At 34.2% G+C, this 230,686-nt stretch carries 182 protein-coding genes, 4 tRNA genes, 1 other RNA gene and 8 pseudogenes (1 of these 195 cut by a window edge); 115 read left to right on the top strand and 80 right to left on the bottom strand.

Going from position 1 to position 230,686, the window contains the following annotated elements:
• A protein-coding gene (locus AACL20_RS03985) for a type IV secretion system protein (protein ID WP_339051748.1) crosses the window boundary here: on the bottom strand, positions 1–473 show its 5' portion. The gene continues 244 nt to the left of window position 1, outside the view; the window shows 473 of its 717 coding nt (coding positions 1–473); the start codon lies at positions 471–473; its stop codon lies off the left edge, out of view.
• Between the two features lie 9 nt (positions 474–482).
• Positions 483–1,085 (bottom strand): superoxide dismutase, encoded by a 603-nt coding sequence (locus AACL20_RS03980; RefSeq protein WP_410519937.1) that lies wholly within the window; start codon positions 1,083–1,085, stop codon positions 483–485.
• A gap of 1,186 nt (positions 1,086–2,271) precedes the next feature.
• On the opposite strand from AACL20_RS03980, the gene AACL20_RS03975 reads away from it, so the two are divergent.
• The gene (locus AACL20_RS03975; protein WP_339051746.1) at positions 2,272–4,077 is read left to right on the top strand and encodes a hypothetical protein; all 1,806 of its coding nucleotides are present in this window, start codon (positions 2,272–2,274) and stop codon (positions 4,075–4,077) included.
• A 257-nt stretch (positions 4,078–4,334) separates the two neighbouring features.
• On the opposite strand, the gene ligA is transcribed toward AACL20_RS03975, so the two are convergent.
• The 4 genes from ligA to AACL20_RS03955 all read right to left on the bottom strand — a co-directional run bounded on the left by ligA (position 4,335) and on the right by AACL20_RS03955 (position 10,310).
• Positions 4,335–6,404 carry an NAD-dependent DNA ligase LigA gene (gene ligA / locus AACL20_RS03970; RefSeq protein ID WP_339051745.1) on the bottom strand — a complete coding sequence of 690 codons (2,070 nt, stop codon included), beginning with the start codon at positions 6,402–6,404 and terminating at the stop codon, positions 4,335–4,337.
• A gap of 279 nt (positions 6,405–6,683) precedes the next feature.
• On the bottom strand, positions 6,684–8,885 hold the full coding sequence (locus AACL20_RS03965) for a bifunctional (p)ppGpp synthetase/guanosine-3',5'-bis(diphosphate) 3'-pyrophosphohydrolase (RefSeq protein ID WP_339051744.1): 2,202 nt from the start codon (positions 8,883–8,885) through the stop codon (positions 6,684–6,686).
• 14 nt (positions 8,886–8,899) lie between these two features.
• Entirely contained in the window at positions 8,900–9,148 is a 249-nt protein-coding gene (locus tag AACL20_RS03960; RefSeq protein ID WP_339051743.1) for a hypothetical protein, read from the bottom strand.
• Between the two features lie 341 nt (positions 9,149–9,489).
• A protein-coding gene (locus AACL20_RS03955; RefSeq protein WP_339051669.1) for an IS5 family transposase occupies positions 9,490–10,310 on the bottom strand; the annotation gives its coding sequence in 2 pieces (ribosomal slippage) (positions 9,490–9,923 and positions 9,923–10,310; 822 coding nt in all).
• An 874-nt stretch (positions 10,311–11,184) separates the two neighbouring features.
• On the opposite strand from AACL20_RS03955, the gene AACL20_RS03950 reads away from it, so the two are divergent.
• The 13 genes from AACL20_RS03950 to AACL20_RS03890 all read left to right on the top strand — a co-directional run bounded on the left by AACL20_RS03950 (position 11,185) and on the right by AACL20_RS03890 (position 27,257).
• Positions 11,185–11,664 carry a rhodanese-like domain-containing protein gene (locus tag AACL20_RS03950; protein ID WP_339042146.1) on the top strand — a complete coding sequence of 160 codons (480 nt, stop codon included), beginning with the start codon at positions 11,185–11,187 and terminating at the stop codon, positions 11,662–11,664.
• 262 nt (positions 11,665–11,926) lie between these two features.
• The gene (gene dnaA, locus AACL20_RS03945; protein WP_339051742.1) at positions 11,927–13,357 is read left to right on the top strand and encodes a chromosomal replication initiator protein DnaA; all 1,431 of its coding nucleotides are present in this window, start codon (positions 11,927–11,929) and stop codon (positions 13,355–13,357) included.
• Positions 13,358–13,594: 237 nt separating this feature from the next.
• Positions 13,595–13,855, top strand: coding sequence for a FeoA family protein (locus tag AACL20_RS03940; RefSeq protein WP_339051741.1), 261 nt, complete (start codon positions 13,595–13,597; stop codon positions 13,853–13,855).
• Positions 13,845–16,148 carry a ferrous iron transport protein B gene (gene feoB / locus AACL20_RS03935; protein WP_339051740.1) on the top strand — a complete coding sequence of 768 codons (2,304 nt, stop codon included), beginning with the start codon at positions 13,845–13,847 and terminating at the stop codon, positions 16,146–16,148. Before AACL20_RS03940 ends, feoB begins: the two co-directional genes overlap by 11 nt.
• Before the next feature lie 127 nt (positions 16,149–16,275).
• Positions 16,276–17,076 (top strand): hypothetical protein, encoded by an 801-nt coding sequence (locus AACL20_RS03930; protein WP_339051739.1) that lies wholly within the window; start codon positions 16,276–16,278, stop codon positions 17,074–17,076.
• A gap of 113 nt (positions 17,077–17,189) precedes the next feature.
• Positions 17,190–17,966 carry a succinate dehydrogenase iron-sulfur subunit gene (locus AACL20_RS03925; protein ID WP_339042156.1) on the top strand — a complete coding sequence of 259 codons (777 nt, stop codon included), beginning with the start codon at positions 17,190–17,192 and terminating at the stop codon, positions 17,964–17,966.
• A 76-nt stretch (positions 17,967–18,042) separates the two neighbouring features.
• Positions 18,043–19,239, top strand: a complete 1,197-nt coding sequence (locus AACL20_RS03920) for an MFS transporter (RefSeq protein WP_339051738.1) — start codon at positions 18,043–18,045, stop codon at positions 19,237–19,239.
• Between the two features lie 807 nt (positions 19,240–20,046).
• Positions 20,047–20,397, top strand: coding sequence for a ribosome silencing factor (gene rsfS, locus AACL20_RS03915; protein WP_339051737.1), 351 nt, complete (start codon positions 20,047–20,049; stop codon positions 20,395–20,397).
• Positions 20,398–20,714: 317 nt separating this feature from the next.
• The gene (locus AACL20_RS03910; RefSeq protein WP_339051736.1) at positions 20,715–21,344 is read left to right on the top strand and encodes a carbonic anhydrase; all 630 of its coding nucleotides are present in this window, start codon (positions 20,715–20,717) and stop codon (positions 21,342–21,344) included.
• Positions 21,345–21,388: 44 nt separating this feature from the next.
• A complete protein-coding gene (locus AACL20_RS03905) occupies positions 21,389–21,580 on the top strand; it encodes a hypothetical protein (RefSeq protein ID WP_339051735.1) in 192 nt (63 codons plus the stop codon).
• A 1,078-nt stretch (positions 21,581–22,658) separates the two neighbouring features.
• A protein-coding gene (locus AACL20_RS03900; RefSeq protein ID WP_339051669.1) for an IS5 family transposase occupies positions 22,659–23,479 on the top strand; the annotation gives its coding sequence in 2 pieces (ribosomal slippage) (positions 22,659–23,046 and positions 23,046–23,479; 822 coding nt in all).
• 185 nt (positions 23,480–23,664) lie between these two features.
• A complete protein-coding gene (locus AACL20_RS03895) occupies positions 23,665–24,885 on the top strand; it encodes a hypothetical protein (protein ID WP_339051734.1) in 1,221 nt (406 codons plus the stop codon).
• Positions 24,886–25,937: 1,052 nt separating this feature from the next.
• Positions 25,938–27,257, top strand: a complete 1,320-nt coding sequence (locus AACL20_RS03890; protein ID WP_339051733.1) for a sodium:solute symporter family protein — start codon at positions 25,938–25,940, stop codon at positions 27,255–27,257.
• Positions 27,258–27,431: 174 nt separating this feature from the next.
• Here AACL20_RS03890 and AACL20_RS03885 read toward each other — a convergent pair.
• The 3 genes from AACL20_RS03885 to AACL20_RS03875 all read right to left on the bottom strand — a co-directional run bounded on the left by AACL20_RS03885 (position 27,432) and on the right by AACL20_RS03875 (position 29,011).
• A protein-coding gene (locus tag AACL20_RS03885; RefSeq protein ID WP_339051669.1) for an IS5 family transposase occupies positions 27,432–28,252 on the bottom strand; the annotation gives its coding sequence in 2 pieces (ribosomal slippage) (positions 27,432–27,865 and positions 27,865–28,252; 822 coding nt in all).
• Positions 28,253–28,428: 176 nt separating this feature from the next.
• Positions 28,429–28,698 carry a hypothetical protein gene (locus AACL20_RS03880; protein ID WP_339051732.1) on the bottom strand — a complete coding sequence of 90 codons (270 nt, stop codon included), beginning with the start codon at positions 28,696–28,698 and terminating at the stop codon, positions 28,429–28,431.
• A gap of 82 nt (positions 28,699–28,780) precedes the next feature.
• Complete coding sequence (locus AACL20_RS03875) at positions 28,781–29,011, bottom strand: hypothetical protein (RefSeq protein ID WP_339051731.1); 231 nt, start codon at positions 29,009–29,011, stop codon at positions 28,781–28,783.
• 212 nt (positions 29,012–29,223) lie between these two features.
• Here AACL20_RS03875 and AACL20_RS03870 point away from each other — a divergent pair, with 212 nt between their 5' ends.
• Complete coding sequence (locus AACL20_RS03870; protein WP_339052672.1) at positions 29,224–29,667, top strand: EamA family transporter; 444 nt, start codon at positions 29,224–29,226, stop codon at positions 29,665–29,667.
• A gap of 222 nt (positions 29,668–29,889) precedes the next feature.
• On the opposite strand, the gene AACL20_RS03865 is transcribed toward AACL20_RS03870, so the two are convergent.
• A complete protein-coding gene (locus AACL20_RS03865; RefSeq protein ID WP_339051716.1) occupies positions 29,890–30,690 on the bottom strand; it encodes a transposase in 801 nt (266 codons plus the stop codon).
• A 56-nt stretch (positions 30,691–30,746) separates the two neighbouring features.
• Positions 30,747–31,193, bottom strand: a complete 447-nt coding sequence (locus tag AACL20_RS03860) for a transposase (protein WP_339051717.1) — start codon at positions 31,191–31,193, stop codon at positions 30,747–30,749.
• A 139-nt stretch (positions 31,194–31,332) separates the two neighbouring features.
• Between AACL20_RS03860 and AACL20_RS06955 the strand changes: the two genes are divergently transcribed.
• On the top strand, positions 31,333–31,683 hold the full coding sequence (locus tag AACL20_RS06955) for an EamA family transporter (protein ID WP_410519898.1): 351 nt from the start codon (positions 31,333–31,335) through the stop codon (positions 31,681–31,683).
• A gap of 286 nt (positions 31,684–31,969) precedes the next feature.
• Here AACL20_RS06955 and AACL20_RS03850 read toward each other — a convergent pair whose 3' ends face one another.
• Both AACL20_RS03850 and AACL20_RS03845 read right to left on the bottom strand, forming a co-directional pair.
• Positions 31,970–32,377 (bottom strand): hypothetical protein, encoded by a 408-nt coding sequence (locus tag AACL20_RS03850; RefSeq protein WP_339051729.1) that lies wholly within the window; start codon positions 32,375–32,377, stop codon positions 31,970–31,972.
• Between the two features lie 206 nt (positions 32,378–32,583).
• Positions 32,584–33,404, bottom strand: a protein-coding gene (locus tag AACL20_RS03845) for an IS5 family transposase (protein WP_339051669.1) whose coding sequence is annotated in 2 segments (ribosomal slippage) — positions 32,584–33,017 and positions 33,017–33,404 — 822 coding nt in all. Because the reading frame shifts where the segments join, the coding sequence is not laid out codon by codon here.
• On the opposite strand from AACL20_RS03845, the gene AACL20_RS03840 reads away from it, so the two are divergent.
• The gene (locus AACL20_RS03840; RefSeq protein WP_339051728.1) at positions 33,403–33,528 is read left to right on the top strand and encodes a hypothetical protein; all 126 of its coding nucleotides are present in this window, start codon (positions 33,403–33,405) and stop codon (positions 33,526–33,528) included. The genes AACL20_RS03845 and AACL20_RS03840 overlap by 2 nt on opposite strands.
• A gap of 7,278 nt (positions 33,529–40,806) precedes the next feature.
• Here the strand turns inward: AACL20_RS03840 and AACL20_RS03815 are convergent.
• Together AACL20_RS03815 and AACL20_RS03810 are read right to left on the bottom strand one after the other, a co-directional pair.
• Complete coding sequence (locus tag AACL20_RS03815) at positions 40,807–41,517, bottom strand: IS6 family transposase (protein ID WP_339051727.1); 711 nt, start codon at positions 41,515–41,517, stop codon at positions 40,807–40,809.
• A pseudogene (locus AACL20_RS03810) lies at positions 41,487–41,753 on the bottom strand (DDE-type integrase/transposase/recombinase); the annotation flags it as partial. The pseudogene AACL20_RS03810 and the gene AACL20_RS03815, both read right to left, overlap by 31 nt.
• A gap of 67 nt (positions 41,754–41,820) precedes the next feature.
• Between AACL20_RS03810 and AACL20_RS03805 the strand changes: the two are divergent.
• The 4 genes from AACL20_RS03805 to atpG all read left to right on the top strand — a co-directional run bounded on the left by AACL20_RS03805 (position 41,821) and on the right by atpG (position 46,765).
• Complete coding sequence (locus tag AACL20_RS03805; protein ID WP_339051727.1) at positions 41,821–42,531, top strand: IS6 family transposase; 711 nt, start codon at positions 41,821–41,823, stop codon at positions 42,529–42,531.
• A gap of 780 nt (positions 42,532–43,311) precedes the next feature.
• The gene (gene atpH / locus AACL20_RS03800; protein ID WP_339051726.1) at positions 43,312–43,851 is read left to right on the top strand and encodes an ATP synthase F1 subunit delta; all 540 of its coding nucleotides are present in this window, start codon (positions 43,312–43,314) and stop codon (positions 43,849–43,851) included.
• Positions 43,852–44,346: 495 nt separating this feature from the next.
• Complete coding sequence (gene atpA / locus AACL20_RS03795; protein ID WP_339051725.1) at positions 44,347–45,870, top strand: F0F1 ATP synthase subunit alpha; 1,524 nt, start codon at positions 44,347–44,349, stop codon at positions 45,868–45,870.
• Positions 45,871–45,895: 25 nt separating this feature from the next.
• Complete coding sequence (gene atpG / locus AACL20_RS03790) at positions 45,896–46,765, top strand: ATP synthase F1 subunit gamma (RefSeq protein WP_339042172.1); 870 nt, start codon at positions 45,896–45,898, stop codon at positions 46,763–46,765.
• Positions 46,766–47,108: 343 nt separating this feature from the next.
• Here the strand turns inward: atpG and AACL20_RS03785 are convergent.
• Positions 47,109–47,929, bottom strand: a protein-coding gene (locus tag AACL20_RS03785; RefSeq protein ID WP_339051669.1) for an IS5 family transposase whose coding sequence is annotated in 2 segments (ribosomal slippage) — positions 47,109–47,542 and positions 47,542–47,929 — 822 coding nt in all. Because the reading frame shifts where the segments join, the coding sequence is not laid out codon by codon here.
• Here AACL20_RS03785 and AACL20_RS03780 point away from each other — a divergent pair.
• From AACL20_RS03780 to AACL20_RS03760, 5 genes are all read left to right on the top strand, one after another.
• Positions 47,928–48,131, top strand: coding sequence for a hypothetical protein (locus AACL20_RS03780; protein WP_339051724.1), 204 nt, complete (start codon positions 47,928–47,930; stop codon positions 48,129–48,131). The genes AACL20_RS03785 and AACL20_RS03780 overlap by 2 nt on opposite strands.
• Positions 48,132–48,312: 181 nt before the next feature.
• Positions 48,313–48,810, top strand: a complete 498-nt coding sequence (locus AACL20_RS03775; protein WP_339042174.1) for a peptidylprolyl isomerase — start codon at positions 48,313–48,315, stop codon at positions 48,808–48,810.
• A gap of 28 nt (positions 48,811–48,838) precedes the next feature.
• Positions 48,839–49,633 (top strand): twin-arginine translocase subunit TatC, encoded by a 795-nt coding sequence (gene tatC, locus AACL20_RS03770; RefSeq protein ID WP_339051723.1) that lies wholly within the window; start codon positions 48,839–48,841, stop codon positions 49,631–49,633.
• Positions 49,626–50,930 carry a serine--tRNA ligase gene (gene serS, locus AACL20_RS03765; RefSeq protein WP_339051722.1) on the top strand — a complete coding sequence of 435 codons (1,305 nt, stop codon included), beginning with the start codon at positions 49,626–49,628 and terminating at the stop codon, positions 50,928–50,930. The genes tatC and serS overlap by 8 nt, the downstream gene beginning before the upstream one ends.
• Before the next feature lie 8 nt (positions 50,931–50,938).
• Positions 50,939–51,523 carry an RDD family protein gene (locus tag AACL20_RS03760; protein WP_339051721.1) on the top strand — a complete coding sequence of 195 codons (585 nt, stop codon included), beginning with the start codon at positions 50,939–50,941 and terminating at the stop codon, positions 51,521–51,523.
• Positions 51,524–52,447: 924 nt separating this feature from the next.
• Here AACL20_RS03760 and AACL20_RS03755 read toward each other — a convergent pair.
• Together AACL20_RS03755 and AACL20_RS03750 are read right to left on the bottom strand one after the other, a co-directional pair.
• Complete coding sequence (locus tag AACL20_RS03755; RefSeq protein WP_339051720.1) at positions 52,448–53,200, bottom strand: hypothetical protein; 753 nt, start codon at positions 53,198–53,200, stop codon at positions 52,448–52,450.
• Between the two features lie 997 nt (positions 53,201–54,197).
• Positions 54,198–54,680 carry a hypothetical protein gene (locus AACL20_RS03750; RefSeq protein ID WP_339051719.1) on the bottom strand — a complete coding sequence of 161 codons (483 nt, stop codon included), beginning with the start codon at positions 54,678–54,680 and terminating at the stop codon, positions 54,198–54,200.
• Between the two features lie 667 nt (positions 54,681–55,347).
• On the opposite strand from AACL20_RS03750, the gene fliI reads away from it, so the two are divergent.
• The 3 genes from fliI (at position 55,348) to AACL20_RS03735 (ending at position 58,875) form a co-directional block, all read left to right on the top strand.
• Complete coding sequence (gene fliI / locus AACL20_RS03745) at positions 55,348–56,691, top strand: flagellar protein export ATPase FliI (RefSeq protein WP_339051718.1); 1,344 nt, start codon at positions 55,348–55,350, stop codon at positions 56,689–56,691.
• A gap of 880 nt (positions 56,692–57,571) precedes the next feature.
• Positions 57,572–58,018, top strand: coding sequence for a transposase (locus AACL20_RS03740; RefSeq protein ID WP_339051717.1), 447 nt, complete (start codon positions 57,572–57,574; stop codon positions 58,016–58,018).
• Between the two features lie 56 nt (positions 58,019–58,074).
• On the top strand, positions 58,075–58,875 hold the full coding sequence (locus tag AACL20_RS03735) for a transposase (protein ID WP_339051716.1): 801 nt from the start codon (positions 58,075–58,077) through the stop codon (positions 58,873–58,875).
• Between the two features lie 262 nt (positions 58,876–59,137).
• Here the strand turns inward: AACL20_RS03735 and ccmC are convergent, their stop codons facing one another.
• The 14 genes from ccmC to AACL20_RS03665 form a co-directional block, all read right to left on the bottom strand.
• Complete coding sequence (gene ccmC, locus AACL20_RS03730; RefSeq protein WP_339051715.1) at positions 59,138–59,893, bottom strand: heme ABC transporter permease CcmC; 756 nt, start codon at positions 59,891–59,893, stop codon at positions 59,138–59,140.
• Positions 59,894–59,914: 21 nt separating this feature from the next.
• Positions 59,915–60,217 (bottom strand): hypothetical protein, encoded by a 303-nt coding sequence (locus AACL20_RS03725; protein ID WP_339051714.1) that lies wholly within the window; start codon positions 60,215–60,217, stop codon positions 59,915–59,917.
• Between the two features lie 1,730 nt (positions 60,218–61,947).
• Positions 61,948–63,291, bottom strand: coding sequence for a PQQ-binding-like beta-propeller repeat protein (locus AACL20_RS03720; RefSeq protein WP_339051713.1), 1,344 nt, complete (start codon positions 63,289–63,291; stop codon positions 61,948–61,950).
• A 506-nt stretch (positions 63,292–63,797) separates the two neighbouring features.
• Positions 63,798–63,923 (bottom strand): hypothetical protein, encoded by a 126-nt coding sequence (locus tag AACL20_RS03715; RefSeq protein ID WP_339051712.1) that lies wholly within the window; start codon positions 63,921–63,923, stop codon positions 63,798–63,800.
• Between the two features lie 235 nt (positions 63,924–64,158).
• Positions 64,159–64,722 carry a ribosome recycling factor gene (gene frr / locus AACL20_RS03710; RefSeq protein WP_339051711.1) on the bottom strand — a complete coding sequence of 188 codons (564 nt, stop codon included), beginning with the start codon at positions 64,720–64,722 and terminating at the stop codon, positions 64,159–64,161.
• Between the two features lie 3 nt (positions 64,723–64,725).
• Positions 64,726–65,442, bottom strand: a complete 717-nt coding sequence (gene pyrH, locus AACL20_RS03705) for a UMP kinase (RefSeq protein ID WP_339051710.1) — start codon at positions 65,440–65,442, stop codon at positions 64,726–64,728.
• Positions 65,443–65,759: 317 nt separating this feature from the next.
• Complete coding sequence (locus tag AACL20_RS03700) at positions 65,760–66,287, bottom strand: hypothetical protein (protein ID WP_339051709.1); 528 nt, start codon at positions 66,285–66,287, stop codon at positions 65,760–65,762.
• Between the two features lie 37 nt (positions 66,288–66,324).
• Entirely contained in the window at positions 66,325–66,840 is a 516-nt protein-coding gene (locus AACL20_RS03695) for a hypothetical protein (protein WP_339051708.1), read from the bottom strand.
• Between the two features lie 93 nt (positions 66,841–66,933).
• The gene (locus tag AACL20_RS03690) at positions 66,934–67,281 is read right to left on the bottom strand and encodes a nicotinamide phosphoribosyltransferase domain-containing protein (RefSeq protein ID WP_339051707.1); all 348 of its coding nucleotides are present in this window, start codon (positions 67,279–67,281) and stop codon (positions 66,934–66,936) included.
• The gene (locus AACL20_RS03685; protein ID WP_339051706.1) at positions 67,278–68,822 is read right to left on the bottom strand and encodes an acyl-CoA carboxylase subunit beta; all 1,545 of its coding nucleotides are present in this window, start codon (positions 68,820–68,822) and stop codon (positions 67,278–67,280) included. Before AACL20_RS03685 ends, AACL20_RS03690 begins: the two co-directional genes overlap by 4 nt.
• Before the next feature lie 172 nt (positions 68,823–68,994).
• Complete coding sequence (locus AACL20_RS03680) at positions 68,995–70,809, bottom strand: penicillin-binding protein 2 (RefSeq protein WP_339051705.1); 1,815 nt, start codon at positions 70,807–70,809, stop codon at positions 68,995–68,997.
• 10 nt (positions 70,810–70,819) lie between these two features.
• Positions 70,820–71,029, bottom strand: coding sequence for a hypothetical protein (locus tag AACL20_RS03675; protein ID WP_339051704.1), 210 nt, complete (start codon positions 71,027–71,029; stop codon positions 70,820–70,822).
• A 53-nt stretch (positions 71,030–71,082) separates the two neighbouring features.
• Positions 71,083–72,033, bottom strand: coding sequence for a 16S rRNA (cytosine(1402)-N(4))-methyltransferase RsmH (gene rsmH, locus AACL20_RS03670; protein WP_339051703.1), 951 nt, complete (start codon positions 72,031–72,033; stop codon positions 71,083–71,085).
• Positions 72,034–72,200: 167 nt separating this feature from the next.
• Complete coding sequence (locus AACL20_RS03665; RefSeq protein ID WP_339051702.1) at positions 72,201–72,671, bottom strand: cell division/cell wall cluster transcriptional repressor MraZ; 471 nt, start codon at positions 72,669–72,671, stop codon at positions 72,201–72,203.
• A gap of 831 nt (positions 72,672–73,502) precedes the next feature.
• On the opposite strand from AACL20_RS03665, the gene AACL20_RS03660 reads away from it, so the two are divergent.
• From AACL20_RS03660 to AACL20_RS03650, 3 genes are all read left to right on the top strand, one after another.
• A complete protein-coding gene (locus AACL20_RS03660) occupies positions 73,503–74,717 on the top strand; it encodes an amino acid permease (protein ID WP_339051701.1) in 1,215 nt (404 codons plus the stop codon).
• Between the two features lie 11 nt (positions 74,718–74,728).
• A complete protein-coding gene (locus AACL20_RS03655; RefSeq protein ID WP_339051700.1) occupies positions 74,729–76,000 on the top strand; it encodes a murein transglycosylase A in 1,272 nt (423 codons plus the stop codon).
• A gap of 94 nt (positions 76,001–76,094) precedes the next feature.
• Positions 76,095–77,309 (top strand): IS256 family transposase, encoded by a 1,215-nt coding sequence (locus tag AACL20_RS03650; RefSeq protein WP_339051699.1) that lies wholly within the window; start codon positions 76,095–76,097, stop codon positions 77,307–77,309.
• A gap of 329 nt (positions 77,310–77,638) precedes the next feature.
• Here AACL20_RS03650 and AACL20_RS03645 read toward each other — a convergent pair.
• Positions 77,639–78,459 (bottom strand): IS5 family transposase gene (locus AACL20_RS03645; RefSeq protein WP_339051669.1). Its coding sequence is split into 2 segments (ribosomal slippage): positions 77,639–78,072 and positions 78,072–78,459, totalling 822 coding nucleotides; the frame shifts between segments, so codons are not numbered across the junction.
• A gap of 501 nt (positions 78,460–78,960) precedes the next feature.
• Between AACL20_RS03645 and AACL20_RS03640 the strand changes: the two genes are divergently transcribed.
• The 3 genes from AACL20_RS03640 to ccoP all read left to right on the top strand — a co-directional run bounded on the left by AACL20_RS03640 (position 78,961) and on the right by ccoP (position 82,014).
• Positions 78,961–79,788 (top strand): hemolysin family protein, encoded by an 828-nt coding sequence (locus AACL20_RS03640; RefSeq protein ID WP_339051698.1) that lies wholly within the window; start codon positions 78,961–78,963, stop codon positions 79,786–79,788.
• A gap of 193 nt (positions 79,789–79,981) precedes the next feature.
• Positions 79,982–80,848: an IS5 family transposase gene (locus tag AACL20_RS03635; protein WP_339051697.1), complete on the top strand. Its 867-nt coding sequence runs from the start codon at positions 79,982–79,984 to the stop codon at positions 80,846–80,848.
• A 245-nt stretch (positions 80,849–81,093) separates the two neighbouring features.
• Positions 81,094–82,014 (top strand): cytochrome-c oxidase, cbb3-type subunit III, encoded by a 921-nt coding sequence (gene ccoP, locus AACL20_RS03630; protein ID WP_339051696.1) that lies wholly within the window; start codon positions 81,094–81,096, stop codon positions 82,012–82,014.
• Positions 82,015–82,630: 616 nt separating this feature from the next.
• Here the strand turns inward: ccoP and AACL20_RS03625 are convergent.
• Positions 82,631–83,191, bottom strand: a complete 561-nt coding sequence (locus tag AACL20_RS03625; protein ID WP_339051695.1) for a hypothetical protein — start codon at positions 83,189–83,191, stop codon at positions 82,631–82,633.
• Positions 83,192–83,692: 501 nt separating this feature from the next.
• Between AACL20_RS03625 and AACL20_RS03620 the strand changes: the two genes are divergently transcribed.
• Positions 83,693–84,055 carry a hypothetical protein gene (locus tag AACL20_RS03620; protein ID WP_339051694.1) on the top strand — a complete coding sequence of 121 codons (363 nt, stop codon included), beginning with the start codon at positions 83,693–83,695 and terminating at the stop codon, positions 84,053–84,055.
• 325 nt (positions 84,056–84,380) lie between these two features.
• Here AACL20_RS03620 and AACL20_RS03615 read toward each other — a convergent pair whose 3' ends face one another.
• Both AACL20_RS03615 and nth read right to left on the bottom strand, forming a co-directional pair.
• On the bottom strand, positions 84,381–85,019 hold the full coding sequence (locus AACL20_RS03615) for a M15 family metallopeptidase (RefSeq protein WP_339051693.1): 639 nt from the start codon (positions 85,017–85,019) through the stop codon (positions 84,381–84,383).
• A gap of 373 nt (positions 85,020–85,392) precedes the next feature.
• Complete coding sequence (nth, locus tag AACL20_RS03610; RefSeq protein ID WP_339051692.1) at positions 85,393–86,052, bottom strand: endonuclease III; 660 nt, start codon at positions 86,050–86,052, stop codon at positions 85,393–85,395.
• A 59-nt stretch (positions 86,053–86,111) separates the two neighbouring features.
• On the opposite strand from nth, the gene radA reads away from it, so the two are divergent.
• From radA to AACL20_RS03570, 8 genes are all read left to right on the top strand, one after another.
• The gene (gene radA / locus AACL20_RS03605; protein ID WP_339051691.1) at positions 86,112–87,524 is read left to right on the top strand and encodes a DNA repair protein RadA; all 1,413 of its coding nucleotides are present in this window, start codon (positions 86,112–86,114) and stop codon (positions 87,522–87,524) included.
• Between the two features lie 4 nt (positions 87,525–87,528).
• Complete coding sequence (locus tag AACL20_RS03600; protein WP_339051690.1) at positions 87,529–88,341, top strand: CvpA family protein; 813 nt, start codon at positions 87,529–87,531, stop codon at positions 88,339–88,341.
• A gap of 789 nt (positions 88,342–89,130) precedes the next feature.
• Positions 89,131–89,742, top strand: coding sequence for a DedA family protein (locus tag AACL20_RS03595; RefSeq protein WP_339052670.1), 612 nt, complete (start codon positions 89,131–89,133; stop codon positions 89,740–89,742).
• A 363-nt stretch (positions 89,743–90,105) separates the two neighbouring features.
• Positions 90,106–90,999: a 4-(cytidine 5'-diphospho)-2-C-methyl-D-erythritol kinase gene (locus AACL20_RS03590; RefSeq protein WP_339051689.1), complete on the top strand. Its 894-nt coding sequence runs from the start codon at positions 90,106–90,108 to the stop codon at positions 90,997–90,999.
• Positions 91,000–91,011: 12 nt separating this feature from the next.
• Positions 91,012–91,749 carry a sugar phosphate nucleotidyltransferase gene (locus AACL20_RS03585; RefSeq protein WP_339051688.1) on the top strand — a complete coding sequence of 246 codons (738 nt, stop codon included), beginning with the start codon at positions 91,012–91,014 and terminating at the stop codon, positions 91,747–91,749.
• Positions 91,750–91,892: 143 nt separating this feature from the next.
• Positions 91,893–92,309, top strand: coding sequence for a hypothetical protein (locus AACL20_RS03580; protein ID WP_339051687.1), 417 nt, complete (start codon positions 91,893–91,895; stop codon positions 92,307–92,309).
• A 139-nt stretch (positions 92,310–92,448) separates the two neighbouring features.
• The gene (locus AACL20_RS03575) at positions 92,449–92,865 is read left to right on the top strand and encodes a hypothetical protein (protein WP_339051686.1); all 417 of its coding nucleotides are present in this window, start codon (positions 92,449–92,451) and stop codon (positions 92,863–92,865) included.
• Between the two features lie 536 nt (positions 92,866–93,401).
• Positions 93,402–94,187, top strand: a complete 786-nt coding sequence (locus AACL20_RS03570; protein ID WP_339051685.1) for an AEC family transporter — start codon at positions 93,402–93,404, stop codon at positions 94,185–94,187.
• A 387-nt stretch (positions 94,188–94,574) separates the two neighbouring features.
• Here AACL20_RS03570 and AACL20_RS03565 read toward each other — a convergent pair whose 3' ends face one another.
• From AACL20_RS03565 to rho, 3 genes are all read right to left on the bottom strand, one after another.
• Entirely contained in the window at positions 94,575–96,650 is a 2,076-nt protein-coding gene (locus AACL20_RS03565; RefSeq protein ID WP_339051684.1) for an ATP-dependent DNA helicase RecG, read from the bottom strand.
• Between the two features lie 247 nt (positions 96,651–96,897).
• Positions 96,898–97,617, bottom strand: a complete 720-nt coding sequence (locus AACL20_RS03560) for a gamma-glutamyl-gamma-aminobutyrate hydrolase family protein (RefSeq protein ID WP_339051683.1) — start codon at positions 97,615–97,617, stop codon at positions 96,898–96,900.
• Between the two features lie 18 nt (positions 97,618–97,635).
• Complete coding sequence (gene rho / locus AACL20_RS03555; RefSeq protein ID WP_410519936.1) at positions 97,636–99,087, bottom strand: transcription termination factor Rho; 1,452 nt, start codon at positions 99,085–99,087, stop codon at positions 97,636–97,638.
• A gap of 1,896 nt (positions 99,088–100,983) precedes the next feature.
• Between rho and murA the strand changes: the two genes are divergently transcribed.
• From murA to ssrA, 4 genes are all read left to right on the top strand, one after another.
• Positions 100,984–102,309 (top strand): UDP-N-acetylglucosamine 1-carboxyvinyltransferase, encoded by a 1,326-nt coding sequence (gene murA / locus AACL20_RS03550; protein ID WP_339051682.1) that lies wholly within the window; start codon positions 100,984–100,986, stop codon positions 102,307–102,309.
• 271 nt (positions 102,310–102,580) lie between these two features.
• Positions 102,581–103,703, top strand: a protein-coding gene (gene prfB / locus AACL20_RS03545) for a peptide chain release factor 2 (RefSeq protein WP_339051681.1) whose coding sequence is annotated in 2 segments (ribosomal slippage) — positions 102,581–102,652 and positions 102,654–103,703 — 1,122 coding nt in all. Because the reading frame shifts where the segments join, the coding sequence is not laid out codon by codon here.
• Positions 103,704–104,074: 371 nt separating this feature from the next.
• Complete coding sequence (lepA, locus tag AACL20_RS03540; protein ID WP_339051680.1) at positions 104,075–105,880, top strand: translation elongation factor 4; 1,806 nt, start codon at positions 104,075–104,077, stop codon at positions 105,878–105,880.
• A 3-nt stretch (positions 105,881–105,883) separates the two neighbouring features.
• Positions 105,884–106,374, top strand: a transfer-messenger RNA (tmRNA) gene (gene ssrA, locus AACL20_RS03535).
• A gap of 331 nt (positions 106,375–106,705) precedes the next feature.
• Here the strand turns inward: ssrA and AACL20_RS03530 are convergent.
• Positions 106,706–107,779, bottom strand: a complete 1,074-nt coding sequence (locus tag AACL20_RS03530) for a TAXI family TRAP transporter solute-binding subunit (protein WP_339051679.1) — start codon at positions 107,777–107,779, stop codon at positions 106,706–106,708.
• Between the two features lie 1,126 nt (positions 107,780–108,905).
• Between AACL20_RS03530 and AACL20_RS03525 the strand changes: the two genes are divergently transcribed.
• From AACL20_RS03525 to AACL20_RS03500, 7 genes and pseudogenes are all read left to right on the top strand, one after another.
• Positions 108,906–109,979, top strand: a complete 1,074-nt coding sequence (locus AACL20_RS03525) for a hypothetical protein (RefSeq protein ID WP_339051678.1) — start codon at positions 108,906–108,908, stop codon at positions 109,977–109,979.
• A 1,426-nt stretch (positions 109,980–111,405) separates the two neighbouring features.
• Positions 111,406–113,514 carry a heavy metal translocating P-type ATPase gene (locus AACL20_RS03520; RefSeq protein ID WP_339051677.1) on the top strand — a complete coding sequence of 703 codons (2,109 nt, stop codon included), beginning with the start codon at positions 111,406–111,408 and terminating at the stop codon, positions 113,512–113,514.
• Position 113,515: 1 nt separating this feature from the next.
• Positions 113,516–114,199 (top strand): HAD family hydrolase, encoded by a 684-nt coding sequence (locus tag AACL20_RS03515; protein ID WP_339051676.1) that lies wholly within the window; start codon positions 113,516–113,518, stop codon positions 114,197–114,199.
• Positions 114,196–115,038 (top strand): PhzF family phenazine biosynthesis isomerase, encoded by an 843-nt coding sequence (locus AACL20_RS03510; protein WP_339051675.1) that lies wholly within the window; start codon positions 114,196–114,198, stop codon positions 115,036–115,038. The genes AACL20_RS03515 and AACL20_RS03510 overlap by 4 nt, the downstream gene beginning before the upstream one ends.
• A gap of 388 nt (positions 115,039–115,426) precedes the next feature.
• A pseudogene (locus tag AACL20_RS06930) lies at positions 115,427–115,618 on the top strand (double zinc ribbon domain-containing protein); the annotation flags it as partial.
• 192 nt (positions 115,619–115,810) lie between these two features.
• Positions 115,811–116,173 carry a ComF family protein gene (locus AACL20_RS03505; RefSeq protein ID WP_339051674.1) on the top strand — a complete coding sequence of 121 codons (363 nt, stop codon included), beginning with the start codon at positions 115,811–115,813 and terminating at the stop codon, positions 116,171–116,173.
• Between the two features lie 160 nt (positions 116,174–116,333).
• Entirely contained in the window at positions 116,334–118,148 is a 1,815-nt protein-coding gene (locus tag AACL20_RS03500) for a ribonucleoside-diphosphate reductase subunit alpha (RefSeq protein ID WP_339051673.1), read from the top strand.
• A 363-nt stretch (positions 118,149–118,511) separates the two neighbouring features.
• Here AACL20_RS03500 and alaS read toward each other — a convergent pair whose 3' ends face one another.
• From alaS to AACL20_RS03485, 3 genes are all read right to left on the bottom strand, one after another.
• Complete coding sequence (alaS, locus tag AACL20_RS03495; protein ID WP_410519935.1) at positions 118,512–121,118, bottom strand: alanine--tRNA ligase; 2,607 nt, start codon at positions 121,116–121,118, stop codon at positions 118,512–118,514.
• A 463-nt stretch (positions 121,119–121,581) separates the two neighbouring features.
• The gene (gene rodA, locus AACL20_RS03490) at positions 121,582–122,649 is read right to left on the bottom strand and encodes a rod shape-determining protein RodA (protein ID WP_339051671.1); all 1,068 of its coding nucleotides are present in this window, start codon (positions 122,647–122,649) and stop codon (positions 121,582–121,584) included.
• An 82-nt stretch (positions 122,650–122,731) separates the two neighbouring features.
• The gene (locus tag AACL20_RS03485) at positions 122,732–123,391 is read right to left on the bottom strand and encodes a hypothetical protein (protein ID WP_339051670.1); all 660 of its coding nucleotides are present in this window, start codon (positions 123,389–123,391) and stop codon (positions 122,732–122,734) included.
• Between the two features lie 237 nt (positions 123,392–123,628).
• On the opposite strand from AACL20_RS03485, the gene AACL20_RS03480 reads away from it, so the two are divergent.
• A protein-coding gene (locus tag AACL20_RS03480) for an IS5 family transposase (protein ID WP_339051669.1) occupies positions 123,629–124,449 on the top strand; the annotation gives its coding sequence in 2 pieces (ribosomal slippage) (positions 123,629–124,016 and positions 124,016–124,449; 822 coding nt in all).
• An 18-nt stretch (positions 124,450–124,467) separates the two neighbouring features.
• Here the strand turns inward: AACL20_RS03480 and AACL20_RS03475 are convergent.
• Positions 124,468–125,409, bottom strand: coding sequence for a hypothetical protein (locus tag AACL20_RS03475; protein WP_339051668.1), 942 nt, complete (start codon positions 125,407–125,409; stop codon positions 124,468–124,470).
• Between the two features lie 514 nt (positions 125,410–125,923).
• Here AACL20_RS03475 and AACL20_RS03470 point away from each other — a divergent pair.
• Both AACL20_RS03470 and AACL20_RS03465 read left to right on the top strand, forming a co-directional pair.
• Positions 125,924–127,237, top strand: coding sequence for an anhydro-N-acetylmuramic acid kinase (locus AACL20_RS03470; protein WP_339052642.1), 1,314 nt, complete (start codon positions 125,924–125,926; stop codon positions 127,235–127,237).
• 981 nt (positions 127,238–128,218) lie between these two features.
• Positions 128,219–129,022, top strand: coding sequence for a hypothetical protein (locus tag AACL20_RS03465; RefSeq protein WP_339052641.1), 804 nt, complete (start codon positions 128,219–128,221; stop codon positions 129,020–129,022).
• Between the two features lie 18 nt (positions 129,023–129,040).
• Here the strand turns inward: AACL20_RS03465 and AACL20_RS03460 are convergent.
• Positions 129,041–129,861, bottom strand: a protein-coding gene (locus AACL20_RS03460; protein ID WP_339051669.1) for an IS5 family transposase whose coding sequence is annotated in 2 segments (ribosomal slippage) — positions 129,041–129,474 and positions 129,474–129,861 — 822 coding nt in all. Because the reading frame shifts where the segments join, the coding sequence is not laid out codon by codon here.
• A gap of 770 nt (positions 129,862–130,631) precedes the next feature.
• On the opposite strand from AACL20_RS03460, the gene AACL20_RS03455 reads away from it, so the two are divergent.
• Both AACL20_RS03455 and AACL20_RS03450 read left to right on the top strand, forming a co-directional pair.
• On the top strand, positions 130,632–132,629 hold the full coding sequence (locus tag AACL20_RS03455; protein ID WP_339052640.1) for an acetyl/propionyl/methylcrotonyl-CoA carboxylase subunit alpha: 1,998 nt from the start codon (positions 130,632–130,634) through the stop codon (positions 132,627–132,629).
• A 483-nt stretch (positions 132,630–133,112) separates the two neighbouring features.
• Complete coding sequence (locus AACL20_RS03450; protein WP_339052639.1) at positions 133,113–134,096, top strand: magnesium transporter CorA family protein; 984 nt, start codon at positions 133,113–133,115, stop codon at positions 134,094–134,096.
• A 355-nt stretch (positions 134,097–134,451) separates the two neighbouring features.
• On the opposite strand, the gene AACL20_RS03445 is transcribed toward AACL20_RS03450, so the two are convergent.
• The 5 genes from AACL20_RS03445 to AACL20_RS03430 form a co-directional block, all read right to left on the bottom strand.
• Positions 134,452–135,318: an IS5 family transposase gene (locus tag AACL20_RS03445; RefSeq protein ID WP_339051697.1), complete on the bottom strand. Its 867-nt coding sequence runs from the start codon at positions 135,316–135,318 to the stop codon at positions 134,452–134,454.
• A 183-nt stretch (positions 135,319–135,501) separates the two neighbouring features.
• The gene (locus AACL20_RS06925; protein WP_410519922.1) at positions 135,502–135,627 is read right to left on the bottom strand and encodes a cbb3-type cytochrome oxidase subunit 3; all 126 of its coding nucleotides are present in this window, start codon (positions 135,625–135,627) and stop codon (positions 135,502–135,504) included.
• Between the two features lie 2 nt (positions 135,628–135,629).
• Complete coding sequence (gene ccoO / locus AACL20_RS03440; RefSeq protein ID WP_339052638.1) at positions 135,630–136,358, bottom strand: cytochrome-c oxidase, cbb3-type subunit II; 729 nt, start codon at positions 136,356–136,358, stop codon at positions 135,630–135,632.
• Between the two features lie 213 nt (positions 136,359–136,571).
• A complete protein-coding gene (ccoN, locus tag AACL20_RS03435) occupies positions 136,572–138,062 on the bottom strand; it encodes a cytochrome-c oxidase, cbb3-type subunit I (RefSeq protein WP_339052637.1) in 1,491 nt (496 codons plus the stop codon).
• Positions 138,063–138,713: 651 nt separating this feature from the next.
• A protein-coding gene (locus AACL20_RS03430; protein WP_339051669.1) for an IS5 family transposase occupies positions 138,714–139,534 on the bottom strand; the annotation gives its coding sequence in 2 pieces (ribosomal slippage) (positions 138,714–139,147 and positions 139,147–139,534; 822 coding nt in all).
• A 790-nt stretch (positions 139,535–140,324) separates the two neighbouring features.
• On the opposite strand from AACL20_RS03430, the gene AACL20_RS03425 reads away from it, so the two are divergent.
• Entirely contained in the window at positions 140,325–140,705 is a 381-nt protein-coding gene (locus tag AACL20_RS03425; RefSeq protein WP_339052636.1) for a hypothetical protein, read from the top strand.
• On the opposite strand, the gene AACL20_RS03420 is transcribed toward AACL20_RS03425, so the two are convergent.
• A protein-coding gene (locus AACL20_RS03420; RefSeq protein ID WP_339051669.1) for an IS5 family transposase occupies positions 140,668–141,488 on the bottom strand; the annotation gives its coding sequence in 2 pieces (ribosomal slippage) (positions 140,668–141,101 and positions 141,101–141,488; 822 coding nt in all). The two genes, AACL20_RS03425 and AACL20_RS03420, sit on opposite strands and share 38 nt — an antisense overlap.
• On the opposite strand from AACL20_RS03420, the gene AACL20_RS03415 reads away from it, so the two are divergent.
• Positions 141,487–142,647 (top strand): sodium:solute symporter family transporter, encoded by a 1,161-nt coding sequence (locus AACL20_RS03415; protein ID WP_339052635.1) that lies wholly within the window; start codon positions 141,487–141,489, stop codon positions 142,645–142,647. The two genes, AACL20_RS03420 and AACL20_RS03415, sit on opposite strands and share 2 nt — an antisense overlap.
• Positions 142,648–143,066: 419 nt before the next feature.
• Here AACL20_RS03415 and AACL20_RS03410 read toward each other — a convergent pair whose 3' ends face one another.
• Positions 143,067–145,433: a flagellar hook-basal body complex protein gene (locus AACL20_RS03410; protein WP_339052634.1), complete on the bottom strand. Its 2,367-nt coding sequence runs from the start codon at positions 145,431–145,433 to the stop codon at positions 143,067–143,069.
• Between the two features lie 715 nt (positions 145,434–146,148).
• On the opposite strand from AACL20_RS03410, the gene AACL20_RS03405 reads away from it, so the two are divergent.
• The 3 genes from AACL20_RS03405 (at position 146,149) to AACL20_RS03395 (ending at position 148,189) form a co-directional block, all read left to right on the top strand.
• The gene (locus tag AACL20_RS03405) at positions 146,149–147,753 is read left to right on the top strand and encodes a hypothetical protein (protein WP_339052633.1); all 1,605 of its coding nucleotides are present in this window, start codon (positions 146,149–146,151) and stop codon (positions 147,751–147,753) included.
• Between the two features lie 271 nt (positions 147,754–148,024).
• Positions 148,025–148,099, top strand: a tRNA-Gly gene (locus AACL20_RS03400).
• Between the two features lie 14 nt (positions 148,100–148,113).
• Positions 148,114–148,189: transfer RNA gene (locus tag AACL20_RS03395), tRNA-Ala, on the top strand.
• A 492-nt stretch (positions 148,190–148,681) separates the two neighbouring features.
• Here AACL20_RS03395 and AACL20_RS03390 read toward each other — a convergent pair.
• Entirely contained in the window at positions 148,682–149,278 is a 597-nt protein-coding gene (locus AACL20_RS03390) for a UbiX family flavin prenyltransferase (protein ID WP_339052632.1), read from the bottom strand.
• Between the two features lie 1,358 nt (positions 149,279–150,636).
• Here AACL20_RS03390 and AACL20_RS03385 point away from each other — a divergent pair.
• Positions 150,637–152,190: an ankyrin repeat domain-containing protein gene (locus tag AACL20_RS03385; RefSeq protein ID WP_339052631.1), complete on the top strand. Its 1,554-nt coding sequence runs from the start codon at positions 150,637–150,639 to the stop codon at positions 152,188–152,190.
• Between the two features lie 42 nt (positions 152,191–152,232).
• Positions 152,233–153,053 (top strand): IS5 family transposase gene (locus AACL20_RS03380; RefSeq protein WP_339051669.1). Its coding sequence is split into 2 segments (ribosomal slippage): positions 152,233–152,620 and positions 152,620–153,053, totalling 822 coding nucleotides; the frame shifts between segments, so codons are not numbered across the junction.
• Here the strand turns inward: AACL20_RS03380 and AACL20_RS03375 are convergent.
• Complete coding sequence (locus AACL20_RS03375) at positions 153,016–153,186, bottom strand: hypothetical protein (protein WP_339052630.1); 171 nt, start codon at positions 153,184–153,186, stop codon at positions 153,016–153,018. The two genes, AACL20_RS03380 and AACL20_RS03375, sit on opposite strands and share 38 nt — an antisense overlap.
• Here AACL20_RS03375 and AACL20_RS03370 point away from each other — a divergent pair.
• Positions 153,185–154,005 (top strand): IS5 family transposase gene (locus AACL20_RS03370; RefSeq protein WP_339051669.1). Its coding sequence is split into 2 segments (ribosomal slippage): positions 153,185–153,572 and positions 153,572–154,005, totalling 822 coding nucleotides; the frame shifts between segments, so codons are not numbered across the junction. The two genes, AACL20_RS03375 and AACL20_RS03370, sit on opposite strands and share 2 nt — an antisense overlap.
• Before the next feature lie 136 nt (positions 154,006–154,141).
• The gene (locus tag AACL20_RS03365) at positions 154,142–154,405 is read left to right on the top strand and encodes a hypothetical protein (RefSeq protein ID WP_339052629.1); all 264 of its coding nucleotides are present in this window, start codon (positions 154,142–154,144) and stop codon (positions 154,403–154,405) included.
• Positions 154,406–154,842: 437 nt separating this feature from the next.
• Here AACL20_RS03365 and AACL20_RS03360 read toward each other — a convergent pair whose 3' ends face one another.
• Positions 154,843–155,280 carry a 6-carboxytetrahydropterin synthase gene (locus AACL20_RS03360; RefSeq protein ID WP_339052668.1) on the bottom strand — a complete coding sequence of 146 codons (438 nt, stop codon included), beginning with the start codon at positions 155,278–155,280 and terminating at the stop codon, positions 154,843–154,845.
• A gap of 11 nt (positions 155,281–155,291) precedes the next feature.
• Positions 155,292–155,621 (bottom strand): DUF2610 domain-containing protein, encoded by a 330-nt coding sequence (locus AACL20_RS03355; RefSeq protein ID WP_339052628.1) that lies wholly within the window; start codon positions 155,619–155,621, stop codon positions 155,292–155,294.
• Between the two features lie 286 nt (positions 155,622–155,907).
• Between AACL20_RS03355 and hscB the strand changes: the two genes are divergently transcribed.
• The 9 genes from hscB (at position 155,908) to AACL20_RS03310 (ending at position 168,797) form a co-directional block, all read left to right on the top strand.
• Complete coding sequence (gene hscB / locus AACL20_RS03350) at positions 155,908–156,357, top strand: Fe-S protein assembly co-chaperone HscB (RefSeq protein WP_339052627.1); 450 nt, start codon at positions 155,908–155,910, stop codon at positions 156,355–156,357.
• 19 nt (positions 156,358–156,376) lie between these two features.
• Positions 156,377–157,927: an Hsp70 family protein gene (locus tag AACL20_RS03345; protein ID WP_339052626.1), complete on the top strand. Its 1,551-nt coding sequence runs from the start codon at positions 156,377–156,379 to the stop codon at positions 157,925–157,927.
• Positions 157,928–157,933: 6 nt separating this feature from the next.
• On the top strand, positions 157,934–158,551 hold the full coding sequence (tmk, locus tag AACL20_RS03340; RefSeq protein WP_339040539.1) for a dTMP kinase: 618 nt from the start codon (positions 157,934–157,936) through the stop codon (positions 158,549–158,551).
• 17 nt (positions 158,552–158,568) lie between these two features.
• Positions 158,569–159,582, top strand: coding sequence for an aspartate-semialdehyde dehydrogenase (locus AACL20_RS03335; RefSeq protein WP_339052625.1), 1,014 nt, complete (start codon positions 158,569–158,571; stop codon positions 159,580–159,582).
• A 105-nt stretch (positions 159,583–159,687) separates the two neighbouring features.
• Positions 159,688–160,890 (top strand): pentapeptide repeat-containing protein, encoded by a 1,203-nt coding sequence (locus AACL20_RS03330; RefSeq protein WP_339052624.1) that lies wholly within the window; start codon positions 159,688–159,690, stop codon positions 160,888–160,890.
• 345 nt (positions 160,891–161,235) lie between these two features.
• Complete coding sequence (gene pheT, locus AACL20_RS03325) at positions 161,236–163,614, top strand: phenylalanine--tRNA ligase subunit beta (protein WP_339052623.1); 2,379 nt, start codon at positions 161,236–161,238, stop codon at positions 163,612–163,614.
• Between the two features lie 8 nt (positions 163,615–163,622).
• Positions 163,623–164,150: an LptA/OstA family protein gene (locus AACL20_RS03320; protein ID WP_339052622.1), complete on the top strand. Its 528-nt coding sequence runs from the start codon at positions 163,623–163,625 to the stop codon at positions 164,148–164,150.
• Positions 164,151–165,141: 991 nt separating this feature from the next.
• On the top strand, positions 165,142–168,195 hold the full coding sequence (locus AACL20_RS03315) for an ankyrin repeat domain-containing protein (RefSeq protein WP_339052621.1): 3,054 nt from the start codon (positions 165,142–165,144) through the stop codon (positions 168,193–168,195).
• 50 nt (positions 168,196–168,245) lie between these two features.
• Positions 168,246–168,797, top strand: a complete 552-nt coding sequence (locus AACL20_RS03310; protein ID WP_339051900.1) for a transposase — start codon at positions 168,246–168,248, stop codon at positions 168,795–168,797.
• Here AACL20_RS03310 and AACL20_RS03305 read toward each other — a convergent pair.
• A protein-coding gene (locus AACL20_RS03305) for an IS5 family transposase (protein WP_339051669.1) occupies positions 168,760–169,580 on the bottom strand; the annotation gives its coding sequence in 2 pieces (ribosomal slippage) (positions 168,760–169,193 and positions 169,193–169,580; 822 coding nt in all). The two genes, AACL20_RS03310 and AACL20_RS03305, sit on opposite strands and share 38 nt — an antisense overlap.
• On the opposite strand from AACL20_RS03305, the gene AACL20_RS03300 reads away from it, so the two are divergent.
• The 5 genes from AACL20_RS03300 (at position 169,579) to AACL20_RS03285 (ending at position 171,986) form a co-directional block, all read left to right on the top strand.
• Complete coding sequence (locus AACL20_RS03300) at positions 169,579–170,361, top strand: IS256 family transposase (RefSeq protein ID WP_339051901.1); 783 nt, start codon at positions 169,579–169,581, stop codon at positions 170,359–170,361. The genes AACL20_RS03305 and AACL20_RS03300 overlap by 2 nt on opposite strands.
• Before the next feature lie 139 nt (positions 170,362–170,500).
• Positions 170,501–171,040 carry a hypothetical protein gene (locus tag AACL20_RS03295; RefSeq protein ID WP_339052620.1) on the top strand — a complete coding sequence of 180 codons (540 nt, stop codon included), beginning with the start codon at positions 170,501–170,503 and terminating at the stop codon, positions 171,038–171,040.
• Between the two features lie 239 nt (positions 171,041–171,279).
• Positions 171,280–171,426: a hypothetical protein gene (locus tag AACL20_RS03290; protein WP_339052619.1), complete on the top strand. Its 147-nt coding sequence runs from the start codon at positions 171,280–171,282 to the stop codon at positions 171,424–171,426.
• A gap of 81 nt (positions 171,427–171,507) precedes the next feature.
• Positions 171,508–171,642, top strand: a complete 135-nt coding sequence (locus tag AACL20_RS06920) for a transposase (RefSeq protein ID WP_410519921.1) — start codon at positions 171,508–171,510, stop codon at positions 171,640–171,642.
• A 173-nt stretch (positions 171,643–171,815) separates the two neighbouring features.
• A complete protein-coding gene (locus AACL20_RS03285; RefSeq protein WP_339052618.1) occupies positions 171,816–171,986 on the top strand; it encodes a hypothetical protein in 171 nt (56 codons plus the stop codon).
• Positions 171,987–172,580: 594 nt separating this feature from the next.
• Here AACL20_RS03285 and AACL20_RS03280 read toward each other — a convergent pair.
• The 6 genes and pseudogenes from AACL20_RS03280 to proS form a co-directional block, all read right to left on the bottom strand.
• Positions 172,581–173,258: a glutathione S-transferase family protein gene (locus AACL20_RS03280; protein WP_339052617.1), complete on the bottom strand. Its 678-nt coding sequence runs from the start codon at positions 173,256–173,258 to the stop codon at positions 172,581–172,583.
• Positions 173,239–174,204: a 4-hydroxy-3-methylbut-2-enyl diphosphate reductase gene (ispH, locus tag AACL20_RS03275; RefSeq protein WP_339052616.1), complete on the bottom strand. Its 966-nt coding sequence runs from the start codon at positions 174,202–174,204 to the stop codon at positions 173,239–173,241. Before ispH ends, AACL20_RS03280 begins: the two co-directional genes overlap by 20 nt.
• Positions 174,205–174,677: 473 nt before the next feature.
• A complete protein-coding gene (locus AACL20_RS03270) occupies positions 174,678–175,910 on the bottom strand; it encodes a dicarboxylate/amino acid:cation symporter (RefSeq protein ID WP_339052615.1) in 1,233 nt (410 codons plus the stop codon).
• 515 nt (positions 175,911–176,425) lie between these two features.
• Positions 176,426–176,968: a hypothetical protein gene (locus AACL20_RS03265; protein WP_339052614.1), complete on the bottom strand. Its 543-nt coding sequence runs from the start codon at positions 176,966–176,968 to the stop codon at positions 176,426–176,428.
• A gap of 18 nt (positions 176,969–176,986) precedes the next feature.
• A pseudogene (locus tag AACL20_RS06915) lies at positions 176,987–177,079 on the bottom strand (zinc-ribbon domain-containing protein); the annotation flags it as partial.
• 453 nt (positions 177,080–177,532) lie between these two features.
• Positions 177,533–178,987 (bottom strand): proline--tRNA ligase, encoded by a 1,455-nt coding sequence (gene proS / locus AACL20_RS03260; protein WP_339052613.1) that lies wholly within the window; start codon positions 178,985–178,987, stop codon positions 177,533–177,535.
• A 466-nt stretch (positions 178,988–179,453) separates the two neighbouring features.
• On the opposite strand from proS, the gene gatA reads away from it, so the two are divergent.
• Together gatA and fumC are read left to right on the top strand one after the other, a co-directional pair.
• Entirely contained in the window at positions 179,454–180,920 is a 1,467-nt protein-coding gene (gatA, locus tag AACL20_RS03255) for an Asp-tRNA(Asn)/Glu-tRNA(Gln) amidotransferase subunit GatA (protein WP_339052612.1), read from the top strand.
• 28 nt (positions 180,921–180,948) lie between these two features.
• Positions 180,949–182,355 (top strand): class II fumarate hydratase, encoded by a 1,407-nt coding sequence (gene fumC, locus AACL20_RS03250; protein ID WP_339052611.1) that lies wholly within the window; start codon positions 180,949–180,951, stop codon positions 182,353–182,355.
• A 1,180-nt stretch (positions 182,356–183,535) separates the two neighbouring features.
• Here fumC and AACL20_RS03245 read toward each other — a convergent pair.
• Positions 183,536–184,032, bottom strand: a pseudogene (locus tag AACL20_RS03245) (IS5 family transposase); the annotation flags it as partial.
• A 38-nt stretch (positions 184,033–184,070) separates the two neighbouring features.
• A complete protein-coding gene (locus AACL20_RS03240) occupies positions 184,071–185,285 on the bottom strand; it encodes an IS256 family transposase (RefSeq protein ID WP_339051785.1) in 1,215 nt (404 codons plus the stop codon).
• 51 nt (positions 185,286–185,336) lie between these two features.
• Here AACL20_RS03240 and AACL20_RS03235 point away from each other — a divergent pair.
• Positions 185,337–185,663, top strand: a pseudogene (locus tag AACL20_RS03235) (transposase); the annotation flags it as partial.
• A 20-nt stretch (positions 185,664–185,683) separates the two neighbouring features.
• Here the strand turns inward: AACL20_RS03235 and AACL20_RS03230 are convergent.
• A protein-coding gene (locus AACL20_RS03230) for an IS5 family transposase (RefSeq protein ID WP_339051669.1) occupies positions 185,684–186,504 on the bottom strand; the annotation gives its coding sequence in 2 pieces (ribosomal slippage) (positions 185,684–186,117 and positions 186,117–186,504; 822 coding nt in all).
• Between the two features lie 29 nt (positions 186,505–186,533).
• Positions 186,534–187,070 (bottom strand): transposase, encoded by a 537-nt coding sequence (locus AACL20_RS03225; protein WP_339051795.1) that lies wholly within the window; start codon positions 187,068–187,070, stop codon positions 186,534–186,536.
• Positions 187,071–187,131: 61 nt separating this feature from the next.
• Here AACL20_RS03225 and AACL20_RS03220 point away from each other — a divergent pair, with 61 nt between their 5' ends.
• From AACL20_RS03220 to AACL20_RS03195, 6 genes and pseudogenes are all read left to right on the top strand, one after another.
• Complete coding sequence (locus AACL20_RS03220; protein WP_339051794.1) at positions 187,132–187,620, top strand: transposase; 489 nt, start codon at positions 187,132–187,134, stop codon at positions 187,618–187,620.
• A 50-nt stretch (positions 187,621–187,670) separates the two neighbouring features.
• Positions 187,671–187,820 (top strand): hypothetical protein, encoded by a 150-nt coding sequence (locus AACL20_RS03215; protein ID WP_339051793.1) that lies wholly within the window; start codon positions 187,671–187,673, stop codon positions 187,818–187,820.
• A pseudogene (locus AACL20_RS03210) lies at positions 187,813–188,309 on the top strand (IS5 family transposase); the annotation flags it as partial. The gene AACL20_RS03215 and the pseudogene AACL20_RS03210, both read left to right, overlap by 8 nt.
• A gap of 26 nt (positions 188,310–188,335) precedes the next feature.
• Positions 188,336–188,914 (top strand): annotated as a pseudogene (locus tag AACL20_RS03205) (IS256 family transposase); the annotation flags it as partial.
• 38 nt (positions 188,915–188,952) lie between these two features.
• A pseudogene (locus tag AACL20_RS03200) lies at positions 188,953–189,449 on the top strand (IS5 family transposase); the annotation flags it as partial.
• Between the two features lie 1,219 nt (positions 189,450–190,668).
• Positions 190,669–190,815, top strand: a complete 147-nt coding sequence (locus AACL20_RS03195; protein WP_339052610.1) for a hypothetical protein — start codon at positions 190,669–190,671, stop codon at positions 190,813–190,815.
• Between the two features lie 295 nt (positions 190,816–191,110).
• Here AACL20_RS03195 and AACL20_RS03190 read toward each other — a convergent pair whose 3' ends face one another.
• From AACL20_RS03190 to rpsB, 4 genes are all read right to left on the bottom strand, one after another.
• Entirely contained in the window at positions 191,111–191,695 is a 585-nt protein-coding gene (locus tag AACL20_RS03190) for a nucleoside triphosphate pyrophosphatase (RefSeq protein WP_339052609.1), read from the bottom strand.
• A gap of 5 nt (positions 191,696–191,700) precedes the next feature.
• Positions 191,701–192,396 (bottom strand): RlmE family RNA methyltransferase, encoded by a 696-nt coding sequence (locus AACL20_RS03185; RefSeq protein ID WP_339052608.1) that lies wholly within the window; start codon positions 192,394–192,396, stop codon positions 191,701–191,703.
• A 703-nt stretch (positions 192,397–193,099) separates the two neighbouring features.
• Complete coding sequence (gene tsf, locus AACL20_RS03180; RefSeq protein WP_339052607.1) at positions 193,100–194,014, bottom strand: translation elongation factor Ts; 915 nt, start codon at positions 194,012–194,014, stop codon at positions 193,100–193,102.
• A gap of 144 nt (positions 194,015–194,158) precedes the next feature.
• A complete protein-coding gene (rpsB, locus tag AACL20_RS03175; RefSeq protein ID WP_410519934.1) occupies positions 194,159–194,980 on the bottom strand; it encodes a 30S ribosomal protein S2 in 822 nt (273 codons plus the stop codon).
• A gap of 602 nt (positions 194,981–195,582) precedes the next feature.
• Here rpsB and rplU point away from each other — a divergent pair.
• The 8 genes from rplU (at position 195,583) to AACL20_RS03135 (ending at position 203,630) form a co-directional block, all read left to right on the top strand.
• On the top strand, positions 195,583–195,882 hold the full coding sequence (gene rplU / locus AACL20_RS03170; protein WP_339040332.1) for a 50S ribosomal protein L21: 300 nt from the start codon (positions 195,583–195,585) through the stop codon (positions 195,880–195,882).
• A 26-nt stretch (positions 195,883–195,908) separates the two neighbouring features.
• A complete protein-coding gene (gene rpmA, locus AACL20_RS03165; protein WP_339040330.1) occupies positions 195,909–196,163 on the top strand; it encodes a 50S ribosomal protein L27 in 255 nt (84 codons plus the stop codon).
• A 741-nt stretch (positions 196,164–196,904) separates the two neighbouring features.
• Positions 196,905–197,789: a lipoyl synthase gene (gene lipA / locus AACL20_RS03160; RefSeq protein ID WP_339052605.1), complete on the top strand. Its 885-nt coding sequence runs from the start codon at positions 196,905–196,907 to the stop codon at positions 197,787–197,789.
• A gap of 255 nt (positions 197,790–198,044) precedes the next feature.
• A complete protein-coding gene (gene mreC / locus AACL20_RS03155; RefSeq protein ID WP_339052604.1) occupies positions 198,045–198,896 on the top strand; it encodes a rod shape-determining protein MreC in 852 nt (283 codons plus the stop codon).
• Positions 198,887–198,963: transfer RNA gene (locus tag AACL20_RS03150), tRNA-Arg, on the top strand. Before mreC ends, AACL20_RS03150 begins: the two co-directional genes overlap by 10 nt.
• A gap of 929 nt (positions 198,964–199,892) precedes the next feature.
• Positions 199,893–201,185 (top strand): multidrug effflux MFS transporter, encoded by a 1,293-nt coding sequence (locus AACL20_RS03145; RefSeq protein WP_339052603.1) that lies wholly within the window; start codon positions 199,893–199,895, stop codon positions 201,183–201,185.
• A gap of 59 nt (positions 201,186–201,244) precedes the next feature.
• On the top strand, positions 201,245–201,913 hold the full coding sequence (locus tag AACL20_RS03140) for a hydrolase (RefSeq protein WP_339052602.1): 669 nt from the start codon (positions 201,245–201,247) through the stop codon (positions 201,911–201,913).
• Between the two features lie 505 nt (positions 201,914–202,418).
• On the top strand, positions 202,419–203,630 hold the full coding sequence (locus AACL20_RS03135; protein WP_339052601.1) for a cation:dicarboxylate symporter family transporter: 1,212 nt from the start codon (positions 202,419–202,421) through the stop codon (positions 203,628–203,630).
• A gap of 261 nt (positions 203,631–203,891) precedes the next feature.
• Here the strand turns inward: AACL20_RS03135 and AACL20_RS03130 are convergent, their stop codons facing one another.
• Together AACL20_RS03130 and AACL20_RS03125 are read right to left on the bottom strand one after the other, a co-directional pair.
• The gene (locus AACL20_RS03130; protein ID WP_339052600.1) at positions 203,892–206,273 is read right to left on the bottom strand and encodes a hypothetical protein; all 2,382 of its coding nucleotides are present in this window, start codon (positions 206,271–206,273) and stop codon (positions 203,892–203,894) included.
• A gap of 155 nt (positions 206,274–206,428) precedes the next feature.
• The gene (locus AACL20_RS03125; protein ID WP_339052599.1) at positions 206,429–208,741 is read right to left on the bottom strand and encodes a hypothetical protein; all 2,313 of its coding nucleotides are present in this window, start codon (positions 208,739–208,741) and stop codon (positions 206,429–206,431) included.
• A 402-nt stretch (positions 208,742–209,143) separates the two neighbouring features.
• On the opposite strand from AACL20_RS03125, the gene AACL20_RS03120 reads away from it, so the two are divergent.
• The 4 genes from AACL20_RS03120 to AACL20_RS03105 all read left to right on the top strand — a co-directional run bounded on the left by AACL20_RS03120 (position 209,144) and on the right by AACL20_RS03105 (position 214,753).
• Entirely contained in the window at positions 209,144–209,608 is a 465-nt protein-coding gene (locus tag AACL20_RS03120) for a 23S rRNA (pseudouridine(1915)-N(3))-methyltransferase RlmH (RefSeq protein WP_339052598.1), read from the top strand.
• Positions 209,609–210,452: 844 nt separating this feature from the next.
• Positions 210,453–212,723: an NADP-dependent malic enzyme gene (locus tag AACL20_RS03115; protein WP_339052597.1), complete on the top strand. Its 2,271-nt coding sequence runs from the start codon at positions 210,453–210,455 to the stop codon at positions 212,721–212,723.
• Between the two features lie 343 nt (positions 212,724–213,066).
• Positions 213,067–213,957, top strand: a complete 891-nt coding sequence (locus tag AACL20_RS03110) for a polyprenyl synthetase family protein (protein WP_339052596.1) — start codon at positions 213,067–213,069, stop codon at positions 213,955–213,957.
• A gap of 719 nt (positions 213,958–214,676) precedes the next feature.
• A tRNA-Arg gene (locus tag AACL20_RS03105) sits at positions 214,677–214,753 on the top strand.
• Positions 214,754–215,116: 363 nt separating this feature from the next.
• Here the strand turns inward: AACL20_RS03105 and AACL20_RS03100 are convergent.
• Positions 215,117–215,617, bottom strand: coding sequence for an N-acetyltransferase (locus AACL20_RS03100; protein WP_339052595.1), 501 nt, complete (start codon positions 215,615–215,617; stop codon positions 215,117–215,119).
• Between the two features lie 153 nt (positions 215,618–215,770).
• Between AACL20_RS03100 and AACL20_RS03095 the strand changes: the two genes are divergently transcribed.
• The 5 genes from AACL20_RS03095 (at position 215,771) to AACL20_RS03075 (ending at position 218,487) form a co-directional block, all read left to right on the top strand.
• Entirely contained in the window at positions 215,771–216,031 is a 261-nt protein-coding gene (locus AACL20_RS03095; RefSeq protein WP_339052594.1) for a hypothetical protein, read from the top strand.
• A gap of 387 nt (positions 216,032–216,418) precedes the next feature.
• Positions 216,419–217,021, top strand: coding sequence for an outer membrane protein (locus AACL20_RS03090; RefSeq protein WP_339052593.1), 603 nt, complete (start codon positions 216,419–216,421; stop codon positions 217,019–217,021).
• Positions 217,022–217,068: 47 nt separating this feature from the next.
• Positions 217,069–217,512, top strand: a complete 444-nt coding sequence (locus AACL20_RS03085; protein ID WP_339052233.1) for a hypothetical protein — start codon at positions 217,069–217,071, stop codon at positions 217,510–217,512.
• The gene (locus AACL20_RS03080) at positions 217,416–217,787 is read left to right on the top strand and encodes an IS1 family transposase (protein ID WP_339052667.1); all 372 of its coding nucleotides are present in this window, start codon (positions 217,416–217,418) and stop codon (positions 217,785–217,787) included. The genes AACL20_RS03085 and AACL20_RS03080 overlap by 97 nt, the downstream gene beginning before the upstream one ends.
• Positions 217,788–217,893: 106 nt before the next feature.
• A complete protein-coding gene (locus AACL20_RS03075) occupies positions 217,894–218,487 on the top strand; it encodes a hypothetical protein (RefSeq protein ID WP_339052592.1) in 594 nt (197 codons plus the stop codon).
• On the opposite strand, the gene AACL20_RS03070 is transcribed toward AACL20_RS03075, so the two are convergent.
• The 3 genes from AACL20_RS03070 to AACL20_RS03060 form a co-directional block, all read right to left on the bottom strand.
• A complete protein-coding gene (locus tag AACL20_RS03070) occupies positions 218,389–219,603 on the bottom strand; it encodes an IS256 family transposase (protein ID WP_339052016.1) in 1,215 nt (404 codons plus the stop codon). The genes AACL20_RS03075 and AACL20_RS03070 overlap by 99 nt on opposite strands.
• 21 nt (positions 219,604–219,624) lie before the next feature.
• Entirely contained in the window at positions 219,625–219,915 is a 291-nt protein-coding gene (locus tag AACL20_RS03065) for a hypothetical protein (RefSeq protein ID WP_339052591.1), read from the bottom strand.
• A gap of 111 nt (positions 219,916–220,026) precedes the next feature.
• A protein-coding gene (locus AACL20_RS03060; protein WP_339051669.1) for an IS5 family transposase occupies positions 220,027–220,847 on the bottom strand; the annotation gives its coding sequence in 2 pieces (ribosomal slippage) (positions 220,027–220,460 and positions 220,460–220,847; 822 coding nt in all).
• A 579-nt stretch (positions 220,848–221,426) separates the two neighbouring features.
• Here AACL20_RS03060 and nagZ point away from each other — a divergent pair.
• The 3 genes from nagZ (at position 221,427) to AACL20_RS03045 (ending at position 226,307) form a co-directional block, all read left to right on the top strand.
• Positions 221,427–222,452: a beta-N-acetylhexosaminidase gene (gene nagZ / locus AACL20_RS03055; RefSeq protein ID WP_339052590.1), complete on the top strand. Its 1,026-nt coding sequence runs from the start codon at positions 221,427–221,429 to the stop codon at positions 222,450–222,452.
• A 52-nt stretch (positions 222,453–222,504) separates the two neighbouring features.
• Entirely contained in the window at positions 222,505–224,022 is a 1,518-nt protein-coding gene (gene glyS / locus AACL20_RS03050) for a glycine--tRNA ligase subunit beta (RefSeq protein WP_339052589.1), read from the top strand.
• A gap of 83 nt (positions 224,023–224,105) precedes the next feature.
• A complete protein-coding gene (locus AACL20_RS03045) occupies positions 224,106–226,307 on the top strand; it encodes an LPS-assembly protein LptD (protein WP_339052588.1) in 2,202 nt (733 codons plus the stop codon).
• A 146-nt stretch (positions 226,308–226,453) separates the two neighbouring features.
• On the opposite strand, the gene AACL20_RS03040 is transcribed toward AACL20_RS03045, so the two are convergent.
• Positions 226,454–227,274 (bottom strand): IS5 family transposase gene (locus AACL20_RS03040; RefSeq protein ID WP_339051669.1). Its coding sequence is split into 2 segments (ribosomal slippage): positions 226,454–226,887 and positions 226,887–227,274, totalling 822 coding nucleotides; the frame shifts between segments, so codons are not numbered across the junction.
• Positions 227,275–227,343: 69 nt separating this feature from the next.
• Between AACL20_RS03040 and AACL20_RS03035 the strand changes: the two genes are divergently transcribed.
• The 3 genes from AACL20_RS03035 (at position 227,344) to AACL20_RS03025 (ending at position 229,706) form a co-directional block, all read left to right on the top strand.
• Positions 227,344–228,228, top strand: a complete 885-nt coding sequence (locus tag AACL20_RS03035) for a DMT family transporter (RefSeq protein WP_339052587.1) — start codon at positions 227,344–227,346, stop codon at positions 228,226–228,228.
• 87 nt (positions 228,229–228,315) lie between these two features.
• Positions 228,316–228,843, top strand: a complete 528-nt coding sequence (locus tag AACL20_RS03030; RefSeq protein WP_339052586.1) for a DNA-processing protein DprA — start codon at positions 228,316–228,318, stop codon at positions 228,841–228,843.
• A gap of 42 nt (positions 228,844–228,885) precedes the next feature.
• Positions 228,886–229,706 (top strand): IS5 family transposase gene (locus AACL20_RS03025; RefSeq protein ID WP_339051669.1). Its coding sequence is split into 2 segments (ribosomal slippage): positions 228,886–229,273 and positions 229,273–229,706, totalling 822 coding nucleotides; the frame shifts between segments, so codons are not numbered across the junction.
• Between the two features lie 240 nt (positions 229,707–229,946).
• On the opposite strand, the gene yidD is transcribed toward AACL20_RS03025, so the two are convergent.
• Together yidD and AACL20_RS03020 are read right to left on the bottom strand one after the other, a co-directional pair.
• Complete coding sequence (gene yidD, locus AACL20_RS06910; protein WP_410519933.1) at positions 229,947–230,135, bottom strand: membrane protein insertion efficiency factor YidD; 189 nt, start codon at positions 230,133–230,135, stop codon at positions 229,947–229,949.
• A gap of 181 nt (positions 230,136–230,316) precedes the next feature.
• Positions 230,317–230,670, bottom strand: a complete 354-nt coding sequence (locus tag AACL20_RS03020) for an HU family DNA-binding protein (RefSeq protein ID WP_339052585.1) — start codon at positions 230,668–230,670, stop codon at positions 230,317–230,319.
• Between the last annotated feature and the right edge of the window lie 16 nt (positions 230,671–230,686).

Raw genomic sequence — 230,686 nt, 5'->3', positions numbered from 1 at the left:
TATGGGCTATTTGGATTTGCCAAACTGAACTTTGGTTTATAATCTGAAAAATATACATTGGGTGTCGATAGTACCCTGACAACGGTGTAATAATTTTGAGAAAACGTAGACTGGAAATATTCTTCTCTTGAAGATATATATTTCATTACAAAATATCTTTTTACTGCTTCATTTGCAGAGTAAGCAGCTACAGTCACTGGATCAACAACCGTTGCAACGCCAGTCTTTTTTTCTATTTCAATAACAAATGGTTCTATAGATCTTGTGCTTCTTATATAGCCTATTATAAAAACAGAAGCTGCCAGCACTCCAATTGCAACTGTAAGCAATAGAAAAAGAATATTGCGTTGGATCAAGGTGGATTCATAACGTTCTTGATACCAACTCTTTAGGATTTTAGCATCCTCTTTATTAGTTTTATTATTTACTACTCCAGCGCTTTTAAAAGGATTTAACATGCTTATATTATTCACATATGTTAACTATATTGCCAAGAAGTTTTGATTTGCAAATTCCCAGTTGATTAGGTTATCAAGAAGGTTTTTCAGATATTCTATTCTCCTATTCTGATAATCAATGTAATATGCATGTTCCCATACATCAATTGTAATTAATGCTTGTTGCCCGCTTATCATTGGAAGGTTTGCATTTCCTGTTTTTGTGATCTTTAACTTTTCTGTTGATGGATCGAAAACAAGCCATGCCCACCCGCTACCAAATTGTGATAAAGCAACTTTTGTAAATTCTTCTTTGAAAGCCTCATAGTTTCCAAAATCACTTTTGATCTTATCTTGCAATTTTCCAACTGGAGTTCCGCTACCTTTTTTCATGGAATTCCAATAAAATGTATGATTCCACACCTGCGCTGCATTATTAAATATTGCAACATCATTTGAATTATCGTAGCTCAACATAATTATATCATCTAGCTTCTTGCCACTCAACGTGTGGTTTTGTAGCAAATTATTAAGGTTATTAAGGTAAGTTTGATGATGTTTATTGTAGTGTATATCTACAGTTTGTGCTGAAATATATGGAGCTAGCGCATCAAGTGAGTAAGGTAATTCTGGTAATGTTAACTTAATATTTTGCATAAATTTCATCCATACTTTATTTGGTATTTTTCTATTATTGCATAACAACTTGAAATGCTTCAATTACTGCTTTTTAGTCTATGCTAAAGAAGTATAATAACTAAGTTTCAGGAATGAATCAAACATCTACTAGATAGCCTGCATTATTTCATATAGATGCTATAGTTTTTCTTTATAAATTTGATGTCATTCAAATCACAAACCTTACTTTTATACCAACAACATCTCATCATATCTCAAGAATTTTAATTTCATTATTACCACTCTGTGATCAGCTTAATCTATTTGAACGAAAGAATCACTAACTCTTAATATATGTTATAGATGAATATATAAAATATATCAGTTGTGCTGGTCATCAAAGATTGATTATAGACGCATAAGATAAAGTAAAAGAGATTCTGCTGATTTTGTAATTATACATTGTAAAAACGTAACATAACTTGCGTTAATTCTAATATTGTAACTTATTATGCAGTGAATTTAAAATCATCTATTTGCATTAGTTCACGAGGCTATGTTCACAATATAAAAGAGCTTTTTATAAATATCTACAAAAATACTTTAATATAATCTTAATATTAGATTCTGTAATATATGTTGCTAATTCTCAAGCGAGATTTTTAGCATGTTTCATATAGTTTATCAACTTATGGCATTCTTACTTATATTAAATGTAGAGTTATCACTACTGTTTTGCAAAGGAACAAGTGAAAAAACGTAGTTTGTACTAATATGTTGACAAGTTTTTTGTAGGAATTTTGCAAGGTTTATTTTATGGGCTGATAGAGCATACAATACAAACGTTCTATCGCATAATAATAGATATGCAAAATAAGTTGTTGTGTTTACTAGTCAATGACATTTAATGGTCATTAAATAAGCTAACTATTTAAAATTGCTTGAATTATGATCTTAAAGGGATAATCCTGTTATATGAGAATAATTCATTAAAAACCATCAAGTTTAATTCTAAGCGATTATTAAATATATAGAAAATCCTGTAAATAGAGTGTTAGATGTTATTCTATATCGTAGATATATCTGGATTTGTAATAAAAGATTAATATAATAATAAATTAATATATTATAATGTTGTAGTATTGTATTGTTCTATTTTTTTTTGATATAGATTCTGGCTATAAAATTTCTAAATGCAGTAAAAAGGAATAATTATATGAAAAAAGAGGTTATATATAATAAAGATATTAACTTTACAGAAGATAAAGTCGATATTCAGAGAGTAGAAGAAGTTGTGGCAGACACGAGTGTAAAGAAAGAAGAGGATATTATTGAAGAGCATGGACTGCAAAATAACGATTTATCCGATATTAGAAATGAGGACTGGCGTATTATTTTAGATAATGAAACACCTATAACTAGGCTTGAGAGAAATGAAGGAGATTTAGAAGGTGTACAGCAGCATTTGATAGAAGCTCAATATTTTGATGTAACAATAAAGGATAATTCAAGTTCTTTTATAGAAAAGCGCAATAGAGTTCAAGATTCAAATGAAGATATTTTAGATTTTAATATGCAAGTGTTACATGAACATGATGACATTCAAATGAATGACAATAGAACGCTTGATGGAAGCGAAGAGTGGAATGATTTTTTTAATGCAAAAGCAGCATATATATCGGCTAAATTGCATAAAAAGCATGAAGTAAAAAAGATGATTAAAGATCTTTTGGGCATTAATATGCTTGCGTTAGATGAAGATTGTGACACTAATCCAAGAAATTCAGGCTATAGTAGCTTTGCTGAGAATATTGAAAATGACTTGAAAGAAGAGTCTGTTGAAGATAAGGAACAAGTATCTGATAAGAGAGTTGGTAATATATCATTGCCAATGCAAACTCATACATGGCTAGACCAATATAGATATTATAATAATTTCTTTTGTCAATCTCATGATATTAAAAATTCAGAGATGGAAAGAGGTATTCCTATCAATAACTTTGCAAAATATTATATTGAGAATCAAAATAGTGTTCCTGTTAATTTTCAAGGCTATTATGCTATGAAAGTAAATGATCATGGAATTAAAGAAGAGGATGCTAGTGATGAATCTATTCCAGTGCAAAATAATGTTGCACAGAGTTATGTTATATATTTATTGGACCAGCTTCTAGATAATATTAGAATACAGGTGAGGGATTATCAAGTTTGTGTGCAGTTTTTAAAAAATTACTTAGAAAAATACAATGTTTTACCATATGAAAGATTAGGAGATTTACTAAGCTTAGTCGCGAATCAAGCATTGGGTTGTGAGGAACCAAATGTCATTGTTGAGCTTTTTGTTCTTTTTGATCATTTAAATCTACTGAATATAGAAATAGGTCATGCTGTTGCGACTGCACAAAATAGTATGCAATTACAATCATATTGCAAAGAGCTTAGAGCTAATTTAGCAGCAAATTTGTTATTGAGCGTTGAAAATATAGATAATAAAACTTTTAGTGATATTATTCAGAGTAAAGAAGAAGTTGTAACCCAATTAAAAAATATGGCGTATCAACATATTTTGCTATCGAAAAAATATATGCTGACTGTGAAATCAATATATAATAAACTAGCCGGTTTGTTGAATCTTGTTTTATATGATGAAGATATCAGCAGTGATGAAGTAAGAGAAAGCAAAGAGAGTTCGATAGAAAAGAATGATTACAGTAAAGAAAGTGAAACATTGAATAATGATGCAAAACAGTGGAATACGGGGGTGTTTGTAAAATCGTCTCATAATGATTTGGTTCAGCCTCATATCTTTGATATTGCTTTAGATCAATATGGAAATCAGGAATTTTTCTATACTGTTGAGCAAGTAAAAGCTATGGTCTTTGAAAGGTATAGTGAAGATGGTGAGTTACATCAAAGTCAACAATTTGATTACGATGCCGGTTTAATCAAAGAAGCTGCTGCTAAATATATGCAAGATGTTGCGATTGACATAAGCTCTATTGAGTATTGTCAAGTGCTATAAGATTATAGTATGCAAAAGAACTTTGACTTTAATGTTATATAGGTACGCGCGCCAAAAGTTCTCGGAACAAGTATGAAATGGTGCTTGGAGCGCGAAAATAGCGCTTTAAATCCGTAAGAAAATGTTATAATAAACGCAAAAACCTTGCGGATTTTGTGAAAGTAGAATTAATATATACAAAAATTAGCGCAGAGCTAAGTACTGGGCTAATTTTTGCACACTCCACTTCTCCACAAAAATTTATTTGCTTGCGCAAATCAATTTTTGACGGATAGACTAAGTGAACCGGCGATCTCATAAAATGAGCTTTCATCTATAACTTTTACGCCTATATTTTCAGCTTTTTGAAGCTTTGAACCAGGGTTTTCGCCTACAACTAGGTAGTCTAAATTTTTTGTGACACTACTTGTTATTGTGGCTCCATTTTTTACCGCTAATTTTTCTGCTTCATCCCTGGTTTTTAATTTGAGTGTGCCAGTAAACAAAATCTTCTTTCCAAAAAGTGGCAATGTATTAGTGTTGTTCAAAGATGCGTATTCTTCAATTGCTACATATTTAACAAGATCAACTATCTCTGCTATATTTGATTGATCTTGAAAGAATTTTCTAATTTCTGCAGTGGTTATTGGTCCAAGTCCGTTAATGTCTATCGAATCTTCTTCATCTAAATTTTTTGCAGCAGAAAAGAAGTTGTCAAAGTTGCAGTAGCGAGCTGAGAGTAACTTCGCTGCTGATTTTCCAACGCTTCTAATGCCAAGTGAGTATATAAACTTCTCTAGCGAAATATTTCTTGATTTTTGAATAGCGCTGAATAAAGCTTCTAATGATTTTCTACCCCAACCTTGGAAATTTAGTAGTGAATCTCTACTTAAGCTGTTTTCAAGTAGCCTTTCATTTTCCTCTAGTCTAAATATATCTGCTGCTATTTTTACTTTCCCATTCTCATATAATTCTTCTATTTGTTTTGCTCCAATTCCCTCTATATTAAAAGCTGCTTTTGAGACGAAATATTTTAAATATTCAATGATTTGCCCGCGGCACTTGCTTCTTTGATTTGTGCACCTTCGTATAGCCGCGCTATCATTATCTGATGCTATATTTGCTCCACAAGATGGACATTTGCTTGGTAAAAAATATTTAGGTAATTCGACATTTCTTGATTCAGTCATGACTTCCTTCACATATGGAATGACGTCTCCGGCGCGTTCTACAATTGCAATATCTCCTACTCTTATATCTTTTCTTATTATTTCATCTTCATTGTGTAGACTTGCTCTGCTGACTAGAACGCCACCTATATTTACCGGGGAAAGCAATGCAACTGGTGTTATTGCTCCAGTGCGTCCAACTTGTGTAACTATTTCTTCAATTTTTGTTTTTGCACTCTTTGCAGAAAATTTATGTGCTATCGCCCACCTTGGAGCTTTAGCAGTTGTGCCGAGGTAGTTTTGCAGATCTATATGATTAACCTTGTAAACTAACCCGTCTATATCATATTCAAGAGAATGCCTAATTGACTCTATTCTTTCATAATATTCTTCTATTTCCTCCTGACTATTTGCTATTTTCCAATTTTGCTCAATACAAAATCCTAGGCTAGCAAATTTTTCTAACATTTCTGATTGAGTTTTGACGGTATCAAAAATACCACCCCAAATAAAATAATGTAATCGTCTTGTTTTCACTATACTTGCGTCAAGCTGTCTCATAGAACCTGATGCTGCATTTCTTGGGTTAGCGAATAAAGACTCGCCAGCGAGTTCTCGTTCTTGATTGAGAATTAGAAAATCTGGCTTTTTAATGTATATCTCGCCACGAACTTCGAAATCACATTTTTCATCCACAGAATGCGGTAGTCTACTTAACATTTTGACATTGGCAGTCACATCCTCGCCGAATGTTCCATCTCCTCTGGTTAAAGCATATGATAAATTTCCATTTTTATAAATTGCTGCAAAGGAAAGTCCATCTATTTTAAGTTCGCATCTTAGTGGGATAAAACCTTCTGAGCTGGTTGATTTTTTTATACGTGTTATAAAATCTCTTACGTCTTCAAGTGAAAATGCATTGCCAAGCGATAACATTTGATATGTATGTGCTCTTTTAATAAACTTATTGCTAGGAGGTGCTCCAACATTGTGTGCCTTAGCTAATTTAGGATACTGCAGTTCAAGATTTTTTAATTTCTCAACGAGAATATCGTATTCCATATCAGAAATCTCAGGATTATCCTGATTAAAATATAAGAAATTATGTCGTTCTATATCTTTGCGCAATTGTTCTATTTTACTACGTATATGTTTAGTGTTCCTTAGCTTATCGGTCATCGATTTTTATTCAAAACTTGAAGATAAAGTTTGTAGTTAGTTTACTGTAGATTTCTTGGATATCATATTATAATGTGAGTTGCCAATTATAAAATAATTAGCATTCGCATTAACCTATAATCTAAGTACTGCTCACAAAGCCACTTGCGCAGACCATTTTATCCTAATTTTCTATATTGCTTCGTTAATTTCTTCGCAAACATATAAAAGTATTTGAGACAGGGATCTAGAAAATCGTGCTCTCAAAATCCGCGCCGTGTACACTTATGAAGGCAGTGCCTAATAACCCATGACTCTTGATACTGAATATACACACTCAAGACTTCTAAGTGAGCTAATTATATGTTGTAATTGTTCAAGATTTTCTATTTCTAGATCTATTAAAAATTCAAAGAAGTTTTGTGATCTAGATTTTACTTTTATATTTGTGATATTACTACTCATTTGAGCGATTACTTTTGTAACTTCTGCGAGGCTTCCTTGTTTATTTGTAACAGCAACATTTAATCTACTGATAAATTCAAGGTTGCCAGCATCACTCCAAGAGAGTCCAACCCATTTTTCAGGCATTTGAATATAATGATCTAACACCTTGCAATCTACAATGTGTACCATTAAACCAGAGCCCTCTGTGATAATTCCAACAATTCTATCGCCATGTAGAGGATTACAGCAATTTGCAAATCTAGCTGTCATACCTGCTATTAAGCCTTCTATTGGTAGAGATTGCTGTATCTTTTTTGTAATACCAAGTTTTCTAATACCTAACTTTGCAAAAAATGTCAGAGGGTTTGATTGTTCCTTAAAACCGTTTTTATAGGCATCCATGGCCATAATAATGTCCTGTGCATTTAACATTCCGTTGCCAACTGCAAATAACAGGTCATCTATAGAATTTTTCTTTAGTATCGGCAGGATTTTTGAGAATTCATGCTCATTATATGGTATATCAACACTTTTTAGTGTATTAAATAGAATTACTCTTCCGAGGTTAATAAATTCTGCAATTTGATTTTGCTTAATGAATTTACGAATTGCAGATCTTGCGCGACCAGTTGCAACGAAGTTCACCCAAGATTGAGAAGGGGCTAATTTCTCTCCTCTTATGATTTCAACTTGATCTCCATTTTCTAAAAATGAATTTAAAGGTACAGCTTTATTGTTCACTTTTGCACCTATGCAACTGAGTCCAATATCTGAGTGAATAGCAAATGCAAAATCTACAGGTGTTGCATTCTTAGGCAATGCCACTAAAGTACCTTGCGGAGAGAAGCAAAAAACTTGATCTTTATACATGTTTAACTTGGTGTTTTCTAGAAATTCACCAAGATTTGATGTGTGTCTTAGAATTTCAAGCAACTCGTGTATCCACTGAAAATGTAATTTTTCAGTAATAACACCTGAGTTGTGTTTGTATGACCAGTGTGCAGCAACTCCATATTCTGCTATATTATGCATTTCTGCTGTACGTATTTGGATCTCTATACAATTATTTTTTGGCCCTATCACCGTAGTATGTAGCGACTGATAACCATTCTGTTTTTTGTTGCTTATATAATCTTTAAATCCATAAGGGATGCATTTATAGGATGTATGTATTATTCCGAGCACTCTGTAGCATTCAATTTCATCTGAGACTATTATGCGAAATGCCATAATATCTGCTAGCTGTTCAAAGGAAATTTTCTTATTCTCCATTTTTCGCCATATGGAGTAGCAAGTTTTTTCTCGACCGCTTACTTCAGCATTTATATTATAATTTTGTAGCAATTCCTTGATTTCTTTTTTGATATCCTCTACAAGCGCAGCACCTTTTGTTTTTAGAAAGCTGAGGCGACCTAGTATTGAATTTCTAATGTCAGGATAAAGCGCTGCAAATGCGAGGTCTTGCATTTCATTTTGCATGTTATGCAGGCCGATCTTTTCTGCTAGTGGTGCATATATTTCAATTGTTTCATATGCTGTACGTTTTTGTTTATCAATATTCTTGACAGCAGATAGTGTTCTCATATTATGCAGTCTGTCTGCGAGCTTTATCAGCAATACTCTTATGTCTTCAGACATCGCTACTAAGAGCTTTCCAAAATCTTCAGCTTGTCGTATATGTGTTGGTTGATATGCTATTTTTGCTAGTTTGGTAAGACCAAATACTAATTTTCCTACGTCATTTCCAAAGTTTTTTTCTATTTCATCGATCAGAATGTCAGTATCTTCGACTACATCATGTAATAGCGCTGCAACTATAGAGTTAGTATCTAGCTTTAGATCTATTAAGATCTGCGCAACTGCTATTGGGTGGGTGATATATAATTCTCCAGAATTTCTAATTTGCCCGGAGTGTGCGCCGGTAGCAAACTCCAACGCTCTGTTTATTATCTTGAAATCAAGTGTGGGTTGTGCAGAGATAGCAGAAAGAAAATCGGATTTTACTCCTTCAAAATGCGCTTGTGATTGTGCAGCAGTTAATCCGTTTCCATTCATGATGAGAAAATAATCTAAGAGCCATTGCCTTTAAAATCAACCTGAGACGCACCATCTTTTATCTTTTGTAAGAGATCCGATTTGCCTAAATCAATGGTGCCAAGATTTGGGATATTGATCCCGACATCTGAGAAAAAACCTCTTATACTACCAAATGCTTTGGCGATTATACCTGTAAAATTCTGGTCGTAGCCAGATATAAGAACTGCTGCAATTAAAACAGTTGCTATGAAGATTAAGCCGAATGAGCTGCAAAGCAGCATTATAAATCTCAAGATCATCTTTATATATATATTAATTGTTATTGCAGATCTTTTTGTGCCGTCTCACTGTATAAGCTTCTACGTACAGACAGTATAACGTGTATTCATTACTAATTGCAAGTCTGTAACTGGTTTTAGCATGACAAATGAAATATTTGCTTATTTTACAAATGAATACAACTCTTGCGTGAATTCATATCTGTTCTGTTAATATTACTTCAATAGAATAGAAGAGTAAATTTCGTTGTATTAATAGTAAGTCATATGATCATTCTTTATACTTTTTAGGTACCTGTTTTGCCATATGTGAAGCCTTACAATAGACCTCTTGCATAACCTATTTAAAGCTCAAAGTTATAGATACCAGCAAGTAAATTAAACCTTAAACCGAATCGTTTTCTTCTGTTCCTATAACGATCAGCGATAATTTTAAATCGTTTGATCATGCCTATGACGTTTTCATTTAAAACACGTTCACTAGACAATTGACGATTTTTCTTTTTATCTTTCCTGCTTAGTGGTCGCTTTTTTGTCTTTTTCTTTGGTAACTCTGAATTATAATGCAACTTATCAATGCCTTGATAACCAGTATCTGTAAGAACTTTAATCTCAGGGTGGATGTGAACTCCGGATTCTTTAAATAACCTGAAATCATGACGCTTGCCATTAGAAAAATTAGTGCAAATGATTTCTTTTTTCCTTTTATCCACAATAAGCTGAGTTTTTAGAGTATGTCGCCTCTTTTTTCCCGAATAAAAGTGCTTCTGTTTTTTTTAGGTCGTTCTATCGGTGTTTCAGTAGCATCAATTAACACAAGTTCGTATTCAGAATCGCTTTTTAGTAATGCTTTACGTCCAGGTAGTGAAAATCGTTTATCTTTAATTAGAGTATCTTCAATCCAACGTATATTACGATAACAGGCACTTTCACTTATTCCATAACTGCGGGAAATATGAAAATATGTCCTGTATTCACGCAAGTACTCAAGCGTCATGAGTAATCGATCTTCTAAAGCCAATTTATTGGGTTTTCCACCTTGAGACTTTAAAATAGCTTCAGCTTCTTTTAATATACTTAGTATAACTTCAAACGTTCCTCGTTTAATGCCAGTAAGCCTGCGAAACTCTTCTGCGTATTCATCTTTGATGTTTTCAAACTTCATGTTATCCTTGATAAAATCAAGGATTTTAATCAATTTATATGGTTATGCAAGAGGTCTAATGTATGGCTTCATTAAGTAGGCAAAAGCCTAGAAAAGGAAGGTTTCTAATATGCCTGTGCGCTTTGGATTTTTGAATGGATACAAGGTGTTTATGAAGAGATATTAGATGGAATTGATGCTTTAGTACTTCTTATATTATGTTTGATTTTTAGGATGCAACTTTGCATATGATTTTTTAAAAATTCTAGAGGTCTCTCTTCGCATCTAAGTTTATTTATGTAGTGTTATGCCTTTAAATTACATGGCAAGATGGAAAAATGCTGCATTTATATATGTGAAAATTCATAATTCGTTTAGAACCAAGTAGCATCCTGGTAGAGACTCAAGTCAATACATTTATTTTGAAAAAGATATATAAAATGGCTTTACGATTGATGATATGTTAGGCAAATATGTCATTATAAATTTGTTTGTTTTTGATTGAATTTACTGCAGCTGAAATAGTATCAATTCCGCAGACTGTGTCCTGTTATCTGTTGAAAGGTTTGTAGGTTTTATGATATCTAGTGGCATCTAACATGTAGCTTGTGATGCAATAGCCAAATCTAATTGTGCGACAAAAATGAACGATTGCTATTTGATGCTAAACTATTAGTAGCTGTTTGTCATACTATTTCATAGCTATAGATCTGTGTATCGGTGATTCATTAAATAAGAAGCAATCTTGCCAAATTTGTAACATTAGTTTGTGGTTGGAAATGGTATGTTAAAGTTATATATTTTAGCGTATGAATTCTTGATATAATTACTGAAGCATGTTACCCTCCGTCGCCCAGAGGGGTTTCGTGTCTCGGTGTTGAGGTGCGATAATTTTTTGATAGATACTTTGTTTATGGGAATTTTAGATGGATTGTCGAAGTTTGTATCTTCAAGACCTGATGGTTCAGTTGAGTCTGTCTCTGCTAGTGAAGCCTGGGATATGTTGATGTTAAACAGCGACGTTGTTTTGTTGGATGTACGCACAAAAGAGGAGTGGAAATTTGTAGGTATTCCATTGGTACAATTTGGTGAAAATAGAGTTCACTTCGTATCCTGGAGGACTTTGCCTGATATGCAGCAAAATGAGAATTTTCTGCAAGATGTGAGGAGTCGAATTACTGATTTAAACGTACCTATTATTCTGATGTGCAGATCTGGTGCTAGGTCTATGGAAGCTGGTGTCTATTTGATGAGAAATGGTTATACCAGATGTTATAATATTGAATATGGTTTTGAAGGAGAGTTGGATATGAATTATCAAAGAGGTTTTATAAATGGTTGGAAAGCTTCTGCTCTTCCATGGAGACAGACTTAGCGTTCTAATAATACAGTACTAACTTAAGTTATTTGTTCATTGAAATAGTTGAGTATGACTTAGTTAGTTTTATATGTAGAGGCTTTGTAAATAGCTACATCAAGTTTTATCTTTAATCAAGATTGGTATGTGTACTGAGTCCTGACCGTATTAAATTTGCGGTTAGTATTTCACACAGAAAGTGTAATTCTGCTTTGCGAAGGTAAAGCAGCTTGATTGAGAGTATTCTTAAATTTCTTAAGCATCAAAAAGGGAAGGTCGTATGAACCGTAACGCAGTGCAAATAGTTGATGTTGAGTCTCATGGACAAGAGATTTGGAATCAGGTGCTTGAGCAGCTTTTGCCTGAATATGGAGAGTCAATCTTTGAGCATTGGTTCAAAGATATGGCCTTTAAAGAGCTGAAAGATGGTATATTGATAGTTACGGTTAAGACTAAATTTGTTCGCGAGTGGGTTGTTACTAATTATTTAGCGAAGATTCGAAAATTTATCACAACTCTAGACAAGAGCATAGAGCGTCTCGATATTCAAGTATGTAGTGATGTTGTGAAGCGTGACATTGTTGAGTCTAATCCTTATTTCACAGGTAGTGATTCTGCAAAAGTAATATGTAATTTTACCCAAACTTCTAAGCTAAATTCACATTTTACGTTTGAGAATTTTGTATGCGGAAGTAGTAATCAAATCGCGTACAATGCAGCATATAACTTGATACAATGTAGTGAAATTTTGCAGGCTAAACATATGCCTCGTTGCTTATACATACATGGCAATGTTGGCATGGGAAAAACACATATGTTGCAAGCTATAGCAAACTACATGGTTTCTCATCATCCCGAGAAGAAAGTATCATATCTTGGAGTCGAGCGTTTTATGAATAACTATATAAACGCTGTTAGAGCAAATCAGCTGCTTGCGTTTCGAGAACACCTAAGATCTTCAGATATACTACTCTTAGATGACTTGCAATTCATATGTGATAAAAATAGTACTCAGAAAGAATTTACGCAGACATTTGATGCAATAGTTGAAGCTAATAAAATGATTGTGATTGCATCTGATAGACCGCCTTATCAATTGCCTCTGGAAGCTAGGATCAAATCTAGATTGGTGAGTTCTATATCTGTTGAGATACAAAATCCTGATTTTGATTTGAGATTAAAGATACTGCAGAGTAAAGCCAAGTTATTGAATACAGAGATAGATCCGAAAATAATGAATTTCATAGCAGACAAAATCTCTACCAGTATAAGAGAATTGGAAGGAGCTTTATATAGAGTTCTTTCGCATTGTAGTTTCGCAGGTATTGCTATCACGCTTGAAAATGTTAAGTCATTGCTTAGAGATGCTATTGTTGCATTTTCTGTATCGCAACCTTCTATTACTGCACTACTGGACGCAGTGGCAGATTTTTATAATATGAATAAGTCAGATATATTAACAAAGCATCGTTTTGGAAAGTCTGTGCTTGCCAGGCAAGTTGTTGCTTATTTGGCTAAAGATATGACGAGTTGTTCTCTTCAGGAAATAGGAAAAAAATTAGGCGGAAGAGATCATGCAACTGTAATATATTCAATAAAGCAGATTGAACGTAAAATTAGCGATAATTCTAGTGTTGCTCAAGATATATTGAAAATTAAAGAGACTTTAAGAGGTAATAGTGTTAATGATTCTGTAGCATATGGCATTTAATCTGGCTTCAGACTTATATATTGTATAGCAATTGCAATTGCAAATCATTTGCGATAGGTGTATAATGCACTTGATGGCACCCTTTATATGAGCTGTTTTGCGACTGTAAAATGGTTTTTTATATATGGATTAGCCTAGTATAACTTAAGCCTTTGCTAAATGCAGGCTTGGTTCTTATAAACTACTAGATTGCTATAGGTTCTTATGCAGTTATTAAGTTTTTTCAGGAAATTTTTTATGAAGAATGAGAGCGATCATTGTGCTGGCTCTGCTGTAAATCTTTCTTCAATTAAAAAAGGTGAGGTTGCTAGAGTTGAATATATTGATCTCAGCGGACCTCTTTTAGAGAAATGCATACGTTTAGGTATTATTCCAGGCTCATCTGTACAAGTTTTACATAGATACTATAGTAATCTCATAGTGAAGCTTGATAACATGAAGCTTGCTATAAATGATGAGGTTGCTAAACACATATTGGTGCTTAGCGATGAGCGATAGTGTTAGCGCTCTTTTAGTCGGGGCTCCAAATTCAGGTAAATCCACGCTTTTTAATTTGCTTACAGGTAAAAGCGAGAAAACAGGGAATTGGTCTGGTGTAACTGTACAGGAGCATCATGGGCATTTTATAATAGATAATGATATAATTAACCTTGTTGATTTACCTGGTGTATCTTCTATCTCTATTGTTTCTAATCAAGCTAATCAAGATGAAAGGGTTGCAATTGATGCATTACTCGCGAAAATTGAGTCTTCCAATTTTTATAAAGTCGAGCAAGATAAAGAAACAAATCAAAAAAATATTGTGATTAACGTTGTTGATAGCAGCAATATGCGTTATTCACTTTACCTTACTATGCAGCTAATTGAGATGGGTATGTGTCATGTGTTAGCGTTAAACATGGCTGATTTGGTTTCTAACTATAATTTGCTTGACGCTGATAAGTTAAGCAAATTGCTTGGTGTTCCCACTGTGAAGATTTCTGCAAAACAAGATAATGGAATTTTGAATTTATGTGCGCTAATTGCAAAAAAGTCAGGAGTAGTTGCAGGTAGTGATAATATCTACAGTATAAAAAACTACGATAAAAATTTGGTAGCGCTTGTTAATGCTGTTTCCAGCTCTATTTCATATGAGAATATAGGTTATTCAAAGCATTGGGTTGCGTTGAAACTAGTTGAAGAAGGTTATGGAGTAATTGAAAAATTAGGGATTAATCTAACATGTGATTTTTCAGCCGAACACTTAGATTCAATTGTTGTAAGCTATTTTTCAGGTATTACTGCTGCTTCTAGTGATCTGAAGAGTTTAATCTCAGATTCTAGGTATAAATGTGTAGATGCGATATTAGAACAAGTCATGGCTAAGACGGAAGAGAATGAAAAGCCACAGTTTATGCAGAAGTTAGATGCGATACTACTTAATAGATTTTGTGGTATCGTCATCTTTGCATTTGTTATGTATTTTATTTTCAGCTTTAGCATATTGTTTGGTGGAGCATTTCAGTCATTTTTTCAATCTATTGCTGAAATTATATTTGTGCATGGTACATCAAAAGTATTGCATATGCTAGATGCGCCTGATGAGACTATTTTACTTCTTGCATATGGAATTGGTTCTGGAATTGTTGTAGTAGCTTCTTTTGTTCCGTTAATAGCTGCGTTGTATTTTATTTTTTCTGCGCTTGAGGAATTTGGTTATTTTGCAAGAGCTGCTTTACTTATGAACAGATTAATGAATAAAGTTGGGCTTTCCGGACATGCATTTATTCCTCTTATATTAGGCTTTGGCTGCAATGTTCCTGCAATAGTTGCGACCAGGTCCTTAAGTGCAAGAGAACAAAGAATTGTTTCTATTATGATGATGCCGTTTATGTCATGTAGTGCTAGGCTCTCTGTTTTTGTGCTATTTTATATGACGTTCTTTTCATCAAGCGGTCCTATTATAATTTTGTTGTTATATTTCATTGGCTTAATAACTGGGCTAATTACAGCTCATATTACCAGCAAGATGATAAAAAATACTCCAGACGTACATTTCTTAATGATCCTACCAAATTATCAGTTGCCAAGCATGCGAAGCTTGCTAGATAAAACATATATGAGAGCAAAGGATTTTGTATTTGGTGCTGGTAAGTTGATAGTGTTGATTTGTTTTGTATTAAACTTGCTGAATATTTTTACTCTGCGTGGCGAGAAAGTCAGTAGTTGCATGCAAAATATTGAAAAAGGTGAAGAAAAACGCTGCGATAGTATATTAATTGCATCAAGCAAAATAATAGCTCCAGTATTTGAGCCTATGGGTCTTGCACGTGAGAATTGGCAAGCAACAGTTGGTGTTATAACAGGGTTACTTGCAAAGGAAGTAGTGGTTGGTACGCTGAATTCTTTATACTCAAGTAGCCAAAATGTAATTAGCGACGAGAGTCGCAACTTTTTGGAATTATTTCATGATGCATTTACAGATACTATAGAAAATATTAAAGGTGCATTTGCAAGTGCCTTTTCCATTTTTAAATTTGACTATGATTATAACTCTCGTTCTCAAGAATTTTTAAACGAGATGAGTGTTGAAAACTCAACAATCAAGAAAATAAGAGAAGCTTTTGGTAGTAAAGCAACAGCTTTTGCATACATGTTATTCATATTATTATATTTTCCATGTGTTTCTGTATTTGCTGTCATAGCAAATGAAATAGGGTTAAAGTGGGCAATATTAAGCAGTGTGTGGTCGACTGCAATAGCATATATAATTGCTGTGTCATTTTATCAAGCTGCTATGTTATTTGGTTGAATTTTGTGTTTTAAAGTGTATTTAAGTATAATGTGTGTTTTGTGTACATTTTGCTGCAAAAATCTAATGCTAATGTTATATTAATATAGCAGTAGAGCGAATGGTTTAATCATTACAGTTCTTGCTTGTGGAATATATTTATAATGTAGGTGATGTCAGTTTAGTTTCACCTAAATATATAATATCAATAGGTAGAAGACAGCCCATGCATATAGGTCATATTATGGGCATCAAAAGAATCTTGAGTATAGAAAATGCAAAACTGATATATGTTATTGGCTCTATGAATTTATTTGGGGATTTGTTATTTGATCCAATTAATAATCCATTAAATTTAGAGCAGCAGATCCAGCAGTTTAAACTAGTATTCCCTAAAGAAAATCCGATATTCATTGCGTTAAAAGATTTTCCTGACACGTTACTTTGGGCTTCGACTCTTATCAAATTATTGCAGGATATCAATATTTCTTCTGATGAATGTGTAATACATTTTATAGGTAAAAAAGAGGATGTATTACAAACTAAGAAATATTGGTATGTGGATGGAAAAGAAATATTACTATTACCTAATCAGTGGGAAATAGAAATTTTCAAGTATTTGGGATTCAGGATATGGATGGATAGTTTGCAATATATTGTGAAAGACAGTGCGGATCTTTGCATATCAGCTCGTAATTTTAGAGGGATTAACTTATATCATTTGAGTCAAAGCGATAAAAGATTGCTTGCAACGCCTGATTATTTAAAAAAAATTGCATTAAAAGCTAGGTATTTTAATACTGCTATTTATAGAGGAGTTGATACTGAGAGATTTTTGTCATCTGAGAGGTTGGCATTAGAGGAATTTGGCCATATCAGAAGAGCTATTACTCTATATGATCTAAGTATACAGCGTATAATTACCGGTTCATTTCCTGAGCTAGTGTAAGGTGACAAAATTTATCAATTGCCATAAAATATTTGCTCATTTCCTGTAAAAGTTATACTATCCGCTATATATGGTGTATGTTTTTATATCATCTAGTGTTTTTAGGGTCGTCTATGGTTCATTTTACATTGCCAAAAAATTCTAAAGTTCTTAAGGGTAAAGAATATTCTTGCTCAGATAGTGCTGTTTCTAGAACATTTAAAATATACAGATATGCTGGGAATGAGGGAGAGAATCCTACATTAGATACTTATGTAATAGACCCTACAAAGTATGGTCCTATGGTATTGGATGCGCTCATATATATAAAAAATGAAATAGACAGCACATTAACTTTTAGGCGCTCTTGCAGAGAAGGGGTGTGTGGTAGTTGTGCAATGAATATAGATGGAACTAATACACTTGCGTGTATTAAGCATATAGATGAGATAAAAGGTGATGTAAAAGTTTATCCACTTCCACATATGCCTGTTGTAAAGGATTTGGTACCAGATTTATCAAATTTTTATAAACAATTAACGTCAGTAAAGCCTTGGATGCAAAATAAAAGTGAAGCGCATTCAGGTGTTGAACTACTGCAGTCTGAGTCTGATAGAGCGAAGTTGGATGGTCTATATGAGTGCATCCTATGCGCATGTTGCTCAACTAGTTGCCCGAGTTACTGGTGGAATGGGGATAAATACCTTGGACCTGCTGTACTATTACAAGCCTATAGATGGCTTGTTGATAGTAGAGATGAGGCTAGAGATGAAAGGTTGGATTTTCTTGATGATTCTATGCGTCTTTATCGTTGCCACACAATAATGAATTGTGCTAAGACATGTCCTAAACATTTAAATCCTGCAAAGGCGATCGCATCGATTAAAGAGATGTTAGTCGAGAGATGCTGAGCTTAGCTCATTAAATCAGCTTATGAGTATTATCTTTAACGGAGCGTTTATAAATCGCTATATCACCGGCTTTTTAATGAGCGTAAGTAGTGGTGTTGTATATGGGTTGCTTGTGCTTACAGTGACTGCATTATTGAATGATCACGCTGTTTCTCTGGAAGTTATAGGCCTTCTTTCTTTAAGAATGTTGCCATATTCGTTCAAATACGTTTGGGCATATTTAGTAGATTCTTGTCGAATTAAAGTATTTCCCGAAAACTTTGGTGCTAGAAAAGAATGGATGATATCTATGCAGGTGCTATTGATCATCTGTATGGTATTTATAGCTTTTCTTGACGTGAGTAACATTAAGAGCCTGTTTGTACTTACTCTTTTAATATCACTTTTTGGTGCTACCTATGATATATGTCTTGAAGCATATAAGATGGAGCTATTTTCCAGAGAACAGTTGATTATTGGAAATCCAGTTGTAATTTGGGGTTTTAGAGTTGGGTTTTTATTTGCTGGAGGTTTTTGCCTATATCTTGCTTCTTTTATATCGTGGCGGTTGGTTTTTCTAGTGATGATCATACCAATTTTAGTATGTATGGTGACTCTTTTCTTTTCAAGAGATGATAAAAGAGTAAGAGGTGATCATTGTATATCATCATTTGGCGGTTGGTTCCGCACTAATGTATATAATGCATTTTCCACAGTTTTTCAAATCCCTCGCTTATATTATATAATACCGGTTTTATCGTTTTATAAGCTAAGTGATGGATTTATAGATGTAATGCTGATCCCATTTTTGACAGAGATAGGCTTTTCTAAGCCAGAGATAGCTGGTTTTTCACAAGTTAGTAGTGTTATAGGAGTTGCTTTTGGAACAGTTGCTGGTGCTTATTTGTTAAAAATTGCAAAGCTTTGGAAGGTGTTACTTGTAGCTGAGGTTATGGCTGCAGTTACTAATCTATTATTCATAATTCTTGTACACAGCGTCAAAAACGACTTTTTGATGGCATCTGTCTCCATAGCAGAAAGTTTTTGCAGCAGCATTTGTAATGTCGCATTAATACATTACATGTGCTTCCTTTGTCGCGATTCAAGATTTTTTGCTACACATTATTCTATCCTTATAGCGCTATCTGGTATGTCAAGAGCGATATTTTGTTCATTTTCTGGTGTTATAGCTTCTAATGTTGGATGGACGTATTTTTTTGTATTTTCTAGCATGCTATCAGTTCCTTCAATTTTATGTATTATATTATTAAATGAAGAGCTAGAACATGAGTAGATGAAGCAGTGCTAAATCCAATAAGTGCCTTAGTTGCGCAATCAGAATATCGAAAAACATTAGGTAGTTGCATGCATCATAGCTCTAAAAAGCGCATGATTTATGTGTGGCAACATTGCCAAAAATCTTATGGATTTTCATGGCATGATTTTTGAGAGTACAAGTAGTACGCGCCGTCTAATGCTTGCCTGCAATCCATATAAATCCTAAGATTTATGCTATAAAAGCTATTTGGATTTCAATATAACGCGGCACTTGAAGTATGGCACGCTTTGGTATACAATTGGTCTCATTTATAAGAACTGACGCAGTTAAAACTCAAAGATTGTGAATACTAAAAAGTATTTTGATATGGCGCTACCTTAAGCAAGCCCGCGCACGGATTTTGATTGCATAATTTTTGATAGTACAAGTTAATTTCTGCGCCTAATACTTTTGCATATTTGTAAAGAAATCCGGGAAGTAATATGGAATATTAGACTAAAAAGGCTTACATAATGACTTTTGGTTACAGGATTATAGATAAGAAACATGGCCATATAGTGTCAAGTAACTTAAATTAGATTATAGAACTAGTGACGTATTCGAGTTCTTCTTTTTCAAAAAGATTGAAGTAAAATATTTCAAAGGCATTTGTTTGGTATTCACTAATTGCTTTTTCTAGAAAAAAATTTGCATTCATATTTATAAATTTTTGTTTAACAGTCTGCAATTCATCGCGACCGTTTTTGTATTTTGCATATACCATATAAATTTGTGTAAAATCATTCAATAGAATATAGTATAGAGAGTAATAGATTAAATAAGATGGATACAAAAGCTACTTCAAATACCATGTATACAGCTGAAAAAATCAGAGATATAACTGTACAAAAGTTAGATGCAGATAAAGCTGAAGAAATACATGTCATAGATCTAGAAGGGAAGACAGATATAGCGCGCTATATGATAATTGCATCTGGTCTTTCTATGAGACATGTGAAATCATTAGCTGACAACCTTTCGCAAGAATTAAAAAGTCACACCAGCGATGGTTTTAATATAGAAGGACTTAATACAGGAAAGTGGGTTCTGATAGATATAAAGGATGTGATAGTACATATATTTCAGCCAGAGACGAGGTTGCAATATGATATAGATAAACTATGGGATAACTAAGGATTTTGTGGCGATATGTTTATTGAAATCAAGGATGAGGATGGTTGATTATATTAGCTTCTGCTAGTTATATACTTTTGAATAAATGAAGAGTTGGTATCAGTTATATATATAAAGTTAAACTTCAAAAAGAGCTGGAAAGAGTGCAAAGCAGCATATAAGCACAATACATAAGAAGTATTTTGGCTATGCTTTTTTAGATTATAAGTTAATTTCTTCGTCAAATACTTTTACATATTCTCAAAAATTTTACAAATTAGTGTTGTTATTTTAATAGTGCTGCTGCAAATATAACATGAAATAAAAGATATTCTTAGATGAGAAGAAGTTTTAGAGAAGTACTTAGTGGCTATCACGCATTTAGAGAAAAGTATGTGCTAAATGATAGCATAGTTATGCGACAATTATCTCAATATGGGCAAAAACCTGACGTCATGGTAGTATCTTGTTGTGATGCAAGAGTTGATCCAGCACTGATATTACAATGTGATCCTGGTGAGCTATTTGTGGTACGTAATGTTGCAAATATTGTGCCACATTATGAGAAAGATGAAGCGCATCACGGTACTAGCGCCGCACTTGAATTTGGTATTTGTTTCTTAGAAGTTGGGCATTTAATATTGCTGGGGCATAGTAAATGTGGTGGAATACAAGCTTTATTGAGTAGTGCATATAAAAATACTAATGATTTTATTACGAATTGGGTATCTATAATAAAGCCAGAAGATGAGTGCATCATTCATAGTACAGATGATTATGCAAAATTAGCCTTGCATAAATCTTATAGCAATTGTTTAACTTTTCCTTGGATTCGTGAGCAAGTCGTAAACCAGAGGCTGAGCATACACTTATGGTTTTTTGATATAGAAAAGGGAGAGATACTTACATATTCTGAAAAAACTAAATCTTATATTCCACTTATAGATTATATCGATAGTTTTTCTTAAAGGAAATAGTCTATCCGCCAAAAAGTACAAAAATTAGCTTGGCAATGCTTAACAAAATCCATAAGGTTTTTGGCAATTTTACCACTTCTTCTGCTGGACTTGCTGCGCATCATAACCGCTTGCAGGCCGAGATAAGTCCTCAGCTTCTTAGAGCTATGACGCAACGACTTTATAGTTTTCAGTATACCGCAGGTATGAATAGTTGGTATTTAATTAGTACGCGCCTTGCATTCTAAAACGAAGTGCAACAATCCAAAAAATGATAAAAGAATCATTTAAAAACAAACAAAAAGGATTGTTGCAAAAGTAGTGTTTGCGCGCAGCATAGGACCAATTAATATATCCGAAAATTAGCGCATGGCAGATCTAAAAGCTAATTTTTGCACATTTCACTTTTCCACAAAAATTTATTTGCATAGCGAATCAATTTTTGGCGGATGAACAAGTTAAACTTCAAAAAAATTCCTGAAAGGTACCAATTTTGAAAAAGTATGAGGAGTATACTTATTCTAATGCTATATATGATGTTCATATAATTTTAGCAATTGACTGTATTGCAAATATAATGCTTTATAATTTTATTACAAGACATTCTGAACATATACCATTTCATAAGTATGACGAGTATATATGCCATTGTCGCAGAGTCATTCTATGGTATTGCCGGCGAAGTCATTGTGTAGACTTTTTTTAGTCTGATTTTCCATATACTTCATTAATTTCTTTGCAAATATATATAATATTTGATTCAGAAATGAACTGGTACTCTAAAGAATCATGTCCTTAAAATCCTCGCGCGTGCATTTATAAAGGCAGTGCCATAGTTATTACTGTACATAAATCATTTCTTAAAAAGAATTAACAATGTATTTTTGCAAAATCAAACGATATTATAGGGCAAAATTTGCATAAAGATATCATTATCCAAAACAGTTGATTTATTTATTGAATAATATACTCTTCTATGAAGATTTATACACGTCTACATATATATTTCAAGCCATAATAATGTAATTACGCATAAAGCAGATAATAATTGATCTATTAAAAGATCTATGCTATAATGCCACAAAATATCGGGGATTTTTGTTTATGAAAAGGCGTTGGGTGGTTCGTATAGCTAGTATTTTGCTGCTTTCTTTAGCATTTTTTTGGCAATACTGCGCTTATCTTTTTGATTATTATACAAAGCAATATATAATACCAGCATTAGAAGAAAAGAAGCCTTATCTCTCATATAGCAATATTAAGGTCAATAGACCTCTTGCATAACCATATAAATTGATTAAAATCCTTGATTTTATCAAGGATAACATGAAGTTTGAAAACATCAAAGATGAATACGCAGAAGAGTTTCGCAGGCTTACTGGCATTAAACGAGGAACGTTTGAAGTTATACTAAGTATATTAAAAGAAGCTGAAGCTATTTTAAAGTCTCAAGGTGGAAAACCCAATAAATTGGCTTTAGAAGATCGATTACTCATGACGCTTGAGTACTTGCGTGAATACAGGACATATTTTCATATTTCCCGCAGTTATGGAATAAGTGAAAGTGCCTGTTATCGTAATATACGTTGGATTGAAGATACTCTAATTAAAGATAAACGATTTTCACTACCTGGACGTAAAGCATTACTAAAAAGCGATTCTGAATACGAACTTGTGTTAATTGATGCTACTGAAACACCGATAGAACGACCTAAAAAAAACAGAAGCACTTTTATTCGGGAAAAAAGAGGCGACATACTCTAAAAACTCAGCTTATTGTGGATAAAAGGAAAAAAGAAATCATTTGCACTAATTTTTCTAATGGCAAGCGTCATGATTTCAGGTTATTTAAAGAATCCGGAGTTCACATCCACCCTGAGATTAAAGTTCTTACAGATACTGGTTATCAAGGCATTGATAAGTTGCATTATAATTCAGAGTTACCAAAGAAAAAGACAAAAAAGCGACCACTAAGCAGGAAAGATAAAAAGAAAAATCGTCAATTGTCTAGTGAACGTGTTTTAAATGAAAACGTCATAGGCATGATCAAACGATTTAAAATTATCGCTGATCGTTATAGGAACAGAAGAAAACGATTCGGTTTAAGGTTTAATTTACTTGCTGGTATCTATAACTTTGAGCTTTAAATAGGTTATGCAAGAGGTCTAATAAATATCTATTTTCTATTGCGTTGGAGGATTTTCAGCTAACCTATAACCTAGATGAAGCTAGAGAGGATTTGCTTAAAGGGTATTATGGCAATATAAAGGATTTGAAGCTAGTTGCCGCAACTAGAAAACCTCTTATAATACGACATATTCCAATCATAAACTTGAATAGAATATCATCTGATTTTAACTTACAAACGTTTGACACATCTTCTAGTAATGAACCTCAACGAGCAGAAGTATATGACTTTGTCCTCAGCTTTCGGAGTTCAAATGACAATCTGCAAAACATCTCAATAAAGTCTGGTGCTATACTACTGTATGATGCAAAAAATGGTGATGCAGTATGGGCTGCGCAAGATATTAATTTCAGCAGAGACTCAAAATCTATTCAAGAAATAGAAAATGTAGATTATTTGCTTGAATGTACAGTTATACGAAATAAAGTAGACTTTTTTAATGCTACTACAATGCTAGGTGATAACTTTACTCAACAGGAAGACGATGCTTTTAATAAAGTTGTAACCAATTTAACTGCACTATCTCTACCAGCACGCTATAAGTTGAATGTACAAACTAAATATACTAATGAAATACGTGATTTCGTTATAAAGCTTTTACGCAAAGAATTCGAAAGTGATGAAATAAAAGAATTTGAAAAGATTCAAAATAAATATTATAATATAGATATAATACTTACTGCAAATGATAGGCATTTTAATGAAAAACTTGATATTAAACTCGTAAGTTCTGACTCTCTCGCGCTAAACCTAAATATTTTGACAGCAAAAAAACACAGTGATAATGATATTTATTTAACAGAAGCTTTCGATGTATTATACCCATTTGCTTCCAATATGTTACCAAATCTTAAAGCAGCAAGAAGCGAGCTGTATGAAGTACTATATCCTATTTTAAACATAAAGAATATATCGCTTGCTTGTGATTTAAAGCATGCGTACTCTCAAAAAGCACCTTTAAATATGTCATGTACATTTAATGTAGATGGTAATATACTTAATGCTATATTACAAAAATATTTGAATACTAAAACAACTCATCTTAGTTTATATACTCCTTCAATTCAAAGAACAGTAACAAACTTACTCGATTATATAGAATATAAATTGTCTCCACTTTATAAGAAGCTAACAGATCAAGACCTTATTAAATCTTCTGTCAATCTTCGAGCTGCACTACTTGAAGCTTTAAATCCTATTTGCGAGAGAAATTCTCATGATTGCGACTTAAAAATTTCATATAACGATTTGGAGAATGATAAAAGCTTAAATATAAATGGCAAAGAACTAGATGTATTATTGCAATCTCCAGAATGGCAAAGTTTATCTTCTATAATTCTGCAATTTAATAGTGATAAACCATAGTATAATCAGTATAAAGTCGCCTGCGTCATAACTCTAAGGAACATATGGTTTATCTTGATTGCAAGCGTTTATGGTGCGCATAAATCCAGCAGAAAAAGCGGCAAAATTGCTCAAAACCTTATGTATTTTGAGCGGTAGTATCTAAAGTAGTATTTGCAAGTATAGGCAAGTTATATATCCGAAAATTAGCGTAGGGCAGTTCTAAAAGCTAATTTTTATACATGTAATTTTTGACGGATAGACCAAAAATAGCGTATTTTTTTGCATGTTGTTGGATATAAACATGATAAAAAACTCTTGCAATACTCTACTGTACTTACCTTTTTATTCTCTCAACTTAAATTAGTTTGTCAGTTAAAAATTGAGTTGCTCAGCAAATCTATTGTTAGCGTATAGACTATTCTATTTTCCTGATGCACATAGCAATCACAACTTAAAGCATTAATATTCTAATTAAATATTTATAATTTCATAGACTCTGCTACAATACAAAAACTTGTAATAACCCTACATAAGGAATCTGTGTGTTGTATTCAGAGTGAAAGTTATAAATTTGCCTCTAAACGCTAAAATATTCTCAGAACATGCTGTGATTTTCTTACTGGCTCATCTTAAGCAGCATATTAAAACGAATCTCTCAAAACCTCGTTCTTTAAAAGTACGTGCAAGCAAAAGCAATGCCTTTACCCGCATTAAGCGATGTGCTTTACCTTGAGCATCAAAACATGCTCATAGAAATACAAAATTTATCTCATATAGCACGAACAGGAGTTATCATAGTGTTTGAGAATGGATGTTTCAGTACTATAACAAGAGTTTTTATCAAAAATTACTATTGAAATTTTTTCAACAGTGAAAACGCATTGATTGAATATCTCAACTGTAAGCAAGGTGTTATTCATATTTTTATTTCAATTCGATGATGAAGTCTCGTGCATTGTAAAGAAGAAATAATCAAAGATTGTTATATAGATTTGATAGCTTATTCAAATTTTTCACATTGATGTTATTACATTTATAAATCTAACTGACTAATAATATTAAGGTTAAACATGCATACAGTAGATTTGACAATCGTTATAATTTATCTCATAGCATGTGTATTGATTGGCTTATATAAATCAAAATCAGTCAAGACACTTAAAGAATATACTCTAGGTAACGGATGTTTTTCTGATATCGTTATCGTCGCCACTTTATTTGCTACTGATATGGGAGCTACTCTTACAATGGGTAGTGTAGAAAAGATCTACATGTATGGAGTATTTTTCGCAGTAGCGCGTATGTTGGTACCTGTAACCTGGTTGATTATGGTTTGGGTATATGGAAAAAATATATCTCAATTCCGTCACTGTATTTCGATTAGTGACATTATGGAATCATTATACGGAAAAGTTGGCAGATGGGTTACTAACATAGCATCAGTATTAGTCTCAACTTCAATTATAGCGTTGCAGGCTACGGCAATGGGTTATATTTTAAATTACTTTTTTAAGATTCCTGATTCTTTTGCTATTATTGTTAGCGTGTCTGCATTGGTAATTTATTCAGCATTTGGAGGGATACATGCGGTTGCAATCACTGATGTATTTCAATTCGCTGTATTTATGATAGCCATCCCTATAACATGTTCCATTGCATATCATGACGTTGGTGAGTATGAAGGTATAATTCAATCTTTACCTAAAGAGATGTTTACATTGAATATCAATAAAGAGAATATTTGGCTATTTTTAGGCTTTATGTTTTATAATTTGCTTCCGCAATCTTGTGGTACTTTTATTCAGCGTTTTTTAATAAGCAAAGATACTGTACAACTCACCAAATGTATGAAAATTGTTGCCATGCTACATATACCGCTTGCAGCAATTATATGTTCAATTGGCTTTATGATTAAAGCAAAAGCGCCTGATATATCTCCCAGTACTGCGTTTGTTTACTTCATTGAAAATTATGTATCAATTGGGCTGAAAGGTGTGATTATAGCAGGAATTTTAGCAGTAATAATGTCCACTGCAGATTCATGGCTTAACACTACAAGTGTACTCACTGTTCACGATATAATTAGAAAGTTAGTGCCTTTAACAGAAAAGCAGGCTTTAATTAGTGCAAAAGTTATGACTTTCATTATAGGTTTTCTAGCCATTCTTTTAACTTTAACTGGAAAAGGAATAATAGAACTTGGTTTATTAGCAAGTAGTTTTTGGGAGCCATTGATATTGATACCTCTTGCTGCAGGATTTCTGAAATTTAGAACAAATAATAAATCATTCGTGACTTCCAGTATATTAGCTGTAGTTTGTACTGCAACTAGTGGTTATATAGTTGGAGATTTAGGTTGTGACAAGTTTGATATGTGGTGTTTTAGGTAGTGCTGTAGGCTTATTTGGGATGCATTATTGGCAAGTGTCTCAAAGGTTGATAAATAATGGATAATAAATTTATTTTTGACGATTAGTCATTCTATGCCTTTTAAGCTTGTCATAAGTCTATCCGTCAAAAATTGATTGGCCACAAGTGTTCAATAGACCTCTTGCATAACCTATTTAAAGCTCAAAGTTATAGATACCAGCAAGTAAATTAAACCTTAAACCGAATCGTTTTCTTCTGTTCCTATAACGATCAGCGATAATTTTAAATCGTTTGATCATGCCTATGACGTTTTCATTTAAAACACGTTCACTAGACAATTGACGATTTTTCTTTTTATCTTTCCTGCTTAGTGGTCGCTTTTTTGTCTTTTTCTTTGGTAACTCTGAATTATAATGCAACTTATCAATGCCTTGATAACCAGTATCTGTAAGAACTTTAATCTCAGGGTGGATGTGAACTCCGGATTCTTTAAATAACCTGAAATCATGACGCTTGCCATTAGAAAAATTAGTGCAAATGATTTCTTTTTTCCTTTTATCCACAATAAGCTGAGTTTTTAGAGTATGTCGCCTCTTTTTTCCCGAATAAAAGTGCTTCTGTTTTTTTTAGGTCGTTCTATCGGTGTTTCAGTAGCATCAATTAACACAAGTTCGTATTCAGAATCGCTTTTTAGTAATGCTTTACGTCCAGGTAGTGAAAATCGTTTATCTTTAATTAGAGTATCTTCAATCCAACGTATATTACGATAACAGGCACTTTCACTTATTCCATAACTGCGGGAAATATGAAAATATGTCCTGTATTCACGCAAGTACTCAAGCGTCATGAGTAATCGATCTTCTAAAGCCAATTTATTGGGTTTTCCACCTTGAGACTTTAAAATAGCTTCAGCTTCTTTTAATATACTTAGTATAACTTCAAACGTTCCTCGTTTAATGCCAGTAAGCCTGCGAAACTCTTCTGCGTATTCATCTTTGATGTTTTCAAACTTCATGTTATCCTTGATAAAATCAAGGATTTTAATCAATTTATATGGTTATGCAAGAGGTCTATTGTACAAAAATTAGTTTTTAGAACGGCTCTGCGCTAATTTGCGGGTATATAATTTTGTCCGATGCTTGCAACCGATATAAATCCCTCCACTTCTTAGAGTGATGACGCAAAGACGACTTAATATCCAATACAATCTAATATTATACCCTGCATTTTTTCTATACATTCTTTTTGAAACAGTGTTTTAGATTTTATCTCACTCTTAATGCCATATTTTTTCCTAATATCTTGATATAATTCTGCTGAATATGGTTTAAATTTACATGTTTCATTATAGTAATAAGATGCAATAAAGAGCTGCGATAAGCCGGGATTCTCTATTATAGAGCGTCTAGCTTTATGAAGTGCTTTTGCTAATAGAACTCTAACTTCATTATTTTCTTCCAATTTTATGCTGCCATGAAGTATAGCATCTCTTTTTTCTGCTAAATTGCATGAGATCTTGTTAAATATAAGATAATTATTGCCACTAAAAAACAATATGATGCATTTTTAATGCGATAATTTTAGTTTTTTGCCACTCAAGTTTTATGCTGGCGAGTGGAACAATGAATTGATTTAAGCTTGCTATTCTAGAATGTTCAAAATTCATTATTTTTGAAACACGCGTTAGTTGTTTGTCAGAAAATTCAGAATTTAAAAATCTTGTCATCTGCTCTGTGTTATATGGATCATTTGTAACGTCTGCCATTGCTGACATCACGAAGATATTTATGGCGAAACGCTGTTTGAAGCCACATTAAACCACCTTTCAAATATGCCTTGAAAATGTTTTTTTCTATATCTAGAGTCATGGCTAGACAATTATAAACTATGTTATTCGCATGTTATTTATATGACAATCAAAGATAAAGGAATTAATTCGCATTTTCTAGTAAAAAATGGCGCGATTATCAATCTTTATTCGGCTTTATTGCTGCATTTTCGATACTATTCGCAAAATTTGCTCTTAATAAAGTGGCGCCCTATGAAATGGCACTCGGCAGCTCACTTTGTGTCTGTATAATATGCAGTTTTTTATATAAAAAGCTATCAATCAAGATATCAAGAGCTATTTTGCCAGCATTACTTATAGTTAGTATAATAAACGCGCTGAGCGAGTTATTTTGGTTTGTTAGTCTTGCTGGGCTCCCGCCGATAACCTTCAGCTTATTAAGTCGCACTAAGGTAGTCTTTGCATTTTTTCTTTCTATATCGATTTTTAAGGACAAGGTGAAATACCTGGATATATTTCTAGTGCTATTAATTATACTTGGCAGCATCATGTTTATTATACATGATGATAATAAGCTGAAGTTTGACACTTTATATGTTCTTGCAGCACTATCTTCTTCATTTTTGTATGCAGTTACATAGTCCATCCGCCAAAAGTATGGATTTTAGCTTTTGAAATGCCTTGTTACAACTTTATATTGTGTGTTTTGCTGCTCATGTAATGGTACCTGTGTCAATTTATTGTGATTTTTTATGGCAGAACGGGAAAAATGTCTGTAAGGCGTTCAAAATGCTGCGTTTTAAGCATGCGTCCTCTATTGCCACTTTGTAGCATTTGATTTTGATATGTTTAAATTCAGGTGATTAGCCAGATAAGGTGCGCTCTATCGCCTTCAGATTCATGCCTATGGCTGATATGAATGGATTTATTATATCTCCTATTATACCTCGCAGATAATTACGTCCAAGACGACCAAAATGCTTCAAATGTCCGATTATAGGCTCAATTGCACTTCTTCGCTTCATCATCTTTTTATCAGCAAAACTAAGGCTTTTCTTGGTATATGGCGTATATACTTTGCTTTTGGACTTTAAATTATTACCTCGGTAACCAAGGTCCACAAATATCTTTTTGGGATCTTCTGCAACCTTTTTCACCTCATCAACCATCTCAGATAGTGTATGTCCATCGTATGGATTTCCATGAAATGACTTTATTCCAACTATGAAATTACCTCTGCCACTCACCGCTATACCAACCTTGTTGCCGAATTCGTATGGTTTGTGCAATTTGCCTTTGCCTATGCACTCAACAGCAGGTTCATGGAAACTATATAGTACCTTATTTTCTTTTTTGTAATCCTCTTTGGCACGTTTGCAAAGTACAGATTGATTATAGATCATATTAGCTTTTTCTAGAATTGCTGCGGCTTCTGGTGAAATAGTCAATGACAGTTTTGCAATACCACGATGGCAAAATCTTATTAGACGGCCAAGCCTGCTTTTCAGCTTCTTCATCTGATTAATCCGCTTTTTGGACTTGCTATCATCACGATATTTCCAAACCTTCATTATTCCACGCTTGTAGTACTTTGCATATGTATCATTTAGCGATATACCTTGATCCTTGCAAAGCTCAACTATCTGAAAACGCGCCTTTTCCATTAGATGACAATCATGTGGATGTTTTATATGCTTTGGCTGAACTGTCGTATCAATAATCACGGCTGCCAAATCTTTTTTTTAACTGTGCCAATCTTACAGCCTATTCTGACAAGCTCCTTTAATATCTCACGACACCCAGATTCTCCTAAAGCTTGACGAAATCTTCTTATGCAACTTTCAGATACAATTATGTCATTTTTGAAATAGTCATATCCACAAAAATACTGCCAATAGGAATTTTCCTGAAGCTCCTCCTCAGTATAACAATCAGAGGCACTTGAAATGGCTTGCAACATAAACAAACCAAGCATAACACGACGGTCTTTACGGCTTCTACCATATCGTTTCACAGAAACTTTACCAAAAATTCGCTCATCAAGACCACACCAATCAACTATCGATCTTAATTTATATAACTTGTGTTTGGGATTCAAACTATTAGATAATCTCTCCTCAAATATTCTACTTTGAGTATTATTAATTTGCACTTCTTCTGATGGCATATAATACAAATCCGTAAGTTTTTTGGGATATTATAACATTTTCTTACGGATTAAAAACACTATTTTGATACTCTAAACATTATTTTATGCCTCTTCCAAGACTTTTGGTGCGTGTACTACATATGCACTAGCAAAGCTTATGCATGCCCAAATTTCAGTTTATTCCACACTCTTTTTTAACAGCATTGCAAGTTTGATCATTTTAAGTATTTTCTTTGCATGTTATGAAGACTCAATAAAACTTACCCCTGGAATCAAACAATATGCCATGATTATCCTCTCTTCTCTGTTTTTCCTGCTGTCCACAGCATTGCTACTGAAGGGTGTACATATGATTCCATTTTGGCAGTCTGGAATATTTAGAGCTCTCACTCCTTTAATACTTGCAGCAATTTCTCTGCCATTTTTTGATGAAAATTTCAGTATAGTGAATATATTAGGAGCCTTTATTATTCTTATCTCTCTACTTTTGATAAATCTCCGTAAATAATCTGTCAAAAATTCATTTGCGTAGCAAATAAATTTTTGCTGAAAGTTAAATAAATTAGCTTTGGAATGGCCAAGCACCAATTTTCTGCAGAACTTTTGGTGCATTATAACTGCTTGAAACCAACATAAATCCTCTAGCTTCTTAGGGTTATGACGCAACAATGATGTGGTGTGTAAGGTGAGTTATTCATAAACATTAATAGATCATTTCTACCTCTAATCTTTCCACAATATTTCTCTCTCTTACAACGCAAAGTTACTTGTTTTGCAGCTTTTGACCAGACTCTCTATCTCGTAAAACTTCTCTTGAGTTTATCATGCATTTGAGTAGCATTATTACGGTTTTGCACATAATCTGAAAAACTCTTAGCAAGCTTTTGGTGCTCTGGTGCAGGATTTTCAGCTGTTGCAAATGTAACAAGCTGATCATTATTTGTATTAACTATTACTTTAATTAACTTTGCTTTATCTTCTACATTCCAAAAATTGTTGACTCGGTTTATCAGCATATCTAATGCTGATATTAACATATTACCATCTAGTTTTATTTTATCTCTCTCTTTAAGCATTGCGCTCACAATAGGTGGCACTTCTGATTCAATACTCTTATTTTCTTGACTGAGCAAGTAATCAAATAATTTTTGGTATTTCGGCATTGTATCTTGTGTTATTGTAGTTCTAGACAGTCTAAACATATTCAAATGCTATATAAATGGTTATCAATACTGTCTTAAGAGACAAGCGTTAAATTAAGATTAAAGATAGAATTATTTTTAATTATTCCAAAGATCATATGTAGTAATTTCATACCAGTTGTCAATTAAATGATTTCTATGCCGTAGATTTTTTAGGAGTTATAGGTTGTTTTCAGTTTGTTCAATAGACCTCTTGCATAACCTATTTAAAGCTCAAAGTTATAGATACCAGCAAGTAAATTAAACCTTAAACCGAATCGTTTTCTTCTGTTCCTATAACGATCAGCGATAATTTTAAATCGTTTGATCATGCCTATGACGTTTTCATTTAAAACACGTTCACTAGACAATTGACGATTTTTCTTTTTATCTTTCCTGCTTAGTGGTCGCTTTTTTGTCTTTTTCTTTGGTAACTCTGAATTATAATGCAACTTATCAATGCCTTGATAACCAGTATCTGTAAGAACTTTAATCTCAGGGTGGATGTGAACTCCGGATTCTTTAAATAACCTGAAATCATGACGCTTGCCATTAGAAAAATTAGTGCAAATGATTTCTTTTTTCCTTTTATCCACAATAAGCTGAGTTTTTAGAGTATGTCGCCTCTTTTTTCCCGAATAAAAGTGCTTCTGTTTTTTTTAGGTCGTTCTATCGGTGTTTCAGTAGCATCAATTAACACAAGTTCGTATTCAGAATCGCTTTTTAGTAATGCTTTACGTCCAGGTAGTGAAAATCGTTTATCTTTAATTAGAGTATCTTCAATCCAACGTATATTACGATAACAGGCACTTTCACTTATTCCATAACTGCGGGAAATATGAAAATATGTCCTGTATTCACGCAAGTACTCAAGCGTCATGAGTAATCGATCTTCTAAAGCCAATTTATTGGGTTTTCCACCTTGAGACTTTAAAATAGCTTCAGCTTCTTTTAATATACTTAGTATAACTTCAAACGTTCCTCGTTTAATGCCAGTAAGCCTGCGAAACTCTTCTGCGTATTCATCTTTGATGTTTTCAAACTTCATGTTATCCTTGATAAAATCAAGGATTTTAATCAATTTATATGGTTATGCAAGAGGTCTAATAAATAAAAATATCTTATGCAAAAGGATTGTACATCAATGCACTGTTTTGTTGATGATATTATGAAAGATTTGTCAGGCAATTTTACTACAATTCATAGTATGAAATGCTTAAGTATTAATCAGCAACTCATGTGCATTACTCTTCTTCAAAATTAACTTTGTTCCATAACTTATAAAAATGATGAACTGGCCCGCACCCTCTTCCCATTTCTTGATTAGCAGAAGCAAGTATTGCACCTGAGAGATATTGTTTAGCAAGTTCACAGGCTTTAAATAGCTGTACGCCACGTGCAAGAAAAGCGCAAATTGCAGCAGAAAGTGTACATCCTGTTCCATGTGTATTTTTAGATGTGATGCGCTTTGCCGTCAGTGTTTTACTAAAGCCGCTTTTATCCAAGAATAAATCAGAAGAATATGAGCTATTTTTATGCCCACCTTTTAGCAAGACCGCATTACATCCGAGTTCCAGCAAAGTTGATGCAGAAAGTTCAACTTCGTTATTTTTTCCACATAGAACGTGGCTCTCTGGTATATTCGGCGTAATTATTGTAGCAATTGGAATTAGCGATACTCTCAGTGCATCCACTGCATCATCCATTAATAAAGCATCTCCACTTTTTGCAATCATCACTGGATCCAAAACAATTGGAATATTTTTTGCTCTAGTACTTAAAAAACTCGCCACAAGTTCAATTATTTCCGCAGAAAATAGCATGCCTATCTTAATGCTATCAGGTCTTATATCATCAAAGATAGCTTCAAGTTGTTCTTCTATACATAAAAGCGGCAAATCATAACATTTTCTCACGCCGCACGTATTTTGCACAGGAACACTCGTGAGTACACTCATTCCGTAACACCCTATAGCTGAAAATGTTTTGATATCAGCATGAATACCAGCACCTCCTGACCCATCAAATCCAGCAATTGATAAGCACTTATATTTCACAATATCTCTCCAAAAAATTATATAAAATTGATTATCGACATTACGCAAAATTATATGACGATCATAAGTTTGAAATCCTCGTGCGCGCACTTATGCAAGCAGTGCCTAATGAAAAATTACATAAAAGACTATATGATAAATTCAACTACTCTATTTAGCATGAGTGAGCCTTTTCTGGTTGCTGCAATATGTGTTTTACCAAGTATTTCTTTATATTCTAAGATTCCAGCATTTATTAAGAATTCCACTGCAGTAAATTGTTTATTTGTTGTGGCTATTAATCCAAGTTCCATTCCTTCTTTTAGCCTCATTCCCATTAATATCTTCTCACTTCGAACTTCATCAATACTAAGTTGAGTTATACTTTGAAAAGCAGATTGCTCATTGACACTTTTTGTAAGCCATATTTCTGGATTATGATGCTGAAGAGCTGCGTATTTTACGCCATTTTGCTCATATCTACCATGTGCACCAGGACCTATTCCTAGATATTCATTATATCTCCAATAGCCAAAATTGTGTTTACATTCATAACCTTGCTTTGCATGATTTGAAATTTCATAGCTTGGCATATTCCACATAATATCTTGAGTGAGATTATAAAAATCAGCTGATAGATCTTCTGTCGGCATCTTAAATTCACCATTTTTATTTGACTTAAAGAACGGAGTACCCTTCTCTATTGTAAGTTGATATAACGAAACATGTTTAGATATGTAATGCTTTATCTCATTTAACTCAAATGCCCAATCATCTAGGGTTTGACCTGGAAGTGCATAGATAAAGTCTAGTGAATAATTACTAAAGTGTTTACTAGCAATCTCAATTGCATTCTTCGCTTCAGCTACGCTATGCTCGCGCCCTAAAAACTTCAGATTATTTTGATTAAAGCTTTGTATACCAAGTGAAACTCTGTTGATACCAATTGTTTTAAACGATTCGAATTTACTGCTCTCAACTGATGTTGGATTTGCTTCCAATGTAATCTCCACATATTTTGACATTTTGGATAAAGAAGCGATTTTCTCTAAAATTCCGCTGATGATCGATAGCGGAGCTAAAGATGGCGTGCCACCACCAAAAAATATACTTATCACTTCTTTTTCCGCAAGATATCTAGAATAGTATTCAATGTTCAATTTATATGCTTCCAACCACTCAATTTCATTTATATTCCTTGCTATATGACTATTGAAATCACAGTATGGACATTTTGATCTACAAAACGGCCAATGAATATATAATGAAACCTTATTATGACTCATATTGATCTTTGCTTTAGTTTTTGTATACTGTGACTGGCTAAAAGAGAAGTATTACGCGTCCCTTATTGATTGAGGCATTTTACTTAATGAGCAAATAGACTTTAGAATTATATTTAATGCTTTTAAAAGCGGTAGTTTTATAAATTAGCCAAAGAATATCGAATAATACTTAAAAATTTTAATGATAAGCAATATAATGCTTTTAAAAGTTGGAACTAGAACAAGCCCACTTGCCGTTGCACAGGCTAAAGCTGTTATATATAAAATTCAAGAAAATTTTTCAGATATAAAATGCGAAATAGTAAAGATTCAAACTACCGGTGATAGGTTATATCAAGCTGATTTGCATCTACTTGGAGGTAAAGGATTGTTCCTAAAAGAAATAGAAATGCAACTAATATCAAAAGAAATAGATATAGCAGTACACTCTATGAAAGATGTACCTGCCGTTACTCCAGAAGGTCTAATTATAGATTGCGTTCTAGAAAGAGAGGATCCAAGAGACGTTTTCATATCTTTAAATGCCAAATCACCAGAGGAACTTCATGAAGGTGCAATAGTCGGAACATGCTCAAGCAGAAGACGAGCTTTCTTGCAAAATTTCTATAAACAGGTCAAAGTTGAAAACCTAAGAGGCAACATAGAAACTAGAATCAGAAAATTACATAATGGAGTTGTGGATGCAATTGTAATAGCACTTGCAGGACTTAAACGACTGAATATGGTGGAACATGCAACTGCAGTGCTTGATGTTGATAAATTTATTCCTGCAATAGGTCAAGGTGCTATAGGTGTTGAATGTCGCATAGATGACAATAAAGTAATAGAAATACTTCAATCAATTCATCATGCAGAAACTCACTGCTGTATCTTGGCAGAAAGAGCATTTTTAAAAGCATTTGGTGGGGATTGTTCAACTCCAATTGCTGCATATGCTAAACTAGTTGACAATGAGATTTTCTTTAACTCTTCATTCTTTGAGGTCAATCGCAAAAAAATGATCTACTCAAAGCTGCATGCTAAAGCATCTGATGCTATCTTAGTTGGTCAAAAAGCTGCTGCAGAAATATTAAGTCTAATTTAGTTGCTGTATTCCAAATATCACATATTTGAGTTGTTTATACTCGAATATCCGCGTATCTTCATAAAGACTCTCAGCTTTATTCGATGTATTGCTAATATCTTAATTAATATATTCCGTTTTAACTTATAGCATAGACAATTATTTTCTTGTAAAATGATCTAACGGTTTTGCATTGTGATGTGGTATAAGTGAGCTGTGTTGCGGCCCGGAGGAAGCAAATCTATTGGGTTACTACTTGTACGTATTTTCATTAAGCGGTGTGGGAGCTATGCTGAAACTATTATCTTCTATTTCATTAAGCGACCTTTATAAGCTAGATAATTTAAAAATATTAGATCAAGAATTTTTAAAATCGCTAAATAATGCAGATAAATTTACATTTGATGCGTTGATTTCCGCAAGAAATGCCGAATTATCTAAAAAAGATGAGCAAAATTTGATTATAAAACTTGCTCCTTTTCTAGAAAAATTTATCGCTCTGCTATTTGGTATAGAAAGCGAAATAGAGGTAATAAGAAAAAAACATTTGCTACTTGAAGTATTAATATCTTGTCAAAAAAATTTTGTACAAAGACGCGTAGCTAAGCAACTATGTATAACAAATGAGGTTATATATTCTAAAATAGAAAAATCTATTGTCTTACTAAAACAAGAAGGAGTGCTGCTTGATAGTGATATTAATTTTGCAGAATCTGTGACGGAGTGGCAAAAAGATGAAGAGAGGAATGCTCATCTAATTAGTGCTGCTGAAATATACACTGCTTGGGCACTTCAAACAGAAGATGGTCGTGCACAGCATAAGAATAGCGTGCTTTTCAAAATCCCACATAAAAAAAATTATGAGAACCTTGTAGATAGAAATGCATGCAACACAAATGCAAGAATTAGAGAAGATTTTACAACTCATTCAAAAGATATAACACTTGAGCATTCAGTTTATAATGCAAATTATTGCATCTACTGCCACAACCAAGAAAAGGATTTTTGCTCAATTGGCGCGAAAAATAAAAGTTGTAGTGATAAGAATTTTGCAATCAATCCTTTAGCAATAGAATTGACCGGTTGCCCACTTGAAGAAAAGATTTCAGCTATGAATTATCTGAAAAAGCAGGGACATATAATCGGGGCACTTGCAACTGCAGTTGTGGATAATCCGATGGTGGCAGCTACTGGCTATAGAATATGTAATGATTGCATGAAATCATGTATATATGTTGCTGGTGATTCTAAAGATTCAGCTGGAAATGCATATCAAAAACAACTACCTGTTGATATACCATTAATAGAGACAGAAAATCTAGATCAGGTACTTAATCTACCATATGGCTTTGAAATATATAGCCTTTTAACTAGGTGGAATCCTTTAAAATTTAAGCACTATTTACCAAAAGAAATAAATAAATATAAAATTTTAATTGCAGGTCTGGGGCCTGCAGGCTTTACACTTGCCCATTATTTATTGAATGCAGGATTTACTGTAGTTGCTATAGATGGTTTAAAGATTGAACCTCTTGCTCCTGAAATCTCTGGGATAGATCAACTTGGGAGAAGACATGATTTTAAGGAAATAAAAGATATTAATGATATATATGATGATTTAAAGAATAGAGTACCACAAGGCTTTGGTGGCGTCATGGAATATGGAATAACTTCACGCTGGAATAAAAATTATTTAAAAGTAATTAGGCTGTTGCTCGAGAGAAGAGAAAATTTCCGTATGTATGATAGCACAAGGTTTGGTAGCTCAATTGATTACAATACCGCTGCTTCTTTAGGGTTTGATCATATAGCTCTTGCACTAGGCGCAGGGAAGCCAAATATTCCAGATATTCCTAATTTACTTGTGAAAGGAGTGAGAACTGCTTCTGATTTCTTAATGACACTACAGTTGCTTGGCTCACATATAGAAGGTAGCATAGCTAGCCTTCAGATAAGATTGCCAATACTTGTGATAGGTGGGGGGTTAACAGCTATAGATACTGCTGCTGAGAGTCTTGCATATTATCCCCTACAAGTTGAGAGATTTTTGCGCGCATATGAAAAGCTTGGTCCAAGAATACTTGATCATCTGAACGAAGAAGAATTGGAGATAGCACAGGAATTTATAATGCATGCCGCAATTATTAGAGAAGCTCCAGAGAAAAAATTAATGCTCTTGAAAAAGTGGGGTGGAGTGAAAGTGATCTACCGCAAATCTATACAGGAATCACCTAGTTATAGATTAAATCATGAAGAAGTACAAAAAGCACTGGAAGAGGGAGTAGAATTTATAGACAACATAATCCCTACAGAAATTGAAGTTGATAGGTTTGGCGGTGTTTCACTGCTGAAGCATCAAACTGGAAGTATGAAAGCAAAAACAATCTTGATAGCAACTGGCACACATCCAAATACTACGATTGCCTCTGAAGATGCAGAACATTTTAAATTAAATGGAACACATTTCGTGTTAGTTGACGAAAAAAATAATCCTGTTGTTGCCGAGAAAACTCCAAAACCTAAACATACGTTTCTATTAAGTGATGCACTGTCAAATCCTAGTATTAGCCATTTAGGTGATATGCATATTTCTTATAGTGGCAATGTTGTTAAAGCAATGGCAAGCGCAAAACATGGATGGGAGATAATAGAGAGACACATTTTAAATAAAGTACCAAACTCTGACTTACAACATACAACATTTTTTAATAAATTAGATAAAGAACTAATTGCAATTATTGAAGATGTTAAGAAACTTACAACGAATGTATTAGAGATTATAGTCAAAGCGCCACTAGCAGCAAAAAAATTCCAACCAGGGCAGTTTTATAGACTACAAAATTACTCTAAAAACTCCAAAAATAGAATGGAGGGAGTTGCTCTAACAGGTGCTTGGGTTAATAAGGAGCTTGGCCTTGTTGGCGTGATAATACTAAAATCAGGAGCATCTTCAGATATCTGCGCAACTCTGAAGAAAGGTAATATCGTTTCTTTCATGGGACCAACTGGTACTCCAACAGAGATACCAAAAAATAAAAATGTAATGCTAGTAGGTGGTGGACTTGGAAATGCAGTATTATTTTCAATAGGCAAAGCTTTGCGAAAAAATGGTTGTAGAGTGCTATATTTTGCTGGTTATAGAAAAGCAATAGACAGGTATAAGATAGATGAGATAGAAGAGGCTGCTGATTCTGTTGTTTGGTGCTGTCAGGATGCTTTGTTAAAAGCAAGAAGAAGTTCTGATTACTCAATTATTGGCAATATTATAGATGGTATTGCAAGTTATGATGGCACACTTATGAAGTTAAATGAGATAGATCATATAATCGTAATAGGATCTGATAAAATGATGAAAGCATTTGAGGAAGCAAGGCACAGCAAGCTCAAAAATTTATTTAAATGGCCTCATGTTGCTATAGCATCGATTAATTCGCCTATGCAATGTATGATGAAAGAGATATGTGCTCAGTGCTTGCAAAGACATGTGGATCCTGTAACAAAAAAAGAGTCTTATGTATATAGCTGCAAGCAACAAGACCAAGTAATGGATTTGGTAGATTTCAATCATCTTGGACTGAGGCTTTCTCAAAACTCTCTACAAGAAAAATTTGTCAGAGAGATGAGATTGAATAGCCCAATAAATACGTAATAAAGTTTATATACTTCTGATAAACGAAGAGTGGTTATTTAACTTATGCATATACAAAGTTAGACTTCAAAAATAGTTAAGAAAAATTGGAGCGCGTGTTTTTAAGATGTAATAGACTTCTTCTTCAAACGTTTATTATAGCGGCAAATTGCTTTGTAGCATTCTTAGCATTCATTGTTGAGGTGTTCATGTACTTTCTTGTACACCTTGTGCTTCCCCACGCTTCATATACTCCTTGCACTTGCATCACTAGAAAAAGTCTAACAAAGCCATTTATCTCTCACTAAATTTTCCAGTCAATTCTTCTTATAATGAATATAATTGTCGAATAAATAGAATAGTAGTGCTAATTAAATGGTTCTGTCGCATCTATGGATCATATTTAGCATGCTACACGAAATATGAGATTTTAGATGTTATGATGCCATTAACATTTTAAAGTTCTCAAAAGTAGATACATTGTTATTGCTTCCAACTATTTGTCCTTTTTGAATCATACGAATATTTTCTATACCGGCAATAGTAATCTTAGCACTACGAAAACTCTTAAAACCAAGCATTGGCTTGACTCGTTTTTTAATAAATCTATGATCTTGCTCTACAAGATTGTTCAGATATTTATTTTGGAATATTTTTATCTTTTGTTTCTTAGGTAAGTTTTTATTAAAGTCAGTGAGAGCAGAAGTATTACTAACACTCTTATCTATCACTATTTTTGCAGGACGATCATTATTCTTAAAAGCCTTCTTAAAAAATGCCTTAGCAGCTCTAGCATCTCTATGTTTTCTTAGTAAGAATTCGATAGTATTACCACAGGAGTCAACTGCTCTATATAGATATACCCATTTACCATTTACCTTAATATATGTTTCGTCCATTCTCCAGCTATTTCCAACCGCTTTCTTACGTTGCCTAACCTTTTGATCTATCAAAGGAGAAAACTTAATTAACCATCTTTGAAGAGTTGCATGATCTATTTTAGCCCCTCTAATACTTGCCATCTCTTCAAGTTCTCTATAACTTAACGAAAATCTACACCTCATATACACAAATAGCATTATTATTTCAGGTGATGAGCAAAATCCTTTGAAATATCTCAAGAGTTTTGGCGATATATGGAATGGCATATTTCTAGTTTTGCACTTCTTATACTATATATCACTGAACTTATCAATAGATGCGACAGAACCTTGTTATTGCTTCCAACTATTTGTCCTTTTTGAATCATACGAATATTTTCTATACCGGCAATAGTAATCTTAGCACTACGAAAACTCTTAAAACCAAGCATTGGCTTGACTCGTTTTTTTATAAATCTATGATCTTGCTCTACAAGATTGTTCAGATATTTATTTTGGAATATTTTTGGTTCTGTCGCATCTATTGATAAGTTCAGTGATATATAGTATAAGAAGTGCAAAACTAGAAATATGCCATTCCATATATCGCCAAAACTCTTGAGATATTTCAAAGGATTTTGCTCATCACCTGAAATAATAATGCTATTTGTGTATATGAGGTGTAGATTTTCGTTAAGTTATAGAGAACTTGAAGAGATGGCAAGTATTAGAGGGGCTAAAATAGATCATGCAACTCTTCAAAGATGGTTAATTAAGTTTTCTCCTTTGATAGATCAAAAGGTTAGGCAACGTAAGAAAGCGGTTGGAAATAGCTGGAGAATGGACGAAACATATATTAAGGTAAATGGTAAATGGGTATATCTATATAGAGCAGTTGACTCCTGTGGTAATACTATCGAATTCTTACTAAGAAAACATAGAGATGCTAGAGCTGCTAAGGCATTTTTTAAGAAGGCTTTTAAGAATAATGATCGTCCTGCAAAAATAGTGATAGATAAGAGTGTTAGTAATACTTCTGCTCTCACTGACTTTAATAAAAACTTACCTAAGAAACAAAAGATAAAAATATTCCAAAATAAATATCTGAACAATCTTGTAGAGCAAGATCATAGATTTATTAAAAAACGAGTCAAGCCAATGCTTGGTTTTAAGAGTTTTCGTAGTGCTAAGATTACTATTGCCGGTATAGAAAATATTCGTATGATTCAAAAAGGACAAATAGTTGGAAGCAATAACAATGTATCTACTTTTGAGAACTTTAAAATGTTAATGGCATCATAACATCTAAAATCTCATATTTCGTGTAGCATGCTAAATATGATCCATAGATGCGACAGAACCCTTTAAAATGTTAATGGCATCATAACATCTAAAATCTCATATTTCGTGTAGCATGCTAAATATGATCCATAGATGCGACAGAACCAATTAAATCACTATTGCTTGTCAAATTCTATAGGATATGATACGTGATACTAGTTGTGTTCGTTTTTGACTTAAGCTGCTGCTCTCTTTCTTTGTTCTTGCATCAGTAGTGTTTGTTTATCAAATTACTTTGTAAGAAAAAAGAGATGTATTTAATTTACAAAAACAACTGTTTTATTTAACTTAAAGTTTGCTTATCAAATACAACTAACAAAGAGATCATTAGTTTTTCTATTTACTGGTATACTATAGGTAAATGAAAAATCGGTATTTATTATGATGTACATACGAAGTTAAACTTTAAAAAGAGCTAAAAAGAATGGATGCGCAGTGTATAAATAACGAAATACATAAGGAACATTTTAAAGGCTCTAGTTTTGAAGTGTAACTAGTCGTCTGCATCATAACTCTAAGAAGCGCATGGTTTATCCTGGTTGCAAATAATTATGGTGCACCGAAAGTCCAGCAGGAAAAGTGGCAAAATTGCCATAAACCTTATGGATTTTGTGAGGCAGTGCAGGCAGTGCCTTCCCTGAGCTAATTTTTGTACATTTAAATTTCGGCAAAAATTTATTTGCGTAGCAAATTGATTTTTGGCGGACAGACTAACTAGTATACTTCTTATTCTTACATGATATGCAAGATATAATCATCGCAAAAAGATATGCAAAAGCACTGTTAGAAGCGGCTAGTTGTGACGGCCTCTTAGAGCGTATTGCAATTGACTTTAAAAGTCTAATGGCAATCATCGATAAAGATGCAAAGTCCGGAAGCTTAATGACAAACTCTATAGTACCAAAGACTTTAAAGTTATCACTTTTTGAAGCAGCAATAAAAAATATAGATTTACACAACTTTATCAAAAATTTTATGTACCTGCTTGTATATCACAATAGAGTTGCACTTATAAAATCTATTTTTGAGCAGTTTCAGCATTTACTTGATTTGCAAAATAATGTAAAAACTGTAGTTGTTAAAACTGCTTCTGAGTTGAGTAATAAGATGATAAATTCTCTGAAAAAGGGCTTGGAAGATTGTTTGATGAGTAGTGTAAGAATACAAAATATTGTTGATCCATCAATAATTGGAGGGATGGTCGTGGAAGTTGATTCCAAATTACTAGATGCTTCAATTGCTGGAAAACTAAATAGAATAAAGAAAGCTGCTGAGATGTAACATAGTCGCCTGCGTCATCACTCTAAGAAGCGCTGGATTTATGTTGGCCTGCAAGCAATTATGCTGCGCCGAAAGCACAGCAGGGGAAGTGGCAAAATTGCCAAAAACCTTATGGACTTTGTTAGGTGCTGCTTTCATAAGTGCATGCACGCGGATTTTAAGGAAATGATTTTTTAGAGTACTAGTTAATTTCTTGAGTCAAATATTATATATATTTTTGCAAAGAAATGAATAAAGTAATGGAAAATCAGGCCAAAGGAGTCTGCACAAGTGGCTTTGCTGGCAGTGCCTCAGTGGTATTTGCAAGCATAGGGCAAATTATATATCCGAAAGTTAGTGCAGGGCCGCACCTAAAGGCTAATTTTAGTACATTTAACTTTCAGCAAGAATTTGTTTGCGCAGCAAGTCAATTTTTGATGGAAAGATAAGCTAAAGTGCTAACATTTCAGGATATGCATAAGTAAAGATAAAACGAAACATGTAAATTAACTTTGTATGAAAGCATCAGAAATTTCCCAGGTATTGAAAGATAAAATACGCAATTTTGAAGACAATATAGAACTGAATGAAATTGGTGAGGTCGTCAAGGTTGCAGACGGTGTCGCTGTCATATATGGATTGAATAATGTTCAATCTGGAGAGGTGCTTGAGTTTGAGAATAATATTAAAGGCATGGCACTCAATCTAGAGGAAGAAAGCGTTGGTGCCGTATTATTTGGTGATGATAGAAGCGTCTTAGAGGGTTCTAAGGTCAAAAGAACAAATAAGATATTAGAAGTCCCAACTGGAAAAAGTTTGCTTGGTAGAGTTGTAGATGGACTTGGTAATCCACTAGATGGCAAAGGACCGCTTAAAAATGTAACAATGCAAAGAGTAGAAATAAAAGCTCCTGGCATTATGGAAAGAAAATCGGTCAGTGAGCCTGTGCAAACTGGCATTAAGGCGATAGATACTTTGATCCCAATTGGAAGAGGACAGCGTGAGCTTATAATAGGAGATAGACAAACAGGAAAAACTGCAATAGCAATAGATACTATTTTAAATCAGAAAGCTGCGCATGCAACATCAGATGAAAAATCTAAGTTATATTGTATATATGTTGCCATAGGACAAAAAAATTCTTCCGTAGCAAGAATCGTCAAAAAACTGGAAGAAGAAGGAGCTCTAGAATATTCTGTAATTGTTGTTGCTTCAGCCTCCGATAGCGCACCAATGCAATTTATAGCGCCATATGCCGCTTCCAGCATTGGAGAGTTTTTTAGAGACAATGGAATGCATGCGGTCGTTATATATGATGACCTTAGCAAACATGCTGTTGCCTATAGGCAGATGTCTCTACTTCTAAAGAGGCCGCCAGGAAGAGAAGCATATCCTGGGGATGTATTTTATCTGCATTCAAGACTTTTAGAACGTGCTGCTAAAATGTCTGATGAAAAAGGTGGCGGTTCACTTACTGCTCTGCCAATTATCGAGACTCAAGCTGGGGACGTTTCTGCTTATATTCCAACAAATGTGATTTCTATTACTGACGGGCAGATTTTCCTAGAAACAGAGCTTTTCTTCAAAGGAATAAGACCTGCAATTAACGTTGGACTTTCAGTGAGTCGTGTTGGTTCTGCGGCTCAAATTAAAGCAATGAAACAAGTTGCAGGAACAATCAAGCTTGAGCTTGCGCAGTATAGAGAAATGGAAGCATTTTCTCAATTTGCATCTGACCTTGATCCAATCACACAAAAATTACTTGCAAGAGGGGAACGCCTGACAGAGCTTTTGAAACAACCTCAATATTCTCCATCACCCATAGAAGAACAAGTAGTCATGGTATTTGCAGCTGTAAACGGCTACCTTGATGGAATAGCAGTTAGTGATATAAGAAAGTTCGAAGAAGATTTTTTACGACATATTAAATCTGAAAACCCAGATATACTGCTGCGAATACGCAATGAGAAAAAGATTGATGATAATATTAAAATAACACTAAATGGCCTGCTTGAGGCTTTCTCCAAAGGTTTTGTATAAAAGAAATAAGTGGTTATATAAAATTATGCCATCATTAAAGTCTCTTAAAATACGCATAGCAAGTGTAAAATCAACACAGAAAATTACAAAGGCTATGCAGCTAATATCTGCTTCTAGACTATATAGAGCAAGAGAGGCATTATTTGCGTCGATTCCATACTATAATGAAATGCAGAGCATAATGAGTGCGGTTATCCCCAAATATGCAAGAAATGCTGGGTGGTTAGGTCCTATGGTTCAAAATAATGGTGGTGATAAATATCTTGTTATAATAGCAACGTCTGATAGGGGGCTTTGTGGTGGTTTTAATGCAAGTATCGTGAGAAAAGCAAGGACTTTCTTATCTGAGCTTATAGCTCAAAATAAGAAAATTCACGTTATCTTTTTAGGAAAAAAGGGATATGAGTTGCTTCGTACATTTTGTCCATTTGAGTCTTGCAAAGTATATAACAACCCTAAAGAGGTTTCATTTTGTGATGCACTTAGAATTGCTGCAAAAATCCTTGCAGCCTTTCAAGATGAGCAGTTCAATGTATGCAAAATGATATACAGTGAATTCATATCTACTATACAACAACGCGTAATGCATGAACAATTGATTCCAGTTTGTAGTGATAGTTTTGATATTGATTCTGGTGATATTGTACATTCATATGAACCATCTATTGAAGAACTTCACGAACAAATTATTCCAAGATATATTGCTATACAGATTTATCATGTATTGCTTGAAAATGCTGCAAGTGAACATAGCGCAAGAATGGTTGCAATGGATGGTGCAACACGTAACTCCACAAAAATGATACAAAGATTAAAGAATATTTATAATAGAACAAGGCAAGCCAGCATTACAAGAGAGTTGACCGAAATTATCGCAGGAGCACAAGCTGTATAAATTTCTCATATGGTTAAAGTAGCATAAAAAAGTCATGCTAAACTTTGTCTTTTTGATAAATTTTAAGTCAGCTTTTCGCCTAAAATAGTGGTTATATTGCAAATTCCAAACGAATAAAAATTTATTCTAAATACCTGCTTGCATGCCTATTTTATAGCGCTTTAGCTATATAGCTTTAAAAATACCTTTTTAAAACTATGATTTTTTATTCTGCTGCTTCTATGAATCCTGTTATTGGACTGCTTTAGAAACGTTTGTTCTAGGGAAGCAAGTATAAAAGAGAATACAGAGTCTGTCTGTCAAAAATTGTTGCATTTTATATTAGACCTCTTGCATAACCTATTTAAAGCTCAAAGTTATAGATACCAGCAAGTAAATTAAACCTTAAACCGAATCGTTTTCTTCTGTTCCTATAACGATCAGCGATAATTTTAAATCGTTTGATCATGCCTATGACGTTTTCATTTAAAACACGTTCACTAGACAATTGACGATTTTTCTTTTTATCTTTCCTGCTTAGTGGTCGCTTTTTTGTCTTTTTCTTTGGTAACTCTGAATTATAATGCAACTTATCAATGCCTTGATAACCAGTATCTGTAAGAACTTTAATCTCAGGGTGGATGTGAACTCCGGATTCTTTAAATAACCTGAAATCATGACGCTTGCCATTAGAAAAATTAGTGCAAATGATTTCTTTTTTCCTTTTATCCACAATAAGCTGAGTTTTTAGAGTATGTCGCCTCTTTTTTCCCGAATAAAAGTGCTTCTGTTTTTTTTAGGTCGTTCTATCGGTGTTTCAGTAGCATCAATTAACACAAGTTCGTATTCAGAATCGCTTTTTAGTAATGCTTTACGTCCAGGTAGTGAAAATCGTTTATCTTTAATTAGAGTATCTTCAATCCAACGTATATTACGATAACAGGCACTTTCACTTATTCCATAACTGCGGGAAATATGAAAATATGTCCTGTATTCACGCAAGTACTCAAGCGTCATGAGTAATCGATCTTCTAAAGCCAATTTATTGGGTTTTCCACCTTGAGACTTTAAAATAGCTTCAGCTTCTTTTAATATACTTAGTATAACTTCAAACGTTCCTCGTTTAATGCCAGTAAGCCTGCGAAACTCTTCTGCGTATTCATCTTTGATGTTTTCAAACTTCATGTTATCCTTGATAAAATCAAGGATTTTAATCAATTTATATGGTTATGCAAGAGGTCTACTTAAAAAAATTTTAGGCAGGCTATTCCTGACTCAATGTTCACAATTATTTAGACGAGTGACCAATTATAAAATAATGACAACTAATTTTAGTTTTAAAATTACAACGGAAAAATTGTTTACCAAGTATAAATTCTTGACATAGATATCCTTAAAGCAGATATTGTCACTTGCTGTGTTAGGTTCTCTTTACATTACACTCAAATATATCCATTATATATAGGTTTCGTGCATGTCTCGACGATTCCTTAATATACCAGTTTCTAAATGGAGTTATTAGTATGCGAATAGTACAGTTATTCTTTATAATTTTTTCAATTTTATTTATGTCAAATAGTATATCAAATGCCGTCTCGAAAGAGGCAATACTTCTGCAACTCAAATATGGAGATGTTATAATTGAGCTTTATCCAGAAAAAGCGCCAAATCATGTAAAAAGAATGATAGATTTAGTAAATGAAGGGTTTTATAACGGCCTTAAGTTTCATAGAGTGATAGATGGTTTTATGGTGCAGACTGGTGATCCAAAAGGCAACGGAACTGGCGGAAGTGATAAACCAGATTTGAAAGCAGAATTCAATGATATAAAACATACCAGAGGTATATTGTCTATGGCAAGATCCGCTGATCCAAACAGTGCGAATAGTCAATTCTTCATAATGCTTGGCGATGCTTCTTATCTTGATGGACAGTATACAGCATTTGGTAAGGTTATTAAAGGAATGGAGTTTATTGATATGATAAAAAAAGGTAACTCTGCCATGAATGGTACTGTGATAGATCCTGACGTCATTGTACGTATGACTGTTATAGAGCATCCTTAAATGGATGTGTATAATTAATTAAGAGCAAATGCATGACAATAATTGGCGAAAAACTGAAGTGGAAGTGCTGAAAAAGACATCCATAGGTGCTCACTATGTAGAACTTAAGAGACGTCTCTTAATATCTGTTTCTGCTTGGATAGCAGGAATGATACTGAGCTTTTATTTTGCTGAGGATGTTTTTGCTTTTTTAACAAGACCATTGCTAGAGATCTTTGCTTCAGATGATAGTGGTTACAAACATAAACTGATATATACTCACCTAACTGAAGGTTTAATGACATATTTTAAACTTTCTATATTTGGTGGTATTATCATTGCGCATCCAATCATATTGTCACAGTTTTACTTCTTTTTGGCGCCAGGTCTATATAAACGAGAAAAAAAGGCATTGATTCCTTATATGATAGCAGCACCACTGTTGTTTTTCATTGGTGCTGCTGTTGTATATTATATGGTTATTCCTGCCGCTTGGAGATTTTTCTTAAGCTTTGAGAGAATAAACTATGAAAATATGCCGCCCATTGTGCTAGAAGCAAAGATTAGTGAATATCTTGATTTAATGATAGAAATGGTTATAGGATTTGGAGTAGCATTCCAGCTTCCAGTTGCTATCAGTCTTTTGGCGAGGGTAGGTTTTGTTACCAGCAAAGCACTAATTAGATTGAGAAAACATGCTGTAGTAGCAATTTTTATAGCCGCTGCAATATTGACACCGCCTGATGTATTGAGTCAGATTATTCTTGCGCTGCCACTCTTATTGTTGTACGAAGTCTCGATAATAATTTGCAAAATCATGGAAAAAAAGAAAGCAAATGCATGACATAAAATTTATTAGAAAATATCCAGAAGTATTCGACGCTGCCATGAGAATACGTGGTTTTGATAATATGGCATCTAAGATTCTTGCTATAGATGAAGAAATAAGGAAGAAAAAAACTGAACTTCAAGAGCTACAGACACTGAAGAATGTTATAGCAAAGAGCATAGGAGAAATTAAGGTAAGTGGTGTTGCGAGTAATGCAATTCACGCAAAGATGTCAGAACATGAGTTAATAAAGGAAGCTGAATCTATAAAGTTTAAATCTCAAGTAATTGAGTCTGAAGTTGCTGTAAATGAGTCTAAAATAAAGGAATTTTTGGTGAGTTTGCCGAACCTTCCAGATTCTGATGTTCCATTTGGTAAAGACGAGAATGACAATATACTCATTCGAGAATATGGAGCAGCAAAAATTTTTGACTTCAAACCAAAGCAGCACTTCGAACTTGGTGAAAATCTCGGGCAAATGGATTTTCAAGTTGCGGCAATGATGTCAGGCTCTAGATTTGTACTTCTAAAAAATGATATATCTCAAATGCAAAGAGCGCTCATCAATTTTATGATTGATATTCATACAGAGCACTTTGGGTATACAGAGATATCAGTGCCTTATCTTGTAAGCGATGCTGCTATGTTTAATACTGGCCAGCTTCCCAAGATGGAGGAAGAATCTTTTAAAACGACAGATGGTTATAGGCTTATACCAACAGCTGAAGTTCCACTTACTAATATTGTTGCAAACTCAATATTGAGTGAAGAGGAATTGCCACTACGCTTTGTTGCGTACAGTCCTTGTTTTAGATCAGAGGCAGGAAGTGCAGGACGTGATACTCGTGGGATGCTAAGGCAGCATCAATTTTCCAAAGTTGAGCTTGTGAGTATTACACGTCCGCAAGATTCAAAAGAAGAACATGAAAGAATGACTAGTGCTGCTGAGGAGATTTTAAATAAGCTTGAACTACCATATCGTGTGATGTTACTCTGTTCTCAGGATATGGGATTTGCCGCACAGAAGACATATGACATAGAGGTTTGGATGCCAGGACAGGACTGTTATAGAGAGATATCTAGTTGCTCAAATTGTGGCGATTTTCAAGCGATTCGTATGAAAGCAAGATATAAGGAATATCACTCCGGAGAAAATCGTTTTGTGCATACATTAAATGGTTCAGGCCTTCCGATAGGTAGAACAACTATAGCAATAATGGAAAATTATCAAGATATGCACGGTAATATATCGATTCCCACAGTGTTACAGCCTTACATGCATAATAAGAAAGTTATAGAAATGGTAAGTTAACTAAAAAGATGGAAAATAAAGAATTAACTAAAATGCCAGAATCAAGTGGCTTTGAGTACGTTGGTTTCAGCGCTAGGATGTTTGCAGCAACGATAGATCTATTTATCATAACATTATTGATTACTCCTATTGTAAATTTATTTTCATATGTATTTTATGAAGGAAAAACACCAGAAATTATGATATCAGACTTCTTTAGTATTGAACGGCAAGGCGCATCTACTTGGGACTTTTTGATATATTTAATGGACAGTTTCAAAACAGGATTTATTGTAATACAGCTTATTACTTTTTTGCTCATTTCACTGATCTTGCTTTGGTTTTGGAAAAAATATAATGCCACAATCGGGAAGATGATAATGAGATGTAGGATTATTGATGACAAAACAGGTCAAGCTCCTTCTCAAAAGCAATATATGCTTAGGTTGCTTGGCTATGTTATATCGTGTATTCCACCATTCATAGGTTTCTTCATGATGAGTTTAAATAAAAAAAACAGAGGCCTGCACGATTATATTGCTAATACCTCGGTTGTTTATATTGAAAAATCAAATTCTGCTACAAAGCAAAGACGTAAGTTTTTTCTGTGGTAATTAAGAATTTGCTAAGTTCTTTGCTACATATTATAGCACTGCGCTCAAGTAAGTGCGCATGCTAGGGTTTTTTAGAGTACAAGTTAGTACGCGCCAAAAGTTCCCATAACAAGCATGAAATAGCGCCCGGAGTGTCAAAATAGCGCTTTAAATCCGTAAGAAAATGTTATAATCCTTACGGATTTTGTGAAAGCAGTGTTTGTAGGGCGCATGAGTAATAGTATATCCAAAAATTAGCATAGGGTGGAATGGCATTGTTGCATAATGAGACTATTTCATTATTAGTACATATAAAATCCTAAAGCTTCTTACTTCAAGAAGTTTATCTGCCATTGAAATACCAGCTTTGTTAGTTTATTTAGCTGATCTATTTAGCGCGAGTTGCTAATTAAAAATTAAGCATCTAAGCTACTAATTGCAGGTAATGCAGATAAATAGATCTTTCATCAAATCATCAAAAAACAGTACATTGATGCAAAAACCTTTTCCACATGTTATTTTTGTTCATTTGCAAAACACTAAAACAACATATATGGTAAATTAAGTTGAGGTTTGCGTATTAAAGAATTGAACCAAAGCATACATATGTTATTACTTTTTTCCGAAAATCTTCGCTGTATGAGGATGGCATTTTGCCTTTGAGTGTAATACACATACGCAAACTTTAACTTAATTTACTATAGCTCCCTAAAAATCTATCATGCAGCAATCAATTAATTGGCAACTCGCGCTATTTGGCAGATAAACTCAAAGATATGCACTACGCATTATGCAACAATGCCGGCCGAATCCTTGGCTAATTTTTGGATATTGCACTTTTTCACAAAAATTTATTTGCTATGCAAATCTATTTTTGACGTATGGACCTTTTATTCGCATCTCAAAAAGCATACAACTTATAAAGCCAGTAGCTTTTGATCATAATCAATTTGCGTCATGAATAATTGGTGAAAGCACAAGTTTAACCAGTGAATCTGCCATCGCATTATCGCTCTCTTCGTTATAACCACTAAACGTACCTCTGAATTGCTCTGCGGAAATCGTTGTATCATTACTCCACAATATTTCTCCGGTATCACTGTTAACTATTCCAACTCGAATACTTGCAGTGTCATAATTACTATATTCTCCCACTACTAATGTCATCAGTGAGCTCATTACCCTTGCAGAATTATTATATGCCGTATGAGAATAGTCACAGAAGACAAGCAAAGCTTTATTTTTGTTACCAAGCTTCAATAATGCTAATTGGGAGACTTCATATGGTACATTGATCTTACTTACAATATTATGAGCTTCTTCCTGTGGCATTATAACTTCCTTGTATAGCTCAATGATTGCTGGCTGATATAACTCTCGCAGTTCTAACATCTTAGGAGAAATCTTGCTTTTATATATTTCATATTGCGAAAGAGAAATTGCATCATACCCCATACTTTGTAGGTGTGACACAAGCTTATCTGTTACTAAGGTCTCAATATGCGCTTCATAATCATAGAGTCTTTTTGCTTGCCCAAAGTATCCTTTTTCATAAGCTATAGCTTCACTTGGTAAAACAATAAATTTGCTAGTTTCTAGATCTGATTTTTTAAAATTTGCACTTTGCCTAACAGTTGTATACTTTGTACAAGCCGACAACAACAGCAAAAAAAACATTGATACGAATATTTTTTGCATTTTTCTAATATTATAAATAATTTAGCATGTGTAAGTAAATCAATTTTCAAATAAGTAGCTATTAGGTTCTTAAACGATCCTCGCAAATAAATTTTTGCAGAAAATTAAATGTACAAAAATTAGCTTTTAGATCTACTCTGCGCTAAATTTCGGATATATAATTTGTTCTATGCTTGCAAATACCACTTAGACACTGCCAGCAAAACCACTTGCACAGACTCCTTTGGCCTGATTTTCCATTACTTTATTAATTTCTGTGCAAAAATATATATAATATTTAACTCAAGAAATTAACTAGTACTCTAAAAAATCATTTCCTTAAAATCCGCGTGCGTGCACTTATGAAAGCAGCACCTAACAAAGTCCATAAGGTTTTTGGCAATTTTGCCACTTTTTCTGCTGGGTTTATGTAAGCCATCATTGTTTGCAGGTCAAGATAAATCCTATGTTCCTTAGAGTTATGATACAGGTGACTAGATAAACAGGTATTTTTTAGAAAATTCAATATGCACTTTAAAGCCATATTAGCACAACATATATGATCCTATCTTCATAAGTGCACGCGCGCAGATTTTTAGGGCATGATTTTCAAGTAGTACCAGTTAATTTCTGAATCAAGTTTATATATATTTATATATTCGCAAAGAAATGAACGAGGTAATACTTGAAAATCAGGTCAAAAGGTCTGTACAAGTGACTTTGGTGAGCAGTGCCTAACGCAGAGTAGTTCTAAAAACTAGCTTTTAGATCTGCCCTGCGCTAATTTTTGGATATATAATTTGTCCAATACATAGCAAGCACTACTTAACAACATCCATAAGGTGGCAATTTTACCATTTTTTCTGCTGGATTGATGTACGCCATAATTGTTTGCAATCAAGATACATCTTATGTTCCTTAGAGTTATGATGCATGCGACTAGATAACCTATAACTCACTAAAATCTACCATACAGAAATCATCTAATCGACAACTGGGGTTATTAAACACTATAAAATTAGCGAGCTATAACGCGTGCACGCTTAGAAGAGACAATTACGTAAACTTTTTGTCCTTGCTCAAGCGAAGCATCTTTACTCTGCACCACAGTAATAATACCACTGGTTCTGACAGCTGCAATCGCTTCTCGCATTTGCGCGCTACCCTGATAATAATCATCCTTCAGCTTCGAAGTATCTACTTTGACTATATATTCTATCCCTTCTGCAGTTCCCATTCCAGATTCAATAAATGCACCTGTAGTACCGCCAATCAATGCGCCCGCTAGGATAGATGTAGTATTTCCACCAAGAGCACTTCCAGCGACACCACCAGCAAGTGCACCAGCAGCAATACCTGTGTTATTACCTGATAACTTATCATGTTCTTTTATAACAACTGGCTTTGCAGACAAAACAACACCTTCAAATGTTAAGCTCAATGTAGTGTCACTTGTATATGTTCTACTTGAAAGATCTCTTGAACATCCTGATAAAAGCATAAGAGCAAAAATCAGCTGTAAAATTATTATATTATGTAATTTCATATGTATTTATGTGCTATGAATATAAAAAACTGTAACTACCACTATATAATAACAATTCAAAACCTCATGTCAACTACTTATAAACAAAACTCTATTTTTTTTAGTATTTACATTTTAAAGAAACATTATACTAATTGTTAATTTAGATAATATGCTATAATTTCATATATTGTTCATAATATATTGAATTAAAAGTATAATACAAATCTTATGCTTCTTCAAATATTGGCATTGCAAACTAAATATAGCTTGCAGTCATTCCTTGTTAAAAAGCATTATGATGGAGTTATAGATCATATCCATAGCCTTGCTGTGACGCTTAGTTTATGATCAAATCTGGCTAAGTAATGCCTTATCAACGAGTTGAATGATTCAACTAAGGACGTTTCAGATTTGGTAAAGCAATGCCTCCTTGCAATCCTATATTTTCCATATGCGTCATAGAGGTCGCTGCATGATATTTCTATCGCTCTTGTATAGGTAGTACAAATTTTGTTCTTCAACTACTCTTATTTATGATAAAGCAAAAATTGCAAACATAGTTATAAGCTGTTATACCTAGTCTATTAGTGGTTTGTTCCGCTTGTTGTGCAGAGTATAAGAATTATTAATATCTTTGGTTGTGTCTAATATTTTTCAAAAAATTGCTTGTGAAGTTGAGTTGATCTCAAATACAAGAGTAGAAGGCAGGGTAAGCGCTGTAAGTGGTATCTTGATCGAAGCTGAAGGTATAGAGAAAATGGTTAGTATAGGGTCGAGATGTTCGATTAAGAGTAGGTTTGATGCTCCTATTTTTGCAGAAGTAATTGGAATTAGAGGGCAAACAACACTGCTAATGCCATTTCAGCAGACAGCCGGAGTGGGTTCTGGTGCAACAGTTGAGGTTCTAGCGACTGACCAGTCTGTGTATCCGCATCAAGATTGGCTTGGTCGTGTGATAAATGCGTTTGGAGAGCCAATAGATGGGAAAGGTCCACTTCCAAAAGGAACTGTAGCGTATCATTTGCATGCGAAGCCTATACAAGCACATATGAGAAAGCGTATAGGTCCAAAGATTAACATGGGTGTTAGAGCTATTAATACGTTTTTAAGCTGTTGTCTTGGGCAAAGGATGGGTATTTTCTCAGGCTCTGGTGTCGGAAAATCTATGATGATAGCTATGATGACGAAGTTTGCTAGTACAGATATCAAAGTTATTGGTCTTATCGGCGAACGTGGACGTGAGGTGCAAGAATTTATTGAGGATTATCTCGGTCCGGATGGGCTTGCTAAAGCTATTGTAGTAGTTGCAACTTCAGATGAATCTGCGCTCACTAGAAAGCAAGCTGCGTACCTTACTATGACTCTTTGTGAATACTATCGCGATATAGGTCTTGAAGTGCTGTGTCTGATGGATAGCGTCACGCGTTTTGCAACAGCACAGCGAGAGATAGGCCTTGCAGCTGGTGAGCCACCAACTACTAAAGGTTATACACCTAGTGTCTTCAGTGAATTGCCAAAATTGCTTGAGCGAGCAGGGCCAGGAAGTATTGACACTGCTTCGATCACTGCACTTTTTAGTGTGTTGGTTGAAGGAGATGACCAAAATGAACCTATAGCTGATGCAGTGCGTGGGATTTTAGATGGTCATATAATACTAGATCGTGATATTGCAGCGCGTGGTATATATCCTGCTATAGACGTGCTTCGTAGTATTTCAAGGACTATGCCAAGATGTAATAACAGTTATGAAAATGCCTTGGTGACTAAAGCGCGAAGTTTGTTATCACTTTACAATGATATGGCAGATATGATTAGGATAGGTGTTTACAAAAAAGGTTCGGATAAGGCATTGGATGAGGCTATACAATATAACGATGCGCTAAATAAATTTATATCGCAAGCATACAATGAGCCTGAAACGATAGATTCTTCATATAAGAAACTTACTGAAGCTATAAATTTTAAAATGCCTTTAAAATCATGAGTTTTGTCATGTGTAAGTAGTCTGTCCGTCAAAAATTAAATATAGTAAATTGAGCTGAGGTTTGCGCATTCAAGAATTGAGCCAAAACATATATATGTTATTACTTTTTTCGAAAATCTTCGCTGTATGAGGATGCTATTTTCCTTTGGGTGTAACGCATATCTATGTATATACGCAAACTACAACTTAATTTACCATATATAAAAACTATTCTAAAGCCAAGGTTCTGGAATTTGTTGTAATACGAGGGAATCTTATATTCTCTATTGGCATAAATTTTTGACTGATAGGCTATTGAGTACGCGCGCCAAAAGTCTCAGAAGAGCCATGAAATAGGCCCATGAGTGTCAAAATAGCCCTTTAAATCCGTAAGAAAATATTATAATAAACACAAAAACCTTATGGCTTTTGTGAAAGCAGTGTTTGCTTAAGGCGCAGGACCAAAGCCTGAGCTACTTTTTACATATTTCACTTCTCCACAAAAATTGATTTGCGCAAGCAAATAAGTGTTTGGCAGATAGTCTATCTGGCTAATCACCTGAATTTAAACATATAACAATTAAATGCCACAAAGTGATAAGAGAGGATGCATGCTTAAAACACAGCATTTTGCACGCCTTACAGACATTTTTCCCATTCTGCCATAAAAAATCACAATAAATTGACGCAGATACCATCAGCTGAGTAACAAAACATACAATATGAAGTTGTGCTAAGGAATTTCAAAAGCTAAAATGCATACTTTTAGCGGATGGATTCTCTAGTACACGCACCAAAAGTCTTGGAAGAGGCATAAAATAATGTTTAGAGTATCAAAATAGTGTTTTTAATCCGTAAGAAAATGTTATAATATCCCAAAAAACTTACGGATTTGTATTATATGCCATCAGAAGAAGTGCAAATTAATAATACTCAAAGTAGAATATTTGAGGAGAGATTATCTAATAGTTTGAATCCCAAACACAAGTTATATAAATTAAGATCGATAGTTGATTGGTGTGGTCTTGATGAGCGAATTTTTGGTAAAGTTTCTGTGAAACGATATGGTAGAAGCCGTAAAGACCGTCGTGTTATGCTTGGTTTGTTTATGTTGCAAGCCATTTCAAGTGCCTCTGATTGTTATACTGAGGAGGAGCTTCAGGAAAATTCCTATTGGCAGTATTTTTGTGGATATGACTATTTCAAAAATGACATAATTGTATCTGAAAGTTGCATAAGAAGATTTCGTCAAGCTTTAGGAGAATCTGGGTGTCGTGAGATATTAAAGGAGCTTGTCAGAATAGGCTGTAAGATTGGCACAGTTAAAAAAAAGATTTGGCAGCCGTGATTATTGATACGACAGTTCAGCCAAAGCATATAAAACATCCACATGATTGTCATCTAATGGAAAAGGCGCGTTTTCAGATAGTTGAGCTTTGCAAGGATCAAGGTATATCGCTAAATGATACATATGCAAAGTACTACAAGCGTGGAATAATGAAGGTTTGGAAATATCGTGATGATAGCAAGTCCAAAAAGCGGATTAATCAGATGAAGAAGCTGAAAAGCAGGCTTGGCCGTCTAATAAGATTTTGCCATCGTGGTATTGCAAAACTGTCATTGACTATTTCACCAGAAGCCGCAGCAATTCTAGAAAAAGCTAATATGATCTATAATCAATCTGTACTTTGCAAACGTGCCAAAGAGGATTACAAAAAAGAAAATAAGGTACTATATAGTTTCCATGAACCTGCTGTTGAGTGCATAGGCAAAGGCAAATTGCACAAACCATACGAATTCGGCAACAAGGTTGGTATAGCGGTGAGTGGCAGAGGTAATTTCATAGTTGGAATAAAGTCATTTCATGGAAATCCATACGATGGACATACACTATCTGAGATGGTTGATGAGGTGAAAAAGGTTGCAGAAGATCCCAAAAAGATATTTGTGGACCTTGGTTACCGAGGTAATAATTTAAAGTCCAAAAGCAAAGTATATACGCCATATACCAAGAAAAGCCTTAGTTTTGCTGATAAAAAGATGATGAAGCGAAGAAGTGCAATTGAGCCTATAATCGGACATTTGAAGCATTTTGGTCGTCTTGGACGTAATTATCTGCGAGGTATAATAGGAGATATAATAAATCCATTCATATCAGCCATAGGCATGAATCTGAAGGCGATAGAGCGCACCTTATCTGGCTAATCACCTGAATTTAAACATATCAAAATCAAATGCTACAAAGTGGCAATAGAGGACGCATGCTTAAAACGCAGCATTTTGAACGCCTTACAGACATTTTTCCCGTTCTGCCATAAAAAATCACAATAAATTGACACAGGTACCATTACATGAGCAGCAAAACACACAATATAAAGTTGTAACAAGGCATTTCAAAAGCTAAAATCCATACTTTTGGCGGATGGACTCTCTAGGCTTTCTGAAGTTAAGAATTTTTCTTGGTGTATTATTGAGTGTTTTGCGTGCGAAATGCAGTATTTTTTAGTGTAGATCCAAGTTTCCTTGCATATTTTGCGATAGATTTTTTCTGGTATATCTTGGTATTCATCTTAATTAACACTATCAGTAAGCAAAATAATAAAATGCCAAGAAACATGCTAAATATAGGATATAGCATACTTGCATGAATACTAGGTCCAGACGCTCTAATGATACTGCTTGGCTGATGCAGTGTGCTCCATAGATTCACAGAAAATTTGATAATTGGTATGTTAACAGCGCCTATGATAGCAAATATTGCACCTATGCTTGCTGATCTTGCTTCATCGTTAAAAAAATCTCTAATCGCGAAGTATCCAGCTAATATGAAAAATAGTATTAGCATGGATGTAAGCCTTGCATCCCAAACCCACCATGTGCCCCAGGCAGGCTTTCCCCATATCGCTCCAGTTAAAATTGCAATACTTGTCATACAAATGCACACATACGCAATAGAGGTCGCAGCCATATCAAATAAAGGTGAGTCTTTTATCAAATATAGTAAAGAAAAAACAGAAAATATAAAGTAGAGAAATAACGAGAGCCAAGCGCTTGGTACATGTATATACATTATTTTTACTAAACTGCCTTGCAGCTCATCGTCTGGTACAAGATTAAATATGCAGTATAGAGATATAGAAAGCAACAAAACGCTCATAAAAAGAAGCGCCATAGATAAAAATAGAAAATTTTTTGGATAAAAAATCTTACTGATTATATTCATCAAATGGCGCCTCTATATCAATTAGGATTTATGTCTACTTTCATAAATTCTAATACTATCTTTTGATTCTTTATTACCACCTATAAAGACTTTAATGTGTACTAAAACTCTACTTGCATCTACCCCGACAGAAGCTAAATGCTTTTTAATTGCAACAGCATTATCTAGTGCTTTCTTAAATTTCTCAGTACTGATTTCTTCATCAGCAGCATTAGCGAAAGCAAATATTTTTATATGTAGATTCTTATCTTTTAACATCAGCTTTTCAAGATCTTTCAACTCTGAGTTAACATCTATCGCTTGATTATCACTGTACTGAAACACATAGGATGCTTTATCTTTATAGTTATGTTTATCACAGCAGCCCGAAAGTTTAGCAGCATTAGAAATGTTTGACAGCATTAGAAACGAAATTATAACTGATATAAAATAGACAGAAAATTTCCTTATTTTGTTTATCATAATAGTTTATACCATAATATATAGATGGACACATATACGGGTATTGTACACATATTTGCACAATTATCAATAAAATATACAATTTCTTTTGCTAATATACACCTACAATTGATACGCTCAAAAAAGTTCAGAGCGCTTATCATAATCACTTGCACCAATGCTAATATTTGAATGCTAATCCTTATTATTGATCGCTATAAGCTATAAATTATAATAAAGACAATATGATATGTTAAAATCGCATATATACTTTAGCTTGATTTGTAAAAATTAAGCTCTCAGGCAATTGTAAATCTGTATATGACAAGTAGAGATGCTTTTTGTATTTATTTAACGTGAATTGCCAATTATTTTGTAGTCCATCCGCCAAAAATTTATATACGCAAACAAATCAATTTTTGTGGAGAAGTTAAATGTGCAAAAATTAACCCAGGATTCTGCCATATGCTAATTTTCTGATATATAATTTGCCATATACCTAGCAAATATTACTTAACAAAATCCATAAGGTTTTTGGCAATTTTGCCACTTTTTCTGCTGGACTTTCTATGCATCATAATTATTTGCAGGCCAACATAAATCCTCTAGCTTCTTAGAATTATGACGCAGGCGACTAGTTAGGCACTGCTCACCAAAGTCACATGCGCAGACCTTTTTGGCTTGAGTTTTAAAGTATTACTTCGTTAATTATCTTCGCAAATATATATATAATATTTAATTCAGAAATGAACTGGTACTCTAAAAAATCATGCTCTTCAAATCCTCGCACCATCCACTTACTTAAGTATAGTGCCTATTTATTCTATAGCGTTGGTGGTTCGCATACAACTACTGCATTATGAGTTCAGTATCATCATTCCTGTAATGTGTACTTGTGGTTCTTTGCGATATTTGTAGCAATGTTTTTTTAGAGCGAATAAACGAATGTAAAGATGCTGTTAGCATAAAAAATAAAACTAAAACCCATACAGCATAAGCAAGGTATACATATAACATTAGTAGACTTTTATCATTATATAGCTGTTTCACTTTAATAATTCAATAATGAAAGGTAGTATAAACTATGCTCAAGCGCAACCTAAAAATCTTTGAGATAAAATTTTTGAGTGGTTAAGTGATTATATTTGCTAATCTATATGTTATTTCAGTGTACAATAACATAATTAGCAGTCTCTTGTTGTGTTGCAATCAAAGAAATTGTGAACCAATTCTCACACAAGCACTTTGTTCTCAGTGGTCATTGGGGAAAAATCTGACATATACTTTTAGTTATTAGTCTATCCCGCCAAAAATGTATTTGCTATGCAAATCAATTTTTGTGGAGAAGTTAAATGTGCAAAAATTAGCACAGGACTTAGCACTGCGCTAATTTTGGGATATATTAATTGAGCCTATGCTGCAAATGCTACTTTCACAAAATCCGTAAAGTTTTTGCGTTTATTATAACATTTTTTTACGGATTTAAAGCGCTATTTTGACACTCATGGGCCTATTTCATGCCTCTTCTGAGGCTTTTTGGCGCGCGCATTAGTTATTAATCTAAAGATCGGGTTATATAAAAATATCAACCCTTCATTTATCAGAGTGTCACTCTACTTGAGTTTTTTTGTATCAACTGCCTTGCCATATGCTACAATCTTCCCATATCCATACACTTGATAAATAATTCCATTATTAACAATGATAGGTATGCTGATTCCATCTTGAGTGGATAGTGCCGCTGCAACATTCTGTGACATTTCTCCATTAACCGAGTCAAATGCAAATGTTTTGCCAGCAGAGTGTGTAATTATTATTTCTCCATTTATCATGGTTGGAGCTAACCAATCAAAATCCTTACTATCCCTAGGTTTATATACTTTCTTTAAGTTTTGCATCCACTTTATCTTGCCGTCTTGTTTAAAGATAGCAATCAATACATCGTTTTGATCTAGTACATACAAAAAATCTCCACATATATAGATCTGGCGTTTCACTGAAATTCTCTTATCCCAGAGTAGCTTTTTAGATGCAAGATCAAAGCATCCAAGCATTCCTTCACCTGTACTAAAGAATAATAAATCTCCTTCCAATACCATATTGGTTTGTATTGCTTGAAGGTTTTGACCAGCATGCATAAGTGATGTGAAAATACTAATAGTAGTAGGAATCACAAAAACTTCGTTGCCGTCACGCAGGTCTATTGCAGAAATTCCTTCGTTTGTTTTTTGAATCAACGCATAGCCATTATATATCAAGGGGCGAACAACTCCAATGACTGATATTTTATCATCAAAAGACGAGTGAAGCCAAATTACCTCGCCACTACTTTTATCAAGAGCATATAATCCATTATCAACAGTTTGTATAAGCACTCTCTGCCCATCCAGCACAGGAGTTGCTCTGGTTGGACTCATCAAATCAACAGACCATATTACATTCCCGTTTTCAATATTGACAGCTTTCACAGCGTTCGAACCAAGTGTAACATAAAGTATTCCACCATGTTCTGTAATGCCACCATTAAAAAAATCTGGAGAAGGAAACAGTATACCTTTGCTACGTTTTTTTAGGATAAGTTTAGTAGACCATAGCATTTTCTGGCTTTTTAAATCAAAAGCCTGTAGAACGCCATGCGCATCCATAAAGATTAGTTTGTTTTCGACAAATAGCGGTGGGTTTACAACATGTAAGTTTTTACTTCCGTTAAATTGAAACGTGCGTTTTATGTTATGGGCAGAAAGATCTAAAGTGCAATTGCAAGGAGATTTTGTGTAGCTAAAAGTTTGTTTAGATAGGAGCGGGTCTGGTGCATAGTTTACGAGGCTACTATCAACTGGTATCTTTTCTCCATCAATTTTTAATTTTTTTGGACCTAATACTTCGCATCCAGTTAGCAGAGAAAGGAAACAAGAAAATAACAATAAACAACATGATAACTTTGAACAATATCTCATAAAACTCAACACTTTCAACTTAATATAATACGTTATATAGCATATAGATCTGGAGTAACAGTAACAATAAGAATATGCAAAAAATTATAAGAACAAATCAACTTTTTGTATACCTTGGATCTTAAATGGAGCGAATATTGCTAAGTGGCCAATATTTTTTAAGTAAAACATATAATAACCTTGCTTTTAAATGTTTTGTATATTGAGATTGCAATATATAAACAGTATATAAGTATAGTTTAGCAACTTTTATATTATCTTAGCTCTATTTTTCAAAAAATTGCTAAAAACATCTTAATAAGTTTTGAGCTGTATTATGTATCTTAAAAACAAAAGTCATTTTAGCAAGGCAACTTTATAAAATGTGTTTCTGAATTTTGCATAATCTGCCCGTCAAAAATCGATTTGCTGCGCAAATAAATTTTTACGGAAAGCTCAATGTACAAAAATTAGCCTAAAGAAGCGGCTCTGTGCTAATTTTCAGATATATAATTTACAAATACTACTTAACAAAATCCATAAGGTTTTTGCCACTTTTTCTGCTGGACTTTCGGTGTATCATAATTACTTGCAGGCCAAGATAAATCCTCTAGCTTCTTAGAGTTATGACGCAAGCAACTACATAGCAACATAATTTAATAAGTAAAAAATTTTAAGATGCTAATTAATTACTCGTCATATTTTTCAAAATTAGTGTTACCAAAATTCTTTATGTATTTTGTATACACCATCATTCTTCTTAGGACACTTATGAAGGAAGTGCCTAGCTCTTTTTGAAGTCTAATAAATACCAGCTCTTCATTTACCTGCGATATATGCAAAGATACTAAAAAAAACTTCAAACAAAAATATACAAAATACGCATTGTTAAACGCCCATAATCTCAGCAGATTTTTGTTTTATTGCTTCATCAACATGCTTAATATAGCGGTCTGTAATTTTTTGTACTAAATCACTTTGACTTTTTAACTCATCTTCTGATATTTCCTTATCTTTTTCATTTTTCTTCAACACGTCAAGTGTATCACGTCTTATATTGCGTATAGCTATCTTAGCATTTTCACCATATTCAGCAGCTTTTTTCGTTAACTCACGTCTGCGTTCCTCTGTTAAATCTGGCACAGGGACTCTGATTAACTGCCCATCTGATGTAGGATTTAAACCAAGGCCAGAAGACATTATAGCTTTTTCAATATTTTTCACTTGTGATTTATCCCAAACTTGTACTGTTATAAGCCTAGATTCAGGCACTGAGATAGTACTAAGCTGATTGATTGGCATAAAATCACCGTATACTTCAACTTTAATTGGATCTAAAAGTGAAGCAGAAGCACGACCAGTACGCAAGCCGTTTAGTACATGCTTAAGATTTGAAACTGCTCCTTCCATACGTTTTTCAATTTCTGCAATAATAAAATTATCATTCTCCATCCATTAATACCCGTGAATAATTGAATATTTACCATTCTGATCTAAAACCTTAACTATTTCACCAGGAGAGTGAATATCGAACACAAGAATTGGCATTTTATTGTCCATAGCGAGAGTTATAGCAGTAGTGTCCATAACGCCAAGGTCATTCAGTATAACATCTTTATATGTTAGAGTTTGATGTTTCACAGCATTTTTATCTAATTTTGGGTCTGCTGAATAAACACCATCAACATTTGTTCCTTTTAATATAGCATCGCAATTCATCTCTGTTGCTCGAAGTACTGCTGCTGTGTCAGTTGTGAAAAACGGGTTTCCGGTTCCAGCTGCAAATATAACAACTCTGTTTTTCTCCATATGTCTGATAGCTCGACGTCTTATATATGGTTCTGCGACTGTCATCATAGGAATCGCTGATTGCACTCTAGTAAAAACACCAAGATTTTCCAGTTTACTTTGGAGTGCTATAGCATTAATGACAGTTGCAAGCATGCCCATATAATCAGCACTTGCACGCTCTATCCCAATTGCAGCAGCAGTTGCGCCTCTGCAGATATTACCTCCTCCTATTACTACACAAATTTGATAGCCAAGCGATTGCACTTTCTTTACATCTTCACAAATTTGGGAAATAATATCGATATCATGCACATAACGTTGTTCGTTCATTAGCGCTTCGCCTGATATCTTAATTAATATTCTGTTATACTTTCTCTCCATGAGCTGATCATCATAAAATTCTTTTTCAGAGAAGTATTAAATTATACTTCGTTATTTTTCAACTAGATTTATTCTATGCAATGGCGCTTTTTAGTATTTAGCATGTTTGTAATTCAAATTTTTTAAGTTCAATTTTAAAAAGTTTTAGCTGTAATTCTACATGTAAAGTCATTGTATAGGTCTTGTTACTTAATTTTTCCATATTACTTTGTTAATTTCGGTGCAAATATGTGAAAATATCAGGCGCAGAAATTAACTTATAATCTATAATAAATAAGTTTGTTGTATAGCAATTATATTAAATAATGTTTGTTATTTTATCTCTGAAATCTTGCCACTCTATTTCTAATAGAATCAAAACTTACATCATTTAGTAATGCACCATTTTCAAAGACAACCTTTAACATATTCTCTCTTGTTCCTAAATCTTCTAGTTTTATGGTTTCTACCGTTCCATCTTGATTTGTAACTAGCGCAAATCTTCCAGCTTTAGAACGTTTGTCAGGATCAAATTTAGGGTTTTTATACATATCATGCCAGATGCCAGAATTATATATAGCAGAAGCTTTCATTGCAAAACTCATAGTATCTCTATCAACTTTTTGAAGTAAAGCTGAGCCCATACCGAATGCAACATTCTCTGCGCTTTGTTGCATGGACTTCATGGCAATTAGTATATTCTCTATAGAACCAATAGAAATTCCGTCTCCTTGGATTACTCTAATATAACTAGGCAATACTTTATATCCTTTACTATTTATTGTATAGCCAAACTTTGACATCAGTATTTCTATTGCCTCTGGTACACCTTGTACTGGGTTTCCGCTATCTAGACGAATTATCACTTTCCCACCAAAATTTTCTATTTCTTGCTTTAATTGTTCACCCCCATAATTTATCTAGCGCTTCCAAAATGTTATATGAATCTGAGACAATAGCAATTACATTGTCTTTGGAGAATTGATTTAACATATTTCTATATGCCTCTAATTCGTCTTCCACTCCCCACGCTGTTATAGTAGAATGATCTGCCGCTGGAATAGAATATCCTGCCATTTCTGCGTCATAGTACCTGCGAGCAGCGACAATGCCTGCAATAGTATCAGAACCACGAAAATTCACTAGATGTGCCATGCTACCTAGCGCTGCGCTATCAAGCGAAGTTGCACTTCTTGCTCCAAAATCATGCAACTTAAAATCAATATCTTCAGTATTTTCTGATGTTTCCACTAAAAACTTTTTTATAATGCTTTTACAGTGAAAGGAGAGAGTTGCAACTGTAGTAGGATACCAAACACCTCTTAACAGAGCAGTTTCTACATAACAAGTAAGCCATAGACATTTTGGATCTGTGTTTACAACTTGTAATAATACATTAGACCTCTTGCATAACCTCATTCTGAGCTAGAAATTTTTTGCAAAACGTCGCAACAATGATCTCCGTGAGTATTTTTATGTATTGGTGACAATAAAATCATAGTTTTGAACAGGTTATGCAAGAGGTCTATTATTAACTGGCAATACTTCGCCTTCAGCGACGGCTTCAATTTTAAGTGGCAAAAATCCACCGTGTTTATTATATATATGTAACCATCCTTGTTTATTAAACGGCAAGCCATGTAGCTTGAAAAAATCTTCAGCTTCTTCTATATCTTTCATAGAAATGGGCTTGGTTAGATATTCTTTTAAGAAAGCCTGCAAGCCAAAAAACATTAGCTTTTTAAATGCTCCGCCTCTTGCTTCTATATATGCAGAGATATATTCTGCATTTTTAGGATATTGAAGATAATGAGAAGCTTTATAAGAATCTATGTTAAGTATAAGGTTAGCTGGCATCATAGCGGCAAATTCGAATGTTTCTTACGATATTTTTGAACCTTCTTGTTTTCAAGCAACATTAGAGCCTTACAGATTCGCCAGCGTGTATTGTAAGGTCTTATTATATCATCTATATATCCTCTAGATGCTGCCAGGAAAGGCGAAGCAAATTTTTTCTGATATTCAATAGCTAATGCTTCTTTCTGCTTTTCAGAGATTTTATCTCCTCGATATAATATAGCAGTTGCTCCCTTAGCGCCCATTACCGCTATTTCTGTATTTCCCCAAGCGTAGTTAATATCACCACCAAGGTGTTTGGAACCCATTACGATATAAGCGCCACCATAAGCTTTCCTTATCACAATGGTTACTTTTGGTACAGTGGCTTCAGCATACGCATACAGCAATTTAGCACCGTGCTTTATTATTCCTCCGTGTTCTTGAGTGAGGCCTGGCATAAATCCAGGAACATCCACTAGAGTAACAATTGGTATATCGAATGCATCACAAAAACGTATAAACCTTGCTGCTTTTACAGAAGCATCTATGTCAAGACAGCCTGCAAGATTAAGCGGCTGGTTTGCAACAATGCCTGCTGTTCTACCGTCAAATCTTCCAAAGCCTACGATAATATTTTTTGCAAAATCTGGCTTGATCTCAAAGAAATCTCCTTCATCTACAATCTTCTCTATCAGATGTCTCATGTCATAAGGCATGCTTGGGTTATCAGGCACTAGCGTATCTAGAGACATTTCAATTCTGTCTATAGGATCAAGAGTATGACGCACAACAGAAGAGGATGTACTGGAAAGCGGCAGAAAATCGACAAGTCTTCTAACTTGCTGCAAACATTCTATGTCATTCTCAAATACAGCATCACATACACCATTTTTAGTGCTATGTACCCTAGATCCACCCAACTTGTCGTGGGAGATTTCTTCATGTGTTACAGTCTTTACCACATCAGGTCCCGTCACATACATATAAGATGTTCCTTCAACCATGAAAGTAAAATCTGTTAGGGCAGGGGAATATACAGCACCGCCAGCACAGGGGCCCATGATTACTGATATTTGTGGAACCATTCCAGATGCATCAACATTGTTCTGAAAGATCATTCCATAGCCAGCAAGCGCATCAACACCTTCCTGTATTCTTGCTCCACCGGAATCATTGATTCCTATAATAGGAGCGCCAACTTGCATTGCAATTTCTTGAATTTGAGCTATTTTTCTTGCATGTACTTCGCCCAGTGAGCCTCCCATAACTGTGAAATCTTGGCTATAAACGAATACAGGCCTCCCATTTATGGTCCCTTGACCTACTATAACACCATCCCCAAGGATTACATTTTCTTCCATTCCAAAGTTATTGCATCTATGTTCTGCAAAGCTACCAAATTCTTCAAATGAATCTGGATCTAATAGTACCTCAAGTCGTTCTCTTGCGGTAAGCTTACCGCTTTCGTGTTGCTTATCAATCCTATGCTGTCCGCCGCCAAGCCTGCCTATCTTACGCTTTTGCTCTAACAGCTGGTTATTATTTAAAATTTTCTGTTCCATCTTTTCAGCTATGGTGTTGCTTAAGGTAAACAAATACTAAATAAGAAATTTGTTGGTGAAGAGGTGTACTCGTCATACTTTATTTATCAGAGATATATGCAAATCCTACCTGTTTTTCTAAAATAGCATTTACAAAAATAGAACGCATACAACGAGTCTTGTAGAATATCAACTAACGATTTGCAAGAGTTTTATATTGAGGAGTGTAATTTAAACGCATTGCTTCCAGTATTTCTGCTTCTTCTTTATCAGATGATTGAATGCCGAGTATAGGAGCTATCAGCTTTATGATTTCACTTGCTGCTGGTGCTGCAACTGCTCCGCCAGTAGCACGCCATGAATTATAAGCGCATGGTTTTGGAGCATCAACCATGACAAGTACCATATATTCAGGTTTATGTATTGGAAATGCTCCAGTAAATAGCGCTATATTCAGCTTTTTGTTATATCTGCCGCCACTATTTTTTTCAGCAGTGCCTGTTTTTCCGCCAACTGAGTAGCCTTTAACATATGCATTTTTAGCGGACCCATGCTCTACAGATAGTTTTAGAATCTTTCTCATTAATTCTGATGTTTCAGCTTTTATCACTCTTTTGCTGATGATTTTAGTATTCTCAGCATGCTTGATTACAGTAGGCTGATATAAAATGCCGTTATTTACAATCGCAGATATTGCTTGCATTAAATGTATTGGTGTTACAGCAATACCATGTCCATAGCTAATAGTTGTAGCGCTAACTTCTCCCCACTTGTTATCTCTTGGATATATTGGTTTCCCTATTTCTGGAACATCAAAGTTAATTTCAGAAGTCAAGCCAAGATTTTGTATATATTGTTTATGTTGCTTAATGCCAATAAGTTTGGCTATCTGCGCGACGCCAAGGTTTGACGAATACATTATAATTTCTGGAACTGAAAGCGTGCCTCCTTTTCCTCTATAATCATTAATTTGAAATTTACCAATTTTTATTGGATGTGATACATCAAATGCGTCATTTACTGATATTTTTCCTGTATCAAGCCCCATAGCAACAGTAAAAAGCTTAAACGGAGATCCCATTTCATAAACACCGAGAGTTGCTTGATTAAATAGGTGATCACGTTTTACACTGGATAATTTATGAGGATTAAAATCTGGGAGACTGACTATGCCAACTATTTCGCCGTTGTTAACATTCATAACAGCTGCGACTCCACCATCTGCAGAATTGGCTGATATTGTATCTTTCAATACTTTATACAGTGCATGTTGCACTCTAGCGTCTAGTGAAAGCTGCATAGGCTCTTTTTTCTCTGTAATTAATCTCTCTTGATAAGATTTTTCTATTCCAGCTATGCCAATTCCATCAACATCTACATATCCAAGTATATGAGAAAACAAATTTTCATATGTATAAACACGCCTGCTATCCTTGCTCAAATATATCCCAGGTATTCCAAGGTTATGCACTTTTTGTTGTTCAGAGGGGGTTAGATGTCGCTTTAACCATATAAATTCTTTGCCACTATTAAATTTATTATATAAATCACGATAATTTAAGCCTATATCAAGACTTGCTATTTGCTTTGCTGCTTTGTTTGCATCTATTAGTTGTTTTGGGTGAGCGTGTAATGAAGCAGTTGATATATTTGAAGCAAGTATCTCGCCATTTCTATCCAAAATATCTGCTCTAGAAGTGGTGAAGTCTGCATATGTTTTATTATATATACTATCGACTTCCTCTATGTTCATGAAAGTCAGATCCATCATACGTAGCACTATAACTAAGAAGGCAAATGTGAAGATTGCAAAGATACAATATAACCTTGGAATACTAACATCTAGTTTCTTTTCTGTTTCATAATCCTGTAATAAGTTTTTTTGTTGTAGAATGCTGTGTGCAGCGCGTTCTACAGAATTTAGGTTTGTACTATCTCCTTCATCGAAATTTTTGACTAATCGACTTTTTATAATATTTTTGCAGCGCTGATATATTACAAAAATCATAATTTATTGTTTACTTTAATGATCTTATTTGTTCTGGAGAAATCAACTTTAGCTTTAAATGCTTATCAACTAAAGCTTGGATTGATCTAGGTTTAGACAAGTAAGCAAGCTCTGCTTTTAGCATGTGAATAGCTTCATGTTTTTGTTGAATACTAGATTCTATTAATTGAAGGCGAGTTGCTAATTTCTGAACTTCATACTTCACTATAAATAGTGTCATTATGCATAAAATGATTAATAACACGCAAATTGCTGAATAATATCTAATAATCGTCATGTAATCCTCGAGATAGCTCTTAGTTTTGCGGATCTGGATCTGGGATTTCTTCTTATTTCCTCAAACGAAGGAATAAGAGGCTTTTTATACATGTTAATAAAACATTCAGCTCCAGATTCTTCTAAACTATTCGTTTTATATTTGTTAATTTTTATTTTTTTTCTGCAGATTGTGTTAAAATAATTCTTTACTATTTCATCTTCCAGTGAGTGGAAAGTAACTACAACAATAGTTCCATGCAAATCTAAAAGTTTCACTGCACCCTCAAGCCCTAACTTCAGATTATTTAACTCGTTATTTACTTCTATACGTATAGCTTGAAAAGTCTGAGTTGCTGGATGTATTTTGCCAAAATTTCTTCCTTTGATGCTTGTAACTATCCTTGCTAGCTGTTCAGTTGTTTCGATAACTCCAAGTTTTCTAGCGTTTATAATAGCTGCAGCTATCCTTTTTGCAGCGCGTTCTTCTCCATAAGTGGAAATTATTTGCTCTAATTGAAATTGCGAATATGTGTTTACAACATCAAATGCGCTTAATGTTTGCTCTTGATCCATTCTCATATCTAACTTACTGCTTTGCATGAAAGAAAACCCACGTTCTGCGATATCTAATTGCATAGATGAAACGCCTATATCAAAAATCACACCATTTACTTTGAAAACTTTGCGATCATATAACAGGTCGGTAATATTCACAAAATTTCCATGAATAAAATTAAAATTTTTTTGTAAATTTTGGTCAATATTTTTAAGATATTGTGAAGATGAGCGATCTCTATCTATACCATAAACTTTGCAATTTGCTTTTTTTAATATTCTGCTGGTATAACCACCTGCACCAAAAGTTGCATCAATATATGTGCCACCATCTACAACATTAATGGTGTTTAATACCTCACTCAGCATAACTGGATTATGTTCTTGAAATTCTTGATTATGTAAATTCATCAACTATCCAAAATTTATATTGTTTCATCATCATTGCTTTTGTTAACTCTGCAATTTAGCTTGAAATCCTTATTTTAAGTTGGTCTATACAAAACTATGTTGTGGGAAACAAAATTTTTCGTAGTTCATCGCTCAATAAGTAAATCTCACAGAAGATGCTGTATTACTTAGGAAGCACTCGCTCCTTTGAGAGCTATTTGATTATCTTTTGCGATGTTTCTAGAATAATTGTAATAGGTATCAAATTTTTCTTGTTGCCAAATTTCAAATGTTTTTCCTTTTCCAACGAACAGCAAGTCTTTTGTAATGCCTGCAAATTCCAGAAGTCTCTCAGAGAGAGAAATGCGTCCTTTGTTGTCTATGCAAAGCGGTTGACATGCCGCAAGTATCGCTGTTGCCATGATATCCCTTTGTTGCGAAAAAGTTTCCATAGAATCTATTGATCGTTCTAAAAATAAAATACGTTCTGTAGTGCAAACTTCTATGCATTCGTTCACAAACGATGGATAAGCATAGACAAAAGGTTCTCCTCCTAAAGCCTCAAGTATATTGCGGAAAGCCACAGGAACTGAAGCTCTGCCTTTATCATCAAGCTTGCTGCTATAAGTCGACAAAAATATCAAAGGAGAACGCGACATTAGCTGTAAGTACAATAAATTTCGTTTAAGCTCTGCCGGCAAAGTCACTTGCACAGGCCTTTTTGGCCTAATTTCCCATATGACTTCGTTAATTTCCCTGCAAATATGTAAAGGTATTCGACGCAGAAATTAACTTGTACTCTAAAAAATTCTTACACAAGTACTTGGTTAGCAGAGTCTAAAGAAGTGTTCAAAGGTATCTAACTTTTTAAGAATAGAGCAGTAGTTAAAAACCAACTTTTATATAGCTTAGTATCCCACTGTAAGAATATGGTTGAGCTAGGTTTACAAGTGGGAATACTAAGTGCCTTAAGACAATAATAATATAATTGTAAGCTTATGAATAGCATTTTTTGGGATAATGTGGGATAATATAGGAAGAAGTGGGATGCTTGGTCGCAAATAAACACATGTCATGCGGCATAATACTTAGGAATTCCAAAAATAATTATTTCTGATGGAAGTTATAATTTTAATCGCAAATCTATTGATAAAAGATGTGCTGCTATTATTACTAGCTCTTTTCGAGGTATATGCATAATCAAATGCAAACTCTTCGCTTGTCTGTGGTATATTTGATGCAGAAATTGGCTTATGCTATAAAAAATATTGTTAAAATCCCAAGACCAGCACTTTGCCAGTAGTACCATAGAAAAATTAAGTGGTATATTAAATAATTTTTACTGCAGATGCCATATTGCCAATAAAAAGGAATTCTTTATTGATTAGAGGTATATTATTGTGCCTGATAGATAAATATACTTCTAAAATATGCTTTTTGTTGATATAGTGCGATATGTTTTGGATTTGCTGCTATTTTTAAAAATTAAGATGAAACAAAGCGAAGAATTTATGAAAAATTATAGTAGAGTTATCGGTGGTATAGGTATAGTAGCTGGAACGACAATAGGAGCAAGCATGATAGCGCTGCCGATCGCATCATCAAGGCTAGGATTTTGTAGTAGTGTTGTTTTAATGCTCTGCGTATGGTTGTTAATGTTTTTTTCTGCATTAGTTATCATGAAGCTGGCGCTGCATTTCGATGAAACACATAGCATAGTAGGTATTGCAGATAAGGTGCTTGGAAAGCCAGCAAAAATTATAACTTTTGCGTCAATGGTGCTGCTATTTTATTCGTTACTTGCTGCATATGTTGCTGGCGCTTCTGATATATTAACAAATCGTTTTTTTGATGGGTCACATGTGGCTAAAAATGTTGTATCAGTTGCTGTCGTATTGATTTTAGGGTTCTTGGTGTACAGATCAACGAAGCTCATGGATTATGGCAATAGAGTTATGATGTTTTTAAAAGCTTTTTGTTTTGTGGCAATGCTTATGATGACGGCGCCATATATTAGTGCGCACTACCTATTGCAAGGTGGAGTTAGGAGCTTGATAAATACTACTGACATTTCGTTATATGCGATCGCGATTCCTATTTTTTTTACATCGTTTGGCTTTCATGGCAGCATTATAACGATAGTGAAATATCTCAAAAGAGATAAAAATGCAATTTTTACCTCAATTTCACTTGGTAGTTTTATCCCTGTGCTTATTTATATAGCATGGCTTGTAGTAACAATAGGTGTACTGCCAAATTATGGAACATATAGCTTCGAAAATGTCATTTTATCAGGTGGCAATGTAGGAGTTTTTATAGCACAGCTTGGATCATATATAAATATGCAAATATTCGAAGAGTTTATTAGTTACTTTGCTATGTTTGCAATATTGACATCTTTTTTAGGAGTTGCAGCAGGCTTTTTCGATGTATTTTTAGAGATGATGAGTAAAAAAAATGCAATATTTTGCACACTAATTCCCCCTCTTTTTGTCAGTATAATCATTCCGCAGGCTTTTATGACTGCGCTTGCTTTTGCTTCAATAGCTCTTTGCATTATAGCTATAATCATTCCATCCATTGCTATGATTAAGCTAGAACAGAAAAAAGATAAGCCACTCTATATGTTATCGTTATATTTCTCTTTATTTTTTGGAATTTCGATAATAGCAATTGCTATTATCGATTTTATATTTATTTTATAGCATTCTTGAAAATGAAATTATTTATAATGTTTTATAAGAATTATCTATCATTTTGGCCCTTTTTTGCATTTCTTTCTTTAGTTATTCCGCTTATTTTTGCTGGTTGTAGTAGCAGTTATAAGAAATCTGAGCAAAGAGAGATTACATTAAAACCAGTAAGTTGGAAAGAGATGCAACAGTGGAATCATGATGATCATATGCACGCATTTAGAGCATTTATGAAATCATGCGAAGTGCTCAATAAGCGAGATCCTGGAAATTCTATTAGCAAGTTTACAGAACTTGGAGGAAAAGTGAGGTATTGGCAAGAGATTTGTCGTAGTAATGATGCTAAAAGTGTAAAAAACTCTAAGCAAGCGCAAGCATTTTTTGAAAAGTGGTTCAATCCATATAAGGTGCTAAAAGCAAATGGAAGTGATAATGGTACGTTAACCGGGTATTGTGAAATTCAACTAAATGGAAGTAGAAAGAAAACAAGGCGGTATAAATACCCAATATATAAAGTGCCATCCAATATATCAAAGTTGCGTGGTAAGAATAACTTTACAAGAGCTAGTATAGAAAATGGCGCTCTTTCAAAACAGAAACTTGAAATAGTTTGGGTGGATGATCCGGCAAGGCTATTCTTTTTACATATACAAGGATCTGGTACTATTAATCTACCTGATGGCAGCAAAATTAAGGTGAAGTATGCTGATCAAAATGGTTGGCCTTATGTCCCAATTACTTCATATTTAAGAGAATATGGAGCGAAGAATGTATATTCTACAGAAGATGTTATGAAGTGGCTTAAGAATAACCCTAGAGCTGCTGAGAAAATTATGAACAAAAATCCATCATATGTCTTTTTTGAAGAATTAAATGGTCCTGGTCCGATTGGTGGTCATGGTGTAGTGCTAACTCCACAGCGCTCTATTGCAGTAGATTATAAGATATATCCATATGGAGTTCCAATTTGGATAGAAACAGAATTGGTACGATCTGAAAATAATTTACAATTAAGTTGTTCAAAACAGTATGATTTGTCACCTTTTGAAATTTATGAGGCTGCGTATAAGCCTGCAAAGCCTGTAAAGAGCTTGACTTATAAAAGTGAAAGATATCATAAATTATTTGTTGCGCAAGATACAGGCGGTGCAATTAAAGGGCCTATACGCGGTGATATATTTTTTGGAGGAGATAAAGGCGCAGAAAAGCTCGCTTCTGGTATGAAAAAACAGGGTAGATTTTATATATTGCTGCCGAAAAGTGTAATCCCTAGACAAAGATATGTAGCTAGGTAGTTATTCTTTAGATATAAAGCGGGTCTTTATCAAAGATTGTGTAAATTATAGTAGAGCCTATATTTGGAATTAATAAAGAATATAGGTAATTAGAATGAAGACAGAAAAGAATAAGAAAATAAATGAAGCGATAGACTTACTGATAGAAGGAGGAGCGGATTTAAAGACAGTACTGAAGCAGGATGGATTGATTAAGGAATTAACGAAGAGTATTTTGGAGAGAGCCTTGCAGGCAGAGATGTCTGAACATTTAGGTTATAACAAATATGATAGGTCTGAAACTGAGAATTGCAGGAATGGCAATTATAATAAGCATTTGATTACTGAGAATGGTAGTATCGAGTTAAATATTCCGCGAGATAGAGAAGGTAAATTTGCACCTGTAATTGTATCCAAGAATCAAACAAGAATAGATGGTTTAGATCAAAAGATAATATCTCTGTATGCCAAGGGGATGAGTTTGTCTGATATCAAGATTCAATTACATGAATTATATGGTGCAGAAGTTAGTGAGAGTTTAATTAGTAGGGTTACAGATGATATAATTGATGAGGTTAGAATTTGGCAGAGTAGACCTCTTGAACCATTATATCCTATAGTATATTTTGATTGTTTAATAGTTAAGGTAAGGCAAGATAAACAGATAATTAATAAATCAGTATATGTTGCGCTGGGTATAGATTTACAGGGCCGGAAAGATATTTTAGGATTATGGATAAGTGAGAATGAAGGATCTAAATTCTGGCTTAGTAATTTTACTGAATTGAAGAATCGAGGATTAAAAGATATATTAATTGCCTGTAGTGATAACCTGACTGGTATGTCTGAAGCTATATGCGCAAGTTATCCCAAAACTGAGCATCAGCTTTGTATAGTACATCAAATTAGAAATAGCCTGAAGTATGTATCATATAAAGACAGAAAATTATTGGCATCAGATTTAAAGCTTATTTATAGCTCTGCTACTGAAGATGAAGCGCATCTTGCCCTAGAATCTTTTGATAAGAAATGGAGTAAACGATATCCACATATAGCAAAATCCTGGTATAATAATTGGGAGAATCTTGTAATATTTCTGCAATATCCAGAGAGTATCCGTAAGATAATTTACACTACAAATGCTATAGAATCGCTGAATAGTCAGTTGAGAAAAGTTACAAGAAATAAGCGTGTTTTCCCAAATGATGATTCGGTATTCAAGGTTTTATACCTAACGATTGATTATATTACCAAAAAATGGACCATGCCTATCTCTAACTGGAATGAAGCTATGGCTCATTTTATAATCAAATTTGATGGGAGATTTTAATGGCTCTAAAAAATTTACACAATCAATGAGAAAGACCCTATAAAGCGGTTTTTAGCGCTATTGCGCTACCTGCAACGTTACTTTCGCATATTCCTTTGGCTTGATTTTCAAGTATTACTTCGTTAATTTCTTCGCAAAAATATATCTATAATAAATTGAGAGTTGGTATTTAACTTGCATACATACGCAGTTAGACTTCAAAAAGAGCTGGGATGGGACTTAAGGTTGGGCATTTTGTTTATAATCAATACATAACGAGCGCTCTTTTAGGTGCTAATTTTGAAAAGTATGACGAGTATATTATATAATAGACCTCTTGCATAACCTATTTAAAGCTCAAAGTTATAGATACCAGCAAGTAAATTAAACCTTAAACCGAATCGTTTTCTTCTGTTCCTATAACGATCAGCGATAATTTTAAATCGTTTGATCATGCCTATGACGTTTTCATTTAAAACACGTTCACTAGACAATTGACGATTTTTCTTTTTATCTTTCCTGCTTAGTGGTCGCTTTTTTGTCTTTTTCTTTGGTAACTCTGAATTATAATGCAACTTATCAATGCCTTGATAACCAGTATCTGTAAGAACTTTAATCTCAGGGTGGATGTGAACTCCGGATTCTTTAAATAACCTGAAATCATGACGCTTGCCATTAGAAAAATTAGTGCAAATGATTTCTTTTTTCCTTTTATCCACAATAAGCTGAGTTTTTAGAGTATGTCGCCTCTTTTTTCCCGAATAAAAGTGCTTCTGTTTTTTTTAGGTCGTTCTATCGGTGTTTCAGTAGCATCAATTAACACAAGTTCGTATTCAGAATCGCTTTTTAGTAATGCTTTACGTCCAGGTAGTGAAAATCGTTTATCTTTAATTAGAGTATCTTCAATCCAACGTATATTACGATAACAGGCACTTTCACTTATTCCATAACTGCGGGAAATATGAAAATATGTCCTGTATTCACGCAAGTACTCAAGCGTCATGAGTAATCGATCTTCTAAAGCCAATTTATTGGGTTTTCCACCTTGAGACTTTAAAATAGCTTCAGCTTCTTTTAATATACTTAGTATAACTTCAAACGTTCCTCGTTTAATGCCAGTAAGCCTGCGAAACTCTTCTGCGTATTCATCTTTGATGTTTTCAAACTTCATGTTATCCTTGATAAAATCAAGGATTTTAATCAATTTATATGGTTATGCAAGAGGTCTAATATTTGACTGCGAAATTAACTGGTTCTCTAAAAAATCATGCCATTAAAATCCTCAAAGCGTGCACTGATGAAGATAATGCCATAGATAAAAGTTTTGAGGAAAGTTAAAATATATATCTTACATAAGATCCCTTGAATATTAATAGCCTACTTGCTATATATTACTTTTGTACTGCCATTCTTTATTTATTGGCGTGATTTGTTTATGCTGTGCCTGTTTTGACATCTATATAGTGATCTTGTTACTTTTAGCTTCATGTTATATTTTATAGTTCTGTAATTGTTTGAATAATAACATTCATTTATTTTTTTACTGACTATAAATTTTGTAATGTTTCGCTATTAGTAATGCTTGTATTATAGTAAAAAAGTAGACAGTGAAAAATCATATTGCGAGAAGGCTTGTATAACACTTCTATTTTATTAATACATGCGCTATCAGTTGAAAAAAATCTTTTATCAATTCGCCAATTTTCTCATTATAAGTGGCAAAAAGATCTTACATAATACACTATATTCAGAAAAGTCTCAAATCACAAACTCTGAGGAAGAGCATATAATATCTAATCTACTTGAATTTCGTAATCTGAAAGTTGGTGAAGTAATGATTCCGAGAACTGACATAGTAGGTATACATGATTCTGCAAGTCTTGAAGAGTTAAAGGCAAAATTTATACACCCTGCGCATACACGTGTTCCAGTTTATAAAGGCAATTTAGACGATATTATAGGTTTTGTGCATGTAAAAGATTTTATACCGTATATAGATGGTAGTAGGAATTTTATACTGCAGGATATAGTACGTAAATTAATATATTGTCCACGTTCCGCTAAATGTATAGATTTACTTGCGAAAATGAAGCAGAACGCTACTAATATTGCTGTTGTATTAGATGAGTATGGTGGAACAGAAGGTATAGTTCTGATAGAGAATCTTGTTGAGCTTATAGTTGGTGATATTAAGGACGAACATGAACAACATTCTAAGATAATGATTCAACGTCTTAATGATAAAAGCTATATAATAGATACAAAAGCTAGTATTCAGGAAATTGAAGAGATATTTTCAATCTCCTTTTCTGGAGAAGATGGAGAATATGAAACTTTAGGGGGTTTTATTTTATCTTATCTAGATAGAATTCCTGAGAAAGGTGAGAAAATAGTTCATCCTATGGGCATAGAGATCGAGATCTTAGAGGTGGAACCAAGAAGAATTAAAAAAGTTAAGTTAACCCAAAAAGCAGGCGAAGAGGTAATGAGTAGCGTGTGAATTCGAAGTTGTAGCTGAATTAGTATAAAAAAATATCATGTTATGTATTACTTGAAATAACTTTGTTGCATAAATACTTAAGAGTTATGCTGTTCTAAGTATTATGTCTTCTGTTATTCTAAAATTCATAATGATAAATTAACATTGTTTTGTTAGTTTATGGAACAATACACTAAATAGAGCAAAGCTATAAATGGCTAGATTAAATAAGTTACGAAAAGGCAAATACAAAGTGATAAACTGGAGTGAATATAGCAAAGGCTTAGAAAGTAGAGGAGATATAACGATATGGTTTACAAAAGAAGCTATAGAATCATGGATTGAGAAAGCGTCTATAAATAGGAGCATAGGCAGGCAAAAGCAATATTCAGATTTAGCGATTCAAACTATATATACCATAAGACAAGTATTTAATTTAAGGCTCAGACAATCTGAAGGATTCGTGAGATCCATATTGAAGATTTTAAATATATCATTACCTACCCCAGATTATACAACCATTTCTAGAAGAGTTAGAAGCATTCTGGTAGATTTTGTTACCACGAAACCTACTGGGAAAGTGAACATAATTTTGGATAGCACAGGAATAAAGGTATTAGGAGAAAAAGAGTGGACTAATTATAAACATGGTACAAGACAAAGACGTATATGGCGTAAATTGCATATAGCAGTTACAGATGATGGCAATATAATTGCTGGAGAAGTTACTAAATTAAGAGATAGTGATATAGCAACAGTTCCTAAATTATTAGATCAGATTGATAACAAGGTTCAGAAAATTGTTGGAGATGGTGCATACTATAAGAAAAGGATGCTGTATTATATGCAATGTTGCTCTAATACTTCAGCATCTTGCTTTGTTGGTCCACCAAAGGATGGTAGTAAGAACTATGGCAACAGACTAAAAGTTGAAGAAACATTTTCTAGGTATAAAAGAATCATTGGTAACAAATTTAAGGCAATACACTTCTTAGCTCAACAAAACGAAGCTAAATTATCACTGTTAATTTTAAATCAAATGAAGGACATCGGAATGCCTAAGACTATACGTATCCCATAAATAGCAGCTGATCAACATACATGCTTATTTATGCAACAAAGTTGGTATGCAAGGCAACTATTGCGCACCGAAAATCCAGCAGAAAAAGTGGCAAAACTGCCAAAAACCTTATGGATTTTGTTAAGTAGTATTTGCTAAATACAGGATAAATTATATATCCGAAAATTAGCGCAGGGCCGCTTCTTTAGGCTAATTTTTGTACATTTAACTTCTCCGCAAAAATTTATTTCCTGCGTAAATAAATTTTGACGGATAGGCTATACAGTGATGGAGTTGTAAATATGCCAGTTCACACTAAGAAAACAAACAGCAAAGATAAAGTACTAAAAAATCGTGATCCAGAAACAACTGGTCATGAATGGGATGGTATACAAGAGTTTAATAATCCAGATCCGTTTTGGCTTAGGGGAATGTTCTATGCTATGCTGTTTTTTGCACTAGGATATTGGCTTCTTTATCCATCTTGGCCAGCTCGTTATACTTATGGAATTCTTAATTGGTCATCTCATGATGAACTTGCAAACTCTCAGAAAGAGGTTGAGCAGATTCGAGCAAAATATCAAGCAGAGTTTGATGCTGCATCTTTTTCAGAAATTATGGGGAATACAGAGTTATTGTCTTTTGCTATAGCTGGCGGTAGTTCCGCATTTCAGAATAACTGCTCACCCTGCCATGGTATAGGTGGAACAGGTGGCAAAGGTTACCCAAATCTAACAACTGGTGCGTGGCTTTGGGGTGGAACTATTGATGATATATATCAGACTATAAAATATGGAATTAGGTCGGAACATGAGGAGACTAGAGAATCACAAATGGCTGCTTTTGGTAGAGAGAAGATGTTGAATTCAGATCAGATAGATTCTTTAACAAAATATATACGTACCATAAGCGGCCTTACAAAGGATGAAAAGGTTGATAGTAAAGCTGAAAAAATATTTGAAGAAAATTGCTCTTCTTGCCACGGTATTGATGCAACAGGAGGGAAGGATTTTGGCGCACCTAACCTTCGTGATGCAGTTTGGCTTTATGGATCGGATTATAAAGCAATATATGACGTGATTTATTCAGGAAGAGCTGGTGTGATGCCGTATTGGACTGGAAAACTCACTGATTCTACTATAAGACAGCTTGCAGTATATGTGCATCAATTAGGTGGTGGGCAATGATATAATTTTCGACATAGCGCTAGTATAAAATAGAAACTATATTTTTTACTTGAGAAATAATTTGATATAAGCTTGCTATAACCAGAATCTATGGCAGATTTTCTCGGTAATAATCAATAGGTATATAGCTAAAGCGCTATAAAATATGCATAGCAAATGAGTTCTTTAGAATAAATTTTTATTCGCTTGAAATCGGCAATGTCACTCTATTTTAAGCGAGAGACTGACTTACTCCATCCGCCAAAAGTATGCATTTTGCAGGCTTTGCAGACATTTTTCTCATTCTGCCATAAAAAATCACAACAAATTGACACAGATACCATCAGCTGATCAATAAACCATACAATAACGCGAGTTGCCAATTAATTGATTGCCGTGTGGTAGATTTTTAGCACTCTATATGTTGCTGAGGGTTTTGAAAATAAACAAAAATAACATATGAAAAAGGTTTTTGCATCAAGGTACTGTTTTTTGATGATTTTATGGAAGATCTATTTATCCATATTGCCGGTAATTAGTAGCTTAGATGCTTCATATTAATTGGCGACTCGCGCTACAATACACAGTTGTATCAAGGAATTTCAAAAGCTAAAATGCATATTTCTGGCTGATGGACTTATTTATGTGATTTGGTATTATTTAAACCGTTTGCGCTTATTACATCAAAGCAATGTAACATTCTTTTGTAAAAATATAGCACGCTAGGAATATATAAAATAAATGTTAATGCTCCTATCCTACTTATGCCGTATAACGCCAAGCTTTCTTCATATATAATACAAACTGCTAAAAATGGTGGCGATATAAAACAGCATAATAAATATGTGCGCATACTTATTGGAAGTAATAAGCATGTGTAATATTGCAAAGATTTTATAAAGCCTAATCCTTTTTTATATATCAGTCTAAGACTGTATATATTGATTATAATTATGATAAACTCAATCACCGCTTTGTTTAAATAGATCATTGCATCACTTGAACCTATTGCATCACTACCATCTGTGAGATCACGTAGGGTTTTGTTAACTTCACATATATATAGAAGAGTCCATAGAAGAAATGTTACTATAGATGTAAAAATAATGCTGACTAAAAAATATTTCCATAGAGATGCTTCTGAAACTGCATCTTCTCTTAATTGTAGCGCTAATTCTTGATCATCAAAGAAGTACATAAATAAAATTTAAGAATTAAAAGCATATAATAGCAAATCTAATACGTCTATCCGCCAAAATTGATTTGCTTGCGCAAATAAATTTTTTTGCAGAATGTTGTTTGTATCAGCATATGCTTTTCCTCCGAAGAAGATATATTTGAATGCATACCACTACAATGTAAAGATGCGCAAGAATCTAACTTTTTGCTATTTTTTTGCATCTTTATTAAAAATAAACACACTATTACCGAAGAAATATTTGCACCTTTAGTATTTAATTAACTTTATCGCATAAATAACGACATATGTTTTTACATATGATATTTAGTACGCGCGCAAAAGTCTCAGAACAAGCCTAAAATATTGCTTAGCATGTCAAAATAGCGCGTTATTAAACACAAAATATTATCTATACAATAAAAATTATTTCATCTAAAAAGCTCATTGCTATCTCACTCTCAATTAAATATCTTAAGCATAGACAAAATTGGTTAACAAATTCATTTACGGTATAAATTTATGAATGACGCTATAAATATAGACTCTATTATAGACGTTGAGCACGCTGAGAATGATGCTGTATTTAATCTTCTTAGTATGCGTAACACTGGTACATTAATAGCAGGGAATAATATGTATCTCTTAGGCGAGAAAATTTATAACGAAGGCTTTATAAGTGCAAAGATGATATGTATGCCAAATGCTTTATACTCAGGATCTGGCACGCTTGAAGCTGATATAATTTTCGCTCAACAATCAGTTGCAGACACTATTGGCAATAAACATACAAACGTTGTCATAATACCTGAACATACCGAGAATTGGAGTAAGAGTGATTGTGACGAATTTTATGCGAAACTTCTTCCAAATTCAGAGCTTTAATTTTGTATATATTTACATTATTAGCCTCTACTTTTGCTGACACTGTCAGCAAAATGTATTGTAGGATAAGTTAGTACGCGCGCCAAAAGTCTCGGAAGTGGCATGAAATAGTGCCATAAGTGTCAAAATTGCGCTTTAAATCTGTAAGAAATTTATAATAAGCGCAAAAACCTTACGGATTTTGTGAAAGCAATGTTTGCGCACAGGACCAATTCATATATCCAAAAATTAGCGCAGGGCCAAATCCTGTACTAATTTTTGTACATTTAACTTCTCCACAAAAATTTATTTGCGCAAGCGAATCAATTTTTGGCTGATGGATAAGTTATTCAACATAGAAGTTAAAAGGCTCTGTGATTGAAGTTGCAGGAATTGGCTCGTCATTTAGTTGATAATGCCACCATTCCTTGTAATAATTTTTAAATCCATAAAATTCCATAGATTGTTTTAATAATTCTCTATTCTTCTTTGCTTCCTCTGAAATCGTTTGATTCTCTGTATGAGATAAATCGTCCAAGAAATCAACAATCGTTCCCATATCAAGTTCGGAATTATCTTGTAATCTCACTAAAGTAAGATCTACAGTACTGCCTCTGTTGTGAGCCGATTTTTCACTGATATATCCAAGCTCAAATAACTTACTCTTCTCAAGATTTGGATAATACTTTTCCTTCATTTTAAAATCTTCTGGCTCTTGAGACCATTTCTTAAAAGCAAGTATTGCATCCTGCGGCCTATATGAATCTTTAATCTTTAAACCAAATCCTATAGTAGATAGGTGATCTTGTACCTTTGCAAGCTGCAACGCAGCCTTTTCCGTCATAACAGCAACATTTTTCTTGTAACCAGGTACTATACTTCCGGTAAAATTATCATCTGTATTATACATCAGATCAACCTGTATGCTGCTACATATTTCAGAAACATAAACAAACCCATCTGGTAATTTTTTTGGTAGACTCATTTAACCAACCTCTTTTATCTTATTACTGCTTTAATACAAAATATACCCAAGACCCTTACAACATCTTTGCAACATAAAGGGCTGCTTGCGTGCAACTTTTGTGCAATTAATCTTAAGGTTTCATATTGATTATGAAATACAATACTTTCTATCTGCAACAAGAAATTAATAAAACTGAATACATACAGATACACCGCAGGTAAAATGAAGATTGATATTTGACTTTCATAAATATTTCAAAAAAACTTCAAAAAGAGCTAGGAAAGAGTGCTGGTGGCGTTCGTGAATAACAAATACATAACTAGCGCTCTGACTAGGTCAATTTTTGAAGTGTAACGAATATCAGCAATACCATACATCTACTTGCAGCAAATTAAACATCTTCGAACTGACTTCTAGAAATGCAAATATCGTTTATGATACATTCTTTGCACTTCGGCTTCCTTGCAACACAAACATACCTACCGTGCAATACCAGCCAATGATTTGCTTTTTGTTGCCAATGCTTGGGAATTAGAGCACTTAGAACCTTTGTCGTTTCTTCAGGAGTTTTAGTTTTACAAAAACCAATTCGATTACTTATACGAAATACATGTGTATCAACTGCAATTCTTGACTGATCAAACGCAGTATTCAATACAACATTTGCAGATTTTACACCTACTCCCGGCAATTTCACTAAACTATCAAAATCTCCAGGAACCTCTGAATTAAATTCATCGATCAACATCCTGCTCATCGCAATTATATTGCGCGCTTTGTTATTAAATAGACCTATCCTTTTTATATATTCCTTCAGACCAATCTCTCCAAGCGCAACCATTTGTTCTGGAGTATTTGCAGCTTCAAAAAGAGCTGGAGTAATTCTATTAACCATCTTATCTGTAGATTGAGCAGATAAAACAACAGCAACCAGCAATGTATAATTGTTACAGTAATCCAGCTCTATTTTTGGATCAGGATCTTGCTTTTTAAATCTTTCAAATATTTCGTTTATTTGTGGAAGTTTTAACAATTCATTATTATATTGCATCTTATGATAAATTGAATAACTTAATGTAGCGTTCCATAATACATAGACAGGTCTAATAAGTGAAGAAAAAAATTTTATACATTTGCAGGAATTGTGGAGAGGCTTACAACAAATGGATAGGCAAATGTGAAGGTTGCCAAGAATGGAATAAAATTGAAGCAACCGAAATAGATCAGTCTAAGACTAGTAATGCTCAGAATTTTCAGAAATCCATAGAAACTTTTACTATAGATCATTCTACTGTAGAGCACTCACATTTTAGAACAACAACTGGAATCTCTGAACTAGACAGAGTTTTAGGAGGTGGAATTGTCCCAGGTGCTGCAATACTGTTTGCTGGAGAGCCAGGCATCGGCAAATCGACACTGCTACTTCAGCTTGCAGCAAAGCTATGTGATAAAAATATACGCTCGCTATATATAAGCGGCGAAGAATCAATTGAGCAGATCAAAATCAGAGCGATACGTCTAGGACTTGCAGGCAAAAATATACAAGTTTCAGCAGAAAATGATGCATCTGCAATCATATCTTTATTTGAAAGATCTACTTACAGAAAAGAAACAGAGAATAAAAATGAATTACAATCGCCTTCTGTACTCATAATAGACTCAATTCAAACTTTATCACATCCCTCTATACAATCAGTGCCTGGCACAGTTGGACAAGTCAAGCAATGTGCATTTGAGCTCATCACAAATAGTAAAAAGCACAATATAGCACTGATTATGGTAGGACATATAACAAAAGATGGGCAAATAGCAGGGCCTAAGATCCTTGAGCACATGGTAGATACCGTCATTTACTTTGAAGGAGATCATACTCAGCAGTTCAGAATTATACGCGCAACCAAAAATAGGTATGGCCCAACAAATGAAATAGGAGTCTTCGAGATGTCTGGTGCTGGACTGCAAGAAGTACAAAATCCATCTGCAATTTTTATGCCTCGAAATAACATGAGCGTCAGTGGATCATGTATATTTGCAGGGCTTGAAGGAACAAGACCAATGCTCATGGAAATACAATCTTTAGTTGTCCCCTCTTTCTTAGCAACTCCAAGAAGGGCAGTAATAGGATGGGATGTAAATAGACTTTCAATGATGATTGCGATCTTGAATGCACGACTTGGATTAAATATATTAAACCAAGAGGTCTACTTAAACATAGTCGGTGGTCTCAAGGTTACAGAACCTGCGGCAGACCTCGCGGTCATAGTAGCTATTATTTCTGCAACAAAAAATATTGCTATTCCTCACAATGTAGTGTTTTTTGGAGAAATAGGATTATCTGGAGAACTGCGGCAAGTTACGCATTATGACACAAGATTACTTGAAGCAAAAAAATTAGGTATCGACAAAGTTGTAATGCCTTATAATAATAAAAAGATAGATGTTAACATGGATGTCATTTATTTGAAGCACGTATCTGATATCAAGCCTTTATTGAATAAATTGGGGAAAAAAAGTGAAGATTGAACACTTGGATTTTGCAGCGCTTAACTCTCTTGATTTTGGCGTGATTTTTGTAGTTTTAGCTTCAATGTTCTTCGCATTTATGCGAGGTTTTATAAGCTCATTACTCAGTTTGACTGGCTGGATACTTGCAATCTTACTATCGTATCAGCTTTTCCCATATGCTAAACCATATATAGGATCTTATATCAAGTCAGACCTGTTTGTTATGATTATTGGGCATACAGTTTTATTGTTATTGCTCCTAGTGGTTTTTGCAATTTTTAATACTATGATTTCAACTTTTATGCTTTCCATGCAACGTGGGGCTTTTGATAGGATGCTTGGCTTGATATTTGGTTTTTTTCGCGGAAGTTTGATTATTTCATTCTTTTTTCTTTGTTTTACAATAATGGCAAACCTGATATCTGGCAATAAACCGATGTATGAAAAAGATGACGCAATACCATCTACTATTAAAAATGCTCAATTCTATCCATTTCTAAAGGTTGGAAGCCATTTCTTAACAAGCTTCTTTCCAGTTTCAATTGAAGATAGCTTAAAATTTATTGCTGATAATCTTGGAGAGAAAGGCGTTGAAGATAGATTTACGGCAACTGCAATAAGAAAACTATATCAACACCTTGATGAATCTGAACTAGATGAAATAGAACAAAATGCGATTAATATTGACGAAGTACAGCTCTTGAAACAACTAAAGGATACATACGTAGATAAAGTCCAAAAAGGACAAATTACTGAAGATTTTATACCAAAGGAAGAACTAGATAGAATGCAACAGGTAATAGACAGGAATAATAGTAATTCCAAGATGGATTAGCCTATCTGTAATCACAACTCAACATTTTATAGCAAAACTAGATTTTACTATTTATATATTATCAAAAATAGTGTAGACGTAGTACATGCTTTCTTTAAGAAAATGTCTCTAGCTATAGCAAGTTGAGTAACAGGCGCTTATCACTCTAAACTGGATTTTTAACATTCTGCAAGTGACGTGTTAGCATGTTAGGTATTTTAGCTTGAGCGACTTTCATCCAAGGCTTAATGAATCGCATGCGTCATCACTTCCTAAGAAGCGAGAGGATTTATCTTGTTTGCGAGCAATTATGATATACCAAAAAGTCCAGCAGAAAAATTGGCAAAATTGCCAAAACCCTTATGGATTTTGTTAGCAAGTATTTTTGCAAGTATCAGGTAAATTATATATCCGCAAATTAGCGCAGGGCCCCGTCTTGAGGCTAATTTTTGTACATTTAATTTTCTGCAAAAATTGATTTGCTACGCAAATAAATTTTTGACGGATAGATTAAGAAATATCAGTTTAGCCTCCATACAGCTAGAGTATTTATTTTCTAGCTCGCAAATCTTAAGAAACAGATGCATGCAAAGTTACCTTTACATAATCATTGTTATTTATGCGGTTTTACCACATGAAATGATATAAGCAATTATTATTACTTGCGAATATTTTTATACATTATCATGACTCCTATACTTGCAGCTTCACATATGCTGTGAGTTGCTCTTATATTGGAACATAATCGGAGATGATTAATAAGCCTACAAAGGCAATAAGTGAATTGCAATTTAAAATGTTTTGAAGATCATGTTATACGAGCTATTTTTAAAAGCCACAGAATTAGTAGAAGCACTTGGATATCTTGGCATATTTATTATGTCTTTTATCGAAGGCACTTTTATTCCTATACCTAGTGAGATAACACTAATTCCAGCTGGTTATTTAGTTGCAAAGGGTTCACTTAAAATGTCGTATGTTTTAATCTCTGGTATATCAGGCACACTTGGCGGAGCTATCTTTAGCTACACAATTGCATTTCACTTTGGAAGAGCAATATTTATCAAGTATGGCAAATATTTCTTCATGGATGAAAAAAAGTTATCAAAGCTTGAGGATTTTATGGCTAAATATGGAAATATCTCTGTGTTTCTAGGCAGAGTACTGCCAGGGATCAAACACTTCATATCATTTCCAGCTGGCCTTGGGAAAATGGATCCGAAATTATTTTGTTTTTATAGCACCTGCGGTTCTGGGGTTTGGGCTTCATTTCTTATTTTGCTTGGGTATTTCATAGGAGATAATGAAGCACTAATTAATCAATATTTGAAGCAGGTCAACTTTGTGCTGCTGACGTTGCTTGCTTTTATCATGCTATATTTCTCCACAACAAAATATCTGCAGAAGAAAAATAAAAAATAAGATGGCTTTTGTCATAAAATTTGCTATATAGCGCCAATTCTTGCAAATAATTTAGCTATATGTAGAGAACGGTTGTTTTATATGGCACGCCCGCCAAAAGTCTCAGAAATAGCATGAAATGATGCCTGGAGTGTCAAAATAGCGATTTCAATCCGCAGGAAAATGTTATAATAAGCGCAAAAACCTTACGGATTTTGTGGAAATAGTGTTTGCAGCACAAGACCAATTAATAATTAATATATCCAAAAATTAGTACAGGGCAGCTCTAATACTAATTTTAGTACATTTAACTTCCCCCCAAAAATTTATTAGCTGTGCAAATCAATTTTTGAGGGATAAACTATATAATTTTGTGTGGCTTTTATGGATTTTAACAATTTGAACAAAAAGACGCTTTCTAAAGTAGCAGAAGCAAAATTGAACCTCTTCTTACATATCACCGGCTCTTTGCCATCAAATTATCATTCTATAGAAAGTATTTTTGTAAGGCTTAAGTTACATGATACAATACACGTTACTCAGCATGATACCTTAGAATGTAATGTCATTGAAAAAAATGATAATTCTAACATCGATTTACATATAAGTGATAACATTGCACTTAAGGCAGCAAGAAAAATTCAACAATTCTCTGGGTATAAAGGTGGCGCAAAAATATATATAGAGAAAAATATACCTATAGCAGCAGGTCTTGGGGGCGGTTCATCTAATGCTGCATCTACTCTGATTCTTCTAAATAGCCTTTGGAATCTTGCATTAAATGACTATGAGCTACACAACATAGCTAAAGATATTGGTGCAGATGTTCCATTCTTTCTGCAACCTCATCATGCCTTTGTAACTGGAATAGGCGATATTATCACACCTATAAAGTTTGATAGAAATATTCACCTACTGCTTGTGAACCCAAGAGTTGAGACATCCACTAAACATGTATACGATGATTACGCGCATTCTGTAAAAAATGGAAGGAAATATACAAACTCTTTTAAGGAACATCTAGGAGATCTGGATAAATTAATTTCTGACTCTAGCAACGATTTGGAAAGCTCTGCTATAGCAATACACCCGACAATATCAAAAGTTATTACAATGCTGGGTAACTCGAAAGGCTGTATTATTTCTAGAATGTCCGGCAGCGGTTCTACCTGTTTTGGTATTTTTGAGAATGAAGATACAGCTCTTAATGCAAAGAGTACTATGTTGGAATTAGAACCATCTTGGTGGTATTATTTTGAAACTCTCGACTTATCTTAAAGCATAGGTATTATGTTAGAATGTGCTATGGTACTTGCAGCTGGCTTTGGCAGCCGTCTTGGAGCTCTCACTGCGACAAGACCAAAACCTTTAATCTCTGTAAATGGAAAAGCTGTTATAGACATAGTATTAGATAGAATTTTTTCAACAAACAGCATCAAAAAAGCTATAGTAAACACTCATTATCTAAAAGATATGATGCGTGCTCACTTAGCAAGCAGCAAATATCATGATAGAATACTAATTAGCGAAGAAGATAAAATTTTAGGCACAGGCGGCGGCATATTGCATGCCATGAACCGCTTCTCATATGCAGAACTTTTGTTGCATAATTCTGATATACTTATATTAAAAGGCGGAAATATAGCCATAGAGCTTATCATGAAGACATGGGATCCGGATAGAATGGATGCGCTGCTACTACTTGCACCGCTTGGATGTCAGATCAACAAATCACTAGATCAATATGCAGATTTCTTACTCAGTGAAGACAATCATATTATTAAAGCACCTAATAATTCGACAAATGGCTACAAATACGTTGGTATAGCAGCACTCTCAAAAAAATGTATGGCTAATATTAGCTCTACGACTTTTCCTATCACAAACATTTTATTTCAATCTCAGATAGAAACATATCGAAGATACAGATTTTATGGTGTAGTATTACCAAAGGATGTGCTTTGGTGCGACATTGGAAGCACAGATAGTCTTGCTCTTACAGAAGACTATCTGATACATGCTATATAAATGAAATCAAGCTACCTTGTTACTTTTTCTTTTTCTAGATATAAGTCATATGAAGTAAAAGCACTGTAGCAAAAAAAGATAGAGCTCCAATTATTATTGTATAACACAATATGAATTCGAGAATTAAAACGCTAAATCATCTATTGAAGATTGCTAAAAAACGTGTAAATGAAAGACAATGCACAATTTCTTTTATTCGAAGTAGAATTACACAATGCGAAGAAGAATTATTAAAAATGCAGCAAGAACTTGATTATGAACAAGCTGTAAGTTTCAGTGCATCTCAATGTGTTTCTTACTTTACAAATTTTCATCAGCATTTGCACAAAAGGCAGTGCTTTATGAATGACGAGATAGAGAAGTTAAATGCAACTTTAACAAAAGAACTGGATTTAATAAAAGAGGATTTTATTGAACAGAAACGCTACGAATATTTACTGGATAAACTAAGTAATATTGCCAAGAAGACACAGCAAAAAATTGAAAATACCGAAATAGATGAAATTGGCCGTTATATGTCGATGCGTACTAAGTTAACTCCACAAGTAACAGCATCTTGATATCTCTAACTCTATTTTAAAAAGAGCTAAGAAAAACTAAGGAATCATATGTATAATCAATACATACGAGCATTCTTAATAAGGCACAAATTTTGAAAAGTATGACAGAGTATACGAACTACAATTTGGATTATTCGATATGATTTTACATGTGTTGCCTATAGGGTGTAGCAAGATTGTTAATCGTGCAGGAAAATCCTCTACCAAACGCAAGCAAGATGATGAATTTTCAGATGCTGTAGTCCGTGCTCATGAAAACGTTATACTTGAATCAGAAGAGTGTGAAATCACATCTACAATACACATTCCACAAAACAACAGTAATAACCTTTGGTTGATTCAAGATGAAATAGATGCTAAAGAACTGTTTGAGACAGCAACACCTATCCTTGAGAATTATAGGAACAATATTATACTTGGAGAGTATAGTACGCAGGAGTTGCTCTTATTACGAGACGCGGTCGATCAGTTGAAAGAGCATTATCATAATGATAATGACGCGTTGAACAATTTAGAACGTATAGTACTAGTTGAGCTTGCAAAACTTGGAATATAGCATAATACCTGATACAATAGTTTATACTGCGTGTAATGAAAAGTTGACATTTATTATATACATACATAGTTAGACTTCAAAAAAAGCTAAGAAGAACGCGTGCGTATGTGTAGCGCTGTGCTCAAGTAAGTGCATGCTTTGAGGATTTTAATAGTATGATTTTTCAAAGTATTAGGTAATTTATGCGCCTAATACTTTTATATATTTGCAAAAAAATTAACAAAGTAATATGAAACATTAAGCAAAAAAGACTTATACAATGACTTAGTTAACAGAGCAGTTACAAAATATCAGGAGTGTTTTTTAAAGGCGCTAATTTTGAAAAGTATGACTAAGTATATAACTCACATTTATTTTCATGCACCAATATGCTAAACGCAGCAGACATTTTATTACGTGCAGCTTCTTTGCTAACATTGTCTGTCTTTGGCTTTATATGCGGCAAGATGAGCAACATAAGCCCCAAAAACCTTCTACCGATTTTATTCTACATCCTAAACCCAGTAATTTTCTTTCGCGCTGGCTTAAACATCGAGATGAGCGGAGTTTATCTATTTTTGCCAGTTATGGTATTCTGCCTATCATCTTTGGTCTGCACGATATATTTCCTTGTATCAAAAAAATTATGTAAGGGTAAGAATGGAGCTAAGAGAGCAGGCTTACTAGGATATGCTTCTGGAGCTTGTAACTCTGGATACTTTGGTCTTCCAATCGCTTCTTCAATTTTTGAAGATCCAGTCGTTGCAGTATATATAGCTAGTGCTCAAGGAATAGCTCTTTATGAATTCACTGTTGGAATCTATGTACTTGCGCTCGGTAAGTGTAGCAAAATACGAGCATTTTTCCACATTTTCAAACTACCTATTATCTACGCTTTTTGCTTTGGTTTGATATTAAATTACTTTGATCTTGTGTTACCAGAGCCCATACAGAATACTATGACCAATATACAAGGTGCATATATAATTATGGGAATGTTACTATTAGGCATAAGCTTATCATCAGTTAAATCACTTAAATTTGATTTTTCATTTCTTTTTTCCGTTCTTTCTGCAAAATACATAGTATTTCCTGCTATAGGATTTTTAATAGTAGCTCTTGACGTGTTTTTATTACATATATATCCAGATGAAATTCATAAGATGATTATTTTACTGTTCACAATGCCGCCTGCACTGAATACCGTATTGTTTGCACTTTTATATGATCATCATCAAGAGGAAGCTGCAACCACAGTATTACTAGGAACTGTGATAGGCCTTTTATATATAATATCAATCATAGGGTTTGCTTATGACTGGATTCCACATTGCAAAACATAATTTCTAAAGCACAGCATTTTTCTTATAGCTTAAATATATAGCACTGCGCTATTTTGACACTCGTGGCACCATTTCATGCTTGTTCCGAGACTTTTGGCGCGGACAAAACACTTTAGCTTCATTAATTTTTTCAGGCTCACAAGCATAAACTTATTTAACGCGAGTTGCCAATTAATTGCTTGAATTAATTGCTTGCTGTGTGGCAGATTTTAAGGCCTTATATGTTGCTTGAGGGTTTTGCAAATAAACAAAAATAAAATATGAAAAAGGTTTTTGCATCAAGGTACTGTTTTTGATGATTTTATGAAAGATCTATTGATCTGCATTGCCAGTAATTAATAGCTTAGATGCTTTTAATATTAATTAACAACTCGCGCTATTTAAATCTTACGTTTTATTAAACAAACAACTCAGCGTATTAATTTCCTCATATCTTTCTGCAGCCACTAGCTCTCTTGCAAGTTTTACAGCTGATTCTATAAAATGCCCGTGCTTTTCCAAATTTAAAACTTTAAATTCGGGCAAACCACTCTGCTGATTACTCAATACCCTACCGCCACCTCTAAGCATTAAATCTTGCTCTGCAATCTCAAAACCGTCGTCACAATTTTTTATTATCTTTAAACGCTGAAGAGAAACTTCAGAAAGTGCATTCCCATAAAGCAACACACAATAACACTGAAGATCATTTCTACCTACTCTACCTCTTAATTGATGAAGCTGAGCAAGCCCAAACCTCTCCGGGTTTTCTATCACTATTACAGACGCAGATTGTACATCAACACCAACCTCTATAACAGTCGTAGCAACTAAAATTTTTGCCCTGCCATTGTCATCTTTAAAATCCTGCATTATCTCTTCTTGCGCTTGCTGCGCAACTCTGCTGTGCACTAAGCTAGTAGGAAAAATTTCACTTAGCATTTCATATCTCTTCACAGCATTTGCAAGATCTAGCTTTTCTGATTCCTCTATAAGCGGACAAATCCAATATACTTTTTGATTTTGATTTATTATCTCAGAAATTCTACTAAGCAATTGTTCTATTTTTCCTTTAGAAAGTAATGTAGTGATTATCGGCTTTCTTTTCGATGGCTTATGACGCAATATAGAAATATCCATGTCACCATATTGAATAAGTGTCATGGTTCTTGGTATTGGAGTTGCTGATAACATCAATATATCGGATTTATCTCCCTTGTTGATTAAACTCATCCGTTGCTCTACTCCGAATCTATGTTGTTCATCTATCACAACAAGATTTAGATCTTTAAATACTACATTTGGCTGAAAAATCGCATGAGTTCCTATAATCAGTTGAATTTCACCGTTTGCCACCATCTCATAACTTCTTCTTTTATCCGCAATGCTCTGGTCACCTATCAAAAGCCCAATTCTTACACCAAGTTCTTCTGCAAAACCTTTTAGATTTTCAAAATGCTGCTTTGCAAGTATTGTAGTAGGCGCAGCAAAAGCTGCTTGATAACCATTTTCTATAGCATTAATACAAGCACAGAATGCAACCAGCGTTTTACCACTTCCAACATCTCCTTGCAAAAGTCTCACCATTCTATTATCAGATTCTTGAGATTCAAAAATCTCATTTATTACTTCTGCTTGTGAATCTGTGAGAGAAAATGGAAGTATTTCTTTTAGCCTGCTATATAACTCCCTTCTATTATTAAACGTTTGCGTGCGTTTAGATTTCTTTAAATAATTGCTGCGGCATATCTGAAGTCTCGCTTGTTCCACAAGTAATTCATCAAATGCAAGCCGCTCTTTTGCCTTTTCAACATCCTGTTGCATAACTAATCTTCCAGGATGATGCAAAAGATTAAACGCTTCTCTCATTGCAGGCCAACTGTTGCTTCTCAATAAATCTATAGGTATCAACTCTGGAAATTCTGGCATCTTATTCAGAGCTTCGTTTACAGCATAGCTTATTATTCTAGAACTTAAGTTTTTTGTTGCGCTGTATATAGACTCTACTTCCGATATTTGCTCTATTCTTTTTGGAAGATCTACTATATCAGGATGCACTACTTGAAGCTTCCCAGCATTTATAGTCAGTTTTCCACTAACAAGGATGTCACTTCCTATTTTTAAAATGTTTTTTATGCTTTGAGGTGGATTATGAAAGTATATAAGCTGTAAATGACCACTTTCATTTGAGCAATTTATACAAAGAACCCTTTTACCTGTTTTATTATGAAAAAAATTAGATGATAAGTTATTCGCTTTATTACTAAAATAGTCAATATTGACTACAGTTGCAATATAGCACTCCCTATTAATTTTAGATAAGTTAGGGGAAATCAACTTCTTCACAAAATCTATTGGCAAGTATGTAACCAAATCTTTTAAGTAAACACACTTTATTCTTTCGAATTGCTTAGCTCTAAAATCCCCAATTCGGTGCAGGCTGCTCACTGGCGTATTTAAAAAGTCTAAAATATCTTTTCTCATTCTGAAAAATTTTTTATTAAGACCTCTGCGTAATGAAGGATTTAAGTAATTTACTCAACTATACTCGTAATACCTTGCAAAATTTGTGCCTTTAAAAATGCTAATCATGTATTTGTAAGCGCTATTTTGACACCCTAAACATCATTTCATGCCTCTTCTGAGACTTCTGGCACATACTTTTTACCTTAGCAAAGATAAAGATCCAAGATTTGTATAAGCACCTAAAAAATATTCCTACTGTTTTCTTTTAAATACAACTAGATATAAAAGCAGTAAATAACTTCCTATCCTCATCTGTTGTCAAAAATTCTGGATGCCATTGTACTCCTACACAAAATTTGTGTTCCACATGCTCTATTGCTTCTATTATTGAATCTTCTGCAAAAGCGCTTGCTATTAAACCTTTCCCTAACTTATCCACTGCTTGGTGATGAGAACTATTTACCTTAAAAGCATTAGTGCCTAAAATATTGCTCAAAATTGTGTTACTAGCAACATTTACTCCATGGCTTGTAAGATGCTTAGGAGTTTTTTGTTCATGCTCTATACAATTCTTTACAGAATCCGGTATGTGCTGAATCAAGGTACCACCAAAAAAGACATTTATTAATTGATGTCCACCACATATTCCAAATATAGATTTTTTCCGTATAAGCATTTCTTTTAGAATTGCATATTCAAATGCTGTACGCCGTTCATTTATAGTAACTCTATTACTTGTCACATTCTGATTGTAATACTTTGGATCTATGTCAAAATTTCCACCTGTGATCACAAGCCCGTCAAGCAGCATTGAATACTCGCCAGCAGCAGTAATATCATAAGGGATAATCAGCGGTATAGCGCCACATTCAACTACTGCATTTGAATAAAACTCACGCAGAGCATAATATGAATAATTAGAGTAAGCATTCTGATCACCTTTACAACTATCCACTGTAATACCAACTAAAGGTCTTTTTAGCATCTGCAAAGCATTCCCTCATTATTTTTGCATATTCATTTGCTCAAAGAAATCATGATTGTTTTTGTGATAACGCAATTTATCATTCAAGAACTCTATTGATTCAGTTGCTCCCATTGGATTCATCACACGCCTTAAAACCCACATTTTAGAAAGTATTGATCTATCAACTAAAAGATCTTCTTTTCTGGTTCCAGATTTTGTAATATCAATAGCAGGAAATATTCTCTTATCTGATATCTTTCTATCAAGCACTATCTCTAAGTTACCAGTTCCTTTGAATTCTTCAAAGATTACTTCGTCCATACGAGAGCCTGTTTCTATCAAAGCAGTTGCTATAATAGTCAGCGAACCGCCCTCTTCCGTATTTCTAGCAGCACCAAAAAGTCTCTTTGGCTTCTGCAGTGCATTTGAATCAACACCACCACTCAAAACCTTACCGGAAGACGGCACTACATCGTTATAAGCTCTAGCAAGCCTTGTGATAGAATCAAGCAATATCACAACATCTTTCTTACGCTCAACCATTCTTTTAGCTTTCTCTATTACCATTTCAGCAAGCTGCACATGTCTATAAGAGGGCTCATCAAATGTAGAACTCACTACCTCACCTCGTACTGATCTTGACATATCTGTGACTTCCTCAGGACGCTCACCAATCAAAAGCACTATCAGAGAGATTTCAGGATAATTTGTACTAATTGAATGCGATATATTTTGCATCAGAATAGTCTTACCAGTTCTTGGTGGCGCAACAATAATTGCTCTTTGGCCTCTGCCAAGAGGTGCGACTATATCTATTATTCTACAGCTTAAATCTTTGGTTTGAGAATCAGTTTCCAACTTAATTTGTTTCATTGGATATATTGGAGTTAAATCATCAAAGTGAACTCTGTGTCTATTTTTTGATATTTCAAGTCCAGTTAATATATGTATGTTAGTTAGTGCGAAATACCTTTCTCCTTTCTTAGGAGCTCTTATTGGACCAATTATTGTATCACCTGTTCTTAGTGCAAACTTTTTTATCTGAATTGGAGAAACATATATATCATCTGGCCCTGGTACATAATTTGCTTCAGAAGATCTTAAAAATCCGTATCCATCTTGCAGTATTTCAAGCATACCATCACCAACTATTACAGCTCCTTGATCTGCTAAAACTTTTAAAATTGCGAAAACTAAATCATGCTTTTGCAAATAACTGGGATTTTCTATTTTCAAAGACTCGGCAAGATTTAAAAGCTCTTCAGGAGTTTTATTTTTCACATCCTTAAGGTTAACGATTGTTTTTTGTGCTTGATTATTGTTGTTACCATCATATGCTGCACTACTTCTATCAACACTTGCTCTACTTGAAGCATCTGTCCATCTCCTAGTCTCAGACTTACTCCTTGTTAAATCCAAAACACCGATTTTGCTGTTTTGAATTCCTAATGTTTCTTTCTTATCACCCGCGTCATTTGTCGCATTCATATTATTCTCACATCCTTGTACTTCACTATAATCTTGCTGACTTTCACCGAAATCATATCCTAGCTTTGTCTGCACTCCTTGATTCTTTGAATCTAAAACATCAGATGAAGCACTCTGTTCTGAAAGATCTTGAGTTTGCTTATTATTTCTAGAATCATGGAAACGCCCTGTTTTCTTAAGTGATGAACCTTCTCTCTTCTTAGAAGTAGTTCTCAGATCCTCAACTTTTGGCATGTCTTCACCCTCTTCATTATTGTTTATTATATTTGAGATAAACATTTGTTGAGCACCCTGATCCTGATTCAAACCTAAAAAGCTAGGCTCTTCTAATAAATCTTGATTATCGCACATCTGAGCAACAGGGACTTTAGGATGACGCCAATTTTTTGTATGCATAAGCTATTAATTCTATTAATTTTAATAATTCATAATATTGTAATAAAAGGCACAAAAATCTCCCAAAGAGATGAAAACACACTCAAGTATTAATGCTGCGTTTAAATAACCGCGTTACAAACCAAGAGCATTTTTACAAAAAGAGAGACAAAAAGAATTTTGTGCAAAGTAAGCAGTGTATATCATATTAGATTTTGTACAGCTTTCATAAAATTCACAGTACAAAAAACTAAGGATACACTATGATTTATCGCCAATAAAAGCAGTTAAATCACCAAAGTAAAAACCATAAGTAGTATAACCATAAGCATTACGGACAACACTCTGAAAGAAATGAATTGTCATATCTAAACAGATCTACAAAAATGGGTCTCTACACAAAAAGTCAGATACTTACAACCATCCCCCTAATACCCAACTTATTTAACAAACATTTTTTAAAGAAACTCAGCAAGACACACCTAGAACAAGATTAGAAATATAGACAAGCAAAAGCTCATGCTCAGCAAAGATCACGACAAACGTCATATAAACTAACCTAAATCAAGGTCAATAGATAAAGTCCAAAATCTAACACAAGTGAGTAAATGTACAATCAATGCAATGAGCTAAAGTCCTTGACTGCTCATCTAATTCTTCAAAAATTGTTGCACAATTTATTACCTACAATAAAACAAGGAACTTACTTGCTAACCGATAAAGTTTACGCACCCACTCCCAATACACTCTTAACCCAAACTTCCAAAGCTTTCAGCACACTACACCATCCATATTAGAAAGTAAAACTACTTTCAAGTACAATGCAAAAAATTCAAAGACCCACACTTTCAGATTGAGTAGTTCTTGAGAATTCAATCATTACTTAAAGCTAAGAGAAACAGGCAAAAAACTAGAAGTCCTGAACATTTACAGGAAAATTCATATAAAACTTATAGAACAAATCTAGCGAGGCGCTCGCGAAAAAACATGCAATTCATGTACAATCTAAATCGAGCGTAAAACTCAATGAGTTAAACATATAAGATCGGCAAACACCACAAAAGCAATCAGTTTATCAAAGACAATGCGCAAGGCAAGAGCACATATAAAGAACAAAACCTGAGCACTTATGTCGTAGTAACTGGCAGCACACTCCGAACAACAAAAGTACACATACCTATACTTTCACCAGTCATAAACCAGCTTTGTATCTCCTAAAAAACAAGAGGCCAGTGACATGTCTCCTAAATATAACAAAAAACAACATATGCAACCAGCAGAACATGGGATATAGAACACACGAAAAATCACAATACTAATCATTACGCGGTACTACAGACGTAAGTCTTACTGAATTTTACAAAAAGATCAAGTAGATAAGTTTTGCAGACACTAAAAATAAGCTTATAAAAGCATAACTATCAATACGTTACTTGCAACATATTACTCAGAATTCTCTTGTATACTTACCATATGACATTTATAATACCATTGTTTTTAGAAAAATTTTGAGATCGGTTAGTGCAAAGCAACATTAGTTACAGAATAAATGGTGGACTACCAATATCTGGACAAATCACTTGTATGGGTGCGAAGAACTTCGCTACAAAAGCGATGGTTGCTGCGCTTTTGTGTAACGATATAGTTACGCTTAATAATATTCCAAGAATTGGTGATGTAGAAATAACTGAACTACTCATAAAATCGATAGGAGCGGAGGTAACTTGGAAAGATAGCTCTACGATACAAATTGATTCCAGAAATCTTGATTCGCATATCGTTACTTTACCCGATTCAAAGAGTAATAGAATCCCTATATTGCTTTTGGGCATACTTCTTCATAGGTTTGGGCAGGCAGATGTTCCAACAGTTAGAGGTGACGAGATCGGCAAGAGGAATGTAGACTTCCATATAGATGCTATAATAAAATTTGGAGCAACCATTGAAAGTACTGGCTCCAAGTATTCAGCCTATGCACCAAATGGATTAAGCAGCACACACATCACACTGCCCTACCCATCTGTTGGAGCAACTGAAACCTGTTTATTTCTTGGTGTACTTGCAAAAGGTACTAGTGTGATTAGAAATATCGCAATAGAACCAGAAATCATACAGCTCATTACAATGCTAAGATCAATGGGCGCTGAGATTTTTTTGGATTCAGGCAGAAATCTCACTATCTATGGTGTAAAAAAGCTACGTAAGACTAATATTCACGCCATAGGAGACCGTATAGAAGCGGCATCATGGGCATCTCTTGCATGCGCTTCTGGAGGAAAAATCGAAGTAAGCGGCATAAGACCTGAGCTATTAGGAAATTTTCTTTCATATTATAACCAAATTGGCGGTAGTTACCAACTAGTTGATGCCGAAACTATCTTATTTTATAGTAAAGGTGCATTATCACCAGTTACAATCGAAACCGATGTATATCCCGGATTTTCCACCGATTGGCAGCAGCCTTTTGCAACACTTTTGACGCAAGCAAACGGCATGTCTGTAATACATGAAACCGTATATGAGCAGCGATTTGGTTATTTAGAAGTATTAAACAAACTAGGAGCTAAAACACAGACTACTAAGATGTGCCTTGGTTCATTGGATTGTAGGTACAAAGGCTGTGATTATGCGCATAGCGCATTGATACACGGCCCAACACCCCTTACGTCTATAGATGAACCTATAGACGTGCCAGATATTAGGGCAGGATTAGCTTATTTAATAGCAGCGGCTCTTGCAGAAGGAACAACAATTCTGACAGCTGCAACTCATATAGAAAGAGGATACGGAAACCTCATTGATAAGCTATCAAAAACAAATCTAGAAATAGAGCGTATTCCAACTTGAAGCTGCTTTTCTATATCACAGCAAACTTAGCTTTGATATTAGACTTTTACAAGAAAAAACAATATGGCACTGCCTTCACAGTATTTAAGCGAGGATTTAAATGGCATGATTGTTTAGAATAGCAGGAATACTAGTTAATTTCTGCTTCAAATACTTTTATATATTTGCGAAGAAATTAGCGAAGTAATACTTTAAAAATGAGGCCAAAAAAGTCTGCGCAAGTGCCTTTGCGGGCAGTGCCATGTAATCAACATTTTATTTTATAGCCAGTATGACGAAACAAGAAATAGCAAAGTATAAAGCAGATATAGAGCGCTCCCTGGAATTTTTGATGAGGTATCTTTGACTGGGATAATGCTTGCAAGAAACTAGATGATATAAATGCAAAGTGTGAAATGCAGGGTTTTTGGGATGATCAAGAATCTGCAAGGCGCACATTGCGAGATAGAAATTATCTAGACAAGTCAATAAAAGGTGTTTTATCACTCAAGCAAGATCTTAAATCTTGTATAGAGTTAATAGATATGGCAGAGCAAGCATCTGACCTTCAACTTTTATCAGAAGCTGAATCTTTGCTTCAAGATCTCAGCAAGGTTGTTCTCGAGAAAGAAATAGATTGCATGCTCTCTCACGAAGCAGATCAAAATGATGCATTTTTAGAAGTGCATTCCGGAGCAGGAGGGACAGAAAGTGATGACTGGGCTTCCATGCTATTTAGAATGTATTCCAGATGGGCAGAAAGGCACAAATATAAAGTGTCGATAGTACATTCAATGCCAGGAGAGAGTGCAGGCATTAAATCTGCAACAATAAAAATAGAAGGCGAAAATGCATACGGCTGGTTGAAAACAGAGAGTGGCGTACACCGCCTTGTTAGGATATCGCCTTTTAATAGTGCTGGAAAGCGTCATACTAGCTTTGCCAGCGTACATGTATACCCGGTAGTTGATGACAATATAGAAGTCGCTATCAACGAAACTGATCTTAGAATAGACACATATCGTTCTTCTGGCGCAGGTGGACAGCATGTCAATACTACAGACAGTGCAGTTAGAATTACGCATATTCCAACTGGGATAGTAGTACAATGCCAAAACAACAGATCTCAACATAGAAACAAAGAAGAATGTATGGCAATGTTGAAATCACGGCTATATGAACTGGAGCTTCGAATTAAAGAAGAAAAATTAAATCAACAAAATAAAAGCAAAACTGAAATAGGCTGGGGACATCAGATTAGATCATATGTACTGCACCCTTACAAAATGGTAAAAGATAGCAGAACATCTTATCAAGAAGGTGACACAGACGCAGTATTGGATGGGAAAATCGATAACTTTATATATCATACTATGAGGGATTTTGTGAAATATAACAGCAATCCCGAGCATTAGCTATAGTTACTGCATTCATGAGTGTTTGTGTGTAGGATTTGAAAGAGCATGATTTTTTAGAGTACCAGTTAATTTCTGAGTCAAATATTTATATATATTTGCGAAGAAAGTAACGAAATAATACTTGAAAATCATGCCAAAAAGGTCTACGCAAGTTGCTTTGCCTTAAGTGCAATATACGAAAATTAGCGCAGAGCTGCTACTAAGCTAAATTTTGTACATTTAATTTTTCGCAAAAATTTATTTGCGCGGCAAATAAATTTTTAACGGACAGACTAACTAATCGTCTTTGATACAAATAACTATCTTTGATGATAGATATACACTAGATTTTATAAGCGTTATACGCTTGCTTAGAATAGAATAATATAATGAAAAAGATCGATAACATTAGGAATTTCTCTATAGTTGCTCATATTGATCATGGCAAATCTACACTTGCAGACCGTCTAATTGAAACATGTGGCGGACTTCAAAGCAGAGAAATGACAGCTCAAGTCCTAGATTCTATGGAAATTGAGCAAGAAAGAGGAATCACTATTAAAGCTCAAACTGTTAGATTGCAATATAAAGCTCAAGACGGAGCGCAGTATATTCTAAATCTAATAGATACACCTGGACATGTAGACTTCTCATATGAGGTTAGCAGATCACTTGCTGCTTGCGAAGGTTCCATCTTAGTTGTAGACGCAAGCCAGGGTGTTGAAGCACAAACACTAGCCAATGTCTATAAGGCTATAGAGAACAATCACGAAATCATAGTTGCACTCAATAAAGTAGATCTACCTGCAGCTGACGTTGATAGAGTGAAATCACAGATTGAAGATGTGATAGGTTTAGATACTTCCAACGCAATTCCAATCTCTGCAAAAACTGGCTTGGGCATCCCTGAGCTACTTGAAGCAATAGTGCGATTTTTGCCTGCTCCTAGTACTTCTTCTGACTCGCAACTAAAAGCTATGCTTGTCGACAGTTGGTATGATCAGTATCTTGGCGTAGTGATATTGGTGAGAATTATAGATGGCGTCTTAAAAAAAGGTGCAAAAATCAAAATGATGGCTGCTGGCGCATCCTATAATGTGGAGAGTGTTGGTATATTCACTCCAAAGAAGGTGATGATAGAACAACTTGTTGCTGGAGAAGTTGGATTTATAACTGCTGGGATTAGAGAAGTTGCAGATTGTCATGTAGGAGATACAATTACAGATGAAAAAAATCCATGCAATGCGCCATTACCTGGGTTTAAAGAGAGTCAGCCTGTAGTATTTTGCAGTTTATATCCAACAGATGCAGGCCAATTTCCAATTCTTCGAGATAGTCTAGCTAAGTTAAAGCTGAATGATGCAAGTTTTCAATTTGAAATGGAAAGCTCAGGTGCGCTTGGTTTCGGCTTCAGGTGCGGATTTCTTGGATTATTACACCTTGAAATTATACAAGAACGCCTTGAAAGAGAGTTCGATCTTGACATAATCACAACAGCTCCAAGCGTAATCTATCATGTACACCTTAGGTCAGGACAAATAGTTCACGTGCATAATGCAGTAGATATGCCAGATCCAACACATATAGATTATATAGAAGAGCCTTGGGTAAAAGCTACTATTATGGTGCCAGAAGAATATTTGGGTTCCGTACTTGCACTTTGTATAGAAAAACGTGGAGTACAAGACAATATAACATATGTAGGAAATAGAGTGATGGTGGTATATGAATTACCACTTAATGAAATTGTTTATGATTTTTATGATAGATTGAAATCCTGCTCTAGAGGTTATGCAAGCTTTGATTGGGAAATCAGTAAACACTTAAGAGGCGAGTTAATAAAAATGAGTATACTGATTAATGAAGAAGTGGTTGATGCGCTGTCATTGATACTACATAAAAGCCGTGCAGAAACTAGAGGTCGTGAAATTTGCTTGAGACTGAAAGATTTAATTCCAAGGCATATGTTTTCAATCCCGATACAAGCTGCAATCGGTGGTAAAATAATTGCAAGAGAAACCATAAGCGCAATGAGAAAAGATGTCACGGCCAAGTGTTACGGTGGAGATGTGACACGTAAAAGAAAATTGCTTGAAAAGCAAAAAAAAGGAAAAAAGAAAATGCGCTCTATAGGACGTGTAGAAGTACCGCAAAGCGCATTTATTGCAGTCTTGAAAGTCGGGGATGGGAAATAAAAATCACTTCAAGAATGCTGCAATATATGCTAAAATACATTCGTCTTTGCAAAAAGACTATGGTAATAGAGGGTTGCTTATAATAGATATTTTGGACTCGGGGGCGGTACCCGACACCTCCACCATCTTATTTTGCGCTTTTACATTCAAGTGAGTTAATTTTTAGAAGCTTTAGATTACGTGAAAATTTAGTATATGCAGTGCTTTCATAGCATCTTGGCTACATGTGCAGACCTGCTTTTCTATTTTACGTTTCAATTTTAAGTAATGATCTTGATGTAAAATTCTTATGGGGGGTGAAACAGCTTCGACATGTATTCAAAAAAGCAATTGTTACTCAGGATGATACCTTCTGTGATGGGTCAAAAAAGTAAATGCAAATAAAGTTTTTGCACCTGCTAACGAAAATTTCGACAGCAGAGCTTTCGCTCTAGCTGCTTAATTTTCGCAAAGCGCGGTTCTTGGGGTTTTCCGGGCAACAGAAAAACCCCTTTAAATCATCTATCCGTAATAGCTCTAAGAAGTGCAGGATTTATCTTGGCATGCAAGCAATTATGATGAACCGAAAGTCCAGCAGAAAAAGTAACAAAACTGTAAAAAACCTTATGGATTTTTACTTCTGCAAAACGTACTACTTGAAGCCTTAAGTACGAATTTCCTTTAATAAAATTCGCAAGGTCCACTTGATCACGTTGAAGCCTTTAGCTTCAACAAAAGATCTTATCTACATGCTAATATTTGTCTCAATTCAAAAAATTTTTACTTCCGGTTGGTAGACTATTTACAATCTACACAAGTTTCAAGCTTCAGAACTCACGAACAAAGCTATCGATTTTCATTATAGAATTTCATACTTCCTTCATGCAACGGCACTATATTTTGCATTGATAACGTACTGCTCACTATCTCTATATTTGCTAGCGCTTGTATTATCATCTTAAGATATGTACTGTTTTCCACAATTGTTTTTGTTATCTTATAAACTGAATCTTCACTTGTTGCGTCAGTTGTTAAGAGCACAGCTTTTACTCCAACAGTTTCTATATCTTTTGGAACTCCCAGATAAACTCCACCTGGAATAGTAGTTTTTATAAATACTCCATCGTTTTCAATTACTCCAAGTATGGCAGGATCTGTTATTTCTATAATTCTCACTTCACAAAGTCTTGCAACTTTTTGCACTATCTTATTTGGAGTACCTGCTATAAGCAGCATTACATCTGTATACTTATTACACAAAGCTTCTGGCTGTTCCTCCACATTGAAATTTGTAATACGCTTGAATGTAGTATTGCTCCAACCTTTGATTTTGAAGATTAAATCTGTGAGATTTTTCACGTTAGTACTGATATTTTCTCCTAAATTTACGACCTTTCCAGCCAAATCATCTAATGACTTTATTTCACTTTCTGCTCGTACTACAATCACTAGCGGTTCCTCATGTAATGCTGCAACAAGCTTCAATTTATTATTTGGACCAAGTTTTGCAAATAAACCAGAGCCCAGCACTGCATCTCTAGTTAAGTCGGATTGAGCTATTGCAAAACTCACCTCTCCGCTTGATAAAAGTTGCAAGTTACGGAAAGATCCTGCACTGAGCAAAGCTCTGCAATCCATATGCAATTTATTCCTGTTATGATTAATAAGCCTACATATATTACTTCCTATCGGATAATACACACCTTGAGCTAACGCTGTTGAGATATCAATCAATGTGTTATTGTCGTCAGGAAATCTCCTGTGATTATTTTGTAAACTTTGTGCTAAAGGAGCAGTTTTTGTGACATCTTGCGGCGCAACATTTTGTTCTGCAGATTTCTGATCATCACATACCGCAATTTTATATCCAATAACTGATACGAAAATAAGCGTCAAAAATGCAATTCTTTTAGTTGGCATACCCATCCGTATATCTAGAATGAAGAATTAGGCTCTTTTCAAGATGAACTTGAAAATGCTCAGCTTAATATACTCTAAATGTTTCCTAAACTCATGCAATAAAAAATTTTATTAGCTTTTATGTTTAATTATTGTTTACCGCATCTAAGTCTGCGCTATATAATTAAATATATGACATCTCTGTTAAATTTATAATATTTGATTTATGTATCAAAATCAGACACAATTAAACTGATTTTTAGAGTAATATCTAGCAAAATTCTACTATGAATACTCCATGGAAATGAAAAGTTTTATGCATATACGAAATTAAACTTCAAAAAGAGCTATGAAGAACGCTATAATCAATACATAACGAATGATCTTTAAGAAGGCGCTAATTTTTGAAATATAGCAAGTATACAATTAGTAGCGGCTATAACATATTTACTCTATAAAAATGTTTGAATTTTATATTTCAAAAACTTTAGGAATGTCATTCATTACTAAAGTTGTACAAATACATTTTATATAATTTAGACAACAACATTAGATGATGCATTATCTTAAAATTTACTAAAGGTTTTGTAATCTCAACTCGAGTTATGCATAGTTTTTATAATGATGTTTTCAATATATTGCATAACTTAGCTACTAAGCCATTTTGCTATTTAATTATTAATATATATAAATAATACCACTTCAAGCAATTATCAAACAACTTATGCGGGATTATCATCATATATTGTATAAAATTTGCAGCGCTTATCTGATTTGAGGCATATAAATGTTGATTATCTGCAATTATAGATGTAGACAGTAGTATGTACGTTGAAGTAGGAGTTCTTCAATTTTCTCAAAAAGAAATTAGGTATACCCTTGTTAAACGAAAGAGTTGGTATTTGTTATGTAACACGAATATATGATAGATTTTTTCATCATCGTTGATTTTATATTTATGATTAGTTGCCAATGATAAAGTAATAAGCAACTCGCGTTACATTAGAAGCATTTCAAAGCACTAATTACGAGTATACTGAGATTTCAAGTATTTACTCACGCTTCATTCTTGAAGTATCCAGATGAAGTGTTGATATGTGTTTTTCTATCGTTTCTTAGGTCTTAAAATACAATTATAAGGAGTTATATGAATAATATTCGAAAGATAGTCGCGTTATGTTTGTTTCTTATACCTTTATATGCAGGTTATACGCTTGCTGAAGATTGCATTGAGAAACGTTACGTTTTTGAACTTGGCTCAGGCACTTCTAGAATGACTACTTATTTATTTAACAAATGTCAGGGAAATATTATAAAGGAAGTGGAACATCTGTCCAAAAAAATGGCATATCAAGTCTGTGTTTCTATATCTCCAGATAAGAAAATTGATGAAGATTGTATTAAGAAGGGCATAGCAACGATCAATGAGATGAAGAAACTGAATCAAGTAGACTGTAAATCTAGTAAATGCACTGGTTTTGCGACTGCTTGGGCTCGTAAAGCTTCAAATACTAGCGAAGTTTTGAAAGAGATAGAAGATTCTACAGATGTTCATATATATGCTATATCGCAGGAAGAAGAAGCTAAGATTGCATATGTAGTAACACAAGAAATATTATTGCAAAAAGGAGAAATTACAATTGATGATCCAAATATCCTGCTAATTGATATAGGAGGTGGTAGTTATCAAATCACAACAGTAGATCCAAAAACGAAGCGAAATTTGATATATAAAGGGAATATAGGAACTGAAATTTTAACACAGGAAATGAAAGTACGGTTTCCACAAAAGAAAGCGTCTATGATTGAATGCTCTTCTCTAAATGATATTTATAAGTTTTATGATAATAAAGTAAGAAAAACTCTCTCTGAAGATAAAGCGATAATGTCTTTGATCAAGAATAACCCTGAAATGAAAGCTTATGGAGTTGGTGGCGGTATAGTTTCTGGTTTAAATGTTGAATTTGCTCTTGCAAGCCCTGTGAAGCTGAAGGATCTAGAGAAAATAAATCAAGAAATCTGTGGTATGTCATTTGACAAGGTTGCTAGTTTATATCCTAAAAGAAAAGTAGAATATATGAAAACAACTCAAGCTATGTTTTTTCTACTGCATGCAATTATGAAAGGGCTTGGAATCACAGAGATGCATGTAGCTAGCAATGCAAATCCTAGCTATTATATAGTCAAGAAGGATGAATATTGGAATCATCTTAATCAATGATAAATGCAACTGCTAAATGAACAAACAGCAAAGTACATACATTGTTAGAAACAACATATTTGAACGTTTGTGGTTTTGTCATATAATTTTATAGTCTGTCCGTCAAAAATCTATTTGCTATGCAAATAAATTTTTGCGGAAAGTTAAATGTACAAAAATTAGCCTTTATGCGCGGCGTGGCCCTAATTTTCTGATATGCGCACTGCTTCACCAGTCACTTGCGCAAATGACTTTGGCCTGATTTGCAAAAATCTTAATAATACACCAAGGAAAATTCTTAATTTCAGAAAGCCTAGAGAAGATATTCTCCGGGCTGCACGATAGATTGTCGCACTTCAAATTAGAATGCACCATCCGCCAAAAATTGATTTTGCGCAAGCAAATAAATTTTTATAGAGAAGTTAAATGTACAAAAATTAGCACAGAACTTAGCACCGCGCTAATTTTTGGATATATTATTACTCATGTGCCTAAGCAAACACTGCTTTCACAAAATCCGTAAGATTTTTGCGTTTATTATAACATTTCCTTACGGATTTAAAGCGCTATTTTAGCGCTCCAAGCAGCATTTCATGCTTTTGTTCCGAGACTTTTTGCGCGCGTACTAGATAAAGATAAGTTTGAAATCACAATCGAGACTTACCAACGAAACAAGATATAACAAATTTATTTTATTTCATCGATGATTTTAGCAGCAAGTGTAAAAAAGAGATGAATAACAGAACAATCTCAGAAAGGTACAAGCATACATCTGACGAGAATACCAACCATATTGCTAATCCATAATTTGTGTTCTAAAAAAATCATGCATTCAAAATCAGTGCGCGTGCACTTACTTAAGGCAGCGCCTTACAAAATACACAAGTAGCATTTTGACTATACCGCAGGTAAATAAAGAGTTGGTATTTAATATGTAAATACGAAGTTAGACTCCAAAAAGAGTTAGGAAAAATGCAAGGCAAGTGTATAGGAATCAATACATAACAAGCTATCTGACTACGCCAATTTTGAAAAGTATTACAAGTATATATACAATCATCATCTTGAATTGATATAATGTTTCCTTTCATTGATCTTCATCTATATTAAATATAAAATGCTCAATTAAAGATAATCACAGTACCAAATTAATCTCGTCTTTTGCTCCACTTATTATATATAGTTTCCGGTTCTTATGTCTTATAAATGCATGCACTGCAATGAAACTTTTTTCGTATTGTCAGATCTAGGTAATTTTTGTTGCATTGGATGCAAAGTAGCTCACAATTTAATAAAATCGCTCGATTTGAGTGACTACTATAAATACTGCAAAAATATTTATAATACAAATCCAATACGCGTTAATGACGCCATCCAAAATAATATAAATTATGTAGCAAGTGTCTCTAAAGATGAAAAGTCCGGGTGGAACAATATTGTACTGTCGGTGGAAGGGGTTTATTGTGGAGCATGTGTTTGGTTAATAGAATCTAGCCTAAATGCACAAGGATATGTAAACTCTGCTAGACTTAATATGACAACCAATAGACTAAGCTTGGAGTGGAAGGGAGACGCTAAAAAAATTAATGATATCATATCCATTATAGAAAAACTTGGTTATAGAGCAGTTCCATTTGAAGTATCTGAGATGATTGCAAATTCTCTCAGAGAAGAGAAAGATTTACTAAAGCGCTTGTTTATCTCAGGCATTGCAGCAGCACAAGCAATGATGGTAGCAATGGTAATATGGATAAGCCATTATTACGGAACAATGCCAAAGTACACAAGGTATGTACTACATGTTGTAATAGCAGCAATCAGTATCCCTGCGATTATATATTCATGCAAGCCGTTTTTTTATCCCGCATGGCGCGCTATTAGAAACTGGCGCAGTGATATGAATATACCAATATCTATCGGCATAATTGGTACAACATTAGTTAGTATTCAAGAAACAATATTAATGAGAGATTACACATATTATGATGCTGCAATTAGCCTTGCGTTTGTTCTATTGATAGGACGATATCTAGATTTAAAGGTAAGAAATAGAGCAAGAGCTGCAGCTAGACAAATGTTACTCAGTCAACCACAGTATGTTACTATAGAAAATGGAAATCAACTTGAGATAATTAGGGTTAAAGACGCAAAGCTGGGTCAGGTCGCAATAGTAGAGAGTGGAGAAAGAGTACCTATTGATGGGAAATTAATTGATGAATTTGCATCCATAGATGGAAGCATTATCACAGGAGAAACAGTACCAAAAGATATATCACTTGGCGAAATGATATATGCAGGCAGTATAAACATTGGCAATACCATCAAAATTAGAATAGAAAAATTAAGCGATCAAACAATCTTGAGTGATATCATCAAACTCATTGAAACTGCAGAGCGCAGCAAAGCAAAATATGTTAGGGTTGCAGACAAAATAACAGAGTTTTATGTTCCTATAATTCTTATGCTTTCTGCTATAACTATCTTCTTCTGGGCATTTATAATAGAAATATCCATTACAAATGCTATTCTCTATGGAGTTTCTGTTCTAATAGTTACATGTCCTTGCGCACTTGCACTTGCGGTTCCAATTGCACATGTTATCTCTAATCTAAAACTGATGAAGCTTGGATCATTCATAAAATCTCACGATGCTTTAGAAAAATTTGATCAAGTAAACACTATCATTTTTGACAAGACCGGCACATTGACTAAAGGCATAGTGCGTATGCATGCACATAACATACATGATGAAACCTTGAAAATTATAGCATCAATCGCCACCAAGAGTAAGCACCCGATATGTATTGCGATTAGAGAACAATATAAAGGTGACATTTTAGATATAAATGTAAAGGAGGAAAAAGGACTTGGGTTGCTTGCCAAATACAATAATAAATCTTACAAGCTTGGAAACAGAAGCTGGTGCGGTGTAGAACATGATATTGGACTCGATGATGATAAAATGGAAACCTGGTTCGCAAGTGAAAACTCAGATCCTATAAGATTGACATTTGAAGATGAACTAAGACCAGAAGCAGTAGATGTGATCACAAAACTAAAAAAACTGAAGTTAAGATTGATTATACTATCTGGAGATAGAACAAATACTGTAAAAAAAGTTGCAGATGCAACTAATATACTAGAGTATTTCTCTTGCAAAACACCTAGTCAAAAATATGAATTTATCAGAAATATACAAAAGTTCGGAGGAAATATACTTATGGTTGGTGATGGACTAAATGATGCAGCCGCACTGAGTGCCGCTGATATCTCTATGTCCCCAGCTTCAGCCATTGGAATAGCACAAAATAGTGCAGATATAATATTTCAAAAAGATTTATACGCTGTGATTGAAAACTTGATGATTTCTAGATATTCATCTATAGTGGTAAAACAAAACTTTTTTGTTGCATTTTTATATAATATTATCACTGTACCAATTGCTATGTGCGGATTGATCACTCCAGTCATAGCATCGGTTGCGATGTCTACGTCTTCAATAGTAGTTGTACTGAATTCTATGAAGATTAACTCACTCTTTATCAAGAAAGATTAAAATGATTCAACAATTCAAATTATCCAACATTGATGCTACAAAACCTGAGATAGTGATTTTTGACTGGGATGATACTTTGATAAAGTCTGGAAACATATACCAGATACTTTTTGAAAAAGTAATGAGAGATTTAAACTCATCAGATAGCGTTAGAGCAGCGCGTGAATATTATAGACACTACTCATTAAATGAAGCTTTTCCAATGATATTTGGTGATGATTGGAAAAAAGCGCGCGATTTATATTATAATCATTTGAGTAATGTTGATCTTTCAAACATAGAAGTCATGGAACACGCTGAGGATGCCTTAAAACATATGCAATCCGAAGATTTGACTATGCTTGTTGTCAGCAACAAAAACGGCAACGTCCTAAGAGATGAAGTCAAACGTCTTGGGTGGGAAAAATATTTTACCGGTATTGTTGGAGCTTCTGATGCAAAACGTGATAAGCCATGGCCAGATCCAGCACAACTTGCACTTTCTGCTTTTAGTTTTTCATCTCCTGAGAAAGTTTGGTTTGTTGGAGATAGTATCGTAGACGCAAAATGTGCGCATTCTATATCTGCACAGTTTGTGCTATTTGGTGATCCAAACACACAAAAAGATGTAGATAATGCTATGGTTCCTTATCTATATGTTGCAGATCACAAAGAGTTAATTTTATTGCATAATATGGCTAAATGAAGATTTGGATAGTAGACGCTTTTACTAAAACGCGTTTTTCTGGCAATCCTGCCGGTGTTTGTATATTGGAACAGGGATGTGATTTAGACGATAAGCTAATGCAATCTATAGCATCCGAATTTCGAATCTCTGAAATTGCTTTTGTTAAGCATTTGAATAAGCAGCATTATAGCATCAGATGGTTCACACCAAATTCAGAAGCACCTATTTGTGGTCATGCTACAGTTGCGGCTATGCATATTTTAACAGAGCTTGGTATAGAAGAAAAAGGGATATACATAAAGTTTGATAGTATTTCTGGTCCTCTTTCAGCTATTAAAGATTTTAATGGTCTTATAACACTAAACTTTCCGTCCTATAAACTGAATAGCATTACAGATCATACCATGTGCTTACGTTTTAACGAAATTGTAGGCGGTATTCGTCCAATTGAATTCCTTTGTGATGAGAATTGTGTAGTAATGCGTTTTACAGATCCAAGTGTAGTGCAAGATTTAAAACCTAACTTCACGCTTCTTTCAAAAGAACAGTGTAGAGCTTTAGTTGTTACATCTATTGCAAGGCCACTTTTCTATGATTGTGATTTTGTCTTTAGGTATTTTGCACCAAAGGTTGATATAGATGAAGATGATGTTTGCGGTTCTGCACACTGCAGGCTTACACCTTATTGGTCTGGCATTATGAATAAAGAGTTCTTTATATCTCGTGCATTATCTAAGCGTGGTGGCGTAGTATACTCAAACGTCGTAAATGATAGAGTCATGATATCAGGATACGCAGTAACTGTTTTTTTAGTCGAATATCTTCAGCGTACTGATAATCACATTGCAACTCTATAATACACTAGTTACTAATTAATAACACAAATATATGGCAAATTTTGCAGCCGATCAAAGAGCTTTAATGATCCTACCTGCAAAGTGCACACACGCGGATTTTGATGGCATGATTTTTTTAAGTACTAGTTAATTTCTGCACCTTGCACTTTTATATATTTGCAAAAAATTAACGAAGTAATACTTGAAAATTCAGCTAAAAAGACCTACACCATGACTTTGCCGGCAGTACCATACAGCAGGTAAATAAAGAATTGGCATTTCGAATTTTGATACGAAGCTATGAGCTAGAAGGAATGCGAGATAGTGTATACATAAAAACTTTGTATATATCTTATATTTTCATATATAACTTGCGCAATATCTAACCATCCACCTACCTGGCAAACTCATGAAAATTTCTAGACTACCTACCGCTTATTTGAATAAGCTTTTAAATATATTATTTCCACCCGAATGCATTGCATGCAATTCCGAAATAACTGAAGCATATACAATGTGCGATCTTTGCTGGAAGAAACTGGATTTTATAACAGAACCCAATTGTGCCAAGTGTTCTCTTCCAATACAGTCTATAGCACTGGAGCAAAAATGTGACATAAATTGTTTGCATATACAACATCAATACTCTACCGCAAAATCTGTTTTTGTGTATGAATCTGTGACAAGAGAGTTGATACATAAACTAAAGTATTCTACTTACTATCAGATAGCACAATTCTTCGCAAAATTAATTTGTAATAGGTTTGCTGAGAATATAAAGAATTGCGATGTTGTGATTCCTGTGCCTATGCATTACTTAAGATTAAAGGAGAGAGGATATAATCAATCATCTATACTTGCAGTAAAAGTTGCGCATACGCTAAAAATCAAATATATAGAAGATGCACTTGTCAAAACACGAAACACAGCAAGTCAAATGACACTTAATGAAACCATTAGACAAACTTCTATAAGTGGAGCATTTGAAGTAAATTGTAGATACTTAAAAGAAATAAAGGGTAAAAAAATAGCAATTATAGATGACGTTTTTACAACCGGATCTACAGTTAATGAGTGTACAAAAGTGTTGCTGGCAAATGATGCAAGTGATGTTGCTATTTTCACAATTGCAAAAACTGTTAAAAAATTTTCTTGACTTTATTATTGTAAAATATCTCATAAATAAAAGATATTTAAACTCTTGATTTTTTTATATGCAAGCTATATACAACAATATATAGAGAATATCCAGCAGTATTACGCTATATATAGCGCAATATGTTCATGATCAGCTCAAGTATCATATACGGAAATTTATGAAAAATGTACCTTATCAAATCAATATAGACAATAAACGTGATGATTTTTTGACAGATTTCGGAAAAGCCGTGCTTACTGATCGATATTTGTTAAATGGAGAGAGTTTTCAGGATTTATTTGCAAGGATTGCACGCCACTATGCAGATAACCAAGATCATGCTCAAAGAATATATGACTATGTAAGTCAGATGTGGTTTATGCCAGCTACACCTATCTTGAGCAATGGAGGGACAACACGTGGTATGCCAATCTCTTGTTTTCTAAACGAGGTTTCTGATAGTCTAAGTGACATAGTTGATGTTTGGAATGAAAATGTATGGCTTGCTGCAAAAGGAGGAGGAATAGGAACATACTGGGGTAATGTTAGAGCGCTTGGAGAAAAGGTTAAAGATAACGGAAAAACATCTGGAATTATACCATTTATATGTGTACAAGATAGGCTAACACTTGCAATCTCGCAGGGGAGTTTAAGACGTGGTAGTTCTGCTGTATATTTGCCAGTTTGGCATCCAGAAATTGAAGAATTCATAGAGATAAGACGCCCAACTGGTGGAGATCCTAATCGAAAATCGCTTAATTTGCACCATGGAGTTTTAATTTCAGATGCTTTTATGGAAGCAGTAGAAAATGACACGTCTTGGCACTTAAAAAGTCCTAAGGATGGACGCATTGCCTCAGTTATTAAAGCTAGAGACCTGTGGATCCGGATATTACTTGCACGTGTTGAAACAGGCGAACCATATGTTGTATTTATAGATACAGTAAATAGACTAAAGTCTGACATATATAAAAAACATAATCTAGAAATTAAGACTTCAAATCTTTGTAGTGAGATCACACTCACTACTGGCAAAGATTATATTGGCAAACAAAGAACAGCTGTTTGTTGTCTATCCTCACTTAACTTAGAATATTTTGATGTATGGTCTAAGAATGAGTTATTCATACCTGATGTGATGCGTTTTCTTGATAATGTGATGGAAGATTTTATAAAAAATTCACCTGAAGAACATGCAAATGCGGCTTATTCTGCTTCAAGAGAAAGGAGTGTCGGCCTTGGTGTTATGGGATTTTTCTCCAAGCTGCAGCAGGATATGGTTCCTATTGAATCTGCTGTAGCAAAATCATTAAATAAAAAGTTCTTTACACATATCAAAAAGGAAGTAGATAGAGCTTCTGTAATGATTGCAGAAGAAAAAGGCGCATGTCCTGATGCAAAAGATGCCGGAATCAATGAAAGATTCAGCCATAAGACCGCAATTGCACCAACAGCTTCGATCTCAGTTATAGCAGGGAATGCATCTCCTGGTATAGAACCTTATAGTGCTAATACATATACACAAAAAACACTTACAGGCTCGTTTAGTGTACTTAATAAGCATCTAAAAAAACTATTGCATTCTAAGGGTAAAGATATAGAAGAAATATGGTCTTCTATTATGAATCATGAAGGTTCTGTACAACATCTTGATTTCTTGACTCAACACGAAAAAGATGTATTTAAAACAGCATTTGAGATAGATCAAAGGTGGTTAATAGACCTTGCAGCAGATCGAACACCGATGATAGATCAAGCTTCATCGCTCAACATCTTTCTTCCTGCAAATGTGAGTAAAAGAGAGCTACACATGGTACATTTTCAAGCATGGAAGAAAGGTGTAAAGAGTATGTATTACCTGCGCTCTAAGTCGTTGCAGCGTGCTGATAAAGTATCTCTAGAAAATATGACACATACAGAACATGCTATACAATTACAAATGAGCCTTATTCAAAACGATAAAAATGACGAAGAATGCTTGGCGTGTCAATGATTTAATAACAGTCGTAATTGCTTGAAACCAATATAAATCCTGCGCTTCTTAGAGTTATGACGTTATTAAGTAGTATTTCTAGGGACAGGACAAATTATATAGTACGCGTGCTAAAAGTCTCTAAGCAGGCATGAAATGATGCCTGGAGCGCCAAAATAGCACTTTCAATCCGTAAGAAAATGTTATAATAAACGCAAAACCCTTACGGATTTTGTGAAAGTAGCGTTGCAGTACAGGCCCAATTAATATATCCGAAAATTAGCGCATGGCAGCCTTAATGGCTAATTGTTGCACATTTAACTTTCACTTATCCACAAAAATAGAATCGTTTAATGGTGGGACTGCACCTTTATTTTAGCACTTCTATATCAAAACCGGCAGCAACATGCTTAAAAGCACCTTTCTTAAAATCTCTAGTAACTCACCATCGCTAATTCCTGAGAAGCTGGCTTGTGCAAACTCTTTATTTCCACCACCTCTTAAGTCTTCATACTCACTCATCTTTTTCAAAATCTCATTGGCAGCAAACTTAGGAGTATTGCAAATCTGTAAAAATATATTTCCAATGTTCCCATCCTTTGAAATAACTATGAGAACACCATCTTTTATTCTATTTTTTATTATAGAAGCAACGCTTCTTACATCTTTAGGTGCAATATCAGAGATATAAGCTATATAACACCTTGATGAATTTATTACCTCTTCGTTCAGATTTGTATTTGCTAAATTCTTCAATTTCAAATCCTGCAACTCCTTTTCTAATGACCTCTTCGCGCTAGTAAGTAATTCCAATTTTTCTGGCAAATCTTGCTCTTGACACTTCATTATTGATGATAATGCATTTAGCACCTTCAACTTGTCAGATACGTATTCTAAAGCAATCATACCAGTTAACGCTTCTATTCTTCTAACACCAGATGCAATCGATGAATCACTAGCTATTTTGAAGAAACCAATATCTCCAGTTCTACTTACATGAGTTCCACCGCATAACTCCATCGAATCACCCATTTGCACAACTCGAACTTTGTCATCATATTTATCACCAAAGAGAGCAACCGCACCTCTTTCAATCGCAGCCTCTTGAGGCATGATTTCAGTACATGATGCTATATTCGCAATAATAATTGAATTTACTCGCTCTTCTATTTTTTTAATCTCATCTAGAGAAAGAGCTTTATTATGCGCGAAATCAAATCTAAGCTTTATATCCGTCACTATAGAACCTTTCTGTACTACATGAGCACCTAAAATTTCTCTTAGCGCAAGATGTAACAAATGAGTAGCAGAATGATTTGCTCTAATCTTGCTTCTTCTTTCATCGTCTATCACCAGATTTACCTGCTCATCAACACGAATAGGTGAAATATTTGCTTGCAAAGTTACATGATGACCAAACAATTTATCAGCATACTTCTGGGTGTTTGATACTTTGTGACCGGACAAAACACCAGTATCACCCACCTGCCCTCCAGACTCGGCATAAAATGGCGTTTGATTTACTATCACTATAGCTTCTCCAGCTGCAGCTTCTGTAACCAGCCTTCCCTCCTGCACTATTGCCACGACTTTACCAATAGCTTCTTTATCTAAATATCCTATAAACTCTGTAGCACCAAACTCATCATATATTTGGTACCATAATAAATCGTCCGCTTTAGAACCAGAACCAACCCAAGCAGCCTTCGCTCTTTCCTTTTGTTCTTGCATGCACGACTCAAAACCTGCTTCATCAAGCATAATACCTCGCGCGCGGAGGAAATCTTTTGTTAAATCTAGAGGAAATCCATATGTATCATATAACTTAAACGCTACTTCTCCATCCATTATACCGCCCTGCGGGATCTTATCAGTACTAGCATTTAATAATCTCAATCCTCTCTCCAAAGTCTCACTAAATCTTTCTTCCTCTTCCTTTAAAGTAGATATAATAAAATGCTCTCCACGCTTGAGTTCAGGATATGCATCTCCCATTTCGCTGATTAATGCTGGAACAAGGCGGTACATCATAGCATCCATATAACCAAGGCTATGCACGTGCCTCATGGCTCTTCTCATAATCCTACGAAGCACATATCCTCTACCCTCATTTGATGGTGTAAGGCCACTTGCAATCAAAAAGCATGATGCGCGCAAGTGATCTGCTATCACTTTATGCGAAGCATTCGTTGGAACATCACCAGCTAAAGATTTTACAGCACCTATTAATGACTGAAACAAATCTATATCATAATTATCATTCTTGCCTTGCAGTACAGCTGCAATACGCTCAAGCCCCATACCTGTATCTATCGAAGGCTTTGGAAGATTTTTTCTTATGCCACCCTCACATTGCTCATACTGCATGAAAACCAGGTTCCAAATTTCTATGTAGCGATCTCCATCTGCATCTTTTGTCCCAGGAAGCCCTCCAAAATACTTATCACCATGATCATAGAAGATCTCAGAACACGGACCGCATGGTCCAAGTTCTCCCATAGACCAAAAATTATCACTCGTTGCAATTCTTATGATTCTATCATCTGCAAAACCAGTCAGTGCCTTCCAAATACCAAAAGCTTCTTCATCGTCATGATATACTGTGATATAAAGTTTTTCTTTATTCAATCCAATTTCTGATGTTATGTAGCGCCATGCAAATTCAATCGCTTCTGCTTTAAAGTAATCACCAAATGAAAAATTCCCCAGCATTTCAAAAAATGTATGGTGTCTTGCAGTATATCCAACATTATCTAAATCATTATGCTTCCCACCTGCTCTAACGCATTTCTGAGCAGTTGCCGCTCTTTTAAAAGTAGGTACCTGCACTCCAGTAAAATAGTTCTTAAATTGAACCATACCTGAGTTTGTAAACATTAAAGTCGGATCTTGAGTTGGAATCAGAGAATTAGATTCTACAATCTCGTGACCGCAGTTTGAAAAGAACTCTAAAAAGTTCTTTCTAATATCACTTAGCTTCATATCACTTATTTAAGTTAAATAAAATTATTACAAAGTTAGCATAATTTCACGCAGCCTATAAAATATGATGAAATACATGTAAGTCTAAAAAGCCTCAATTACAAAATTCATCATACATTAGGCCATGCCGGCAAAGTCACTTTCGCAGACTCATTTGACCTGATTTTCAATTATTACTTAGTTAACTTCATCACAAATATATAGCCAAAGCAGCATAAAAGAGTCATGCCATGCTTTGTCTTTTTGATAAAATTTAAGTCAGCCTCTCACCTAAAATAGAGTTATATTGTCGATTTTAAGCGAATAAAAATTTATTCTAACTCCTCGTTTGCTATGCATATTTTGTAGCGCTTTAGCTATAATATTTGACTCAAAAACTCACTTGTACTCTAAAAAATCATGCCATTAAAATCCGCGCGCGTGCACTTTACCAAGTGCATAGCAAAAATGCTAAATCCTACCAACACTGGTATTAAATCTCTTGATTTAACATATGCTTTTGGTGTTTCTGTATATTTAGTACAAGCCCAAATCCAAGTAACATCACACCTAGATTTGAGCCCCCATATGACAGAAATGGCAGCGGTATTCCAACAGCAGGCAACATTCCAGATACCATACCAACATTTACAAAGATATGCGCAAAGAGCATTGTTGCAATTCCACACACAACCAGTCTCCCAAATTGATGACGAGTAGAAAGCGCTATATAATAACAACACAAAATCAAAAGTGTATAGAGCAAAAGTACAAACATACATCCCATAAAACCAGCTTCTTCTGCAAGCAATGTAAATATGAAGTCGGTATGTTTTTCTGGTAAGAAGCTCAACTGATTTTGAGTTCCATTTAGTAATCCTTTCCCATGAAAACCACCAGAACCAATAGCAATTTTTGACTGCATAATATTATATCCTGCCCCAAGCAAATCCGATTCAGGATTTAGGAATGTCATTATCCGCCTCTTCTGATAAGCATGTAATAAATTCCAAATTATCGGCAAGCTTGCAATAACAGCAATTATAGGCACTGCAAAAAAAACTAGTCTTACCCCTGATGCAAAAAATATACCAGCTGCAATTGCCAGTGTAATTATTGCAGTACCTAAATTTGGCTGTTTAAGTATAAGAAACACAGGAAGCAAAAGCATAGCAATTGGCATCAGTAAAAATTTTAACTTTAATATTTGAGAAGAATGCATTTCATGGAAATAATGTGCAAGCATTATCACCATTGCTATTTTCATAAACTCAGACGGCTGTAAATTTATCATACCAAATCTTATCCACCGCTGCGCGCCCATCGCATAATGCCCAAGAACCTCTGCCATGACAAGCAAAAATAAACAGAAAAAATAGATGTAATAAGCAGAATTAAATATAAAAGAAGTATCTATGTATCTAATTACATATATAAGCGGTAGGAATAACAATAGCACATAAAACTGTTTTTTAACACAGGGATTTAAAGAGCCACCAGCTGCCGAATACAATAGCACAAGGCCAATTGCACACAACGCAAGTAAAAGAAATATTATCATGGAATGTGCTACCGCAAATCCAGAGTAATGTAAATCATCTCTTATTTGGCGCATCTTTTAAACACCTGCTTAAAAATATGTGCTACTGCTCATGTACATTGGTAGATAAAAACATAGCGGTCTGCCGCGTATGATAGCCAACATTTGGGTTAGTTAATAATTTATCCAATACCTCTCTAGCTCTATCCTGCATATTCTCTTTAAGTAATAAAGAAGCCTGTATAATCTGAGCACTGGAAACATATATTGGATTTGTTTCGATGTATTGATCAAGCTCATTGATAGCATCTTTGTTTTCTATGGTCTTCGAACGAATTTTTAGATTAAGAGAAAGTATCTTTGAAAAATCTCTAAAAGTCATATCAACACTTTCATCATTTGATATAGAATCATATATTGATGTTGCTTTATCCACTTCCTTTTTTCCATCATAAAACCATGCAAGGTATAACTTAGCCATCATAGCGTAATTTGAGCTTTTTGATGATAAATTCTCTAGTTTTGACACAATAAGCCCAAAATCAGTGTTTCTAGATTGCATCTGTGTCATTGCCTCAATAAATACACTTGCATCAGCATAGATCTTATTTTTCTTATGATACTGCAACCAAATATATGAAATACCAGAAATTATACATAACAAAAGTACAGCAAAAATAATTTTCCAATATTTTATAAGAAACCTTTCAGCTTTTTCTCTTGCTATCTCTTCTCGTACTTCGCTCAATAACAAATCAACCATGAATTACTCCAACTTATTTACAAGTATATAGCCAGCACAGTCTTCCACTCATAATTTAAAAATATAACACTTCATGCTAACACTGCACGATACTATACTTGGTAAATTTATGAAACCTCTAATTACTCCTTTCGTCAATAATCGATTTGCTGCATAAATAAATTTTTCGGAAAATTGAATAGACCTCTTGCATAACCATATAAATTGATTAAAATCCTTGATTTTATCAAGGATAACATGAAGTTTGAAAACATCAAAGATGAATACGCAGAAGAGTTTCGCAGGCTTACTGGCATTAAACGAGGAACGTTTGAAGTTATACTAAGTATATTAAAAGAAGCTGAAGCTATTTTAAAGTCTCAAGGTGGAAAACCCAATAAATTGGCTTTAGAAGATCGATTACTCATGACGCTTGAGTACTTGCGTGAATACAGGACATATTTTCATATTTCCCGCAGTTATGGAATAAGTGAAAGTGCCTGTTATCGTAATATACGTTGGATTGAAGATACTCTAATTAAAGATAAACGATTTTCACTACCTGGACGTAAAGCATTACTAAAAAGCGATTCTGAATACGAACTTGTGTTAATTGATGCTACTGAAACACCGATAGAACGACCTAAAAAAAACAGAAGCACTTTTATTCGGGAAAAAAGAGGCGACATACTCTAAAAACTCAGCTTATTGTGGATAAAAGGAAAAAAGAAATCATTTGCACTAATTTTTCTAATGGCAAGCGTCATGATTTCAGGTTATTTAAAGAATCCGGAGTTCACATCCACCCTGAGATTAAAGTTCTTACAGATACTGGTTATCAAGGCATTGATAAGTTGCATTATAATTCAGAGTTACCAAAGAAAAAGACAAAAAAGCGACCACTAAGCAGGAAAGATAAAAAGAAAAATCGTCAATTGTCTAGTGAACGTGTTTTAAATGAAAACGTCATAGGCATGATCAAACGATTTAAAATTATCGCTGATCGTTATAGGAACAGAAGAAAACGATTCGGTTTAAGGTTTAATTTACTTGCTGGTATCTATAACTTTGAGCTTTAAATAGGTTATGCAAGAGGTCTATTGATTACTCCAATATTCATCTTTCTTTACTATGTAATAACCAGAGTTCACATTACCTGCTGTGTGTATTTCATTCACTCCAAGCCCCTTCATAATTGCATGCAAAAGGAAAAACATAGATTGCGTAGTATCCATATATTCTCTCTTGCTTTTAGGATATAAACTAGCAACATTGTCAAATGACATACCACAGATTGCTTGATTTATTTTCTCTAGATCCTTCAGCTTCACAGGGCTTGCAATAGCAAATTCAATATTTAAACCAGAAACTATACCGCTACCAAATCCATAAGCTTTCATTTTAGGGTTATTCTTGATCAAAGACATTATCGCCTTATCTTCAGAGAGAGCTTTTCTTACTTTATTATCATAAAACTTATAAATATCATTTAGAGAAGAACATTCAATCATAGATGTTTTCTTTTGTGGAAACCGTACTTTCATTTCTCGTGTTAAAATTTCAGTACCAGTATTACCTTTATATATTAAATTTTGCTTCGTTTTTGGATCTACCGATGTGATTTGATAACTGCCGCCACCTATATCAATTAGCAGGATATTTGGATCATCAATCGTAATTTCTCCCTTTTGTAATAACATCTCTTGTGTTACTATGTACGCCATCTTAGCTTCTTCTTCCTGCGATATAGCATATACATGAACATCTGTAGAATCCTCTATCTTTTTCAAAACTTCGCTAGTGTTTGAAGCTTTACGGGCCCAAGCAGTCGCAAAACCAGTGCATTTACTAGATTTACAGTCTACTTGATTCAGTTTCTTCATCTCATTTATCGTCGCTATACCATTTTTAATGCAATTCTCATCCACTTTTTTATCTGGAGATTTAGAGATACAGCCTTGATATGCCATCTTTCTAGATAAATGCTCTACTTCCTTTATGATATTCCCATGACATTTGTTAAATAAATAGGTAGTCATTCTAGAAGTGCCTGAGCCAAGTTCAAAAACGTAACGTTGCTCAATGCAATCTTCAGCAAATGCAAAACCTCCACATGAGAATATAAAAAACAAGCACAATGCAATTATCTTTCGAATATAATCCATACAATCCCCTCTTTATTAATTCTGTTTTAACATTTTTCAGTTAAAGACGGCATAACAAAACATACTATATATATTCAGCATAATATGCAATCAATCTATGCAATAAATAGCAATATTAAGCTAAATAATGCTGTATTATATACAATAACTCGCATAATATTGCAAATCAAAATTTATAACCGAAACACTATTTAAATTTTGACATATTCTATAAAGAACAACAAACTGCCCAGTAATTGCAGCTTTATTCAAACACTGTATGCTCGTATAAATATATAACTTATAAATTGTATTCTAAACGAGTAATAAGTGATATAATATTTCAAATTAAAATTGTTATGCTGCTATAGCAAAACTAAAAAATTAAGATTTTATTTAGTGGTAATTAATGCAAAAGCTAGACAATATATATAATGCAATTGGTACTATGAGCGGTACGTCTTGTGATGGTGTAGATGTATGCTTGATAGAAACCGATGGAATGGAAATAGTAAAATCCTGCTACGGAAAAGTTTATGAATACAGTAGCACACTACAAAAAAGAATTAAATTTTTAATGGAGCAATATTCAAGAATATCAAGTATAGATTATCAAAATGGACTCAATGCATTTGAAGAAAATAGGGAGCGTCTTATACTTGAAAGAGATTTGACTATAGAACATGCAAGAGCAATATCAGATTTTCTTAGATCTAATGGAATTGATAACGAAAAAATAGATGTAATTGGTCTGCACGGACAAACTTTATATCACAATCCTCAAGAAAAAATCATAAATCAAATTGGAGACCCTCAACTTCTTTCAACGCTAATCAAAACTAATGTTATTAGTGATTTCAGAAGAAGAGACATTGCAAATGGTGGACAAGGCGCACCACTGGTCCCAATTTTTCACAAATTTCTAGCAAAATATATTGAGAAAAATACTAATCAAAATTCGCCAATCGTATTTCTTAACATCGGAGGAGTATCCAATATAACATATATAGATGGAGAAGATATCATAGCTTCAGATGTTGGCTTTGGAAATGCTATGATTGATGACATTGCTGCAAAAACCTTTGGAGTAAGATATGATGATCGCGGCGCCATTTCTGCGAAAGGCTCCGTCATTTATACAATAGCTATGACAATCATCGACGACCCTTTTTTCTCAAAGCCACCGCCTAAATCAATGGACAGAAATCACCTGCAAAACTCAATAGGGAATATATTAAAAGAAATGAGCGCAGTGGATGCAATGGCAACACTTTCTGAGTGTATAGTAATAGGGATAAAAAAGTCCATACTATCTCTGCCTAAGATTCCCAAGCAAATAATTGTATGCGGAGGAGGACGTCGCAATGAACACATTATGCATAGACTTCGTGCTTCACTAAACTGCAAAACACAAGAAAAAATTTCTAGAAAAGCACAAGTAGAGGAAGCAAACACAAAAAAGGATTTACCAAAGATAGAACACAAAGAAGAATTAACTTTTAATACAAAATCAAATAACATACAAATAGATGTGACTTTAATTGACGAAATACAACCATCAAACAACCAATCAACAAATTTTGATTTATTTAATGGTGATATGATTGAAGCATATGCATTCGGTTACCTATCTGTTCGCTCTCTGTTGAATCTACCAATTACATTCCCATCAACTACTGGCACCAAAACACCTGTCAGTGGTGGTACAATTTGCTTTTACTAGTGTCGAAATACAGGGCCGCTTCTTTAGACTAATTTTTGTACTTATATTCGACACTAAAACCCGAGTTGCAAATTAATCATCTGAGTGTATAGCAAATTTTTCTGGAATATAAAAAGGTTTACCTATGGTAAATGCAGAGTCGATATTTAACTTTGCGTACATGCGAGGTTAGACTTCAAAAGGAGCTAGGAAGAACTAATTGATTGCATGTGTACAATCAATACATAAGGAACAGACTTGAAGATGCAACAGTTTTGAAAAGCATAACAAGTATATACACCATGATAAGTTCTGGAAGAAATATTCTAGCTCATTATTCTATTTACAGGGACAATAAGCGCTGCCGGCAAAGTCACTTATGCAGAACTTTTTGGCTTGATTTTCTATATCACTACGTTAATCATATAATATTTGACTCAGAAATTCACTTATACTCCAAAAAATCACACCATTAACCGTGTACATGCACTTACTTAAGGCAACTCCTAGTATCATTTAAATACCACAACAACACTCCATATAAGCTTGCTTTTTGCCGGCTAATTTATAAATTCTTATTGATTTAAACAATCAATCTTCATCATCTTCGCCAAAACAACATATCTTTAACAAATTATTTTAATTTAGAAATATATATGCAATATTATTTCGCCAAAATCAAACATATTCATGTTATATCAATTGCAAATTTGCGATACTATTACTAGTACGTGATTATGCAAGTTGTAACAAGGCCGCAAATGACGATGGATACCATAGGTAAATTAAGAGTTGGCGTACATGCCAAGTTAGACTTCAAAAAGAGCTGAGAAGAGCACAAGGAGGCATATGCATTTGTGTATCAAATACATAATGAGCGATATTACACGCGCCAATTTTAAAAAGCATGACAAGTATACATAACTATACAACATGTAATTCCATATCATTCATATTATGCTTAACTACTTCACATCACACACAAAATCTTTGATCAAGCAGGTGTTAAAGACTAAAATATCTAACAGATTATTACTTGAGGTTATCAAGCCTGCTGAGGATGCGCTGGCAGTAGATGGCGCAGATAGAGAGAAGCAGTGCGAGATTATCTCGTTTATTTTAAGAATCACTCAAGAAAATGCAGATAATCTATACTCTCTCAATATTCAAAATTATGCCAAGAACATAGAGAATGAAGTAGAGATTCTGTATAAAGAACATGCTAGCGCTCTATCTGATGGGATGTTCAATGTTTACGAACAATTGGCGAATTGGGCAATATACGTTGGACTTAAGAATAATTTTAATCCTAATAATATTGCTATAGAATATCCAAAGCAATTCGAGGATTTTACGAACTATATTACAGTTGAAATTCTTCGGAGTCTCGGTAACACTCAACAAGACACAAGCATGATCAATATGGGCGTTCAATATATGAGCGGTATTTATGCATTTCACAGCCTATTCAGTCAGTTTAATAAACTACGCAGTGAGATAAATAATAAAATACCAAATGATATAAACGAGCTATATGAAATAGAGAATGCATCAGTGTTAAAAGAAGAAGAAATAGAAGAAATAGAAGAAATTTTCTATGTTTACCTCAATCAAGAATACGAGCAGTATAATTTAGAATTCATCACTGACAACATACTACATGCACAAACCTTTGAGTATTTTGCTGCACATATGCCGAAAATATGTCATTTTATAAATAAAGTTTCTGGGAAACATATTTGTGAGGAGTATAGCCTCACTCTTGTCAGCGCATCACTTCACTTTTTTGCATCTGTTTTTCATTAGACCTCTTGCATAACCTATTTAAAGCTCAAAGTTATAGATACCAGCAAGTAAATTAAACCTTAAACCGAATCGTTTTCTTCTGTTCCTATAACGATCAGCGATAATTTTAAATCGTTTGATCATGCCTATGACGTTTTCATTTAAAACACGTTCACTAGACAATTGACGATTTTTCTTTTTATCTTTCCTGCTTAGTGGTCGCTTTTTTGTCTTTTTCTTTGGTAACTCTGAATTATAATGCAACTTATCAATGCCTTGATAACCAGTATCTGTAAGAACTTTAATCTCAGGGTGGATGTGAACTCCGGATTCTTTAAATAACCTGAAATCATGACGCTTGCCATTAGAAAAATTAGTGCAAATGATTTCTTTTTTCCTTTTATCCACAATAAGCTGAGTTTTTAGAGTATGTCGCCTCTTTTTTCCCGAATAAAAGTGCTTCTGTTTTTTTTAGGTCGTTCTATCGGTGTTTCAGTAGCATCAATTAACACAAGTTCGTATTCAGAATCGCTTTTTAGTAATGCTTTACGTCCAGGTAGTGAAAATCGTTTATCTTTAATTAGAGTATCTTCAATCCAACGTATATTACGATAACAGGCACTTTCACTTATTCCATAACTGCGGGAAATATGAAAATATGTCCTGTATTCACGCAAGTACTCAAGCGTCATGAGTAATCGATCTTCTAAAGCCAATTTATTGGGTTTTCCACCTTGAGACTTTAAAATAGCTTCAGCTTCTTTTAATATACTTAGTATAACTTCAAACGTTCCTCGTTTAATGCCAGTAAGCCTGCGAAACTCTTCTGCGTATTCATCTTTGATGTTTTCAAACTTCATGTTATCCTTGATAAAATCAAGGATTTTAATCAATTTATATGGTTATGCAAGAGGTCTAATGAAAGTAGACTAAAATTTACATGATTAGGCAGTATCGGCAAAGTCACTTGCGTAGCAAATAAATTTTTGGCGGATAGACTAACCAAGAGTGTATAGCAGATTTTTTTGCAACACAAAGAGATAGATTGTATGTGAAATGAAGAGTTTTAACTTGCGTACATTAAAGTTAGACCTCAAAACGAGCTAGGAAGAGATAAGGGAGAATATGTATAATCAATATATCAATATATAACGAACAGTCTTAACCACAAATTTTGAGAAGTATGACTAGTATATATGTCTCAAATTTATATTATATCCTAGTTGCCATATTGATACAGATTCTTTATATAGAGTCTTGTGCATAAATTCTTGCTGATAGAGAGGTATAGTTGTTCTGTATTTTTAGTAAATCTTAAATAATACTTGTTTGGATTGTTATGGTGTTATCTATTTATGTAATGGTAGCATGGTGACATTTGCATGGACTTGGTGCTCATTTAACGGGGCTTAGTTTTATCTTTACTAAAATACTTGTGAGATTTCGCACTTAAGGAAATTGTAGAAATATGCTACATTATTTCATATTTTGCTATAAGCTGACGTATAGATATTAGCAACTTGTAGTTTGATTAGGTGGAAGCGGTGTAATTGATTTGTTTGTAAATATTAGTAATAAATTTTCCTCCTGATATTAGAAATTTTAGAGTGATATCATAAAAAGCGATCACATGATAAAAAAAATATTAATTGCAAATCGCGGTGAGATAGCTTGCCGCATTATAAGAACGGCAACTAAGATGGGGATCAAAGCGATTGCTGTCTACTCAGATGCTGACAAAAACTCTCTGCATGTGAGGCTTGCAGATGATGCTATATATGTTGGTCCTGCAACAGCTACACAGAGTTATCTAAATCATAAAAGGATTTTGGATGCGGTGAAGTTGTCTGGTGCGGATGCTGTGCATCCTGGATATGGCTTTTTATCCGAGAATGCTGAGTTTGCTGAGTTATTGGAAAAAAATGGTATAACATTCATAGGACCTTCTTCAGATGCAATACGTAAGATGGGTGATAAAATTCAAGCGAAAAAGATAGCACAAGCTGCGGGTGTGAACATAATTCCAGGATATATAGGTGCAATCAAAAATGAAAAAGATGCGCTGAAAATAGCATCTAAAATAGGGTATCCTATAATGCTTAAGGCTGTAGCTGGAGGTGGAGGCAAGGGTATTCGCGTCGTGCGTAGTCCAGAAGAAATGCAACAAGCTTTTAACTCTACTAAAAATGAAGCAAAGAACAATTTTGCAGATGGTAGAACTTTCATAGAGAAGTTTATAGAAAATCCAAGGCATATAGAAATTCAGTTAATTGCTGATCAGCATGGTAATTACTTATGTTTTGGTGAGCGTGAATGTTCCATACAGCGTCATCATCAGAAAGTTATAGAAGAAGCGCCAAGCGCGTTTATAGATGAAAAGATGCGCAAAAAAATGTATGCTCAATCAGTTGCGCTTGCTAAAAAGGTAAAGTATTTTTCAGCAGGGACCTTGGAATATATAGTAGACAATGATAAGAATTTCTACTTTCTTGAAATGAATACAAGGCTCCAGGTTGAGCATCCTGTTACTGAGCTTGTTGCAAGTGTTGATCTTGTAGAACTAATGATAAAAATAGCTTGTGGTGAAAAGCTGCAGATTAAACAAAAAGATATCAAATTAAATGGTTGGGCCTTGGAGTGTCGAATATACGCTGAAGATCCAAGTGGTGGATTTTTGCCATCTACAGGTAGAATTAACACATATAAAGAGCCTACTTCTACTGCTTTTGTGCGTGTAGATAGCGGTGTTTATGAAGGTGGGGAGATTAGCATGTTTTATGATGCTATGATCTCAAAGCTTTGTACGCATGCTCCAACTAGGCAGCAAGCAATAAATCTAATGAAAGATGCGCTCGGGCAATATGTTATTCGTGGTGTTTCACATAACATAAGCTTTCTTCAAGCAATACTTGCAACGCAGCGATTTCTTGAAGCTGATCTATCTACAAATTTTATAGATAATGAATATAAAGATGGTTTTGCTGGCGCTATTCTAGGAAGTGAGGAGAGTGTTGTTGTCTTATGTGCAGGAGTTTATATACTCATGACAGATGCGCAAAGAGCTAATCGTGTAAATGGGCAACTTCGATCAGCACAAAAGAAATCTCTAGGTACGCGTTGGGTTGTTAGAATAGAAGATAAAAGTTATCCAGTGACTGTAAGACCAATAGAAGATGGTTATAAGATCGCATTTGAAACTCGTAGATTTTATATAACTAGTCGTTGGATTTTAGGTAGTAAGCTTTTTCACTGTGTTATTAATGGTGCAAACTATAGTGTTCAGATAGAATATGTAAAAGGTGGACTAAATCTGACATTTATGGGTCATACAGTGCGTGTTAGCCTATTTACGCCAAGAGCAGCAGAATTAAATAAGTTCATGAAGAAAAAGACAGTGAATTTCGTACAAAATGATCTCGTAGCTAATATATCTGGTTTAGTTTCGGATGTAAAAGTTAAGAAGGGAGATCAGGTTGTACGTGGACAGCATGCTGTTGTTATCGAGGCGATGAAAATGGAAAATATTCTTTCTATTCCGACGGAAGGTACAGTGGTTAATTTACATGTAGAGAAAGGTAAAACTGTTAATAGTGGTGACTTGTTAATAGAGATAGAGCCAGCCAGCTAAAGTATTATTTAAACTAAGTATCTCTTACTATAGCGCTACCTGAAGTAAGCGCACGCGCTTTAATGGCATGATTTTTTAGAGTGCTTCATTTCTGAATCAAATATTATATAATATTATTTGCGAAGAAATGAACGAAGTGATACCAACTCCACAAAATAATAGTATATATTTGCTGCGTATTTTTAGAAAGTTTAAGATGAGATTTGAGTTTAGCTATACTAGAAGTACAGCGGCAAATAGCGTACTTAAGTTTTCTAAAAAGACGAAGCTAAAGTGTTCTGTTACCTTGTGGGAGTTGGTATAATATAGAAAATCAGTTCAAAGAAGTTCTGTGCAAGTGACTTTGCCGGCAGTGCTATATCAGTTGCCTTGTTTGTTAACCACTTTTGTTTTCATGGTTTGTCTATTTTTTTAAGATGGTGTATTTACAATGTATAGGGCTATGTAGCACTTATCAGCAAACTATTTTTATATTATTTACTTATGATCATAGTATACTCATTAGCTAAAGATAAGCTGATAAAAGCCGAATTTAAGGTGGGTGGAGTTATACCTGCTGAGGCTGTTTGGATAGATTTGCTTGAGCCCTCTATTGAAGAAGAGCGTTTTATAGAAAAGCAAATGTCGCTTAATATACCAACTCGTGAAGAAATGGATAAGATAGAAGTCTTGACGCCATTTTACGAAGAGGGTGAAGCTCACTATATGACTATTACAGTTTTGGATAAAGCTGTAAATGAGCATCCTGATAGTACTGCAATAACATTCATACTATCACAATCATGTTTGATTACAATAAGGTATACTCGTCCTAAGTCTTTTAGTAGTGTTGCGTCAAGAATGATGCGCTTTCCATTGCTTTGTACATCACCTGAGATTGTTCTTGCAAATATTATAGATGCTCTTGTGAATAAGATTGCAGATGTACTTGAAGAAGCAGGAAATGAACTGGATGCTCTACTGAAATCTATTTTCGAAAAAACGCATAATCACCAGATCATTTCAACAAAACACTATAATAAAATTATTCGCAAGATTGGTTATATGGGGAACCTTATATCAAAAAATAGAGAAAGTCTTGTTAGTATAAATCGAATGTTAATATATTTTAGTCAGATTGATGAGACTAGATATGTTGGTAAGAGAGAGCATAGAGTGAGGTTCAAGCATATAATACGAGAGCTACATTCTTTGGGGGAATACGCAACCTTCCTCTCGCAGCGGAATAGCTTCTTGCTTGACGCAACTCTTGGTATGATATCAGTTGAGCAAAACATGATTATTAAGGTTTTCACCGTTGCTGCTGCTGTTTTTATGCCGCCTACGTTAATTGCAAGTATATATGGTATGAATTTCAAGTATATGCCAGAATTACAACTCTGGTTTGCATACCCACTTGCAATTATTCTCATAATTGCATCTGCACTATTGCCTTATACTATCTTCAAGAAGAAGGGATGGTTGTGATAATATATACTTCACTAGTGCGCGCACCAAAAGTCTCAGAAGTGGCATAAATGATGTTTAAAGTGTCAAAATAGTGTTTTAAATCCGTAAGAAAATGTTACAATAAAGCGCAAAAACTTACGGATTTTGTGAAAGTAGCATTTGCAGCATAGGGCCAATTAATATATCAGAAAATTAGCGTATGGCAGATTTAAAAGCTAATTTTTGTATATTTCACTTCTCCACAAAAATTGATTTGCTCAGCAAATCAATTTTTGGCGGATGGGCTCACTAAGGAGAATGTTAGCCTGCAGAAAGATCTTTTGTTAAAGCAACTTTGTTGCATAAATAAGCATGTATGTTGATCAGCTGCTATTTATGGGATACGTATAGTCTTAGGCATTCCGATGTCCTTCATTTGATTTAAAATTAACAGTGATAATTTAGCTTCGTTTTGTTGAGCTAAGAAGTGTATTGCCTTAAATTTGTTACCAATGATTCTTTTATACCTAGAAAATGTTTCTTCAACTTTTAGTCTGTTGCCATAGTTCTTACTACCATCCTTTGGTGGACCAACAAAGCAAGATGCTGAAGTATTAGAGCAACATTGCATATAATACAGCATCCTTTTCTTATAGTATGCACCATCTCCAACAATTTTCTGAACCTTGTTATCAATCTGATCTAATAATTTAGGAACTGTTGCTATATCACTATCTCTTAATTTAGTAACTTCTCCAGCAATTATATTGCCATCATCTGTAACTGCTATATGCAATTTACGCCATATACGTCTTTGTCTTGTACCATGTTTATAATTAGTCCACTCTTTTTCTCCTAATACCTTTATTCCTGTGCTATCCAAAATTATGTTCACTTTCCCAGTAGGTTTCGTGGTAACAAAATCTACCAGAATGCTTCTAACTCTTCTAGAAATGGTTGTATAATCTGGGGTAGGTAATGATATATTTAAAATCTTCAATATGGATCTCACGAATCCTTCAGATTGTCTGAGCCTTAAATTAAATACTTGTCTTATGGTATATATAGTTTGAATCGCTAAATCTGAATATTGCTTTTGCCTGCCTATGCTCCTATTTATAGACGCTTTCTCAATCCATGATTCTATAGCTTCTTTTGTAAACCATATCGTTATATCTCCTCTACTTTCTAAGCCTTTGCTATATTCACTCCAGTTTATCACTTTGTATTTGCCTTTTCGTAACTTATTTAATCTAGCCATTTATAGCTTTGCTCTATTTAGTGTATTGTTCCATAAACTAACAAAACAATGTTAATTTATCATTATGAATTTTAGAATAACAGAAGACATAATACTTAGAACAGCATAACTCTTAAGTATTTATGCAACAAAGTTTTGCATACCAAAATAAATCCTGCACTCCTTAGAGTTATGACGCAAAGACTATATATCCTTTTCGTCGTGCAGTGGAATTTGGCTGCACTCTTCGTAATGTTTTCTGCTTCCTGGGCGCATAATCCAAGCAACAATAATTATACAAGCAAACATCAGTAGAAAAAGCTGTATCATACTCACCAATCCCTACCTTTGTTAGTTTTTAGATCTACCTTATTTCCTAGCCCTTGCAAATATGCAATCAACGCATCCATCTCAGTAATTTTAGTAGTATGTTTATTAAACTTTCTGATTGCAACTTTAGGATATCGTTTTTGGAAATCATCTATAACGTCAGGATCATGTTCAAAGCTAAGCTGCACATTTATATCACTTAAATAATTCTTAATATCATCCTCTTGGTATGGAACACCAAGCATAACAAGGATTTTCATCTTTTGTTGAAGTTCTGAAGTATCAACTTCAGCATTTAGCAAGAAAGGATAACCAGGCATTATAGATTCAGGTACAACACTTCTAGGATTCACTAAATGCTCTACATGCCAATCATCTGAGTATTTTTCACCTATTCTAGCAAGATCTGGCCCAGTACGTTTTGAACCCCACACAAATGGAAAGTCAAACATACTTTCGGCCGCTAGAGAATAATGACCATACCTCTCAACTTCATCGCGCAGGACTCTAATCTGCTGACTGTGGCATCCATAGCAACCTTCGCGTTTATATATATCAAAACCTATTAGCTCAAGAGGAGTATATGCTCTCATACCTTCAACATTTTCTATAGCAACCTCTTTTTTAAATAATGGGAAAATCTCTACTATAGCACCAACTGACGTCACTATGATAGTCAGCACTATTAGTAGAAAGATACTTTTTTCTATCTTTGTATGTGGATTATCCATACTTTTTATCCGATAAATTTATTTATAATAAATAGATGACATCCCATCCTAGAAATCTACAGTTTTATTTCTCATATTCTGGAGCCAATATATTTATAAGCTTCAAAATAGTAAACACTCAATAAAAAGACAGCAAGTGCTATAAAAATATAAGCCGTTTGCAATTTTAACACCAATTTAACAAAGCAAAACTTATAAACTACTCAATCCTACTTATGTCCCTCTATGCAATACAGAGTTGCTTACAGAGCTTTCAGATAACGCACTTGTACCCAAATCACTATCGTCTTTGTGTCTTGGCATGCGGATGGTCAAAAACACATTAAATACCATCAGCATAACACCAAGCAGAAAGAATAAACCACCAAGTGCTCTGATAACATAGTAAGGATGCATTGAAATAACAGCTTCTATAAATGAGTATTTCAAGAACCCCATATCGTTATACGTCCTCCACATTAATCCTTGTGCTATTCCAGCAGTCCACATTGAAGTTATGTAAAGCACTATCCCAACAGTCGCAAGCATAAGGTGTGCACTCATCATCTTTTTAGAGTATATATCTTTTTTTTCCCAAATTACTGGAGTCATATGATATATCGCAACAAAGCTTATCATAGAAACCCATCCAAGCGTTCCTGAATGCACATGACTTACAGTCCACTCTGTGTAATGACTAAGCGCATTTACAGTCTTAATAGACATCATAGGTCCTTCGAATGTGCTCATACCATAAAACGCAAGCGAGATCACAGCCATTTTTAGCACAGGATCTTCCCTGAGTTTATCCCATGCACCAGAAATAGTCATGATCCCATTTACCATACCGCCCCATGATGGAAGCCACAGTATCAACGACATCGTCATCCCAAGTGTTTGTACCCAGTCAGGCAGAGCAGTATAATGTAAATGGTGAGCTCCTGCCCATACGTAAAAGAAAATTAACGCCCAGAAATGCATTATAGATAATCTATAGGAGTAAACAGGCCTGTTTGCTCTCTTTGGAACAAAATAGTACATCATACCAATAAATCCAGCAGTCAAAATAAATCCAACAGCATTATGTCCATACCACCACTGTATCATTGCAGATTGTACTCCAGAGAACGCAGATACACTATGTGGACTCAATAATGATATAGGGATCGATATATTATTTCCTAAATGCAATACAGCAACAACAAGTATAAAAGACAGATAAAACCAGTTTGCAACATATATATGATTCTCTTTTCTATTTTTTAATGTCATCAGATAAATGTAAAGGTATAATACCCAAATGACAGTAAGCAGAATATCAGCATACCACTCTGGTTCAGCATATTCCTTACCTTGAGTTATACCAAATAAATATCCAACTCCTGCAATGATTAAAAACACCTGATAACTAAAGAATATTATTCTGGCAAGAATTGGACAAGCAAGCCTAGTTCGGCATGTTCTTTGCACAACAAAAAAAGATGAACCTATCAAGATGTTGCCACCAAACGCAAATATCACAACAGATGTATGGAATGGACGCAGCCTACCAAAATTCAGCCAAGGAAGATCAAAATTCAATAATGGATAAGAAAGCTCTAGTGCAAGATAAACACCAGCAAGCATACCAACAAAAGCCCAAATGACAGAGGCAAGAGTAAACCACCTCAGCACTACATTGTCATAATTTTCAAAAGCAACCTTATTGGCTGTCAGATCATGCATAATATAAAATATCTAATTAATTTAACATAAGCCAAAATGACTCAACCTTAAACTCTATTTAATCAAAGACCTATAATGAATTTCATGCTCATTAATTCAAGTTAAAAAATAAGATAGAGATGCAACTGGAAGCGCAGTAAATAATAGAGTTCATCTCTGCTCTCACAAAAGCCACTCATCATAAAAGACATTATTACCTATTGATACTTAATAGATTTGTTATATAGCCTATCCATCCAAAATAGATTGGCGCAGCAAATCTATTTTTATGGAAAGTTAAATATACTAAAATTAGCCTTTAGGCTGGGTCTTGCACTAATTTTCGGATATAATAGCAAATCCCTCCAAGTAACAGAACACTTTAGCTTCATCTTTTCTTTAAAATTTAAGCGCGTGCACTTACTTAAGGTGGTACATAACAAAAAATCCATAAGGTTTTTGGCAATTTTGCCACTTTTTCTGTTGGACTTTCAGTGTAGTATCATTGCTTGCAGGCCAATATAAATCCTGCGCCTCTTAGAGTTATGAAGCAAGCGACTATATAACTATACAAGATATATCTGGAAGCAAAAGTACTTGTTACTCCTACGGGATAGTAATACACCTTTCTAGTATATCAAGATGATCTATTAGACCTCTTGCATAACCTATTTAAAGCTCAAAGTTATAGATACCAGCAAGTAAATTAAACCTTAAACCGAATCGTTTTCTTCTGTTCCTATAACGATCAGCGATAATTTTAAATCGTTTGATCATGCCTATGACGTTTTCATTTAAAACACGTTCACTAGACAATTGACGATTTTTCTTTTTATCTTTCCTGCTTAGTGGTCGCTTTTTTGTCTTTTTCTTTGGTAACTCTGAATTATAATGCAACTTATCAATGCCTTGATAACCAGTATCTGTAAGAACTTTAATCTCAGGGTGGATGTGAACTCCGGATTCTTTAAATAACCTGAAATCATGACGCTTGCCATTAGAAAAATTAGTGCAAATGATTTCTTTTTTCCTTTTATCCACAATAAGCTGAGTTTTTAGAGTATGTCGCCTCTTTTTTCCCGAATAAAAGTGCTTCTGTTTTTTTTAGGTCGTTCTATCGGTGTTTCAGTAGCATCAATTAACACAAGTTCGTATTCAGAATCGCTTTTTAGTAATGCTTTACGTCCAGGTAGTGAAAATCGTTTATCTTTAATTAGAGTATCTTCAATCCAACGTATATTACGATAACAGGCACTTTCACTTATTCCATAACTGCGGGAAATATGAAAATATGTCCTGTATTCACGCAAGTACTCAAGCGTCATGAGTAATCGATCTTCTAAAGCCAATTTATTGGGTTTTCCACCTTGAGACTTTAAAATAGCTTCAGCTTCTTTTAATATACTTAGTATAACTTCAAACGTTCCTCGTTTAATGCCAGTAAGCCTGCGAAACTCTTCTGCGTATTCATCTTTGATGTTTTCAAACTTCATGTTATCCTTGATAAAATCAAGGATTTTAATCAATTTATATGGTTATGCAAGAGGTCTATTAAATTCGGCTATTTTTCAAGCAAAATTCTAACACTTGCAGCTAATTATAATGTAACAAACAACGGCATATATAAAAATATCTGCAATACATGAAATATTATCTTAATGATTATTTAAAGTTGAGTTTGTACTACTAAATCAGAATTAACTTTTGTAATGCTTGATAATTTATCTACACAATGCATGTTTTTATTTCACTATTACTTCTGCTAGTTTAGTAAAAACTTGATAAGCATCATCCTCACGTTACTTATAAATAGTTGCAAATTAAATATAGTGGAATTTCTTTTTCACATTATTTTTTAAAATATGATACATGATAAAGATACAAATAAAAGAATTCAGGATTTTCACATTATAGCTTTTTTATCTCAAAATTTTAGATTAAGCAAAAAAGTGTCAAATACAATTTAAATCTGAGTATTTAGCTTCATCTAGGTTAAATCTAATCCAAATGCTGACGAACAAAGAGCAAAGCTTTATAGCATTATATGGCGAAGGCAGCGCCATATTTTAAAATATTTAGATTTTATAAAAATTTTAATTGTTAAGGCTTTATTGACGTAAAAAATGTTATTATGATACACTTATAAGTAGGGATAATATAAAGAAAGCATTAATATTATAGAGCTTGTTATTAATTTCTATATCGAATACTTGTATATCTTTTGCAAAGAAATGAACGAAGTAATATACAAGATTAAGCAAAAAAATATAAGGTTAAGAAAAAATGCATATCATAGACATTGTCATTGTTCTTATTTACATTGTAATATGTATATTGATTGGTTTATATAAAGCAAAATCAATCCGAACTTTAAAAGAGTATGCACTAGGTAGCAATTACTTCCCTAATATTATTATCATCCCTACTTTATTTGCTACACACTTAGGCGCTGGAAGTGTAATGGGCCGTATTGAGAAAGTTTATACACTTGGTATATTCTTTATAGTCACTCAGATTTTCTGTCCTTTATCTTGGATACTTGCTTCAAAAATATATGGTGAGAACATAAGTCAGTTTCGTGGCTGTATTTCACTTACTGATATAATAGACCTCTTGCATAACCTATTTAAAGCTCAAAGTTATAGATACCAGCAAGTAAATTAAACCTTAAACCGAATCGTTTTCTTCTGTTCCTATAACGATCAGCGATAATTTTAAATCGTTTGATCATGCCTATGACGTTTTCATTTAAAACACGTTCACTAGACAATTGACGATTTTTCTTTTTATCTTTCCTGCTTAGTGGTCGCTTTTTTGTCTTTTTCTTTGGTAACTCTGAATTATAATGCAACTTATCAATGCCTTGATAACCAGTATCTGTAAGAACTTTAATCTCAGGGTGGATGTGAACTCCGGATTCTTTAAATAACCTGAAATCATGACGCTTGCCATTAGAAAAATTAGTGCAAATGATTTCTTTTTTCCTTTTATCCACAATAAGCTGAGTTTTTAGAGTATGTCGCCTCTTTTTTCCCGAATAAAAGTGCTTCTGTTTTTTTTAGGTCGTTCTATCGGTGTTTCAGTAGCATCAATTAACACAAGTTCGTATTCAGAATCGCTTTTTAGTAATGCTTTACGTCCAGGTAGTGAAAATCGTTTATCTTTAATTAGAGTATCTTCAATCCAACGTATATTACGATAACAGGCACTTTCACTTATTCCATAACTGCGGGAAATATGAAAATATGTCCTGTATTCACGCAAGTACTCAAGCGTCATGAGTAATCGATCTTCTAAAGCCAATTTATTGGGTTTTCCACCTTGAGACTTTAAAATAGCTTCAGCTTCTTTTAATATACTTAGTATAACTTCAAACGTTCCTCGTTTAATGCCAGTAAGCCTGCGAAACTCTTCTGCGTATTCATCTTTGATGTTTTCAAACTTCATGTTATCCTTGATAAAATCAAGGATTTTAATCAATTTATATGGTTATGCAAGAGGTCTAATGCAACAATTATATGGAAGCGTTGGTAGAAATATCACTAATATTACTTCTATTGTGATTTCTATAGGGGCAGTAGCAATGCAAGCCATTGCAATGGGAAGCATTATAGATTATTTTTTCCAGACTGGTTATTCATATAGTGTAATTGTCTCTATGTTAATACTTTCCACTTACTCCGCATTTGGTGGCGTAAGATCTGTTGCATTTACTGATGTCTTTCAACTTATGATCTTTATGGTAGCAATACCCATTGCATGTTCCTTTGTATACCATGATATTGGCGGATATAAAGGTATAATCAATTCTTTGCCTAAAGATATGATAAACTTCAGCTTAAATAAAAGTAATATTTGGTTATTTCTTAGTCTAGCTTTTTATTCTTTGTTACCAGTTTCATCCGGGGTTTATATGCAAAGGTATTTAATGTGTAGGAATTCAATGCAGCTTACTTATTCTCTCAATTATGTTGCTATAATAAGTTTATTTTTTATGAGCATTATATGTATAATAGGACTTACTTTAAAAATAAAAGAGCCAAATATTGATTCTCACATTGTATTTATTTATTTTATTGCAAATCATGTTGCTGTTGGGTTTAAAGGATTAATTGTAGCTGGGTTGCTTGCAGTAATTATGTCTACTGCTGATTCTTGGCTTAATAACGCAAGTGTTCTTTTTACGCATGATATTATAAGAAAAATAATGCATTTAACTGAAAGGCAAGCTTTACTACTTGCAAGAATATTTACATTTATTATAGGTATTCTCGCTATTTTTATAGCTATTCATAGAAAAGAATTAATAGAGATAGAGTGGTTCATAAGTAATGCTTGGGTTCCTCTTATTGTAATACCATTAATTGCAGGCTTTTTGAAGTTTAGAACAAATGGCAAATCATTCATATTTTCTTTGATACTAGCTATATTTTTCACTATTATAAGTGCATACATATTAGGAGATTTCAACACAACAAGCTCGATGTTTGGCACTATAGGTAGCGCTATAGGCTTGTTTGGAATGCACTACTGGCAAAAATATAATTCTGCAAAATTGTCATACTACCAAAAGCTTAATCATATTCTCATATTTAGGGACAAGTAATATAAATTCCTTATTATAAGTAAGATGTATGAATAATTGCATACGTAGTCTATCAGTCAAAAATTTATTTGCTCAGCAAAGCAATTTTGATTGATAGACTTTATAATTTGCAATTCGCGTTAAGTAGTTGTTTTAATTAGTACGCGCCGCGCCACAAAAGTCTCAGAAGCAGCATAAAATGGTGCCACGAGTGTCAAAATAGTGTTCTAAATCCGTAAGAAAATGTTATAAAAGACCAAAAAACCTTACGGATTTTGTGAAAGTAGCATTTGCAGCATAGGGCCAATTAATATATCCGAAAATTAGCGCAGGGCAGATCTAAAAGCTAATTTTTGGCGGATAGATTAATTAACATAGCGAAGATTTTAAAAAACCCACCTCTATAGGAGGTGGGTGAAAGATACTACTATCAAGGTAGATTACCTCTTAGCTGCAGATATTATATCGTTTATCATGGAATTATTTACCTGAAATCCTGCGGTTAACATAGCGTTCCACTGTCCTGTATCGATAATTTGTGTCATTTCTTTTATTGATGCAACATTACTGCCTTCTACGCTACGAGGTAGTATATTTGGAGCTGAGCCAGAACCAGCTGCAAAATATTGCACTTGACCTGAATTGATCGATTGTGAATACATTCCGCTATCACGCTCCATCAGGTGTTGAGGTGCTATGACTGCTGCTACTGGAACTTGATATAGATTTTGCGTTTCTCCATTTGAGAAAACAGCAGATATTATCCCATTTTCATCTGACGACCAGCTAGAAAATGTTGCTGTTGTTCTGCCATCTTTAACACCTAAATTCAGAGTATAATCCATGTTTTGTTGTAGTATGTTCTCAGTGCTGAAACTTATGTCAATACTACTAGGAGATACACCATCTGGAACACTAGTCCAATCAAATACAGCATTTGAAGAGCCTAGCGCTGGAATAGCTGCTTGAGATTCTTGAACTATGTTCATTTTATTTGGATCTGCAAGTGCACCGCTTATGCTTACAGCAACGTCAGGGGCCGCACCTGTAAATTCCAGCTTACTTGCATTCCCATCTTTTGATATGTTAACCTTTATTGGTAGATCGCTAGATAAAATTGCTGTAATTAAGTCAAATGTTGATTTGATACCTGCACCAGGGTCATATTGAAAGCTTCTTGTTATTCCACCTGCTGTGATATCAAGTGTATCTCCATTTGCTGCTCCTACTGATAGGTTAAGTTCTTGGCTTAAATCTCCTATATCTTTACTGACATATGGAGTTTCAATTTTAGAAATACCTTGTAGATGTCCACTTCCATCAAAACGTAGTATTCCTGCTTGCGCTATTAAATTATTTCCTTTGATATTGTCTTGTGGGTAGTATATCTCAGCGGCCCAGATATTATCACCCAATTTTTTGGCAGCCATGTAAACCTGCCTTGCATTTCCTTGAGCATCATAAACCTTGTTTTCACCAAAAGTGTCTGGCGTTACATCTCCTTTAGACATACTACCTTTGCCCGAAGCCAATGGGCTATAAGATGGTTGTTGAGTCCCAATCTGCTTATTTGACATACCAAGAAGACCTAGTAAATTTTTATCTGTGTCTTGGCTGCGGTTTGTAATCATTACAGAGGAGCTTGAGGCTGTTTCCAGTAATAAAACAGAGCTAGATGCTCCATTTGTTGTCATTTGCTCGACTTTTGAAAATGCTTTTGAATTTGACTTAAGCAAGCCCGCTAATCCTTGCATAGTAACAAACCTATTTTCCCCATTTTCTGCGCTTGGTATAGAGCTATTATCGAAAGCAAGCGTTTGAAATAACGCGCTTGGATTTTTTGGATCATCCGCAACTTCAAGATCGGATGATAAGTTTTTTGGAGCTATCATTAGAGAGAGTTGATTTATTCCACCTACTGTATCTGTAAGTACGCTAGCTTCCAGTGCAGAATTTGTGTTAATCTGCGCGACCAACTGGTCTAGAAAGTCTTTGTTGTTTGTGGCTGTGGTAGAAGCTGTGATAGTGACGTTATTATTACCTGCTTTTATCTGTATTGTATTTCCATTTAGTGCAACAAGATTAGTTCCAGCTTCATCAAATTTCCCTGAGTGTACAAATCCGCCGAATGTATACTGCTGTAAAAATGGTTTTCTTGCTCCATCGCTTCTCTTGCTATATTCGTTTTTTGCTCCATCTATTGCTGTAACTGAAAAACTCGTTCCGCTTTTTAGAGCGCCGGGATTGATGAATTTATCTGGACTGCCTTGGGTTGTTAGTAAAGTTTGTGCTTTTCCTGTTACTATTTCTCCTGAATTTAGCCTCATTGTAGTGTCAATTTTTGTTGTCGCTTCTGCCTGTAATATAGCATTTTTATCTATAAATATTGGCACAAGCTCTGAAAAATCAGATGTTATTTCTCCATCTGTCAGTTTTGCACCAAGCAATACCTTTCCGCTTGAGTCTTCTTTTAGAATACCATTTTTATCAGTCTCAAAAGAGCCTGTAGGTGTTAATAATACTTCTGTGCTATCTTCATTTGCTGCAACTGGCAAAAAGCAATACATTCCATTATTTTGATTTTTAACGCTGAAGTCACCTTCTCTGTTAGTAAACTGCACATTACCTTTCTGAGCAATTGTCGATCTTGATTTTACATCAACATTTCCAGTTCCTGCGACAAGATTGGCAAAATCCTGAGCCGGGCCTTTTGCACCGTTAACATTCACATTTGAAAGATTATCTCCTGCAATTCTCATTGACTGTTGAGCTGTTAAAATAGGACCAACAAAATTGCTACCAGCCATAGTTTATTACTCCATAATATTTTTTGATCATTTTTTTACTGCATGTACTAGCGTTTTTCTCACTAGACATCGAAATAATTAGTAAGCAAGTTTTGTGCCAAATAATGTTTACTTATCACTAAATTGAAAAATCTTATAGTAAGTATAGTGCCACAAAGCTTGATTATATGAGGGATAGCGAATAATATATAGATATGCTATAATTGTATTTTTATTTATAGAAGATCATAAGGATGTTATAGCGACTTGAGTTGCATGATCGTGCTATGAAAATTGTTTACTAGGAGTGTAGATATATATTACCATATGTTGTAACAGGGATTTTCTACTTATAGTATTTGTGAAAATTACGAGCAATATATAGTAAGATTTGATCTTTACTATAAAGTATTGGTATACGGTTAAGTTATTATGCATTTACTATCATGTATTGTTTGTGAATGATAAGATTGATGTAAATTGATTGCAATACATTGAACAAGTGAGAAATTTGCCTTAGGTTATTTGTTGTTGTTTGTGCACTATGATGCTTTGTTGGTTACTATTGTCGTTTGAGTAATCTAAATAAATTATAGGTCATTGCTTGTTTTTAATTTTAGATACTAAGTTGTAGTAATATTTTAAGAATGAGATTAATCATAATGTATGGTGTGAAAAAATGTTTTCTGTTCTATCACAGATCATCACTGCGTTAAAAGGTATTGTAAAAACAGCTATGTTGGCATATCAGGGATATGATGCTGCGGCTGGCGATAAAAAAGGTCTTTTGAAAACGCACTCTAGAGAAGATTTGAGGGCTGCAGTGGAAAAAGACAATGAAAATGAGAAGGAAAGTGAGAGTGAGAAAGAGAGTGAAAAAGAGGAGGAGCATCCAGGTATTATAAAGAGAGCGCTCTTTGCTGTTGCATCTTTTACTATTTTTCCTGTAGCTAGTGGTATTGGCGCTGTCTATAGGAAGATAGAGCCGGTGATAGATGCAGTACATAAAAAGCTGGAGCCGTGGATAGATAAACTTGGATCACCTACTGCATGTAGGATATATAGCTTAGTGGGGGCAGCATTCTTAATGATTAACCCAGTTTCAATGCCACTTGGAATAGCTGCATGTGCAGTATCTGTATGTAGTATAGTAGTTGCTGCTGGAATAGAAGCAAAAAGGTTATATAACCTTCGAATTCTGCAAAAAGAAGAGAAGATGCTAAATGAATACAAAGGTGTGAATGATACGCGAAAAGAATTGATTGGCAAACTTTTTGAATTGAGGCCTGACGTTGCTAGGGAACTTGTTGGTGTTATCAATTTAAATCCTGAAATTGATCCTGAGTATAAGGGCGAGGTCAAGAAGGCTAGCTGGAGAGACACTATATTTAAAGGGGTGGTTGGTAGAGTCCCTGAGAATATAGCATGTATTCTATCAAGTGTCGCATCTTTAAATCCTGTTTCTATATCATTTGCAGTACTTGGTACAACTCTTAATTATGGACAGAACATTAGAATGCAACGTGCTTTTGATAGTGAAGTTGTTAAACTATTAAAAGATGTTGAGATGTTAAAAAAAGATATAAAGCTAGTTTATCAAAATTCCAAAGGTCTTGAGCTAATAAAGCCTGCAATAGATTCAAGGTCTGCGGATAATGCAGGCCTTAAAGCTATGTTAGATTATCTAGAAAAGCATCCTGATGCAAGTATTAATAAGTGTGCAGAAGAATGTAATATTGCAACTGCAGAGTTTGAACGTAATAATCAATTTGGCCTCTCTAGATCTTTCGGAGATAAAACCAAAGAATATTTTGGGTGTTTTCGTGATGTTATAATAGGCGGTTTATCTACAGAAAATACTCATAAAATGTTTGCGCCAAGAGCAAATAATTATGAATATTATGAGCAAAAATTGCAAGAGAAGAAGCAGAGTGTTGCGAGCGTTGAAAAGGAGCATGTAATTCAGAATGATATTGTTCAAAAGAAAGAAGGTAATGTTCCTGTTATCAAGGAAAATGTTGGTAATATGTTTACTATAGGTCAAGATAATAACGCACAAGTGCCTCAGGAAACTATAGGCGCTACTGTTGTTACTCCAAGTGAAGATACAAGTAAGATGAAAGGAGAGGTAGCAAAAGGTGCTATTGATGAACAAAGAATACAGCAAGGCATAGTACAAGAAAAAGCTAATACAACAACTAAGCTAAAAACTAATGTGGGTGTTGTAAGTGACAAGGTTAGTACAAAATTTGCAAAAGAACATCATAGTAGTTATGGAGAGCTTATAAAACAGAGCAAAGAGAATGCACGTACGTCACGCGTTCCGGCAGCCGGTGGATAAAATTAGTGGGAAAAGTGGCAAAATTGCCCAAAACCTTATGGATTTTGTGAGGTACTGCCTTCATCGATATGAAGGGTTAGTTTGCCATACCATATGTGATAAATACTCGTATCTGTAATACTCAATGATATTATTTTTTGTATTGCTGTGATGAATAGTATTGACAAGTTATTGCATTTCTGGCAAAACAACAGCTTATGAGTGATTTACCGTGGGTCTGTGGTTTTATTTTACTGCTTGCGCTCTCGACATTCATCTATTGGTTGCATTTGCGGGTGTAGCTCAGGGGTAGAGCGCAACCTTGCCAAGGTTGAAGTCGAGGGTTCGAATCCCTTCTCCCGCTCCACGTTTACTCTTTTTGGGGGCATAGCTCAGTTGGTAGAGCATCTGCTTTGCAAGCAGAGGGTCATCAGTTCGAATCTGATTGTCTCCACCATATATTTTTTTGGCTTTCAGCTGTTTTTTGCAAAAAGCTTAAAGCTTCATCTTTACAATGTTTCTATATTAAACCAGCATCTCTCATATAAAAATCATGTGGTTGCATGTTTTCGATATATTCAAACCACATAGTCGCCTGTGTCATAAATCTAAGAAGCTGAGGATTTATGTTGGCTTGCAAGTAATTATACTGTACCAAAAGTCCTGCAGAAAAGGTGGCGAAATTGCTCAAAACCTTATGGATTTTGTTAAGTATAGTATTTGCAAGTATTAGAAAATGATATGCCACAAAATTAGCGCAGGGCAGTTCTAAAGGCTAATTATTAGTACATTTAACTTTTCTCTACAAAAATTTATTTTCCGCAGCAAATCGATTTGTGACGGATAGACTACATAAGATTTTTTTGATCGCAAATGTAGTGTATATCAGTCTTACACTTCTTAGAGTTATGGCGGCAGGCGACTAAGAAGTTAAAGTGTTATTTGTCATTTAAAGTTTTTTCTGCTTCCCATTCCACCTATCACTGCATTCTATATGAATCCCAAAAAGATCTAAAATTCTTGCTGCACTGTAGTGCACAAGATCTTCGATATTTTTTGGTTTAATATAAAAGGAGTTTAAAGGTGGGGCAATGATTCCGCTCATAAGAGTTATTTGTTTCATTGCTTCTATATGACTTAGATTAAATGGTGTTTCTCTAAGCATTAAAACCAGTGGTCTTCTTTCTTTTAGTGTAACATCTGCTGCTCTTATAATGAGATTATCTGCGATTCCATATGCAATTGAGGACATTGTTTTTACTGAACAAGGTGCGATAATCATCCCGTCATGTTTAAACGAGCCGCTTGAAAGGCAGCTTTTTATATCGTGACATTTATATGAGAATGTTGCAATACTCTTGATATCATCGATTGAGTAATTCGTTTCATAATTTATCGTGATATTAGCGGCATCGCTAATTATCAGATGTGTTTCAATACTAAGAGTTTTTAAGATCTTTAAGATCTCGATACCATATGCGGCACCTGTTGCTCCTGTCATTGCAATAACTAGAGATTTTGGTGTATTTTTCACTGTTAAATTCACAATAAACTTCTATAAAATAGTCAATATGAAGAAAATTAGCTGCAAAGTTAATTTATGTTCAATCTCACAGATAACAGAACACTTTAGCTTCGTCTTTTTAGAAAATTTAAGTGCACGCATGGTTATTGTACTTCTAGTTCAGATACACTCCAATCTCATCTTAAATTCTCTAAAAAATACGCAGCAAATATATGTTGTTATTTGGGGAATTTGGTATTATTTGAGTTGTGAGATGGATAATAATACTTTATTTTCTATATGTCATCACTATGTATTACTTATGAGTATTATTCAAAAATTATCGTGTATGCAAATGCCTTTAAAACATATTAAATATCTTTTTATGCTTGATATTTTGGTATATTGGCAAAGAAATTAATGAAATAATATGGAAAATAAGGACGAAAAGGTCTGCGCAATAACTCAAGTTGACGGTGCTATATTTAGATGAGTTGCTAATGACAAAATAATTAGCAGCTTACATTATTAAAAATATGATCAAAACAAGTAATATCTATTTTATCTAAAGTTATATTTCACATATAACAAGAATTACATTAAATTGCAATAATAATCCAGCGATATCGTATAAAATGCCGCTATTATCTAGATATAATCGCATATATAATAAAATTATGCGTTGTTGGTGGGGATTTATCGGCTAAAATAATGAATAGGTAATGTTGATATTACCTAATTCTAACAAATAATGTAGTTAGATGATTTGAATATGCTAGTCGTACTTTTCAAAATTGGCTGTTATCAGAATGCTCCTTATGTATTTTGTTAACACCTTTGGTGTCTAATTTTTCTTAGCTATTTTTGAATTCTAACTCGTATATGCACAAGTTAAATATTAGACCTCTTGCATAACCTCATTCTGAGCTAGAAATTTTTTGCAAAACGTCGCAACAATGATCTCCGTGAGTATTTTTATGTATTGGTGACAATAAAATCATAGTTTTGAACAGGTTATGCAAGAGGTCTATTAACTCTTCGTTTCACTGCTGTATGTTTGTTTGGAAAATTGAAGAGTGACTTTGAAGCTGCATATTACTTGTTCGTATATAAGAAAAAAGAGCACTTTTAATGCTCAAAAAAAGACGACATTCAAATTATATAATCTCTATCATTTGCAATGATTAGTATATCACATTCTCCAAATAAATTTATCAATAATCTATTTTCTGAAAAAGCAGTGGTAATAAGTATATATTTGCTAAATATTAAGCAAATGAATTGAATTATGTGTTTTTAACAAAATAGAAAATCAAAATCAATTAGACGCTTATTAACATTAAATTTTGTTTTAATATCGGAAGTTTTTGTTTTATACAACGCAAATTTTTGGAGTTGATATGAAATATACAGAAAAGATGAAAAATTTGAGACAAATTTATGATAAAGCAATCAATGAGGTAAAAGATAGCGATTATTCTATATTAAAGCAGATATTATATGATGCTGAATTTTTTTTGCGTATTTTAAGGCAAGAAGATGGCAAAACTCTTCAAACTTTCTTTGATATTGCTGCAAAGAATGGAGAGGATATTAAAGCAATGATAGAGAATAAGGGTGATATCAATGTTCAGGTAGCAACGCAAGATATTAGTCCTGAGGTGATAAAATTATTACTTCAATATACTGAAAAGAAAGAAGTAAAGATGAGTATACAAAAGATCCTACAAAGTGGATGTCATATGACGCTTTACTATGCGGCACAAAACAAAAACCATGAAGTGATCAAATTATTGTTTGAACAGGCTCAAGCAGTAGGAATAGATATGAGGGAAATTTTTAAGCAGCATCATAGCATAATCCTGGACGCAGCCGTAAGCAATCCTAACCATGAGACGTTGCAATTATTGCTTGAATACGCTAAAGATGCAGAAATAAACATGAAAAAGAAATTGGAGAGTGAGGATTATCAAATACTTCGTACTGCAATAAAGAATCAAAATATTGAGGTGCCAAACTTATTACTAAAAGAATTGGCTGCGACTGGAGGCCGCAGAGTTGAAGCTCTGCTTTATAATAAGCCATCTCTTTTTATAGCAAAAGAAGAGATAGTAATGCTGGCATTATCATATGTGGAAGAGAAAGATCAAGAATCTTTTGCAAGACTTTGTGGTTATATTTTAGAGCATAATGCATTTGAAAAGATTGTTAGTAATAACTCCATCAAAAATTCAATTATATCATCATCATATAAAATATCTGCTCTAAGAGAAAAAGTTGCAGGCACAATCTTTTTAGGATCATCAATTGACAGTATGTGGCATAAAGATGGTGATTTAACACAAATCAGCTTAGTTAAAAAAGATATGATGCAATATTACCAAGGAAATAAATGTGGTAAACTGAATAAGCATCTAAAATCACATTTATTATCATTTCTGATGAAACCTGTTCATGAAGATCCAGATTCAGTAGGTGAAATACTTACTTTGTTGCGCAAGCCGCTTCATAAAGCATTAGCTGAGCAGAGTAATAAAAATAACATTTTTTTAGAAGAAGTTGCTTTGCTTACAGAATGCAAACAAGGTATAGAGCCGCCAGCACCTCCTCCTATTCATATTCGAGGGTTGAGGGAAGGACTTCTTGACGTGGATCTCAGCACAATAGAAACAAGTAATAATTCAGGTTCTATTCAAGCTGTCGCTTTACCGATGACGAGAGAAGAGCGATATGGTTTTGCTTCACGCTATGAAGAAGAACAATATACTGAGTATGCGCAGTATATCACAATACAATCAGAGGATGTGCTGCAAGCACTACATTACATATCTATTGTATTTAAGGCATTAGATACTGCTTTAAATTTCGTAAGATTTGCACACGAACCAACGGTAGATAATGTTAAAAAAGTTATAATTGACTCTGCACACTTGTATAATAGACCTCTTGCATAACCATATAAATTGATTAAAATCCTTGATTTTATCAAGGATAACATGAAGTTTGAAAACATCAAAGATGAATACGCAGAAGAGTTTCGCAGGCTTACTGGCATTAAACGAGGAACGTTTGAAGTTATACTAAGTATATTAAAAGAAGCTGAAGCTATTTTAAAGTCTCAAGGTGGAAAACCCAATAAATTGGCTTTAGAAGATCGATTACTCATGACGCTTGAGTACTTGCGTGAATACAGGACATATTTTCATATTTCCCGCAGTTATGGAATAAGTGAAAGTGCCTGTTATCGTAATATACGTTGGATTGAAGATACTCTAATTAAAGATAAACGATTTTCACTACCTGGACGTAAAGCATTACTAAAAAGCGATTCTGAATACGAACTTGTGTTAATTGATGCTACTGAAACACCGATAGAACGACCTAAAAAAAACAGAAGCACTTTTATTCGGGAAAAAAGAGGCGACATACTCTAAAAACTCAGCTTATTGTGGATAAAAGGAAAAAAGAAATCATTTGCACTAATTTTTCTAATGGCAAGCGTCATGATTTCAGGTTATTTAAAGAATCCGGAGTTCACATCCACCCTGAGATTAAAGTTCTTACAGATACTGGTTATCAAGGCATTGATAAGTTGCATTATAATTCAGAGTTACCAAAGAAAAAGACAAAAAAGCGACCACTAAGCAGGAAAGATAAAAAGAAAAATCGTCAATTGTCTAGTGAACGTGTTTTAAATGAAAACGTCATAGGCATGATCAAACGATTTAAAATTATCGCTGATCGTTATAGGAACAGAAGAAAACGATTCGGTTTAAGGTTTAATTTACTTGCTGGTATCTATAACTTTGAGCTTTAAATAGGTTATGCAAGAGGTCTAATATGTTACATGGCTTTAATTGGTATTCTAATGCTGTCAACGCAGCTGACATTAGACCTCTTGCATAACCATATAAATTGATTAAAATCCTTGATTTTATCAAGGATAACATGAAGTTTGAAAACATCAAAGATGAATACGCAGAAGAGTTTCGCAGGCTTACTGGCATTAAACGAGGAACGTTTGAAGTTATACTAAGTATATTAAAAGAAGCTGAAGCTATTTTAAAGTCTCAAGGTGGAAAACCCAATAAATTGGCTTTAGAAGATCGATTACTCATGACGCTTGAGTACTTGCGTGAATACAGGACATATTTTCATATTTCCCGCAGTTATGGAATAAGTGAAAGTGCCTGTTATCGTAATATACGTTGGATTGAAGATACTCTAATTAAAGATAAACGATTTTCACTACCTGGACGTAAAGCATTACTAAAAAGCGATTCTGAATACGAACTTGTGTTAATTGATGCTACTGAAACACCGATAGAACGACCTAAAAAAAACAGAAGCACTTTTATTCGGGAAAAAAGAGGCGACATACTCTAAAAACTCAGCTTATTGTGGATAAAAGGAAAAAAGAAATCATTTGCACTAATTTTTCTAATGGCAAGCGTCATGATTTCAGGTTATTTAAAGAATCCGGAGTTCACATCCACCCTGAGATTAAAGTTCTTACAGATACTGGTTATCAAGGCATTGATAAGTTGCATTATAATTCAGAGTTACCAAAGAAAAAGACAAAAAAGCGACCACTAAGCAGGAAAGATAAAAAGAAAAATCGTCAATTGTCTAGTGAACGTGTTTTAAATGAAAACGTCATAGGCATGATCAAACGATTTAAAATTATCGCTGATCGTTATAGGAACAGAAGAAAACGATTCGGTTTAAGGTTTAATTTACTTGCTGGTATCTATAACTTTGAGCTTTAAATAGGTTATGCAAGAGGTCTATTATATACTTGGGCTATCTTGGTGAAAATATGGCGCTGTACTTCGGCACGCTGTTATAACAGCTGCTTATACTGGATTGTATTATTCTGCTGCATACCTTGTTGCAGCGCCGCAAATGACATTCCTATATAGTGCCGCTGTTGCTGGTTATAGTGCATATACTTCCATCTCCAACTTATATTCGCTATATAAAGAGTATGGCAGTGATGACTGGTTTTTTAAATCGAATGCTGCATACGCTGCGTTTGGCTGGCTTTTGCATAGTTCTTTAGGAGAGTTTAATAATGATCACGTTACGGAGCGCAGCAACAATGCAGATGTTTATTTAGCAGATGATATGATTCTAATTGAACATTCCAGTCAGTTAGAAGCTCAATAGCCAATCTATTAAAATAACAAAAGCGCTGGTTCTTTTCTTAGCGTCGCCTTTTAAACCAGCGCTTTTAAAGTCATCTGCGTCATAATTTCCTAAGAAGCTATAGAATTTATGTTGGCTTGCAAGCAATTACTTAACGAGCGATCTTTTCAGGTGCCAATTTTTGAAAAGTATGATTAGTATACAACTTCTTTGCTATTTTGCCATGTTAATGGATGGACTAATAACATTAGACCTCTTGGGTAACTCAATTTCTGAGTGCGCCTGGTGCGTCGCCTTAATGCTAAAGGTCGTTATATATATTATTAATACATGCCTCCTTTGCGCGTCTCAAGCCTCTACCACTTGCTTCTCATAAATAGGTTCTGCGAGAGGTCTATTGATTAGTAATTATTTGAAAGACGGATGCATTAGAAAGAGGAAGGCACAGTTGATCAGATCTAATAGCACTGCTTACTTAAATATGCTTCTGAATAACAATTTGTTGTTTCATATAGCTTGACCTTAATACATTTTACATTATGTTTCTCAAAAAGCTTTGGGCATACATAATTTATTAGATAGTGTGCCATATTTTCAGCTGTTGGATTATAGTCAAGATAATAAACCTTTTGCCCAGTGAGATCAGAGATCCTGCCGCCTAGCTCATTGTCTTCAGAATTTAATATTATATTGTGATCCCAGTGTTCCAGTAACCAACCATTGAGCACATCTTTAATGCTTGCAAAATCTATAACCATACCTAGTGCTGATAAAGCTTCAGCGGCAAAAGTTGCTTCAATTTTATATCTATGTCCATGCAGCATCCTGCACTTGCCATGATATCCCATGACTCTATGGGCTGCGTCAAATTCTATTTTTCTAGTGCAAGTAATTATTGACATAAAATCTAGCCCTTTAATTGCTGAATACTATTTGATATTTTATTTTCACTACTTTTACTCTCACTATTATATTCTATTGATTGATTTGAAGATGCTTCAAGTGCATATTGCCATAAATCCATAAATGGTACATTACTCCTTTTTGCTAAGTCTTGTATCTTTGCAATTGTTTCCATTATATCTTGAGGTATCTGTCCACCTTTATCCTTTGTAATCCACTCTGCTTGAAAGTGTAGAGGATGATGATCAGGTGCTGAATCACCTAAAAAGACTGTAATCGTTTGTTTTGCTCCGTTAAAAAAGCAAGGTATGTCAAATTTTTTCAATTCAGTCATTATATAGATTCTCCCAACGAAACACCCTGTATATAACTAAAAAAATCATAGATGAGAAAACAAAAAAGTTTGCAACATTTATAATATTCATTTATGTCTCTGGAGTATGCTACAACTATACTTTATTAAATTCAAGAAATTGTATAATGGAATTTGCATGTTAACAAGTTCTCAAGTATGTCCTCATTGTTCTTGCAATACTACGGAAATATTGCTATGCGGTAATTGTGGAAGGATCATGCCGATTTCAAGTGATGTGAATTATTTTGATTTATTCTCATTAGAATTGCAATTTGAAGTTTCACGTTTTGTGCTGGAAGATGCTCTTATAATACTTCTTAAAATATTTCATCCAGATAAATTTGTTTTTTCATCTAAATTAGAAAAAGAAATTGCACTACGTAATAGTAGTTTGATAAATACAGCATATGGAGTTTTGATAGATCCTATAAAGAGAGTGGAATACATATTAAAACAGCATGGATATAGCTTGGATAGCTTGGTGAGTAATGAAATCTCTTCTGCAACACAAGATCTTTTATTGTTGTCCATGGAATGGCAGGAACGCTTAGAAGATGAAGACGAAGACAAGAGTCAGTTAAAGTCTGAGATTTTATCTGAAAAAGATCAAACATTAAAGCTTTTAAAGGATATGCTGAACAGTGCTTTATATGATGAAGCGTTAAAGCAATATATGAAGCTTAAGTTTATAAATAGATTTTTAGAGAGAATATAAATTTTATTATATTTAATAGATGCAATTTTACCAGATCCAAGAACCAAATACTCATCAAACTATATCAAACGAGAATGGAGGCTGTGTTGCAGTTGGCATAGATCTAGGTACTACTAATTCACTAATTGCTGTTTCACGCTCAGGTAAAGTAGATATAATAGAGATAGAAGGTAATAAATTACTTCCTTCTATTGTATATTATAGTGATGGTGAAGTTTTTGTAGGAAGTAGTGCCAAAGCATTCTCAGGTGCTATAAATTCTGTAAAAAGATTGATTGGAAAGTCACATGCTGATATTTCTACAAATACGATCTTGCCGCATTTGGATATTACCTTTAAAGAAGGTCAGATCGATATCCTTGCTGGAAAAAGATCTGTTTCTCCAGAAGAAGTAAGTGCAGAGATTTTAAAAGCTCTTAAAATGGCGGCAGAGGATTCTCTCAAGATAGATATAAGAAAAGCTGTTATTACTGTGCCTGCATATTTTGATGATGCCGCTAGAAATGCAACGCAAAAAGCGGCAAAAATTGCAGGTCTTGAAGTTCTGCGACTTATTAATGAACCAACTGCGGCTGCATTTGCATATGGTATGCAAAATAAAGCTGTAGGAACTTTTGCAGTATATGATTTAGGTGGTGGGACTTTTGATATATCAATATTGCGCATGCAGTATGGTGTACTGAAGGTTATTGCAGTTGCAGGGGATTTGCAGCTTGGTGGTGATGATTTTGACATTGAGCTACTCAATTTCATCATTAGCAAACACAAGCTAAGTATGCCTAGTAGTGAAAATATGAGTTTAGCATTAAATGAAGCAAAACGTATCAAAGAGTATTTAACTTATCATGAAGAATGGCTTGGCACAGATCAAGATTATTTCCAAGGGTGTTGCGTTACACGAAGTGAATTTGAAAGAGCCACTGAGCATTTACTGAAAAGGACAATATCTTTATTTAAAAAAGCTTTGAAAGATGCAGATTGTTCAACTGATGGTTCTTGTGCTAATTTACTAGATGCTATAATACTAGTTGGTGGAAGTACAAGGATGTCATGTATTAAGTTTGAACTAGAAAAAGAATTTAGCGTCAACGTATTAGACTCGTTTAATCCAGATGAAATTGTTGTAATCGGAGCTGCAATCCAAGCAGAGGCTTTATATCGAGGTTCAGATAGCGATCTGTTACTTGATGTTACTCCGCTCTCTTTAGGTATAGAGGTTATAGGTGGACTTGTTGAAGTGATTATTCCACGCAATACTCCAATACCTATAGAAGTAAATAAAATGTTTACAACATCTCAAGACAACCAGACTATTTTTCAGCTGCATGTGCTTCAAGGAGAGTCAGAAAAAGTCTCTTTTTGTAGATCGCTTGCAAGATTTGAGTTATCGAAAATCCCTAAAATGCCTGCTGGAGTTCCGAGATTACTGATAACTTTTCGTGTAGATGCAGATGGAATTTTGATGGTTTTTGCGGAAGAAATTAACACTGGTATAAAACAAAGTGTAGAGATAAGACCATCATATGGATTATCTGATGAGACATTAAAGTGTTTATTAACGAGCAACTAATAGAAAATGACTGGAAAATTTATCACTTTTGAAGGATGTGAAGGTGCTGGCAAAACAACGCAATGTAGAATATTACTAGAATATTTAAAATCTAAAAACATTCCAGTAGTTATTACTAAAGAGCCTGGAGGAACAGAGCTTGCTAATCATATTAGAAATATTATAGTCTCTGATTATGAAATAAGTGATACTATGACGGAGTTTTTATTGATTTCTGCTGCAAGGCGAGATCATATTCAGAATTTGATATTGCCAAATTTGCTCGCAGGAAAAGTTGTAATATGCGACAGATTTTTTGACTCATCAATAATCTATCAGGGTTATTGCAAGGGTTTGAATATGAATTTTATTCATTATGTAAATGATCACGTTTCTCCAATAGTGCCGGACATAACTTTTATTTTGGATCTTGATCCTGAAATAGCAAAGAAACGTGTCTTAGATAGAAATTCATCAATGAGTCACTATGATAAACGTGATATTGAATTTTATAAAAGGATTAGAGAAGGGTTTTTGCACCTTAAAGTGAAAGATGGAGATCGATTTAATATAGTAGATGCTTCGCTGCCAGAGGATAGTGTTGCTATACAAGTGATAGAAAATATGAAAAATATATTAACTTAATTATTAATATATCTAGAATGAAATATAAAGTTGCTGTTGTTGGTGCTACTGGAAACGTTGGACGCCAAATGTTAAATGTGTTGTATGAACGTAATTTCCCTATCTCTCAGTTAATTGCGATTGGTTCAGATAGATCAACACCAAAGAAGGTAAGTTTTGGAGATGATGTGCTTGAGGTACAACCACTCTCATCTTATGACTTTGCTGGGACTGATATAGCATTATTTTCCGCTGGAGCTGCTGCTTCAAGGCAATATGCGGAAATAGCAGCAAAAAGTGGTTGTGTAGTTATAGACAATTCTTCCTGCTTTAGGATGGATGACGATATACCGCTTGTGGTACCTGAAGTTAATCTGGATAAGCTGCGTGACTACTCTAATAAGAATATAGTAGCAAATCCTAATTGTGCTGTACTGCAAATGGTTGTTGCGCTTAAACCTTTAAATGATTATGCAAAAATAAAAAGGATTATTGTATCAACATATCAATCTGTTTCTGGAGCTGGTAAAAAAGCTATGGATGAGTTATTTAACCAAACAAAGAGTAAATTTTTTAATCAAAATGTTCAGCCTGTACATTTTCAAAGGCAGATAGCATTTAACATAATACCACAAATAGGAGAATTTCTTGAAGGTGGGTATTCTTCTGAAGAATGGAAGATGATTGTAGAGACTCAGAAGATCTTTGATCAGGAAATTGATGTAATACCAACTTGTGTAAGAGTTCCAGTTTTTATAGGACATAGCGAGTCTGTTACAGTTGAATGTGAAGAACATATTACTCCAGAGATTGCGCATGAGTTATTGGCTAATGCACCCTCTGTAAAATTATGTGCTGAATATAATTATAATACTCCAATAGAGTGCATTGGTGACTATTCTGTTTTTGTTTCAAGGATAAGAGGTTGTGGTAATAGCAGAATTTGTAATTACAATACACTTAGTATGTGGGTTGTCTCTGATAATTTAAGAAAAGGTGCTGCGTTGAATGCTGTACAGATCGCTGAAGAATTGATAAATGGTTATTTGTAACATTGAGCTAATAAAATTAGAAATATGACAAGATTATGTATATTGTCCAGCAATTTTAAGTTATTTCATATTATAGTATTTACTGTAACATTGCTATGTAACAACTTGTCTTTTGCAAGTGAAGTAGCGCAAGATAATGTCACACAGAATTTGCAAAACCAAGCTCAGCAGTTGCAGGTAGAAAATAATGATAGCAACATAAAAGAGCAAGTTATCGTCACAAGAAAAGATGTTGAATTGTATCTCCAAAAAAATAGCAAGAAGCAACAAGTATCAAATTTAGCAGAGGATCTCAGTACGGATTTATCTGGACTTGATCTGTCAGGCCTCGATTTTACTGGAATGCAAGCTTTTGGTGTCAAGTTTGATAATTGCAAATTGGAAAACACCATATTTGAGAACGCGTATTTAGAGGAGTCTAGCTTTAAAGGTGTGAATGCTAAGGATGCTAATTTTAGAGGTGCAAACTTTGCTGTTGCTGATTTCAGTAATGCTTCATTATATGGTGCAGATATGCATAAAGCATATGCTGATAGTGCGGTATTTACTGGTGCTGATTTGTCGGTTGTGAAGGCGGAGTTTGCATCATTCAATAATACAGATTTTTCTGGAGCTAATATTCAATTTGCTAGCTTTACGCGTAGCAGCTTCAAAGGTACAAAGTTTGATAATAGTTTGGGTCTCAGTGTTGATATGAAGAGTGCCATACTTGATGGTGCTTCTATGATAGATGTTAAATGGATTAATGCAAATTTAGAAACTGTAAGTGCTAAAAATACTAATTTTACTAACGCGGATTTAAGAAAGGCTATATTATTTGGTGCAGTTTTTCGATATGGTATTTTTAATGGTGCTATAATGGACGATGTATATGCAGAAGCTACTGATTTTAGCTATGCTAAGTTGCAAAATGTTAGTTTTAAAAGGGGAAAGCTCTCTGATGCTTTTTTGAAATATTCGGATTTAAGTAATGCAAATTTAATGCTTGTAAGTCTATCTAGAGCAGATGCGAGTAGAGCAAATCTTTCTAATGTAATATTGAATTCTGGAATTGCACACACAGTGCTGTTTGTAGAAGCGAATATGCAAAATATGAAGATTAATAATACATATCTTGCATTTTGTAATTTTTCTTATGCTGATTTGGAAGGAGCGGTAATAACGAACTCAAATCTTGATAATGCAAATTTTAAGGGTGCAAACATGATAAGTGCTTCAATTAATAGCGGTGCTGGTATTGCTAATACTGAGAATATTGCAAGCAATGAATCTGATGATCAAAAGAAAGATGAAAGCACTAAACAATAAATATCAACAGAAAAGTAGAATTCTGTTAAGTACGTATTTAGAAGTATAGGATAAATTATACCAAATCCAACAAATGCAAAATAGCGCAGCAAATCGATTTTTGACTGGCAGACTTACTGGTTTTTGTTGCGTGTTTCATTAAAAATTGTATCATCACCATTCATAAGTAATAATCGTGGTGTTTTTATATAGCACTGTTAATTAAATACTATATTTAGATGGAAACTTTACATCAAAAATTATTAGTTAATATGGGGATAAGTATTAGATAAATCGCTATATTCGCGATTCAATAGTAGCAATCGTGCAGATTTGAATTATAAATATCAATAAATCATCAAAAATATGAAATTTACTTTTTATTGGCTAAAAGAATATCTTATAACGTCAGAAAGTCCTGAGAAAATTGCATCAACACTTACAAATATCGGGTTTGAAGTGGAATCGTTTGAGGATATAGGAGAGCATTATAAAAATTTTTGCATAGCAGAGATAGAGTCAACAATACCTAATCCAAACGCTGATAAACTAAAAGTTTGCACAGTAAATGATGGAATAAACAAATTTCAAGTAGTGTGTGGTGCAGAGAACGCAAGAGCTGGGATAAAGGTTGTGCTTGCTAAGGTTGGTGCAATAGTTCCGTTTAATAAGATGCAAATCAAGAAGTCAGTCATTAGATCTGTTGAAAGTAATGGAATGCTTTGCAGTGCCTCTGAGCTTCTACTAGATGAAAAAGATAATGCTGGTATAATTGAGTTGCCAGAAACTGCTACTATAGGGCAAGAATTTGCAACTTACTTCGGTCTTGATGATGTGGTTTTTGAAATAGCACTTACTCCTAACCGTGGAGATTGTGCAAGTGTATATGGTATTGCAAGAGAACTCTCTGCTGCTTGTGTTGGGACATTAAAAACTGTGCAGCGTTCTAGCTTTCGATCTGTTGAGACGATGCCTAATTTCAGCTTAGAAGTAGAAGACAAAGAAAATGTTACTGAATTTCTTTTGCAATATATTGAAGGAATATCGAATCACGATAAAAAAGAAAATAGTCTGTTAAGGTCTATTGGGTATAGCAATAAGAATACAGTAGTAGATATATCAAATTTTATGATGATGAGCTTTGGTAGACCAAGCCACGCATATGATGCAGATAAAATTGAAGGTGTGATTAAAGTTCGTCCATCTAAGGATAGAGAAAAATTTATAGCACTTGGTGGCTGCGAATATGAATTACCACAAGGGCTAACGGTCATAGCAGATGATGTTAAAGTTTTGGCAGTTGCTGGTGTAATAGGTGGAGAGCTGAGCAAGGTAGATCATGATACAAAAAATATATTATTAGAAATTGCAAATTTTAAAAGTAGTGCTGTTATAAAATCTGGTAGAGCTCTAAATATAGTAACAGACTCAAGATTTAGATTTGAACGCAAGGTTGATGAAGATAATGCAGATTTGTTTACGAATGGTATTACTTGGAAAATATTGGCAGAGTGCGGTGGCGTTGCTTATGAACCTATTATTTTTAAAGGAACTAAAAGTGAATATGTAAAATTTATTTATTTTGATTATCAAAAGATATTAGATATAACAGGGTTGAATCTTTCTAGAGAGCATTGTGCGGAAATATTATCCAGACTTGGGTTTGTTGTAAAAGGTGAAAACATAGCTATTCCATCTTGGAGGTTGGGCAATATAGAGATTATAGAGGATATAGCAGAAGAAATTATAAGAATTTATGGAGTTGATAAACTGCCCTTGAAGCCTATAGCAGCTTCTAATGATTGTGATATTAGTTCTCTCTATAGAAATGAGCATCTTACAAAGATAAATAAGTATAAATCCATATTACTTTCAAAGCAGCTTAATGAAGTTATCACGTGGTCTTTTGTTCATGAAAAGTTTTGTAATGCGCTTGGATTTGATGATTGCATGCAGATAGCAAATCCTATATCTGTGGATTTGAGTACTATGCGTCCTACTTTATTAATTGGGATGTTGCTTGCGGTACAAAAAAACATTGCTAGAGATTTCGATAATATTGCAATGTTTGAAATAGGCAATGCTTATAAGATTCAAGATGATCAAGTAAGAGAAAATTTAATGATAACAGGTGTGAGAGCAGGGTTTGCTGGATCTAGATCTTTATATGAAAAGCGACGTAGTTGGGATTTTTATGATGTAAAAAGTGATTTATTGGCGCTACTGGAATCAGTTGGAATGAATATTAAGAATATATCTCTATCAAGAAATACTCCGTGTTATTATCATCCTACAAAAAGTGCATTATTTTCTATAGGAAATAAAGAGCTTGGCTATTGCGGTCAATTACATCCTAAAATAGCTAAAGAATTTGATATAAAAATTCCAATTATGTGCTTTGAAATATTCGAAGAAAATATTCCAACTTCAAAAAGTAAGTTTACTTGTCCCACTTTATCAGATTATCAAACAGTGAGTAGAGATTTCGCATTCTTGATAGATGCTGATCTACCAGTTCAAGAAGTAGTTCAGGCAATTAATGAATTGAAGAATACTTTGATAAGGGATGTAGAGTTATTTGACATATATTGTGGGCATGGACTTCCTGATGGAAAAAAATCTGTAGCTATCAATGTTAAGATGCAATCTGATCAAAAAACTTTAGTTGATCATGAAATAGAGGAAATCTCTACTAGTATAATAGCAAAAATCTCACAAAAAATAGGTGGGGTAATAAGGGGATGAGGGTATTCTTGACCATACTTGTGATGCAGCTTTTTGTTGCATTTGATGTGATGGGTTGGGAATTGCAAAGTATAACATTAAAAAATAAGCAAGTGTTTGCAGCTTTTGCTCAAGAGGTTAATAATTCTAATGTATATATGAGCGCTGAACAAATGCTTGTTTATACAAAAGATACAAAGGTGATTTTAAGTGGAAGGGCGCAAGTTAAGTTAAAAAATATTACTTTAATGGCGGATAAGATTCAGATTTTCTGCAAAGGATTTTCTGGTGCTAGTGGTGGATTTGGATTTTTAATGTATAAGAATTTAAATAAATTCACCTTAGAAAATGGTGTGATGATATACTTGGATGATAAACAGTTAGTTAGTGATTACGGTACATACGATATTGTTAGTGGTATAGTGAATCTTGAAGGAAATGTTATTTTCACTGAAAAAAACAATACTATCAAAGCTTTGAAAGCGATATATAATATGAATACTCAAAATTTACAAATATTTTTTGGTAAAATAGAGAGTCGTGGTACTTGGTCATAGGTACTTCATATTTTAAGCGCATGGGTATGGTTGTGAAGAATATACGCTCTCATTGTTTATAGCATGAAAAATTTATGTGCTAAAATACTCAAAAATCTGAAAAGAAAACTTAAAAATTCATTTGTACTCTAAAAAATCATGCACTTAAAATCCGCGCGTGTACTTACTTGAGCGCAGTGCTTAGGCAAAAAAGACATGCACAATGATATGGTGCACAGAAACATAAAAAAATTTTTGACGACGCAAATTTTGGAAATATAGGGTGATATGTATAACATTTCTGAGGTTTGAAATAATCAGCACTATTTTTAAGTTGTGCATCGCATGATTGTTTTTGATACTTTTCTTTTTTTCATATACAATCATCTTATTACCATTTGTTAATAGCCTATATCAAAAATTCTTCATATTTAATCAGCTAATATAATAAAAATATAACTATCTCAGACCTTATTAATCAATTTTTATTATTAGATAATATGAGTGCATGGGGATTTGTATGATTTATTACATAAACTATACTATAATACTTGCTATACTTTTTAAAATTGGCGTCATTCATGTGGTCTTTCCCTGTTTTATATATACGCGCGCGCATTCTTCCTAGCTCTTTTTGAAGTCTAACTTCATTTGTATAGTTAATAAAATTGAAAACATTATAGAGTGAGCGTATAGCTTGAAATTTTCAATCTAAAGTTAGATCTTTAGTTAATAAATTCCAAATGCTTCGGCACGCTGCTGATTTTGCTTTCACAATATATAATATCTTCAACTTCCTTGACTATACATAGTTAAATACCAATTCTTCATGTACCGGAGGTATATGATAGCACATATCTTTTGCTAAAATTTAATATAAATGCTGCAGTTTTGCATATCTTCTTTATGCCAATACTTATTTGTTGCAGCAGCCTAACAGAGTAGATTTTTAAATATTTTATGGTCATTGTATTAAAACTTTAAAAATTATGTGAACTATATGGGGTAGTTTATGAAAAGTGGAAGCATATTAAGTGATTCAATATATTTAGAATTATGTCATGCTGCTAAAGAGGATCCAAAAGCTTTAGAAAAGTTAATCAAAGAATACAAAGAGCAAGTTACTGAAGCTCTAGATAAACATTATGATTCTCATTGTACAGTATTGCACCTTGCTACTAAGTATAACTCAAACTCGCTATATGTATTATTAGAGGCGTTCCTTCAGCTAGATCTTAGTATGAGAGATGTATATGGCAATACAGTATTACATTCCGCTGTTAAGTATAATAAAGATTCACTCAAGCTCTTAATTGATATGCGACCAGAACAAGTGAAATACTTAATGGGAGAAAAATGTGGATATTCTAGAAACACAGTACTGCACTATGCTGTTCGTAAGAAAGATCTGCTAAAACTACTGCTGGATGCATTTTCAGAAGAAATAGAGAATTTGTTAGGTGAAACAAATAATGATGGCAACACAGTATTACACGATGCATCAGGGAATTATGAGTCATTAAAACTCTTGATTGATACATTTCCCGAAAAAGTGGAAAGCTTACTTGGTGAGAGAAATAACAGTGGTAGTACAGTATTACACTGGGTTATTTTTGATAATCAAGACGCACTACATCTCTTGATAGAGAAGTTTCCAGAGAAAGTGGAAAGTTTACTTGGAGTAAAAGGTGGATATAACGGAAGCACAGCACTGCACTATGCTACTCATAATAAAGTTTTGTTAAAATCCCTAGTAGATGCATTTCCTGGAAAAGTAGAGAACTTGTTGAGCCAAACAAATGATGATGGCAATACGGTATTACACAATGCAGTGGACAATTTTGATTCATTACAAATCTTAACCGATGTACTGCCAAAAAAAGTAGAAAGCTTGCTGTATGAGAAAAATAGCCGAGGAAATACGGCATTACACTTTGCTGCTAAAGATAACAAGAACTCACTAAAAATCTTCATAGACGTATTTGGAGAGAAAGTGCTTAAAGTGAAAAATCACCATGGCAATACAGTTCTGCATTTTGCAGCTCAGCACAATCCAAGATCGCTAGAGCTATTGATAGATGTCTTTGGAGAAAAAATACTGCAGATAAAGAATTATGATGAAAACACAGCTCTGCACTTTGCAGCTCAGTACAATCCAGAGTCCTTAGCTATTTTTATAGATGCATTTGGAGAGAAGGTATTTCAGATAGAAAGTAAAGATAGTAATACACTTCTGCACCTTGCTACTCAATATAATAAATTCTCACTAAATCTCTTGATAAAAACATTTCCTGAGCAAATTAAAAGCTTGCTTGGTGAGAGAGATAAAAATAGTAACACGGTCCTGCACTTGGCAGTAACTTACAATCCAGCATCACTTCAACTTTTAATAGATAATTTCATAGAAGAAGTTAAAAATTTACTTGAAGAAAAAGATAAAGATGGCAACGCGGTGTTGCACCTGGCTGCTTGGAATCGCAGGTCACTTGAACTTTTTATCCAAGCATTTCCAAAAAAGCTAGAAAGCTTTCTTGAAGTACAAGATAAATATGGCAGAACAATACCTCATATTGTTGCACAGTATAAGACATATTCGCTTAAATTATTGATGGAAGCCTTTGAAGCAAAAATGCTTGAAGTAAAAGATAATGGCGGTGGCACAGTTATGCACTATGCTGCTCGGTATAACCATGCTGCGCTAAAATTTTTGATAGATAAATTTGGGTTGCAAGTTCTTATGGTGAAAGATAATCATGACAGCACAGTATTTAACTGGGCTGCTGAGCATAATATAGAATCGCTAAAACTCTTGATAGAAACATTCCCAGAAGTATCAAAAAATCTGTTTAGTGAGAAAGATAAAGATTATAACACAGCACTACATAACGCAGCTGCTCATAATGTTGCCTCATTAAAACTCTTGATAGATAAGTTTGGCAAGGAAATACTCTATATACAAAATGATAGTAGAAAAACAGTTCTGCATTTTGCGGTGGGAAATAATGAGTCACTAAAATTTCTATTGGATAAATTCCCAGACATAGTAGAGAAATTACTTGATGAAAAAGACGATTCTGGCTATACACCTCTACATTTAGCTGCTTGGTATCATAGAGATTTACTTGAAATCCTGCTAGATAAGTTTCCAATAAAAGCAAAGAGTTTGCTTCAAGAGAAAGATGAATATGGCAATACTGTACTACATTTTGCTGCTAAAAATATAGATTCATTAAAGCTATTGATAGAGAAGTATCAGGATGAGGTAAAGAATTTGCTTGAGGTGCCTGGTAAGGAGGGGAAAACAGTACGCGAAAGAGTTAAAAATAATCCTGACTTGCTGAAGCTAATCGATGAATTTAGTAATAATGAAATACACGGCGCAGAAAGCGGAATTCCCATCCCAGAGATTCCTGCAGCGCTTTCTTATTATTACCAAAAACAAGTGGGTCTTCTGCTGAAACTTAGGCTTGAGGATGCAAAGCATGGAATACTTAAATCAGTTGCTGTGCTTGATGAAAATTACGTCTTAATAGATAGTAATGAAGATGATATTTCCGCAAAACTCTCATCGTTTATATTAAATTCAGAAAAGAACACAATACTAATGCCGCTCAACATAGGTGGGAAACATTTAGTTGGAATTGCAGCTATGAAACATGACGACAGAGTTGTGCTCCACTACATGGATTCTGAACGAAATCCTCTGCCAGAATCGCTTTTTGCAAAAGTTAGAGCAGAGCTAGAATCTAGAGGTTATTCTACGGAGCAAGTAATAGCAGAAATAGAAAAACAACACTACAGCAACTGCGGCCCTGAAGTTATAGAAAATTTAACTGCATTTGCAAGCGGAAAGAAGCGCACTTCACAAGAAAAAGCAATACCAAAACATTCCACTCTATTTGAAGAGTATTTGCTGAAAGATTCTAGCAAAAGGGAAAGCACAGGCGATAGTAGAACACATGATAGTAGCGCACATGAAAGCGCAAATGATAGTAGTACAAATGATATTAGCGCACATGAAAGCACGGGTGATAGTAATACAGAGTCTTTATCAAAGATTGTGTAAATTATAGTAGAGCCTATATTTGGAATTAATAAAGAATATAGGTAATTAGAATGAAGACAGAAAAGAATAAGAAAATAAATGAAGCGATAGATTTACTGATAGAAGGAGGAGCGGATTTAAAGACAGTACTGAAGCAGGATGGATTGATTAAGGAATTAACGAAGAGTATTTTGGAGAGAGCCTTGCAGGCAGAAATGTCTGAACACTTAGGTTATAACAAATATGATAGGTCTGAAACTGAGAATTGCAGGAATGGTCATTATAATAAGAATTTGATTACTGAGAATGGCAGTATCGAGTTAAATATTCCGCGAGATAGAGAAGGTAAATTTGCACCTGTAATTGTCTCCAAGAATCAAACAAGAATAGATGGTTTAGATCAAAAGATAATATCTCTGTATGCCAAGGGGATGAGTTTGTCTGATATCAAGATCCAATTACAAGAATTATATGGAGCAGAAGTTAGTGAGAGTTTAATTAGTAGGGTTACAGATGATGTAATTGATGAGGTTAGAATTTGGCAGAGTAGACCTCTTGAACCATTAGACCTCTTGCATAACCTATTTAAAGCTCAAAGTTATAGATACCAGCAAGTAAATTAAACCTTAAACCGAATCGTTTTCTTCTGTTCCTATAACGATCAGCGATAATTTTAAATCGTTTGATCATGCCTATGACGTTTTCATTTAAAACACGTTCACTAGACAATTGACGATTTTTCTTTTTATCTTTCCTGCTTAGTGGTCGCTTTTTTGTCTTTTTCTTTGGTAACTCTGAATTATAATGCAACTTATCAATGCCTTGATAACCAGTATCTGTAAGAACTTTAATCTCAGGGTGGATGTGAACTCCGGATTCTTTAAATAACCTGAAATCATGACGCTTGCCATTAGAAAAATTAGTGCAAATGATTTCTTTTTTCCTTTTATCCACAATAAGCTGAGTTTTTAGAGTATGTCGCCTCTTTTTTCCCGAATAAAAGTGCTTCTGTTTTTTTTAGGTCGTTCTATCGGTGTTTCAGTAGCATCAATTAACACAAGTTCGTATTCAGAATCGCTTTTTAGTAATGCTTTACGTCCAGGTAGTGAAAATCGTTTATCTTTAATTAGAGTATCTTCAATCCAACGTATATTACGATAACAGGCACTTTCACTTATTCCATAACTGCGGGAAATATGAAAATATGTCCTGTATTCACGCAAGTACTCAAGCGTCATGAGTAATCGATCTTCTAAAGCCAATTTATTGGGTTTTCCACCTTGAGACTTTAAAATAGCTTCAGCTTCTTTTAATATACTTAGTATAACTTCAAACGTTCCTCGTTTAATGCCAGTAAGCCTGCGAAACTCTTCTGCGTATTCATCTTTGATGTTTTCAAACTTCATGTTATCCTTGATAAAATCAAGGATTTTAATCAATTTATATGGTTATGCAAGAGGTCTATTATATCCTATAGTATATTTTGATTGTTTAATAGTTAAGGTAAGGCAAGATAAACAGATAATTAATAAATCAGTATATGTTGCGCTGGGTATAGATTTACAGGGCCGGAAAGATATTTTAGGATTATGGATAAGTGAGAATGAAGGATCTAAATTCTGGCTTAGTAATTTTACTGAATTGAAGAATCGAGGATTAAAAGATATATTAATTGCCTGTAGTGATAACCTGACTGGTATGTCTGAAGCTATATGCGCAAGTTATCCCAAAACTGAGCATCAGCTTTGTATAGTACATCAAATTAGAAATAGCCTGAAGTATGTATCATATAAAGACAGAAAATTATTGGCATCAGATTTAAAGCTTATTTATAGCTCTGCTACTGAAGATGAAGCGCATCTTGCCCTAGAATCTTTTGATAAGAAATGGAGTAAACGATATCCACATATAGCAAAATCCTGGTATAATAATTGGGAGAATCTTGTAATATTTCTGCAATATCCAGAGAGTATCCGTAAGATAATTTACACTACAAATGCTATAGAATCGCTGAATAGTCAGTTGAGAAAAGTTACAAGAAATAAGCGTGTTTTCCCAAATGATGATTCGGTATTCAAGGTTTTATACCTAACGATTGATTATATTACCAAAAAATGGACCATGCCTATCTCTAACTGGAATGAAGCTATGGCTCATTTTATAATCAAATTTGATGGGAGATTTTAATGGCTCTAAAAAATTTACACAATCAATGAGAAAGACCCGTAATACATATGCAAACATAATCAAAAGCATGCCAGTACTTTTTGAAAGTGCAACTACTTTAGGCAATATGCTTTTCTATAAAATATCCAGAGTATCTGACATGAAGAAAAGTATTGAACTGAATATTGCAAATACCGATCTTCTTGTGGACGTGAAAACGCAAGCACAGCTTATTTACTACTATAATACTGGCGAATTACTTCCTAGTGCTCGCAATATGCTTGAAAGAAATTCAGCTGCAATCCAGGAACATTATAAATTTTCTATTTCCAATGAGACATTTGAAGTTTCCATGCCAGATACTTTACTGGCGGATGGAAAACTGGAAGCACAAGTATTGCATTATCTTAGGAGTGGCGAGTTATTTGATAGCGCTCGCTCTGCTCTTGAGAGTGGCGCTGTCAGAGTTATCAGGCAATCTTCTACTGTTTCCGAAGAAGAAGTTGAAAATACTGTACCACTGATAGCGCTATTACCTAGCTCTATACAGGCTTCTAATAAAATGTCATACAATGATAGCGGTGAGGCTCTGGATTTTTCTGAAGAGCTTTCTACAAATGAGAATACAGGTGGATTATTTGAGAGTTTCTTAGATTCTACAGTTCATTTTAATCACAACAACGCTTCTGAAATTGTATAATCATCCAATTTGAAAGCTGATTTTGCAACATTATTTTCCCTAATTGGCCTAAAATAAGCTATTTATGCGCCTTATAAGAGAATTATGCTTTTATAAAGGTGATAATCAGAATTAATCAAAAGTACGCGCCCCAAAAGTCTCAGAGGCGGTATGAAATGTTGCTTGGAGTTTCAAAATAGTATTTTAAATCCGTAAGAAAATGTTATAAAAGACCCAAAAACCTTACGGATTTGTATTATATGCCATCGGAAGAAGTGAAAATTAATAATACTCAAAGTAGAATATTTGAGGAGAGATTATCTGATAGTTTGAATCCACAACATAAGTTATATAAATTAAGATCGAAAGTTGATTGGTGTGGTCTTTTAGGAGCGAATTTTTGGTAAAGTTTCTGCGAAACGATATGGTAGAAGCCGTAAAGACCGTCGTGTTATGCTTGGGTTGTTTATGCTGCAAAGCCATTTCAAATGCTTCTGGTTGTTATACCGAGGAGTGGCCTTCAGGAAAATGCATATTGGCAGTATTTTTGTGGATATGACTATTTCAAAAATGACATAATTGTATCTAACAGTTGCATAAGAAGATTTCGTCAAGATCTATAAAAATAACATATGAAAGAGGTTTTTGCATAAACGTACTGTTTTGTCGATGATTTTATGAAAGATCTATTGATCCGTATTGCTGGGAATTAGCACATTAGTGGCTCAATTTTAATTGGCAACTCGCGCTATATAGTTTCCATGAATCTGCTGTTGAGTGCATAGGCAAAGGCAAGTTGCACAAACCATATGAATTCGGCAACAAGGTTGGTATAGCGGTGAGTGGTAGAAGTAATTTCATAGTTGGAATTAAATCATTTCATTGCAATCCATACGATGGACATACCTTATCTGAGATGGTTGATGAGGCGAAAAAGGTTGCAGAAGATCCAAAAAGATATTTGTAGACCTTGGCTACCGAGGTAATAATTTCAAGTCAAAAAGCAAAGTATATACGCCATATACCAAGAAAAGCCTTAGTTTTTCTGATAAAAAGATAATGAAGCGAAGAAGTGCAATTGAGCCTATAATCGGAAATTTGAAGCATTTTGGTTGCCTTGGATGTAATTATCTGCGAGGGATAATATGAGACATAATAAACCCATTTATATCAGCCATAGGTATGAATCTGAAGGCTATAGGACGCACACTATCTGGCTAATCACCTGAATTTAAACAGATAAAAATCAAATGCCACAAAGTGGCAATAGAGGGCGCATGCTTAAAACGCAGCATTTTGCACGCATTGCAGATATTTTTCTCATTCTGCCATAAAAAAATCACAGCAAATTGACACAGATACTGTCAGCTGAGCAACAAAACATATAATAAACAATACACAGTTGTACCAAGGTATTTCAAAAGCTAAAATGCATACTTTTGGCGGATGGACTACAAAAATTAGTCTTTAGAACTGCCATGCGCTAATTTTCTGATATATTAATGGCCCATGTGCCGCAAATACTACTTTCACAAAATCCAGCAGAAAAAATGGCAAAAATTTAAAAATCTGGATCTAGATAGTGAGATGGCGGCATTATATGTTGCACATCATCTAACAATACAGATCTGAAGCTTGACCTTGATTTTATCAATGCATACCAAGATTTTGTCTTTTTACTATGCTCCCACGGAACATCATTAACCATATCTAGAATTGATAGTTGAGCAGCAGCAGCATAATCTGCAAGAGTCACGTGTGATCCGCATAGATAGTGTTCTTCTTGTAACAAGAAAGATATATAATCTAAATGATATAGAATATTTTTCTTAGCAGCTCTTATAGCTGCAGAATTAGGCATAGAGTGTGTATTATTCCTATCTACAATCTTTAGTATCTTCTCTGATAATATATACCTTGTCACTTCATCATAAAATTTCTTGTCAAACCAACTGCACACTCTTCTGATGCAAGCATCTTTTATCTTATCATTAGTAAACATAGAGCGTTCAGTGAATTCTGCTTCTATATACTCAAATATAGCATAATTACTTGATATGACACTTCCATCTTGTAAAACAAGTACAGGTGTTTCTGCTGCAGGGTTCAAAGATAGAAAATCATCTCCTCTTTCCCAGTACTTGACTTCAATTAATCTAAAATCTACTTTTTTTTCATTTAATATGCTTCTTGCCTTTCTTGAGAAAGGACAGACTTTGCTATAATATACTTTCAACATTTGATACAGAATCCAGCTGTTTCGGTAATTTAAATTTAATATTTTCTTCAATATCCCCGATCATATTTACATTTGTATCATAATAATTTGATAATAGCATCAGTAAGTTTTGTAGCAATATATCAGGTGCAGAAGCGCCAGCTGTTATACCAAGTGTTTGAACATTATCAAGTATTTCTAGCTTAAGATTTGATGCATCATCTATTAAATAAGAAGGTTTATTGCATGTAGCACCCAAATCTCTCAATCTATTGGAATTAGAACTGTTTTTTGCCCCTATTACAAGAAGCGCATCTATCATCGGCAGTATTGCTTTTACAGCATTTTGCCTATTTTGTGTTGCATAGCAGATATCCTGGACATCTGGTCCTTCTAAGTTTTTGAATTTGCTATGTAAAGCAGTGATTATCGATTTTGTATCATCAATACTAAGCGTAGTTTGTGTCGCATACGCAAGTGGCTCATATGTATCGAAATTCAGATCATTTACATCATCAATACTTTCAACAATATATACATGATTTTTTATTCTACCACTTGTTCCTATTACTTCTGGATGGTTTGAATGTCCTATTAATATAACTTTTCTATGGTTATTATTATGTCTTTTTACAGCATAATGTACCTTCTTTACAAGCGGACATGTAGCATCAATCACATTAAGGTTGCGTTTATCTGATTCATCCTCGCAAGATTCAGGTACTCCATGAGCTGAGAATATTGTAACAGCTCTTTCAGGAATATGACTTATATCCTCAACAAAGATAGCACCCTTAGCTTTTAAACTATCTACAACGTATTTATTATGTACAATCTCGTGCTTAACATACACTGGTGGTCCATATTTATCTATTGCACGCTCAACTATTTCGATAGCTCTTTCTACGCCAGCACAAAGACCCCTCGGGTTTGCTAGCACAACGTTCAGCTTTCTTTTGCTATTCATTTCATTATACCTATGAAGACTTTGCCTATTTTTTCAGCGGCACTACAACAATTGAGAAAACCTAAACCACAATGGATGCAACACTATCATAGAAGTCATGATCTTAAAACAGAAAATTATTTTATAATGTGCAACTTATTTAAATATGTATGTGTGAAAATTAAATCATCGTTGCATCATAACTCTAAGAAGCACAAGAGTTTATAAGTAGTATTTTTGCAAGTATCAGAAATTAATATATCCAAAAAATAGCGCAGAGTAGCTCTAAAAGCTCATTTCTATACATTTAACTTTCCGCAAAAATTGATTTACGCAAGCAAATCGACTTATGCCTGGTAAGCTAAGTCAAAAGCGGCATTCTTAAAGTTTTAGAAATATAAAATGCAGCTATTGTTGTAAGTCACTACCAAAGTTGTAAAATAGTATACCGCAAGTAAGTAAAGAGTTAGTGAATAAGTCATTAGTGCAAAGATCTAAAATACCTTATTCTTGATATCTTCAAGTTTTGCATAATAGCGTTTCTTATCCAGTGTATTTTCTAGTTTATCTACGATCACAGTTACTGCACAGTCACCAGTAATATTTATAGTAGTACGGATCATATCTAGAATTCTATCTATCCCTATGATAATTGATATGCATTCAAGCGGGATTCCAACAGAAGAAAGAACCATACTCATCATTACAATTCCACCTCCTGGAAATCCAGCAGCTCCTATAGAGCCTATGGTAGCAGTAAATATGACAACGCAATATTGTGCTGGCGTTAAAGTCATTCCTATTATTTGTGCGAAAAACACTGTTGTAATGCCAAGGTATATTGCAGTTGCATCCATATTCATTGAAGCGCCGAGTGGCAAAACGAAACCAACAGTTTCTTTTGAAACACCTAGCTTATTATGTACATCTTGCATTGAGAGTGCAAGAGTTGCTTTGCTGCTAGAGGTAGCAAATGCCATAGTTTGAATATCAACCATTTTTCTATAGAATGGCCATGGTTTTAGACCGACTATTGATAATAACACACCAAATATCATATATTGTGTAAATAGTGCTGCAAGAACAACATATAAGAACTTGCTTAGAGCTACCATTACACCAAGACCATGTTCTCCTATAACCCAAGCCATTATTGCAAAAACACCATACGGAGTTAGCTTGATTATCAGCTCTATCATCTTAAACACAAGATGTGCTGCAGATGATACAAAGTTTTTTACCTCACGACCTCGTTCACCTATTAGTACTAAACAAAACCCCGTAAAAAAAGCAAAAACAACTATCTGCAGAGTATTAGATGTTGCCATGGCCTCTACCGGGTTACTTGGGATAATATTCATTAGTATATCTGAAAGCTCTTTTGTTTTTTCGTGCTTATTTGGATCTATCTCAAGGTTAATATTTATGCCGATTCCAGGCTTAAAAAAAGATGCGAAAAGTAGCCCAGTTGTAACTGCAAATATGGTAGTACAACTGTATATGCTAAGTGCCTTCAATCCAACTCGTCCTAGTGTTGAGGCATCAGATATATTTGTTACTCCATAGAGTACAGCAAAAAATATAAGTGGTACTATTACCATTTTTAGGCAGTTGATATATATAGTGCCTATTGGTTTTAGAATTTCAGCATCTTTGCCAAATATAAAACCGCAAATTGCTCCCAAAACCATACCAATTATTACTTTGTGCCATAACTTCAAACTCATAAATACGCTCCGTAAATCCTGCGAAAATGCAAAATACAAAATATAAAATAAATGAAGGCTAGATTTAAACTCGTTGTCTTAAATAATCTATACACTTCTATTTTTCTAATTGAACAAAATTTTTTATAATTGTCATAATACCTATACACTATACAAATAAACACTTACTATCCTTACATAACCCAAGTTGCGGATTAATAACGCGAGTGTGTATAGCAGATTTTTTTGTAATACAAAGAGTGTATTTTGCTACTTTAATAATGGCTTGTAGCATATCTACTCCGCAAAAATCGTTGAGTTTTATATTTCTAAAACTTTAAGAAGGCAGCTCATGACTCAATTTTCGCACATATTTAGACGAGTTGCCAATTATAAAATAATTGGAAGCTCGCGTTACATAAGTTGCATGCTCCAAAAAACAAAACTACAAGAGCAAAATATGCTCTATAGTCGCATATAACACAAATTTTTATAGTAAAATTTTATAAAATCACTAAAAAGAAGGGAAAGTAATTCTACTGAGTATTATATATAATCTCTTGTTGATAAGTACCATTATTTTCATCATATAGTACAATCAAAATATTCGAAGGGTTATCAGATACTTCAATTGATGTAACAACCTTATACGAGTTTTGAGCGGATAATTCAATATTTGGATTCATTCTAAAATATCCAATGCCTTTATTATGTATATCTCGTACCACTATTTTGATACGTTTAATTACTTTTGTTAAATTGGTTTTGTTTACAATTTTAAATTGAATCTTTAAATATGATCTATAAGTATCATTTTCAATATTACCTTTGTTCTCTCTATATAATGTCAAATTCTCTATTGATATGCCTTGATTTTCAATATTTGCACTGAAATTAAAAATATTTTTTTCATTGCTATAAAATGAAAACGCATAATACAAGCTTAATACAGTTAAAAATAGTGCTACAGCCCAGGCGATTTTTTTAGTAGTATTTTTCCCTTTACATCTTGTATTTAATGCAAGAATAGCGGAGTTTTCTTTTACAGCTGTTTTCGTATGTAATTCACTTCCTGGCATGTAAAGCCACTCATGCTCACAAATACTGCAGTGCAAAAATCTGCCGCTCGTTGTAACTTGGTCGTCAGCGATTGAAAACTTCGTGTTGCAATTTTCACATTCTATAATCATTCTTCTGTTTGCTTTTGTTGAAGATGAAATATATTTATTGTTGCAAAATAGATAGGTTGCACATTACAAATCCAAGTTATCATAAAATAGTTTTATTTCATGAGCACATATGCTTTGCTCACAATGCATAGCAAAAACTCTGCTGTACAATATATAGTATATATCAAATTGAATAAAATTTCGTATCTTTTCAGAGTTTGAATGATGAATATTCATATCATAATGTATTAAGTCATACGAGCAGAAATTTAGTGTGTATACTCATCATACTTTTCAAAATTAGCGTCTTACAAGATCGTTCGTCATATATTTATATACTTCTCCAAAGCTCTTCCTAGCTCTTTTGGCAGTCTAATTTCATATGTGCAAAAGTTCAAATACCTAACTCTTCATCCGCTTGAGGCATACTATATAGCACTGAGCTATATGCTCAGGAATTGGCATGCTGGAATTTTAGTAGGCCCTTGCTATAACTACACATTCATTTTTAGAATAACTTGGATAATCATTTAATATACACCTACGACTCATAGAATATTCTTGTATTAAATCAAAAAATTTTGCTTCTTCAGTTTTTTCTTTTTCCATTACTATGAAACCATGGAAGTTATTCTTCAACAAATTTTTCATCTCATCCAGATTATCTACAAATCTAGTTTGTTTTTTTGTGTATTCCTCCATATGTTTTCGCAAATTGTTTTCTAGAGCATGTAGCTCTTTTTGTATAATCTCAAGAATATTGTTCATCTCTATAGACTTTTTATCATTGTGCGCCAGATCTCGTCTAAATAATGTTATTGTTTTTGACTCCATTTCATTTGGTCCAATTTCAAGTCTTATAGGTGCACCTTTTTTTATCCACTTCCATTTTTTATTACTGCTCGTTATTTCAGATTGATCTAAACATACTTTAATATTAGAAGAAGCCAACAAATCCTTAATTTTATTGCAGTATGAAACTATTTCATTTAGTTGTTCAGTATTTCTTGCTATAGGAATTATAACAACTTGATAAGGCGCTATCTTTGGTGGCAGAACTAGTCCATCGTCATCAGAATGCGCCATGATAATTGCACCAATTAACCTAGTAGTTATGCCCCATGATGCTGTGCAAGCGAAGCTGTTATTTCCATCTTTATTGAGAAATTTGATGTTAAATGCTTTAGAGAATGACTGCCCCAAGTTATGAGAGGTAGCTGCTTGTAATGCTTTTCCATCTTGCATCATAAGTTCTACAGTATAAGTGTTTGAAGCACCTGGAAATCTCTCTTCTTCTGGTTTTTCACCAATAATAGCTGACATTGCAAGATCTTTTGTAATGAATTTAAAATATTCATTGTGCATTCTTTTTGCGTCTTGTAGAGCACCTTCATTATCTTCAAAGATTGTATGTCCTTCTTGCCATAGAAATTCGGAAGTGCGTAAGAAAAGGCGAGTGCGCATTTCCCAGCGCATCACGTTACACCACTGATTTAATTTCATTGGTAGATCTCTGTGAGAATGTATCCATCCAGCAACAATACTTCCAATAATTGCTTCAGATGTTGGTCTTACTATATAAGGAGATGCAAGTTCTCCGTCAGGTATTAGCATTCCTTCTTCATTTTTTTTAAGTCTATGATGCGTGACAACAGCACACTCCTTTGCAAATCCATCTATATGTTCTGATTCCTTTGCAAGAAGTTCTATCGGTATTAAAAGAGGAAAGTAAACGTTTTGTACGTCTAAGCTTTTCAATGTTGCATCAAATATGCTCTGTATATTTTCCCAAATAGCATATCCGTATGGCTTTATAATCATACAGCCGCGCACAGGTGCATTTTCTGCAAGATCTGCTGCTTTGATAACTTCTTGATACCACTCTGCAAAATCTTCTGTTCTTGTGGGATTTATAGCGGTTTTTTGCATATTATTATTCTCAATTTTAGCATTTTGCTGAAACTGCTTTCACTATTTACATGGTACAGATATCATAATATCAGCAAGATGTCATGAATTTGTTGCGTATTTCCAGGTAGTTTGTTATATAATCCATTGCATTTAAATCCATGGCTTATAGAGTCTTGTAACTACTGCTAGCGTTTTCTTATATTATGAATTAATAATGTTTATTAACCACTGTGATTGCATTTTAGGGACATAGGGTATTTTTGTATTGATGCTTATAAAAAGCAGATTTAGTTTTTTATATCTTGTTTTATATGTGATTCTATATAGCTTAATATTAATTTAGCTTAATTGTTTAATAAGTTAAAAACTAAGTGATTTAATACGAGTATACCTCAGGTAAATGAAGACTTGGTATTTATTATGTGTTTGAATGTGCTGACTTTAATGTTATTAGCACTTGTATGGATATAAATTGGAGAAATTAATGCGTGAATTGTTAAGTCTATCAATGGTAGAAGCTGTAGAATCTATGAAAAAAGGTGATTTTACAGCTAAAGAGTTGGTTACAAGCTATCTTACGCGCATTGATGAATTAAATGCAGAAATAAACGCATTCATCACTGTGACTCATGATCTTGCCTTGAGGCAAGCTGAATCATCAGACAGGAAAATTCAAAAAGGAGAGGGTGGTATCATAGAAGGTATTCCTATCGGAATAAAAGATCTATTTTGCACTGAAGGTGTAAAAACTACAGCAGCTTCTAAGATGCTGTGTGATTTTACACCATATTATGAATCAACCGTTACTAACCTTCTTTATCAGAATGGTGGCATCAGCCTTGGCAAGACTAATATGGATGAATTTGCTATGGGTTCTTCAAATAAAACAAGTTACTTTGGACATGTGAAGAGTCCATGGAAAAGAAAAAATGACAATATTGATCTTGTGCCTGGGGGTTCATCAGGCGGTTCTGCTGCTGCAATTGCGGCAAAGATGTCTCTTGGCACAATTGGCTCTGATACAGGGGGTTCTGTAAGGCAGCCTGCCTCTTTTTGTGGAGTAGTTGGTGTAAAACCTACATACGGTCGTTGTTCAAGATTTGGAATGATTGGTTTTGCAAGCTCTCTTGACCAGGCAGGAGTCTTTACTAGAAACGTTAAGGACGCTGCTTTGCTACTTGAATCCATATGTGGGTATGATGATAAAGATTCAACTTCTGTTAATATTGAAACTCCAAAATGGTCGCAAAATCTAAATGGTTCTGTTAAAGGTTTGCGTATTGGAATTCCAAAAGAATATGTTATAGACGGTATGAAACCTGATATAATAAAAATGTGGGAATCTGGAAAAGATTGGCTGCGGAGTCAAGGGGCAGAGATAGTGGAAGTCAGTCTTCCTAATACTAAATATGCACTTCCTACTTACTATGTAATTGCGCCCTCTGAAGCATCATCAAATCTTGCAAGATTTGATGGAGTGCGTTATGGGTTGCGTGTTAATAATGGTAGTGCTAACATATCCGATATGATAGCTGAAAGCAGAGCTGCTGGCTTCGGTAGTGAGGTAAAGCGTAGGCTCATGATAGGCACATATCTATTATCTGCTGGCCACTATGATGCTCACTATTTGAGAGCGCAGAAGGTAAGGAGAATAATATACAATGATTTTTTAAATGTTTTTCAAGGTGTTGATGCTATATTGACTCCAACAACTCCTTCTACTGCCTTTGGTTTGAATGAAGGTGTATCTGATCCTGTTACTATGTATTTAAATGATATACTAACCGTAACTGTAAATCTGGCTGGTCTGCCAGGTATATCTGTCCCAGCTGCACTAGGAGAAGATGGATTACCACTTGGCTTGCAAGTCATAAGCCGTGCTTATGATGAAGTTACTTTATTTCAAATTGCATATGCGCTTGAGAAAGCAGCAAATTTTAAGGCTCTTTAACTTTAATAAAAATATTAATAGTTTTCATATGGTTAGTTCTGTTAAAAGTGATTACAGGGTAGAGTCTGATACCTTTGGAGAAATCAGGGTTGCTTCTTCAAAATATTGGGGTGCTCAAACTCAGCGCTCTTTAGAAAACTTTAAAATAGGCGAAGAGAAAATGCCTTTGCCTTTTATAAAAGCCCTTGCATTGATTAAAAAGGTTGCTGCGCTCGTTAATATGGAGATGTCTGATCTTGATAAGTCTATAGGAGAGGCGATATGCAAAGCTGTAGATGAAATTATCGATGGACAGCATCTTGATAACTTTCAGCTATCTGTTTGGCAAACTGGCTCTGGCACTCAAACTAATATGAACATGAATGAAGTAATATCTAATAGAGCAATTGAGATATTGGGTGGGCAGATAGGGAGTAAAAAGCCTGTACATCCAAATGATCATGTTAATATGAGTCAGTCTTCTAATGACACATTTCCAACTGCTATGCATGTTTCTGCTGTATCTGAAATAGAAGAACATTTGCTCCCAGCTCTTGAGAATCTTTATCAAATGTTGCATGAAAAGGAGCGTGAGTTTCAAAATATAGTTAAGATAGGTAGAACTCATCTTCAAGATGCAACACCGCTCACGCTTGGTCATGAATTTTCAAGTTATGCACAGCAAATCGAATATGGAATGGAAAGAGTACGTAGTGCTATGCCTAGATTGTTGCTGCTTGCGCAAGGTGGTACTGCTGTTGGAACTGGGTTAAACGCACCTAATGGTTTTGCAGAAAGATTCGCAAGTACTCTCGCTGAGGTAACTGGTTACAAGTTTAGAAGTGCTCCGAATAAATTTGAAGCTCTTGCCTCTCATGATGCGATAGTAGAAATGAGTGGTGCTATGAATGTTCTTGCTGCTAGTCTTATGAAGATTGCAAATGACATAAGACTTTTAGGTTCAGGGCCAAGGTGCGGCCTTGGTGAGTTGATATTGCCTGCAAATGAGCCAGGTTCATCAATTATGCCTGGCAAAGTGAATCCAACTCAATGTGAAGCGATTACAATGGTTTGTGCACATGTGATTGGTAATAACACAACAATTACAGTTGCTGGTGCATCAGGACATCTTGAATTAAATGTTTTCAAGCCAGTGATGATTTATAACCTGCTGCAGTCTATACGCCTTCTATATGATGCTATAAACAGTTTTGCAGATAACTGTGTCGTTGGAATTGTACCAAATAAGGACCGCATATCTGAGAATTTGAAAAAATCTCTTATGTTAGTAACTGCTCTAAATCGCCACATAGGTTATGATAACGCTGCTAAAATAGCGAAGAATGCGTATGCAAAGAATATTACATTAAAGGATTCTGCAGTGTTACTAGGACTTGTAACGGCTGAACAATTTGATGCTTGGGTTATTCCAGAAGAAATGGCAGAGCCGAGCTAGTAAACAATATACAAAACAGTGCTTCTTTCTCTCATAAATATTTTTAGAATATTTTATTCTTTTAGTATTTGCTGAATACTTTGAGGCTTCTTCTGCTTGCAGCAGTGCCATAGCTAAAGTGCTATAAAATAGGCATAGCAAACGAGTATTTAGAATAAATTTTTATTTGCTTAAAATCAGCAATATAACTCTATTTTAGCGCGAATTGCCAATTAATTGATGCTGTATGATAGATTTTTAGGGAGCTATATGTTGCTTTAGGGTTTTGCAAATAAACAAAAATAACATGTGGAAAAGGTTTTTGCATCAATGTACTGTTTTGTCGATGATTTTATGAAAGATCTATTTATCTGTATCCCCCGCAATTATTAGCTTAGATGCTTAATTTTTAATTGGCAACTCGCGCTATTTTAGGCTAGAGGTTGACTTAAAATTTATCAAAAAGACAAAGTTTAGCGCGTTTGTTTTATACTGCTTTAGTCATAGATTATGTAATAGGCATATCTCATATATGCTATGTAATTATTGCAATTAAGTTATGTTTATGAAGTGCTTTTAATTCTTGTTTCTCTTAAAATACTAATCTTTTGCAATCCATTCAACTTTATTAGCAGTGTTTTAACATATAGCCAAATTTTATTCTACTAGTTATATACTACTTATAATTGATCTCGAACCTCCAGTTGCAAATATCTTTTTCTTTGCTGAAAATATTGAATTTATAATGAGCTTTTGCTGAAATTTCATATATTTTTAAATTCTTGACTCTGATTATTTTTATGTGATATTAATTAAAGTATTGCATTAATATTAAGCAATTGTTTCGTATAGATTAATAATTGTCGTTTTTGCTATTATTTATGTGTGATGCAGAGAATTTAATTAGTGATCCTGGTATTGTGACTAAAGCAAAGATGTACTTGCAGTTCAATGCATTATTGCTTGCGTCGTAAGGTTTTTATGGAATCGTACTATTAAAATTTTACTCTATATAGCATTGTTTTATATGGACAATTGTAATTTGCATTTATATGTTATGCCAGTTTTAACAATTAGAGTAGAACAAATGAGAGGATATTATGACAGATTTATATAGAGAGTTGGAATCACAAGACGCAATAGAGAAATCTGATAGTAATTTAACAAATGAAAATATCAATAGACCTCTTGCATAACCTATTTAAAGCTCAAAGTTATAGATACCAGCAAGTAAATTAAACCTTAAACCGAATCGTTTTCTTCTGTTCCTATAACGATCAGCGATAATTTTAAATCGTTTGATCATGCCTATGACGTTTTCATTTAAAACACGTTCACTAGACAATTGACGATTTTTCTTTTTATCTTTCCTGCTTAGTGGTCGCTTTTTTGTCTTTTTCTTTGGTAACTCTGAATTATAATGCAACTTATCAATGCCTTGATAACCAGTATCTGTAAGAACTTTAATCTCAGGGTGGATGTGAACTCCGGATTCTTTAAATAACCTGAAATCATGACGCTTGCCATTAGAAAAATTAGTGCAAATGATTTCTTTTTTCCTTTTATCCACAATAAGCTGAGTTTTTAGAGTATGTCGCCTCTTTTTTCCCGAATAAAAGTGCTTCTGTTTTTTTTAGGTCGTTCTATCGGTGTTTCAGTAGCATCAATTAACACAAGTTCGTATTCAGAATCGCTTTTGGGTCTTTCTCATTGATTGTGTAAATTTTTTAGAGCCATTAAAATCTCCCATCAAATTTGATTATAAAATGAGCCATAGCTTCATTCCAGTTAGAGATAGGCATGGTCCATTTTTTGGTAATATAATCAATCGTTAGGTATAAAACCTTGAATACCGAATCATCATTTGGGAAAACACGCTTATTTCTTGTAACTTTTCTCAACTGACTATTCAGCGATTCTATAGCATTTGTAGTGTAAATTATCTTACGGATACTCTCTGGATATTGCAGAAATATTACAAGATTCTCCCAATTATTATACCAGGATTTTGCTATATGTGGATATCGTTTACTCCATTTCTTATCAAAAGATTCTAGGGCAAGATGCGCTTCATCTTCAGTAGCAGAGCTATAAATAAGCTTTAAATCTGATGCCAATAATTTTCTGTCTTTATATGATACATACTTCAGGCTATTTCTAATTTGATGTACTATACAAAGCTGATGCTCAGTTTTGGGATAACTTGCGCATATAGCTTCAGACATACCAGTCAGGTTATCACTACAGGCAATTAATATATCTTTTAATCCTCGATTCTTCAATTCAGTAAAATTACTAAGCCAGAATTTAGATCCTTCATTCTCACTTATCCATAATCCTAAAATATCTTTCCGGCCCTGTAAATCTATACCCAGCGCAACATATACTGATTTATTAATTATCTGTTTATCTTGCCTTACCTTAACTATTAAACAATCAAAATATACTATAGGATATAATGGTTCAAGAGGTCTACTCTGCCAAATTCTAACCTCATCAATTACATCATCTGTAACCCTACTAATTAAACTCTCACTAACTTCTGCTCCATATAATTCTTGTAATTGGATCTTGATATCAGACAAACTCATCCCCTTGGCATACAGAGATATTATCTTTTGATCTAAACCATCTATTCTTGTTTGATTCTTGGAGACAATTACAGGTGCAAATTTACCTTCTCTATCTCGCGGAATATTTAACTCGATACTGCCATTCTCAGTAATCAAATTCTTATTATAATGACCATTCCTGCAATTCTCAGTTTCAGACCTATCATATTTGTTATAACCTAAGTGTTCAGACATTTCTGCCTGCAAGGCTCTCTCCAAAATACTCTTCGTTAATTCCTTAATCAATCCATCCTGCTTCAGTACTGTCTTTAAATCCGCTCCTCCTTCTATCAGTAAATCTATCGCTTCATTTATTTTCTTATTCTTTTCTGTCTTCATTCTAATTACCTATATTCTTTATTAATTCCAAATATAGGCTCTACTATAATTTACACAATCTTTGATAAAGACCCTCAAAAGATAATATCTCTGTATGCCAAGGGGATGAGTTTGTCTGATATCAAGATCCAATTACAAGAATTATATGGAGCAGAAGTTAGTGAGAGTTTAATTAGTAGGGTTACAGATGATGTAATTGATGAGGTTAGAATTTGGCAGAGTAGACCTCTTGAACCATTATATCCTATAGTATATTTTGATTGTTTAATAGTTAAGGTAAGGCAAGATAAACAGATAATTAATAAATCAGTATATGTTGCGCTGGGTATAGATTTACAGGGCCGGAAAGATATTTTAGGATTATGGATAAGTGAGAATAGACCTCTTGCATAACCTATTTAAAGCTCAAAGTTATAGATACCAGCAAGTAAATTAAACCTTAAACCGAATCGTTTTCTTCTGTTCCTATAACGATCAGCGATAATTTTAAATCGTTTGATCATGCCTATGACGTTTTCATTTAAAACACGTTCACTAGACAATTGACGATTTTTCTTTTTATCTTTCCTGCTTAGTGGTCGCTTTTTTGTCTTTTTCTTTGGTAACTCTGAATTATAATGCAACTTATCAATGCCTTGATAACCAGTATCTGTAAGAACTTTAATCTCAGGGTGGATGTGAACTCCGGATTCTTTAAATAACCTGAAATCATGACGCTTGCCATTAGAAAAATTAGTGCAAATGATTTCTTTTTTCCTTTTATCCACAATAAGCTGAGTTTTTAGAGTATGTCGCCTCTTTTTTCCCGAATAAAAGTGCTTCTGTTTTTTTTAGGTCGTTCTATCGGTGTTTCAGTAGCATCAATTAACACAAGTTCGTATTCAGAATCGCTTTTTAGTAATGCTTTACGTCCAGGTAGTGAAAATCGTTTATCTTTAATTAGAGTATCTTCAATCCAACGTATATTACGATAACAGGCACTTTCACTTATTCCATAACTGCGGGAAATATGAAAATATGTCCTGTATTCACGCAAGTACTCAAGCGTCATGAGTAATCGATCTTCTAAAGCCAATTTATTGGGTTTTCCACCTTGAGACTTTAAAATAGCTTCAGCTTCTTTTAATATACTTAGTATAACTTCAAACGTTCCTCGTTTAATGCCAGTAAGCCTGCGAAACTCTTCTGCGTATTCATCTTTGATGTTTTCAAACTTCATGTTATCCTTGATAAAATCAAGGATTTTAATCAATTTATATGGTTATGCAAGAGGTCTAATATATCTTTTAATCCTCGATTCTTCAATTCAGTAAAATTACTAAGCCAGAATTTAGATCCTTCATTCTCACTTATCCATAATCCTAAAATATCTTTCCGGCCCTGTAAATCTATACCCAGCGCAACATATACTGATTTATTAATTATCTGTTTATCTTGCCTTACCTTAACTATTAAACAATCAAAATATACTATAGGATATAATGGTTCAAGAGGTCTACTCTGCCAAATTCTAACCTCATCAATTATATCATCTGTAACCCTACTAATTAAACTCTCACTAACTTCTGCACCATATAATTCATGTAATTGAATCTTGATATCAGACAAACTCATCCCCTTGGCATACAGAGATATTATCTTTTGATCTAAACCATCTATTCTTGTTTGATTCTTGGATACAATTACAGGTGCAAATTTACCTTCTCTATCTCGCGGAATATTTAACTCGATACTACCATTCTCAGTAATCAAATGCTTATTATAATTGCCATGAGTCTTTATCAAAGATTGTGTAAATTATAGTAGAGCCTATATTTGGAATTAATAAAGAATATAGGTAATTAGAATGAAGACAGAAAAGAATAAGAAAATAAATGAAGCGATAGATTTACTGATAGAAGGAGGAGCGGATTTAAAGACAGTACTGAAGCAGGATGGATTGATTAAGGAATTAACGAAGAGTATTTTGGAGAGAGCCTTGCAGGCAGAAATGTCTGAACACTTAGGTTATAACAAATATGATAGGTCTGAAACTGAGAATTGCAGGAATGGTCATTATAATAAGAATTTGATTACTGAGAATGGCAGTATCGAGTTAAATATTCCGCGAGATAGAGAAGGTAAATTTGCACCTGTAATTGTCTCCAAGAATCAAACAAGAATAGATGGTTTAGATCAAAAGATAATATCTCTGTATGCCAAGGGGATGAGTTTGTCTGATATCAAGATCCAATTACAAGAATTATATGGAGCAGAAGTTAGTGAGAGTTTAATTAGTAGGGTTACAGATGATGTAATTGATGAGGTTAGAGAGTCTTTATCAAAGATTGTGTAAATTATAGTAGAGCCTATATTTGGAATTAATAAAGAATATAGGTAATTAGAATGAAGACAGAAAAGAATAAGAAAATAAATGAAGCGATAGACTTACTGATAGAAGGAGGAGCGGATTTAAAGACAGTACTGAAGCAGGATGGATTGATTAAGGAATTAACGAAGAGTATTTTGGAGAGAGCCTTGCAGGCAGAGATGTGATTCTGAATACGAACTTGTGTTAATTGATGCTACTGAAACACCGATAGAACGACCTAAAAAAAACAGAAGCACTTTTATTCGGGAAAAAAGAGGCGACATACTCTAAAAACTCAGCTTATTGTGGATAAAAGGAAAAAAGAAATCATTTGCACTAATTTTTCTAATGGCAAGCGTCATGATTTCAGGTTATTTAAAGAATCCGGAGTTCACATCCACCCTGAGATTAAAGTTCTTACAGATACTGGTTATCAAGGCATTGATAAGTTGCATTATAATTCAGAGTTACCAAAGAAAAAGACAAAAAAGCGACCACTAAGCAGGAAAGATAAAAAGAAAAATCGTCAATTGTCTAGTGAACGTGTTTTAAATGAAAACGTCATAGGCATGATCAAACGATTTAAAATTATCGCTGATCGTTATAGGAACAGAAGAAAACGATTCGGTTTAAGGTTTAATTTACTTGCTGGTATCTATAACTTTGAGCTTTAAATAGGTTATGCAAGAGGTCTAATGAAGGATCTAAATTCTGGCTTAGTAATTTTACTGAATTGAAGAATCGAGGATTAAAAGATATATTAATTGCCTGTAGTGATAACCTGACTGGTATGTCTGAAGCTATATGCGCAAGTTATCCCAAAACTGAGCATCAGCTTTGTATAGTACATCAAATTAGAAATAGCCTGAAGTATGTATCATATAAAGACAGAAAATTATTGGCATCAGATTTAAAGCTTATTTATAGCTCTGCTACTGAAGATGAAGCGCATCTTGCCCTAGAATCTTTTGATAAGAAATGGAGTAAACGATATCCACATATAGCAAAATCCTGGTATAATAATTGGGAGAATCTTGTAATATTTCTGCAATATCCAGAGAGTATCCGTAAGATAATTTACACTACAAATGCTATAGAATCGCTGAATAGTCAGTTGAGAAAAGTTACAAGAAATAAGCGTGTTTTCCCAAATGATGATTCGGTATTCAAGGTTTTATACCTAACGATTGATTATATTACCAAAAAATGGACCATGCCTATCTCTAACTGGAATGAAGCTATGGCTCATTTTATAATCAAATTTGATGGGAGATTTTAATGGCTCTAAAAAATTTACACAATCAATGAGAAAGACCCAAAAGCGATTCTGAATACGAACTTGTGTTAATTGATGCTACTGAAACACCGATAGAACGACCTAAAAAAAACAGAAGCACTTTTATTCGGGAAAAAAGAGGCGACATACTCTAAAAACTCAGCTTATTGTGGATAAAAGGAAAAAAGAAATCATTTGCACTAATTTTTCTAATGGCAAGCGTCATGATTTCAGGTTATTTAAAGAATCCGGAGTTCACATCCACCCTGAGATTAAAGTTCTTACAGATACTGGTTATCAAGGCATTGATAAGTTGCATTATAATTCAGAGTTACCAAAGAAAAAGACAAAAAAGCGACCACTAAGCAGGAAAGATAAAAAGAAAAATCGTCAATTGTCTAGTGAACGTGTTTTAAATGAAAACGTCATAGGCATGATCAAACGATTTAAAATTATCGCTGATCGTTATAGGAACAGAAGAAAACGATTCGGTTTAAGGTTTAATTTACTTGCTGGTATCTATAACTTTGAGCTTTAAATAGGTTATGCAAGAGGTCTAATATTTTACTCTGTGCTCTAAAAAATCATGCTCTTAAAATCCTCGCTTAGTGCACTTATGAATGCGGCACCTAAATTTCTAATAACTACATTATCAACTGGCTTATTTATGCTTTTAAGAAACAGATTAGTGAGTATTGCAACTAAAGTTCTCATATTTCTCATGAAGCCAGTTATATAACTACTGCCCATTTACTATTAATTGGCTTTATCAATTCACTGATAAACTTTTTATCGTGCAGAGTATTAACTTTCGAAATATTGCTATTTAACAAAATTTAAGAAAAAGGCCGTAATTTAATTCATCACTAAAAGCCACTTCACCTCCTAATTATCATTAAAAATAGCAAAATATATTCACATATTTGAATTCAAAAATCAGCATAACTCACCATTCAATAATGGATTATATTTAAACAAAATTATAAATTATCACTTAAAGAAGCGTAGATTTATAAAATAGCGCTAATACTCTCGCTATAACTGGTATCATCTCTGTGCCTTTATATAAAAAAATCATATCATTAGAATATTTACATATCTTATCGATATTTTAGAATTTTTATTGGTTATATGGATCTATAAATATTATAACTTTAAGTATACTTTTGATCAACTCTTTAGCTCTCTTTTTAAGTAAAAACTATATAATGGGGATAATTATAGGCATCTTCCGCATAATAACTCTTTAAATTCCTTCTCTTCTTTAAAGTTTATTGAACAGTGGATGCGGATATATATATGATATTGCGATATTTACCAAAGATCGGGAGAATTTTCTGCTTTATGCTGCTGGATTTGAATCTAATGAAGAGGTTTTTGGGGAAATTTTGAAAGATTGGTGGCCAAGCTATAGTAAAATTTTAACATATGCTCATATATGCGGCCTTTAATACGGAGCTCAATTCTGTTTAATTATGAATTTTTACGTTCTATAGTATATTTCCTATCAATTAATAAAAGATAATGTTATATTGTACGCGCGTCAAAAAGTCTCGAAAGTGCGCATAAAATAGTGCTTGGAGCGCAAAAATAGTGCTTTAAATCCGTAAGAAAATGTTATAATAAACACAAAAACCTTACGGATGTTGTGAAGGCAGTGTTTGCTTAGGTGTATGAGTAATAATATATCCAAAAATTAGTGCAGTGCCGAGTCCTGTGCTAATTTTTGCACATTTAACTTCTCCACAAAGATTTATTTGCGTAGCAAGTCAATTTGTGGCAGATGGAGTACATTCTTCAAAGGTATGGAAGTATTTAAAGCGATTGAAAGTTACGCTAAAAATCCATTTATATCAGCAATAGGCATGAATCTGAAGGTGATAGAGCGCACACTATCTGGCTAATCACATAAAGTTCAACATATAAAAATCAAATGCTACAAAGTGGCAATAGAGGACGCATGCTTAAAACACAGCATTTTACACGCTTTGCAGACATTTTTCTCATTCTGCCGTAAAAAATCACAACAAATTGATACAAATAGCATCAGCTAAGCAACAAAACACACAATATAAAGTCGTACCAATGGGTTTCAAAAGCTAAAATGCATACTTTTGGCGGATGGACTATGAAGCAGGCGACTAAATAGAAAAATTTATCTATCAGCCAACTCTGGTTAGTTAGTACTTAGCACTAAAATTAATTGGATGGTTTAATTCCAAAGCTTTGTAGTAGATTGTATACAATACTCATTGGAAGGCCCATGATTGTAGAATCAAGTCCTCTTATATATTGAATAAACGATGAGGCTTTTCCGCGTATCGCATATCCACCAGCTTTTCCATACCACTCTTTAGATTCTACATAAAAACTTTTTTCTTCCTCTGTTAAGTGCTTAAATTTTACAATTGACATTGCAACTTTCTTTCTAAATATACTGTTATGTGCGAGACAGATACCTGTGTAAACTACATGTCTTCTTCCAGATAGTTTGTCTAAGCAGAGTTTTGCGTCGGACTCAAGCAGTGCTTTTGGCAGAGATGTTCTGCCAACTGAGACTACTGTATCTGCTCCTATTACAACATCATTAGGAAATTCTTGAGAGACTTTCTGGACCTTTTCAAAAGCTAACCTGAATGCCAAAGCTTTCGGCATCTCTCCTTTTAGCTCGGATTCATCTATATTAGCAGGAACTATTGAGTCGACTTTATATCCAGATGCTGTGAGCATGCGCATGCGCTCTTCAGAGGAAGAGGCAAGTATCAATTTTTTAGAGTTGTTCATAAGTATTAGTAATTAATCAAATTATGCTTTTTTAATGCTATAACATATTGTTCCTTAGAATCGCTATAGCTAGATTTAGGCTTAAAGATTTTTAATTTTTCAAAATTGGATTTAAGCATATCGTTTACGGACTTTTCTCTGCCACCTGTAAGTAAAGTCTTTGCTACAAAGTGACCGCCTATTTTCAAGTTTAAGATTGCAAATTTTGCAGCGATTTCTAACAGTTTGAGGTTTCTTATCGCATCGATACCTGAATCTCCTGATGCGTTTGCTGCCATATCGCTGACTATTAGATCTATACCAGCTTCACCAAAGCGCAGCAGGATTTCTTCTATAACAGTTTGGTCTGTGAAGTCTCCGATAATGCAATCTATGCCACTGATATCTTCAACTGCTTTTAAATCCACTCCAATTATTCTAGAGTCTTTTTTTGCGGAAGACGATAGAATTTGCAACCAACTTCCAGGAGCTGAGCCTAAGTCTAAAATATTTCGAGCAGAAGATAGGAGTTTGAATTTCTCGTCGATCTCAATTAATTTAAATGCTGCGCGAGAGCGATAACCAGATTTTTTTGCAAGTGCTATATAAGGGTCATTTATATTTCTTCTCAGCCAATTTGCAGAGGAATTAGTACGTCCTTTTGACGTTTTTAGAGTTTGTTTTTTATTACGGTAATTAGATGTTAAAGACATAAATGACATTCTTACCTTATAAGTGAAAGAAGATTCTGCAGTCTCAAAAATAGATAGATATTTATTCACTAAAATCGACATAGTAATGTGCCGATCTCTTAATTAATAACCAAATGAAATTGAGTATTGTGTACTTGTTTCATTCTAGTTGAGCTGATAATGCAAAATATGAAGCTAAGCTTTCTCTTATTATCTATATGTTTAGTGCTAAATTCCAGAAGTCTCTACTCTATGTATAATCTTTAGACGTATGAAGTTATAAAGCGCAAGCATTGATATGGCAATCCCGCAAGGTAAATGCAAAGTTGGTGTGTATTATGTATATGGCACCATTAGCTAAGTTATTGTGTAAGCATTTTTTATCTAATTTTCCAGATTGCTTCGTTAATTTTTTTTGCGAATATATATAATATTTGACTCAGAAATTAACTGGTACTCTAAAAAATCATGCTCAAAAATCTTCACACAAGCAGTGTGGGGGCAGTGCCATATATTTAAAGTGAAATTTTTAGTGTACTGAAGAGCTTGAAAACTGTGAATTAAAAGGCCAATTTTTACTTTAAAATTGAAAATCATATATCAAGTCTATCATACCATCAACTTCCTTTGCTATATTATAAATGCGCGCTACAATTTAAATAAACACAACAACATGACATAAATGCACATAGAGTGAAATACGAGGCACGCACTTTTAATCTAGATATAACACTTAAGCAACTATTGTGCTGCAGGAGGTATCTTCCTCACCGACTTGATAACGGATAACTTTTGTTATCTTGATTGTTGCTCCAATTTCTTTCTCAAGCTCATTAATTACTGTTGAGACTTTTTTCTTACTATCAAGCAGGAAAATTTGTTCCATGAGTACAGCTTCAGAGTAAAACTTCGCAAGTCCACCTTGAAGAAATTTTGCTTCATCTATTTTTTTTGTACCACCAGATTCATGTGTGATATTTATAAGTCTTTCCTTAAGTACAGATGTCTCACGTTCTATAAGCGACTTGTTTACGCCATCTATAGCAATAGCAATTGGCCTATATGCGGCAACTTGCATTGCAAGTTCTTTTCCAAGCTTAGCAATTTTTGTATGCTGACCTGTTGATTCTATAGCAATTACCACGCCTATTTTTCCCATGCCATTTGCAACTGCGCTGTGAACATAGCTTGCAACAACTCCATCTACCTTAAGTACATCTATTCTGCGTAAATTGATATTTTCACCTATGACGGCGATTCCTTCAACTATTGCATCTTTCACTTTTACATTGCTGTCGTATTGCATATCACAAAACTTTGTAATGTCTTGTTCGCCAGATTCAAGAGCGATATTTGATAGATTGGCAGCTAAACTTTGGAATTTATCATTTTTTGCTACAAAATCTGTTTCTGAATTTAGCTCAATTATAGAAGCCATACTCCCATCTTTGTGCACAGAAATTGATACAAGTCCTTGAGCAGCAACTCTATCTGCTTTTTTCTCAGCATTTGCAAGTCCTTTTGCACGTAGAAAATCTATAGCAGCATTTACATCACCATCACACTGAGTCAAGGCAGATTTACAATCCATCATTCCGGCGCCAGTTTTTTCACGTAGCGCTTTTACACTTTCAGCACTTATCACCACTTCATACTCTCATAAATTATTTTATTATTACTAGCTTAACACAGGTCTATAGCAGAGAATGAAATAACCTATGCGCTCTAGCTTTGTGCAGCATACACTTTAAAAAGAAACTACGCAGCAAAAACTAGATTTATGCGCTATAGCTTATTTATCTTCGGGTATACTATCTTGCTCTGAGTTTGCATCAGTATTTTTTATAGGTTTTGCATTAGCTTGTGGCGCAACAAACTCAGTTTCACTCATAGCGCCTATATCAACACCGGATTTGGCGAGACTGATCTGTACGCCCTGCAATATCGCATCAGCGGCAAGTTTACAATAAAGCTCTATGGATTTTCTTGCATCATCATTTCCAGGGATTATATAATCAACACCATCAAATTGCGCATTAGTATCTACTATGGCAACGACTGGAATCTTCAGCTTTTTTGCTTCTTGTATTGCGATATCATTCTCTCTGGTATCAAGTGCAAAAATTAAATTTGGTAATCCGCCTAAATTACGTATACCACCAAGTGCAAGCTCAAGCTTTTGATGTTTTCTTGATAACTCCAGTTTTTCTTTCTTTAATAATAGAGAACTTGGATCATTCAGCATTCCTTCATACTCTTTGAGTTTATTGATGGAATTCTGAATTGTTGCACGATTTGTAAGCATGCCTGGAAGCCAGCGGTAATTTACGTAATATTGACCACATCTTTTTGCATGTTCTGCTACTGTGTCACTACCCTGTTTTTTTGTTCCAACAAATAGAATTCTTCCATTCTGTGCTGCAACATTTTGTAAATTTTCAAGTGCCTTTGCAAGCAATTTATATGTTTGTTCTAGATCTATTATATGTATACCACTTCTTACCCCATATATGTACTGCGCCATTTTGGGATTCCAAAAGTTTTTCTTATGACCATAGTGAACTCCAGCTTCTAAAAGCTGTCTCATGGTAAAATTTGGGCTATATTCGCTCATATTTTTAATTATCCTAATTTTTGGTTTTTTCCAGTGCAAAGCCATAATTAACGCTAGTAAAATAGCGCACCAAAAAGGCAAAAACGTTCTTAAGCTGTGATACATCCATGCTAAGATAGCAGAGCAACGTTTTTCACATAAGAAGCGCAAAGAAGGTGATGCACGTGAATTTTTGTTTGATATCCAGTTATTTAAAGTATTCACAAAATATACATGTTGTATACTAAGCGCAAATTACAATATGTAAATATAAGGTAATACTTAAAAAGCATAAGCATGATAACAAATTTGTTTTTCTTACTCAAAGGGTATTTTCTGGATGCAGCAAAATATTAGCTAACTTTTGTTAATATGAGCTGATTATCAGAAGAGAACTAGTATTTGACACAAATGCACAAGTTGTATATTATCCTAATCTTGGCGCGACGGTGGAGTTTTATGGTGGCTGTCTTATTTCAAATGTTGGGCAGCAGTTGCTTAATTTATTTTGATTCCATGGTTTTTTGTTTTGAAATGCGCTTTTTATAGGCCAGTTTGTGTTCTAGATTTTTCTTGCGAACCATTTTGGGGCGTTTGTTAAATGATTTTTAGAGATTAATTTTATGTTTGCTGTAGTAGAGAGTGGTGGAAAACAGTATCGCGTTAAGTCAGGCAGTGTAGTGAAAGTTGAAAAAATGTACAGCGAGCCAGGAGAAGTGGTGCAGCTAGGTGAGGTTATGGCAGTCGGTACTAAAATTGGTCAGCCTTATTTAGATGGAGCTAAAGTGATGGCTGAGGTTATAGCGCATGATAAGACTGATAAGGTGATAGTCTTCAAGAAGAAGCGTAGACACAATTATCGTAGAAAACGCGGCCACCGTCAGCAGATTACTGTGCTTAGGGTAAAGGAAATCATTGTATAGATAGTTAAATATATTGAGGTAATAGTATGGCAACCAAGAAAGCCGGTGGTAGTTCAAGAAATGGTAGAGACTCAGCCGGACGCAGGTTAGGCGTAAAAAAATTTGGTGGAGAGCTTGTGACTCCTGGCAGCATTATAGTGCGTCAGCGCGGAACAAAGTTTCATCCTGGGCAAAATGTTGGTATGGGACGTGACCACACTATTTTTGCTGTTGTTCCTGGATATGTTAAGTTTCATAGAGGTGAAAGAGATAGATCTTTTATATCTATCATTCCTGCTTGATAAGTCATTGTATAGCGGTTGTTCAACCGCTTCAGGTTGTTTTGTTTATTGTTGATACTTAGATTTATTTAGGTTGGTCTTTTTGCTACTTGTGAGTTTATATTTGCTTGCAGCAGTATGAACATTTTCTATTACTTTTTTCAGAGATTTGACTTCACAAATTTTTTCTTATTTATAGTGCTTTGTGTCTCTTATGGCACTTTGCTGCTTGTCATGCTTCAAAATTGGCTGTTATCCAGAATATTCCTTATGTATTTCATTATAAACTCCTTGCGCCTGAATTTTTCCTGGCTCTTTTTGAAGTCTAATACAAAATACCCTAAATAACAGAACACTTTAGCTTCGTCTTTGTAGAAAATTTAAGCGTGCTCTTCTTAGCTTTACTTCTAATACAGATCACTTAAATCTAATCTTAAATTTTCTAACAAAATACACAGCGGTTATATGCTGTTATTTGTGGGATTTGGTATAACATTGAAAATCAGGATTAGAGTTCTGCTTCAAACGTTTGCTCCAGTGGCTAATTGCTTTGTCACATCTTTTGTTTTTAGGATGCTCATGTATTTCTTGTATACTGTGTTCCACTCGCTTTCGTATGCTACTTGCACTTGCCTAAACTGGAACAAGCGTTTTAAGAAGAAGTCTATTGTAATTTGACGTTTGCGATTATTACTAGTTTTTGGAATAAATCTGGGCTATATAGCTTTATAATGACATTCAAACTAATATAATGCAGCTGATATGTGCGCAAAGTTAAGAAAACCAGATTGGATCAAAGTTAAGGCGCCTGTGAGCTCTGAGTACTTAGCGACTAGAGATCTGGTTAAGAAAAATAATCTAAATACAGTTTGTCAGGAAGCTGCATGTCCTAACATAGGGGAATGTTGGGAGAAAAAACATGCTACATTCATGATATTAGGGAGCGTCTGTACTAGAGCTTGTAGATTTTGTAACGTTGCAACTGGTTTACCTGATAAATTAGATCCGCATGAACCTGAGAGAGTTGCGTTTGCAGTAGCTGAGCTTGGTTTGAAGCATGTTGTAATAACTTCTGTTGATAGAGATGATTTGGAAGATGGTGGCGCTACGCATTTTGCGGAGTGTATATCACAAATCAAAAAACGTAGTGCGGAAACAACAGTTGAAGTTTTGACGCCTGATTTCTTGCGCAAGGAGGGGGCACTTGAGATTGTAATCAAGGCAAAGCCTGATGTTTTTAATCATAATATAGAAACAGTTCCGTCTTTATATACGAAAATTAGACCAGGTGCTAGATATTTTCATTCGCTGAATATACTATATAAAGCAAAGGCAATAGATAAAGATGTTTTTACCAAATCTGGTTTGATGGTTGGTCTTGGAGAGGATGATACGGAAGTTCTGCAGGTTATGGATGATTTAAGAGCTGCAGATGTGGATTTTTTGACTATAGGGCAATATCTGCAGCCAACACCTAAGCATGCTGAAGTAGCGCGTTATGTGCTGCCGGAAGAATTCTTATATTACGAAAAGATGGCTAGAGCAAAAGGGTTTCATATGGTGTCTGCTAGTCCACTAACGCGTTCTTCATATCATGCAGGTGACGCATTTGAGAAACTTAAAGCTGCTAGGCATAGGTTTGCTTGAATTCTATAGAATTATTGTTCAAGTATCGATCGTATATCTCTGATAAATTAGGAGTTATATTTATTATATGTACGAAGTTAGGTTTCAAAAAGAGCTAGGAAGAACTAATGGAGCATTGTTGTAAGGTGCCAATTTCTAAGTGGTTTTTTATTTGCATTGATTTTTAATTAATGCACTCTATATGTTAAAGCAGTGCAGTTTTCTCCACTTATTTGTGAATAAAAATGGATTTATAAGTATATGGTATTATAAGTTATGAGGAATAAGCAACGTAGTAGTAGAGCAGAAACAGTCTTTCATAACGTTAGTGATTTTTGTGTATTCATAACACGATTTCGTGCAGTTGTTGCTATAATTATTTGCAGTCTACTTTCATTATTTTTCAATTCTTATAGTGTTAAAGATCTATCTTTTATCTCTGAAGATACAGTTAGTGGTTTTTATAGCGCTGTATCGTCTCCGTTTCATTGGGCTAAATCGAAGTTAGATGATTTTAGATTATACGACGAAGTATTGGCAGAAAATAAGGATCTTAAGCTAGCAAATACTAAAGCTTCTGAAATGCTAAATACTATAGCAAAGTTGGAACTTGAAAATCAGCAATTAAAAGATTTATTAAATTATACTGGATATATAAATTACAGATATATTTCAGCTAGAGTTGTGAGTGCAGCCTTAGATGAACTTGGAACAACTATTATGATAAATGCTGGTACTGAAGATGGTATCAAAGATGGTTACCCAGTGTTAAGTGGATTTGGTGCTATAGGTAGAGTAATAAGTGTTTCCAAAAGATCTGCTAGAGTTTTGCTGTTTACTAATGGTAGTTCTAAGATTCCTGTTAGGCTTTTTCATAGCAAAATTTCATGTATTGCCATAGGCAATGCAGAAAATGGTACAATGAAAATGCTTTATGTTGAGCAATCAAACAATAATATCATGGAAAATGATATAGTATTTACTTCTGGTGAAGGTAGTTTAATACCTTATGGGCTTTATGTTGGTTCTGTGGTAAGTAAAAATGGTGATATGATAATCAAACCAACTATTGACTACAATGACATGGAAGTAGTAAAAGTACTCTTACCAGAAAAAGAGTTCCCGTAGCTCAGCAGGATAGAGCGTTGGATTCCTAATCCGAAGGTCGCAGGTTCAATTCCTGCCGGGAACACCAGTGATTTTAGCGGTTTTGCAGAATCACCTGATGATGGTCTTGTTAACTAAGTCATTGTGTAAATAGTACTTAGCACAGGTTTTTTCCACTCCATATGTATCTTATACCAAGTTCCACAAATCACAGAACACTTTAGCTTGTCTACCTGCCAAAAATTGATTTGCGTAGAAGTTAAATGTACAAAAATTAGCCTTTAGAGCTGCCATGCGCTAATTTGCGGATATATTAATTCTCCTATACCTAGCAAATACTACGTTCACAAAATCCGTAAGTTTTTTGCGCTTATTATAACATTTTCTTACGGATTTAAAACACCACTTTGACACTCGGGGCAGCATTTTATACAGCTTCTGAGATTTTTGGCGCGGGTGCGTACTAGCTTCGTCTTGTTAGAAAAATTAAGTGCGCTCTTATTTTATACTGCTTTAGCTATATAATTTGTCATATACCTAGCAAATACTACGTTCACAAAATCCATAAGATTTTTGGCAATTTTGCCATTTTTTCTATTGGACTTTCGGTGCATCGTAATTTCGTAATTGCTTGCAGGCCAAGATAACTTCTATGTTCCTTAGAGTTATGACGCAGGCGACTAATACCTATATTCGAAATTTTCGAAATATAAAATTCAACGATTTTTGCAGAGTTGATATTTTATAAGTCACTAGACCTCTTTCGAAACTAGCTTCTGGCAGAGAAATGGCAGGAGATTTAGGCGCAAGGAAGGACCGGAGTGTATTTGATATACATTTGAGGATCTGAAGCCACGAGATCAACGCACCAGTTCTCACAAAGGAAGTAGAGTTTCGAAAGAGTTCTACTGCTTAAGTGTCATATACTTCTTGATATTGATGAGAAATTTACCATACACTTTTAGTTATGAATCGGTAACTTGAGTTAAATTAGTATAGCCAAGATTTTATTTTGCAATGTTTTTGCAATTGATTTGGTGTGTTTTTAATTTCTGTATGAAAAATAAAGATATGTTTAAAACTCTCTCTTTTCCTCTATGGATAATAGTGCTGGTGATTGGATTGCCACTTTTTGCTGAGACTATTTACACACCTTCGCTTCCAAATATAGCAATTGAACTTAACTCAACGCCTCCTATAGTTGAATTTACTCTCACAATTTATTTGATAGGTTTTGCAATTGGAACGTTTTTCTGGGGCCATTTATCTGATAGAATTGGAAGAAAAAATTCTCTTTTATCTGGACTTATATTTTTTATTCTTGGCTGTATTTTTTGTTATTATTCTTATTCAATAACCGAACTAATGATTAGCAGATTTATACAAGCGTTTGGTGGCAGTGCTGGTAGTGTTCTGGGGCAGGCTATTTGTAGAGATGCGTTTACAGGAGCAAAACTTGGTAAAGTTTATTCAATAATAGGAGTTGCACTTTCGATATTTCCTGCAATTGGCCCGCTTACTGGCGGTATTATTGCAGAACATGATACATGGCACAGTATATTTATAGTTCTTTCTGCGTTTGGGGTTCTTGCAGCGATTTTTGTCATAATCATGCTGCCAGAAACATTAACAAAAGATAATAGAAAAAATATACCTATCACTGGTGTTATGTTACAAATGCGGCAAGACAGAAAAGTTCTTGGCTTTGCAGTCATAATCGGAATATGTAATGGTATATTATTTAGTTATTTTGCGGAAGGTGCATTTTATTTAATCAAACTTCTTGGGCTTTCACCAAGTCAATATGGGTTTAGTTTTACTATGATTGCGGTAAGTGCAATGTTGGGTGGATTAATTTCCAATAGACTGCAAGGATTAATACCACAGATTAAGATTATGAAGTATGGAATTTTAGTGATGGTATTTAGCACTATATGCTTCACGGTGTTTATAATGATATATCATTTTAATTCAACACTTTCTGAAAGTGTTTTGATTCGCATCATAATAATCAGTCAAATGATTTTAAGAGTCGGTGCTACAATGGTTGTCGGTAATGCACTATCACTTGGTCTTGCTGATTATACAAAGTGCATAGGTACGGCTTCTAGTATATTTAACTTCATATACTATATGCTAATATCGCTTTGCACTTTTATTATGGGGGCTTTGCACAATGGCACGTTAATTCCAATGCCACTTTACTTTTTGTGTTTAACGTTATTGATGTTCTATATATATAAAATAATCACTAAGGAACTACCAGTTCGAACTGAACCTTTGCAAATTATAAATTCTACTGATATATAGAAATTCTGAGCATTTCAAAAATTTACAAATGAAAATAGAAAAGTTTTAGGTCGCCAGAAATGTTAGAATTTAGAGAATTTAGTGCAAGTGGCCCAGGAAATCCTAAACAACTGGTAATATTATTGCACGGCTATGGGTCAAATAAAGATGATTTGATAAATATAGCGCCTGAGATTAGTAAATATCTACCTAATGCTCATTTTATATCTCCTAATGCATGTCAGCGTTTTGAAAATGCACCAGAATATGATGCATACCAATGGTTTAGTCTAGTTAATAGATCTCAGGAAGCAATGTTAAATGGCGCAAATACAGCTATGAAAATACTTGAACCATTTATTTTAGAGCAAATGAAAAGGTTTAGTCTTTCTGCAAAGCAAACTGTTATTTTAGGATTTTCACAAGGTGGTATGATGGCTCTGCACACAGGGTTAAATATGAAGGAAAGTCCTAGGGTATTGCTTTGTTATTCTGGACTTTTAATACAAGGTGAAAATTCCAATATAGATTCATTTACTGGGGTAAACTCTATTCAAGATATAGTACTTATACATGGAAAGGATGATGATGTCGTACAAATTGAATCTATGCAAAGAAGTGCTATTTTGTTAGTCAAATCTGGCGCTAGGCTGCACACTCTTACTTGTAGAGCTCTTGGGCATGGAATAGATATGGTAGGGCTAGAATTTGGAGGTAGAATCCTAAAGTCTGTATTTAATGATGTATAGTGTCTGCAACATTAATTGGTACGCGCCAAAAATCTCGGAAGCGCGCATGAAATACTGCCACGAGGGTCAAAATAGCGCTTTAAATTCGTAAGAAAATGTTATAACAAACGCAAAAAACTTACGGCTTTTGTGAAAGCAGTGTTTGCTTAGGCACATGAGTAATAATATATACAAAAATTAGCGCAGGGTAGTCCTAAAGGCTAATTTTTGCACATTTAACTTCTCCACAAAAATTGATACTACAATCTTTGTATAGTTTTACATTAGACTTCTTCAAACGCTTGTTTCGGTGGCTAATTGCTTCGTCGCATCTTGGCCTTCAGGTGCTCATATACTTCTTGTATACTGTGCTCCTTGCACTTGTCTCACTGGAATCGAGTTTGAAGAAGAAGTCTATTGAAGAAGTTTAATTCGTGGATTAATAATTTGCAGACTTTTCATATTGCAGTAAAGACATTAGAGTAAAATTGTCGTTGCACAAACATAAATTAATATTCATATATTCATGAGTATAAAAACTCTTTCAAAGAATGTTCCATTTCAGTTGTTTCTTATACTGATCACAGCATTATTACTCGAAAAAGTCATTCCTAATTGCTTTATAAGTGCTCTTTATACACTGAGTATATTAATCAAAGATCTATTAATGGCTTTTCTACCGATTGCCATTTTTGTTTATATATCAACCACGCTGAACCATTTTAAATCTCAGGGATGGCTGATGGTGATATTACTCGTGTTGTTTGAAGCTATTTCTAATAGTTTTGCTTCGTTTGCAGCATATGGGCTGAGCGTCTTTGGTGCTCGTTTCTACAGCGCTTCTATGATTGAAGTACAAGAAGTCACTTTATTACCAATTTTTTCCATATCAGGTATGATTCCTTGGTTTTGGAGAGTTGAATACGGTACAATAATTGGCGTAGTATTTGGATTAATATTCCCTCATATAGGTATCAAGACACTTGAGGATAATATGCAGAGTCTGAAAAATTTTGTTACGCTAATCTTCAGCAGGGTTTTTGTAAGACTGGTTCCGTTTCTAGTTTTAGGATTGTTTATTAAATTTATAAGATCAGGAAATGCAATGCAGCTTGTTATGCAAGGTAGCCAAGCTATTATAATAATGATAGTTGGACTTTTAGTTTATGTCCTGTTTCTATACCTTGTTGCAGCAAGATTCTCTTTTTCTAGAGCATTGAAATGTTTTAAAACAGCGCTTCCTGCCGGCATTATAGCATTTTCTTCTATGTCTAGTGCAGCAACCATGCCAGTCACGATTAGCGTGACAGAGCAAAATTTAAAGAATAAAGATTTTGCGTCAATGATTATACCAGCAACTACTAACATACAACAAATAGGTGACTGTTTTATTAACGTATTTCTATGTTGTATATTGGTGGCTTTTTTTACTGGAGATATTCCATCATTGCAAACATTTATTGCGTTTTTATCTATATTTATAGTTAGTAGATTTACTACTGCTGCAGTGATGGGAGGGGCTATTTTTATAATGTTACCTATATATCAGCGCTATTTAGGTTTCAATGAAGAGATGACGGCAATAATAATAGCATTTAATGTGATACTGGATCCTATAGTTACATCATCAAATGTTATGGCAAATTCAGCTATGTGTATTATTTTTGAGCGTGTTTGGTTAATTTTTGAAACAAAAGGTGGTCTGCTGAATTTGTATAAAGCGCAAGATGAAGCATAAAGTGCAGTGTGAAAATCGGTTACTATTACAATGCAAAACAAATGAAGCTGAGGCTCCAGTGCTAATTTTCGGATATATTAGTGGCACTATGCTATAAATCTACTTTCAAAAAAATCCGTAAGTTTATAACATTTCCTTGCGGATTTAAAGCATTTAAAGCGCTATTTTGACGCTCAGAGCGCCATTTCATACAGCCTCTGAAACTTTTGGCGCGCGTACTATATATTGTTTTCGCGTGGATTTTGATATGAGCGAAGCGCATTAATCTTGAGAATCTGGTGTTTTCTTTTTGCATATATTATCAGCTTTTCTCCAAAACTGGTTAATCAATGTTCCACTTCCTGCATCGCCTTGATAGCGTGTAGTGCATATTCTAGTTGGGTCTGATGTACTTGACTTCTCAGGATATGGCTCTTTGCAGGTGCTTGTAACAGAGGTTTGATTTGTTCCGATTCCAGAACTTGGATCTTGTGTATATTTTCCTTTGTTTTGTTTGTAAGCAGAAGAGCTATCTGCCCATGTTGTATTTCCGGTAATAGGAGCTGCTTTAGTAATAGAAGGACAGCCATTTGTATAAACACAAGGGTTAGTAACTTGACTAAATATAGAGCCTTTGCAAGTGCGCTGAGGTTTCAGGGTATTTTGCGTTATAGTTAAGTACTGTGTTTGCGGAAGTTCGCCAGGCTGTACATTGCGATTTTCTAACTTAGCTTTTCCTTTAGCGCTTTCATATGCATCACGAAATTTGACAAATTCCTCTTGTGCCTTTATTGCTTCGGTTGAAGAAAGTGTTCCATCTTTAATTTTAAAAGCGATCTCCATTTGCTCAACTACGCCGTATTCAGCATCACACGCTCCAGTTTGCACTTCTCCCTTGTCTGCTACTGCCCAAGTGGTATAACCACTGCTTTCAGTCGGAGAATTAATTGCGTCGCATTTCTGTGGTATTAGAACGCAGAGCGGCTTTGGCATTGCTTCATCCCAGTTGTCTGACTGATTTACAAGGCAAATCTTATCAACAGTATCACCTTCTACACCACCGTATATACCAGGACATACCGCTCTCTCAGCATCTTGATCTCTTTCTGGCAGCGTCCCTGATTTATCAATACATGTTTGAGTGGAATAGTTGGGTACAATGCACTTGTTCAATTGATCTTTTGGAGGAATAGAAGGTGAGCAGCAAAGACTAACGTCGCGTATACCAGATGGAACAATATACTCTGGATAATCAGAGTCAGGGGATTCAGTAGTACACACAGTGCACTTATCCCCTCCTTCCTGACTTCTAGCTTGAGCGGTTAAAACTTTAATTTTTTCTACTTCACCTTCACTATCAAATTTCGGAATTATTACGTTGAACTGCATCCCATATAATCCTTTTTCATCACGAGAAAGCAGCTCATTTATGACACTTGAGCCATCTGGATTTTTCTCTTCAAACTGTTTTTTATAATATTCTCTTATTATGATTGGAGAATCTTCTTTAGATAGCGGTAATCTATCATATTTAAATGGTTGTTTGGGATTCGGGTAAGGGTTTGCTTGATTTTGTGTTTGTGTGCCATTTGAATCAAGCTTATAAAAATTGCCATCCTTTCCTTGATATACTTCACTGTTATCTTGATCTCTCATAATAGGGATGCTGCCGTGAGCTCTTGCGAATATCAAGTTAATGGCTGGATATAGATTCTCTAAATCGTCGCTATCTGCTATATACTCTGGAACAATTGCAACATTTGATTGCGCAGGAGTAGGCCTCGGGACACACCCTAAAAACACATTATCTTTGCAGTCAGGCTCAGCGCATGCACATACTTTGCCAGGTTGATCTGGAGCTACCTTTGCACAGTATTTAAGGGTTGATAAGTCAGGAAATGAAGCGCATTGAGGAATGGAAGGCGTTCCACCATCTGAGGTATCACCATCAAACTTATACTTAATTAATATGTTGTCAGATGTTTTTTCTCCTATTTGCGTACTATTCCTAGTTGTCATCATTCTTATAACTGGTTGCTCAAAAGAGCTTCCAAGCGCTATTAATTCCTTGATGCTGATTGATGTATCAACATATGGTTCAGAAGATGGTGATAATACACTGTTAAATGTTGGAGGACCTGGCATTAATGGAGCATCAACACAACCAATTAGACCGTTTTCAAAAGATCCACGACCTATTATTCCACCAAAAGAAGAAACATAGTATGCGCATACCTTAGTTCTATTTGTATTATTTTTTCCACCGTGTGCGTACTCAGCTCCAGGGCCAAAGCTACACACTCTTGCTTTATTAAAGATACCGTATATGTTAATATCATTCTTATCTGAAGAGCAATCCTTCGTACTTTCTATTCCGACAGAGCCTGTCTTTGTGTCTCCCCAGAGAGTATAAGCAGGTGGGTCCCAGGAGAACTGAAAAAACCCCACCATTCTTGGAGCGCCGCATCTTAGCTCACTATCAAAAATAAATCTAGCCCAACAATATTGCCTCGTAACAACATATCTTGCTTCAAATGGATCTGTATTGCTTCTTTCTAACTTTTCCCTCTCACCAAATGTTGGAAAGAAATCTTTACAAACCCCTTTCACACCTTGACTATCCAAGGATTGATTCTCATTACTCGGGTCTTCTTTTCCATTCAACCAATTTTTGCAAAGGAGATCATGCGCAAACGTTATTTGAGAAACAAAAAACGAAAGTAGAAAATAAAAGAGAACACCACTAAATCTGTTAACTGCTATATGTTTAGCAAAATATGCTACTTCTGATATATAAAATAACAAATTAGATGTCACATTCATAATGAGTTGCCGCTTTCTAACAATGATGCAATGTTGTTAAATTCAAACCTAACGCTTAAGGTATCAGTCTGTTGTTTCAAGAGTACCAAATTCTTTTTGTTTCCACTACTCTTTATCGAATAAAGCTCATCATGCGTCAGCTTAAATGATTTTCTAGCTAGGTTATCGGCTGCTCTATGTCCTGTGAATAGCAGGCTTGCGAAGCAATCTAAACTGCTTTTAAAAAAGGGTGCAGCGTATAACTTTTCATTATATTTTGATCCTAGTAAAACGATGGCATTTTTTTCAGCAATAAATTTCAGCAAAGGTTTAAGGTATTTTTCCATAATTTTATTGTTATATAGCATATCAAATTCGTTAAATACTATTATGGTTGGGTTGCCATCAAGGAGTTTTATAATACGCATTAGTAATATAGCTATAGCATTGGAGATAATATGCAGGTTGTCTGAACTCTCTGTATGTTCTCCAAAATCTATGTTACAAATTTGATTTGATATTATAGTAGAGATATCACATTGAGCTGTGCATAACTTATTGAATTTTTCTAGAAATGTTTTCACAGCTTCTAGTAGGTCATTTTCATGATCACCAACTGCTAGTTCTAATAAAAGGTTTATCTTATCTTGTGTAGTTTGAAGCTGCTGCATTTTTTCAGCAACGTCAATAATTTTGTTATCATACTTGTTGTGAAGCTTTTCATTATGCCCAAGTATCATATTAGCTAAAACTTTTGAGAAAAGTTCAATATCATTTTCGAAATTTTGCAAATCTAATAAGTCAAATATTAGCTGCTTATTATCACTATCTAAAGATCCTATATTGAATGTTTTAGCTCCGATACTCTCTAAAAATTTTTTATCATCTGAATTGATAGAAATATTTATAATCTTTGGGTTAATCCTCATAGCCTGAGCAATTAAAAATCTAATAAGCTTATTCTTTATAGAATCTTTTTCTCCAAAGACTATTGTATTGCCATTGTTTGGATCATTTAATACATCATGAAAATTGAAATAATAAGCAGTATTATAAACTGTTTTAAATATTGATATTGGATCTCCCCATTTGCTGCCGTGGTAACTGCCATTTTTCTTCTCTGCAATCGATGAGAAGAAACCTATATTTCTGCCGGAAGTGTATTGTTTCCTAGTTATGTATCGAAAATTTCCCGGTATTTGAGAGAAAAAACATTTAGGACAATTAAAATCCTCTCTTACCATGATTAGGCCAATTTCCTGTGCAAGGCGTGTGATCTCCTTGGTTCTTGTAAAAAATAGCTCTTGTTCATATTCATATATCGTAATAGTTATCTGACGCTCACAGAAATCTGTTGGTGCAAGTGTATTGTTATTCATTAATTCTGCGACACCAGTTAGTGTTGCTATGTCTTCATCCTTACTGATATCAGTAACTTTTTTCTGGTATTTTGCGTTCTTAAGTGCAATATGCGCAGGAGCAAAAACTGCGACTTCTGATATGATATACTTACCTTCAAAGTCTAGTAGTTTAATACATTCCTCATGATCAAGCTTACATGGTACTTTTATTGTATATACTGCGGCCCATATATCGCTCTTTTCATTAGCTTTGGAGTCATAATCTGTGAATTGAAGAGAGCTGAAAAAATAGTCTATATTTAAGTCTGATATTTGTGATGCAAGATTATAAGTACTTGGAAATATATCATTTTCTTTAAGATGCAGAAGCTTATTAATAAATGAAAGAGGTTCCGAAACATAGCCTTTCTCAGTTTTTCGCATATTGAGCAATTTTGCGCCAAACCTTCCAATATCTTTTATCAAACCTGAAACCACGCCACTTAGCTCTTCGTTTCGCCTCGCGAGATTATTGTAGTATGCTGCTTTAAGTGATCTAAACGATAAACTTCTTATTGCGGTTTTAGGGTTGAAAGCAGATTCATGCATTCCTCTTGAGACTATCGTAATATACATCATACTAATATCCTGAGAGCTCCATTTATTTATCTTATTCCAGGTTTGCTCTATTTGAGATACAGATTCTGATTTGAATGATGATTCAAGAATTATATTGCGTGTATTATTCATTATATGAATATATACGGCGTATTCTGCGCTTTTAATATGCATTTTCAATGAATTTCGAAATACTTCGCTTAACTCATTCCTACCAAATAATTCATCATTGTTTTCAAAACCACTGACACTAATCGTTTTTATTAAATCACCAGTTCTTGTCATAAGTGTCACGCTATCATAGTGTGACACAACTGGGATTAATGAACTTATATCAGGGTTGGTATATTTCTGTTCTTTATTTGCAGACATTTTTTATTACACGATACTAATTGGTAAGACTTGTTTCATAAACTCATTTGAAGTGAATAGCATATAAACTCCAGCTATTTTTTGCATTGGCATTACTGATGGAGAGTAACGTAAAAACACTCGTGATGTATTACGCAGAAAAATAGCTGCGTATATTCGGAGATTATAAAAATCTAGCAAAACATTCTTACATCAACTATAAAAGGTTAGCAAAAATTCTCAAGCTGTGAACATATTATTTACGTATATACTAAGTAATACTTTTCAAAATTGGTGTCTTTAAAATGCATATCCACATTCTTTCTGGCTCCTTTTTAAAGTCTAAATTCATGTATTGCACTGCTGGCAGTGCAATACATAATCAATCAAATACAAATTTTTCATTTACCTAAAGGTATATCGGTGCAAGAGATAATTATTTATACGATTGGCAAGAATAATTCTACAGCAATAATTGGTTTAGAAGATGAGTATATAAAGAGGATACGTTGGAAAATTAGTCGTGTACAAATTGATTTAAAAATCAAAACTAGCTCAAGCTCGCAGCAGAAACTACATGAGGGAGATGCTTTATTGCTCAAAGTTAATCCAGATAGTTATTTGATAGCTCTAGATGAGAGGGGTGCGACAATGAATAGTGAGGAATTTGCATCTTATATCTCATCCACATTTGCATTAAGAAATCAACGCATCTCTTTTTGCATAGGAGGTGCTTTCGGCCATTCAAGTAAAGTGATTAGTAAAGCGAATTTCGTACTTTCACTTGGTCAAATGACTTTTGCTCATAAGCTTGTGCCTTTATTGCTTTGTGAGCAGCTATACAGAGCATATACCATACTCAATAAGCACCCTTATCATAAAAAATAATTGTACTACTCTGATAAATGAAAAATTTTTCAATAGACCTCTTGCATAACTCAATTTCTTAGAGCGACTGGTTTGAGTCGCCTTCAATGCTAAAGGTCGTTATGTATATTTAGAATACACGCCTACTTTGCGCGTCTCAAGGCTACTACCACTTACTCCTCACACATAGCTTCTGCAAGATGTCTAATGAAGTTAGATTTTAAAAAGAGCCGGGAAGACTAAAGATGTATGTATACATAAAATTATAATAAGCATTTTAAAGACTACAATGTTGAAAAGTATGATGAGTATATACATTACGAAATTATGTAAAAACCTTTCTTGACTATTCTGAAATAAATGAATTATAAGGTGTTGGCATGTAGAGATATACTCATTTTGCTGCGATGCGTCATAAAATCTGATGTGTAGCACACTTAAAGTAGGATATTTTTCTTGTAAACTATTTTGCGAATTAATATACTCAAATAGTGTATTTATGCACGTATAAAGCTTAAAAATAGGCTGCAGGAAGTTAATTTGCAACATTTAGTGGTGTTTTTCTTCATTATGAGTTTTTGTTAACTTATATAGCTTATAAAACAACAGTTATTCATTAATATCATAGTAATATATATAAATAAGCTTGTCCTAGAAGAGAGGAAGCTATGCTTAGAGTCATGATATTGTAAATGTTGATTATATATGTGTATGAATGTTGGCTAGTGTGTTTCATGACCGTGCCTGCTTGTTTCAAAATATAGGTGAGCATTTTTAGTGCGAATTTTCAACTTCAACTCGTAATTTTAAGCGAGCAATTGCTCTTTTTGCAAATAATAAATAATATTCATCAGGAATAATCTGCATGACAATAAAATCACAGCATTCTGCTATAGGAAAAGAAGCGTTGGAATTTCACTCTCGCTCTAAGAAGGGGAAGCTCTCTGTGTATGCACATAAACCACTTAAAAAGCAAAAGGATCTCTCTCTTGCTTACTCGCCTGGAGTTGCTGCGCCTTGCATAGAGATACAGCATAATCCTGGTTCTGCTTTTGATTACACATCTAAAGGCAATTTTGTAGCTGTTATCACAAATGGAACGGCGGTACTTGGGCTTGGAAATCTTGGTGCACTGGCGTCAAAGCCTGTAATGGAAGGAAAAGCTGCACTATTTAAAAGGTTTGCTGATATAGATGCTATAGATATTGAAGTTGATACTCAGGATCCAGAAACTTTTATACAAGTTGTTAAGCATATAGCACTTACCTGGGGTGGGATAAACCTTGAAGATATTAAAGCTCCAGAATGCTTTATTATTGAACAAAAACTAAAAGAGCTAGTTGATGTCCCAGTTTTTCACGATGATCAGCATGGCACAGCAATAGTTACAGCTGCGGGTCTTGTGAATGCAGCGCATGTTACAGGCAGGAATTTTCAAGATATGAAAATTGTTGTGAACGGGGCAGGGGCTGCAGCCATTGCTTGTATAGAGCTGCTAAAGACTATGGGCATGCAGGATGATAATGTTATTATGTGTGATACTCAAGGTGTTATATATAAAGGCAGAACTTCTGGTATGAATCAATGGAAAGAAAAACATGCAAATAAAGTGACGAATGCAAGAACTTTAGCTGAAGCACTTGTTGGAGCGGATATATTTTTGGGACTTTCAGTGAAGAATGCGGTAACAAAAGAGATGATACTGAGCATGAGTAAAAAGCCGATCGTCTTTGCGATGGCTAATCCAGACCCTGAGATTACACCAGAAGAAGTTTTTAGTGTATGTCCGGATGCGATAACAGCGACTGGACGCTCTGACTATCATAATCAGGTTAATAATGTCATGTGTTTTCCTTATATTTTCAGGGGAGCGCTTGATACTCAAGCAACTACCATAAATGAGGAAATGAAAATAGCCGCTGTGCATGCGATCGCAACGCTTGCAAGGCAGGATGTATCTGAAGAAGTTGTGGCTGCATATCCTGGGAGGAAACATAAGTATGGCCATAGCTATATCATTCCAACTCCATTCGACTCAAGATTAATACAAGAGGTTTCTGCTGCTGTCGCAGAGGCAGCAATGAAAACAGGTGTTGCGAGGAAGCAAATAGATAATATTTATCAATATAAAAGAGAGCTTGCTGCTAGACTTAACCCAGGTGCAGATATTATTAATCGTTTTTTTGCGACGTTGCAGCAAAAGCCACAGAGTGTAATCTTTGCACATGGCGAGGAAGAGCAAATGATAAAAGCTGCTATGTATTGGCAGATTAATAAATATGGTAAAGCAATTTTAGTTGGAAAAGAGCACAAAATAAAACCATTAATACTGAGCATTAATCCAGATATTGCTCCGGATCACTTTTTAATTATAGACCCCAAAAAGCATCATAACACTAAACTGTATGCTGATGACCTATATGCAAGGCTCCAAAGGTCTGGCTTATCATATGATGATTGTGTTAGATTGCTTATGAATGATAGCACAGTTTTTGCAACTGAAATGCTAAAGCATAGAGAGGCAGATGCAATGGTTGCAGGATTAACAGAAGGGTATCTGGAATCCATCAATAAAACACTTCTTGTGACTGATAAAATTCCAGACCAGATGTTGTTTGCTCTTGCTATGATGATAAAAGGTGATCGTGTTATATTTATAGCGGATATTGCAATACATGAAGAGCCAACTCCTAAGGAAATGGCACAGATTGCAATACAAGCTGCAAGAGCAGTCAAACAGCTAGGGCATATTCCAAGAGTTGCATTTGTATCATCTTCCACATTTGGTCAACCTAATAGAAAATGTGTCAGTAAGGTTAAAGAAGCTCTTTCCATTATGGATGAAAAAGGTTTAGACTTTGAATATGATGGTGATCTTGCTGCAAATGTTGCAATTAATAGTGAATTATTAAAGTTATATCCATTCTGTAGGTTGTCTGGTCCTGCTAATATCTTGATAACACCAGACTTGGGTAGTGCGCATATATCTTACAGATTACTCGAAGAGTTTGGTGAGGCAACAGTGATAGGTCCTGTGTTATGTGGTTTGGGTGAATCAGTGCAAATCGTTAGAATAGGTGCAACAGCAGGTGATATATTAGATGCGGCTGCTGTTGCTGCTGCAAGAGATCTATGAAAAACGATTTAAAGTGTTCATTATGTAGTTGCCTGCGTCATCACTCTAAGAAGCTGAGGATTTATGTCGGCCCGCAAGCAATGATGCTGCACCGAAAGTCCAGCAGAAAAAGTGGTAAAAACCTTATGGATTTTGTTAAGGTATTTGCAAGTATCGGAAATTATATATCTGAACTAAATATGTGCGAAAAACTTGTATATATATATTTCAAAAATTGGCGTTTCTTAAAGACTGCTAGTTATGTATGGATTATGCACATGCTCCCTTAGTTCTTTCTAGCTCTTTTGGAAGTCTAGCTTTGTATCAAAATCCGAAATTCCAACTCTTCATTGATCAGAGGTATATGTATAATCTGAATGAAGTACTTAGTTCCACAGCAATAGCGGTGGATGAGATTATATCTGCCATCATTGGCAATCGTTATGATATCGCGTGTCCTGTGCTAGTTGAGTCTATGCGCTATTCTTCTCTTGGTGCTGGAAAAAAGGTCAGAGCATTTTTAGTGATAAACTCAGCTGCCATGTTTGGTTTTACTGAGAAAGCTTCGGTTTATGCAGCTTCTGCTATAGAGATGGTACATTCTTATTCACTCATTCATGATGACCTTCCATGTATGGATAATAGTGATATTAGAAGAGGTAAGGATAGCTGTCATAAGCGTTATGGAAAAGCAACAGCACTTTTAGCTGGAAATGCACTTCTAACACTTGCATTCGAAGTATTATCAACGGAAGAAGTTTCGAAAGATCCTGCTATAAGGATGCATTTGATAAAAACGTTAGCAAGGTCAATTGGCTTCTGTGGAATGCTTTCTGGTCAAGCAATGGATATACTTAGTGCTGATCAAAATCTTACATTTCAAGAGATTCTTAAATTACAAGAGATGAAGACAGGTAAGCTTTTTATGGCATCTTGTGAATTTGGCGCTATTTTGGCAAAAGCACCAGAGACTTTAGTGCAAAAAGCTAGGGAGTATGCAAAATTCATAGGTCTTGCTTTTCAAATTAAAGATGATCTTCTTGATATATCAGGCAGCAGGCATTCTATAGGCAAGGAAGTAAATAAAGACATAGAGCTTAACAAGGTTACATCAGTATCATATTTAGGAGAAGATGGAGCTACAAAATATCTTATTGAGCTGAAAGAAAAGGCTGTGGAATCATTGAGTGATTTTGGAAATTCTGCATTACCACTGATTTATCTAGCTAATTTTATAGCAAGCAGAGAAAGTTGATAAATACAAAATCCAACAAATAAAGAGCTGAAAAAATTGCCTGAACTCTGTAATATCACAGGTATACACGGCAGAAATCGTTGAATTTTATATTTCGAAAACTTTAGAAAGAACGCTCATGACTCGATTTTCAAAACATTTAGACAAATTATAAATTATTTTATAATTGGCAACTCGCGTTTATATATTGTCACGATAAAGTTCAAATTTTGTTTTGCTTGTGATGTTTTGAATTAGTACGCGCCGCGCACCAAAGGTCTCGTAAGCGGTATAAAATGACGTTTAGAATGCCAAAATAGTGTTTTAAATCCGTAAGGAAATGTTATAATAAGCGCAAGAAACTTACGGATTTTGTGAGAGTAGTGTTTGCGCGGCACAGGACCAATTAATATATCCAGAAATTAGCGCAGGGCTGAGTCCTGTGCTAATTTTTGCACATTTCATTTCTCCACAAAAATTTATTTGTTTGCGTATATCAATTTTTGGCGGATAGACGAATTAAAAGCTAGAGCTTGCTTGCATTATAATAAAAACCCTGCTACAATTGCTTCTGCTTTCTCTATAGCACTTTTGCTTGTGTGGCATGTGAGTCTTCCAGTTATCTTGATGGATTTTATAGTGTTTCAAGCAAAGTATTCGATTACCTGTACTATTTGTTGACTGCATTGCTTTTTGCAATGTTGATACGTTTTTGTTGTTTTATTACCTCTCTATTGCTTGTGCCCGTAGCTCAGCTGGACAGAGCAACAGCCTTCTAAGCTGTGGGTCGAAGGTTCGAATCCTTCCGGGCACACCATCTATTTTTCTAGTTTTAAGTCGTCTGTGTCACAATTCTAAGAATCGCTGGGTTTATATTAGTTGGTACGTGCGCCGGAAGTCTCAGAAGCTGCATAAAATAGTGTTTAGAATTGGAAAATAGTATTTTCAATCCGTAAGAAAATGTTATAATAAGCGCAAAAAACTTACGGATTTTTTGCAGCAAGCATCACATTCACATTTTTGAATATTCCATTGTCATTTGAAAAGCGCTTGAGTACTTTTTCAAGAGTGTACAAGTCGTATAATGCTAGTTATACCAGAATTCCATCCATGAGTGAGACTAGATGAGTAATGCCACTGATTTAGACTTTTGGCTGATGGACTATATAAAGTGTAAATTTTAAGATAAAAAATCTAGTATCATCAAATATTCATCAAAGAATTCATTATTCACTTTTATTGATTTTGGCTCTATTCCATAAATTCTGAATCCATGTTTTTTGTATAATTCTATAGCGCTCGTGTTGTAAGTTAAACAGTTGAGATGTAGTTGAGAAACGCGCTCTCTTGTTTTATTGATTATTTCATTTAATAAAATACTTGCAATGCCCATTCTCCTATATTCAGGTTTTGTATAGACACTCCAGATAACTCCACGATGTTTTGTTTTGCTACGGTGCATTTGATAGAATGCTGCGCAAGAGGCAAGAGAATTATTTACAAAGGTTGCAAATATATCGTTGTTAGTTAACATATCTTGAAATTTAGAGTCTGGCCAGTGGAGCTCATCCTCATAAGAAGATTCAAAATTTTCTGGTTCGTTTTGCAGTGTCTCTAACCTGAATTGTTTCCATATTTCCCAATCTTTTTGTTCTAGAAGTCTTATTTGTGTATTATCCATTAATACCTCATATATTAATTTTTTTGTGAATTACTGATTTTTTATTTGTTAAATCGTTAAGGTTGTATTGATATAAAATATATCAGCGTAAGCATGATCATTTTGCAAGCAAAACATTATTTAGCATGCGTAGATTGAATAATTATTTTTACAGTGAATGATGTACTACAGGTAAATGAAGAGTTGGTATTTAACTTGTTTGTATACAAAGTTAGAGTTCAAAAAGAGCTAAGAAGAATGCTAGGGATACTGAAATTCTTTGAAATTTTTTTGGATATTACAAAGGCGCAGGATGGTTTTATTATTTGTAAAGCAAGGATTGACCAACTTGCAGTCTTACATCTTTCAATCATGATATGCTTCATGCAAAATCTTTGTAAATATTTCAAGCATTATAAGTATTTTTCTGCTTAAAGTTGTATAACATGGTATATTCTTCAGAAGTCCATAAATTACCAGCTCTGCGATGATTTATTATTTGCATTTTGAATCAATTTTTTTAATCAAAATCTACTGTTGTATTTAATATAATCCATTGCTAATGGATAAACACAGAAAATCAATTGTTAGATTGCGATAGATTTGCGCTATTTGTAATGATTTATACATATAAGGGCGCTTTTTCTATATTTTTTCGTGATTTTTTTTATCTTTAGATCGTGCCCATTGCGTTTCATGCATGTATAATACATGGTCATTAACTCCATATATTACAGATCACAAAGTGTATGAAGTTATCGGGAAGTGTTTTAAAATATAAAAATTGGGAAAAATATTATGGTGCGACCTTCACTGACTGCAATGTCTATTGCTGTATTGCTTTTATCTTCCACAGCATTTGCTGATAAAAACAAATCTCAAGATTTTTACCTGCGTATTGAAAGCGGATTCTCTTTTCCTTCTTCATTAAAATCTGATGGGGAGATTGCTATTAATGAGGGAATTGATGTGCCCTACTATAACAACAAGGCGCCAAAAGGTTCAATTATTTATGGCGCAGCACTTGGATATAGATTTAATGACAATTTTAGAACAGATTTTAATATATCTGGTAGGAATTATTCTTTTAATGCGCCATTAGATGTTAAACTTGCTGGCGATTTATCTTCAAAAATTAATGCGTCACAAAAAATCTCTGCCGTAATGATGATGTTGAACGGATATTATGATATAGGGCAATATGGCATTGTCACTCCATATATAACTGCAGGTATTGGAGCGAGTTTCAATAAAACAGGTGATTATAAATTTAAGCATGATATTACTCAACCAGACCAATTACAAATCGTTAGTGAAGTACTCATGAAAGGTAAGAGCAATGTGTCTTTAGCTTGGAATGTTGGTGCTGGCATTTCAATTGCTTGCAGTACAAATGCTTCTATAGATGAGAGTTTTCACAATTAGATAGAGATATGATATGATCACTGTTTTAAGAACTAAATGGTGGTTTTATGGTTTGTTGTAAGGGATGTGGTTCCGATAGCTTTATAAAAAACGGCATTGTGAGGGGTGTACAGCGTTATAAGTGCAGATCATGCCTTCTAAATTTTGTTGAGGGCGATCTGCGCAAAAAGCCTCAAACAGCCGTTAAGAAAGCACTATGTGTTATGCTATATAGCCTTGGCAAGGCCTCTTTTTCTATGTTAGGCAGGATATTAGGACACTCACCGTCCATAATTTATCGCTGGTTAGTAGAGGCGATGAACAAGACTCAGGAGCCAATCATCTCTTCGGATATTATGGAGATGGAATTTGACGAGATGTGGCATTTTATTGGTTCAAAAAAAACAAGCTTTGGATCATCAAGGCGGTTGATCGTAGCACAAGGAGAACTGTTGCATGGGTTACAGGCAATCGTGATACTGCAACATTCCAAAAGCTCTACGACAAAGTGAGTCATCTGAAAGAATGTCATTTTTATACGGATGATTGGAATGCTTTTTCTAAAGTTTTACCAAAAAAGCGTCATACGATTGGCAAGTCTGGCACAGTATCTATCGAGAGAGATAATAGTAACACGCGACATCATTTAGGCAGAATGACACGGCGTACTAAGATCGTTTCAAAGAAGGAGTCAATGGTCTACGGATCCATCAAGCTTTGGTGCGCTCTTACAACACCACAAATATTTACACAATATCAAGAACAAACCTTATCTATCTTTATGTGAAAACTCTCATAAATTCTAACATTGGCTTTATTAATAATGGGATGTGCAACGCATAACACATCGTTGATGGTTAATGCATTTTAAAAAATTTAAAAAGGGAAGGGATATGTCACAGAATCAGCAAAAGTACGATTATGAATTTATTAAGGAAGAATATAATAAAGCTGAGAGAGTTTTATCTGATATCGTCTCAATACTCAAATCCTCATTTGATAAGAAGTATATCTTGAAGAATGAGGATAAGTATATACAGAAAGTAATTGCGATGCTCATAGATATACGAAAGATTGAATCTGATATAAAAGGTATATATTTCGATGCAGAGAATGATAAATTGGAAGAGCCATATAAGGGTCTCCAAGAAATCAAAGAAAATGTTAAGGTGTTAAAATGGTACTACGATAGAGTGAATTTGCTTATAAAATCGTATAATAAATTGTATCCTGGTACCATTAAAGCCGCTGATAAAGATGAAGATATAGCAAATAAATGTTATGACATAAAGCTTACTTTAAAGAAGATAGCAGTGGAAATATCAAAAATGATTCAGAAGAGTAAGAATGGGGTTTATCCCATTGATTGTGTAAATTTTTTAGAGCCATTAAAATCTCCCATCAAATTTGATTATAAAATGAGCCATAGCTTCATTCCAGTTAGAGATAGGCATGGTCCATTTTTTGGTAATATAATCAATCGTTAGGTATAAAACCTTGAATACCGAATCATCATTTGGGAAAACACGCTTATTTCTTGTAACTTTTCTCAACTGACTATTCAGCGATTCTATAGCATTTGTAGTGTAAATTATCTTACGGATACTCTCTGGATATTGCAGAAATATTACAAGATTCTCCCAATTATTATACCAGGATTTTGCTATATGTGGATATCGTTTACTCCATTTCTTATCAAAAGATTCTAGGGCAAGATGCGCTTCATCTTCAGTAGCAGAGCTATAAATAAGCTTTAAATCTGATGCCAATAATTTTCTGTCTTTATATGATACATACTTCAGGCTATTTCTAATTTGATGTACTATACAAAGCTGATGCTCAGTTTTGGGATAACTTGCGCATATAGCTTCAGACATACCAGTCAGGTTATCACTACAGGCAATTAATATATCTTTTAATCCTCGATTCTTCAATTCAGTAAAATTACTAAGCCAGAATTTAGATCCTTCATTCTCACTTATCCATAATCCTAAAATATCTTTCCGGCCCTGTAAATCTATACCCAGCGCAACATATACTGATTTATTAATTATCTGTTTATCTTGCCTTACCTTAACTATTAAACAATCAAAATATACTATAGGATATAATGGTTCAAGAGGTCTACTCTGCCAAATTCTAACCTCATCAATTACATCATCTGTAACCCTACTAATTAAACTCTCACTAACTTCTGCTCCATATAATTCTTGTAATTGGATCTTGATATCAGACAAACTCATCCCCTTGGCATACAGAGATATTATCTTTTGATCTAAACCATCTATTCTTGTTTGATTCTTGGAGACAATTACAGGTGCAAATTTACCTTCTCTATCTCGCGGAATATTTAACTCGATACTGCCATTCTCAGTAATCAAATTCTTATTATAATGACCATTCCTGCAATTCTCAGTTTCAGACCTATCATATTTGTTATAACCTAAGTGTTCAGACATTTCTGCCTGCAAGGCTCTCTCCAAAATACTCTTCGTTAATTCCTTAATCAATCCATCCTGCTTCAGTACTGTCTTTAAATCCGCTCTTCCTTCTATCAGTAAATCTATCGCTTCATTTATTTTCTTATTCTTTTCTGTCTTCATTCTAATTACCTATATTCTTTATTAATTCCAAATATAGGCTCTACTATAATTTACACAATCTTTGATAAAGACCCCGCTTTGCTGCTTAATAGTCTTTACAAGTTCTTGTGCTCGCAAATTTTCAGAATATTCTTTTGCGCAATATATAGCTGTTCTTAGTAGTGCAGGTGAAATAAACCCAAAATTAGAGATATTATTTATGCCATATGCAGTATATATCATGTAAGAAGTTGCTATGGATACGATAAGATGAGTTTCAATTAATGGTACAATATCTTCTGTCAGATTTGTGCATGTTTGACCAAAAAGCATACAGTTCAGCTGTTTTAACATGCCACTTTCATTTAATAATAAAAAAGCATTAAATATTTCTGCATAGTTATAATACTTAGGAAAGTTCAATAGACCTCTTGCATAACCTATTTAAAGCTCAAAGTTATAGATACCAGCAAGTAAATTAAACCTTAAACCGAATCGTTTTCTTCTGTTCCTATAACGATCAGCGATAATTTTAAATCGTTTGATCATGCCTATGACGTTTTCATTTAAAACACGTTCACTAGACAATTGACGATTTTTCTTTTTATCTTTCCTGCTTAGTGGTCGCTTTTTTGTCTTTTTCTTTGGTAACTCTGAATTATAATGCAACTTATCAATGCCTTGATAACCAGTATCTGTAAGAACTTTAATCTCAGGGTGGATGTGAACTCCGGATTCTTTAAATAACCTGAAATCATGACGCTTGCCATTAGAAAAATTAGTGCAAATGATTTCTTTTTTCCTTTTATCCACAATAAGCTGAGTTTTTAGAGTATGTCGCCTCTTTTTTCCCGAATAAAAGTGCTTCTGTTTTTTTTAGGTCGTTCTATCGGTGTTTCAGTAGCATCAATTAACACAAGTTCGTATTCAGAATCGCTTTTTAGTAATGCTTTACGTCCAGGTAGTGAAAATCGTTTATCTTTAATTAGAGTATCTTCAATCCAACGTATATTACGATAACAGGCACTTTCACTTATTCCATAACTGCGGGAAATATGAAAATATGTCCTGTATTCACGCAAGTACTCAAGCGTCATGAGTAATCGATCTTCTAAAGCCAATTTATTGGGTTTTCCACCTTGAGACTTTAAAATAGCTTCAGCTTCTTTTAATATACTTAGTATAACTTCAAACGTTCCTCGTTTAATGCCAGTAAGCCTGCGAAACTCTTCTGCGTATTCATCTTTGATGTTTTCAAACTTCATGTTATCCTTGATAAAATCAAGGATTTTAATCAATTTATATGGTTATGCAAGAGGTCTATTGTAAATGGGATACTAAGTGTCAGTCCTGATGGCAAGCCAGATAAATTAATTTCGCAGTTGAAAAAAGCTGGTGTTCTAGTTGTAATAGAAAAGGTTGCTAATGTTAGTGTTTTAGTTAAGTATTCACATACGCAAGGTTCAGTAATTAGAAAAGAGCTTCAAATTGTAGATGCCCCCTATATCGCCTGAAGCGAATCAGTGCTTATAATTTCTACATGACGTTTGTTTTTATTGCGCTGCCTGCAGTGCTATAGCTTTCTATCAAAATCTGAAATGCAAACTCTTAATTTAGCATAGGTAATATACTCATCATACTTTTCAAAATCAGCATCGTTAAAATGTTCTTGATGTATTTTTATATACGCATGTGTTTTCATTCTTCTTAGTTCTGTTGGAAGTATAACGAGTATATTCAGAGTTTGATGTTCATAAACGTGCTTGCATTTTATTAATAATTTTCGGTATTTGCTTATTGTATCGCTTGTTACGTATAGATAGTACATTACATTTATTTATGGGTTGAGAATAAAAAGTTTTGATAGCAAAAATCTTGATGTTTTAAGTGGAGGGCATATGTCAATAACAAATGCAAAAAGAGCAATTGTGAGTGTCAGTGGCACTAATCTGACAAAAGATGAGTGTATATTGTTTCAAAAGTATCCACCGCTTGGTTTTATATTGTTTAAGCGAAATATTGTTGATCTCGAGCAAGTTCAAGGCTTAATTAAGCAGCTGAAAGAATGTATTGGTAGAGATAATTTGCTGTTTTTAGTTGATCAAGAAGGTGGTCGTGTTGCAAGGCTCTCTCCACCTAATTTTTCGGCCACATCTAGTGCGGGATTTTTTGGTACTAAAGCAAGAGAAGATTTAGAATCTGCTAAAAAGCTTGCGTATGAAGAATATTATTCCATGGCATTACAACTTAAAGCTTGTGGATTCAATATTGATTGTTTTCCTTTGGGAGATCTGCTATTTGAAGGAGCAAGTAACGTAATAGGAGATAGAAGTTTTGGTAGTGATATAAAGATAGTAGAAAGTTTATGTAGAGTAGCAGATTCTGCTTTAAAAGCTGCGAAAATTCAGTCTGTGCTAAAACATATTCCAGGTCATGGCAGGGCAATTGTTGACAGTCATTTCAAATTGCCTATAGTGGATGCAGATCTTGAAACATTAGAAAGCTCAGATTTTAAGGTTTTTTCTGATTTGAGAGATTTTAAAGTTGCTATGACGGCTCACATAATCTTTAAAGCGCTAGACGATAAATTTCCTACAACTATCTCTAGGAATACTATTGATTATATTAGAGAAAAGATAGGATTTCACGGTATTTTGTTGACGGATTGTATAAGTATGAAAGCAATTTCTGAATTTGGTACAATTGGGGAGGTAGCAAATATGTCTTTGGAAGCAGGATGTGATATCGTATTATATTGTCCAGGTGATATGAGCGGCAATGAAGCTGTTCTTGAATCTGTATCATATGCTTGTGATTCTCTATGGTCAAAAATAGAGTCTTTAGCATGGAATGAAAACTATACAGGATAGTTTGATAAACGCTGAGCTGACATCAAATTCAATTTAAAAGAATTAATATTATATGAGTCAATTACTACTGGAGTTATTTTCTGAAGAGATTCCTGCCTTGATGCAAGTACCTATTGCTGCTTCTTTGTTTAAATCTATTCTATCAGATATATCTGCTATAACTTCAGAGAAGCTTTGCGGACAGCATTTTGCAACGCCTAGGCGAATAGGATTCTATATAGACGGTATTCCGTCTAAAATAAAGCGTAGTAGTAAAGAAGTGAGAGGGCCTAGAGTGAGCGCTGCTGCTTCTGCCATTGAAGGTTTTATGATAAAGCATGGAGTTTCATCAAGAAAAAGTCTTAAGACAGATGATGAATTCTTTTACTTTGTGGAAGAAGAATCGATTGAAGATGCAGGTGACATATTAAAATACATTATAGAAGCAAATTTGCATAAACTAGTATGGCCTAAATCAATGCGATGGGGGGAGCATAGCGTCAGATGGGTGAGGCCGCTACATTCTATACTTTGTGTTCTGAATAATGAGGTGTTACCTATAAGATATGGTCATATATCAGCTGGCAATACTACAAGGGGGCATAGATTCATGGCAGATTTACTTATAGAAGCTAATTCATATAAAGAGTATGAGAATAGACTTAGTGCTGCTTTTGTTACGCTACAACCATCAAATAGACGAAATATCATAGAAGAAGGGCTGCTTAGAATTGCAAGAGATCATGATATCGAACTTATTAAAGATGACAATTTAATGGAAGAAGTTGTAGGTCTTGTCGAGTACCCCGTTGTTTTGCTTGGAAAGATAGAGAAAAAATTCATGTCTTTACCTAAAGAAGTATTGATTACTTCGCTTAGGATTAATCAAAGATATTTCATGTTTAGTAACAAAGATGGTAGTCTTGCTCCATTCTTTGGTATCGTTTCAAATACAAAGTTTAAAGATGATAGTACTGTTGTGCTTGGTAATGAGAGGGTACTTGCTGCTAGGCTTTCGGATGCTGAGTTCTTTTATAGTGAGGATTCGAAAGTTAATCTTGTTGATAGAATTGAAGGTTTAAAAGCACTTAGCTTCAATCTTCAGATAGGTAGTATGTACATGAAAATGGAGAGTGCTGTAAAGATCGCGCTGAAGATAGGCGAGCAGTTGAAGTATGCAGATAGCACTAAAATTAAAAGAGCTATGATGCTAGCGAAAACTGATTTACTAACAGAAATGGTGAAGGAATTTCCGGAACTTCAAGGTGTAATGGGATATTATTATGCAATTGACAATGGTGAAGATATGGAAGTCGCAATTGCAATAAAAGAGCATTATAAGCCTCAAGGTCCAAGTGATCTTGTTCCTGAGAGTGTTCTTGGTAGTATAATAGCTATTGCAGATAAAATAGATACTCTAAATCAAATGTTTGAGCATCACATAAAGCCAACTGGCTCCAAAGATCCATATGCGCTCAGAAGAGCTGCAATTGGGATTAACAGGATTATGAGTGAGCGTTCTATCACTATTGTTTTTGATAGTTTAGATATTAGAGATGACGTAATTAATTTCATTAGAAGTAAGGGTTGATACAATTCATTTGATAAATGCAATACAACCTTGCTGTCTTATATACTATACTAAATTTTCCTCGAAAAATTAATATTGTGAAAGTGTTATTCTTAAGAATTTCAGCGTCTTATGTTTTATTCAGTAATTTACTGAGCATTGCTTATCGTATTTTGTTATTAGCAATTCTTACTATCATTCTTAGTAACGTCTGCTTTGCTGAACAATCGTCCTTTGGAGATTTAACGTCATTAATAGGTGGTGCATTTAATGATTATACGCTGGATGCTGATAGTGTGGTATATGATGTTGCAAACGGCGTAGTTGAAGCAGAGGGTAATATCAAGATAAGAGCCGGAAAATTCAACATCACAGCAAATAAGGTGTTATATTATAAAAAGCAGAAACTGATACAAGCATACGGTGGGCTGATTATTAAAGATGAAGAAGGCAATGAATTTTCTGCTGATTTTATTGAATTAAATAAAAATAATACATCTTGTATTTTGCAAATTAAAGCAAGAATTCATAGCAAACAAAATGATTTTTTTATCACTGCCAAAAAGATGGAAATAGAAGGGAATTCTGCATATAAAATGCAGAATTTTGCCTTTACTCCTTGTAAAATATGTAGCAGTAATTTTGTTAAAGATACTCCTCTTTGGCAGATCAAAGGAAAGAGTGCCGTTATGAATTTAGAATCTGGAACAATTCGCTATGTAAACGCTTATGTCGAATTTTTAGGTGTTCCAATTTTTTATGTCCCATATCTTAGTATGCCTTCTCCAGGTATCAGTAGAAAAAGCGGTTTTTTGATTCCAAGTGTTTCTTTTTCTCAGATTTTTGGCTTTAGAGTATCAATTCCTTATTATTTTAACATAGCTCCAAATATGGATGCTACGCTTAGCGTTACTAGTGCGACAAAGGATAACATGTTGTTCCAAGCAGAGATGCGTCATCTTATGGATACTGGATCTTATAGTATTAAGGGCAGTATAATGAAGTATGATGATCAAGAAGGTGGAATTGATAGTGCAAGATCTCAGTCATATAGAGGGCATATAGAGAGTCTTGGAGAGTTTACATATAAGAAATCGTTATCAGATTATATACATGGATTCGAAATTAATATGCTTTTCGATGAAAAAAAGACTTATTTAAAAAGATATGATATCAAAAAGAGTGATATCTTAGTAAACGATCTTTATTGGCATTGGCTATCTGATGATGCTTATTTTTCGTCTCGAGGGTTATTATTTGAGGATCTAAGGCCTGGAAAGCATAATTATAGTTATGTGAATCCATTTTTGATGGTTGGACGTAACTTTCGCATTTCAGAAAATATTAGCATGAATTTTGCAGGTAATTTAGTGAATCTGCTTGATGATCCTGACTGCAGCTATCAAAAACTCGGCACACATAGTTCTTTAGATTTTAAAAAGAAGCTTGGAGACTATTTTTTTAGGTCATCTCTTGCCTTGCGAGGCGATTTTTATAATGTGTCACAGAAGAATTCTAAAAATAAGTTGAATGTTTCTGCAGAGGCCTTGTTTGAATTGCGTAGAGAATTTTGGTATTCTCTTCATGATATCGATTTCATGTTTGAGCCTGCTGGGCAAATAATATTGTCTCCGTATAGCGATAATCAGTATGCTCCAGATCCTGATCGAAGACCTAATCGAAGACCTATACTTGAGATAAATAGTGATAACATATTTTCAAGCAATCACTATTATGATTTGGAGCAAGTCGAATTAGGTAACAGAATTAATTTTGGTGTGCGTGGCAATGTAATGGGAGAAACTTTTTCGCAGGTATATTTTTTACTTGGTGGTAGTTATAACATTAGTAAAAAAACTGAGATTCTTGATACTAGCAGAAGTTATATATCAAAAGTGAATTTGCAATTAACTGACAACGCAACAATAAGTAATCGTACATGGCTTGGTATAAGAGATCTTAATATGATTCGAAATGAAGTGGACATTTCTTTAAGTTATGAGAAGTGGATGTTGAACTGTGCATATATTACAAATGATGAAAGACGCGATGATATAATATATCCAAGAGAAATTCATGTGGATCTTTGGTATAATATCTATGCGCCATGGTGGTTCAATGTTTTTGAGCGTAGTAAGTTAGGTGGCGATGCTTCGGATGATGGCAGTTTAATAGAAAATGGTGTAGGACTGAAATATAAAGATGAATGTATAGAAGTCATATTCGGTATTAAAAGAAATTACGTAAAGCTAGGTGATATAGAGCCGTCCACTAGCTTCAGTTTAAGTATTAATGCTCCATTTTAGATTTGTTTGATTCATCTTAAAAATTTATTTATATATTTTTAATTCAGAATTTTCAGCGGGTTAGCGTCATTATATTCAAAATAAATTAATCAATTTAGTGATATGCCAAAATTGAGTATCGATAATAGACCTCTTGCATAACCTATTTAAAGCTCAAAGTTATAGATACCAGCAAGTAAATTAAACCTTAAACCGAATCGTTTTCTTCTGTTCCTATAACGATCAGCGATAATTTTAAATCGTTTGATCATGCCTATGACGTTTTCATTTAAAACACGTTCACTAGACAATTGACGATTTTTCTTTTTATCTTTCCTGCTTAGTGGTCGCTTTTTTGTCTTTTTCTTTGGTAACTCTGAATTATAATGCAACTTATCAATGCCTTGATAACCAGTATCTGTAAGAACTTTAATCTCAGGGTGGATGTGAACTCCGGATTCTTTAAATAACCTGAAATCATGACGCTTGCCATTAGAAAAATTAGTGCAAATGATTTCTTTTTTCCTTTTATCCACAATAAGCTGAGTTTTTAGAGTATGTCGCCTCTTTTTTCCCGAATAAAAGTGCTTCTGTTTTTTTTAGGTCGTTCTATCGGTGTTTCAGTAGCATCAATTAACACAAGTTCGTATTCAGAATCGCTTTTTAGTAATGCTTTACGTCCAGGTAGTGAAAATCGTTTATCTTTAATTAGAGTATCTTCAATCCAACGTATATTACGATAACAGGCACTTTCACTTATTCCATAACTGCGGGAAATATGAAAATATGTCCTGTATTCACGCAAGTACTCAAGCGTCATGAGTAATCGATCTTCTAAAGCCAATTTATTGGGTTTTCCACCTTGAGACTTTAAAATAGCTTCAGCTTCTTTTAATATACTTAGTATAACTTCAAACGTTCCTCGTTTAATGCCAGTAAGCCTGCGAAACTCTTCTGCGTATTCATCTTTGATGTTTTCAAACTTCATGTTATCCTTGATAAAATCAAGGATTTTAATCAATTTATATGGTTATGCAAGAGGTCTATTATATTTCAGATGTCACACGTAAATAGAGGATTCGTCTTAATGATCGCATCATGTATACTCTATGCGTTTTTAAATTCTTTGATAAAATACATGGGATATTCTGTAGATCCGTTGTTTTTGGTATTTTGCAGAAGTTTTTTTGCAGTATTAATATTACTCCCTTTTGTGCTTGCAAATCATAGGGTGGATATGAAATTTCTGATTGGTAAAAGTGTGATATTGCCAAATTTAGTGAGGGTTGGGCTTGGTTTCGTTGGAGACTGTTTTTGGTTTATAGCAATGCAGCATATGAATATCACAGAGTGTGTAGCGATCAGTTTTACAACTCCACTGTTTATAATGCTATTTTCTATAATCTTTCTGGCAGAGAAGGCAGATATTAAACAGTGGGCATTACTATTGATTGGATTTTTGGCTGCGATCTATATTAACACTCCAGATATAAAAATGATGAATTATTACAGTTTCCTTGAGCTTATTGCTGCTGCACTCTGGGCTAGCTGTGCGATTATCTTGAAGAAATTTGTGATATCTCATGTTCATCCAGTATCAATAGTTTTTTTTACATCTGCTGCAACGTGTTTTTTATCTGCTCCGATAGCTGTTGCATATTTTGCTAAATTAGATCTGTTCCAAGTTCTATGCGTAATTTCTATGAGTATTTGTATGATATTTGCGAAGCTTTGTGCTGCTTTTGCATATAAATTTTCACAGCTTAGTACCATAATACCTTTGGATTTTAGTAGGCTGATTTTTAACTCAATTTTAGCTTATATAATATTTGGAGAAGTGCTAAGTCAGCGTACATTTGTTGGTGCTGCTATTATAGTAGTTAGCAGCTCATATTTGCTATATTTACATAATAAACTTATGAAAAAGGTAAAGGAAGGTTGATTTTATATTTGTATGATGCTAAACTATGGCGTTTATTTATTTTTATGTTATTATATGTAGCCAAGTTATTGCTTCAGGGAAATTATTGTGAATTCTACGAAAATTCAGTGGTTGCGTTTGTCTGGGGCGACAAGAATTGGCCCCAGGTCATTCATGGAGCTTTTAAATGTTTTTCAAACTGCTGAGAATGCCATAGATTATTTGTCTGAACTAAATAAAAGGGGTCGTACTAAAGGTAAGATAAATATTCCATCTTATAGCGAAGTTGAAAGAGAGATGGAGTATTACGATAAAATTGGTGCTCATGTGCTGATTGCAAATGAGAAAAGTTATCCAAAAATGCTTAAGGAGATAAGCAATTATCCACCAGTTCTAGTATGTAGAGGGAGGCTTGAGCTTCTGCTGAGTAATAAGATTGCAGTAGTTGGTTCTAGAAATGCTTCTTCAAACGGGTTGAATTTTGCTAAGACGATTTCAAGAGATTTAGGGGCGGCTGGATATGTTGTCGTCTCCGGGCTTGCAAAAGGAATAGATGCGGCTGCGCATTCTGGAGCCTTAAAATTTGGCACTATAGGAGTAATTTCTTGTGGGATAAATAATAGACCTCTTGCATAACCATATAAATTGATTAAAATCCTTGATTTTATCAAGGATAACATGAAGTTTGAAAACATCAAAGATGAATACGCAGAAGAGTTTCGCAGGCTTACTGGCATTAAACGAGGAACGTTTGAAGTTATACTAAGTATATTAAAAGAAGCTGAAGCTATTTTAAAGTCTCAAGGTGGAAAACCCAATAAATTGGCTTTAGAAGATCGATTACTCATGACGCTTGAGTACTTGCGTGAATACAGGACATATTTTCATATTTCCCGCAGTTATGGAATAAGTGAAAGTGCCTGTTATCGTAATATACGTTGGATTGAAGATACTCTAATTAAAGATAAACGATTTTCACTACCTGGACGTAAAGCATTACTAAAAAGCGATTCTGAATACGAACTTGTGTTAATTGATGCTACTGAAACACCGATAGAACGACCTAAAAAAAACAGAAGCACTTTTATTCGGGAAAAAAGAGGCGACATACTCTAAAAACTCAGCTTATTGTGGATAAAAGGAAAAAAGAAATCATTTGCACTAATTTTTCTAATGGCAAGCGTCATGATTTCAGGTTATTTAAAGAATCCGGAGTTCACATCCACCCTGAGATTAAAGTTCTTACAGATACTGGTTATCAAGGCATTGATAAGTTGCATTATAATTCAGAGTTACCAAAGAAAAAGACAAAAAAGCGACCACTAAGCAGGAAAGATAAAAAGAAAAATCGTCAATTGTCTAGTGAACGTGTTTTAAATGAAAACGTCATAGGCATGATCAAACGATTTAAAATTATCGCTGATCGTTATAGGAACAGAAGAAAACGATTCGGTTTAAGGTTTAATTTACTTGCTGGTATCTATAACTTTGAGCTTTAAATAGGTTATGCAAGAGGTCTAATGTTTTAATTGATTGTGACTTATATAAACCAATCAATAAACATAACGTGAGATAAGCAATAACGATGATGATATCCATTGTATGCATATTGTAATTTAAACTTATAGTTATATTCAATAAGCATACAATTATACTACAAGTTGATTACAAATCATAATTTTATCTTAAAGATATACATCTAATAAATCTCTGCTATTCAGAAGAAACTGCGCAACACTTTAAGGATAGTCAATACCACCCTTAGAAAAGCTACTACATCTTATTATCCTACTTGCAATCATATGCATTGCTTTTGATAAATTATATTTTTTTAAAGCAGATACTGCATATTCTGAACAACTGGGATAGAATCTACAAGCCTTTGGTAATACTGGTGAAATCAGTATCCTATAGATATTTATGATCATCAAAAATGCTATTTTCATGCTTGTCCTGATATTTTATAAACCACTCAAATCAATATACAACAACTCCTCATTTATCAGAGCATGATATACCATACAAATGATTAACGCTGATGAGCAGCTCACTTGCCTCTCGCGCAAGTACGAAATATAATCTCTTATTTCTCTTTTATTAATTTTGCTGCTACTTTTTTGATATAGCACTGCTATCATGCTTTATATCACTTTCACTGCCTGAAACTGCGCCTCTGTTCAATACAACCTTCACCTCTTTGCTTAGGCGCACTTGCACAGAACCCTTTGGCTCCGAGAGCATATAACTCCCAGTTCTTGGGTTCCTTACCACCTTCTCACCTCTCACTTTGACAGATAACGAACAAAATTTTCGAAGTTCTACCCTATCACCAGATACTAGCGCTGCAATTAAAGAGTCAAAAAACACATCAACTGCCTTTCGGATTGCATCATCACTAACCTTCTGATTTTGTTCAGCGATCTTTGACACTATAGCAGATTTTAATAATATCTTCTTATTCAAGTTCGTTCATTTTATA

Source organism: Candidatus Lariskella endosymbiont of Epinotia ramella (assembly GCF_964019805.1).
Classification (GTDB): Bacteria; Pseudomonadota; Alphaproteobacteria; order Rickettsiales; family Midichloriaceae; genus Lariskella.
This window is presented reverse-complemented; position numbering and strand designations above follow the sequence as displayed.

Coding starts and splice junctions, on each gene's coding strand:
- AACL20_RS03975 (WP_339051746.1), top strand. CDS start 2,272: ATGAAAAAAGAGGTTATATATAATAAAGATATTAACTTTACAGAAGAT.
- ligA (WP_339051745.1), bottom strand. CDS start 6,404: ATGACCGATAAGCTAAGGAACACTAAACATATACGTAGTAAAATAGAA.
- AACL20_RS03965 (WP_339051744.1), bottom strand. CDS start 8,885: ATGAATGGAAACGGATTAACTGCTGCACAATCACAAGCGCATTTTGAA.
- AACL20_RS03960 (WP_339051743.1), bottom strand. CDS start 9,148: ATGCTGCTTTGCAGCTCATTCGGCTTAATCTTCATAGCAACTGTTTTA.
- dnaA (WP_339051742.1), top strand. CDS start 11,927: ATGAACCGTAACGCAGTGCAAATAGTTGATGTTGAGTCTCATGGACAA.
- AACL20_RS03940 (WP_339051741.1), top strand. CDS start 13,595: ATGAAGAATGAGAGCGATCATTGTGCTGGCTCTGCTGTAAATCTTTCT.
- feoB (WP_339051740.1), top strand. CDS start 13,845: ATGAGCGATAGTGTTAGCGCTCTTTTAGTCGGGGCTCCAAATTCAGGT.
- AACL20_RS03925 (WP_339042156.1), top strand. CDS start 17,190: ATGGTTCATTTTACATTGCCAAAAAATTCTAAAGTTCTTAAGGGTAAA.
- AACL20_RS03920 (WP_339051738.1), top strand. CDS start 18,043: ATGAGCGTAAGTAGTGGTGTTGTATATGGGTTGCTTGTGCTTACAGTG.
- rsfS (WP_339051737.1), top strand. CDS start 20,047: ATGGATACAAAAGCTACTTCAAATACCATGTATACAGCTGAAAAAATC.
- AACL20_RS03910 (WP_339051736.1), top strand. CDS start 20,715: ATGAGAAGAAGTTTTAGAGAAGTACTTAGTGGCTATCACGCATTTAGA.
- AACL20_RS03905 (WP_339051735.1), top strand. CDS start 21,389: ATGCTTAACAAAATCCATAAGGTTTTTGGCAATTTTACCACTTCTTCT.
- AACL20_RS03890 (WP_339051733.1), top strand. CDS start 25,938: ATGCATACAGTAGATTTGACAATCGTTATAATTTATCTCATAGCATGT.
- AACL20_RS03875 (WP_339051731.1), bottom strand. CDS start 29,011: ATGTCAGCAATGGCAGACGTTACAAATGATCCATATAACACAGAGCAG.
- AACL20_RS03865 (WP_339051716.1), bottom strand. CDS start 30,690: ATGGAAAAGGCGCGTTTTCAGATAGTTGAGCTTTGCAAGGATCAAGGT.
- AACL20_RS03860 (WP_339051717.1), bottom strand. CDS start 31,193: ATGCCATCAGAAGAAGTGCAAATTAATAATACTCAAAGTAGAATATTT.
- AACL20_RS06955 (WP_410519898.1), top strand. CDS start 31,333: ATGCATGCCCAAATTTCAGTTTATTCCACACTCTTTTTTAACAGCATT.
- AACL20_RS03850 (WP_339051729.1), bottom strand. CDS start 32,377: ATGTTTAGACTGTCTAGAACTACAATAACACAAGATACAATGCCGAAA.
- AACL20_RS03840 (WP_339051728.1), top strand. CDS start 33,403: ATGTTATCCTTGATAAAATCAAGGATTTTAATCAATTTATATGGTTAT.
- AACL20_RS03815 (WP_339051727.1), bottom strand. CDS start 41,517: ATGCCATTCCATATATCGCCAAAACTCTTGAGATATTTCAAAGGATTT.
- AACL20_RS03805 (WP_339051727.1), top strand. CDS start 41,821: ATGCCATTCCATATATCGCCAAAACTCTTGAGATATTTCAAAGGATTT.
- atpH (WP_339051726.1), top strand. CDS start 43,312: ATGCAAGATATAATCATCGCAAAAAGATATGCAAAAGCACTGTTAGAA.
- atpA (WP_339051725.1), top strand. CDS start 44,347: ATGAAAGCATCAGAAATTTCCCAGGTATTGAAAGATAAAATACGCAAT.
- atpG (WP_339042172.1), top strand. CDS start 45,896: ATGCCATCATTAAAGTCTCTTAAAATACGCATAGCAAGTGTAAAATCA.
- AACL20_RS03780 (WP_339051724.1), top strand. CDS start 47,928: ATGTTATCCTTGATAAAATCAAGGATTTTAATCAATTTATATGGTTAT.
- AACL20_RS03775 (WP_339042174.1), top strand. CDS start 48,313: ATGTCAAATAGTATATCAAATGCCGTCTCGAAAGAGGCAATACTTCTG.
- tatC (WP_339051723.1), top strand. CDS start 48,839: ATGCATGACAATAATTGGCGAAAAACTGAAGTGGAAGTGCTGAAAAAG.
- serS (WP_339051722.1), top strand. CDS start 49,626: ATGCATGACATAAAATTTATTAGAAAATATCCAGAAGTATTCGACGCT.
- AACL20_RS03760 (WP_339051721.1), top strand. CDS start 50,939: ATGGAAAATAAAGAATTAACTAAAATGCCAGAATCAAGTGGCTTTGAG.
- AACL20_RS03755 (WP_339051720.1), bottom strand. CDS start 53,200: ATGCAAAAAATATTCGTATCAATGTTTTTTTTGCTGTTGTTGTCGGCT.
- AACL20_RS03750 (WP_339051719.1), bottom strand. CDS start 54,680: ATGCTTTTATCAGGATGTTCAAGAGATCTTTCAAGTAGAACATATACA.
- AACL20_RS03740 (WP_339051717.1), top strand. CDS start 57,572: ATGCCATCAGAAGAAGTGCAAATTAATAATACTCAAAGTAGAATATTT.
- AACL20_RS03735 (WP_339051716.1), top strand. CDS start 58,075: ATGGAAAAGGCGCGTTTTCAGATAGTTGAGCTTTGCAAGGATCAAGGT.
- ccmC (WP_339051715.1), bottom strand. CDS start 59,893: ATGAATATAATCAGTAAGATTTTTTATCCAAAAAATTTTCTATTTTTA.
- AACL20_RS03720 (WP_339051713.1), bottom strand. CDS start 63,291: ATGAGATATTGTTCAAAGTTATCATGTTGTTTATTGTTATTTTCTTGT.
- AACL20_RS03715 (WP_339051712.1), bottom strand. CDS start 63,923: ATGTTGCTATGTAGTTGCTTGCGTCATAACTCTAAGAAGCTAGAGGAT.
- frr (WP_339051711.1), bottom strand. CDS start 64,722: ATGGAGAATGATAATTTTATTATTGCAGAAATTGAAAAACGTATGGAA.
- pyrH (WP_339051710.1), bottom strand. CDS start 65,442: ATGGAGAGAAAGTATAACAGAATATTAATTAAGATATCAGGCGAAGCG.
- AACL20_RS03695 (WP_339051708.1), bottom strand. CDS start 66,840: ATGAGGTTATGCAAGAGGTCTAATGTATTATTACAAGTTGTAAACACA.
- AACL20_RS03690 (WP_339051707.1), bottom strand. CDS start 67,281: ATGATGCCAGCTAACCTTATACTTAACATAGATTCTTATAAAGCTTCT.
- AACL20_RS03685 (WP_339051706.1), bottom strand. CDS start 68,822: ATGGAACAGAAAATTTTAAATAATAACCAGCTGTTAGAGCAAAAGCGT.
- AACL20_RS03680 (WP_339051705.1), bottom strand. CDS start 70,809: ATGATTTTTGTAATATATCAGCGCTGCAAAAATATTATAAAAAGTCGA.
- AACL20_RS03675 (WP_339051704.1), bottom strand. CDS start 71,029: ATGACACTATTTATAGTGAAGTATGAAGTTCAGAAATTAGCAACTCGC.
- rsmH (WP_339051703.1), bottom strand. CDS start 72,033: ATGAATTTACATAATCAAGAATTTCAAGAACATAATCCAGTTATGCTG.
- AACL20_RS03665 (WP_339051702.1), bottom strand. CDS start 72,671: ATGTCGCGTTCTCCTTTGATATTTTTGTCGACTTATAGCAGCAAGCTT.
- AACL20_RS03660 (WP_339051701.1), top strand. CDS start 73,503: ATGAAACAAAGCGAAGAATTTATGAAAAATTATAGTAGAGTTATCGGT.
- AACL20_RS03655 (WP_339051700.1), top strand. CDS start 74,729: ATGAAATTATTTATAATGTTTTATAAGAATTATCTATCATTTTGGCCC.
- AACL20_RS03650 (WP_339051699.1), top strand. CDS start 76,095: ATGAAGACAGAAAAGAATAAGAAAATAAATGAAGCGATAGACTTACTG.
- AACL20_RS03635 (WP_339051697.1), top strand. CDS start 79,982: ATGGCTAGATTAAATAAGTTACGAAAAGGCAAATACAAAGTGATAAAC.
- AACL20_RS03625 (WP_339051695.1), bottom strand. CDS start 83,191: ATGTACTTCTTTGATGATCAAGAATTAGCGCTACAATTAAGAGAAGAT.
- AACL20_RS03620 (WP_339051694.1), top strand. CDS start 83,693: ATGAATGACGCTATAAATATAGACTCTATTATAGACGTTGAGCACGCT.
- AACL20_RS03615 (WP_339051693.1), bottom strand. CDS start 85,019: ATGAGTCTACCAAAAAAATTACCAGATGGGTTTGTTTATGTTTCTGAA.
- nth (WP_339051692.1), bottom strand. CDS start 86,052: ATGCAATATAATAATGAATTGTTAAAACTTCCACAAATAAACGAAATA.
- AACL20_RS03595 (WP_339052670.1), top strand. CDS start 89,131: ATGTTATACGAGCTATTTTTAAAAGCCACAGAATTAGTAGAAGCACTT.
- AACL20_RS03590 (WP_339051689.1), top strand. CDS start 90,106: ATGGATTTTAACAATTTGAACAAAAAGACGCTTTCTAAAGTAGCAGAA.
- AACL20_RS03585 (WP_339051688.1), top strand. CDS start 91,012: ATGTTAGAATGTGCTATGGTACTTGCAGCTGGCTTTGGCAGCCGTCTT.
- AACL20_RS03575 (WP_339051686.1), top strand. CDS start 92,449: ATGATTTTACATGTGTTGCCTATAGGGTGTAGCAAGATTGTTAATCGT.
- AACL20_RS03570 (WP_339051685.1), top strand. CDS start 93,402: ATGAGCGGAGTTTATCTATTTTTGCCAGTTATGGTATTCTGCCTATCA.
- AACL20_RS03565 (WP_339051684.1), bottom strand. CDS start 96,650: ATGAGAAAAGATATTTTAGACTTTTTAAATACGCCAGTGAGCAGCCTG.
- AACL20_RS03560 (WP_339051683.1), bottom strand. CDS start 97,617: ATGCTAAAAAGACCTTTAGTTGGTATTACAGTGGATAGTTGTAAAGGT.
- rho (WP_410519936.1), bottom strand. CDS start 99,087: ATGAATGCGACAAATGACGCGGGTGATAAGAAAGAAACATTAGGAATT.
- lepA (WP_339051680.1), top strand. CDS start 104,075: ATGAAAAAGATCGATAACATTAGGAATTTCTCTATAGTTGCTCATATT.
- AACL20_RS03530 (WP_339051679.1), bottom strand. CDS start 107,779: ATGCCAACTAAAAGAATTGCATTTTTGACGCTTATTTTCGTATCAGTT.
- AACL20_RS03525 (WP_339051678.1), top strand. CDS start 108,906: ATGAATAATATTCGAAAGATAGTCGCGTTATGTTTGTTTCTTATACCT.
- AACL20_RS03515 (WP_339051676.1), top strand. CDS start 113,516: ATGATTCAACAATTCAAATTATCCAACATTGATGCTACAAAACCTGAG.
- AACL20_RS03510 (WP_339051675.1), top strand. CDS start 114,196: ATGAAGATTTGGATAGTAGACGCTTTTACTAAAACGCGTTTTTCTGGC.
- AACL20_RS03500 (WP_339051673.1), top strand. CDS start 116,334: ATGAAAAATGTACCTTATCAAATCAATATAGACAATAAACGTGATGAT.
- rodA (WP_339051671.1), bottom strand. CDS start 122,649: ATGATAATATTTCTTTTACTTGCGTTGTGTGCAATTGGCCTTGTGCTA.
- AACL20_RS03485 (WP_339051670.1), bottom strand. CDS start 123,391: ATGGTTGATTTGTTATTGAGCGAAGTACGAGAAGAGATAGCAAGAGAA.
- AACL20_RS03475 (WP_339051668.1), bottom strand. CDS start 125,409: ATGACTACCTATTTATTTAACAAATGTCATGGGAATATCATAAAGGAA.
- AACL20_RS03470 (WP_339052642.1), top strand. CDS start 125,924: ATGCAAAAGCTAGACAATATATATAATGCAATTGGTACTATGAGCGGT.
- AACL20_RS03455 (WP_339052640.1), top strand. CDS start 130,632: ATGATAAAAAAAATATTAATTGCAAATCGCGGTGAGATAGCTTGCCGC.
- AACL20_RS03450 (WP_339052639.1), top strand. CDS start 133,113: ATGATCATAGTATACTCATTAGCTAAAGATAAGCTGATAAAAGCCGAA.
- AACL20_RS03445 (WP_339051697.1), bottom strand. CDS start 135,318: ATGGCTAGATTAAATAAGTTACGAAAAGGCAAATACAAAGTGATAAAC.
- AACL20_RS06925 (WP_410519922.1), bottom strand. CDS start 135,627: ATGATACAGCTTTTTCTACTGATGTTTGCTTGTATAATTATTGTTGCT.
- ccoO (WP_339052638.1), bottom strand. CDS start 136,358: ATGGATAATCCACATACAAAGATAGAAAAAAGTATCTTTCTACTAATA.
- ccoN (WP_339052637.1), bottom strand. CDS start 138,062: ATGCATGATCTGACAGCCAATAAGGTTGCTTTTGAAAATTATGACAAT.
- AACL20_RS03425 (WP_339052636.1), top strand. CDS start 140,325: ATGCATATCATAGACATTGTCATTGTTCTTATTTACATTGTAATATGT.
- AACL20_RS03415 (WP_339052635.1), top strand. CDS start 141,487: ATGTTATCCTTGATAAAATCAAGGATTTTAATCAATTTATATGGTTAT.
- AACL20_RS03410 (WP_339052634.1), bottom strand. CDS start 145,433: ATGGCTGGTAGCAATTTTGTTGGTCCTATTTTAACAGCTCAACAGTCA.
- AACL20_RS03405 (WP_339052633.1), top strand. CDS start 146,149: ATGTTGGCATATCAGGGATATGATGCTGCGGCTGGCGATAAAAAAGGT.
- AACL20_RS03385 (WP_339052631.1), top strand. CDS start 150,637: ATGAAATATACAGAAAAGATGAAAAATTTGAGACAAATTTATGATAAA.
- AACL20_RS03375 (WP_339052630.1), bottom strand. CDS start 153,186: ATGTTATCCTTGATAAAATCAAGGATTTTAATCAATTTATATGGTTAT.
- AACL20_RS03365 (WP_339052629.1), top strand. CDS start 154,142: ATGACATTCCTATATAGTGCCGCTGTTGCTGGTTATAGTGCATATACT.
- AACL20_RS03355 (WP_339052628.1), bottom strand. CDS start 155,621: ATGACTGAATTGAAAAAATTTGACATACCTTGCTTTTTTAACGGAGCA.
- AACL20_RS03345 (WP_339052626.1), top strand. CDS start 156,377: ATGCAATTTTACCAGATCCAAGAACCAAATACTCATCAAACTATATCA.
- tmk (WP_339040539.1), top strand. CDS start 157,934: ATGACTGGAAAATTTATCACTTTTGAAGGATGTGAAGGTGCTGGCAAA.
- AACL20_RS03335 (WP_339052625.1), top strand. CDS start 158,569: ATGAAATATAAAGTTGCTGTTGTTGGTGCTACTGGAAACGTTGGACGC.
- pheT (WP_339052623.1), top strand. CDS start 161,236: ATGAAATTTACTTTTTATTGGCTAAAAGAATATCTTATAACGTCAGAA.
- AACL20_RS03315 (WP_339052621.1), top strand. CDS start 165,142: ATGAAAAGTGGAAGCATATTAAGTGATTCAATATATTTAGAATTATGT.
- AACL20_RS03310 (WP_339051900.1), top strand. CDS start 168,246: ATGAAGACAGAAAAGAATAAGAAAATAAATGAAGCGATAGATTTACTG.
- AACL20_RS03300 (WP_339051901.1), top strand. CDS start 169,579: ATGTTATCCTTGATAAAATCAAGGATTTTAATCAATTTATATGGTTAT.
- AACL20_RS03295 (WP_339052620.1), top strand. CDS start 170,501: ATGAAGAAAAGTATTGAACTGAATATTGCAAATACCGATCTTCTTGTG.
- AACL20_RS03290 (WP_339052619.1), top strand. CDS start 171,280: ATGCCATCGGAAGAAGTGAAAATTAATAATACTCAAAGTAGAATATTT.
- AACL20_RS06920 (WP_410519921.1), top strand. CDS start 171,508: ATGCTTCTGGTTGTTATACCGAGGAGTGGCCTTCAGGAAAATGCATAT.
- AACL20_RS03280 (WP_339052617.1), bottom strand. CDS start 173,258: ATGTTGAAAGTATATTATAGCAAAGTCTGTCCTTTCTCAAGAAAGGCA.
- ispH (WP_339052616.1), bottom strand. CDS start 174,204: ATGAATAGCAAAAGAAAGCTGAACGTTGTGCTAGCAAACCCGAGGGGT.
- AACL20_RS03270 (WP_339052615.1), bottom strand. CDS start 175,910: ATGAGTTTGAAGTTATGGCACAAAGTAATAATTGGTATGGTTTTGGGA.
- AACL20_RS03265 (WP_339052614.1), bottom strand. CDS start 176,968: ATGCCAGGAAGTGAATTACATACGAAAACAGCTGTAAAAGAAAACTCC.
- proS (WP_339052613.1), bottom strand. CDS start 178,987: ATGCAAAAAACCGCTATAAATCCCACAAGAACAGAAGATTTTGCAGAG.
- gatA (WP_339052612.1), top strand. CDS start 179,454: ATGCGTGAATTGTTAAGTCTATCAATGGTAGAAGCTGTAGAATCTATG.
- fumC (WP_339052611.1), top strand. CDS start 180,949: ATGGTTAGTTCTGTTAAAAGTGATTACAGGGTAGAGTCTGATACCTTT.
- AACL20_RS03240 (WP_339051785.1), bottom strand. CDS start 185,285: ATGAAGACAGAAAAGAATAAGAAAATAAATGAAGCGATAGATTTACTG.
- AACL20_RS03220 (WP_339051794.1), top strand. CDS start 187,132: ATGAAGACAGAAAAGAATAAGAAAATAAATGAAGCGATAGATTTACTG.
- AACL20_RS03215 (WP_339051793.1), top strand. CDS start 187,671: ATGAAGACAGAAAAGAATAAGAAAATAAATGAAGCGATAGACTTACTG.
- AACL20_RS03190 (WP_339052609.1), bottom strand. CDS start 191,695: ATGAACAACTCTAAAAAATTGATACTTGCCTCTTCCTCTGAAGAGCGC.
- AACL20_RS03185 (WP_339052608.1), bottom strand. CDS start 192,396: ATGTCATTTATGTCTTTAACATCTAATTACCGTAATAAAAAACAAACT.
- rpsB (WP_410519934.1), bottom strand. CDS start 194,980: ATGAGCGAATATAGCCCAAATTTTACCATGAGACAGCTTTTAGAAGCT.
- rplU (WP_339040332.1), top strand. CDS start 195,583: ATGTTTGCTGTAGTAGAGAGTGGTGGAAAACAGTATCGCGTTAAGTCA.
- rpmA (WP_339040330.1), top strand. CDS start 195,909: ATGGCAACCAAGAAAGCCGGTGGTAGTTCAAGAAATGGTAGAGACTCA.
- lipA (WP_339052605.1), top strand. CDS start 196,905: ATGTGCGCAAAGTTAAGAAAACCAGATTGGATCAAAGTTAAGGCGCCT.
- mreC (WP_339052604.1), top strand. CDS start 198,045: ATGAGGAATAAGCAACGTAGTAGTAGAGCAGAAACAGTCTTTCATAAC.
- AACL20_RS03145 (WP_339052603.1), top strand. CDS start 199,893: ATGTTTTTGCAATTGATTTGGTGTGTTTTTAATTTCTGTATGAAAAAT.
- AACL20_RS03140 (WP_339052602.1), top strand. CDS start 201,245: ATGTTAGAATTTAGAGAATTTAGTGCAAGTGGCCCAGGAAATCCTAAA.
- AACL20_RS03135 (WP_339052601.1), top strand. CDS start 202,419: ATGAGTATAAAAACTCTTTCAAAGAATGTTCCATTTCAGTTGTTTCTT.
- AACL20_RS03125 (WP_339052599.1), bottom strand. CDS start 208,741: ATGTCTGCAAATAAAGAACAGAAATATACCAACCCTGATATAAGTTCA.
- AACL20_RS03115 (WP_339052597.1), top strand. CDS start 210,453: ATGACAATAAAATCACAGCATTCTGCTATAGGAAAAGAAGCGTTGGAA.
- AACL20_RS03110 (WP_339052596.1), top strand. CDS start 213,067: ATGTATAATCTGAATGAAGTACTTAGTTCCACAGCAATAGCGGTGGAT.
- AACL20_RS03100 (WP_339052595.1), bottom strand. CDS start 215,617: ATGGATAATACACAAATAAGACTTCTAGAACAAAAAGATTGGGAAATA.
- AACL20_RS03090 (WP_339052593.1), top strand. CDS start 216,419: ATGTCTATTGCTGTATTGCTTTTATCTTCCACAGCATTTGCTGATAAA.
- AACL20_RS03085 (WP_339052233.1), top strand. CDS start 217,069: ATGGTTTGTTGTAAGGGATGTGGTTCCGATAGCTTTATAAAAAACGGC.
- AACL20_RS03075 (WP_339052592.1), top strand. CDS start 217,894: ATGTCACAGAATCAGCAAAAGTACGATTATGAATTTATTAAGGAAGAA.
- AACL20_RS03070 (WP_339052016.1), bottom strand. CDS start 219,603: ATGAAGACAGAAAAGAATAAGAAAATAAATGAAGCGATAGATTTACTG.
- AACL20_RS03065 (WP_339052591.1), bottom strand. CDS start 219,915: ATGCTTTTTGGTCAAACATGCACAAATCTGACAGAAGATATTGTACCA.
- glyS (WP_339052589.1), top strand. CDS start 222,505: ATGAGTCAATTACTACTGGAGTTATTTTCTGAAGAGATTCCTGCCTTG.
- AACL20_RS03035 (WP_339052587.1), top strand. CDS start 227,344: ATGTCACACGTAAATAGAGGATTCGTCTTAATGATCGCATCATGTATA.
- yidD (WP_410519933.1), bottom strand. CDS start 230,135: ATGATCATAAATATCTATAGGATACTGATTTCACCAGTATTACCAAAG.